The organism is Sporosarcina newyorkensis (assembly GCF_900167515.1).
Taxonomy (GTDB): domain Bacteria; phylum Bacillota; class Bacilli; order Bacillales_A; family Planococcaceae; genus Sporosarcina; species Sporosarcina newyorkensis.
Genome location: NZ_FUYJ01000009.1, coordinates 1 through 162,573, shown reverse-complemented (window position 1 = coordinate 162,573; position 162,573 = coordinate 1). Strand labels below are relative to the sequence as shown.

Genomic DNA, 162,573 nt, shown 5'->3' with positions numbered 1-162,573 from the left:
TGTAGTGACCCCTAAAAGTTAGAGTTTTATATTACGCAGCTAGTTGGCTGGTGTGAAGACGGTATTGTACCGGACTCATGCCAGCCAATTTCTGTTTAATTCGTTTGTTGTTGTAATAATGAATGTACGTCTTGATCGCTTGTTCCAATTCTTCGTACGTACGAAGCGGTTCACCATAATACATTTCTTGCTTCAATAAGCCGAAGAAATTTTCCATGGGCGAATTGTCTAGACAGTTTCCTTTTCGGGACATGCTTTGGAACACGTGGTGTTCTTTAAGTGTAGTGACCCAATGTGAATGTTGATAGTGCCAGCCTTGGTCCGAGTGAATGGTCGTGCGATATTTTGCATCTTTCACGATATCAAGTGCTTCTTCTAACGGCTTCATCACAAAATCAAGGGTAGGATGCATACTGATACCGTGGGAAAGAATCTCTCCGTTGTACATATCCATCATTGGACTAAGATAGAGTTTACGCCCATCTGCACACTTAAACTCCGTGATATCTGTTGTGAGTTTTTGATAAGGGATTGGCGTGTTAAAGCGTCGGTTCACTCGGTTCTTTGACACTGTACCGATGGTACCTTTGTAAGAACTGTAGCGGCGTGATTTTCGAATGAATTTCGCACCTTTCAATCCGAGCTTGCGCATAATTCGCTGCACCTTTTTATGATTCACTCGGATCCCACGATTCTTTAATTCTAAGTGGATTCTGCGATACCCATAATTGCCGTTGTGCTCATCAAAAATAGATTGGATGGTTTCCTCCATCTGCTGATTGGGATTTTCTAACTTGAACCGTTTAACATGGTAGTGATAAGAAGATTCCGGAATTCCTACAATTTGAAGCACGTCAATCAGTCGGAATTCTTCTTTGAGTTCGTATGATAACGTTGCTTGTGCTTTTCGAGATAGCCGTCCGGATCCATCTGAAAAGCTTTTAACTTTTTTAGGTACGCTACCTCTAGACGTAGGAGTTCATTCTCCCTTTCTAATGTCTGTTCACGCGTCATTTCATTCTCTGAAGTAGTCCTAGTGCTTTTAACGTTCTTTGCTTTATCCGTCATGGGTGGCCGTCCTCTCGGTTGGTCCAGGGCTTCTGCACCTCCTTCAAGGAATTTCTTGTTCCATGAAGAGATCATAGGAGGATTCGTTAATCCAAAATGAAGTGCGGTTTCATTTAAAGAAGTACCTGTCCTTTTCATAAAGCTTAGTACATCGAGCTTGAATTGAACAGGGTAAACTTCCTTACTTTTCTTTCGAAACACTCCTTTGACACCATACTTCTCGTATGATTTCACCCAATTCCTAATTTGTGTATCAGCCTTCACACCATATTTTCTGGCTAATGTCTTATATCCAGATTTACCATCGAGATACTCAAGAATAATCATCATCTTAAATTCATTACTATACTTAGCCATAATAAAACACCCCAAAAGTTAGATTTTGAACTCTAACTTTTGGGGTGCACGTCAGGTACGCGCTTTTTATGTCCCCGCTGTTATGTAGTCTACAATCATTCACTCGGCAGCGTCACTGAAGAATCCATAACCCATCGGTGCTCAATTTCTTCAAAGATTGTTTCTATTGAACAGGCAAGGTTTTTTACAGGAATATTCACTTGGGCATCGACTAAGCCTCTGTTAGCCCCATTCAACAATCTTTTTGCCCCGCTCGTTCGATTAATGATCAACTTAGGATCGTATGTAACAATGCCGAGAAATGTTTGTCCGGAAAAAGTGTATAGGTTGAATTCTTTTATGTCCTCCCACTTCACCAATCCGGCAGCTAAGTAACTAGAGCGATCAATAATACCTTCAACCGAAATAATTAACGCTGGTCTTCTGTTTAGGAGTTCTTTTAAATAAAATATGCCACACCAGCCAAAGAACAGCAATGTTATGACACCGACGATTCCTATCCAAATTGGAGCTTCGCCATATATGAAAAGAAGTGTGAAAATAGTGCCGAGTAATACAAATACAATAGATAAGAAACTTAACATTAGCATTCTAGAACGCTTCGGATAGATAATAAATTCCTCCATATGCAACCCTCCTCAGTTAAAGATTATCACTTTGTATTCTAAGTTGCACGGATGATAGTAGGGTACAGCATCCCAGAATATTGGGGAGCCAGGTTCTCAAACCTTTACATATCTTAACATGTTGTTTAAACGACCTTAACAATCTCTCATTATACTTGTCCTTGGAAGTACAAAAATAGGAGGTCGTGTAATCGTGAGAAAAAAGTTTTTGAAGAGAGCTCTACCGATTGCTGTTGTTTCTAGTATCTTGATTGGAGGAATGGTTGGAGAAATTTCTAATCCTAGCGTTCAAGCCGTAGAAATAGCCGAAAAAGATCCGGAAATCAAAAATGTGATCTTCTTGATTGGTGACGGAATGGGTACCTCTTATACGTCTGCATATCGCTACTTTAAGGATGATCCTAGTACGCCGTATGTGGAGCGAACGGAATTTGACAAATACCTAGTAGGTCAGCAAATGACTTATCCAGACGATCCGAAGCAAACTATTACCGATTCTGCCGCTGCTGCGACTGCTATGTCGGCAGGGATTAAAACATATAATAACGCAATTGCTGTCGATAAAGATAAGAAAAGAGTGAAAACAGTTCTTGAAGCAGCAAAAGAAGCTGGAAAGTCTACTGGACTAGTAGCCACTTCTGAACTTGCCCATGCGACACCTGCTGCATTCGGTGCGCATAATGAGAGTCGTAAAAACATGGATGCGATTGCAGATGACTATTATAATGAAATGATCAACGGTGAGCACACAGTAGATGTACTTCTAGGTGGCGGTAAAACAAACTTTGTTCGTTCGGATATTGATTTGACAAAGTCTTTTCAAAAGGACGGCTATAGTTATGTTACGAATACATCAGAATTACGAGCGGATGATAACGAGCAAGTTCTTGGTTTATTTGCGGATGGCGGGCTTGATAAAATGATTGACCGCAGAGAAACTACACCGTCTTTGGAAGAAATGACACAAGCGGCGATTGATCGATTAAGTAAAAACGAGAATGGATTTTTCATGATGGTCGAAGGAAGTCAGATTGACTGGGCGGGTCATGCAAATGATGTCGTAGGAGCAATGAGTGAAATGGAAGACTTCGAAAAGGCATTTAAAGCAGCAATTGATTTTGCTAAAGAGGATAAGCATACTCTGGTCGTTGCCACTGCAGACCATTCAACAGGTGGTTTTTCTATTGGAGCAGACGGAGCATCTAACTGGCTGGTTGACACTGTAGCTTCAGTCAAACGAACGCCTGCCTTCATTGCGGATCAAATCTTGAAAAGTGGAAAAGTAGAGGAAAGTCTCAAGCTGTATATTGATCAAGAATTGTTTCCATTAACAGATGACGAAGTCAAGTCCGTTGAAAACGCAGAAAAGAACAGCGAGGACATCGAGATCGCGATTAAAAAGGTTATCGACAAGCGCTCCTATACTGGCTGGACGACTGGCGGTCATACTGGGGAAGACGTTCCAGTCTATGCATACGGTCCATCAAGCGAAAACTTTGCAGGCCTCTTAGATAATACAGATCATGCCAAACTGATTTTTGATATAATTGAAGGGAAAAACTAGTAGATTGATCACTCTATAAACTAACCAAAAGAAGTGAAAATAACCCATCCAATTTGAGGAGATATCTCAAGGATGGGTTATTTTGTTTGAAAATCTCCTTTAAGGGACACCGACTTGCCAGGAAATTTTGATTATATCTCCATATAGGATAAAATAGGATCTTAATTGAAATTGAATATCTGTATGATGAAAAATGAGGTGGGTTTCGTGTTCACGATTATGCTGATCGAAGATGATCAAACATTATTTCAAGAAGTAAAAGAACGCCTAACACAATGGTCTTATAAGGTGGCAGGAGTAACCAACTTTTCAAATGTTCTCCAGGAATTTACGGAAATTAAACCGGATTTAGTTATCATCGATATCCAGCTGCCAAAGTTTGATGGTTTTCATTGGTGCCGAATGATCCGCTCGCATTCAAATGTGCCTATTATATTTTTATCGTCAAGAGACCACCCGACGGATATGGTGATGTCCATGCAGCTTGGTGCGGATGATTTTGTGCAAAAGCCTTTTCATTTTGATGTCCTGATTGCGAAAATCCAAGCAACTTTGCGCCGTGTCTATAATTACAATACCGAGCAACCACTTGAATTAAAGACTTGGTGCGGAGCGACGATTGATTTTAGTAAAGGGACTGTCTCAAACGGAACCGGATCAATCGAACTCACGAAAAATGAACTCTTTATTTTGAAATTACTTGTTGAACGGAAGAATGACATTGTCACGCGCGACGAATTAATCACGAGCTTATGGGATGATGAACGATTTGTCAGTGACAATACGTTAACAGTCAATATTAATAGATTGCGCAAAAGGCTTGCTGAAATCGGGTTAGGCGGAGCAATCGAAACGAAAGTAGGGCAAGGTTATATGGCGAAGGAAGAATCCTCGATATGATACGATGCTTCCTAAAAGAAAGGTTCAGCTGGATTCTGTTCTTTTTGTTTTTTCAGTTCCTCGTTTTATTGATGGGCTTCTTAGATGTGAGTATCCCTTTTCAATCTGTAGGGTACATCGTATTTTTATCTTGTTTGTTCTTCTTCATTTTTCTCATCGTGCGCTACTATAAGGAAACCCGGTTTTATCAAGAATTAAAACGTCATAACCAATCATTCGATTTAACAACAGTGCCTCACGCCAACAGTCCTTTTGAAGATATCGTCTCTGAAATGATTTCCGAGCAAAATACCACATATAAAAGTCAGCTGAATGAATTGCGGGTCAGTGTGGAACAAGAGAAAGATGAGATACTCAACTGGATCCACGAAGTGAAGACACCGTTAACGACAATGCAGTTAATGATTGATCGTATAACGGATCAACCACTCCGTTCTCAAATCATGTACGAGTGGCTAAGAGTCCACTTATTGCTTGATCAGCAATTGCATCAAAAGCGTATTCCCTTCATTCAAAATGATTTATATATAGAGAAGACGGACTTACAAATATTGATCTTTCAGGAGATAAAGTCATTAAAACTGTGGTGTGTGCAAAAGGGAATCGGTTTTGATGTGACCTTGGAAATAAAGGAGGTTCTTACGGATGCTAAATGGTTTGGTTTTATCGTCCGACAGCTTTTAACAAACGCAGTAAAATACAGCGAGGCTTCTGATATCCGGATTCACAGCTTCGTTGAAGACGGCAACAAGAAAATCTCTATACAAGATTTTGGACGCGGCATCGATGCAAGAGATCTTCCCCGGATATTCGACAAAGGTTTTACCAGTACGCTGAACCATCATGACCACGCAGCGACAGGGATGGGCTTGTATTTAACAAAGCTAGTGGCAGACTCATTGCACCTTGATCTTCAAGTTCAATCCAAAATAGGAGAAGGCACTTTGATTACGTTAACGTTCCCAAAAGAAAATGCATTTGTGCGTTTAAGCATGTGACGAGAATGTCACATGCTTTTTATGATTGTCATGTCAAACACAGGAGAAAGATGGAAGGACTGATTAGAATGGAAAGTACAGAAGGAGTGAGGAATATGGTAATTCTCGAAGCAACAAAAATCCATAAAACATATGGCAATAAATTCAATAAGCAGGAAGTATTGCGGGCGTTGGACTTACGAGTGCATAAAGGTGAATTCGTCAGTATCATGGGGGCATCAGGCTCAGGCAAAACCACGTTGCTCAACGTATTGTCATCTATTGACCGGGTCAGCCAGGGGACAATTACAATTGAAGGCCAAAACTTCAATCAAATGAAAGAGAAGCAACTTGCAGAATTTCGAAAACACCATTTAGGTTTCATTTTTCAAGATTATAACTTACTGGATACACTAACCGTTAAAGAAAATATTCTTCTCCCGTTATCCATTAAAAAGGTCTCGAAAAAATTAGCGAACGATAAATTTCGTGCAGTCGCTCAGGATCTAGGCATTTTAGAAATCGAAAATAAATATCCAAATGAAATTTCGGGAGGTCAGAAACAACGAACTTCTGCAGCCCGGGCATTTATTCATGATCCAAGTATTATCTTTGCGGATGAACCAACGGGCGCGCTGGATTCAAAAGCGGCTTCCGATCTGCTGAACAAGTTGAGTGACTTAAATGCAAAACGAAACGCATCCATCGTTATGGTGACACATGATCCTGTTGCTGCGAGCTTTAGTGAACGAGTGATTTTCATTAAGGATGGGCAGGTCTATACCCAACTAATTAAGGGCGAGCAAAATAGAAGTGATTTTTTTAATGATATTATTAAAACCCAAGGCGTTTTAGGCGGGATTAAACATGAAGCTTAATCAACTCATCTACCGTAATATAAAGAAAAATATCAAGCATTATTACTTGTACATCTTTGCGCTCGTTTTCAGTGTAGGTTTATACTTTGCTTTTGTAACGTTACAATACGATCCGGCGTTAAATGAAACAAAAGGAACGATTAAAGGGGCGGCAGCCATTAAAGCGGGCTCTGTTTTATTGGTTGGTATCGTTTCGGTTTTCCTGTTATATGCAAACAATTTGTTTATCAAAAGACGCAGTAAAGAGATCGGATTGTTCCAATTGGTCGGGATGACGAAAGGCATGATTTTCCGTATCCTTAGTGTGGAAAACTTATTCCTATATGTAGGATCGCTTATACTCGGTGTATTGCTCGGGTTCTCTATGTCTCGTTTATTGATGATCATTCTTTTTAAAGTAACGGGTGTGGAAGATGTTGCGTCATTGCGCTTTTCGCAAGAAGCCTTATTCCAGACATTGGTTGTGTTTTCTGTGATTTATGTGTTGATTTTGATCATGAATTATATTTTTATAAGAAGACAGAGTATATTATCGTTGTTCCGGGCTACATCTGTTACTCAGCAACGCGTACAAAAATTGACGCCATTCCAAGCAATTATCGGGATTTTTGGAATCGCACTCATTTTTTTCGGCTATTATTTATCATCCAAAATGTTCAGCAGTACGTTTTTAGGTAGTCAATTGTATATTGTCATGATTACCATTCCGGCTTCCGTTATTTTAGGAACCTATCTATTTTATAAAGGATCCGTCAGTTTTATTTTTAATTTAATCCGCAAGCAAAAAGGCGGCTATTTGAATGTGAAGGATGTCTTGTCACTTTCCTCCATTATGTTCAGAATGAAATCCAATTCCTTTTTGCTGACTGTCATTACGGCACTATCTGCACTTGCGATTTCATTGCTGTCTCTAAGTTATATTTCGTATTATTCGGCCGAAAAATCGGCAAAAGAAAATATTCCGCATGATTTTTCCATTCCGAATGCCGAGCATGGAGGGCAATTTACGAAAGCACTGGCAGAAGAGGGGATTGACTATACCGGGACCTATATCGAATTAGTAAGGATCAAAACAGATTTATCCGATATTTTATCCATGCCGGAAGATCCAGAGTTTGGCTTCCAAGCCAGCGACACGGATATGATCGTCATAAGCGATCAGGCGGTACCTGAATTACATGTTGGGGAAGCAGAGGTGTTTTTCGTCAATCAACAGGGCTTTACGAAGAAATTGCTGAATTTCCAAGAAAGTGGGCAAGTCGGATTTTCAAATACGGAGACAGTATACGATCTGACATTCAAAGGGTTTAAAGATGTAACGATAGTACCTTCCAGACTTACCTATGCTTTTCCGGTCGCTGTAGTAAACCAAAAAATATTCGAACGAATGAGAGCAGAACAGGATCCGGCATTGAGTTCTGAGTTTGCTGAGTATGTGGGTATAAACATTGTGGACAGAAAAGAAATCGAGAAGGCAGATTCTATTTTTAATGAGTTGGAATTGAATATATGGGCCGGTTATGAATCCAGATATGAGGCAAGCATCAGCCAGAAACAAAATATGGGGTTGATCATGTTCATTGTTGGCTTTCTGGGGCTGGCGTTTCTCGTTACATCTGGTTGCATCCTTTACTTCAAGCAAATGGACGAAAGTGAAGATGAAAAGGCTAATTATACGATTCTTCGGAAGTTGGGCTTTACGCAAGCAGATTTGATCAAAGGCATACAACGAAAACAACTTTTCAATTTCGGCATTCCACTTATTGTCGGCTTGTGTCATAGCTATTTTGCTGTGAAATCTGGTTGGTTCTTCTTTGGGACAGAGCTGGCAACGCCGACAGTTATTGTCATGCTGATCTATACAGGTTTGTATTCGATCTTTGGTATTCTCTCCGTGTTGAATTACAAACGTATTATTAAAGAAGCTTTATAAAAGCGTGTAATTGCAACAAAACAACAAGCTATCGCAGGAAATCCAAGAAAGGATTTTCCGCGATAGCTTGTTTTCAATTTACAGCAATTTCGTCGACTTTCTTTGGTATAAAAGTATCCCGATAAATACAAGGAACTCAGATGCCGGTATTGCTAACCATATACCGTTTAACCCAAAAAACCTTGGTAAGATCAGCAAGAAAACCAACATTACGATAATCTCACGTGAAGCTGTAATCCATGTTGCCATCCGGACATTGCCGACTGATTGGTAATACGTCATCATGACAAAGTTCGTTCCCGTAAATAAATACGCGATAAAGAAAAGATTAATTCCCGTACTTGCCAAATCTCTCACGGCTTTCGGGAAATCACCAAAGATCGAAACGATAGGGCTTGCGGCGAATTGCCCGATGAGGAAAAATGCAGCCCCTGCCAACAGCACAGTCCATGTTGCCTTCTTAATCGTTTCCTTTTGTCGATCAAGATTGCCGGCCCCGTGATAATAACTGATGAGCGGCTGGATGGCACCGCCCATCCCGAGGAAGAGCATGAGCATGACACTGTGGACATAATTCAGAATGGAAAAAGCAGCGACGCCTTCTGTACCAGCTGCCCGTTCAAATGCGATATTATGCGAAATCGTAAAAACAGAGATCCCTAATTCCGATAAGAAGCTGGGAAAACCAATGACTAGTATGGCTGCGAATAATTTTTTATTAAATGAAAAACGAATGAGCTTTAAATTATTTGTTTTCTTAAAAAAATGACTGGCCAGAACGAGCATTCCTAAGAATGAAGCAATAATCGTGGCGAAAGCAGCGCCCGATACACCAAAGTCAAAAATAAAGAGAAAAATGTAATTCAGCACAATATTGACGACAGACGTTACAATCAGACCCGCCATGGATAGATTCGGAGCCCCGTCATTTCGAACGAATATACTAAACGTATTTTCTACCGTAAAAATAAAACCGAATAACAAAATAACGAATAAATAATCCGATACAAAAGGAAATGTAGTAGAATTGGCGCCCAGTGCATAGGCAAGTGGATTGCGGAAAATAAAGGCTGCCAGTCCTATCAACAATGTAAATAGGAAAATGGATAAAATGGCATGCGTAAAGATTGTACGGGCTTCATCAATCTTTTTTGCTCCCATCGCCATGGAGTATTTCGTTGCTGCACCGATACCTATCCAAAGTGAAATCGCAAAGAAGATCGTATAAACGGGAGCCGCAATGCCGACTCCCGCTAATGCTTCTGCTCCCAATCGATTACCGACCATTATTCCATCTGCAACGATATTAATCGCCATCAACAACATTCCGATTGTAGACGGGATTAAATACCGCAAAAAGATACGTCCGACTGACTCGGTATCCAATTGATGCAGTTTAGATGAAGGTGCACTCATTTTAAAGGACTCCTTTTTAAGTCAAGTTCCATTATGAGGCAGGGAAATTCACCAAGGTTGTCTATCTTTCCGTTTAATACAAAACCGAATTTTTCATATAACCGCTGTGCTTTCGTATTGTCCGGATAGATACTCAAATAGATCATTTCACAATCATATTTTTTCTGCATTTCTATCAGCAGATGTTTGAGAAATCGACTGGCATACCCCTTACCTTGATGGTTGTGATCGATCATGAAACGATCCAGCCATACGTCGTTTGTCGCTTTGTCCCGTCCGTGCATCGCATAGCCGATCAGTTCCTCTTCATCATATAGTCCAACAGATTTCCATTCAGGTTCAAATTTGGATTGAGCTAAAGAAAAAGCATTACTTTCAATAAAGTTCTTTTGGTCGTCATTCACTGATAAATAGGCGATATCCTCCCAATTATCAGTAGTTACCTCACGTATGTGGAGGCTCATAATTCCATCTCGCTTTCAAAGTAGTTGTAAAACATTAAAACTATTTTTGTTTTATTAGTTTATTTTGGCATGAAAAATCCATGTGTGTACAATCTCACTTAGGATTTTTCGTGATGAAGCCGAATAGCAGAATATCTACTATCGAGTCCAATGCTTCCGTGACTGTTATGCTGTTTTCATAGAAAAATTGTCGATCCATTGTAGAGTTTGTAGCGTCAATAATCAATTTCATCAGTAATGAAACATTTTGTTCCACAATGAGTCCTTCCCGAATGCCTTGTTCAATCAATTTGCGCAAATCATCCCACTCATTCAGCGCAGAGTTGACGCGCTCCCATTGCGCAGGGTGTGATTTTTTCATCTGATCAAGAATTTGCCAGTTGTAAAAGTCATTGTATTTAGGAATCACAGTGATCACTTTCTTGATCTTTTCTAAAAGAGATAGTTCTGGATCTTGAATGATCATCTCAGTCTTTTCATCAAATTCGTTTAAAGTTGAATCAATGATGGCATCCAAAATATCCGTTTTGGACGAAAAGTGTTCATACAAGGTGCGCTTGCTAATCCCAAGTCGTTTCGCCAGGTCGTCCATCGTGAATTTCATGCTTTTCTCATGAACTTCTTCGAGGAACCCTTTCATTATCCGAGCTTTCATTTATCCTCCTCCTTGTGTCTCTGGTTTGAAACTAAAAAAACAAAATTAGTTTTAACAGTTATTTTTAGTATATAGAATTTGAGTGGAAAGTGCAATGGAGGAGACTGACAGTTGCATATTTGCCTACATTATTTAAAAATATATCGAATAATGTTGATGAATAAAAGATCGATTATCCATCTAGTTGATAAAAACAGTTATTTTAAAGTGTTTTGTAAGATATATGGCAGTGCATTCATGTAAGGGTCGCTTTAAGAAGATATTAGTAAGACTTTTAAAGGTTTTAGTAAACCTTTACATTCCCTTAGCTATATTTACGTATAAATGGTTGATATTTAGGTATTATAAACTAATTATGAGTGTTTTGTTAAAAAACTGTTGTAAACCTTTACATTTAGTTTTACAATAGTTTCAGACTAATCGGAAAAAATGATTTATCCGAAAACTCATAATACTGGGGGGCGTAATAACATGATTAAAGAATTATTGAGTAGAGAAGAAGTAGAAAAAAGAGTGATTCGTAAAGAAGACTTTGTTGCCGATAAAGCGGCGTTTATTGATGCGAAAACACCAGGTTCCGATAAAAAAGAGAATTATTGCATTATTGGACCAGGAGTTTCGGAGAGTGGAACTGCTGTTATAAACCTGAAAGAACCCCATGGTTTCAACGTGGGGGCTGCTGCAATGCCAAACGGTTGCGTAAACTCTCTTCACCTCCATCAAACTGCTGAAGTGTTCATCGTAGCAAAAGGAACTTGGCGATTTATTTGGGGCAATGAAGGCACTGACGGTGAGGCTATTCTGAATGAAGGAGATGTTATCTCATTACCAATCCATATCTACCGTGGTTTCAAGAATATAGGTTCGGATGATGGATTTCTCTTTTCAGTATTAGGCGAGGATGATCCACAAAATGTGACATGGGGACCGCAAGTTTTGCGTGATGCCAAAGGACATGGACTAGTTCTACTTGAAGATGGTCGTTTAATCGATACATCAGCAGGTATGGAAATCCCTGAAGATGCAGAGGTTATCAAACCGACACCACAAGATGAATTAAATAAATTACGTAAGGTAACTCAAGAAGAAATGGAAGCTCGCGTATTCTGGTTCAATGAGCGTGTGCCATATGAAGATGCTTTCCTCGATAGTCGTTCAGCAGGTGGAAAGAAGAAATCTTACGGCATTATTGGTCCGGGTATTGCAAGTGACGTTAATCGTCCTTCCATCGTAAACAATCCACATTCATTTAGTCTGGAACTTATTGAAGCGGAGCCTGGAAACGGACTTAATGCTTACAGCCAATCGACACCGCAGGTCCTGATTGTTTATAAAGGTGAATGGAAAGTGGCAGTTGAATTAGGCGATGGCGAAGAGTTTGAAGTGACTTTAACTGAAAAAGACGTATTTTCAGTGCCTAAAAATCATGTTAGAAGTATTAAAAATGTTGGGGAAAACACTGGGTTCCTTTATGTAATCAGTGGCGGTGATGAGTGGATTCCGCTCGATTGGACAGCTGAAACAGTAGAGGAAGCAAAGAAACAAAATCTGAAGTTGGATACAGAAGGCAAGTTATTGAAGAAATAAGTAAGTGATTAATAGTTTGAAAACCGGTAATTGTCAATGAAGTGCTTCGTTGACAATTATTGATCTTATTTAACATTGATAAGAATGTGACTACTGGGAGGCGGAAGCAATACAGTTGACTTTGGGGGATATTTCAAAAAAACTAGAAGCTCCTTGGAACAAACCAGGCTTGCAAGCAGAAATACTCTGTTTGAATAAAAAACTTACTAGAAAAATTATTGTTTTGGATGACGACCCTACAGGTGCACAAACAGTTCAGGGGTTGTCAGTGCTGACGAAATGGAGTAAGGACGAAATAGAAAAAGCATTCAAAAATGCTGAGCACATTTTTTACATTTTAACAAATACACGAAGTTATGAAAAAACGAAAACAATAGAGCTTATAAAAGAAATCATAGATAATATTATTGCAGTAGCTAATGAAAATGCATACGAATTTACGATCATTAGTCGAGGGGATTCAACTCTTAGAGGACATTATCCTCTTGAATTAAATGTAGTAACAGAAGAGTTGATTGAATCCAAGAATGAACAAATTGATGCACAAATTATTGTACCCGCGTTTTTTGAAGGTGGACGCTATACCTATGGAAATATTCATTACGTTGAAGAAAACAGTCAACTGATTCCGGTAAGTGAGACAGAGTTTGCAAAAGATCAAGCATTCGGATTCAGTAATAGTAATGTATGTGAATGGATAGAAGAGAAAACACATGGTGTTATAAAAAGTTCAGCATGCAAGGCGGTTTCTACAGAAGAACTTAGAAAAGGACCGGAAGGCATAGTAAAAATGTTGCTAGAAGCTGAAAAGAATCAACCCATTATTTTGAACGCAATTTGCTATGAAGATTTAGATGTTTTATCGTATGCCGTTCTACAGGCAGAAGCTCAAGGGAAAAAATTTATTTTCCAAGCATCTGCTTCATTTGTAAAGTCTTATGCAGGTATTGGAACACAACCATACTTAGCGAAAGAGCAGATGATTTTTACAGGTAATGAAGAAAAAGGCGGCTTAGTAGTGGTAGGTTCCCACGTGGAAAAAACGTCGAGGCAACTAAACAAGCTACTACAAGATGCTAAACATGTAACGGGTGTGGAAGTTAATGTGAACCTACTGTTAGAAGCCAATCGGAGAAAAGAGGAAATTAGTAGAGTCAGTAAGAAAATTCATGACCTTATCCAGTCGGGCGTTACTGCTGTTGTATATACAAGTCGTGATTTAGTTGCAGCGAAAAACCAAACGAGCAATTTGAAGATTAGTCAACAAGTCTCTAGTGCGCTTACGGATATTGTCAAATCGTTAGAGATTTCACCAAAGTTTGTAGTTGCTAAAGGTGGTATTACATCAAGTGACATTGCGACGGAAGGTCTCGGAATTCAAGTTGGCAAAGTCATCGGACAAGCTGCTGCTGGGATTCCTGTATGGTTGACAGGGGAAGAGGCAAAGTTTTCCAACATCCCATATATTATATTCCCTGGCAACGTTGGAGAAGAATCCTCATTACTAGATATTGTTTCGAAGCTTTCTTGAACAAATCTTTTCTTTAATTGTGTTGCGCGAGGTTTATAATAGAAATATTGGATAGTGAAACTAGTGATGTACTTATATTATCCTGTCTGAAAAATTATAAACTTATCATGTAATTAAAGAAAGGAATTATCATAGTGGTTAATATTTTTGATGTTGCAAAGTTAGCAAATGTGTCTATTGCTACTGTTTCTAGAGTTACTTCAAACAAAGAAGGAGTTAATGAAAAAACTAGAGTAGCTGTTCTTGAAGCTATGGATAAACTTGGGTATAGGCCAAATAGTGCAGCAAGAACACTGAGAATGTCTAAGAGTAATATTATTATCGTGTTAATGCTGAATATCAAAAATACTTTTTACTCGGAATATATTAGAGGTTTAGAAGAAGTGGCAAGAAATGCGGGATATGATTTATTGATTGGTAGTACAGATGGTGATATTGAAAAAGAGAAGAACTACATGGATCTAATTCGCGATAGTCGTGTGGACGGTGTGATTCTAACGACTGCAGGCGTTTTGAATGACGACTTTGTTAAGAAGATAAATGAAAGTAGTCCAGTCGTACTTACTTTTGACTATGTACCTGGTCAAAACATTCCATCTATATCTATTGACAATGAAAGTGCGAGCAGGAAAATTACAAATCACCTGATAAATATGGGGCATAAAAGGATTGCTCATATAACAGGGTATATGGGGCGTCTTCAAAGCCAAACGCGCTTAAATGGCTATAAACAAGCGCTTGCACAACATAATATTCAGGTTCAAGAAGCGTTGATTCAAGAGGGCGGATATTTATTACAAGATGGTTATATTGCTACTCAAAAGTTGCTTAGTTTCGAAAAAGTTCCCACTGCTATATATGGCGGCAATGATAATATTGCAATTGGTGCATTAAAAGCTATCCTCGACGCAGGGTTGCGTGTACCTGAGGACATTGCGGTGGTAGGTTTTGATGATGTGGAAGTTGCAAGTTATATGACACCCAGTCTAACGACTATACATCAACCAAGGTATGAGATAGGTAAACGGGCAATGGATTTATTGTTAAAGAAGATTAACGAGGAGCAAATTCAGCAACCCCATGTCATTCTGGAAGATGAATTGATGATTCGAGAATCATGCGGACATAACATAGTTAAGAAATAATACATCTGCTTCTTATAGAGAATTTGGATAAGACGCGAAGTTATTCCACTGGTACATGTTGAATGGGAATATTATCTTTTTTAGGAGAGGATATATATGAAGAAAATCCCGCTGTTATTATTGCCTGGAACACTTTGTGATTCACGGCTATGGTCACATCAAGTTAGTCATTTGTCAAATGTCTCTGATATACAAGTGTGCGATATTACGGAGGCAGATACTATTGAAGAGATGGCCGCCTCGGTTTTAGAGAAAGCTCCCCCTCGCTTTGCCTTAGCGGGATTATCATTAGGTGGGATAGTTGCTATTGAAATTACGCGACAAGCTCCGGAACGAGTTATAAAACTTGCGTTGCTAAATACGACTGCTAACCCTCCTTATCTCCCTCAACAGAAGAACTGGGAAAAATTGATCGATGCTGTTCAAAAAGGAAAATTTATTGAAGTGGTGCAACAGAACTTTATCCCAAATTTATTGTATCAACAACATCCCTTAAAAGAATCGCTAAATGAAAGAATTTTTAGCATGGCTACTAGTGTTGGGGAGACAGCTTATTTAAACCAATTGAAAGCGGTTTCTTCCAAGCCGGATGGATTTAAAGTCCTCCCGAATATTGAATGCGATACATTACTAATTGTAGGGAAAGAAGATGCATTATGTACTGTAAAAATGCATGAAGAAATGCAAGTGAATATACCTCATTCCCATCTAGTGGTTATAGAAGAATGTGGTCACTTATCAACGATGGAACAACCACTGTTGGTAACAAGTGCAATGAAGGAATGGCTAGTAAATGGCAATGAGAAAAACACGTGTAGGAGTTGCGAAAAGTGTACATGTACTTCAAAGGAAAAAAGCAATGAAAAAGGTGTGGCGAATTGTTAGTTAACACAAAAGAAATCTTGTTAGACGCACAGAAAAACAAATACGCTGTTCCTGCATTTAGCGTTTACAATTTAGAAATAACGCAAGCAGCTCTACATGTGGCTGAACGAGAACAACACCCACTTATTTTAGCTGTAGGAGAACGCTATTTCTCCACTTTAAACATTGAAGGTTTTTCTAGCTTAATTCGAACGTTTGCGCATAATACCAGTGTACCTGTTGCTCTTCATTTAGATCACGCATACAAAAAAGAATCGATTCTCCGTGCGATTCGTAATGGCTTTAGTTCGGTAATGTTCGATGGTTCATCGCACCCATTTGATGAGAATGTTCGGTTGACAAAAGAAATGACGGAGATTTCTCATTTAGCTGGAATCTCTATTGAAGCTGAAATTGGTTCCTTAGCTCGCGGGGCATTCTCAGATGAAGAAGAAGGTAGTGGCGCTTTGACAGACCCACTATTGGCTGCGGAATTTGTAAAGGAAACAAACGTTGATTTTTTAGCTGCCGCAATAGGGACTGTACACGGTTTATATGTTTCGAAACCTCATATTAATCTGGAATTATTGGAACAAATAAAAAGTAAAGTCGACATTCCGCTGGTCTTGCATGGGGGTTCAGATACGCCTGAAGAAATAATTAGAAAAGTCATTGAACGTGGAATTTGTAAAATTAATATCAATACAGATGTTTCAGTACAAGCTATGACATTCTTAAAAAATGCTATGAAAGCGGGTACTTATTTACATTTATCTAATCTTATGGAAGATATGCAGGAAGTAATGGAAACATGTATGACTGACATGGTGAGGATATGTAAAGGTAACAATTAAACCTAGAAATAAACTTTGAAAAATAAGGCGGTTTTGTAAAATGCTAAAAAATAACGAGGTTTTCCAAAATAAAACAAAAGCAAACCTTAAAGAAGAGAAGAAAACTATTGGTTCATGGCTACAATTAGCTAGTCCTCTATCGGCAGAAATTATTGCAAAAGCCGGATTTGATTGGGCGTTAATTGATATGGAACATGCACCTAGTGATATTATGACTCTAATTAATCAATGCCAGGCACTAAAGGCGTATGACGTGGAACCGTTTGTTAGAGCACCTTGGAACGATAAGGTAATTATCAAACAGATTTTGGACGCAGGTGTTTATGGTGTACTAGTACCATATGTCAATACGGCTGAAGAAGCTAGACAAGTCGTAGCGGCTGCGAAGTATCCTCCTGAGGGCGTTCGGGGAATTGCACCAAGTCCTCGTGCCGGGGGTTTTGGAATGAACGGTCTGAACTATTTAAAACACGCGAATGAACAAGTAATGACTATCGTTGCAATTGAAACACCTGAAGCAGTTGAAAATATTGAAGAGATTTTAGCAGTAGAAGGATTGGATGGTGTGTTTGTGGGACCGATGGATTTAGCGACTTCTATGGGACATTTCTGTAATCCGGCGGCTGAAGAAGTTCAAAATGCCATTGCAAAAGTGGAAGAGGCCACGTCTAAAAGTGATAAATTTATTGGCACAGTAGCTGGGAGTATTGAGCAGGCTATGAGTTTGTATGAAAAAGGATATACATTTGTAGTGGCGATGTCTGATAGTGTCTCGTTAGGAAAACTTGCAATCCAAAATGTAGAAACCTTCAACGCAAAGTTCCCTGATCGTTAAATTATGAATTAGTAGAAGACTGGAGAGGGTGAAGATGATGAAGAATATCAAAAGTATGTTATTATTTGCATTTGTCATTATCGTTGGAGGCATTTTAGTAGGTTGTGGAAATGAAGCATCCGGTAAAGTGGATAAGGACAGCATTGAGATTCGAATTGCGAATGACAGCGGTACAGAACATCCAGTAAATAAAGCATTAGCAGAATTCAAAGAATCGGTAGAAGATAAAAGTGATGGCAGAATTAAAGTTAAAGTATTCCCGGCAGCACAGTTAGGAACTGTGACAGATGCTATGGAGCAAACTCGTCGTGGAGATATTGAAATGAGTTTTGGAGCCTCTACTCTCTTTGCACAATCCATACCGGAATTTGCTGTATGGGAAAGCTTTTATCTATTTGATGATGCGGAGCACGCTCATAGAGTATTCGACGGTGAGGCTGGAAAGAAATTATTAGAGCCTCTAGAAGCGAAAGGACTTACGGGTCTTGGTTTTATGGAGATCGGTTTTAGAAATTTCTCCAATAATAAGAGGCCAATCGAAAAAATGGAAGATCTAAAAGGTTTGAAGATTAGAGGATATAGTCCTATTCAAATCAAAGGATGGGAGTCACTTGGCGTTTCGTTGACGAACTTAGCTTGGCCAGAAGTCTTCACATCACTTCAACAAAATTTGATTGATGGGCAAGAAAGTGCGACAACGAGTTTCTATGAGATGAAGTTCTTCGAAGCACAAAATTATTGGTCTTTAACAAATCATATTTATACAGACTTCCTTTGGTATGCGAACAAAGACTTCATGGAGAGTTTATCTAATGAAGATCGTCAGCTAATTGAAGAAGAAGTGAAAGCGGCAATTGATCATGAAAGAGAGCTAATTGCTGAAGAGGAAGTAAAAACATTAGGTTTGTTAAAAGATGCAGGAATCAATATTAACGAAGTCTCCCTTGAAGAAAGACATAAAATGGGCGAGGTTATGAACGCAGCTGTTAAAAAAGATATTATCGATAAAACTGGACAAGAACTCTATGACTTTGTCCTGGAACAAGTAGAAGCAGAAAGAAAATAATGAATGGGGTGAAATGATGACATGGGAATCTCGTTTTCACATGTCATCATTTTTTATTGACGATTGGAGGAGTTGAATAGAATGAGTACTGCTTATAGATGGCTGGACAGAAACTTCGAGCCTATTGTCATGGCTCTGCTGTTTTATGTAATGACAACCATTGTTACACTACAAGTTATTTTAAGATTTGCATTTAATTCAGGTTTTTCGTGGGCTGAAGAATTGGCGAGGTTTTTGTTTGTCTGGCTGATGTATTTTAGTATTTCATATGCAACTCGTAATAATAGTCATATTAAAATCACTTTCTTAGTAGACAAATTGAGTGAAAAAGTGAGTAAAATAATTGCGATTTTAGTCGATGTTTTATTCATGGTATTTGTTATCGTTATTTTTATTGCTGCATGGAATATTTGCCAATCCATCACAGAATATCAAGATAAAGCAGTTACGATGAACGTTTCAATGAATATTTTATATGGGGCTGGACTTGTAGGATTTGCCTTAATGATTATTCGTTTGATACAGGGACTCATTTGGAAAGTATCCAATTTCTCTAATTCCATGGATCATTTCACGAATGAAGGTGGTCTCTATTCAGGCGCAAATGAAGTTATTTTTTCCCCGAAAGAACAACCAGAGAATAATGGAGGGGAACAACAATGACGATATTCTTATTATTTGGTAGTTTTATTTTATTTCTATGTCTATCTGTTCCCATTGCGATAGCCATTGGACTAGCATCGACAGTTACGATTCTGGCTGTTCAGCCTGTTAGTATGGAAGCATTTACGCAAACAATGATGCAGTCACTTAATTCATTCCCGTTAATGGCAGTACCGTTATTTACATTTGCGGGTGACATCATGGGGAAGGGGGGTATTTCACGAAGACTCCTTAATGTATCCAGTGTATTCTTTGGTCGTTTGACGGGTGGCCTTGGGGTTATTTCTATTGTAACCTGCCTATTCTTTGCAGCTATTTCAGGGACAGGTTCAGCGACGGTTGCGGCAATTGGTTTAATCATGATACCTGCTATGGTGGCGAGAAATTATAATAAGACGTTTGCGGCTTCTTTAGTAGCAACAGCTGGGACGGTCGGTGTATTGATTCCACCAAGTATCCCGATGATTATTTATGCTGTCGCTGCAGGTGTGTCTGTTACAGGTATGTTCAGTGCCGGTGTAGGACCAGGTGTATTAGTCGGTTTAGCGTTAATTATATATGTCCTCTATTATGCCAGAAAAAATGATTATAAAGGAGACGAGCGTAAATATTCTCTAAAAGAAGCTCTTGGAATTTTCATAAATGCAATACCTGCATTATTGATTCCTGTCATTATTTTGGGTGGGATTTATGGCGGTGTATTTACGCCTACTGAAGCAGCTGCTATTGCCTGTTTTTATGGGATAATAGTAAGTGTGTTTTTATATAAAGAAGTAAAAATAAAAGATCTTCCTTATATCGCTTTCCGTGCATGCTTGCTGTGTGCTCCGGTGATTATTATTATTGGAATCTCCTCAGGATTCGGATTGATTCTCACGATTACAGAAGTTCCGACAGTCATTGCAGATTTCATTTTAGGCATATCTGCGAATAAAATCGTTATATTACTTCTAATTAATATTTTATTATTAATTGTAGGTACTTTTATGGAGACGAATGCGGCAATCATTATATTAACGCCTATATTATTGCCGATCGTTACGGCATTAGGTGTGAATCCAATTCATTTTGGCTTAATCATGATTCTCAACTTGGCAATAGGGTTCATCACTCCGCCTCTAGGAGCGAATTTATTTATGGCAGCGCAGATCAGCAATACCAAGTTTGAGTTGTTAATGAAAGCCATTATTCCATGGATTATCGTGATGATTATTGTATTATTACTAGTTACGTATATCCCTGCGATATCTTTATTTTTACCTAAACTTCTCAATATCCCTGTGTAATTACCATTAAAAAGCAAGTGACGGAAATTAACAGATTCCGTCACTTGCTTTATTTTTAGAGCACATCAGATAGAGCGAGTATTTCTTGGTATTCGGCAGAAGATAGACACTTCTAAAAGATGTAGCGTAAATGTAAGAATTTATTATATTTAATGGTATCGATACTTCCGATTGAACAGAGAAAATCAGAGGTAGACAGTCGCGTCTTGCGGTAACAATAGAATGACATGTATCGAAAAAATCATAAATATAAATCACAAATTATCAAGCGTTAAAACTAGCTTGTTTTGAAACGACAAGCTGACCGCCATTCTTCAAATACTTCTCTACGCCTTCAGCTGCTCGATAGCCAAGCGCTCCAATCGTAGCTGTCGGGTGATGTCCTGCGAATTGAGGAAATGCTGAACCACCGACGACAAACAGGTTTTCCATGTCCCACATTTGCAAATAATTATTTACCGCGGAAGTTGCTGGATCGGCTCCCATGATAACACCGCCCGCGTAGTGGCCTCCGTCATAGATATGGTCGAATTCATCAGGTATAGAATCTGGATTGACGATGTCTGCGCCCATTTCCTTTACGATTTCCGTACATTTTTCAACACCAAACTTCGCAATATTACGATCTTGATCTGTGTATCGGTTCGTGACGCGCAATAAAGGATCGCCAAATTCGTCTTTATATGTCGGGTCTAAATCGAGATAATTATGCCACCAAGACATAATTGCTGGTGTGTACCAGACTCTCATGTAGCGATTTGCATAGAAAACGGAATTTTTCTTGAACTCTGGACCCCAGCCCGGTGTATCATCCGGTACATTATTGGTTGCAATGGCTCCGTGTCCATATTGACGGAATTCGATACCGCCGCCGTTGATGAAGTCCAAATCAGTATGGTCAAAATTATCCCCCGCGAAGTCACTCATCGTGCCGCCTAAAGCACCTGCCCCCATGTAGAGGTTGAATTTCTTTTCTTTAAAAAATCCTCTTGCGCCTTGGAATGTTATGTTCATTTGTCCGTTGAAATTTCGTCCGATAGTTCCTTTGCGCGTCTTCGGGTCATATTGTTGACCGATTTTCGATAGCATCAGCAGTCGATTGTTTGTAAAGGAGAATGCACCAAGCACTACGACATCAGCTGGCTGCTCAAATTCTTCCCCAGTGAGTGTATCCGTATACATAACTCCTGTAGCTTTCCCGCCACTATGTAGCACGCGGCGTACAAGTGAATTTGTTCTGAATTCACAATTGTTTTTGATGGCGGTTGGGATGACAGTGGCTAAAGGATCTGACTTGGCTGAGAAGTCACAACCGTATTGTGTACAGAAGGAACAGAACATACAAGCATTCAATGTCTCTCCGTCAGGATTCGTATACGCCTGGGACAAGTTTGCAGATGCGACTTGGTAAGGGTGGTAGCCCATTTTTTTTGTAGTTTCCTTAAACAATCTCACAGCAGGTGATTCCTTCATTGGAGGATTGGGATAGTCGCTTGATCGTTTGTCGCCGAGCGGATCAGGTTCACCGGAAATGCCGGCTGTCTTTTCCCAACGGTCATAATAAGGTTCCATTTCATCATAGGTAATGCCCCAATCCTGAATGGTCATGCCCTCAGGAATTTTATTCTTACCATACCGCTCGATTGTCTTAGAACGAATTTCAAAGTCGTATGCTCTCCAGCGATAGGTGGCACCTGCCCAGTGGACACTTCCGCCCCCAAGGTCTGTACCCGCCATCATTTCTTTTCGTGTGCGGACGGGAAGTGCGGTATCTTCCATTGTAACGCGCGATGTAATGGTTTCAGGGGCTAGATTTTGCATCATTTCATAACGGTTTGTATAGCGAAGCTCATCTTTCACTCCGATATAGTCTGCGCGGTCCACTTTTTTACCGCGTTCTAATGTAACCACTTTATATCCGGCTTTCGCCAGTTCAGCGGACACGATACCGCCAGCCCAACCACTGCCGACGACTACAACATCCACTTTTTCTAATTTCTTCGCCATATGCTTCCCTCCGATTATCAGTGTCCGTGTTCGTCTTCGTTTCCTTGGTAACTGCGTAAGCTTTCAGGTTTCATCACAATGAATTCGTCTTTATCGATGTCGGCAGTATAGCTCATGCGGGGGCCAGGGTACTCCTTCATCCGCCAACCATCCATATTGCGATTTCCGCCATAGACAGGGTCTGCATATGCGCCTTCTATTGTCGTTTGAAGTAAGAGGTTAAAGAATGTATTGGAATTAACGCCATTCATTTTTGCTTTGCCCTCGTCGAAAAGCTGAAGAATTTCATCTTGTTGTTCAGGTTCTAAATCTTTGAATTTCGTTTTGAATTTTTCTTGGGAAGTCTGCTCGATGGCACGAATACCTTCTGTGAAGATTTCTGCCCTTGTCATCTTCGTCTGATATCTTGGTGTGGGGGCCGGGACTTGTGTGTCCGCGTTCGGACCTTGTTTGCTTTGGTCCCGATCCTTTTTTTCGTAATTATCAACAGCTGCCGTCTGAGGGAAAGGACCCTGCATGTATTCTTTGGCATTTGTTCCCCACTCGCTCGTCAGTTGTCGATCAATAAAATAAGGAATGCCAAGTTCAATTGCGCCGGGGCCTAAATCATCTTTAGGGAAGATTCGTTCCGTTGCTGCGGATAAGATATCAAAGTCTTCACCGCGACTAAAAAATGTCCGGGCTTCCGTTACAATGTGGGTCGCGTTCTTGGTTCCGGTTTCCGGTTTTTGTAACTGGTTGGTCAATAACCCTCCAAATAATGAACCGCCGACTAGACCGCCCGCCAAGAATCCCGTATTCTTCATGAAATTTCGGCGACTAATTCCTTTTTGAGTAGTCTCAGGTTGTTGTGGTTCTGTCACATTGCTCTCCTCCTCTTATATGTGGACTTCACAATTTTTCCAACCCACTATTTGTCATCTTGTGGTGATGTGCTAGAAATTATACACATTTGCATAAAGAATGCTTATTAATTTCGAGATAAAACTATTTATTATACTTCGAATTATTTAAAGCTCTTGATGTACTGGTAGTAATGTATGTACAAATTAAAAATTACTGAAATCACTAGGCGGGACCTAGTGATTTCAGGATAATAATTTTTATTGTTGTGAAAAATACGTAGAACGTTTTAATTAATTCGTTGCTTTGTCGTCCCCATCTTCTTCGTCTTTCACATCCACATCCGTATCGATGTCAGCGTCTGGTTCCATATCTACATCAGTGTCAGGGTTATCTTCCGGCACAACGACAGGTTCATCTACGTTTCCGTCGCCGTCTTCTGGCACGACGACAGGCTCATCTACGTTTACATCATTATCGTTAACGTCTGGTTCGTCATCACCGCAGGCACTTAAGATTCCGACAGATAGTAAAGCGGCTGCTCCGACTTTAATAAAGTTTTTATTTAATTTCATAATTAATTTCCTCCTCCAGTTTGGTTGTTTCGCTTACCTATCTAATGGATAACCGATTTTTATTTTTGTAAACATGCAACGTTGAAAATTAGTTCAATCCGATTATGGAATTGGCTTCTTGAAACAAGTCGAGGGAATAATAAAGGAGATGAAGAGTAAGTGATCTTTAGGTATAAAAAAGTTACGTGTGACGCGGCTAAGAGCGAGTTGAAAAGTTCATGGATATCAAAATGTTCCTATATTTGAAGACTGACAAATTAGTACTCAAAAGGGATTTAGTATAGGCTGAAGAATTTATTGAAAACTTATTTTTAATAATTGATATAGACGAATAGGTGGTATAGCATGGTATGTAAAAATACAAAAACGAGGTGTAATATGCCAATTATTCAAGTGCAAGTTTTGGAAGGAAGAAGCGATGAACAAATTAAAGGGTTAATTGAAGATATTACGGGAGCAGCTGTAGACAATCTTGAAGTGAGACCAGAACAAGTACGGGTTATTGTGACAGAGGTGGCGGATACGAAATGGGGGGCAGGTGGTTTGACAATGAAAGAAATTAAACAGAAGCGAGAATTATAAGGAGAAGGTTGACGATCAATCTGAAGCCGTATGATAGAAAAGCGAACTTGCCTAATTGTGGCGGTTCGCTTTTTTACATGATATATAATCCATCCACATACATATCAGTTAAGGTTTTCGCGATTTTTTCAATAGAAGCCGTGTTCTTTTTATGTACTACTTCCCACTGATAGTTTTCATTGGCGAAAAACCAAAAGCGAGCAACCAAGTTAGCTTGCAAATCTGTACGAGCTAAACCTTGTGATTGGGAGTATGTAATATCCCTCGTAATATAATGAATATTCGTTTCGCGTATTTCATTCCACTTCGAGTCCACAGTCGAAGACAGACCGATTGCTTCCGAGAAAACTTTCATAATTTGGTGATTTTCATTTGCCATATTTAAAAATAGAAGGACTTGCTTATGAATCAAAGTTTTCGCTTCCTGTTTGGTGGCAGGAGCGAACGGAGTATTTGCCATGTCAAGGAACTCTTGCATCACGTCTTCAATCAGACTAGTTAAAATTTCATCTTTTCCTTTAAAGTAAACGTAAGCGGTGCCGTATCCTGTGCCGGCCCTCTTGATAATTTGTGTGATAGTCGTTTTTTCAAAGCCATTCTCATAGAAAAGTTCTTTAGATGCTTCAAGCAAACGCTTTTTTGTTGCAATGGACCTCAAATTTCGCCCATCTGTGATTTCTTCTCGTGTCATCAGCCTTTCTCCTTTCGTGTTTAATTGTACTCATTGTAACGTACAGTACGCTTTCCTACAATGAAGTGTGTTTTAATTTCACCTACTGAAATTCACACAAAAAGATATTGACACTGTGTCAACTAAACAATAGTGTTAAGTAAATTCAGATAATTGGAGGCGTATAAGATGAGTAAAACAGAAGTGATTTCGAAAGAAAAAGCTAGAGAATTCGACAAACAAGATGAATTTCAGCAATACCGAGATGAATTCTTTTTACAGCAAGAACAAATTTATATGGATGGTAACTCGCTTGGACTAATGTCAAAACGAGCGGAGACCAAAGTAAATGAACTAATGGAATCATGGAAGGTATTAGCTATCCAAGGCTGGACAAAAGGAAATTACCCTTGGTTCTACTTACCAGAAAAATTGAGTGAAATGTGTGCCCCTCTCATTGGAGCGGAAAGCAAGGAAGTTATGATATGTGGTTCGACAACGAGTAATATACATCAGTTAGTTTCTACTTTCTATAAACCAAACGGCAAAAAAACAAAAATTTTGGCAGATGAACTTACATTCCCATCAGATATTTATGCGCTCCAAAGTCAGATTAAACTACAGGGCTACAATCCCGATGAACACTTGATTCGTGTAAAGAGTCGGGATGGAAGGATGATAGAAGAGGATGACATAATTTCAAAAATGACTGATGAGGTAGCTTTGATTTTCTTGCCGACAGTACTATATCGAAGCGGACAATTATTGGATATTGAACGATTGACGAAGGAAGCCCATAAACGAGGTATTAAGATTGGATTCGATGCATGTCATTCAATTGGCGCAGTACCTCACCAATTCAGTGATTGGGGAGTGGATTTTGCTGTCTGGTGTAATTATAAATATTTGAACGGCGGACCAGGCTCTGTAGCAGGTTTGTATGTAAATAAGAAACATTTTGGTATTGAGCCAGGGTTAACAGGTTGGTATAGCTCAAAAAAAGATAAGCAATTTGACATGAGTCACACATTGGAAGTAGAAGAATCAGCTGGAGCTTTCCAGGTTGGAACATCTCACATCCTCAGTTTAGCTCCAATTATTGCTTCCTTGGAACTCTTTGCCGAAGCAAATATTGAAAAAGTACGTGAGAAGTCTCTTCAGATAACTCGCTTTATGATGGAATTAGTCGAACAAGAGTTGGAAGGACTGGGCTATTATATTGGAAATCCAATGGAGGATGGACGACGTGGCGGGCATGTTTGTCTAGAGCACGATGAGGCTATTCGGATTTGTAAGGCTCTCGTTGAAGAGGGAGTCATCCCTGATAATCGCCCCCCGAATATTATCCGACTAGCACCAATTGCTTTTTACACCTCCTATGAAGAAGTTTTCGACACGGTGCAAACACTCAAAAGGATTGTTCTTGAAAAACGATATGAACAGTATGGTAAAGAACGTAATGTAGTGTCTTAAAAAATAAGGGGGAAAAGCGATGGGGAAGAAGGGAACAGATTTTCAAGATATTATTGAAAGAGAAAAAGGGTTAAATCGCAGTCTGACAACTGGACAGCTTACAATGATCGCAATAGGCGGGGCGATTGGGACAGGTTTGTTTCTCGGTAGCGGGTTGGCTATTGGCTTAGCCGGACCAAGTGTTATTGTGAGTTATGCAATTGGTGCGTTGATTGCTTTACTGCTGATGGGATGTCTTTCGGAAATGACAGTGGCCCATCCTGTGACAGGTTCATTTGGAGCCTATGCGGAAAAGTATATTAATCCTTGGGCGGGGTTCACGGTCCGTTATTCTTATTGGTTTAGCCTGGTGTGTGCGATTGGGACAGAAGTTACCGCTGTAGCTGTGTATATGAAATATTGGTTTCCCACAGTTCCTGCCATCGTCTGGATCGTATTGTTTGCTGCAATATTGATGTATGTAAATGCAACAACCGTAAAGCTGTTTGGAATTGTGGAATATTGGTTTTCCTTAATTAAGGTTGTTGCGATAACTGGATTTATTATATTAGCTGTCTACGTCATAGTTGGAGCGGATCAAACCTCATCTATTGGAATCCATAACTACGTGGCAGAGGGTGGCTTTTTTCCAAATGGTTTTTATGGTATGTGGATTGCTGTTTTCATATCACTATTTAGCTATCTAAGTATTGAAATGATCGCAGTAAGTGCTGGAGAAGCAAAAGACCCTGAAAAAGCAGTTCCAATCGCTTTACGATCGGCTGTTGTTCGTTTGATCGTTTTTTATTTAATTACATTGTCTTTAATGCTAATGATCGTGCCGTGGAATATGGCCGGTGCAGATAAAAGTCCTTTTGTAAAGGTAATGGAGATTGTTAACATACCGGGTGCTGCCGCCATTATGAATTTTGTTGTGTTGATTGCCGCACTTTCTGCTATGAATAGCCAATTATATATATCAACACGAATGATGTTCTCCTTATCACGCGGTGGGTACGCTCCCAAAATACTAGGAAAGCTAAATAAAAAGTCGGTACCATCTATAGCTTTATTTGTTTCTGTTATTGGAATTGTATTTGCTACATTTTTTACCATAGTAAAACCTGACACGGCATTCGTTACAATGATTTCATTATCAAGCTTTGGAGCTATGTTTGCATGGTTTATGATTTTTATTACACACTTATTTTTCCGGAAAAATTGGAATGAAACCAAAGGAAGGAAATTACCAGTTAGAATGATAGGTTATCCATACCTGACTATATTTGGGGCTGGATTATTAGCTAGTGTTGTATTGTCAACGTGGTTCTCGCCTGACTTTAAAGCGACCCTTTTATTAGGTTTTCCATGGTTACTTTTCATTACAATTTGTTATTTTATCTGGAAACGAACAATCGGGAAGCGAGTTATTGTTCAGACTGAATTGGATGAAAAAGCAGATTAATAGAAGGGCTGTTAGACTGGTTGTTTTCTATGTATAGATATATCAATAAGTAAAATAACACTCGATGTTACGAATGAACATCGAGTGTTATTTTGCGGGAGATTAATTATTAAAATTCTTATGTTTAAAAAAGCTTTTTTGTGAACTGATATTCTGGCAATTTGTAAATTTGTTAAATAAGTTTCATATTATGAAATTTATAACTTGTTAACTTGCTTTAAGATTCGTATAATTTAGATTACTACATAAACGAAGTTCACTCCTAAGGATAAGCAAAAAAGTGTATGTTACTTAGCAGACACTCAACGGATATGGGGATAATTACAATTTCTTTTCACTTTGTATGAAAGCGTTTACAACCGTAGATTGTCAAACAGCTATAAATCTAGTAAGAGAGGAGAACATAACGTGATAGAATCTGTCAAAAAGGCTTGTTATATTATCAGTTGTTTTTCTAGTGAGGAACCGGTTTTAGGAAATGCCGAGATAGCCGGTAAACTTGGCATGAGCCCTAGTACGACACATCATTTAATCAGTACACTGTGCAATGAAGGTGTATTGATGAGGGACAAGGATAGACGATATCGTTTGGGGTGGAAATTGCTGGAGTGGAATAACAACGTCATGTTTCAACAAGATATTTATGATAAGGCTATTCCGCTTGTAAAAGACTTGATAAGCAGATTCATAGGCACTGCTCATATCGGAATGTTTGACAAAGGGGAAGTTGTATTTGTCTTGAAAATATCATCTCAAGAAGCTTCGCCTATCCACACATACATTGGGTCTCGAAAGCCTGCTTATGCTACGAGTACAGGAAAAGTGTTGTTGGCCTATAACAATGACTACTTGAAAGAAACCATTGAACGAGGGCTTTCTCAACAAGCTCCAAATACGATTACAAATATCGAAAAGCTGAAAGAGGATTTGAAGAAAGTAAGAGACGTGGGCTATTCAATTAGTAATAATGAAAATTCAACAGGTACGTACGCTATTGCGGCGCCTATTTTATCATATTCAGGTAAAACGATTGCTGCAGTTAATCTAGCTGGGCCGGTATCTTACATGCAAGGAAGCAACCAACACATGATTAGACAGAGTGTAATTAAGACGGCCGATTCTATATCTAAAGAACTAGGTTATATTGAAGTTTAATTATTACCATAGAATCCTTTAAAGGGGTGATGAACACCAGAACAATTTATCTATTCTAGCCACACAGAAAAGGGTATAGTTTTCGAGTAAATTTACCGAATAGTCTGATTAATAATCAGGGAAGAGAAAAGGGGAGTTAATACATGACAAGAAAAAGAGGTATGTATTTTTTTATTATGACAATTGTTGCAGCGTTGTTTCTAAGTGCATGTGGTAAAGACAGTGATGAGGCGAAAGCAGATAACCCAGGTAAGGAAGGAGAAGCTGGGCAGACATACAACTTTAAACTCGCTCATATTGCACCACCCGATCATATTTGGAATGAGACGGCTCAAAAGTTTGCCGAGGAACTAGAAGAACGTTCAGATGGTCGAATGAAAATGGAGTTATATCCAGGTGGACAACTCGGTGGAGAGCCGGATATGGTACAACAGCTTGAAACGGGTTCATTGGATTTCGGATTTATTACGACTGCTTTTTTAACATCTAGATCAGATGCTTTCAGTGGTTGGTTTGCACCTTATTTATTTGATTCCTACGAAGCAGCTTACGAGGCAAAGGATTCTGATATTGCAAAGAAGATTTTAGCAACACTTGATGATCAAGGCTTACGCGCAAAAGATTATTTCTTCTCCGGAAACCGTACGATGATGTTCAGAGAGAAAGTTGAAACACCTGCAGATATTAAAGGCCTTACTTTACGTGTCACACCAAGTCCCGCGTTACAAGATTGGTATCGTCTATTAGACGCTAATCCAGAGTCTATCTCATTGCCAGATGTATACCAAGCTGCACAAACAGGTGTCATTGATGGAATGGAAATGGATTTGGATGCAGCAGTTACATCTAATTTTAATGAAGTAACCGGGTTTGGCGCATTGACGAACCATATGGTATGGCCTTCTGTAATGATTGCGAGCGGAAAGGTATTTGATGCGATGCCGGAAGAAGATCAAAAAATTATTGAAGAAGCAATGGCTGCGGCTTCTGAATTTGGAACGATGAAGCGTTCTTCTTTAGAAGAAGAGTATATGAATACTTTAAAAGACAGAGGAATGGAATTATATGAAATGGACGAGTCTTTGTTCGACCCATTCAAAGAAGAGTATGATGAACAATACAAAGCAAAGGATCCATTGATTAAAGAATTTATCGAAACGTTCCGTAAATAGGAGGAATGCGCAGTATGAACAAGCTGAGCAGCTGGGTAGAAACGCTTGAAAAGTTTATGGCGATGATCTTAATTGCTGCAATGACGATTATTATTGCAGTCGCTGTATTATTTCGCTACTTTCTAAACGCCCCTATATTTTGGGCAAGTGAGGCAAGTATCTTCATCATGGCATGGGTCACATTTCTTGGAGGGAGTTTGGGACTTAAATATAGGTCCCAAGCTTCTGTTACCTTTTTGGTCGATCGGTTTTCGGAGAAGGGAAAAAGATATTTAGAGATGGTTTCTTATATAATTATTCTCGTTTTTATTGGGATTTTACTATATTTAAGTTATCAATGGCTATTCTCCGTTACTCATCAAACCTCATCTTCCATGCGAATTCCTATGTGGATTCCATATGCATCGGTTCCAGTAGGCCTAAGTTTTGCATTCATTCATTTATTAACCCATCTTGTGAATTTGTTTAAGACAAAGGAACAAGGGGGGCAAACGACATGATGATCATTGTTATTGCGCTATTTTTATTATTTCTAGTGATCGGCATTCCGATATCTCTAGTGCTAGCAATTACTTCTATTAGTTATTTACTTCTTTCAAATTTAACTACGCTGATGAGTTCAGCCCCACAGAAAATGTTTTCGGGCATCGATAATTTTGGTCTGTTAGCCATCCCGCTATTTATGTTGGCGGGAGAATTAATGAATGGCGGAGGAATCACGACACGCCTCGTGTCTTTTGCCAGAGTGTTGATCGGTCATTATCGTGGTGGATTGGCGTATGTCACGGTTATTGCGAATATGTTTTTAGCTTCTATACTAGGGTCTGCCAATGCACAGGCTGCGATGATGAGTAAAGTTATGGTGCCTGAAATGGAAAAAGAAGGATATCGACGTGATTTCTCTGCAGCAATCACATTAGCCTCTTCTATAGTGGCGCCGGTTATTCCACCTAGTATGTTGTTTATCATTTATGGAACATTAACAGGTGCGTCTATTGCCGATTTGTTTATGGCTGGAGTGATTCCAGGTATATTGCTCGGGGTTGGTTTCATTATCGTAATTGGGATCATGAATCAAAAACAGCAATTTCCTAAAAGTGAAAAAGCAACTTTTCAAATGATTGTGAAGTCGCTTTTGCGAGTGCTACCCGCAATGTTAATTCCTTTTACAATAATTTTTGGGATACTCGGCGGTGTATTTACGCCTACTGAATCAGCTGCCATCGCATGCGTAATCGCATTTGTTATTGGGCTGGCTTATCGGGAGCTAAAGTTGAAAGATATGCCGGAAATTTTGGTGAATACGGTTGTAAATACAGCAACGATCTCATTCTTAATCGTGACAGCTAATTTATTTGGTTTTATAATTGCATATGAACAAATTCCTCAATTGGTAGCTAATTCAATGCTTGGTTTGTCAGAAAACCCATTAATCTTTTTGCTTTTAGTTAATATCTTTTTGTTATTGATTGGTACTGTATTAGATGGAATTGCGGCGTTGATTATTTTAATACCTGTCATGCTTCCGCTACTTGCTACATACCAGATTGATCCCGTGCATTTCGGAGTCATCGTATGTATTAACTTAACAATCGGTCTTCTTACTCCGCCAGTAGGCACAGGACTTTTCATCGTGTCGTCCATCGCCAAGGTGAAATTTGAAGATCTTATTAAATCGATTATGCCGTTCTTGGCTATGGCGATCCTTGTGTTGCTCATTTTGACTTATTGGGAAGATGCTGCGTTATGGATACCTAGTTTGTATAAAGAATAAAACGTTTAGAGAACTCTCTAAACGTTTTTTTAATTTTTTTTATTAAATATTCTCGCTATTTCATACCGTGAAATATGAATATTGTGACAAGGAGTTGTATTCGGTATATTACAAGTACGTTAAGTGAAGTGAAAGCTTCTGGAGTGAGGAAAGATCCCTTGGGATTCGTAGTAGGCTTCTTTAATAAGTCGGAATGAAAGGGCTTACAATTATTACTCTTGCGGTCTTCATGCATCAATGAATTAGTCATTATCATACTATCACCATATAGGAGGAATACAAAATGGGTATTAGAACAGGCGCAGATTATATGAAAGCGGTAAAGTCACGGCAACCAGAAGTATACTTGGGAGGTCGACGTATTACAAACCTGGCTGATGAACCAGTCTTCAAGCAACCTATCAAAGAAATGGCCAGACTTTATGATATGCAACACGACCCAAAGTACCAAAATGATATTACGCATGTTTGTGAAGAAACGGGTGAGAGAGTAAACAATGCATTTATCATTCCTAGAAATGGAGAAGATTTACAAGCCCGTAGACGAGTTTTTGAAGTATGGGCAGAAGCCACATTTGGTTTGATGGGGCGAACTCCAGACTTCTTGGCAACTGTAGTAACAGGGATGGCAACGAATGATTGGTTCTTTAGACAGTATGGAGATCGTTGGGGTGATAACATTGTGAACTATTATAAATATATCCGTGATAACGATTTGTTCTTGACACATGCAATTATCAATCCGCAGAATGACCGCAGCAAGGCTTCAAATGAACAAGAAGATGAATTTACCCATTTAGGAGTCGTACGTGAAACGGAGGAAGGTTTAATCGTTCGCGGGTCCAAGATGCTGGCTACTCTTGCACCTGTCACTGACGAGGTAATCATTTATTCGTACCCAAGTTTCAAACCTGGGGATGAAAAGTATGCGATTTCGTTTGCACTCCCTATTGATACCCCAGGGCTTCGTATGTATTGCCGGGAAGAAACTCAAAACGGTGAGCGTTCTACATGGGATCATCCACTAGCCAGCCGGTTCGAAGAGATGGATGCAGTGCTAGTGTTCCATGATGTGCTTGTACCATGGGAACGTGTATTCATCAACCAAAACGTAGAAGCTGGTAACTTATTGTATCCTAAAACAGGCATCAACTTGCAGCCTTCTCATCAGTCAGCTGTGCGCGGCTTAACAAAGATTTCATTTGCAACAGAGGTTGCTTGTTCAGTTGCTGATGCAGTAGGAGTCGACGGATTCTTGAATGTACAAAACCAATTATCCGAGCTGATTCAAGGGGCAGAAACAATCCGTGCATTAGTGCGGGTGGCGGAGTATGAGTATGTTATGACCCCGCACGGCGAGGCCGTTCCTGCTATTGTGCCATTAGAAACGATTCGAGGTATTCTACCGACACTCTACCCACGTGCTATGGAAATACTGCAGACTATCGGTGCGGGCGGATTGCTAATGTCTCCAACAGGAGCTGATTTTGCTAATCCGGAAACAGCAGAAGATATGGAGAAATACTACGGTGGACGCTCAGGAGTATCAGCTGAGCAACGTGTACGACTCTTTAAGTTAGCTTGGGATCTATGTGGCGAAGCATTCGGTCAACGTCTCGTTCAATATGAGCGCTACTATTCTGGCGATCCGGTTCGCAAATTGGGTATGTTCTATAATACGCATAAGCGTAATAACCCATCCTATGAAATGGTAGACAAAGCATTGAGAGATTCTTTGGAAATGGCAAAGGATACAGTTGCCAATTAATGAGGATATAAGTGAGAAAAGCATTATCAGGTAAGAGGTTTTACTTTGATAATGCTTTTTCGTTTATTATTATGGTAATATGAATACTTAGAAAAGTGAATCTAGTAGTTAGATACAATGAAGTAGAAGTGTGCTTATGCTATAATTTTTATGGATTGATATAAAAAGAAAAATTTTTAGGGAGAGATCATGATGAATAAAGAAGAAAAACAGCAAGTCTTTAAAGATATTATGGGGAATTACCCAACAGGGGTAACAGTTGTTACCACTACTACAGGAGATGGAGTACCTGTCGGTTTGACAGTTAACTCATTTGCATCTGTTTCCCTTGATCCACTTATGTTACTTTGGTCCATTGATCATAGAGTTTCTTCGTTGAAAGAGTTCACGGAAGGTGGAAAGTTTGCAGTACATGTATTGGCTGGCGAACAATCTGAACTTTGTAAAACATTTGCAAGCAGACACGAAGATCGTTTCAGTACATGTAATTGGCATCAATCAGAAAATGGGCTACCTATTATCGAAGGTGCTTTCGGCGTGTTTGAGTGTAAAACGTTCAAAGCGATTGAGGCTGGCGATCATACCGTCTTGATTGGCGAAGTAGTAGACCTGAAAGTCGATAGCTCAAAAGATCCGATGCTGTATCACCGAAGAGTATTTGGTTCTATACCAGCAGAGTTTTATACAGCGAAATAAAGGATTTATAGACCTTAGTTTTTGATTGAATACCACCGTAAGCAGTATAGACAACGACGTCTGTACTGCTTATTCATATTTTACGACTCGATAGGTATTGTTGAATATTAGTTAATAAAACTTTTGGATTACTTAAAATAACTATTTACAATAACTTTAATATTCGACACACTAAATTCGACAAGAAAGTACTCAGTGTTCCTGTGCATTCATCAATTTAGCATTGGGTGGTCTTTAAAAGAAGACAAACCATAGCTGTCAAGCCATCGCTCTTTTGAGAGGTGGCTTGACAGCTATGGTTTTTTTATGTGCTTTTTTGATTTGGGGTTATGGATGTTTTGGAGCCAATAAGAAGTTTCGCATTTATTATTCCTAGCTTTTCTTTCGTATGGTGACATAATGTGCGTCTGTTATAAAAAGACAAAGCGGTCTATTAAAAACATTCTAACTATTTCACATGATGAAATAACAATGTGGAATTTTGTATGCGTTTTCATTATAGTGGGAGTACAACAAATAGAGTAAGAGAGGGTGTTGTATTTGCCGTGATTCTGCACTAGTGAAGTACAAAACATGTTCATCCGTTTTGCGAAAAATAATAAATTAAAATAATGGAGGGTTTCAAATGACAAATTCTACAATTAAAAAACTTAAGGCATTTAATCTATTACAGTGGATCGAAGATAATAAAAATGAGTTAAAGCCACCTGTCAACAACAAAGTTTTATGGGAAGACTCAGAGTTTATTTGTATGATTTTAGGCGGACCGAACAGAAGACGTGATTTTCATGTGGACCCTTCTGAAGAATTTTTCTACCAAATTAAAGGCAGTTGCTATGTAGAGGTTATTAATTTCGAAGGAAAGCGCGAAGTAGTAGAAGTAAAAGAAGGGGAAGTATTTATGCTTCCAGCTATGATGCCACACTCTCCTCATCGCGTAGCGGATACGTATGGACTAGTGATCGAGCGTAAACGAGACGAGGGAGAACTCGAAGATTTCGTTTGGTTCTGTGAAAACTGTGATCAGCAAATGCATAAAAAGACGGTTCAGCTGACAAATATTGAAACACAGGTTAAAGGTGCAATCGAGGAGTTTAATAGTAGCGAAGAGCTTCGTACATGTGATAATTGCGGTCACGTAATGTCTGAAGAAGTAGGTTTGTGGAAATGAGAGTAGACTTTCATACACATATCATTCCTGAAGATATCCCTGATTTCGTTGAGAAATTCGGCGGAGGTCGTTGGCCTACTTTAGAAAAAACTTGCTCTTGCGGCGCGAATATTATGGTCGAAGGCAAGGTGTTTCGAGAAGTGACGGATCAAGTTTGGAGTCCTGAAAAGCGCATTGAGGATATGGATGCGGAAGGTGTAGATATTCAAGTACTCTCTCCTATTCCTGTAACGTTTTCTTATTGGGCAGATGGGCAACAAGCAGAAGAAATGTCTAAAATACAAAATGATTTTATTGCTGAAACTGTAAAGAAGTATCCAGATCGTTTTATCGGGCTGGGCACGGTTCCTTTACAAGACGTTGAAGTTTCAATCCGTGAAATGGAAAGATGCGTCAAAGACCTTGGTTTAAAAGGCATAGAAATCGGTACGAATATCAATGGGAAGAATTTGGATGATCCAGATTTTACAAAGTTCTTTGAAATGGCAGAGAAGTGGGAAGTTCCGTTGTTTGTTCATCCGTGGGAAACGCTCGGTAAAGAAAGAATGCCACGACATAATTTTATGTACACAGTCGGCATGCCAAGTGAAACAGCCTTAGCTGCTGCCAGCTTGATTAATGGAGGCGTAATGGAAAAGTTCCCTCGATTGAAAGTGTGTTTTGCACACGGAGGAGGCTCTTTCCCATATATCTTGCCACGTCTGGATCAGGGGTGGAAAGTTTGGCCTCATTTGAGACAAACAACTGAACTGCCTAGTTACTATGCAAAGAACTTCTATTTCGATTCTTTGAACTACGATCCTTTAAATCTTAATTATTTAATTGATCGTTTCGGTTATGAAAAAATTGTAATGGGTTCAGATTATCCATTCTTATTACGCGAAATTCCTCCAGGGAAAGTTGTCGACGAAACGGTTAATTTAACTGATGAACAAAGAGAAGCGATTCTAGGGAGAAACGCATTGGAGTTCTTAAACATATCAGTAAAGGAAGAGATGAAAAAATGACACCTGAAGAAAAACTAAAAGAGTTAGGGTTGGAGTTACCTCCATTACGTCCCTCACTTGGAGATTATGTCCGGTGCGTTCGCACGGGAAATCTATTGTTCACTGCTGGGCAAGGAGTAGATCAGTACCACGGTAAACTGGGAAGAGATTTGACTGTCGAAGAAGGTTACCTGGCAGCTCAGCAATCTATGCTGAATTTGATAAGCGTAGTCAAAGAAGAAATTGGAGAACTAAGTAAGGTAAAGCAATTTGTAAAAGTTCTGGGCATGGTCAATAGTACAGAAGATTTTACAGATCAGCCTAAAGTGATGAACGGTGCTTCCGATTTAATTGGAAAAGTATTTGGTGAAAAGGGTAAGCATGGGCGGTCGGCAGTTGGAATGTCACAGCTCCCTAACAATACAGCAATAGAAATTGAGATGATCATCGAGATCGAAGAGTAGGAGGAAGATCATGGCTAACGAATTAGTAGCAGACAATACGACTGTCCAAGATGCAAAGCTATTTATTGATGGACAGTATGTAGACGCAATTTCAGGAGAAACTTTCGATACAATCAACCCTGCAACCAACCAAAAGCTTGCTACGGTGGCGAAAGGCGGAGAGGAAGACGCCAACCGTGCGATTGAAGCTGCGCATAAAGCGTTCGCAAGCGGCGTTTGGAGCAATATGCCGGTTGAAAAACGTTCCGAAATATTGTGCCGGATGGCTGATTTGATTCTGGAAAAAGTCGAACAACTTGCTTATGTAGAGACGTTGGACGTCGGAAAACCAATTCGCGAAAGCCGCGAATTTGATATCCCGCGTGCTGCATCAAACTTCCGCTTCTTTGCTGAGATGGCGAAGTATATGGTACACGAACATTATGACATGGCTAACCACATGTCCTACGTACAATACGCTCCGGCGGGTGTTACTAGCTTGATCATTCCTTGGAATCTTCCGTTCATGCAAATGACATGGAAAGCATCAGCTGCATTGGCGGCAGGAAATACTGTCGTTATTAAACCGGCTTCCGACACACCTTTAAGTGCAGTTTTGCTTGGTGAAATTGCAAATGAAGCGGGCTTGCCTCCAGGCGTTTTGAATATTATAACAGGTCCTGGAAGTACAGTCGGAACGGTGATGGCGAAGCATCCCTATGTCCAGCGTATCTCGTTTGTAGGTGAATCGGAAACCGGAAAGACTGTTATGCGAAATGCAGCAGAAAACCTAACACCGGTTTCATTGGAGTTAGGTGGAAAGTCAGCAAATATCGTATTCGAAGATGCTGATTTAGACGAAGCGGTGGTAGGATCTATTGAAGCGATCTTCCGTAATCAAGGAGAAATTTGTTTGGCAGGTTCCCGAATTCTTGTACAGGAAGGTATTTATGAGAAGTTTCTTGAAAAGTTTGTTGCCGCAGTAAAAAACATTAAGGTTGGCGATCCAACAGATGAATCTACAGACATGGGCGCTCTTGTGTCAAAAAGTCATTTAAAAGAAGTGGCAGACTATGTGCAAATTGGTCTTGATGAAGGAGCTAAACTTGCTTATGGCGGTAAGATGGTAGAGAGCCTGCCAGAAGGAAACTTCTATGAACCGACTGTCCTGTATGATGTGCATAATAAAATGCGTGTGGCACAGGAGGAAATATTCGGACCAGTGCCTGTGATCATTCCTTTCAAAACGGAAGAAGAAGCAATAGAAATCGCAAACGACTCTATCTATGGTCTGGCGGGAGTTGTCTGGACGAACGATCTACGACGCGGTCAGCGCGTGACATCTCAAGTACACTCCGGTCTACTGTGGGTAAACTGCTGGTACGTCCGTGACTTACGCACTCCATTCGGAGGGGCAAAAGCGAGCGGGATAGGAAGAGAAGGCGGCCGTCACAGTTTTGATTTCTATACCGAAGCGAAGACTATTACGATAAAAAAATAAACGAACAGCGAAAGGTGGCACTGCGCCCGCCTTTTGTTGTTTTAACGCAGGAGGATGGAGTACCGTGTCTACTAAAATTGAAAGTTATGCATCAGAACTATTGGAAGCAGAGAAAAAATGTAAAGGGATTGCACCTTTAACGGAAAGAGATAGTTCACTGACAGTAGAAGATGCTTACCATATACAACTCGAAATGGTTAAACAGAAATTGGCCGAGGGAAAGAAGATTATTGGAAAAAAAGTTGGTCTCACAAGTGTAGCAATGCAAAAAATGTTAAATGTTGATGAGCCGGACTATGGCCATTTATATGATGATATGGAATTAAAAAATGAAACTTCTATAAAAGTAAGTACGATGGTGGCACCGAAAGTCGAAGCCGAAATTGGTTTTGTGTTGTCAGAAGATCTGGTAGGTCCCAATGTGACCTATTTAGACGTCATGATGGCAACGAAATATGTGGTCCCTACTATTGAGGTCATCGATAGCCGTGTTGCAGACTGGAATATTAAATTGATTGATACAGTAGCTGACAATGGATCAAGTGCAAAAGTTGTAGTAGGAGACAAACAGACTACGTTGGAAACATTGGATTTGAGAACAAATAGTATGGTGCTTTACAAAAACGATGAGTTAATCGCGACCGGAGCAGGAGCTGCCGCACTTGGTCATCCGGCACACGCTGTTGCTTGGTTGGCGAATAAGCTGCATGATTTTGGCATCACGTTGAAAAAAGACGAATTGATCTTACCGGGGGCGCTATCTGGGGCTGTCGTTGTAGAAGTGGGAGATACGATTAAGGCAGATTTTGGTCCGGTTGGCTCTGTCACCGTGCACTTTGAATAAAGGATAGATGAGAAGAAGGGAGCATGACAATGGAGAAAATTAAAGCAGCCATCATCGGTTCTGGAAATATCGGAACAGATTTAATGTATAAACTAGAACGCAGTGATGTCATTGAGTTAACAGCTGTAATTGGGATCGAACCGGAGTCTGATGGACTAAAACGGGCAAAAGAGAGAGGCTACCAAGCTTTCTCTACTGGTATTCAAGCGATCATCGATCATCCTGAACTTGCGGATATTGTGTTTGATGCTACCTCTGCAAAAGCGCATATTCATCATGCCGAAGTTTTAAAAAAGTTAGGGAAGCTTGCAATTGATTTAACTCCAGCTGCCATAGGACCGTTTTTCTCCCCGGCTGTAAGCTCTGATGAGAAATCACGAGAGTTGGATAATGTCAATATGATTACTTGTGGCGGACAGGCGACGATTCCGATCGTACATGCAATCAATAAAGTGGCGGACGTTACATATGGAGAAATCGTTGCGACTATTTCAAGTTTAAGTGCAGGTCCGGGTACACGAGCAAATATCGATGAATTTACGATTACAACTCGTCGTGGAATTGAAGAAGTAGGCGGTGCGGATCAAGGAAAAGCACTTATCATTTTAAACCCTGCTGATCCTCCAATCTTAATGCGTGATACGATTTATTGTGAAGTGAAGAATATGGATGAAAAGGCTATACAGGAATCCATCGAAAATATGGTAGAGACTGTCAAGGAGTATGTACCTGGGTACCGGTTAAAGCAAGCACCATTGTTTGAAGGGAACGTTGTCACGGTCTTTGTGGAAGTGGAAGGGGCTGGCGACTATTTCCCTGAGTATGCCGGGAATCTTGATATTATGACGGCAGCTGCGACGCGGGTTGCGGAGGATTTTGCACGGTCGATGCTAGAGAAAAAATCTCTCATCTAATGAGTCGGAAGGAGCAACGTACATGACGAAGAAGCCAATTCAAATTACAGAAGTATGTTTACGAGACGGAAGTCATACGGTAGCGCATCAATTTACGGTAGAACAAGTACGAAATGTTACCCGTGCGTTAGATGATGCAGGCATGCATTATATAGAAGTCAGTCACGGAGATGGACTAGGCGGTTCCACTGTCCAATATGGAAAGTCATTGGTCAATGAAATGGAATTGATCGAAGCAGCCGTAGATGAATGTACGAATTCAAAGGTAGCGGTACTCCTGATTCCAGGTATTGGTACTATGAGCGAACTAAAGCAAGCGCATAAACTAGGCGCGAAACTCGTACGAGTGGCAACTCACTCAACAGAGGCAGACGTTTCTGCACAACATATTAGCCAAGCGCGTGAACTTGGAATGGAAGCGTTAGGTTTTCTGATGATGGCGCATTCTGTGCCTGTGGATAAATTGGTCGAACAAGCGAAACTTATGGAGAGTTACGGCGCACAAGCCGTTTATGTAACCGATTCAGCGGGCGCACTTTTACCTCATCAGGTAAGCGAGCGTATCAAGGCACTGCGCGGTTCATTGGATATTGAAGTCGGATTCCATGCGCACAATAATTTATCTTTAGCTGTTGCGAATACGCTTGCTGCAATCGAAGAAGGTGCTACCCGTATAGATGGAGCGGTGCGTTGTTTAGGAGCAGGAGCTGGCAATACACAAACGGAAGTATTGTTGGCAGTAATGGATCGCATGGGTATGGATGTCGGAATTGATCTTTATAAAATGATGGATCTTGCGGAAGATATTGTAGGCCCGTTAATCCCTGGCACGCAAGAAATAAAAAAAGGGAGTCTTGCTCTTGGCTATGCTGGCGTTTACTCGAGCTTCCTATTGCACTCGGAACGGGCGGCTGCAAGATTTGGTTTAGACCCACGCGATATCTTAATGGAACTCGGTAAAATGAAAGTGGTAGGCGGGCAAGAGGATATGATTCTGGACGTGGCCGCTGAATTGGCGAAGAAGGAGAAAGTGAGGGTATAAACATGACAGTACTTACAGATCGTGAAAAAGAAATTGTTGATTATTTATATACAGCAGAACGTGATGCACGAGAGGTTGTCAAAGTAACCGACAAATATTCGGAGCTGACAATTGAAGAAGCATACGAATTGCAAGATCGTTTATTGGAACGTCGATTGCGGGAAAATAAGACGAAAAATGTAGGCGTGAAACTAGGTCTAACTAGTAAAGCCAAGCAAGTCATGATGGGGGTTGACGAAGCAATCTACGGTTACTTACACGCCGATATGCTGTCAACAGAATGGGAGCCTATCAACTATTCAGATTTGATTCATCCAAAAGTGGAACCTGAAATTGCCTTTTTATTGGGAGCGGACTTGGAGGGTGAAGATGTTACGGCGGAAGATGTAATTAAAGCTACAAAATACGTAGCGCCCGCTTTGGAAGTAATCGATAGCCGATATAAAGACTTTAAATTCACCTTGGTCGATGTTATAGCAGATAACTGTTCATCCATAAAGTTTGTTGTAGGCAGTAAGTGGATTTCTCCAGACTCTATCAATTTAGGGACGATCGGAATGGTTATGTCTAAAAATGGAAAAGTAATGCAAACCGGATCGAGTGCTGCGGTGTTAGGACATCCAGCAGAAGCGATTGCTTGGTCGGTAAAAGAGTTAAGCAAACGAGGCAAAGGATTGAAAAAGGGAGATATCATTCTTAGCGGGGCGATGTCAGAAGCGATTGCATTTGAATCGGGTGACTCCGTTGTCGCACAATTCGATGGCTTAGGCAGTGTTTCAATGTATTGTAAGTGATCAATAAAAAGAGAGTGTGCTGATTACCAGCCCTCTCTTTTTCATTATAGATGATAAAAGAGATGATGCGCACAGTGAATGTGAAATCTAAAGAACATACATTGCAAATAGCTTGGAAGATGCTGATTTGGCTATTACTGGCTCAAATCATGGTGTCTTTTGTAGGTAGAAGTTTAGCACCTTTGACAATCTTAATCGGTGAAGATTTATCTTTATCTAATACACAAATTGGTTTGCTTCCAGCTGCTCTTTTTCTCGGTCAATCTTTGGCTGCTATTCCTTCTGGTCTGTTAGTGGATCGTTTAGGATCAAAAAAGCAGTTATTCGGTACAATAGCCTTGCTGGGGGTTAGCTTTATCCTCATATCCTTCACTACACAATTCTACTTGTTGTTGATAGTTGTGGTGATCGGGGGCGGGGCGTATGCCGCGATGCATCCAACGACAAATAGGGGAATCTTATATTGGTTTCCCCAGCGCAGCAGAGGGACGGCAATGGGAATAAAACAAATGGGGATTACAGCGGGCTCCGCGTTAGCTGCAATGTTTTTACTGCCATTGGCCAAAGAGCTTGGCTGGCGTCCTGCCTTGTTTATCAGTTGCCTTGTGCTGTTAGCTGTAGGAGTGTTGGTATCCTACCGATATCAAGATCCAGCTGATTCTATGGCAAAAAAAGATGCGCTTTTAACTAAAGGTAAATTTCAAGAAGACTTGCGAAAAATACTGCAAAATAAACAAGTTCTTTTATTGAGTATTAGTGCGATGGGTTTACAAGGCGCACAGCTATGCCTCACTACGTACATTATTTTGTTTGCTTTTGAAAAGCTTGAGATGACACTTATTCTGGCAGGCCTATTACTCGTATTGGCTGAAATAGGCGGCTCTGTTGGCAGGGTGGCTTGGGGAACAATCAGTGATAAGTACTTTGCGGGGAACCGGATGATCATTATGTTCATTGTAACGGTTCTGACAGGGATGTGTGCACTGGTATGTGCTGTGTTATTACCTGCAACTCCACTTATAGTTGTCTTGTGCACAGTCTTCATCTTCGGTTTTTCCATTTCAGGTTATAACGGAGTCTGGATGACAATTATAGTAGAGTTGGTGCAGAAGGAAAATTCGGGTATTGCTACAGGAGTCACTATCACAATCAGCTCTTGGGGTGTGTTAATCATACCTCCACTTTTTGGCTATATTGTAGATATAAGCGGATCCTTTTCAAAAGGTTGGCTATTCATAGCCTCTTTAATGGCAGTTGTCGTTCTGTTACTCAAACAAACAACCAATCATACAGAAGTGAAAGGAGTGGATGAAGTTGTCGACTGAAGAGGTAGTTCAATTACCGAACTTTGCATTCGTTCATTATTGTCATAAAACATACAGAGTTACCAATGAATTGTACCGCTGCATCGATCAGTTCTTTTCTACATACGGCATCGAGAATAGAACTGAAAGACGAAAACATCTTCTATCATTTTTGGAATATAGCAGCATCAAACAAACGGAAAATAAGGAACTGATAAATTGGGGAGGCAAAAGGTTGAAGAGTGAAATGGAGTCGTATTTAGAAGACTCCTTTGTTGTCTTATATATGAGAGAAAAAGCAGGATCTCCCGATTAAACAAAAGCCGCCCGAAAAGTCAGATGAAATGACTTCTCAGACGGCCTTCACATCAAAACTTCAAATGAAAAAACAAGCGCGAAAGTCCCTTCAGGATAATCGCCAAAGCAAACAATACAACGACGATTACTACGATGACTACCGCGATGGTCAGCAACAAGTTACTTGAAATAGCTGTTAGTAAGCCAGGCACAATTAAAATCAAGCCCAACACAGCATACGCAGCTAAAATCCCGGCTAGGAAAAGCCCCACATTACCTTCGTATTTCGACATACTTCTGCACCTCCTTACTGTAAGGTATGTTCCTTACAATAAGGAGGTGTAATGCAATGTACACGACTGCGCCAAAATCCTATTTCTGTATCATCCTAATTTAAGCGAATGAATAAATTGCCCATCGTAAAGCTTGGAGCGATTAGCCGCAGCTCTCACTCTAAAATTCTGTTTTATAGAGGAGTTGGGGAAGTTAAGCTAGTTTATCATCTGGCGTAATATCATTCGGTTCGTGTTCCAAATAATACTTGCCTTTTGTATAGACCGCTATGATAACAGTCAGCAAGGCAGCCAGCAAGGCAGCGAAGAAAGCAGCTGTAGATTGTAGGAAGATGCCCATGTAGCCAGATGCGGCAATCGTGCCGAATGCGCTGGCGGCTATCAATGAAACTACGCCAACAGGATTCCACTTATACAAAAACTCTTGACGTGCTACGTAGTAGGTCGGACCGATTTTTAATAACTTTTTAACAATGAGCGCGTCTGTTACCAAAATAGCAGCCCAAGAGAACAAGAAAACGCCTTGAAATGTCATTACGGTATCTAAGTGATTCACAATTCCGCCAAGCATTAATAAAATGGCTGAAATTGCAGAGACGACAACCCAAAACCGTCGGCCTGGGGTGAAACGGAAAATGTTCTCAAAGAAGTTGGATAGGGAGAGGGAACTACTGTAAATATTTGTGACGTTGATTCGCAATTGCGTCAGCATCGTGAACAATGCACCGCCGATCCCGAGCAATAGAACAATATAGACACCTGGATCTTTCTCTAAGAAGCGAACACCAAACCAAATACCAAGTCCACCCATCACGCCATAACAGAAAATCTGTGGGATAAAGCCTATCGCGATAGAACCGAACTTTCGATCCTCTGGGCGTAAAAAGCGAGCATAATCGGAAGCAAGCAATGCGGTCAGTCCCATAATTCCATTATGCATTCCGATGCAAAATAAAAGTGCTGTCCCACCGAACTGCACACCTTCAGGCATATAAGAGAAAACTGAACCAGTATACAAGGCGGGTTTCATAAATGAAACGACAATCGCGGTGATCAAGAACACGAGGAAAATAGGCATTGACCATTTTTGAAGTTTATCAAGCTGTTCTATTCCAAACCAATTTAGGGGGATAATAATGGTTCCAAACACGACGATTAAGATCCATTTTGGAAAGTCAGGCATGAAATGATGTACGGCCGAGACGAGGATTAATCCTTCGAATGCACAGTACATAATGAAGTTGGAGGCGTAAATTAAAGAAGTCAGAGACGAACCGATATAGCCAAATCCGCCACCGCGTGATAATAAATTAACATTCATGCCGGACTTGGCCGACAAATAGGAAATGACCGTACCGAGAAGTCCCGCCACGATGATGGCATAGATGGCAGAAACAATGGCATTTGGTGCACCGAATTGCAAAGCCATGACGCTTCCCATTTGAAAATAAAAAATGGCAGTTGCAATTCCGAACGTTATGTTCGTTATGCTCAGCCAACTTTTTGTACGATCTTCCAGAGGTACTCGATCCAATGAATAATCTCGGACCACCTCTTCTTTTACCAAATCATTAGGCAACGTTGTTTTTCCCGTTGTCATACACATCAGCTCCTTCTAGTAGTAGTCAACCCCTTCTGCCAGTATTTCTGGCGAATACTCATTCACATACATATGGAATGGTTAACCCGTTCATTAGATGAATTGACACTTTTTAATATTAACAATTACATAATGAAAAAATCAAGTGTATTATGCGTTTTATAATTAATGTGAGTATAAATGTCTATAAATTAATGTTTTAATACGAAAAAGAAGGTGAGTTTTAGAGAAAGATAGGTAATAAAAAATAAATTTTGTTACTGAATTTATGAAAATAGTGGAAACCCACATAGTTTTCATTCGCAGGGGACTCCATCATTCCCTTTTCATAACCCAACGCAAGAAAAGTAAATGATTAGAACGTAGAGAATGGGGAATGACTAAGTGAAAGGATATAATGAGGAGGAATACTTAATGAAACGTTTACTGATCACAACTGTATCTATTATGGCCATCGGTCTTGCAGCATGCGGAAATGATACAAATGAGCCGGTCGTCGATGAAGGAGCTACAACAACTCCGACTGAACAACCTGCAGACACGAATACTGATGGTACGGGAACAACAGATACGACTACAAACGGAACAAAAGATGAAACAGCGAGCGGAACAACTGACGATATGAAAGCTGATATGGACAAGCTTTCTTTCAGAGAGATAGAAGTAGAAATTTCTTATGGTAACGATATTGAATATGAAGCGGAAATTGAGCAGGATAGAAACGAACCCATCAAAGCGAAAGTAGAAGATGAGGTCAATCAAGTCTATTTAAAGGGGCAAGAAGCGTTTGATGATCTTTATCCTAAAGTCGAGCAACTACAGTTGACAAAAGATAGTACGAATGAAGAAACAATCAATCAAGTATTGAAAGCATTTGGGCTGAAATCGGACTATCAAAAGTTTGATGTAGAAATCAAATTTAATGATGGCAGTAAATTAGACATAGAAGAACGTAAATAATAAAAAAGAAGTGTCTCCATATAGTATGGAGACGCTTTTTTGTCGGTTTATAAATAGTAAAGTACCAAGGCTAGAAGCATTAATACAAAAGAGGGAAGTCCTGCCATGAAAAACCAAGCAGAACGAACTGACATGGCTTCGGATGGAACACGCATCGATTCAAGCGCCTCTCGCTGTCCTTTTCGTGCTAGAACCTTCTGCATGCTTTTCATGAAAAAGTCAAAGGATCCTGTACGGATAATAAAAACTATCCCACCTATTAACAACAATAATCCACTTACAAAAAATGAAACATTAATATAGCCTAGTAAAGACCACTGACCATAAATGAGCCATATAAAAATGAGTATTACAACTTGAGAAATAGAAAAAATAATAATATTTGATTTCATATAAATCCTTCTTTTCATAATAGAATTAATGACTACCATCTATCATACTAGAAGCAGGACTGGAAGTGTACAGACAACATGCAGTACTATTAAAATTAAGAAAATTTAGTTGATAGCGTTTACATCTATAAATTTTTCTTGTATAATGAATAAGCTAGTTCTTCAAACTATTTCAAAGGGGAGGTCAATGATTTGAAGAGTAAAAAGTGGCTTTTACTTATGGCGCTGACGTTAGTGCTCAGTATGTTCCTAGCTGCATGCGGCGGTTCGAAAGAAGAAGACAAGCCTGCGGCAGATAAGGACAAGGAGGATGATCAGGCAACTGAAAATCCAGCAGAAGAAGACGGAGAGCCGGATGCTGAACAAGTATTATACTTGGAGGAACGAAATGCGATTCCTTCTGTTGATTCTGCGATCGTTGAAGACCAAGTAGGCTTCAATGTGTTGAACAACGTCAATGAAGGTCTATACCGTTTGAACCAAGAAAACATTGCGGAACCGGCAATGGCTGCTGAAGAGGCGGAGGTAAGTGAAGATGGATTAACTTACACATTCAAGCTTCGCGATGCGAAATGGTCAGATGACACTCCTGTTACAGCAGAAGACTTCGTATTTGCATGGCAGCGTGCGATCGATCCTGCGACTGGTTCACCTTACGGACCATTCATGATGTCTGGCGTAATCAAAAATGCGACAGAAATCTCTGAAGAAAAGATGGAAGTGTCTGAGCTGGGGGTAAAAGCTATAGACGAAAAGACGTTTGAAGTAACACTTGAACGTCCGGTACCTTATTTCTTATCCCTTATGTCTTTTGGAACTTTTTATCCACAAAAAGAAGAATTCGTAACGTCTAAAGGCGATGCTTATGCAACAAATTCAGACGGTCTCCTATATAACGGTCCATTCATTTTAACTGATTGGGATGGAACGGGCGATAGCTGGACGTACAAGAAAAACGAACACTATTGGGATGCAGAAAACGTAAAGCTTGATGAAATTCATGTAAACGTTGTAAAAGATTCTGCTACTGCAGTTAAGCTTTATCAAGATAACAAGTTGGATTGGGCTAGAGTTACCGGTGATTTGGCTATGCAATACCGTGATGATAAAGAAGCGGTAATCGAACCTGAAACTTCTGTTTTCTACTTCAAGTTTAACCAAGAACGTGGTGGAGAAAAAACGCCACTTGCGAACGAAAATATCCGTAAAGCCATTGCGAAAGCTTTTGAAAAAAATGACATGGCGGATATAGTTATAGCTGATGGTTCAACACCTGCAAACTTCTTAGTACCTACTGATTTTGCATTTGATGAAAATGAGAAAGATTTCCGTGATTTGAGCGGAGACCACTTGGTATATAATGTGGAAGAAGCACAAGAACACTGGAAAAAAGGATTGGAAGAGCTAGGCGTGGATTCTCTTAAATTAGAAATCCTAGGTGGAGACACTGAGCTTTCTAAGAAAATGGATGAGTACTTCAAGTCTCAATTGGAAGGTAACCTAGAAGGTCTTTCGATTTCATTGAAAGAAGTTCCTTTCTCTGTACGTCTAGATTTGGATACGAACCAAGATTACGACATCCAAGTATCTGGATGGGGCCCTGATTTCCAAGACCCGATTTCGTTCCTAGATCTTTTTGTAACTGACGGACCAAACAACTTAATGTCTTATTCGAACTCTGAATACGATAAGTTGATTGAGGATACAAAAGGCGAATTGGCAGTGAAGCCGGCTGAACGTTATGAAGCGTTCGCAAAAGCTGAGAAAATCTTACTTGAAGATGACGCAGCCATTGCTCCAATTTACCAACGGAGTTTGGTTATTTTACAAAAGCCATACTATAAAGGTTTAGTAAGACATCCATTTGGAGCGGATTATAGCTATAAATGGGCTTATGTTTCAGGCAAGAAATAAGCTGTGTTAATTTCATAGGGGAGAGTATATGGGAGAATTTTTATACCATATACTCTCTTTTTAGTAAGGTCAAATAATTTCAAAATTTCTAAGGCACTTTTTATTGCGAATACACCGAATATTTTGTTGCCTATATTGTATCAAACCCTGGAGGTGTAACGTAAAGTGGTTAAATATATTGGAAAGCGCATTGTATATATGTTCATTACCCTGTTTTTGATTGCGACAGTCTCTTTTTTCCTGATGCAATCATTACCAGGTTCCCCGATTGCTTCGTATAGTAAGTTGAACGAAACACAAAGAGCAATAGTTGAAAAAAAATATGGGATCGATAAGCCGAAGCCTGTACAATACGCAATTTATATGAAAAATCTAGCGAAAGGTGATTTGGGAACTTCTTTTGCGTTTAAAGGAAAAAGTGTCAATGATTTATTGGCATCACGAATCAAACCTTCATTAATCTTGGGAGCGCAAGCGATGGTCTTTGGGACTCTCGTCGGAATCCTGTTAGGTATGCTTGCTGCATTGAAGCAAAATACATTTTGGGATTACGGAAGCACCTTTTTTGCGATACTCGGTATCTCCATTCCATCATTTGTTTTCGCGTCTTTGTTGCAGTATTGGATTGCTTCTCAATGGCATCTATTACCGGTCGGTCTGTGGAATGACGGTTGGAAATCAAGTGTCCTGCCATCGCTTGCACTCGCTATGGGGCCTCTTGCCCTATCCGCGCGTTTCATTCGGACTGAGATGATTGAAGTGTTAAGTTCGGACTATATTACATTGGCCAAAGCAAAAGGAGCAAATGGTTTCGAGATTGCATTTAAGCATGCATTCCGTAATGCGCTGATCCCTTTGATTACGGTTCTTGGACCATTGGCTGCAGGATTGGTTACCGGTTCGCTTGTCGTAGAACAAATTTTTGCAATTCCGGGAATCGGAGAACAATTTGTATCCTCCATCATGGTAAATGACCATGCCACAATCATGGGTACGACTTTGCTATTCTCAGCATTCCTCATCTTTATCATTTTTATCGTGGATATTTTATATGGTGTCATTGACCCTCGTATCCGCTTGTCTGGAGGTAAGGGATAATGCGCAATGAATTCGAACACGAACAACTGCCTCAAGAAGAATTTGAACGGATTACAATCGATAGTGATCAAGCAGAACGTATAGAAAAACCGAGTTTAAGCTTTTGGCAAGATGCCTGGCTACGTCTTCGGAAAAATAAAGCGGCGGTCGTCAGTGTAGTAGTGCTTTTACTGTTCCTCATTTTGGCGCTGATTGGCCCGCATTTGAATGGACATGCCGGGGATGCGCAAAACTTGCGGCACGCCAATTTACCTCCTAAGATTCCTGGTATTGAAAAAATGGGTATTTTCGATGGCGTCGGGAATTTAGCTGGAAAAAAGGTTGATTTGTATGAGATGAAGAAAGTCGATGAATATTATTGGTTTGGCACCGATGGACTTGGCCGTGATTTGTTTACACGTCTCTGGTTAGGTACTCAAGTATCCTTGTTCATCGCATTTGTTGCAGCAGCCATTGATATGGTGATTGGTGTAGCATATGGTGGGATCTCCGGATACTACGGCGGTCGGACGGATGATATTATGCAGCGGATTGTCGAGATATTGATTGGTATACCTACTCTAGTCGTTGTCATTTTAATGATTATGATTATGGATCCGGGGATTATGGCGATTATTATCGCGATTTCCATAACCGGATGGATTGGGATGTCACGTATTGTACGAGCTCAAACCTTGAAATATAAATCACAGGAATTCGTACTCGCATCACGAACACTAGGTTCAAAAGACGGTAAGATTATTACGAAGCACCTGTTACCGAATATGCTAGGGATCATCATCATCAATACAATGTTCACGATTCCGAATGCAATTTTCTTTGAAGCTTTCCTAAGTTTCATTGGGATCGGTCTTCAGGCGCCAGATGCTTCATTAGGTACGTTGATCAATGATGGCTATAAAGTGATGGAACACCAACCGTATATGTTATTATTCCCAGCACTTGTCATCAGTATTTTAATGATTGCCTTTAACTTGATTGGTGACGGATTGCGTGATGCACTAGATCCGAAGATGAAAGATTAAGAGGAGGAGAGCAAGTTGACTAAGATTCTACAAGTGAAAGACCTCGAGCTTTCCTTCCATACATTTGCAGGTGAAGTGAAAGCAATCCGGGGCGTGAATTTTGATTTGATTAAAGGGGAGACGCTTGCGATAGTGGGCGAGTCGGGATCGGGAAAATCTGTCACGACAAAGTCTATTATGCGTTTGCTACCTCAGTCGAGTGCTGAATATAAAAATGGGGAAATCTTGTTTGAAGGAAAAGATTTGACCAAGGTTTCAGAAAAAACGATGCAAAAGATTCGCGGGAAAGATATCTCGATGATTTTCCAAGACCCGATGACATCGTTGAATCCAACGATGACGATCGGAAAGCAAATCATGGAGCCTATATTGAAGCACCAGAAATTGAGTAAATCTAAAGCATTGGAGCAAACCATTAATTTATTGAACCTTGTTGGGATTCCGAATGCTGAAAGTCGCTATAAAATGTATCCACACCAATTTTCAGGAGGGCAGCGTCAGCGTATCGTCATTGCGATTGCGCTCGCCTGTAACCCGAAGATATTAATTGCCGATGAACCAACGACAGCTCTGGATGTTACGATTCAAGCGCAAATTCTAGAACTGATGAAAGAAATCCAGAAGAAAATCGATACATCCATCATTTTCATTACCCATGATTTAGGTGTTGTGGCGAACGTGGCAGATCGGGTGGCAGTCATGTACGGAGGAAAGATTGTGGAGATCGGAACCGTAGATGAAATATTCTATAATCCACAGCATCCATACACATGGGGATTGCTCAGTTCAATGCCATCCATGGATTTGGCGGATCAAAAGCTTTATGCCATTCCAGGTACCCCTCCAGATTTATTAAATCCTCCAAAAGGGGATGCTTTCGCGTTGCGTAGCGAGTATGCAATGAAGATTGACATGGAACGCCAGCCGCCATTTTTTAAAGTGAGTGACACGCATTACGCGGCAACATGGCTTTTACATCCGCAAGCACCTGAAGTGGAACCGCCAGCTGTCATTATCGAGCGGATGAAAACTTTCCCGGGTAGCCGATACTATGTCGAACAGACAGGGGGGAACGCATAATGGCGGAGCATTTAATTGAAGTGAAAAATTTAAAGCAATATTTCAATGTGGGCAAGTCATCCGAAGTCCGGGCGATCGATGATATTAGTTTCTCTATCAAACGCGGGGAAACTTTCGGGCTGGTAGGAGAGTCAGGCTGTGGTAAATCGACAACAGGCCGTACGATGATACGGTTGTACGATGCAACTGCAGGTCAAGTGCTTTATGATGGCCTGGATGTTCATGCGCCAAAAAGTCAGTCTGAAAACCAAACATTAAACCGAAAAATGCAGATGATTTTCCAAGATCCGTACGCATCATTGAATCCACGGATGAAAGTATTGGATATCATTGCAGAAGGTTTGGATATACACGGTTTAGTGAAAACAAAAAAAGAACGTAAAGAACGAGTTATCGAACTTCTGGAAACGGTCGGATTGAATAGGGAACACGCCGAACGCTATCCCCATGAATTCTCGGGGGGGCAACGGCAACGGATCGGGATTGCACGTGCACTGGCAGTGGATCCGGAATTCATCATTGCCGATGAGCCCATCTCTGCTCTAGATGTGTCCATTCAAGCGCAAGTAGTCAACTTGCTGAAGGAACTTCAGGAAGAAAAAGGCTTGACGTATTTGTTTATTGCCCATGATTTGTCGATGGTTAAATACATTTCAGATCGGATTGGCGTCATGTATTTCGGTAAGTTAGTGGAAATGGCACCAGCAGATGAATTGTATCGCAATCCGATGCACGCTTATACGAAATCATTACTGTCTGCGATTCCTCTTCCTGACCCAATCTATGAGCGTTCTCGTGTACGCCATCCTTATAATCCGAAAGATCATCAGTATGGCCCGGATGAAAAGGTAGAATTCCGCGAAATTGCTCCTGAACATTTTGTGTTGTGTTCGGAGAAGGAATTTAAGGAAATGCAAGCTGCACGAATGTGAATAATGATTAGCAAGTCCTCTGGCGAAACATCGCTAGAGGACTTTTTTTATTAAGTGAGGTGTAGGATACGCATGAGCGCACCAAAGTCAAGTCGAAGCGAACCAAAGCCGCGTCTGAGCGCACCAAAGTCATGTTAAAGCGAACCAAAGCTGCGTCTGAACGCACCAAAGTCATGTCAAAGCGAACCAAAGCCGCGTCGGCCCGCACCAAACCATCGTTAGACCGAACGAAACCCAATCCCAATCCCCTCCAATGAAAAACGGAGCGGCAGATGGTATTTGATCTGCCGCTCCGTTTTATTTATAACCCTAATTTTTGTTTTACTTCTTTAATTTGATCAATATGACGCAATTCGTGATAGCCGATGAACGGAATCCATTGTTTTAGATTCATCTCACCGAATACAGGGTGAGGGTAGGATTTTTCCTCTAATTGCGCATCAGATGTACTCTCAGCAAATTCCCGTAAGGTCGAGTGAGTTGCGTTGAGTTTGGCTTTTAATTCTTCCAGTGTTGCGGATTCTTCTGTAGGAGTTGCAAATTCTGGAGCTTGTACTTTCGTCGATCGATTGACTGTCAGCTCAATCGGTTTGTCGGCTACGTCCTTTTGCTCGCCTGAGGTAAGCTGTGCTTGTATAGTTTTGATGACGCCGCTTTCCATAAGATAAAGATGTTCAAGCACTTGTTTTATGGACCACTCGTTATCTGAAGGTTTTCGATTAATGTCTTCATCTGTTAAATCGCCGACTTGCGTCCATAATTCCTCGCGTGCTTGGTCATTGATCTTCATATACTTCACTCCTTTTTTTTATGGTACCATTTCATAGAGGGCAATGCTTCTTAGGGCTCTCAAGGAGAGGTGGAATTCAAATGAAACTTAACCAACCGAAAGTGACGGAACAATTAACTCCGGCAACGTTTCAAGATGTATGGCTAGAAGAGGATCCTTACCTTCAAAATTGCGTCGTACTTGATTCGAGGTTTGATGGAGAGATGGTGGAACGAGCTCAATTAACAAATATGCTCGTTAAAAACTCAAGTTTTCAACATGCGTCCCTACCGGATTTATTCATTACCGATGTACGATTTGAGAACTGTGACTTTTCCAATGCGGATTTAAGAGGGGTTAGTATACACCGTGCCAGTTTCCATAATTGCAAGATGCTTGGCGTAAACTTTGCGGATGCTCGCTTTACTGACGTTTTATTCGAGCAATGTATCGGCAATCTCTCGGCGTTCGTCCATGCGAAGTGGGAACGCGTGCTTTTTGAACAGTGCCAGCTTAAAGACGCGGATTTTTTCGACTGCAAACTGAAGCAAACGAAGTTTTCAATGTGTAATCTTGACAGTGCAAGTTTTGATGAAACCTCTTTAAAAGGAGTGGAACTGAGAAGCTCAGAATTCGAAAGTATGACCGTGTCGATGAAAGACTTGGAAGGATGCATCGTTTCTGTCCGGCAAGCCGTACAGTTTGCAGCGATGATGGGGTTGGATATTCGAGATGAATAAAGATAAAGCAGACCTGAGTTGAAAGGTCTGCTTTATTTTTGAATTAGTTAGTTTGTAAAACGTTCAATCAGCTCACGAGTCAAGGTGAACCGGGGTTCTGAGCTGTCACCATCTACATCCTCCACACCTATCACTACGGAAATGACACGCTTTCCATTAAACACACCAGTGCCTGCAAAACAAGAACCAGCAGCGTCGGTATAACCCGTCTTCAAACCATCTATTCCTGCCATTTGAAGTGGCATACCAAACAGCAGTAAGTTCGTGTTCCACATTTTTACATTTTGTTTTGAGGTAAAGCTTTGCATCTTGGTAAACTCTAATATTTCCGGATGTTTCTTAATCAATTTTTGCGCTAGCAATGCCACATCATAAGCAGACGCTAAATTGGTTTCGTCTTCACTGCGGCCTAAATAGCTGCCGTCTAGTCCAGATGAATTATAAAAAGACGTGTTTTTTAGTTTCAAGGCGTTAGCTTGCTTATTCATAATAGATACAAATTGATCTTCTGTTCCGCCCACCAGCTCGGCTAATGCGATGGCGGCATCGTTCGCGGAAATGACACTCATCGCTGTGAATAGCTCACGGACAGTATAGGTCTGATCAGCCGTCATACCGATTTTAGATGCACTCGTTAATGCATTCATATTCAGTACAGATGCGCTCGGTTGATATACAGTATCCCAAGAAAGTGCACCACTTTTTATTGAATTTAAGACAATGTATTGCGTCATAAGCTTCGTCATGCTGGCAATAGGTAAAGGTTCGGAACTATTATTCTTATATAAGACCTTATCTGTCTCTGCGTCCAGCAAAATCATTGCTTTAGCGGACACACTCCAATTTTCCTGCACTAGTTGATGGTCGTCCCATTTCGAAAAGGTGAAATAAATTCCACCTATTAAAATGAAGACCAACAGTAATTTTTTCACATGTACCCCGTCCTATTCAGTAAAGTAACTGACTTCAATTATGCATGATCAACCTGAAGAAAAGGTAAAGGTTTTTATGAAGAATTTATGAAGATGATTATAACGATAGTAAAAGGGCTAGGTTCTTTTCCACCTCATGACGGTCAGGAATAGAAAGGAGAATACGAATGCCGTTCCCAGTAAATAAAGTACACTGAATAAGAGTGAACTAGAACTTCCATTTATTTCGAAAAAAACGCCCATATTCAATTGAAAGTCTTCTATGACTGCGATCGGTGCGTTTGAGAAGGCTTCCTGAATCGGCCGGTCCATTAGCAATTGACGAAATAAGGCCGCTGAATGGGAAGTAGGAAAAAATTTTATGATGGTTTGCAAGTAAGCAGGCAAATTTCCAATAGGTATATAAATTCCAGCCAGAAATCCAAGTAATGTCCCGATTACCGTACTTGCAGCGGCAAACGCATTGGATGTTGTAAAGAAAGAAACTAGAAGTAAAATCATAGAACCGCTCGCCAATACGGATAATAGGCTGACCCCGATGATTTTTAGAAGCTGAGTGAAAGCTAATAATTCTCCACCTGAGAAAAATAGAACAACATTTGCTGTAAAGAGTACGACCAAACACATAAGGAAACCAATGAAGATGGAACTCATGACATAGCCGGCAAATAGAGAGGACCGTTTGATCGGAGAAGCGTAAAAGTCTAAGTAAGTGTGTGTCGAGCGATCCTCCACCATAACACCAAACGCGCCTAGCGTCGTGGTCACTGAAGTTACTGCTAAAATTCCGGCCAGAATCCATGATGTGAGAAGCCAACTTTTAGCCGGGAAATCGGGCAAACCTTCTGCCATTAAATCGCCAAGAAAGAATACATACAGAGCAATCAGGATGAAAACGGCAAGCAGTGAAAAAAACAATGCAGCCTTATCGCGGAAATAAACTAGTAAGTTACGTCTAGCAAATGCCAGCATCAGACGACCCATCCTTTCCGTTATGAATTTGGATGAATACATCGTCTAGACTTGATTTCATTACTTCAAAGGAAGTAATGTCATCTTGGTACTTTGCTAAAAGTGGAATTGCATCGGTCGTTCTTTGCAAGTTCAGAATGTATGAGGCATTTTCTTCACGAAATTCCAGTTGATCTGCCTGTAGTTGATTGCGAAACTGCGAATGGTTTGCTGCTGTGATAACCAGTCTATCAGCAGAATAGTCAGTTTTCAGTTGATTTGGCGTTCCTCTCGCGATAATCCTTCCTTCTTTCATTACAACAACAAAATCAGAATTAGCGGCTTCTTCAATATAATGAGTCGTTAAAAAAACTGTCATTCCTGTATCGCGTTGCAGTTGTAAGATCGTATTCCAAATCTGTTTTCGATTCTGGGGGTCCAGACCGGTAGTAGGTTCATCGAGCAATAAGATCTTTGGCTGATGGAGAAGGGCTCTGGCAATATCCACTCTTCTTTTTTGTCCGCCAGATAATTTACCGTACCGGCGTTCCAAAATAGCAGTTATATCAACAATCTCCGCTACTCTTCCAATAGCTGCTCCTCTTTCGTATTTTGACATTCTGTAAAATCGAGCTCGAAGGTCTAAATTCTCTCGCACTGTCAGAAGTGAATCCAATAAACTGTCTTGAAAAACAACACCAATCTCTTTGCGTATTGATTCATCATCTTTCCCAACTGTTAAGCCATTTACTTTCACATCTCCTGTATCATGTTGCAAGAGTGTTAAAATTATTGAAATGGTAGTGGATTTACCTGCACCGTTTGTTCCTAAAAATGAAAAGAGACTTCCTTTCTCTACATAGAAACTAATATCTTGGACAGCATGGACAGAACCATAAGATTTTTGTAACCCGTTAACTTCTATAATTTTAAGCATTTGCATCACTCCTCGTATTCGAAATCACTTTATTGATCTCTCGCTCGGCTCCCTTATTATTCATATAAATCATGGTGTTGACGAAGGCATATGCTAATAGACCGCATACGGTAACCGGTACAATATAGAACGAGTGAAAAGGGTACACCTTAAATGCAGCACCTGCTATAAGTAGAACGACTATGACGCAGCCTAGTTCAATTAAATGAATAAGCCAGGGCTGCTCTACCGGTAATTGATGGGATATGAAAATTAACAAGGTGATCATGGTGGAGATTATAAATAGATAGGCGGTCATCCTTTCAGTTAATGGCGGGAAAATATTGAACATCCGAAATAGGTAATAAAATATAGAGCTAAAAGTAAATGCAAAGCAGGTAGCACTAATATAGATAATTGTACGATTCAAGTTATTCACCTCACCCTAGAAAATGTTTTCGAAATGATTTTACATAATGACGATTGACAATCACTTTTTCACCGTTCGATAAGGAGGCCTCAAACCGTCCATTTATGAGAGCTTTCACGTTTTCAATCTTGGAAGTATTCACGATAAAGTTTTTGCTGATTCTTAAGAAACGGGTATTTACTAGCTGTTCCTCGAACTCATATAATTTTTTGTCACTTTCAAAGACCTCACGGTCGGTGTATAGGAAAGTCGTATCATTTACTGACTCGATATAAAGCAGTTCATCTGAAATTATTGGGTACGTATTGCCATCCTTTTTGCCATGAATCGAGAACATCATTTGATTAATCTGTTGAATCAAGCGGGAAAGACGCTCATCAACTTCGGGGCAATTAATCATAATTTCAACATCTCTAAATTCGTGTGATTCATTTATTTTTAGCCGTATGGTTACCACCCCTTCGTTATCATCTTGGATGAATCGTACCATTTCATTAGAGACGGAACAATGCAATATAGGTGTCTTGCATGAAACGACAGGTGACTTGCATTTTGGATTGGTGTCCGACTCTTCGAAATAATCCATATTGACTTTCTTTTTATTCAAACGTACCATTAGAACCATACAAGTTACATAGGAGCCTTCACAATCCTGCCGTGAGTTCAATACAGATGAATGGAGAGATATAATATGTTTATGCTTAAAGTGACGGATCAAATTTCATTGAAATTGCTAGGGCAACGAGATGCGAATGAGCTATATGATCTCGTGGACGATTCCAGAGGGAACTTACGTCAATGGCTGCCATGGGTAGATTCCATGATAGAACCTGAACAGTACGGCCCAATTATTTCAGCATGGCTGGAACAATTTGCTGCGGAGGATGGCTTTCAGGCTGGCATTCTCTTTAACGGAAATCTGGCTGGGATGGCAGGGTTTCATTCGGTGAACCAAGCTAATAAACAGACGAGTATCGGCTATTGGCTGGCAGAACCTTATCAAGGGAACGGCATCATGACAGAGGTCGTCAGGTCGTTGCTGGACTATGCATTTGACGAGTACGTATTGCACCGCGTGGAAATCAGATGCGGTACGGGAAATGAAAAGAGTAGGGCAATCCCCGAACGTCTTGGATTTATTGAAGAAGGAGTTCTTCGTGATGCTGAATTTCTCTATGATCATTATCATGATATAATTGTCTATAGTATGCTTAATGAAGATTGGAAGAAGAGTAGAGAGTAAGCGTAATGAAAGGATGAAGAATATGAAATTCGAATTTCAGCAAATTGTCCAATGGATTTTGCTAGTTGCTTTTCTCATCCTGCTCATTTCATTTGCAGTAATATCTTTAGACAGCTATACATTCGACGCTTATTTCATGAGGTCAATGCCCATCGCTGTCCTTACGGGATGTACGGCGATTGGACTGGGTCTTGCAGTGAGCTGGAAGAATCGTTAGAGTTGCCTTGAAAATACGCGGTGTCCTTTGAAATCGGACTCCGCTTTTTTTGTTTCGATAATAATGTGTACTTTTACAATCTCTCGTCAGTCAAGGTGTGCAAACTGAGTTGGGGGATAATTGGGAATGCACTTCTCTTCTTCTTGTAAGTTTCCTCACGGCTTGCTATGATGAAGAAATATCAACTTAGACTGATTGCGGGTGAGAGAACATGAAGAAGGAATCCATTACATTAATACTGTTGTTGTCCAATTTGCTAATTGCTTTTTTAGGGATTGGTCTCGTAATACCTGTTATGCCGACATTGATGAATGAACTGCATATATCGGGTACAGGGGTCGGATACATGGTCGCCATTTTTGCGATGGCACAGTTGCTCGTGTCGCCTTTTTCAGGAAGATGGGTTGATACAGTCGGAAGAAAAAAGATGATTGTCATCGGCTTGGTCATTTTTAGTGCATCTGAATTTTTATTTGGGATCGGACAAACTTTGCCGGTATTATTCATATCACGGATTTTAGGTGGAGTGAGTGCCGCGTTTATTATGCCGGCAGTTACAGCCTTCATCGCGGATATCACGACGATGGAAACACGGTCAAAGGCGTTAGGTTTTATGTCTGCTGCCATCTCTACAGGTTTTATCATCGGACCTGGAATAGGTGGTTTTTTGGCAGGATTCGGTACTCGGGTTCCTTTCTTTTTCGCAGGAGGTCTTGCATTGTTCGCGGCTGTATTTTCATTGATCATGCTGCGTGAGCCTGCTCGTTATCAAGAAGCTGTGGCGGAAGATGAAAGCAAGCCAGGATTGAAGCGGATATTTGCGCGCCAGTACTTTATCGTGTTTGTAATTATCTTTATTTTGTCATTTGGACTGGCTTCATTTGAATCGATTTTCAGTTTGTTTGTCGATCATAAATTTGGTTTTACACCAACAGATATAGCGATTATTATTACGGGCAGTGGTATCGTAGGGGCACTTGCACAAGTATTGCTGTTCGATAAGCTTTCCAGGATGATAGGGGAAAAACGGCTGATTTTCTTCTGTCTTGTTTTTTCGGCATTGCTCGTGTTTTTAGCTACATTCGTTAGGGGTTATTTTATGGTGTTGCTTGTGACGATTATCATTTTTGTAGGATTTGATTTGATTCGTCCGGCTGCAACCTCGTATTTATCAAAAATTGCCGGGAATGAGCAAGGCTTTGTCGGTGGGATGAATTCGATGTTTACCAGCATCGGTAATGTATTTGGACCTATTATTGGTGGTGCATTATTTGATGTTAATGTGGATTATCCTTTTTACTTTGGCGCATTTGTATTGTTCCTCGGTGTTGTACTGAATTATCTATGGATCAAGCGAACGCCTGCTTTTAAGGCGAATGTATGACGATGTGTTGGGGGAGATTGCATTGACGATTATTGGATTTGTACGTCATGGACAGACAGCTTGGAATAAGGAAGGCCGTGTTCAGGGGAGCTCGAATATTCCGTTGAATGATGAAGGTGTCCAGGCCGCTGAAAAATTGGCAACTCGACTTGAAGGAGAACACTGGGATGTTATTGTCACGAGTCCTATGAATCGTGCAAAACATACAGCAGAGATTCTCGCTGCTCGTATGCCGAATGTGAAAGTGGTGGAAGATGACCGTGTGCGAGAAAGAAGCAGTGGTCTAATCGAAGGTACGACAGAACAAGAACGTGTGCGGAAATGGGGTCCCGATTGGCGTGAACTGAATATGCAGTTCGAAACTGCGGATAGTGTAGTTGCTAGAGGTATGGAGTTTGTAGAAGAGCAGATTCATATGAACCCGGATAAACGAATTCTCGTTGTAAGTCACGGAAGTTTTATTAAACGGATGATTGTCACTTTGCTTGAGGATGACCGATATGCGGTAACGATCGACAATACGTCACTGACTATCATTGATGTTGAAGGGAAAAGTTGTTCGCTGTTGAATTGTACAGCACACTTGGCAGGAGGAACAAATGGAGATTCAGTATGAGTTAACAGAAGAAGATGTCGTTGCTTTTAATTTATATCACGTTAAGAATTCTAAAGTGGGAAAAAATTCATTGCAGTGGCAACGCTACATATCGCCTTTGATTTTTCTACTCTTCGCCTATTTTTTATCCGTATTTACAGATATGGCACGGGGACCGCTATTTGCTACATTTACGGTAACGGCTATTGCCTGGGTGATCGTATATCCGAAGTATTTTTACTTTCACATCACAAGGCAAGTTCGGAAAATGTTGAAAGAGGGGAAGAATGAGGGCCTTGTCGGTAAGCATTTTATGAAGATGAATAAATCAGGAATGACGGATACTACATCTACAGGTGAAACGAATGTCCAGTGGGCAGGTGTTAAGAGCATCATAGAAGATGCGAATTACTTTTATATTTACACGAGTACGGTCAGCGCGTACATATTACCCAAACGAGATTTGTATTCAGCGGATGCTGTGAAATCTTACGTAGAGAAACGGCTTGTTATCTAGCAATAGAGCCGAGTTGCGGAAACTAATAGGGGCGTCTTGTTCGTTGCATTCGTATGCGATGAACAGGACGCCTTTATAATTGAAAAGATTATATCCAGCGCATTATTTAGTAGGTTTCATTTCTCTTAAGCCAATTTTCATTGCAGCAATCGCACTTGTTACATTCAAGACGACCGCAATACCTAAAAATAGCCACTTTACCTTTTCAGGAAGATCGAGAATGATCGCTAAAATTAGAAATGTAAAGCCAACTGCGAGCATGATCAAATAGGTCAACATTTTTTTAGACAAGACTAATCCGCCTTTCTTATTTTCTACCTTTATTGTAGCACGAAACTCGCTGTCATTTTATGTGAGATTTTTAGGAGAGCTTGTCGAACAAATCCCCAAAAATCGGAAACAATTATGTCGGGACATAACTGATATAAGGTTTGATTCCGGCCGATAGGGGAATAATAAATTCAAAATAGGAATGGGAGTGCAGATAATGACGAAAAGTTATGCGGATCAACCCGGTAATCAAGATGAAAACAATAAAAAACCATCTGAAGTGGCAAATGATGCAGCAAAAGAAGCTGAAAAACAAGTTGAGGAAATAAAGAAAGAGGCAAGAGAGCAAGTAAAGGCAGACCGAGATAAAGAATAAAGACAACAAGCGATTATTTCCCCGGAAATAATCGCTTGTTTTACATATTTCATACGGTAACTGTCATTTTAGCAAATGATGCAACATACGGTCTTTATCATCAAAGAACTGCTTCATGATTCGATAATGGCTAGTTTCTTCAAGAGTCGTTTCCTGAGCACCTTCATCAGTGAATTCTACAATTTTTGCATCGGGGTAGGATAACAGGATAGGTGAGTGTGTGGCGATGATGAATTGGGAGCCTTCTCCGACCAAGTCATGAATTCGACTTAGCATGGAAAGTTGTCGCAACGGTGAAAGTGCAGCTTCCGGCTCGTCCAATAAGTAAATACCATTTCCTCTGAAGCGATGAATGAACGTAGACCAAAAAGATTCGCCGTGAGATTGTTCATGCAAAGATACGCCTCCGTAGCCATCTATAATCCGAGGGCTGTTTCCTGGTGCGTTATCCAATTCTTCAATCGTTGTTGCGAGGTTATAAAACGTTTCGGCACGCAGAAAAAAACCATCAGTTGGACGGATTACGCCTTTAATCAATGTTATATATTCCTCTAATACAGAATGTGAATCATAGGTGGAAAAGTTGAAGTTTAAAGATCCGCCTTCAGGGTTAAACCCTGCAGCTACAGCCGCTGCTTCTAGTAACGTTGATTTTCCCATGCCATTCTCTCCGACAAAAAATGTCACGTTCCGATGAAAATCCAGTTCATCCAGCGTCCGAATACTTGGTAAATCAAAAGGATATGAGTTAAACGAGGGAACAATGTCCCGTTTTAACCGCATCGCTTTCATAAATTGTGTATTCAGCATAAATTCACTCCCTATTCTAAAATTTATAATCAGTTGGCAAGCAACTTCAAAGCATATCTACCAGCAAATTGTTAGACTAATTGTAGCATGGCGAAGGGAGAGAGTCTAAATGGCAAAAGATATCCATTCATTAGCAGGTAAAACAGCAATCGTTACAGGAGCGAGTGGAGGGATTGGTGCTGCAATCGCCAAAGAGTTGGCAAAAGAAGGAGCGAATGTAGTATTAGCTGCACGTCGCGAGGAGCAATTGAAAGCTGTGGCGAAAGAGATAAATAGTACGAATCAAGGTCAGGCACTGGCCGTTCCGACAGACATCGCGAATGAATCAGAGGTAAAGGAACTGGCAAAGCGTGCGAACGAAGCATTTGGTTCCATAGATATTTATGTCAATAATGCTGGTCAGATGCTATCTGCTACCGTACGTGACAGAGAAGTAGAGCAATGGGAGCGTATGATTGATGTCAATATTAAGGGTGTGCTGTATGGAATTGACTCTGTTTTGCCAGGCATGGTAGAGCGGTCAAGTGGCCATATTATCAATATTGCATCCGTTTCGGGCTTTGAAGCGACGAAGAAAAGTACTGTATATAGTGCTACGAAATTTGCAGTGAGAGCAATTTCAACAGGGCTTGAAAAAGAACTTGCACGGACAGGAGTACGTGTGACGAATATTTCCCCGGGCATGGTCGATACCCGTCTAAGCTCTAGTATGACGGATAGAAAAAAATTAGAAGCAGAAGATATTGCCAAAGCAGTCGTTTATGCAGTGAAACAACCTGAGTACGTCAATGTGAATGAAATTACTGTTCGGCCTGTATAAGAAAGGAGACAAGTGCAAGTGAATAATAAAATTGTGTTTTTTGATTTAGATGGAACTTTGATGAGTCATGATAAAACGATTTTAGACTCAACAAAGGTAGCGTTGAAAGCTTTGCAGAATAAAGGGATACACACGGTCATTTGTACGGGGAGAGCGCCGTTGATGTTCGAATGGCTGCTAGATGAGCTTTCATTTGATTCATATGTATCGATGAATGGGCAGCATGTTGTGTTTGGTGGAAAAGAAATCTTTTCTAACCCGATGAAGCGCGAAGATATGCAGAAGTTGACGGAGCTTGCCAATGAAAAAGGACATGGACTGACATACTCTACATTTGATAATTTTGTCACGAATGCGTCTGAACATCCACTGATCACTGCAGGTACGACTCGATTAAAAATCCCGTACCCTCCAGTAGATAAGGAAATTTGTTCGCATTCCCACATCAACCAAGTTCAGATCTATTGCGAGCCTGAAGAAACTGAGCAGTATATGCAACTATTTAATGATTATTCTTTTGTTCGATGGGATGAATGCTCGGTGGATATGCTCCCAAATGGTGCGTCTAAAGCGATCGGGATTCAAAAAATGCTGGAACATTTGAATATTCCAATCGAGAACAGCTACGCATTTGGCGATGGACTGAATGATATGCAAATGATCGAGACAGTCGGCACAGGCATTGCGATGGAGAATGCGATTCCAGAGCTTAAAGAAGTGGCAGACCACGTGACAGCATCTTGTTCGGAAGACGGAATTTTGAAGGGATTACTTGAAGTCGGTCTGTTAGAAGAAAAAGACGTTCCGTTGTTACAGGGAATTCAGAAATAAGATAAAGCTCCGATACGAACAACTGTAGATGCAAGTAGATTCACAAATCAACCTTGACAATTTTGTGAACATTAGGTATATTTATTTGATACACAAATATAAAAATGTTTATGAATGTATTCTAATTTAGATTTAATAGGTTGGCGTATTTCAAGGGGAGGCTTCATTTGGAATGAAACGTGAAAAGCAGTGCCGGGAATCAAGAGTCGTTCGAACGAGCAGAATCTTTCCCAATGATGTCAACAATCATAATACATTGTTCGGTGGTCGTTTAATGAGTGATATTGATCAAATCGCATCGATTTCAGCAGCTCGGCATAGTAGGGCCGACTGCGTAACGGCTTCCATGGATTCCGTGGATTTTCTGCATCCGATTCGTCCTTCAGATTCCGTTTGTTTTGAATCCTATGTGACGTGGACAGGGAAATCATCGATGGAGATTTTTGTGAAGGTCATCGCAGAAGACTTGGCAAGTGGTGATTGTAAAATAGCTGCTACCTCTCTATTAACCTTCGTTGCATTGGATGAGGATAAAAAACCATTGGCCGTTCCACAAGTCATCCCAGAGACAGAAGAGGAAAAATACTTGCATGAGACAGCGCCGCAAAGAGCTGAAATTCGTAAAATGAGAAAGCAACAAAGTAAAGACTTAGCAACTGTTTTGACGAATAACTACCCTTGGCATGATCCTGTACAAGTAAAAGTATAACGAAGCTCAGTCAACAATAAATGTTGACTGAGCTTTTTAGTGAGGACGTATAAAATGCTGCACAGCTGTCCACACTATTATCAGATAGGATGTTCTCTAATCAATTTCAGTAGAGGATACCTATCTTTTTTTGTTATAAATGACGTTGAACGAAATGCAATTCACTCCACGATGTTAAGTGTAAACTCCAGATCGGCTTTCAAATGCTCTTCCATTAAACTGCTCGCTAATTCAGGTTTGCGCTGCTCAATTGCATCGCAAATTTTCATATGCTCTTCAAGTAATAATGGGCGTTCATGCACTACTACAGTTTTGCTAAATAGGTAAATAATCGATTGCATTTTATCGACCGTTTCAATCATAATCGGATTTCTGCATTCCTGAACAATTAGATCGTGGAATTCTTTATTAGCTTTCACCGTGCCTTCTGTATTGCTCCTTTGTGCCAAATGGATGCTTGACCGCAATTGAACAATGCGTTTTTCAGACATATACGTGGCAGCCATTTTTGCAGCATGACTTTCAATTAATGTACGCATCTGGAACATATGACGCAAGTCTTTTTCGCTTGGCTTGATCACTTTTTTTCGCTTAATTAAACCTTCCTGTTCTAAACGACGGATCGCTTCTCGAATGGGTGTCCGGCTCACTCCGATTTCTTCAGCCAGTTGGACTTCTACTAATTTCATCCCGCCAGGAAAAGCTCCATTTATAATCTTTTCCCGGATTGTTTCATATGCGATTAGTTGCGCGCTACGTGAAGTGATTTCCATTGTACTTCTCCTCCGTTCGTTACTAAACAGTATACAAGAGAATCTATCAAATTAGGTAACTGTATTCATTGAGTTAAATAATGTATACAAGTCAGAAAACTTATTGTATAATGAAATCGCTAATTGTCAAATAAAGAGGAGGCAACATAAGATGAAGATTGGTTTTATTGGGCTTGGTATCATGGGGCGTCCTATGGTCTTTAATATTATAAAAGCAGGATTTGAAGTGAAGGCATTTGATTTGAATGAAGATGCCAGAAAAGTTGTAGCAAATGCGGGGGCCATGGAAGCGGTTTCACCTGAGATGGCAGCTGAAGGAAGCGATATTGTCATCACAATGCTGCCGAATGCTTTTATCGTCCAAAACGTTTTATTCGGTGAAAATGGAATTGTAAATCATCTTAAGCCTGGATCGATCGTAATCGATATGAGTTCTGTATCGCCGGCAGATTCGATCCTTTGTGCAGAGGAATTAAAAAAAGTGAATGTCCGGTTTATGGACGCACCAGTGAGTGGCGGAGAGCCGAAAGCAATTGATGGAACCCTGTCCATCATGATAGGTGGCGAAGAGCAAGCTTTAAATGAAGCCCTTCCCGTACTCCAAGCTATGGCAGCAGATGTTACGCATGTAGGAGGTCACGGCAGTGGATCGACTACCAAACTTGCCAATCAAATTTTGGTTAATGTCACGATTGCTGCGATGTCTGAGGCAGTAGTTCTGGCATCGAAATCCGGAGTGGATATCGAAAAAATGTACCAAGCCATCCGAGGCGGATTGGCAGGAAGTACTGTTTTAGACGCGAAAATCCCTTTAGTCTTGGAGCGGAACTTCGTAGCAGGCGGGCGTATCGACATTAATATGAAAGATCTGACGAATGTTGTTCAGGCAGGACATGATATTGGTGTACCAATGCCACTGTCTACGGATGTCTTAGAAATGTTCCATGCATTGAAAATAGATGGCAAAGCAGCAGACGATCATGTGGGTTTGATTCAATACTATGAGAAATTAGCGAATTTTGAAGTGCCAAAGGGAGGTAAATAAAGTGCAACAGCGTATTAAACACCTTCCTGTGTACGGACTGGATTTGGAAACTCTTTGGAAAACAGAACGTCCAACGTTTCAGCAGAAAATTATTGTGCTAGATGATGATCCGACTGGTGTACAAACGGTTCATGGCATTCCGGTATATACCGACTGGTCTGCCGAAACTATCCGTTCCATGTTTGAGGAATCACGTCAGCTAGTATTCCTTTTGACCAATTCCCGAGCATTCTCTGTGGATGAAACGACGAGAGTTCATACGCAAATTGCGGAAAGAATAGCCATCGCTGCGAAAGAAACAGGACAAGACTTTATAATCATCAGTAGGGGTGATTCCACATTGCGTGGGCACTACCCTCTTGAAACCGAAGTTTTGAGAAATGTGATTGAAAAGCAAGATGCGTATAAAGTCGATGGGGAAATCGTTATACCGTTTTTCAAAGAAGGCGGCAGAGAAACGATAGATGATGTGCATTATGTAAAGCAAAACGGGAACTATATACCGGCAGGAGAAACAGAATTTGCAAAGGACCGGATGTTTGGATTTACAAAGAGCGATCTGAAGGAATATATTGCGGAGAAAACAGAGAATCAATTCCCTGCTGACTCGGTATTGTCGATTTCACTTGACGAGCTGCGCGCACTTGATTTTGGTTCGATTGAGTCTAAATTGCATCGTCTGGAAAGTTTCCAAAAGATGATTGTCAATGCGGTATCGGAAGAGGATTTAAAAGTGTTTACGATAGCGTTGATGCGTGTTATCCAGCAAGGAAAACATTTTCTATTCCGTACGGCAGCTTCCTTTACAAAAGTCATCGGTGATATTTCTTCAAAACCATATTTGACCAAAGTGGACTTGATTCAAAAAAATTCAGCAACGGGCGGTTTGATTGTAGTCGGTTCGCATGTGCGGAAAACGACAGATCAACTAAACGCTTTGAAAGCTTTGGATTCGATTGAGTTTATCGAATTTGATTGTCACCTCGTCGTGGATAAAGAACAATTTGAAAAAGAAATTGTACAGATTCAGGAGAGGATCAATGAGAAAATTGGAGAAGGCACGACGGTTTGTGTGTATACATCTCGTAGTCGAATCGATTTAGGTGAAGGGCGGCAGGAAAAGGAGTTGGCTTTATCTGTGAAGATTTCCTCCGCAGTCACACAGTTTGTTGCACACTGCAATCCACAGCCAGCATTTGTCATTGCAAAGGGCGGCATTACGTCAAGTGATGTGGGAACAAAGGGGCTAGCCGTGAAAAAAGCAGAAGTGGCTGGACAAATCGCGCCCGGTATTCCTGTATGGAAAACAGGGGAAGAGAGTCGTTTTCCAAGCATTCCGTATGTCATCTTCCCTGGCAACGTCGGTGAAGTCGATACACTGCGCACAGTTGTAGAGAAATTAGTGAATAAGGATTGAGGTGATGACATGGTAGAAGGTAATATGCTCATTGTCATTTTTCTGCTGTCATTGGCAGCATTATTCTTTATGATATTAAAAATGAATATTGAGCCGTTCGTAACGTTGATTGTTGTAGCCTTTGTTACAGCACTTGTACTTGGATTTCCGTTGGCAGATATTCCGGGCCTCATTACGACGGGGTTTGGTAACACGCTAACTGGAGTCGGAATTTTAATCGGTCTTGGGGTAATTTTTGGCCAGTTCTTAGGTGTATCAGGTGCAATTGAAAAAATTGCGGAAGCTGTGCTGCGAGTGTTTGGGATCAAGCGGTCAGCAGCCGGGCTTTCTTTAACAGGAATTGCCGTTTCGATTCCTGTCTTCTTCGATGCAGCTTTCGTCATTTTGAGTGGACTGGTGAAAAGTTTATCCAGACGTACAGGAATTTCGATTGTGACATTCGTAACTTCCCTCGGTGTCGGATTGATCGTTTCGCACAGTATGATTGCGCCAACACCTGGACCGCTCGTTGTGGCGGAAAATACGGGCGCAGACTTAGGATTGTTTATTCTTTATGGAATCATTTGCGCAATCCCAGCAGCGATGATCGGCGGCTATTTTTACGGTTCATTTATTGGCAAACGAATTAAGACCATGCCGGAAGAACTTGAGGATGATATTGCCGTTCCTGATAAAGTTGAAGGTCGTAAAGAAATCTCTACAGGTTTATCGTTCTTTATGCTTGGCTTGCCGATTATACTGATACTCCTGAATACAGTCACGGATTTATGGTTGGAAGAAGGGACTGCATCACAAATTCTAGGTCTCATTGGCGACAAAAACGTTGCATTGTTAATCAGTGTGATTGTCGGATTGATCGTGCTGAAACCGTATATACATGTGCCCTATAAAACATTGTATGATGAAGCAATCAATTCTGCAGGAATGATCATCCTTGTCACGGGAGCTGGTGGCGCTTTCGGTGCAGTAATTAATCAAAGCGGCATAGGAGATTATTTGATTGAGACGATGCAAGGTTGGAGTATTCCGGTTCTCATCCTGGCATTCATCTTTTCACAAATTTTACGTGCTTCGCTCGGATCAGCAACTGTCGCGCTCGTCACGACTTCATCCATTCTCGGACCGATGGCCGGAGAACTCGGCGTCTCTCCAATTTTGCTTGGACTTGCAATTTGTGCGGGAGCGATCGGCTTGTCCTTGCCGAATGATTCTGGTTTCTGGGTCGTCAATAAATTTGGTCGTTTGACGATTCCTCAAACAATTCAAGCATGGTCGATTGGTGGATTTATCGCAGGTCTTTCCGCACTTGGCATGGTATATTTATTAAATTTACTAAGCGGGATTTTACCTGGATTATAATGCAAAACCGCAAGTTGCTCATAGATGAGTGGCTTGCGGTTTTCGTCACTCAACGAGGTGGCGCGCTCATACGACTTCGATTTGCGCTTATAACTTCGCCATCGCGGCTCATAAACACATCTTCTTGTGTAGAAAAATATTTCCGCCTTCCAAATTAACAGAGAAAAAAATGCATTACTCATCGCAGTTAATTTTATATAGCTAAAATGTTTAACTATTCTTTTTACTGGGAATAGTTATGTGTGGTTTGTTAAAAGCTTCATTAATAAATCATATAGATCTACGAAAGGGATTGATAGAGTTGAAAAAAACAGGTCGATTTGCAGCAGCGTTACTAATGGCGGGTGTTTTAGCTATTGGTGCTAACCCTTCTATAAATACTGCGGAGGCAGCATCTACCAGTCAGACTATAGGTTCAACTTCCTTAGGAAGTAAGTGGCAAAGCGGGGAAGTTGGATTCGAAGCGGGCTGCGCGTTATCCGAGTGGCTTGGTTGGTTTGAATGTCATCCTTCACAAGTGTCTTGGAAGTAATATCGTTTAAGAGGGTATAAATTATTGAAAGTTACTATACTATGTTTGAATTTACGAGACATTTTTAAGGAACGATTTAAAGATCGACTAATAAAACAAGTGATGAGACCAATTGGTGCTCATCACTTGTTTTTTATTTTTCTGTTAAGAAGATGCAACTAATAGACACACAGTCTATAATTAAATTAGATGTTGTTTTCTGATTTCCGTTAAGGGAGAAGGGGTGTCCGCCATCGAAGTTTTATTTGACTTTAATCTGATTCCTATCATATTCACTCTACTATCTTGGATAGCATTGGGGTATATTGCTTTCAAACTCTATACGAAGCAGAAAGTCAAACTAAAATTATGGAAAGTCCTGGTCACCATAATTGTAGGTCTGTTTTCTTTCTCTATTAATGTATATTGGTTTGATCTGCTGCTAAGATTGGCGATTTTACCGCTTGGAGTATGGTTTCTCTATTTCATTTTGAAAAGTAAGGAAAACCGATGGGAGCGTTATCGATCGTTTGTCTGGCTTGGCTTTTGGTCAAATTATATTTTCCTAGCATTTGCTCTGCTATCCGTTCCTTTCCTACAATGGTTTTATCCGAAAGACCAGTTATCGACCTATCTTTCTCAGGTGGAAAACCCAGAACTTATCTCTATTCATCCTGCCGCAAAAGATCATCAGGTATTTCAGACAGAAAAATATTTTGACCAACTGGACACTATGAAAAAGGATAGGGTTTTTAATGATGAGTGGTATACGGAATACTATTTGGAAACAGAACCTGCTGAACGGAATGAACGTTTCCCTTATCAGCTGACAGGCACTGGATCAAAATGGGGAAGTGGTTTGCATTCTATGATCTATGTCGAAGAGGACGGTAAAGGAATTTTAGTGACGACTTCAGATCGGCAGCTATATTTTCGCACAGATGCATCGCTGATAGATGAGGGAGGGAGCCAATGAAGAAACAATCGTGGATTTTGACCGGTATCGTGCTCCTTGGTGTGGTAATTGGCTTAGCTGGTTGGTTTTATTTATCGGAACCAGTCTCTTTTCCAACTGATGCGCAATTGATGAATGAAATTCATGAGATGTTTCCCGAAGCGGCTGTTGACGTGATTCAAGATATAATTCATGCAGATGAACGTCATACAGTGGTCCCTTTCATTTCTGAACGCCAAGAATACGGTCTGAGCTATTGGATTTGGAAGAACCGTAAATGGCAGGTGGCACATATTGATATGAACGGCGAACCTAGAGTGTGGAAGGTTGACCAGCAAGATCCATCTTCTTATCATTTTGTATGGAATATATCTCCTGCGGATCAACTAAGTACTCTCCAATTATATATGATTCGGGAGAGAGGACAGCGAATCTCAGAAGAAGTAGTAGAAGAAGAAACATATTATCCAAGGGTGCAAATGGAGTGGGTCACCTCTCTCAAGGACAGTTCATATGGCGTGATGCCGTTGCCTGAAGATGGAGTGCAGATTTTGGATTCTTTTTTAAAAACTAAAGCAAAACATCAGCCTGAGTTGTTCTTTGAGAATTTCTCACCAACACAAGAGATACATTTCAGTTGGATTGCAAAGGATCAGTCAGGGAACGAAGCATATCCAGAGAGTTCAGTAAATGGCGATAGCTATAGTGTCAGTAATATCTCGGTAGATTATATGATGATTTTTAGTGAAGAACAGTTAGAGTTGCCGGATAGGAAGTGATGAACCGGATGTCGAAGAAGTTTTTATATGTAGTAGTGACTCTTGCAGCATTGGGATCTTTCATTTATTTTCAAAATAATGCAATCGATATTACTCGCACTACAATTCGTTCGACAAACATCCCAGCTGGCTTTGATCAATTCAAAATTGTGCAGTTGTCTGATTTGCATAATAAGAGTTTTGGGGAAGAACAGCGTGCTTTGGTGCGTAAAGTCAGCGGCTTGGAACCAGACATCATTGTATTTACGGGCGATTTGATCGATTCAAAGAAAAAGGGCGACAAAGCTAGCCTTATTTTGATGGAGGAATTGGTTCAAATTGCGCCTGTTTATTTTGTCTCGGGAAATCATGAATGGTGGTCGGGAACGTTCAGTTCACTGGAGAGTTCTTTACATGATATAGGAGTACAAGTCATGAGAAACACACATGTTACCTTGGTTAAAGGTAATGAAGAGATACATCTTGTTGGGATTGATGATCCGGCGTACGAAAATGAAAGCCGATCAGAAAGAGATACATCAGAGGAGGACATTTTGAGATCGACCGAAGGGCTTGAAAAAGAAAATACTACTATCCTTTTATCGCATAGGCCCGAAATGTTTTCGCTCTACGCAGAGCATGAATTTGATATAGTTTTTGCCGGTCATGCGCATGGGGGACAGTTCAGAATGCCGTTTATTGGCGGTCTAGTAGCACCGAATCAAGGGTTTTTACCGAAGTATACAGCTGGTAAATATACATTGGATCATACGGTCATGGTGGTGAGCAGAGGACTTGGGAATAGTATTATTCCATTAAGGGTTTTCAATCGACCGGAGATTGTTGCAGTCACATTGGAAGCGACAGATTGAGAAATAAATAACTAGAGAAACAGCTGAGGGGCATAACTGAGGAGGAGAGCAAATTGACTATTAAGACGATAACACCGGAAGATTTATTTATGAAAATGAATTCTAACGAAGAGATTGTGCTTGTAGATGTACGAGCTGAAGACAAATACAATGACTTTCATATTGAAGGGTCTAGCGTAGAGGATTTGAATGTGCCAAAAACAGAGATATTCAAGTTGGTAGACGAGAAAGATCGACTCATTCCTATGTTACCGATGAATAAAGAATTGACCATCACGTGCACAACGGGGAATTCCGCTACGAAGTGCGCGAACATACTCTCCGAACGAGCTTATACCGTTGTCGTATTGGAAGGAGGAATCACCGCGTGGAAAGAATATAAGAGCAAGAATTCGACCAATCGTATGTGGGAAGAGTATATAAAGGGTAACCCGCATGCACCTGAAAGTTACGAAGCATGGGCTTTCGGCGATTCAAAAGAAATGGCAGATGAACTTGCCAATCTGGTTATAGAAGGAAAGAAAACAGCGACAGCCTCCAATTACACAATTTATGAATTAGAAAACGAGCCGTTACCGCAAGTGGGCCTACACAATATTATTCTCGATGGTGATGGGGAAGCGGTAGCGATAGTGGAAACGACAGAAGTGGAAGTTGTTCCTTTTGACGAAGTAACGGTAGAACACGCTTATTTGGAAGGCGAAGGTGATCGTTCGTTAAGCTACTGGCGTGACGTTCATGAAACTTTCTTTAGCAAAGAATTTGAAAGTCTTGATAAAGAGTTCACATATAAAATGCCGGTGGTTTGCGAAAAGTTTAGGCTGCTTTATAAGAAATAAATGATTTATCTAAATAGAAATACTTTGCAAAAAAGTCAGCCGTTCGCAACCGGCTGACTTTCACTACATCACAATTTTGATTTTATGGGCTTCATTGGGACCCCGTCTTCGTGATTTACCTCTTTTACACCTCGATAGATCCACTTATGTAACGGCTGTTTAAAACGCGGCATCATAAAACCAAGAATTTTTCCGATATAGTACGCAGCAAGAATTGTTCCGATACCAATTGAGCCGAGTGATTGAATAAAGACTAAACAAACTGCACCTGCGATCCCTACGTTAAGCAAGTCACTCGTAATTTTTGCTTTGCTGAATTTTAAATCGAATCGCTCACTAATTACATATGTCAAAGCATCATAAGGCATCAACGGAAGTTTGGCCGTGAAATAGGCTACTAGACCTGCTGAAATGATGAATAGACTGATCACTAGAAAAGCAAATCTTGTCAGAAGAATTTCAGGGTTAGGAAACAGCTGAACAAGGAGTAGTGTCGCATCCATAAAAAATCCGAATAAAAGTGCGACTAATAGCTGTAAGAACAATTCACGTAATTCAATTCGTTTCTTTAAAATTACCTGGAGTGCGACGAATAAAATGTTCGCGAGGATGGTAGTGATACCAATGGATAGGCCGGCTGTCAGCGACAAAGCATAAGCCAGCGAAGACACAGGGGAAACGCCGAGATTTGCCTGAATGGAGAAACTAACGCCTAACGATAATAAAAATAAGCCGATTATATATAGTATTACACGTTTCATGATGGTTTTCATAAACTTTGAAGGACCTCTGCTTTCTAGAAATGTCTATGTTTAATCATAACATGTTAATTTGGATATGTATTAAACCTGATACGCTAGAAAACCTTCACTTCTATAAGTAGGGGATGGACTGCAATGGCTTACATCATGCAGTCCAAAAAACAACAGTTACTTCACCAACCAATTTTAATCGTCAACACACAGCATGTTCCGTTTTGGTCCCGATATTTCAGTTGAATACCTTCTGGGGTGTAGTGGGTTTCAACGATAGCCGTTTCATCAATGGATGCAATCAGCTGGTTTACTTTATTCTGATTGGATTGTTGTGCGGCCTGCATAAGTTCCCGTGAGAATTGGGGCGATTGTTCGATCTTACCGACTAATAAAGTTGCCTGTTTCATGAGTAGATGGAATTCCTGAGCTGAGGATTGAAATTTTTTCGTATCGACAGGTGGGTAGCCGCTAGTGTCATTGACGGCTTGTGCTTGAGTGGAGAATGGCCAGACAGGATAATAAGGTGAATGGAAGTAAGGGAAACGATGCACTGAAACTCCTCCTTTTTATAAAATTCGGTATGGTATATTATGAAGCTTATCGTAAATACGTGTTAAGTGTCGGTATGGTAGACCCATTTGAAATACGAGAATGCATAATACATAACGAAAAATTAAGGAGCTGCCGTAGAATAGCAAACGTGGACTTAGTGGTGTTTTATTATAGTGCGACCGATACACAAACTACCTTTTCTTCGTGTGTTAAACAGAGCAAAGTTGCAAGGAAGAATGCCTTTCCTTGCAACTTTTGCGTATTACAGTACTAGTAAATAAGGTGTTTCAATATATTTTACTAAAATGGATAAGAACTCGGCAGCTTTAGCTCCATCAATGATTTGATGGTCAAACGTAATGCTAAGTGGAATCTTTTTGATGGCTTTTACTGTTCCGTCTTCACTTAAAATCAACTCTTCTTGCAGAGCCCCAATTCCCAAAATTCCTGTTTCGGTTGGATTCAGTATTGGTGTGAAATATTCGATACCACTTGCACCTAAATTGGTGATAGTGAATGTGGAACCAGAAAGAAGAGCTTGATCCGCTTCACCGATTCGGGCTCTTTCAGTTACATCTTTTAACGCGTTCGCGAGTGATCCAATGGTCTTTTGATGTGCATTTTTAATGACAGGCACTAGTAAACCGTTATCTAGGGAAGTCGCGATGCCTAAGTGTACTTCATCAAATTCTACTAACTGTCCATCAAAATATGTGGAGTTCATGGCCTTTAGCTCTTGTAAAGCCAAGATAGCAGCTCGAGCTAATAAAACAGTCAAACTTAATTTCACTTCGGAATTATTGGCGTTCAGTTCATTGCGCAATGTCTGTTGGAATTCAATTAGCTGATCGATACCTGCTTTGCGATGTAAAGTGAGTTGGGCTGTTTGTGCCAAACTTTCACGCATATTTCTCGCAATCGCTTTTCGCATGGGAGAGAGCCCTTCGCCGACAGAAGCAGTTGGTGCTGAAACGGTTGCTGCGGCTTGTTTGGCAGCGAGCTCATGTGCAGGTTCAGTCTGTCTATCACTACTTGCCAACACTTTATCGATATCGCGCTTTGTTATACGCCCTTTGCCGCCAGAGCCTGTCACAGATTGGATATCGATATCATTGTCGACAGCCATTCGTCTCGCTAACGGGGTAATGAAGATCCGATCTGACTGTTGATGTTTTGTTACTCCTTGCTGTGCAGGTATGTCTGATGGTGAATGCGGTTTTTCGAAATTCATTACATCTACACTGACAGGGTTAGTATCCTTTTTATCAGCTGAGGAAGGCTTTTCTCCTTCTTCGCCAATAATCGCAAGGGCGTCTCCCACTTTCAGTTCATCTTCCACGTCACCGAACTTCTCCAATAGAATACCGGTGTTTGGAGCTTCTACATCTTGATTTAGTTTTTCAGAGCTAATCATTAAAACAGGTTCACCTTTTTCAACTGTGTCACCTATTTCTTTATACCATTCAGTAATGGTGCCTTCTGTCATAGTCATACCTAGTTTCGGCATTACAATTGTTTCGCTCATTTATTTCACCTCCTACATTGTATGAGATTTCTTTAAGTCTTCAATGATTTCATCAGCTACATGCAATACCTTATTGGCATCTGGTATATATGCTTTTTCCAGATTAGCGGCAAATGGAACAGGTGTATTTGGTGCACAAACTGTTTTAATTGGACCGTCTAGATAGTCGAATGCCTTATCTGCTACAACAGATGCGATGTCTGTCGCTGTATTGTTGTGCGGGTTGGATTCGTCTATAACAATTAGGCGGCCTGTTTTTTTCACAGACTCAATAACTGTTTCCTGATCCCATGGTGCAATCGTTCGTAAATCGATTACTTCTACCTCGACACCATCGGGATTCAGTCGCTCTGCTACTTCTTGAGCGACCTGCACCATTTTACCTATCGCCACAATTGTCAGGTCACTTCCTTCACGTACTACATTCGCCTTGCCGATTTCAATTGTATAATAGTCTTCCGGCACATCTCCTTTGATGCCATAAAGCATTTTGTCCTCCGAAAAGACGACCAAGTTATCATCTTCGATTGCTGCTAGCATGAGCCCTTTTGCGTCATAAGGATTGGAAGGAACGACCACTTTTACACCGGGAATTGCACCGAACAATCCATACAATGTTTGGGAGTGTTGAGCAGCAGCTCCTGCGCCTGCCCCATGGACCGTGCGTACGGTAAGTGGGATTTTTGCCTTTCCGCCAAACATATAGCGCATTTTTGCTCCTTGGTTCAAGATAGGATCTAGTGCAAAACCAACAAAGTCATTGAACATCAATTCTGCGATTGGGCGTAAGCCGGTTGCTGCTGCGCCGACAGCTGCGCTGAAGTAGCCATGTTCTGCAATCGGTGTGTCAATGACGCGTCTTCTGCCAAATTCAGTAACAAGCCCTTTGGATAAACCGAACACCCCACCAAATGCATCGTCATATCTTCCGTCATCTTGGACTAAATGATCAACTTCTGCCCCGCCTGCTACATCTGTACCAATTAGAATAACAGATTCGTCTTTACGCATGGATTGCGCCATTGCTTCATTGATTGCTGTCATAAAAGTGACTTTTCTTTCCGTCATCGTCAGTTCCCCCTTTTCTTATGCAAAAATATCCGTGTAAAGTGTGGATTCATCTGGAAGTGGACTAGCTTCTGCAAAAGCTACTGCATCCTCAACTGTCTTCTTCGCGTTTGATTCAATTTCGTCCGTTTGTTCTGAAGTCATCCATTTATTCTTGGTAGCTTTTTCACGAAATTCCGTAATTGGATCACGGTCCCTGTTTGGATCTTGGTCGGTTTTATATTTTTGTTCATCTCCTTCAAAATGTCCGAAATGTCGGTACGTATCACATTCAATTAAAGTAGGGCCTTCTCCGGCCTTAGCTCGTTTAATAGCTTTCTCAGTAGCCTCGTAAACGGCTTCCACGTCCATTCCGTCTACCCGAACGCCAGGCATATTATAGGCAGGTGCGCGTTCCGCTACGGTTTCAGATGCTGAAGCATAACGGAAAGGAGTGCCTTCCCCGAATTGGTTATTTTCACAGACAAAAATTACTGGTAAGTCCAAGATTGACGCTAAATTAAGCCCCTCGTGGAATGTCCCTTCATTGGAAGCCCCATCTCCGAAGAAACAGACTGCTACATGACTTTGCCCAAGCGTTTTAATGGTTAATGCGGCTCCTGCTGCTAACCCGAACCCACCGCCAACTATCCCGTTGGCGCCGAGCATTCCCCGGTCTATATCTGCAACGTGCATGGAACCGCCTTTTCCGCCGCCCAAGCCATCTTTTTTGCCCATTATTTCAGCCATCATACCTTTAATATCGCAGCCTTTTGCAATGGCATGTCCGTGTCCGCGGTGTGTACTCGTAATATAATCTTCGTCATCCAGTAGTGCCATCACGCCAGTAGCGACGGCTTCTTCTCCAGCGTATAAGTGAACAAATCCAGGGATTAGACCTTTTCCGAATATGTGATGCACTTCCTCCTCAAAAAAACGAATTTCATTCATCTTTTGATAAATCCATAATGCTGTTTGCTGATCCATAATAAATTCCTCCTTTATGACATTCTATTTATGAATAGCTAGACCGAAAAATGCGTTAGCACTTTCCCCGATTGCTTCTGAGACAGTAGGGTGCGCCTGAACAAAATTGGCCAGCTCAAACATCGTACCTTCTGCATGTTTAACTGCTGACAATTCCTGAATTAACTCTGTCGCATTCGGAGCAACAATCACTGCTCCAAGAATTTCTCCGTATGTTGTGTCGGCAATAATTTTGACAAAGCCTTCTGTCTCGTCCATGGCAAGTGCTTTTCCATTTCCAGATAGGGGAGTGAGGGTCGTCCGTACTTGATAACCACTCTCTGAAGCTTCGTGTTCACTAAGACCGAATGAAGCAATTTCCGGATGTGTATAGACACATCGTGGAATGGAAGAGGAGTCCAGTGGTAAAACTTCTTCTCCTAGGATTGCTTGAACGGCCGTCAAACCTTCCGCGCTCGCTACATGTGCCAGTTGATAACCCTCTACAATATCGCCAATCGCGTAAATATGTTTTGTACTCGTCTCATAGTGATCGTTGACTGCAATATAGCGATCCGAATCATCAAGCTGTAAATCTAGTTGATTAGCTATTTCTAGGTTAGGAGTTCTACCTGTTGCAACAAGCAGTTGGTCATAAGGATAGATTATATCTTTAACTATTACACTGTCTTTTGTGACGCTCTTGATCTCCGCGCTTGTTACAACAAGTACACCTAATCTATTCAAGCGTTGTAAGATAATTTTTCTTGCATCCTCGTCCTCTGACAATAAAATCTTGTCTGCTACTTCAATAACAGTGACAGATGTACCAAGCGGTGCCATGGCAAAGGCGAGCTCGATGGCAATGACACCACCGCCAATGATTACAAGTGTACTGGGTAACTTCCGAAGTTCGAAAAAAGTGTCTGTTGTTAAATAGTCCACTTGATCAAGTCCGGGAATTGACGGGACAAATGGTTTACTTCCAGTCGCTAAAATTACATCTTGGGCTTTAAAGTGCTTATCCTTCACTGTAACGACTCGATCAGTAGTGACTGTAGCAATCCCTTGAAATAATGAAATTTGATTTTTTTTTACTAAGTACTGAATTCCCTGTGCTAACGTGTCAATCACTTGATTTTTCCGGTCCATTAATTTGGGGAAATCAATCGACATAGATCCTGTCTGGATACCCCAATCATTTGCCTTATGGATGACTTGTATCATTTCACTATGTTGCAAAAGAGTTTTGGAAGGAATACAGCCAACGTGTAGACAAGTGCCGCCAAGTTTACCTTTTTCTATGAGAGCTATTTTTTTTCCCGATTGGGCCGCACGAATTGCTGCGACATAGCCGCCGGGACCTGCCCCAATTACAGCTAAATCAAATGTTTCCATAACTTTCTATCACCTGCTTTCATGAAAATAAAATGAACTTTTAAAGAAATAATAAATTAGCTCTTTTGATGATGCATTATTATATATTGCAAGAAGCATGCCGAAAAAACGAAAATTTTTAAGAGACTATGATACTGTGGGTTTTATTCAATATATCAACTAAATTCGGATTAAATGGAGGGATCCAGAGTGTCTCAGTGAGACAGAAAAGTGCCTCACTGTAGCAAAAAACCTCTATCAGATCAACAGGAGGCTGTTGATCCATTAGAGGATGGGTTATCGTGCGGTAATATTAAATTGCTTCATTCGTCGGTACATAGTTGCGCGTGAGACACCGAGACGTTTGGCAGCATGGGTAACTACTCCATTTTCAGCTTGTAAGGATTCGAGTAACTGCTCTTTGTCAGTTTGCTTTAAGTTTGAAGTTAGTTCTAAAGGTAGATGCGCAGGAGTAAGCATTTCACCTTCCAGATTAAATAACGCTTGCTGAATCACGTTTCTTAATTCGCGGATATTGCCAGGCCAGTGGTAATCAATGAGACATTGTACTGTCTCTGCCGTGATTTGTACATGTTGTTTTCCAAATTGATTGCTTAGTTCATTGATGAAACGATGAGATAATTCAGAGATATCTGATGTTCTCTCCCGAAGTGGAGGTAACGTTAATTGAATAATTTTTAGACGATACAATAGGTCTTCACGAAAAAGGCCATCTGTGACAGATTGTGATAAGTCACGGTGCGTGGCGGCGATGATACGGACATCAATTGGAATGGGCTTCGCACTACCGATCCTTGTCACTTCACGTTCCTCAAGAATGCGTAGCAAATGAACTTGAAGATCAAGGGGCATGTCACCAATTTCGTCCAAGAAAACGGTGCCGCCCTGTGCCATTTCAAATTTCCCTGGGCTTCCCTTTGCTCTGGCACCGGTGAACGCACCAGCTTCGTATCCCGATAATTCACTTTCTAGTAATCCTTTTGGAATGGCTCCACAATTGATTGCGATAAAAGGATGATCTCTTCTTTCGCTTGCTTGATGGATGGATTGTGCGAATACTTCCTTTCCTGTACCAGTCTCTCCTGAAAGGAAAATTGTCGCATCAATAGCAGCCGCCTTTTTTGCTTGTTTTATGACATAAGAAAAACTAGTAGATGAACCAGTTATATTTAGAAATGGGTCAGATTTCTTATTTGTAGTTTTCTTTAAAGCAGGTTTATGCTCATGTTTTGAAAAGGATTTAGTTTTCCTTAAAGTGATAATGGCACCTAAGTATATATCTTGGAATGAAAGCGGCTGGATGGAGCAACGAAAAATTTGTTTTGAATGTTTGATCTTCACTTCTTCATTCAGGATATTCTGTCCGTTCATGGTGTGGATTAAAAGTTCTTCCAATCCAATAAGGGATTGAATTTGTGAAACCTGAGAAATAATTGGATTGGTCATCGCAATTATATTTCTTTCTATAATATTTTTTCCGCTATCCACCACCAAAATAGCCTCGTCAGCCACTTCTATCGTATTTTTCAAAAATAGATTGTCACGTACTGCACTTTCATATACTTGTCCCATAATTGAATTTGATACATTTTGAGTCTCTGCGATAATTAGCTTAAATGTATGGGGATGGAGATTCGGATTAGAACCTGCAATGTTGACGATTCCCAATAGCTCTTTTGTAAAAGGAGCAATAATTGGTGTAGCCGCACAATACCAATCATGATTCTTTTCACAGAAGTGCTCGGAAAATAGTACTTGAGCGGATTGTTTAGTTTTCAAAGTGACTCCAACGGCATTCGTACCGGCTGATTTCTCACTCCATGTACCGCCATCCGAGATGTTAAGCGCCTCAGCTCGCTTTAGTGTTTGTCTGTTTCCGCAGGAATACAAAATAGTTCCTTGGCGGTCGGTAATGGATAACATAGTTTGTGACTCATTTAATAACTCTAAAATATGTGTGGTTTTTGGGGTTGCATACGACAATAATTGTTCATTTTGTTGTAAGCGATTGCCTAAATCGTGGTGGGTCACAACTTCTTGTATTTTTGATTGAAGAGGATTTACACCAAGACTCTTGGAATTCTCCCAGGATTCATAAATTTCGTGACGAATAGAATCATTTGAATGTATTCCATGATCTTGATACTGTTTCCAGGCTGCTTTAGCTGACAGATTAAATTCATAAGGTTTAAGAATTGCTTTTTTAAGTAAAGGATTCATATCCAAGCCTCCAAACCGTTTATATGCTAAATATAAGACTACCGAATATTTAGACTATAGCATACAAGGTAGATTGGATGCGATAGATAAGACAATCTAGGAGAAATTCTCTATCGAAAAGTTTGAGCGACATGTTATGATAGAGTCAGATAAATGAAAGCGCATTCAACTTTGAAGTTATTGTGTGGATAAATCTTAAGGAGGAATGGGTTATGGAAATGGTTTTACAGCAAAAACAGGATTTGCATTTGCGTATGACGACAGAATTGCGACAAGCCATTGAGTTATTACAATTATCCACTTATGATTTAGAACAATATATAAGAGAACAAGAATTAGAAAATCCACTGATTGAGTTAAAAGAATCCGATAGAAATGAATCCTTTCAGGAAAGAATCTCTACTAAGAGTTCTGGAAATGGAGCAGAGCAACAGGATTGGGTAAAGCAGCAAGAAGAGAGTAAACGTGATCAACTGATCAAGCAAGTGAATGTGAGTTTCCCAGATAGTGAGACAAGACAATTGTTAAAGGCTATCATTCACAACTTGGATGATAATGGGTACTTGTCTACAGACATGCAATTTATGGACCCTTCTCGCATAGAATTGGGAATCGAGCTTTTACAACAAATCGGACCTCCGGGTATTGGCGCAAGGAATTTACAGGAATGTCTATTGCTGCAGGTTAGGAGAAGTGATACAAATCCCGAATTAGTCGAGACTTTTATTGGTGATCATCTAACGCTGATTGCGGAACGAAAGTGGGAGAAAATCGCGAAGAGTATGGGGATTTCCTTACTGCAGGTAAATGAATTGCATGACTATGTCCTAACATTGAATCCTCGGCCGTGTCCAGAACTTTCACTAGTGACTACCGAATTTATGATACCGGATATCGTTGTAGAAGAGACAGAAGGAAAGCTGTCATTCCATTTAAATGATCGAGGATTGCCGAAGATTGGTTTGCAACGAGAATACGTATCGTCTTTGCAAGGAAAATCGGAGCTCTCTTCATATTTAAGCGAATACCATAAAAAAGCACAATGGCTATTGTCGAGTATCGAGCAGCGACGTCATACGATTATTCGAATTGTAACGGAAATGCTGAAAAAACAGGAATCTTTTTTTAAGGAAGGTTTTGCGGCGTTGCAGCCGATGACGTTAAAAGACATAGCCGACAGCATCGAGATGCATGAATCTACAGTGAGTCGGGCAGTGTCAAATAAAGTAATGCAAACTCCGGTTGGTTCCTTCGAAATGCGTTCTTTATTCACTTCCAAATTATCCGGTCAAGACGGTGATAGTATCTCCCAATCGGCCGTCAAATCTTTGTTACAAGCTTTAATCGCAAAAGAAGACAAACGAAAACCGTTATCCGATCAAAAAATTGCGGATTACTTTATAAAAGAACGAGGAATTACGGTATCGAGAAGAACGATCAGTAAGTATCGAGAAGAACTGCAGATCCCTTCATCAAGCAAGCGGAAAGGGATTTTATGAAAAAGCCAATCACACCGGCCGTGATTGGCTTTCTTCTGTTGCTCTCAGTTGAGCACGTTTTTCTGTATGTATCACCAAGCGAATGCTTGCTTCATACAGGAGAATCATTGGAATGAGTACAATAAGCTGGCTGATAAAATCAGGCGGGGTGATTAATGCAGAGAGAACGGCCAATACAACATATGACCACTTTCGTACTTTTTTCATCGTATCGCCTGTCAATAAACCGATTGCGGCAAGAAACATAGCGACCATTGGCAACTCGAATAACAACCCGATTGGCATGGTCGTCAGCAGCAAAAAGCGTACATATTCTTGTGCAGAAATTAAAATATCGAAATTCATTGCACCTAACGAGATTAGGAAGTTATAACTCAACGGATTGACAATGAAATAGCCAAAAGCTAAGCCAGCAGCAAATAAAATAAACATCACTGGCGAGTAAAGACTGAGGAATCGACTCTCCTTTTCGTTTAAACCAGGTCTCACAAATTGCCATAAAAAATTGCATAAGAATGGCAGTGCTAAACCGAGAGCCAGCGCTGCAGAGATTGTGGTATAAAAGGTGATGATCTCTAATGGTCCCAAGACGATAAGTTTGTGACCTCTCGTTACATAAGGAAACCACAAATTTATCGTACTGAAAGCTCCGATGAAGAAGACTAAAAAGACAGCAATACTTTTAACCAGCTGTTTTCTCAGATCCGTCAAATGCTCTACAAGTGTCGGCTCCATCGTAGAATCGTTGGTACTTGAATCTTTTGACCCGACAGATGCAACGTGTTCATTCGTTTGTTTTTCTTCTGTGGGTACTGTCATTTACTTCACCTGCTCTTGTACTTCAGTTTTCTGTGCTTCAGTTTTTGGTTGGTCATCATCGTCATCCATTATATCCTTTGCGGATTTTTTAAACTCTGCTAAAGTTTTTCCTACCGCAGAACCGACCTCGGGCAATTTACGTGGTCCAAATAAAATCAAAATGATAACTAAGATGATAATTAACCCCGGTACTCCAATGGCTGCTAAATTCATAGCATTTCCTCCTTTCTCTCCTTAAAAATCAAGTCCTTTTTATATAATAGCCAGTTTCCGACCGCCTAAAACAATTTCCTATGTATTTTTTTATGAAAGAATTGAAAAGGGGATATTTTTGACTAAATTTATGGACTTTCGGGCAAGCTACGGTCTATACGAGATGCATTGAGGAAGTGACAGGAAAATGGATGAAAATACAGAAAATCCGAATACCCCCGAGTACATGAAACGTCTAACCAAAAAACTAGAACCATCTGATGATATTGTACAAAATACCTTGACGATAGAAGGAAAGAAAGTTCATCTTCTGTTTTTGAAAAGTGTAGTCGACCCACTTCAACTGCAATCCGTCATTGTGAAACCATTTTTTGAAATGAAGGAAGAAAGACATTACGCGGAATATATCAATTCGCTGCCGTATAAAACCAAGTTACCGTCCGGTGATCGTGAAGTAATGATCGAACTGACAAAAGGTAATGTATTGGTCATGGTTAACAATCAACTGACCTTGCTGGAATTAAAAATTGTAGCAAATAATATGGTGCAAGAGGCGGATTTGGAACCGACTATGCATGGCCCTCAAATGGGGATGAGTGAAAGTTTGGAAATTAACATCAATATAATTCGGCAACGTTATCACGATCCATCCCTCATTGTAGAGACACTTGAATTGGATGAACAATCAAATCGAGGTATTGCCCTTCTTTACGATAAGGATAGAGTCAGACCGGGCGTGCTGGATAAGATCAAGGAACGACTCCAACCATTGGATGTTGAATTGGTTCAAGCTGCAGATGAGTTGATATATTATTTGAATAACAAAAAACGCAGCCTGTTCCCCACGAGCCTTCTTTCTGGACGCCCTGATCGATTGATTAACAATATAACGGCTGGAAAAGTCATCATTTTGGTTGATGGGAGTCCGCATGCTATTGTGACGCCGATTGTCTTTTTTGACTTTATGGCATCTATGGAAGATAGGTACCATTCTTATTGGATTATGGTGGGAGCTATGGTCTTGCGCTACGGCGGACTTTTCACTTGTCTCATGCTGCCGGGAATTTATGTGGGGGTTACATCCTATAATCCGGACGTATTCAGAACAGAACTTGCTCTTACAGTAGCAGCAAGTCGGATAGGTGTTCCATATCCATCATTTATTGAAGTGTTTTTCATGTTGATTTTTATCGAACTACTCACGGAAGCCAGTTTACGTCTTCCTGTAACGATTAGTGCAACAGCCACAACGGTCGGTGGGTTAATTTTGGGAACCGCTGTTGTCGAGGCTGCTTTAGCATCCAATATTATCGTAATTGTCGTTTCCCTCGTTGCCATATCTACATTCGTAATTCCGGTCAATGAGATGAGTTACGCTATTAGGATCTGCCGATTTTTCCTATTACTTTATGCGACATTGTTCGGGTTGGCGGGACTTGTTTTAGGAATGTTGGGGCTTATTATGTTTTTGTCGAACAAAGACAGTTTAGGACAGCCTTACCTACGCATGTATTGGTGGAATCGTGAAAAGGAATTAAAGGCGGGTAAGAGATGAGTCGATTCGTCTATTTTCTAATTACAACTAATATGATAGCGAATATAGCAGCCTCTTTGCCAAGGGTTCTTCTAAGCGGAAGTAATAATGGGGCAATTACTTCCATGGCGTTGGCTTTGATTTTCGGAGTGTTTGCCACTTGGTCAGTGATTCGATTACTAAGTTCATTTCCTGGAAAAACACTTCCAGAATTAATGGAAACATATTTATCGAAATGGTTATTTGTTCCGTTGCTTCTTTTCTTTGCAATCAATTGGTATGTTAGTGGGTTGGCAACGTTGATTACGTATTCGGATATATTGCTCCGATACCTAACACCTGAAATGTCTATTTATTCAATTGTCGGCACCTTCATTCTGTTTATTACATTTGGTTTAGTGATGAAAGGTCGAAGTGTCTTGTACACAATAGAAATCATTCTTGTATTACTTGTCCCCATAATTTTATATTTCTTATTAAAAGTATATTTAGATCGACAATTGGATTGGGATAATGTTGGAGTAGCGATTATGAATGTAAACAGCTTCCCCAATTATACCCTATTTACAGCCTCTTCCTATATATTCTTGGGTTTTTTTGACATGCTATATTTTAATAAATATATAAAGAAGAAAATGAAATTTGGTATTAAAGAGGGACTGATTGTCGGAGGGATGGGCTTCTTCGTTTTATTTACAACCTATTTTATCCCAATTGGCTTTATTGGTTTTGATGGAATTGAAGATATTCTCTATCCATGGATTGTAACCACGGATTCAATTCGAATGAAATTTGGAGTAGTCGAACGTATTATTTTTATATTCCTTTTGATTTTCCTTGCCATTGCGTTCTTAAACATTATGATTCATTGGCATGTGTCGTTAAAATTTTTTCAAGGCGCTTTAGGAATCGATAAATTAGAAAAAAGAAAAAAAAGGACGATAGCGAACAGTATTCTCATCATCGCTTTTTGGACGGTAAGTATAGTTGTCGCTGTTAAAATAACAGAATATGGTTTGTTTAAGTATATCAACTATTTTTACGGTACATTACCATTCCTTTTTATATTGCTTATGGGGACGTTGATGTTGGTGAAACGGAGGGCAAACTCTTGAAATATAGACGATCTTCTGTTAAAGACATACTTTTGACCTTCCTCCTGATAGGAACAGTTATTCTTCAATCTGGCTGTGCCTTTAAAGATATTGATAAACGGTTATTCGTCTCTGCAATTGGAGTGGATCCTTCGGAAAATATGGAGAACGGCTATAAAGTTACGTTGAAAATTGCGTTGCCCTACGGTGCCATTAAGGAGTCAACACAGCCAAGCTATGCGTATCTCTCTCAAGAGGGGGAAACAATAGGAGAGTCAATTAGGATGTTAGAGACGCATGTTGATAAAGTATTAGAACTTGGACATATGAAGGTAATTGTCATCAACGAAGAACTTCTTTCGGGATCTTTACGACCGTTTATGGACTTCTTTACCAGAAGGGGCGATATTCAGTTGATTGCCTACGTAGCGGCGGCGCGACCATCCGCTGAGAAGGTATTGAAAACAGAGCCAAAAACGGAAGCGCCTGCTTCTGTCTCTTTATTTAACTATTTTGGGGATTCAGGAACGGAAAGTCCTTATATTATCACAACGTATTTATTTCAATTGAGACGAGATTATATCATGGAAGGAATAAGTCCTGTCTTGCCAGTTATTACGACAAATGGCGATCATGAAGAACTTATTGTCAATAAAAGTCTGGTTATTGGAGGCGAAAATGAGTCCGCTTCGCTTGATAACATCGAAACAAAATATTACAATTCTCTCTTCAAAGATGCTAATGGTTTCTCTTATAAGACGGAGCAAGGTAAGATGAGGCTGCTTTTGAATTTTGACAGAATTAAAATGAAGTACAAAATTATCACGAAAAATGGAGTACCGCAGGCGATTGACATGAAGGTGACAATGGCAGGAGAAGTAGGTGAGTCTGAACAAAGGCTGTCCTTATCTAAATTGGATAAGTACGACAAAATGGCAGAAGAGGAAATTAAAAAGAAAATACTTCATCTCTTGAAGGATATGCAGGAAAAGAAATTGGATCCTTTCGGTTTCGGCTTGCGTTACCGGTCCACGAGACTGCAAAAGGATGGCCTTTATGAGACGTGGAAAGAAGCCTATCCTGAATTGGAGTTTAGAGTGAGTGTGGATGTGAAGTTGATGAGTATGGGAACGAATCAATGACCCGAAGAAGGACATTGATTCGAGAGTTTTTTCGAGATGCACTTCAAAAGTTAGAGCAGCAATTTAACTTTTGGAGTGCTTTATTATGACTAAAATAGCAATGAAATTAAGCCGTAAGTGTCTAAAGAAAAGGAACGACTTGGTCATAGCACATTGACTGGAAAAGATGGTGTGGAGGCAGAAGTACAGGAAGGAAATCTGGCGAACGCATGCCCTCTAAATTAGAGAAGAATACTCTTCAGGAGCTAAAAGAACAATACAATAAAGAGGGGGATAACGGAAAGACTCTCTCTCGTGGCATCCCAGTTTGTATTTAATATTCAGCTCGGTAAACACGCTTATGGAGGTGTTCTTAAAGGTAAGTGAAGCGACACTACACGTAAGAATCGCTCAATAAACGCAGAGTATTTAAACGTTCAGATGATTTCTTATGGATAAAGTCTTCGGGCTATCGAGACCAGAGATGTATTATGGGAAATGATTAACAAATTGAAGAAATAGAAACGAGATATTAAGATCACCTTTCGTTGTCTTAACGAAAACAGCAATTGGCTGGCATGAGTTCGGTCCGATACCGTCCTCATACCAGCCAATTGACTGCTGTATTAGTGCTAACAAATATTTTCTGGATATCGACTAATCATTCATTAATTAGCTTCCAGATCGATTAGAGAGGGCCTATTGGAAAGCCTCCTCTAGTTATTTTCGGTTATTGCGTCGTTCTCTGTTTTGCTCATCATCTTGTCGTTGACGTTTTTGGTCGAAGTTAAACTCTTCACCAAACTCCATGTTTTCTGCTTGATCCTGTCTCTCACGCTGGTTCTGCTGATCTTGACGTTGGTCTTGACGCTGACGATCGTTTTTTCGGTTATCCATTAAAAAACACATCCTTTAAAGTTGTTAGATGATGACATCTACACCTATAGATTGAGCAGAATTACGCTTTATATGAGTGGAAAAAAATTCATCTTAATGGGTCGGCCAGAGAATAAAAAAACTCCGTCTTGCACGAATGCAGTACGGAGTTTTAGCTAGCTCATGACATATGAAGAGGTGGCGGGATAATCCAGCCTTTTGATTTGTTTAGGTTCAGTAATTTTGCGCCGAATGCCACTTTTTCCAAATGAAACTTCGCGAATAGCGCGGCGATGTCTTCACGCAAGCATTGACCCATTGCCATACTACATGAAACAAGCCCTTGACCTACGTTAATGGAGACGGCCGCACTGATTTCAGGATCCATGAACCGAGCTCCAGCTGGAATTTCCTCTGGATTTGATTTTGGTCTTTCTGGCAATGCGGGGGGAGGCGTGATACCGTTTGCTTTTAGCACTTTGCCGAATTCTTTATTCTCAGCTTTCATCGTCTTAATCGCTTCCTCCAACAGTGCGATTAAGTCTGCGTCCTCGGCATGATTGACAAATGCTTCATACCCACTAATCAACCCATTATTTGAGCCCATAAACGACCAAACAGCAATTACTTCACCATAATGCATTGGCTCATCTTTCGGATTACCGTCTAAAATACCCAAAAAATCACTCCTTAATATCATGATAATGTTCAGGTATAGTTTTTGCGTAAATCATTTTTTTATGCATACACTTTTTAGAAGTTTTAAAAACAAGACGGAACTCTCAGTTTAAGATGAATGAAAGCGGGAAGATTACTTAGGAATTAACAAATTGGAGGCGATTGGATGAATTCTCAATATGAAGACGTATTGCGTGTACTGGAAGACTGTGTGAAGGCTTGTAATCAATGCTTTGATGCGTGTTTAAAAGAAGAAGACGTTAAAATGATGGCGAATTGCATTCGATTGGATCGGGAATGTGCGGATAGTTGTTCGTATGCAATACAAGCGATTACTCGCGAAAGCCCATTTACTGCGCAAATTCTCAAGTTGTGTGCAGACATTTGTGAAAAATGTGCGGAAGAATGCGCAAAACACGACCATGATCATTGTCAGAAGTGTGCAGAAGCTTGCCGTAAATGTGCACAGGCATGTCGAAGTGCCGCGTAATTAGGTTAAGTTAAAGTGTTTTTTGAATCAAGTATACAAAAAACACCTTTCACATCATGTGAAAGGTGTTTTCGTTCGTTATAAAAGCCGTCTTTGCCGTAATTTAGTCATAGAAAGTTTTAAACCACCACTTCTCGAATCTGGTCTTTCTCGTTTCACCAATTAGTGAGAAGTGATATGAATGCTGTTATAAAGCAGTTCGTTTCGGTTCGTTTGTTATCATTTATCGTGAGCTACTATGCTTTAGGGAGAATTTTAACCCCAATTTAACCCCAGTTACTTTTTCAAAAAGATGCTTTCCATTTTTTCGGCAGCTGCTCGATCCGCTGACTTAAATGCATGACCGTATGTGTTCATTGTAACAGATATATCGGAGTGCCCCAACCGTTCTGATATAATTTTCGCGTGGATGCCTTGAGCGATCAGGAGGCTGGCAGATGTATGACGCAGATCATGCAAACGGATGTAGCGGAAATTGTGTTTCTGTAGCATCTTAGCCCATCGATTAGAAGGGCTGGAAGGATACATATGTTCACCATTAAATTGGCAAAACACCCAATCATATTCTGTCTCTATCCACCGTTCTCCAGAATCTTCCCGAGTATTTTTATGGTGTTTTTGATAAGTTCTTAGTTCTTCCATCATGCTGAGTGGCAATGTAACTGTACGCTTTGATGACCTAGTTTTTGTCCTCTTAATGTGAGGACCACCTTTGGTAAGCACAATTGTCGTGTGTATAGTGATTTGATTATTGTCAAAGTCAATATCATTCCACTGCAAGCCTAATAGTTCACCTCTACGCATACCCGCGGCCAGAGCCAGTGTAAACATTGCTCGCCAATGGGGCAATTCGTTTTGTATGATTTCCATAAGCTGTGCAATTTCATCTTCGTCATACACTTGCAGATCCTGATATTCTTCTTCTGTATCTTTAGCTTTCGGCTTCTCAACACCATCCATCGGATTCTGACTCAAAACTTTCCACTTAACAGCATATTTAAAAATGCTTTTTAGCGTTCGATATACATCTCGTTTGGAATGAAAGGACAACTCACCATCTTGTCCATCCTTGCGTTGTAATCCATCTAACAGTTTCATTAGGATAAACTCGTTGATCTGTGACATCTCCATATGACCTATTTCAGGTAATATATGAAGATCCAGTTTCCTGACATGATTGCCGTGCGTCGTCTTAGCGAGTTTGGAAGCGTACTTCTTATCCCATTCTTTTATAAAGGTTGAAAAGGTCATGGCTTCAGGACGTACATAGTTACCAGAAAGTACTTCCGCTTTAAATTTCAAATACTCGTGATCCAAATGCTCTTGTAACTGTTTGGGTGTATATTTGCCTTCGACAGTATAAGTCATTCTTTCTTTAGGATATCGCCCTTTTGCATCTTTAGGCAGATACACAGTAAAGCGGTACGAATTCTCACCACGTTGTTCAATATTAGCCAAGCTTCTCACCCTCCTTCATAGTGTGGTCTAGCAAAAATATGTTTTTTTGATAGTATCTTTTCAATCGCTCTTCCGCGAATGAAAATTCTACGTTGAATGTTTCAGCAATTAATGCAGCTGCAAATCGTTGATCGGATGGTAGCTGTATGCTTCTGAGCATGAATGTGGGTACACAAAAATGGTACATAAAATTATTTGCTTGCCATTCTTGTAATTTTCTAAAAGATAAAGGCATAGATTTTTGATTCCCAGCATGACGCAATCCGTGACAGAGTTCATGACCAAAATCTTGCCATCGCTGTTGTCTACTTAGGTTAGGATTCAGGAAGATGTAATAAATATCACCGTCCCATAAACCCCTACTCCGTACCTCCAATAAGTGCAAGTACACACCTAACTTATCAGCTATATAAAATTTGTTTAGATGTATAGGTTTGAAAACCCCGATTTCTTTTAATAAACTTTCTATAAAATCTTCCAGATGCGATTGTGTCATGAAATAACCCCTTTAGAATGTATGTTCTCGTTGAGCGTAAAAGAAAAGCCCGCAATAGGGCATCTTTATGCAGCATTACTACAAACTCATTTATCTTCGTTGCGTTTTCTCTGTTTTATAATCTCCCATATTTGCTGTAGTTCTTCTTGTTCTTGTTCATCACTAGCTTCAATGTCCTTAAAAAAATGTTCAAGTTTAGGATTATTGGAAAACGATTGGAATTCTTCATCAGCTGTCATGTGTGAGTTATCTGATCTTCCTAGTAAATAGTCTGTTGTCACCTCAAAATAATCAGCTAATCGTTGCAATGTATCAGTGTCAGGAAAACGATTACCACTTTCATATCCAGAAACTGAAACGTTTGTTACATTAATTTTTTCCGCAAGTTGTTTTTGCGTTAATTTTTTTGTAGTCCTGAGTTTTTTTAATCGTGGACCTAACATCTAATCACTCCTTAGTTAAATTATAATTTAACAAAACGTTAAATTGAACTGAAAAAGGTGATAATCAACACAAATTAACTAAATAGAAAATAATTCAATTAAAACTGTTGACTTTAACAGTGAGTTAAATTAATATGTATTTAACACCAAGTTAAAAGAGGTGAGTGAAATGAAACTTGAAAACCTGCAGATTGTTAGGAAGAAAAACGGCCTTTCATATCAAGATATGGCTTCTAAGCTTGGAGTTAGTTTTCAATCTTATTGGATGATTGAGAATGGCAAAAGAGGCCTTTCATATGAAACGGCAATAAAAATTGCAGAAATTCTTGGAACAACTCCTGATAAAATTTTTTTAAGTGAGGATTTAACTGTTTGTTAATAAAAAGGAATTGGATAGGAGGTGAGAGGAATGGAGAAAATCACACTTACAGTTAAAGAAGTAGCAGCATTGATAGGTGTAGGAAAGACAACCGTCTATACGATGGTTCGCCAGGGAGAAATTCCACACAAGAAAGCACGGGGATGTATTCTATTTCATCGTGGCACGATCGAAAGGTGGCTTTCTGGTGGGGAAGAAAGTGAATCAAAAATTGGATAGGAGATGCATTGTATGATTCGTCAACAAGTTTGTCCAGAAAAAAAGCGGCTTATAAGGCTGATGAACAAAGAAATGAAGATAATTGCCAACAGTCCGTCTAGTGAAGTGATGCAGTTCCGTCTCGGGCTGCTGGCGAAGTTCGCTGGGGAATTAAAAGTGGTGAATGACAGAATACATTGGCAATCTTGCCAGGCAAGGAGAGGAGCGTAGCGAGGAAATACAGAATTATCTTTTACTTACCTTCATTAATTATATTACTAGATTCATATGAAGAATGTTGGTCCGTTTCGGAACATGTTCGAAATCGGAACATTTCAGGGGAGTGAGTTGCTATGGACATTGGGTATTTGCGCGAAACTAGAAAGAAAGCGGATTTAACACAGGAAGAAATGGCCCCGCTTATGCAAGCTTCAAGGCCGACCATTTCTAAGCTTGAAAACGGAGAAAGAGCGCTGAAAGCAGATGACCTTATAAGGTGGCTACAAGTAACTAGTGCTCAAATGTCGAAAAATACAACTGCTCTGGAAGCAGGCATTGCATTTGTTAACGGCGTAGACATTGTGGTGTTAGCGGATATGCTGACAAAGTTTGTAGGAGGATTTATTAAATTTCTATAGGAGGCAGTCATGAAGAAAGAAAAACAGTCGGAGAAATTAAGAAAAGAATTAGCGAAATTCGTGGAAAAGATGCAGCTAGAAGGCATCGATATTATGACAATAAAAAAGCCGATCGACGTTGGCGCGTCAATCAGCTGTGCTAAAGAAATATGATATTTGATTAAATACATTATAACACAAAGACGGAGCTTTGGCTCCTGTCGAGTAGTCCAGGATCTGCCGAAATTTTCCCCCAAGATTAATGGTAAATACCACTCTAGTTTCTGGCCTACTCGATGGGATTCAACCATCTACTAAAAATAAGGAGAGATGCAAAATGGAAAAGATCAATGAATTGATCGCATTGGCTCAACAAATTGACTCAGTTATGGATGATTCCGGGGGAACAGTGTATTCGTTGGACATTAGCCAAACGAATGGAAGATGTAGGTTTCTTATTGAGCCTGACGAGTTTCTTGCACAGTTTGAACACGCAGATATGGTAAAGCGGCATGATGCCGAAATCCCTGTTGTATTGGAAACAGAAATCGAAGGTGTCGTATTCAGGGCATATGTACACAGTAATGAAATCGAGCTACTGCGTGGACAAGTGTCTGATCAATGGTTGGATGACACAAAGAAAACCATTAATGCTTCTGAAGGAATTTATCGGATTGAACCAGCGAATAAAAAAAGCCCACTCGCATTGGCCTGCGAATGAGCGGTTGAATAAATATAAAACAAATGTTCTCCTGTAATTATCGTTGATTACAGGAGATATGTCAAGGGGAAGGAGACAATCCCATGCAACAATTACAGGAAATAAACTATCAAGACGCACGAGTGCTTACGACTAAGCAACTATCCGCAGCGTTTGACACTACTGACAAGACAGTCACGCGTAACTTCCAGCGCAATAATGAGCGCTATGAAATTGGTAAGCATTATTTCGCACTAACAGGGGAAGATTTGAAGCAATTTAAAGCTACCCGACAAGATGACGCGACCCTTAAGTTTGTTTCCACATTGTACCTCTGGACCGAACACGGCGCATGGTTACACGCTAAGTCGCTGAACAATGATCGCGCTTGGGAAGCGTACCGAATGTTGATTGATAACTATTACAGCATCGCCAAGAGACATTCAGTTTTGAGGGGTCCCGACAATATGGGGCATGCCTTGTCTGAACAAGTAATCTATCAAATAGAAAGTAGGTTGGATGCTTTGGAGGAACAGATAAAGCAAGTAACCCTACCAGCAAGGGAACAGAAACGTCTGCGCAATGCCGTAGGAGAAAGAGTGTATCAACTAACACGCAAAGAGCCTGGCGCACGTCCGGCATTATTTCGGGCGTTGCACCGATCCATCCGTGAGCGCTATGACGTGGAGTCTTATCGTGATGTTAAACGGCATCAGTTATTAGACGCCTTGAATTTTGTGGCTAATTGGGGAGGTGAAGCGATTGAAACGAGGTCGAAAGCCAACAGTGGCTGAATGCAACCATATTAAATCTTTTAATCTCATTCCTGCAAATTGGTTTATTAGCAAGAAGATGAAAGATCGATGGATGATTGTTCATAGGGAGTTCGGAAAACCAAAAGTACTACCAGCGCCATAGGAGGGCTAGCCATGAATCCGAATTTACTAATCAGCGAACCCCCTCTGCAAGTACTGCCTTCATTGGCGATGCAAGTGGGGCTGAATGAAGCTATTTTATTGCAACAATTACACTTCCGATCACTGATTTCCAACAAGGAGAAAGATGGTCATAAGTGGGTCGTCAGGACCTACCCGGACTGGAAGGAAAAAGAGTTCCCCTTTTGGTCAGTTGACACTATCAAAAGAGCCATGAGGAAGCTAGAAAAAGAGGGTTACGTGATATCGACTTCCACCCATAACAAAATGAAAATGGACAAGAGTAAATGGTATAGGGTTAATTATTCCAAATGCTATTCACCGACAGGGCAAAATGCCCCATCGAATGGGGCAGAATGCACCGATGGAGAAGGGCAAGATGCATCGTGTGATCAGGGCAAAATGCACCTAGCAATAACTAAAGAGATTAAGAGTACTAAGAAATATAAAGTCGAGAATGATCTCGACGCTGTCTCTGAAATTATCAATTACTTGAATGGACAAGCAGGAAAGTCGTTCAAAGAAACGTCAAAGACTTCGAGAAGATTTATCAATGCTCGACTTTCTGAGGGATATTCGGTAGATCAATTCAAAGCGGTGATCGATGTGAAAGTTAAGCAATGGTCGAATGACGCTTACTGGAACGCCTATCTGCGTCCGTCCACCTTGTTCAGTCCTAAGAACTTTGAAAATTACTTAAACGAAAATCAACAATCAAATAAACAGACAGTTAGAGCGGATCAGCCTAGAGCGCCACAGCTAGACTTTGGAAAGGGAGAAGAGCAATGGGAATCGAATTAGCAGAAAAAAGTATTTTGGGAACGATGTTGAAAGAAAATTATTTAATTTTGGATAGCGGGATACAAGAGGACTTCTTCTCAAAACAAATACACAAAAGCATTTTCAACTGCATGCGTCGTTTAGCTACACAAAACCGTCCGGTCGATTATATAACGATTCTGACGATGGCCGAACCATCCGAATTGGGAGGCGCTAACTATCTTTCAGAGTTAAACAACTTCGCGAATTCCACACGATTCGATGAGTACAGGGAAATTTTGATCACCGGATGGAAAGAAAGCGAGAAAAACCGATTACTGCAACAGGCTCAAACAGAAAAATGGGACATCGCAGAAATCCAGAAATCTTTTGACGATCTGCAAGCTGAGAACACACCACAGGAAGACGCTTCAATCCAATCCGATTTAGTGGAGCTGTTCGAATTGCCGTTTCACCCACTCGAAGTGGACCCTGGAACAACGACAGGACTGGATGATTTGGACAAGCTGTTGAACGGTTTCCAAGACGGAGAGATGACCATTATCGGTGCCCGGCCTTCGATGGGTAAAACGGACACGCTGAATCATTTGGCGTTACACGCCGGATGGGCTGGACATCTGCCGATTATATTTTCTCTAGAAATGAATCGTAAATCCATGATCACTCGATTAATCGCAGTCTCCGGGGGATATAACCGTTTAAGAATGCGTAATCCTTATGAGTATTTTGACACGAAACAAAAAGATAGTTGGAGCAGATCCCTTGGTTATTTAGGGAATGCAGACGTTCAAATCGACGACCGGAGCGGATTGTCGGTAGCTCAGATTAAAGCAAGGGCACGGCAGATTATTAAATCTAACCCGAATAAAAAACCGATTATCTATATCGATTATTTGCAGCTGATCAGACCGGATAATCCGCGAGAAGATCAAACGCAAAAAATTGGCCAAATCAGTTATGACCTAAAAGGAATGGCGAAAGAATTTGATTGTCCGGTTGTGGTTTTATCGCAGTTATCCAGAGGGGTAGAAAAGCGGGATGATAAGCGCCCGATTATGAGCGACTTAAGAGACTCAGGCAACATTGAGCAAGATGCGGATGTTATCGCCTTTCTTTACCGCGAAGATTACTACGACAAGGAAACTGAAAATCAAAACCTACTTGAAATCATTGTCGCAAAGCATCGAAATGGACCTACTGGGACTGCAACTGTTTCTTACGTCAAAGACACAGGTAAGCTTTACAACATTGATTGGTCGCGGGGCAGTGGATCGGCATGATTACAGTCAAAGATATCTTTGATTATGCCGTGGGGCTTGATTTGTCCAGACTAGCACACAGCGTATACTGGGCGATTAGTAATAAATTGGTACAACCTAATGATGATAGTGAAAAGTTGAAGATGCTGCAGTATGAGGACGAAGTCATAAATCAACTGATTGAAAGCAACATGCTTGGCATTGGCAGAATTAAATTGTTTGTAATTGAGACACAACAGAAAGATTGGTTCGCCTTTCATTTGGCAGAAAATGCACTAGACGCAAATCGGTTACATTCCAATCTTTTTCGAGATCAAGGGGGAAGAATCACAAGGGCGGATCGCTTAATGATTCCAATCATGGCTTTTGCCGAAACTGGAAAAGAAAAAAACTTATACGAACTGAAGAAAAGCATTGTCCAATATCCGGCATATGTAGGACATGCCAAAGCAAACGAACACGTGCTGTACAGAATGGGGGTGTGATTATGCCGGAGGAAGAACGCGGTGCTTTGATTACAGCTATCCACTTGAAAAAGAATTATGGTTTGTCTTATTTAGAGGATTTGTGCGACAAAGAACTTGTGAATTTGTACGATCAATTATTTGCAGTGTAAAAAAATAAAGAGGTGAAAATTATGGAAAACAATATTGAATTAAATAAATTTATCGGGGGAGCTGTTCAAGAGAAGTTTAATGTCGAACTGCAGCGCGTGCTAGATAATATCGCTGACCCAAATACGGATTTTAAAAAAGCTCGGAAGGTTACATTGACTGTCTCGCTAAAACCAAATGAAAAAAGAAATCTGGCAGACATCAAGGTTGAAACTAAATCAACAATCGCGCCACCGGAGCCAATTGGAACAGAGATACTTATCGGCATGAGCAATGATGGAAAAGTAATAGGTAAAGAGCTTATGAGTGGAATGGAAGGCCAGTCGTATTTTGATGACAAAGGCGATGTCAGAGACGATGTTGGCGAAAAAATAGAGGAAGAACAAAAAATGAAAGCTTCCGACAAAAAAGTCGTTAACTTTAAATAAAAAAACAGAAAGAGGTAATGGAAATGTTAAAAGAATTTGCACAGTATTTGCTAGAACTGAAACGACCAGAAACAGTAGAAGCGGAGGGACGCACGTACTCGACTAAGCAACTACACAGATTAGATGTGGAAAGGGATGTGAGGACGATCACTATCCAGAGCCTTTCTGGAATAGTCGACTATATCAAATCCAATTTTGATCACGAACGCCCCATCATGATTCAAGTTGCCTCCCCGACAGAAGTTAATGTGTACGATGCACTTAACGATGAAAATGATCGCCGAAATTATATTCAGGCAAAGGCATTGCTGCCGGATATCACGTTTGAAAAATTCATGAGTCGTGAAGCATTTAATATTATGGTTCAGGCATGTTTTGTGGGTAGTGATACGAAAACGACTGTGTTAAAAGTAATTAGTTCAATCGTTGAAGAAAACTCACTTGCTCAAAGCGACGATGGCGTTACGCAGCATGTAACAGTGAATCAAGGTGTTGCGACAAGGGGATTGGACACTATTCCAAATCCAGTATCACTGAAGCCGTACCGTTCCTTTGTCGAAATCAATCAGCCAGAATCGGATTTCATTCTGAGACTTCGGGAAGGCGGTAACGTTGCGCTTTTCGAAGCAGATGGTGGAGCGTGGGAATTAAATGCTATGCATAATATTAAAGCTTATTTTGAGCTAGAACTTGCTGAATTGGTTAAAGAAAAGAAAGTGGTTATTATAGCGTAATAAGAAACGATAGACCTTGAGTTAAAGTACACAAAGCGGCATATTGCTATGCCGCTTTACTTTCAGCAGATGATAAAAACTGTTTGAAAAGAAAGGGGAATTTCAGGGAATAATTTCACAAACTGATTCTATTGGATTGTATGTAGCGCACTATTATTAGTAGCTTCAGCGATGGGCTACAACATCAGAAAATTACAGAAAAGGAGGACTGTTGCTTGTGAATCAGTTATCATTTGATGATCTTCTTGATGCGGAGTGCGAGTTAATTTATTGTCAATTGAGCTCAGGGTTCCATTGGTTGCGTATCACTAGCGGTCACACTCCTTCTGCCGTTGCTGATCGAGTCCACTTTACGTTGCATGGATATGATTATCTTTATGAGACGACAGAGGGGAAGGAAGAAACAATTGGTTTGTTTGATGGACCAGTAAAAATAGTCAACTGGAATGAAGGTTTGGCTTATGGGTGATGAAGAGTACTTTATATGGAGTGGTGAATGAATGTTGAAAATGCTAAAACAGAAGTTTTGTAAGCATAAGCTTTCTCTTCAATTGCAGATAAAAGGCGAAAAAATGAAGAAAGAAATTTATACATGCAGCAAATGCGGGAAAATAAAACGCTATATTTTAATTTATAGTTGACGGATGATGCGTAATAATCGAATGCTTATGTATAGAGCTATTTTAAGTAGGTCCGCGCGAGGTGAACTACAAGAAAGTCATAAAAAATGTCGATCGGCAGTTTATCTAACTTTCTTTTTAAGGTGTAAGGAGGCAGAGAGTTTAGCTCTCTGACCCTACACCGAGACCTGTCAGTTTTTAAAGAATTTACAAATGACGTGGTACAAATAATTTGATATTACGCCAGTAACAACACCTATAAACAAAGCAAGAAGGATTTGTGAAAATAGATTTTCCAATTCCTTCACCCCCGATCTTATCAAGATCAGGTCCGGTAATAAAAGTATACAAAAATAACTCTAGAATTGCGAATCCAATTCTAGGAGGAGGGTGAAAAGGTTGGAATGCAAGTATTGTGATATGGGATTCCCAGCAAATTATAACGGAGATATTGTCTGTGGTGGTTGCGGTGCTGAGTGGACTGATTGTGCCATCACTGCCGAAGGAGATTGATGCACACTTCGAAGATGAAGCACATTAAAAAAACAGACCGCAAAGCGCGGTCTACACTCACCATTTGGTGTGACTACAGTTTTAGCGAGTGGGGCTGTAAATAAACATAGTAAATTTTGGATGAAAAATGCGAAATATAAAAACCGGCATGATAGTTGGAACCTACAGAGTTTTCGATAATTCTTGCGGTACTAATTTCTATGTCAATGCTTTAAAGTTTTAAAAGCTTCCGCAAATTTTCTCGCAAAAGAAAGTGGCGGCTCAACAGATTGAGCATGAACATATAGAATAGTTGGATTGGTAAAAATCCAATGATTATGAATTGCGCTCACGATTAATCCGTTTTTTGCGAGCGTATCAACAAACAGAGGCAATTCTTCTTGAAGGACTACTACTTCTGCAAGGTTTAGTGCATTTCCTTGAGCATCAAGTGACTCAAATGTTATTCCTGCTGGAAGCGCACTTTTACTTACGCGACCTTGGATAGTTAAGTGAAAGTTACGTCCTATATCTACAGAGCAGACTCCTTGCTCAAATTTAGGGTTGCCATTCACGATCCCAGCAAATTGATGACAAAGGCTCATATATCCCAATAAGAAAACCTCTATTCTTTTTAGTATTTAAAACGTTGCATACACAGAATGGAGATACTTCGCTCATTTGTGAAGCTTATATTTAAAGAAACTAGTAAAGAATCTGCTTTTTCAGAGTTGAAAAAGTTAACATTTATTAATTTTAGTAATTTGATAATTTAACTGATCTATTTGTTTTTTCAATATAACAATTTCTTTTTTTAGCTGTTTTTTTGCATGTGCATATTCTGGATGATCCAATACAGTATTTGGTGTTGGAGTCAAAATACTTTCGGCTAACTTAGAAAGGGAAGAACAAAATACTGTAAGTTTTCCTAAAAGTACGTCTGGGGTATCAACTATCATATCAATTTGCGGATTATTGTCATTAACCATTTTCTAAAACCTCCATCATTTAGCATTAATTATGATTTAAAAAGTATAAAAACCAAACCGCATGATTTTGTTCATCGGCTGACGCTTGTGTTAAAGCATTTTTAACGGCCTGGTTATCTGTTTTTCTAGCTACGTCATGGTAAAAGTCTACCGTTTCCTGTTCATCTATGAAGGCAGCGGCTACCCCATCTTTAAAATCTGAAGGACATTGTTTGATTATCTGGGGAATAGGCTCCTGTCCTGTTAACGAAATATAAAGATACCAAAAAGTTTCATAGTGCCTGATTTCATCATTTCTAATTTCAAGAATACGATCTTTTATTTCAGAATCCGGCGCCTGATTTGCCAAGAGTTCATAACATGAGATTGTAGTGTACTCAGAATTGATTGCTTTCAAAATATCATTTAAAATGTCTGACTCCACAGAAGTTATAGTATTTTGATTCAATTTCGTGTCACTCCTTTTTTATTACTGTATGACTAAACCTAAATAAAGGAACCTTGTCTTATCGAAAGTGAAGACCAATGAACATCCCCAAGAAATTACGTATTCATACAACCTGTACAGTATAGGGTTCGAGATTAGTAGAGTCATTTATGAATAAAAACCTTGGTACCAAGCGGAACCCTTGATGACAAATCTAGAACATCATGATTAAACATTCTAATACATCCATGTGATACGTTCTTACCGATAGAAGCTGGATTATTAGTTCCATGTATACCGTAATGAGGTTTCGATAAACCCATCCAAAATATTCCGAATGGACCACCGGGATTATATTGCTTATTGATAATCGTATATATCCCAGATGGGGTTGGTGACAGTATTTTTCCTACAGCAATTGGATAAGTTTTTATCAGCCTGTCTCCATCAAAGAGTTTTAAACGATGGTGTGATGTTGACACGTCAATCCGTCTCGCCATGAAGGGCCAACTCCTTTCTTAGTTAATGTATGGAGTAACTAGGGCGTTTGCTAAAAAAGAGGAATTGTTTGAAAGATAAAGAGATAATAAGGCCGCTTAAAGCAGCTCACACTCACCATTTAGTGTAGATGAAGTGTTTGCGATTGCGGCTATAAATAAACTTTGTAAATTATGGACAACAGGAGAAGGACGTGAGCAAAAATCCAATTTATTAAATTAGCTACATGCGGGAGCTGCTGCTAGGAGTATTGCAAGGTATACATGCACAAATTAGCGAGTGAAAAACCCAAAAAGATACAGGCATTTATTTGATGAACCGATTAATACTAACAACAAATAACTATTGGTTAGAGGTGAGATTTTGAAAAAAGCGACTTTTCCTTTATTAATCATTATGCTGCTATTTTGGGGAATTAAAAGTACGTATGCCGACAAGGGAAGACAGTATTATGAGGAAGCAGGACAAATCCTTTGGGAAATCAATACGGAAGAGAAGGTGATTGCTTTAACTTTTGATGATGGTCCTCATCGGAAGTATACGGCAGAAATATTAGATGTTTTGAAAAATCATAATGCAAATGCGACCTTCTTTGTGGTTGGGGCAAATGCTGAAAAGAACCCAGATCTATTGATTCGTATGTATAACGAGGGGCATGAAATAGCTAATCATACATTCACACACAATCGAAATATGAGATCATCTGAGTTGATAATGGAGATAAGGAAAACTCACGAGACAATTCAAGCGATCACTGGACATCAAACTACATTATTTCGACCTGTCGAAGGATTATACACCGATGAGCTAGTGGAAGCAGTGACTAAAGAGGGCTATAAATTAGTCATGTGGTCTTGGCACCTAGATACTTTAGATTGGAAAAATCCAGGCGTTAAGAAAATCGTGAATTTTGTATTGGATGGTGCGAAAGAGGGGAATGTCGTACTTTTTCATGATGGGGGAGGTAATCGTCAACAAACAGTGGAAGCGTTAAAAACAATTCTACCGGAACTTAAAAAGGAAGGTTATAAGTTTGTGTCCATTTCCGAGCTCATGAAAATACAAGGCGCTGAACATCAAGAAAAACAAATTAGTAATGATAAGTAAAAATGAGAAAAGACAGAGATCTCTCCCCGTCCTTGGCAGGATTATTATAACACATCTAGGAGGGGTCCTGGTGGAGAAAACAGCAATAGTTGATTTGCGCAAGAATGGCACATACATCGTAAAAGATGGCAGGCTCATTGAGATCCCAATACCACAAGCAGGGTACGGGAAACAGGTCATAAACTGGCAGGGCGGCAAACCGTGTACTGGAACATCTGAGCAGATACTTAAATTTTAATAGGCTTATCGGAACAACCGAGGGCATTGAACGAGCATAACGCTTGTTTGATGTCCTCTTTTTTATTTGGAAGGGGCGAAGGGATGAAAACATTGCAAGAACAACTAACTGAAAAAGGGCTTGCACAGCCTATCAAACAAGCGGAAGTAAAAAACGATACTAGCTTTAGGAAGAAAAGAGAAGAGAAATTAACGGATAGAGAATGGCGCGAATTGATGGGCATGAATCGAGATAGGTATAAGCGTGTAGGTGGAGCTTTCAGAAGAAGATAACGGAGGGGATATTGATGCAATTACAGTTCAACTTACCAGAAATTGATCGAGACAGAACAAAGGAAGCAGTCGAGCAGGCATTGGAAACATACCGTTTATATTCCTTGCAAGTGAGTTTGGACCGCTTACCATCTATTACAGCCTGTTATTCATTTACGCCACCGTCTCCAAGACTTCCGTCATCATCGACAGAACAAGCTGCTATAGCCAATATCGATTACGAGCAAGCTAGACTCAAATATATAAATTGGATAGCGAATGCTGTAAACCGTCTGAGCAAAACAGAACGCATAATTATTTATAAGAGATATTTACAAGACACAGAAATGTTTGATTATCAGATTTATGCAGAATTGAATATGTCTGAAAGAAATTATTATAGGCTGAAAGCTCGTTTGTTTTATAAATTAGCATTTGCACTCAAGATAGAAGTCTTAAAGGAGGCGGTTGGCCGATGAACTTTGTAAACCCTATACGGGATCATGACCGTATCGAAGCCATGAAGAAATTCCTCAAAGACAAGTCAGAGAGAAATTATATTTTATTTATGGTAGGGATTAATAGTGGATTGAGAATTTCCGACATATTGCCTTTACGTGTGAGAGACGTGAATAAGCGTCAATACTTCGTAATCACTGAACAGAAGACAGGTAAGCGAAAACACGTCCAGATGACACCTATGCTTAGACGTGAGCTGAAGAAGTATGTAGATGGCAAAGAAGAAGATGAGTATCTGTTCGCCAGTCGGGAAGGTGTCAATAAACCAATTGGACGTAGCATGGCCTACAAGATGTTAAGAGAGGCTGCAGAATATGTTGGACTTGACGGTATTGGCACACATACATTACGAAAGACATTCGGCTATCATTTTTACCAGAAGTATAAAGACGTTGTGATGCTCATGGAGATCTTCAACCACACAGAAGAAAAGACGACACTTCGATATATAGGCGTCACACAAGATGCATTAGACCAAGCGATGGAAAGGTTTGAAGGATTATGAATGATAAAACGTTTAGAAAGAGGCGTCCGATTGGATGCCTTTTTTATTTGCCTAAAAATAGATGAATTAAGTTGAATGATTATTAGAAGAAGACTTTGCCTATCAATTACCTTTAAATAGTGATTGTATAACTCGAATTAGAGAATATGGATTAGAGCAATAGGGGCAAGGCATATAGCGTTTGCTTGAATTACACACACTCCTGTATGAAGGTAACTGAAAGAGAGAAAATAATTATGGCAGACAACTGGCAGACTTACGGCAGAACATTAGGAAATCAAGGTGTTATTCTTTTAGTGTGAAGTAGTTTGGTTAGCCGCTTCCGACTTGAACCATCCATATTAACCAAAACGCTACGGAAATAGCGGATAACATGTTGTGTTCTTTCTATGCATTTAATGTTGATATAGAGGATTTAAAGAAAGCTAAAATAGCATGGAATCATTGCAAAAATAGGAGAACGCTCAATGTATAAAAAGATTGAGCGCAGTATTTTGATCTTAAAAAGGAATTATTTAACCTGTATTCACTTAAGACAATAATAGAATTTCTATTACTCTTCTTTTTTTAGATTCAAGAAATTACTAATTACCTTTACATATTCATTTTTTGGATATTTCTTATATAAATCGCTGGATAATCGAATCGGGTCGCCAAAAAAGTATCGCTCATACTGGGTTTGTCTTGTTCCAAATGAACTCATCGTTAGATCCCAAGCTAAACGAAATATTTTTACTCGTTCCTCTGCGGTCTTAGTAGCTCCTTGAAGATAAAAATCTAAGTCATTTCTAATAATAGAATGAAATGCTTTCTCGGTTGGTAATGTAATCATTCCACTAGCTCCGATTAGCTGGATAATTTCAGTGAAACGAGGATAGATTTTAGGAAAGATGTTACCAGCAACTTGAAGTGGGAAAATTTCTGGACGCATATATCCCCATTCATCTAACTTTGCGTTATTTTCCGATTTTTCTAATAAGGCTTTCATCGTTTCTAGACCAATGATGATTTCTGACATCTTTTCTTGGATATGGTGATACTTGCTTATATTAATCGTTTCGATAAGTAGCTCAGCAACACCTAAGACGAACTCTGTTTTTACAATTTGTCTTGTCAATACTTGGTGCTTAGTAAAGGGATGGAAAGAGCTTTGAATTGGGAATTCTTCGGCTACTTCTGCATTGTTGTAATAAAATACCCTATTCCAAGGGACTAATACATTGTCAAAGACAACGATAGAATCCATTTCTTCGAACCGCGAGCTTAATGGATAATTAAAAGAAGATTGTCCGCCGCTGAATGTTTCCCTACAAATAAACTTTAATCCTTTTGTGTTAGAAGGGATTGAAAAGGCAAAAGCTTCATCTTCATTAAATAGAAATCTACCTACGCTAAATACTAATACTTCATCTGTTAAACCACCTTGCGTAGCAAGAAGACGTGCACCTTTAATGATGATTCCTTTTTCATTTTTATCAATAACTTTTGCGGCGATTGGCTCATCCGTTTTTTCAATGTAGATATAAGAACGATTCACTTGAGGAGAAATAAAGGTATGTGTAAACGACAGGTCCTTTTCCCTAGCAAATTCATAAAATGCTTGCAAATTTTTCGGAAAACATTTGTCCTTATTATTTAAAAAGGATACTGAAGAGGCAAAGCTCATTAAAACTGTGTTCAAATAATCTGGGCTTCTTCCCATGATACCCCCTGAATACCTAGCCCAATGTTCAATCATCTTTCTTCTTCTTATTAAGTCCTCTTTCGTTTTTGGTTGCAAATAGGAAAGACCAATATGCTCTCCTGATGCTGGAGAAATAAAAGTCATCTCATCTTTTATTTTTGGATCATGTTGCAAATCATAAAGTTCGGCTTTGGTCTGGATAAGACCTTTGAAGACAGGGTGCTCAGATAACAACCCCTCAATTTTTTCACCGTCGTACCAAATTTCATTATTTAGATGATTTAATCGGTTAATGTAATCTTTTCCGTTAATAACCCCCATGTTCCACTCCCCCAATTTTAATTGATATTTAAATACAATTATTCGTTTATAGCTGTTTTAACAAGTTACATAGAATAATTTTATTACTAAAATTATTCTATGTAACTTGAGCATGCTAATATTCTTTCTTTAACTAGCGCAGCATGATAGTTGAACAATAAGGAAATATCGAAAGAATTGGAGTAACTAATTTGATATTACCTCTGAATGTGGTATCAGGATTTTTGAAAGGGAGGGTGCCCTATAGTAATCTTCTTATTTACGTAGAAGAAATTATTAAACAAAATACTTAAAAGATTCTTATTCCATTAAAGGGCGTTATTGTTGAGCAACACAGTTAGAAAATGATCAAACTTTTTTATAAAAACCAAACTTAAAGATGCAAAGAAGAATCCATTTTGACACCAAAAGAAGTTGAGAAGAAGATTGCCCAGATAGACACTAGGAACAAATATGAAAAGAGTATCGAACACATGAATGAGATGCTGCCCTATGTTATTCAAGAGTGGGATGTAAAGGCTAAGTTCTTAAAGAAGAAGCACGATCGATTGATTGCAGAAGGATTCACAGAAGAACAGGCATTGGAGATTGTGAAGACTAGGCCAATATTTGAATAGGGGGTGGGGTCATGGCACGCAAACCTAAGCGTCCGTGCAATCAACCAGGGTGCCGGACACTGACCAGTGAGGGTAGGTGTGAGGAGCATAGGCACTACTACAACCGATACCGGGGGACTACTACCCAACAAGGCTATGGGTACCGATGGCAGCAGGCAAGGAAGGGCTACCTGCAGGACAACCCATTGTGTGTGATATGTAGAGAGCAAGGCATACGTACTGCTGCTAATGTTGTGGACCATATCATTCCACATAGAGGAGACACGGAACTCTTTTGGAACCGTAGGAACTGGCAGCCCTTGTGTTCATCTTGTCACTCACGTAAGACAGCAATGGAAGACGCTGGCTTTGGGAACAGAAGAAAGAATCATTGAACGTTCTTCATCGATCAAGTTGAATGATGAAAGAGCAGATAATATTAATTTTGTTCGTCAAAAGGGTAGGGGGACTTCAATCTCTACAGCTTTTTCATAAGATAAGCGCGCTCCAGCTTCGCGTGCATTTTTTTCGTTTTCTAAATTATTTTCAAAGGTGGTGTAATAATGACCAAAAACAGGAAACCGATTGGATTACATCTCTTGGAAGGTAATAAAAACCGATTAACCAAGGAAGAAATTCAACAGCGTCAAAATCACGAAGAATCCATGAAGGCAGATACGGATAAAGTGATTCCCCCATCCAGATTGACGAAGGTGCAAAAAGAAAAGTTTGTGGAACTGTCCGGCCAACTTATGGAGTTGGGCATCTTTGATAATCTCGATGTGGACACGCTTGCTATGTATATCGAAACGTATGATAACTATATTCGCGTGAATCGTTCAGCAAAAAGTATGACTGCCAAACAGTTAAAAGAGGATTTTAAAGACTACGCCCAACGAATGCGAACAGCTTCACAATTGGCTGCTGTTTGTCGGCAGTTGGCTGGGGACCTCGGTCTGACCATTACATCACGTTTGAAGTTAGTTATTCCAGAGAATGAAAAAAAAGGCGATTCGCCTATGGCTAAATTTTTGAAGAGTCGTGGTAACGATGGCTAGGATTGATAAACAGAAAGCGATGGACGTAGTTGAGTTTATACCAATGCTTAAATTGGTAGATGATTTCTATGGACAACCTTTTATCTTGCAAGATTGGCAATATGAAGTTTTATGGGATGTATACGGAACGGTTAATGAACAGGGATATAGGCAATATCGTTATGCTTATCTTGAAATTCCAAAGAAAAATGGGAAAACAACCCTCATCGGCGCCTTAGGTGTTTACCATTTGGTATGTGATCCACCACAAGGGCAAATTTATTGTTGTGCGGCTGATAAAAAACAAGCCGGCTTAGTATATAAGGCAGCAGTTGCAATGATTGACCAAGACGAAGAACTTGGTAAGATTCTTAAAGTTAAAGAAAGTACTAAAGAAATTTTTAACCTCGAGACTGGAACTATTTTTACAGTTCTATCAGCAGAAGCTTATACCAAGCACGGTATTAACCCAACTGTAGTCATCTTTGATGAATTGCATGCTCAGCCGAACCGTGAATTATGGGATGTTATGACATTTGGTGCAGGAGTGACAAGGAAAGAACCATTATGGTGGGTGATTACTACTGCAGGTGATGATCCTGACCGTAATTCGATTGGTTGGGAAATTCACGATCAGGCTATTAAGCTTCGTGATGGCGAGTTAATCGATCCTACTTGGTACGTAAAGGTATATGGAATTGAGGAAGACGATGATATTTTTGATGAAGAAGTATGGTACCGTGTTAATCCTTCATTAGGTCATGCGATTCCGATTGAGGCATTAAGAAGTGAGGCATTAGCCGCCCGAAATAGTGAAGCGTCCGAAAAGCTATTCCGATGGTTGCGTTTGAATCAGTGGGTATCACTCAAACAACACAGTTGGCAGCCTCTCTCTCTGTGGGATTCCACGAATGGAGATTGGGATTTGTCAGAACTGATTGGTAAACGTTGTTATCCAGGGTTGGATTTGGGGAGCACTACTGATTTAACGGCTGCATGTTATCTATTTCCTCCACAAGACGGAATTGACGACTGGCGTTTTATTTTCGACGCATGGATACCGGATGAAAATATGAAAGAACGAGTGCGGCGTGATAAGGTCCCTTATGACCGTTGGGTAAATCAGAAATTTCTTCACGCTACGCCCGGTGATGTCATGGATTATGAATTTGTGGAAGCGCGGTTATTGTTGGTTAATAAGCAATATGACATTCAAGCGCTTGGTACGGATCCATGGGAGAGTCGAATGCTTACACAAAGGCTGATGAATGAAGGCATTGAAGTAGTGGAGATTGGTCAAAACATGAAGCATATGAGTCCATCCATGAAAATGATTGAGCGACTTATGAAATCCGGCAAGATGACGCATGAAAAGAATCCTCTTGCTCGATGGTGTTGGGGAAATACAGTGATTGCGATTGATGGTAATGAAAACATTAAACCGATGAAAAATAAATCGCATGAACGAATTGATTTAACAGTTGCACTTGTTAATGCAATGGCGACTGCAATGCTGTTTGAAGAAGACATTGAGTCCGTTTATGACAGACGTGGCTTGCTATCAATTTGAGGGAGGTGTAAGTGATGCCAAGTTCTATGAAAGTAAATATTCAGGTTAATGGTTTGGATAAATTGAAAGCTCTAATTGAAGACGCAAGTTCTCAAATTGATGAATTACAAGGGACTCTGGATGCAATAAATTCACTTGAAGTTGAAGTGAAAGCTGAAGTCGCTTCATCGCAAAATCAGTAATGCATTTGGACTTCAGAGGGAGGTGAGAGATTGAAACGTAGAGGAATTATTCAGCGAGCGCGTGATTGGATGACTACCCCGATTGATGAAGCGGTTGAGCAATGGTTTGTAGACCTAATGGGAGGCGGTACATCTTCATCAGGTGCCATTGTCAACGAACGGAACGCAATAACATATTCTTCATTTTGGGCTGCAGTACGTGCCATTACAAAACCGATTGCTTCACTTCCACTACATCTTTACGAGCGGAATGGAGACGGTCGGGAACGTGCTTATAACCATCCGCTTTATTCTTTGCTGCATGAAAAGCCGAATCCACTTATGACAAGCCTGTCATTTCGTGATGCATTGAATACTCATCTTCTCGTGTGGGGAAATGGGTATGCGGAAATAGAATATGGAGCGGACGGAATGCCGAAAGCATTATGGCCATTAACGCCAGATAGAGTGACACCACGGTTTTCAAAGACAGGAGACGTTGAATATTTAGTGACGTTGCCTAAAGGTGGAACAACCATTCTTCCGAAGTGGCGCATGTTTCATTTGGTCGGTCCTGGCTTTGATGGATTGAAAGGTTATTCTGTCGTTCGCATGTTTCGGGAATCAATCGGTATGGGTATGTCCGTTACAGAATATGGTGCAAGGTTTTTTGGAAATGGAGCGAAGCCAGGTGGAGTATTAGAACACCCAGGATCACTAAAAGATAAGAAGCAAATTGATGCATTGCGTGAACAGTGGGATGACATCCACAAGGGACTAAACAATGCTCACCGCATAGCAATTCTTGAAGAAGGAATGCAGTACAAACAAATTGGTATTCCTCCTGAAGATGCACAGTTCTTAGAAACACGCGCTTTCCAACGTCAGGAAATGGCAGCCATTTTCGGTGTGCCTCCTCATAAAATTGGTTCTATGGAAAATGCCACATTTAGTAACATTGAGCATCAGGCACAGGAATTCTACACTGATACGCTGTTATATTGGTTCTCTTTATGGGAACAAACAATTAAATTGCAGATTATCCCTGAATTTATGCATAAGAAATATTACGCCAGTTTCCTTGTGGATGGACTGTTACGTGGAGATATTCAAAGCCGATACAATGCCTATGCAACTGCTAGACAATGGGGTTGGATGAGCATTAATGATATTCGTAATAAGGAGAATATGAATCCTATTGGACCTAAAGGTGATGTGTACCTAACTCCACTGAATATGATTAATGCTGACGATTTAGATTCTGTGGATCCAGTCGAAAAAGTACCCATTTTGTTAGACGATGAAGATGAACGGAGTCTTGAATTTCGTACATTTGAAAAAACAACAAAAGAGCAGCGACAAATACGAGCCGCACAAAACCGTTCAAGACTTGCTAAGCGTTATGAGCAGGTCTTTTCTAATGCAGTAAAACGATATTTAATACAAGAGGCCGCTGATATTCGGGAAGCTGTCACAAAACATTTAGGTACTCGTGATTCAGCAACTTTTGAAGTCTGGTTGGATGAATACTATGACGACAATGAAGCGTTGAAAAAACGTATGAAGCCCGCATTTCTGTCACTAGCTGGAATCGTATACGAAGAAGCCAGTAAGGAAGTGGGTGATAAAAAGGCATTCACCGATGAAGCACGTGCGTTCATGGATAAATACTTAGAGGCTTTTGCTGAACGGTATTCTGGAAGCTCAAAAGGACAACTAGCCAAAATTGTACGTGATTCATTCGATGAGGGATTAGATCCTGTAGTTGAAATCGATGTTCGCTTAACTGAATGGGAAGAACGCCGTCCTGAAAAAGTGGCCATGAATGAAACTGTTCAAATTTGTGGTGCCATTGCTAAAGTTGCTTTTGCTGCATTAGGAATTAGTAAATTGCGATGGATGGCACTTGGTAGTGACAATTGTCCATATTGTCAGGAGCTGAATGGTACGGTTGTGAGTATCGAACAGAATTTCGTGAGCAAAGATCAAAGCCTTGAAAGTGAAGATGGAACAATGAATGTCCGCAAACCTGCTTCACATCCACCGTTACATGGCGGTTGTGTCTGTCAGATTGTGGCTGAATAGAAAGGATGAATAAAATGAAAGTAGGAGACTATATGGATCCGCAAATCGAAAATAATTTTAAATATCATGCCCCAAAAGAAGGGCAACCAGAAAAGTACACTGCAATTCGTGAAAAGGCTAAGGAACTTGCATATTTGATTGATGGAACTTGTCCGAATAGCCGCGAAAAGTCTTTGGCCATTACAAAGATAGAAGAGGCATCAATGTGGGCAAATGCTTCAATTGCACGTAATGAGTAAAAAACGGTAATCGAAAGGTGGTGAGGATTTGAAAATTGAACGTAGAAATTACCCGATCACTGACATGGAAGTCAGAAGCGAGGAAGGCAAACCCACCACTTTACGAGGGTATGCTGCAGTATTTGATCAACTATCTGTACCATTGTACGGATTTAGGGAAAAGATTCAAAAAGGCGCGTTTGCCGAATCTCTATCAAAAAATAATATCAAAGCGTTGTGGAATCATAATTCTGACTTTCCGCTAGGCTCAACGAATGGTAGCACTCTACGTCTTGAAGAAGATGAAAGAGGGCTGCTTTTTGAATTGGATTTGCCGGATAACTCATGGGGACGTGATGCTGGCGTTGCCATTCAGCGAAAAGACGTGGACGGTGTTTCGTTTGGCTTCTCTGTGAAAAAAGACAGCTGGGATAATACCAACCCTGAACAATCGATTCGGACGCTTGTGGACGTGGAGTTGATTGAAATCAGCCCTACACCGTTTCCTGCATATCCATCGACGAATGTCAGCGCACGTTCTGTTACGGAAGCTATTCAAGATGTAGATTTTAAAGAAATCTTGCGTTCTGCAATTAAGGATGTAATGCAAGAAGAACGGCAGGCACCACCGAATGAGCCTACTCCATCATATTCAATTGATATATTGATGAGACGCTTGGAATTGGAAGAAAACTATTAAAATTAATTGGAGGTCATCTATATGACTATTGCAAAAGTACAAGAATTACGTAACAAGCGTGCTGGATTGGTAAAAGAAGCACGTGGGATTTTAGAACGTGAAACAACAGAAAAGCGGTCACTGGCTGCTGACGAACTAGAGCATTACGATAAAATCATGAAAGAAGTGGACAGCTTACGTTCCCAAATTGAACGTGAGGAGCGACTAGCTGGTATCGAGGGAGAATTTAATAAGCGTTCTACAGAACCAATTATTGATGATGAACCTGAAGATCGGTCTGGTCCGCGTGCTACTAAAGAATATCGAAACTCTTTCTGGAATGTATTGAAGGAAGGGCGCAATGCAGATCCACGTGAATTGCGTGACTTGTTCAAAGCTGAAGATACGAAAGGTGGATATCTGGCACCTGAAGAATTCGAGACTACTTTGTTACGTGAGTTAACCAAAGTGTCTGTCATGAGACAGTTGGCAACAGTTGTCCAATCTTCCACAGATCGCCGTATTCCAATGGTGGTGGATCGTCCTGAATTTGGCTATATCGCGGAAAAGGGAACATATGGGAAAACAAGCATGTCCTTTGATGTGCAACATTTAGGAGCTTACAAAGCTGGTGGAATTTTACTTGTTTCCGAAGAGCTTTTACAAGATGCTTATTTTAATCTTGAAGGTGAAATTCGTACTCAGTTTGTAGAAGCTCAATCCGAATTAGAAGAGCAGAGTTTCCTAACTGGTGACGGTGTAGAAAAGCCGCGGGGTCTGTTGCTTGATGCTCAGGTAGGCACAGAAGCTACCACAGATGGCGTAACGGCGGACAACCTTATTGACCTATTCTACTCAGTGAAGCGCCCTTACCGTCAACGCGGAACGTTCCTGATGGGCGATTCTTCAATCAAAGCAATTCGAAAAATGAAACGAACAGGTGATAACGACTACCTATGGCAGCCGGGGTTACAAGCAGGAGAACCGGATCGTATTCTCGGACGCCCAGTGACTACTTCTGATTTCATGCCAGAGATTGGAGCGGGTACAAAATCGGTTGCATTCGGAGACATCGGTCGTTACCGCATCATGGATCGTCTTGGAATCGCAATCCAACGTCTAGATGAGTTGTATGCAGAGACTGGCCAAGTTGGATTCCGTGCAACGTTCCGTCATGATGGTAAATTGCTTGTACCAGAAGCAGTTAAAACAATTACACATGCAGGCGAGTGAGAGGGTGTCGATGACTACTCTATTTATTAGGAGGTGTGAACGTGAAGGTGAGACTTTTACAATCGATTTCATCCCCCACCTATAGTTATGCCGTAGGACAAGTTGTGGAGACTAGCAAAGATCGAGGTAATCAATTCGTGAAACACGGAATTGCAGAGGTGGTCGAAACAGCAAAAGCTAAACCTGTCAAAGAAACAGCTACTAAAAAATCTGCATCCAAAAAGGCAAAAAAGGGTGATGACGATGCTGACAACGATTGATGAATTGAAAAGACAGCTGTTCATTCCTGTGGAAGACAATGATGAAGACCACCAATTGGAACGCATCATTCGTTCCGTGTCTGAAGCAATTGAAACATATTGTCGCAGGGCTTTCTCCAGTGAATATACTTTGCCTGGTGAAGAACCTTCTGAAGTCATTCCGCGGCTACCCTATGATGTGGAAGATGCGTGTATATTATGGTGTACGTATCGTATCAATACAGGTGGGAATATGGGCGTTTCTAGTGAGCGAATTGACGGTCTTGGTCAGAAAAATTATGCACTCCAACACATAGATGGAAAGGTGATCCCCGCCCCTCCATCTGTTTTAGCTTTAATCGATCCATATCGAAACATGGTGTATGGATAATGGCAAGAGTGAGAGACAATAATCGAATTCCAGATTTAGCTCGCCAATTGCAACAAATAAATCGAAACAAAATTCAGTTAGGTATTGATGCACCTAGCGGGGATAAACTTTTTACAGTAGCTTGGGTGCATGAATATGGTTTCGATATCAAAGTAACACCTAAGATGCGCGGTTGGTTTTTAGGGCAAGGAATGCCGCTAAAAAAGTCCACCACTCATATTCATATTCCTGAACGAGCCTATTTTCGTTCCGGTTTTGACGCCAATCAAGGTAGTATTAATAAAAAGGCGGAGGAGTTACTGGATCAATTGTTGCAAGGGAATGCTACTGCCTATGAAATTAACGAGGATATAGGGGAATTTGCATCGAAGAAAATAAGTGATAATGTGACAAACGTAGGTCTGGTGAAAACAGGAGATCTGAGAGACTCAGTTGGCTTCAAGGTGGTGCGTAAATAATGGATTTCCGTTCATTTTTGCGTCCCTATATGATTACCGTTTATCTAAATGAACGTGCAGATGGTAGCGATGGAGAGTATGTGGATGGTGTCTGGGTGCCAGGTACTGATACAAAAACGCCATTCCGTGCAGTTATCACAAATTTTACGGATGACATTTTACAGTTCGGAGAAGGTGGTACGTATTCCACTGATGATGAAAAGCTCTATACTTATAAAAAATTAGAACGTGGTCAATCCGTTACAGTTCGTAAGTTAGATTACACTGTGATGGAAGAACGAGATTACTCATTTTATGGCAAGGGTTTACGAATGTATGTGATTAGGAGGGATGGCATTGCGAGTAACTGATATTATTAGAAGTTTGGATAGCCATCTAACACGTCCAGTGATTTTAGCGGAGCAGTCAAGTCCAAAACCATCTTATCCATACATCGCTATTAAAGAAATCGTGTCGTTCATTCCGACTGGTGGGCGACCATCGAATTATGATGAAGATCTGGCTGAGGATATTAACAGAGTATCGACATCCCAGCCTACTATGTCCTTAAGTTTGACGGCTTATGGAAAAGATTTTGATAATACTTCGGGTCTAATCCAGCAGGCACACGATTGGTTTACCTTCACTGGGTACAGGCAGTTGAAGGAGGCTGGTTACGTAGTTGCAGAAATCCAATCTGTTATGAATCGTGACAGTTTGATTGTGGATGACTATGAACGCAAGCGAGGATTTGATGTGATTTTACGATTCGTCCACACGCAAAGTAGGGTTGTGGAAGAAATAAAAGTGGTAAAAGGAACGATTAATAATAACCCTTTCAAAAAGGAAGTGACTATCATTGACTAATATTAAAGACGTCGAAGTCATTATAACAAGGGAGACTGCAGCCTTAACACAACAAGGCTTTGGTCTTCCTTTTATTTTGGCGACTAATGGAGAAAAAGAATACAGCGAATACACAGGCATTGAGCAAGTGGCCAAAGATTATCCAGTAGATACGGCTGCCTATAAAATCGCGGCAAGGATTTTTGGCCAAACACCGCGTCCACCAATGATCGCTATGGCTGGCACAGCTTATGCGGAATCAAACCCTGAAACCTTAGTGACATTTTTAAATGAATTAATTGAAACTAAGAATGATTGGTATTACTTGGAGTGTGACCAGAACGGTGACAATGAAATTACTGCTCTTTCCAAATGGATTGATACGCAGAAGAAACTATACGGTGTCACCACACAAAATATAGACTTGCTTAAAGAGATTGAATCTGACCGTACATTCTTGTTTTATCACGACGATCCGGAATCTTATGTAGCAGAAGGATTAATTGCACGCTGTGCCCCCGAAGAACCAGGTAGTATCACATGGAAATTCAAAACGGTAAATGGTGTGAAAGCAGCTAATATCGGTATCAGTGATATTACACAACTGCACACAGACAATGGAAATACGTATCTTCGTAAATTTGGCATTCTTCAGACGAGTGAAGGTAAAGTAACAAGTGGTGAGTATATCGACGTTATGCAATCACAAGATTTCTTAGATGCACGTTTGACGGAAGAAGTTTCGCGAGTGTTTTTCACACAGAAAAAAGTTGCTTATGAGAATAGCGGGATCGCATTAATAGTATCTGCTGCTACTGCTGTTTTGAAAAGAGCAACTGAGCAAGGCATTGTTTTAAAAGATGATGCGGGGAATGGCTTGTGGGAAATTCAAGCACGCAGTCGTGAAAATAGTCTACCTAATGATGTGGCCAACCGTGTATATGATGGTTTAGTAATCCTTGTGCCGTTAGCAGGAGCGATTCATGGAACTACTTTACGCTTAACTATGACGTATGACGAAGGAGGGGCAGCGGCATGAGTGTAAATACGTACGATCCGTTAGACACCAATGTCGTAGTAAATAATACGATTCTGACAGGTTTTGCTGATGGAACATTTATAAACGTAGAACGTGACGAAGAGAGTTACACTGCACACGTAGGCGCGAAAGGTGAAGTAGCCCGCGCACGCAATGCAAACAAAATGGGGAAAATTACCGTGACGCTATCACAAGACAGCCCCTCAAATTCTATTTTGTCAAAAATGGCTAGGGGTAAAGATACATTTTCAGTATCAGTTGTAGATCAAAATTTCGGCTCTACATCCGGCGGGAATGATTGCTGGATTGAAAAGCCGCCTAACTTAGAGTTCGGGAAAGAAATTAGTGAGCGTGAATGGATTATTGTAGTGCCTGTACTAGAAATAGATGAGTGATTAAGGGAGAGATAATAAATGGAACAAAAAACAATTACGATTAATGAAAAAGAATTTACGTTGCAAAAGGTTTTCCCGGTTGAATGGCTAAAGATTCGTGACCGCTGTAAAAATAAATTTGGTGTACCTAGTGAGGAAAAAACGTATAAGGAAGTTCTCGCTCACATTGTTGTTTCACCAAAAATGAAAATAGAGGATTTTGATGATTGGGGTGAACTTGACGAATTAGTCAAGGAAGCAGTCAACTTTCAACAAGGTGGAGACGAAGAGTAAAGGTCACTATCGGAAAAGTGCAACAGAACATTGGTGGTTTTGGCGCCTTGTTATGGAGGAGAAGTTTTCTTATCCCGAATTGCAGAAAATGACAATGGATGAAATCATGGAAGCTAACGCGGCCCTTGATATTTATATCGAAAAGATTGAAGCAAAAAAATAAACAAAAGTAAGACACTCGTTGATCGGGTGTCTTTTTTTATATGTCTCAACGCGAATCGGGTGAAATTAGTTGAGTTTAAGACAATTAGCAATAGACATTATGTTTAACTCTGACGTCAATAAACTATTGGCAGTGAACACCGCTGTGGATGATATCCGTGATAGTGCTATTGATTCGGGAGGCAGCATTGCGGAAATGGGTAGCGTCACTGAATCTGCTACCAGCAGCATGTTTTCCAAATTAGACGGTATTGGCACCAAAATGAGCGGTATCGGTAAGAACATGACAAAATGGATAACTGCCCCGGCGGTTGGGGCTGCTACTGCTTTAGGTGGTATAGCTTTGGTCAAAGGGTTCGACAGGCTTGTGGGTATTGACACAGCCCGTGCCAAACTGAAAGGTCTTGGTCATGACGCAGAAGGTGTTGACGTGATCATGACATCTGCCTTAGATTCTGTAAAGGGCACATCGTTTGGCATGGGCGAAGCAGCAACCACCGCAGCTAATGCCGCGGCAGCAGGAGTTAAGCCAGGGAAAGAGTTGACCAAATATCTCACTTTAACCGGAGATGCGGCTGCAATTGCTGGAATGGGAATGGGCGAGATGGGTTCGATTTTAAATAAAGTCCAGACATCCAGTAAAGCTTATAACGGTGAGTTGCAACAACTATCCGACAGAGGGCTGCCCATCTATCAATGGCTGGCAGACGAGGCCGGAGTGACCGGAGACGCGGTGTTTAAAATGGCGTCCGATGGTAAAATATCTTCTAAAATGCTGATGAACGCGATTGAAAATAACATCGGCGGCGCGGCTAAAACGATGGGTGAAGAATCGTTTACCGCTGGGATGGCTAACATGTGGTCAGCAGTCGGTCGACTTGGAGCATCCTTCCTTGATGCAGGTGGTAAAGGCGGCGGTTTCTTTTCCAAATTAAAACCGTTGATTTCTGATATCACAGCACGTGTAGATGATATGGGAGGAATTGCAGAAAAAGCGGGAGAAAAATTTGGAGATTTCTTTTCAAGTGCAGTGGATAAAGTCAAGGCGGCTAAATCAGCGTTTGATGAGCTTTCACCGATTATGCAAGGAATCGTCAAATATGGCGCTTTAATCGGATCTGCTTTCATTATTGGTATTGGACCTGTCCTCATGGTGCTCGGTAGTATATTGACGAAGTTACCCCCTCTCTATAGTTTATTTACAAAGGTATCGGGTGCGGTGAAAACAGCAGGAGGAGTATTCGCCGTATTAACTAATCCTATAGTTCTAACAGTTGCTGCCATTGGTTTAATTATTGGTGCACTTGTACTGGCATACAACAAAATCGAATGGTTTAGGGATGGCGTTCATGCTGCTTGGGATTGGATCAAAGAAGCTACATCCGTTGCATTTGGATGGATTAGCGAGATTGTAATGAATGTTTTCGGAGTGGCAATGGAGTTTGCAATGAGCATAGTCGGCCGCTTTAAAGACTTCTGGGATACCAATAGTGCGTTCATTATGTTTATTGTCCAAGAACGATTCAATAGCATTTTGGGAACTATCCAGATGGTTATGGGTATTATACAAGGGATTTTCCAAATCGTATGGCCATTAATTACAGGTATAGTGACAATTGCGTGGGAATTGATCAAGACAGTGATTTCAACTGGTATTGACATTGTGCTTGGCCTTATCAGTGCCGGAATGGCGATACTACAAGGTGACTGGAGCGGAGCCTGGGAAATCATAAGGGGTATCGGTGAAAGTATCTGGCATAATATTGAAAGTTTCTTCGCAAATATCAATTTGTTTGATATTGGTGCTAATATTCTCCAAGGATTAATTAGCGGAATTGACAGCATGGCTGATGCTGTATGGAAAAAAGTTGGTGATATCGCTAGTGGTATTGCAAGTAAGTTTAAAGGTGCCCTGCAAATCTTTTCACCGTCACGTCTTTTCAAAGAGTATGGTGTCAATACCATGATGGGTTATCAAATTGGATTTGAAGATCAGGCTGAACATGCAAGCGATGCGGCAGAAAATGTTGGGTATGATATCGCTGGATCCTTCAACCCTGAAACCTCACCACCTTCGAATCAGTCATCGACTCAGGGTATCTCGTTTAATCCAACAATTGAAATTATTATTCAGGGTAATGCAGATGGTCAAGATGTTAAACATGAATTGGAACGCTATTTCCCTGAGATGATGGAACAGTTTTTTGCAATGTTAGCGGCTAAAAGAGGGGGTGAACCTGCATAATGTTGTCAAAATTAATTGGTCTAAGTGGTGAAGTCGAATTCAATGCAGTAATAGATGAATCAGTGAACGAACCAAGTGAAGTCACCGATCATCCTGTGGAAGAAGGATCTGACGTTGCTGATCATGTGCAGGTTAAACCAGAAACCATTCCTCTTAATGGCGTGATCACTGGGGAGCGGGCTAATGAAAAACTAGCCCGACTCCAACGGTTTCGGCAAGAACGAGAACTGCTTACTTTTATCGGTGTTGAAACATTCGAGCAAGTAGTCATAGCGAGTTTTTCAAGAAAACGATCGGCTAAAATTAGCGATGGCTTTGAATTCTCTTTGACGTTACGAAAGGTACGAATTGCAAAATTAAAAGAAGTGAAACTCGTTGTCCCTGCAAAGTCAGTCAGCAAAACGCAAACGAAGAAGACTACCAGTAAAGGCAAGCAACAGCCGAAAAAGAAAACACCAAAGCAGAAAGCGGACACTCAAAGTCGAAAGGGGCGTAAGAAATGAATTACATTGAAATCGATAAAGAAGCAATTCCTTATTCATTCGAGATGCAACTCGACAACGTTACCTGGGGGTTTGAGGTCCGTTACAATGCTGAACATGATTTCTTTACTGTCGATTTATTACGTCTTGATGACTTGATTGTTGCTGGCGAAAAGTTAGTATATGGTAAGCCTTTATTTGAAAATGTACAAACCAAGCCATTAACCCCAATCATTCCTTTCGATGAATCAGGAAACGTAAAGCGTGTTGGATGGGAAGAGTTAGAAGAAAGTGTTTTTCTGTATATGATGGACGGTGAACTCGATGAATGATTTGTGGATTCGGAAGGCATCATTCCATGTGGCTGGTAAGACAATCAACTACCCTGATTTACATTTTGATTTCAAAGTGGATTTCGATGATGATCCAGAACCAAGCACAGCGGAGGTCAAAATATACAACCTTTCCAAAGACACAATTTCTAAACTAAAAAAGGGTACGCCTTGTATTTTAAATGCTGGTTATCAATCCAATAGCGGTTCCATCTTTACAGGTGGAATCATTACTTCTAAAACCACATGGAGTGGTGTAGATAAGATAACAACCGTTACAATGGGCGATGGTGCGGCAGAGTGGATGAAAACGAAGGTGTCCAAGACATTTAAGCAAAATACTAGAGCTTCCCAAGTTATTCGGGGCGTCATCGGTTTGTTTGGTTTGGAAGTTGGCGAAATCCAACTCGAAAAGGATGTCATTTATAAAAAGGGTAAAGTTGTTCATGGCCCATTACAAAGAGAGTTGCGTCATATTGTGGTGAATGATTGTAAAAGTAAATTACTCATTACGAATAGCGTCATCTCCATTCGGCCTAAAAGTAAAGGCGTGATTACAGGATTCGTGTTAAATTCGGATACTGGTCTAGTTGGAACGCCTGAACAAATGGATAGTGAGGATGCTGACTACTCTGTTACGTGCTTGCTGAATCATCGCATTCGCGAAGACAGCTTGGTTCGTATCGAGAGCAGAACGGTGACTGGTAATTTTCGTGTCGTTAAAGGTAACCATGATGGTTCCTCATGGCATACGAAAATGGAGGTGAAGGCAGTATGAGTGAGGCGGTTAAATTCTTTGATGGTTTTACTGATGGCATGATGGATGGGCTACGTGTTGCAATGCATGCTGAAATTTTAAAGTTTGATAACGTTACGATGAAAGCTGATATCCAACCCTTACAAGGTGGCTTACCCCCAATATTAGACGTTCCTGTTTCTTTTCAAAAAGCAGGAGCGTTTTTTATTCGCATGCCGTTTAAAAAAGGAGATAAGGTGATTGTCGTTTTCAACGATTACCCTTTGGATGATGCAGGGGAACGCCGACACCATTTGGATGATGCCATGATTGTTTCAGGTCTGTCGGAAATGCCAATGCCAGCTGAACATGAAAATGATTTACTCATTGCTCATGAGAATATGAAGACGAAAATTGTCATTGATGAAGTTGGCAGTGTATCTATTTTGACCAAGCAACAGGATATTAGTTTGACAAGCGAACAGGGAAATATCAATCTTACTGCACCAAACGGCTTGGTGAATATTTCTGATAGACGCAACGGAAGTTAGGTGATAAATAATGAAGGCTTTAAAAATAGAGGACGGCGATATTGTTATTGATCAACTTGGGAACTTTGTAGTGATCGAAGAAGAAGAGGAAGAAGGACAATCTCTTGAAAGGGCGTTGACCACAAATAAGGAAGAGTGGTTCTTGAATATTCTTCACGGGCTAGCCTATTCGGTTATTTTCGCTAAGCCGTTCGATGAACAACGGTCAAGACTTGCCATTATTGAAACGATCCATCAAGACGAGCGGGTTGATCAAGTTGAAAAGGTTGAGTTTTTTCAAGAGCGTCCCAAAAGGAAAGCAGAAGTATTGGTCCGTGTCCGTATGAACAGTGGAAATGTGATCGAGGAGGTGTTCCCGATTGGATGACTACGGATTGACGAAGAAGGGTTTCAAGCGTAAGCAATACGCAGATTTGATTGAAGATATGGAAATGAAATCCCGTGAATTGTTTGGGGAGAATATCAATCTCTCTGAACGAACTTTTTTAGGATTGTTCATCCGTTTATGTGCGTGGTTTTTGGCTATCGTTTGGATGCTGGCAGAAAAGGTTTATAACAGTATGTCGCCAGATACAGCGGAGGGTATCAATTTAGATAAAACATCAAAGTTTATCGGTACGACCCGACAAAAAGCTGTAGCTGCCAGGTATGCAGTTAAGTTCGAAGCGGATCCTGGCATTCCTATTCAAGAAGGATTCACCGTACAAACGGAGGGTGACATTTTATATCGTACACTCACTTATGCGGTCGCTGATGACGATGGATGGGCTTACACGGAAATCGAAGCACTAGAAGCAGGAGTGTCTGGAAATGTTAGTTTAACAGCTATCCATCAGATTACGAATCCAGTAGCAGGCGTTTTCAGTATGGAAGTGTTGAAGCAAATTGTGGTTGGTCGTGACGCTGAAGACGATGAGTCTTTTCGGCAGCGTAACGGACTATCAGCTACCAGAGGTGGCGCTTCTAACGTCGATGCAGTACGCTCCAACTTATTAGATGCAGCTGGTGTAGTAGATGCTTTCGTTTTCGAGAATGATGAAATAATCGAAGTGGATGGATTACCACCAAAATGTATTGCTCCATTCGTTCATGGTGGAAAGGATGACGTAATTGCACGTACTATTTTTATTGCTAAGACAGGTGGTATCCAATCATATGGAACGACTGTAGTAGATGTTGTAGATAGCAATGGGAACACTCATCCAATTGGCTACACGCGACCTTCCACAGTTGATATTTATGTAGATGTGAAGCTGACTACAAATGATAGATTCCCACTTAATGGGTTCGATTTAGTCCGTGAAAGTATTGTGAAATATATTGGAGACGGTAACAAGCATCCAGGACTCGGTATTGGTAAAAGTGTAGGCTATACCAAATTGATCGCTGCCATCCACGAGACGAATGGTATTGATGACATCAATTTGAAATTAGGATTGTCAGCGGATGAGCAATTTATTGTGGGCAATGTATCGATTGATTTTGATAAGATCGCTTCCACTTCTGCCGATAAGGTTGTGGTCACATGAACCTAATTGAAGCAGCTTTAGATAAACTGACGGATAACTATCGAAAAGCAAGAGACAGCAACATCGGCAAAGTGTTTCAACTTGTTTTTTCTGAATTGGAAGCTGTAAAAAATGTCTTTCACAAAATTGAAGACTGGCAGGATATTGATAAGGCACAGGGTGTACCCCTTGATGACTTGGCCAAGCGTGTGAGAGAAGAACGTGGACAGAAGGAAGATGAGTTATTCCGTGACTATATCAAGATGCGAATCCGTCTAAATCGAAGTGCAGGTGAAATCGAAACGATAAATGAAGTTGGTCATGTCTTTTTAGGGGATGCCTATGTAGGCGTGGAAGAAGTGTGGTACAAGTCAGAACTAAACCATGAGCCTGCCGCGTTACTCATTTCCTTTCAACAGACCGACAAACCAGTCAATATGATTGCCATTGAACGTATCAAAGGCGGGGGCGTGAAAGTCTATTGGCAGTTTGTTCTATCACCTGTCGAAATCAAAATAGCAACGTACAGTGATGTTATCACATATCCTTACTGGCTTTGCGGCACTTTTGCATGCGGCGTAAAACCATATCGAGCGTTTGATGGAATTAGCTTGAATACTGACGTTGCGCTTGTGACAGACAGCATTGTAAATGGTGGCTATTACCCTGTGACTGGCAGATATTTAGCGGGCGGGAATTCATTTGTTGGGGAGGTGTAAATATTGAGTGCATTGTCAAAGACGATTATTACTCCATTAGGTTTCGAAGTCTTTCTGAACGCTATCGCTAAAGAAATTACAGGTTCAAGAGTTTTGGTCAATGGCGTTGCTACAGAATTCGAGTTATATAAAAAAACTGTAGAAGGCAATCGTCTACGTGTTTTCCTTCTATTGAATAAGATTACCGAAGGGGAAATTAAAGATTTTCGTTTGATTGATCGTCACGGACGAGAATTAGCGGAAAACATTGAGGTCGTGCAAAAGACTAGTTTGCGGGGCCTTTTAGTTCGTTTCGAAATGGCATTTGTTGAAACGCCGATGAAGGAGGGTGTTGGGAAATGAGGAAATTAGATTATTTACGAATTAACTTTGACGATCATATTGTTGAATTTCCTAATCGTTTCCGCTTTGTTCAGAACAATGATGGAACAGTTTCCTTGGAGCCTGATGAGGGAGAAATTTTTCAACCAGGCACACCTTTGAATGGGGAAACCTTTAATCCTATGGATATTATGATAGCAAAATTAGCAGAGCATTGGAATCTACATGAAAGTGATATTGTGCAAATCAAAATCCAACAGGCACTAGAGGGTGATACGAAAGGTAATAGCGGTATCTTTGCTGATACATTCAGCGGAGATCCAATTCGGATTAACCGTGAGACGACAGCTGCAGTCCTAACCGCCCCAAGATCAGCGGGAACTACCGTCCTTAATGTAGATAATACAGACGGTTTCAAGCCGTTTACTGAGGTGACGATCTATGACGCTACCAATCATGAGGACGTGCTGATTACTGATGTAACGGAGTCTACGGTCACCGTCCAGCCGTTGCAGCATGATTACGTCAAAGGCGCGGTCATTGCTCGGAGTAACGTGACGATTGCGGATGGTCGGATGGATAATGGTGCTTGGGGTACCTATTCAGTAATGGAGGTGGTGTGAGATGGCATGGGAATTAGTTGAAACTCAAACTAAAAGAGGGGATCAGCTTAGTGATTCTTATACTTACGGCTATCAATACACAGCAGCCCTGACTGCAAACTACGGGGGATATCCATCGGAACTTTATTATTATGTGACAATTAATTTTCTGAAGGCTAGTAGTAGTTATGTATCAGCGACAGTATTTGGTAAGTTGGTTCGACAATTTAATTTTAATTACTACCGCTATAAATTCGAATTGTCTGTTAATGGAAGCCGTTTATTAGATCAAATAGTAGAGGCAGGAAGAACAACAGGAGGAACCATAAAAGAAGTGCCGTTCGTTTTAGACCGCTACTTAAGTACGGATATCTATACGGTTAATTTATACCAAGAAGTGAAAAACACCGCCCCAACAACACCAGGAGCATTCACTCAACCGACTGGAACGTTAGAAATCGGAGATACGAAAGCCATATCGTGGGGATTGTCAACGGACGCGGATGGTAACCTGCATGGATATGAATTTGAAGTTTCTGTCGATGGGGGTTCTTGGGTTAATCGAGGTCTTGTGACAACGCCTAGTATTAGTTACACTATCCCGACGGCAAAGACTATAAAGTTCAGAGTGCGGGCTAGGGACAACGCGGGGCTATACTCAGCACATCGAGAAAGTCCTGTATACACAGTTTCGAAACCGACTTATTATTGGAGCAAGTATAATTCCGAGCTGAAACGTATTTATAAAGATGACGCCCCCTGGGAAAGTGCAGGAACTGTAGTACGTAGCCTCTATGGTTTATATCCTTCATATTCCTTTAATCCGGAAACTAATAAATACTCATTACAAGGAACCATGGTGACAGGGAGTAGTCGCATACCTTCCGGAACCACCCTCTATCAATTAACTTCCAATGTGTTGAATAGGTATACAACAACAGGTTCCGAAGTAGGGGGCAACGATCAAACAACCGCTTTACGATACAATAGAGAACCCGCTCTTAATACGTCATATACACTGTATGTTCGGGGGTCTTTATTACAGACTAACATTCAATCCGTAGAGGGAACTTTTCCGATAGATGACAGACATTCAGACGGTTATTGGTACATCCGGGGTTCCCGCGTCAACCAATCTATTGCGCCTCCTGGTCCGTTTACTCAACCCGCCGCTAATACAGTATTAGAACCTAAAGAAACTATAAATTTGTATTTCAGCGTCTCGCCGGCCGAGTCTATTAGCGTTTATGAAGTGCAGTACCGATATAACGGAGGTTCTTGGTCTCTTATCGGGATACCAGAAAAGTCTATTACTAAATTCTTTACAGTGACGGATGATAAGACCTTGACGTCAGTAGAATTTCGGGTAAGAGCTAAAAATACAAGTGGCGTCTATTCGGACTATGTGTATTCTGAAGCTTTTCAAATCCAGCATAATAAAGTGCCAACGATCACACTAGAAACCGAAAACAACAAAACGCTCTACGAAAAAGACACGTTTACCATTAAGGGGTCAGCGGTTGAACCAGACATTGGTGACGTCCTGATCGTCTACTACCGCTTAAACGGCGGCACTGCTAGAGGGATTGAAACTAAGCTATCTGACGGATCAGCCATCCCATTTAACGAGCAGCTACTATTCAAATCGGGCAAGCTTTACAAAGGCGATACAGAGATCACCGGCATGTTAACAGAAGGCACGGCTCATACGCTTGAAGTCTGGGCAGAGGATAACCAGGGCGGGAAATCGGAAGTTGAAAGACGTATATTCTATGTTGTTCCCAATCGTCCTCCATCCTTAACTATCGATCCGATCGAGTACCAATCCGATTTAATCAATGTTGACAAAGTAACGATTACTGGGGAGTCATATGATCCAGACGGTAATGACGTATTGGTTCGCTATCGTATTAACAATGGCATAAACGTCGAGATTCATAATGGATCAGCTGGACCATTTACATTTGATATTTCGTTGTCCAAGCTAAAAGACGATGAAAATAGCATCGTCGTTGAAGTAGCTGATACGTATGATTTCAAGGCATCTGAAACAATCGTGCTAATTAAAGACAAAAAACTTACACCGTTGACCGCATCTACAATGAGATACACTATCAAGCCACCAGCAGGGTCTGCTAAGAGTATTGCACTCTGGATATTACGTGATCCAAATAATTCGGTTAAGGCTGAGATCAGCATGACGAACGGAACGGAACCGGAAGATTTCAAGCCAATGGAATTAGATTCGAGCGGTCCAGCCGATAATTATATCAACGATCTATTCAAGTATGAGGCAGATAGTCCAGCCGAACACATTGCAATCAAATTATCATGGACAGGCGATAAACCAATCATTCAAGTATCGGGGGCGTTATTCTCATGAGTATACCTTTAGTGAGACGCACATTGCCGAATGGAGAAAAGGGGCCTTATGAGCCTCTTTTTCCATCTGACGCGGTAGAGAAATTAGATGAAACCCAATTAATCATGCTAGGAGCGATGGCAGGCATGCAGGAGCAGATTGAAGTGCTCACTGCTAAAGTTGCCAAATATGAAGGAGGTGAGGAATGATGGTCTTTGATTATATGATTCCTGTTTACGGTCTATTGGTGAAAGCTAGTGCAAGGAAGATTGGTAGTTTACCTGAACAGTATCAGGTTCCTGTTGCGGAGTATTTGGCTGCTGAGGTCGAGAAAGAAGGTAAATAGTATTGGGTAAATAGGAGGGTAATACTTCCTCTCTGTCGAAACATGGAGATAGAGAGGAGGTGCATATAATATGGAATTAACTTTAAAAAAAGAAGCAGTCTTGGACGAAATCAAAATTTGTCAAAACTTGATCGATGAGTATAAGGGTAAACTTGACAAGGCGAAAGAGAATTTTGGTTACATGACTGATCGGCTTGCGGTGTTACAAGCGCTTGATGAAAAGTTGAATGGTATGTCGAAAATGATAAATGCAGAAGATATTAATCAATTGACAACGCAGCGATTTGATCTCGCTCCAGAAATCAAGAAGTATCAAAGTAATATTTCTAACTTGCAAGTGCAATTAAATGCCTTAAATGAATTGTTAGATTAATTTGTGTAGAACGTTCCAAATGCGGAGCGTTCTTTTTTATATTCAAAAATTAAAAAAAGAAGGGTGAGATATATGCAAATGATTGATTGGTTGCAGCGGTTTTTAGAGACAGATAATACAAAATTAATTTATTTACTAGCACTGATCGGTACGGCAAATATTATTGATTTTTCAATGGGATGGATAAATGCAAAGTTTAATAAAAATGTAGATTTTTCATCAAGCAAGGCTATTTTCGGGATAGCACGTAAAATGCTGTTGCTAATTTTATGCGTGTACTTTATTCCAGTCGCGTTATTAGTACCGGAACCGATCGGGATAAGTGCATTATATGTGCTGTATATTGGCTATTTGTTAAGTGAGATTAATTCGATTTTGAATCATCTAAAACTAGCAGATGATGATAAATCTACTGATATGTTCGCTGATTTCATTTCAAATATTTTTAAAAAGGGGATGAAATAATATGGCTGAAACAGAATGTGCGGTTTGTACAAAAGAAATAGATGTGCTCGATAAATTCAACGGCGAGATGTTATGTGAGGATTGCTATGAAAATTACAGAAATGAAGAAAGTGAGGTGACGGATGATGAGTAAAGTTTGGCTTGATTTTGGACACGGTGGTAATGATCCGGGCGCTATCGGCAAACGTTCAAAGGAAAAAGATAACGTGCTAAAAGTTGGAATGCGTGTAAAGGCTCTACTCGAAGCTGCCGGTCATACCGTCAAGTTGTCGCGTTCAACAGATGTTTTCGTGTCTCTTGGCGAACGTGCGAGGATGGCTAATGCCTGGGACGCTGACTATTTTATCTCCCTGCATAATAACGCGGCGACAGCAACAGCTACAGGCTTCGAAACGTTTATTTATAATGGGTCAGTCAGTTCCGCAACAAGTAAATTACAAAGCTCTATCCATAATACAATCGCTGGTAGTATTGGGGTTGTGGATCGTGGTAGGAAACGTGCAAATTATTCTGTGTTACGCGAAACCAATATGCCCGCCGTGCTGATTGAGTATGCGTTTATCTCCAATACGAATGATGAAAACATCTTGATCAACGAAGTCGAAAAGTTGGCACAGCTGACAGCACAAGGAATTATAAATTATGCCGGTGGCAAGAAAGTAGCTGCAGTCGATAAGAAAGAGGAGGTAAACAAAGTGTGGGTAGAGTTTAGCAGTCCGACATTAAAGCGAGAATTCGAAACATTTTTAGGAAGCAAAGCGCAACAGGAAATAGCGGTGCAAGCGGGGGTAGATCAAGGTTACATGGAATCGTGGTTAACCAATAAAGGCGCCAAGCCTGGCGATAAAGCGATGCTTGGGTTAGGTGCTACAATTAAACAAAATAAATAAGAAGCATATGGCCATAAATCAAACGTTGATACAACAAGGTTTGCAAAGTGGCCAATGCAAAGTTAAAGCGACTCTATCCATTATCGGACGGAGTCGCTTTTTTTATTCTAAATTATCAATAGCGTATTGTGCTTCTTCAGCAGTAAATTTTTCTCCATGTTCTGAAATCAGTTGATCGTAAACAGCCGCATCTGACATACTCATTGTGTCAGCATAGGTCTTTGCTTTTTTCAACGCATTTTCTTTCCAATCATACTCAATATTATCAATAGCATATTGAGCTGCTTCAGGAGGAAAATTCTCTCCATATTCAGAAGTCAATTGATCGTAAATACCAGCCTTAGACATTTGCATAGTTTTCGCATATGTTTCAGCCTTCTTTAATGCAGATTTATGCTCTCTGGGGATGCTTTCTTCTTTTGCTTTAGCTTCTTCCTCTTCTTTAGCTTTCTGTCCAGCTGCAGCTTTCTTTTCCTCTTCTTTTTTAGCAATTTGAGTTTTTTCTTCTTCTGTTAAACCTGGTTCTTTTCCAATGTCTGGTTTTGCATCAGCTGAAGTCTCCACTTTTTTCGGTTCTTCCTCCGCCTCTTCTTCCATAGTTGATCCAATAGCACCTAAAATAAAAATAACTACAATAGTGATAAACCACCATCTTTTATAAAATGGCTTTTTAACTTTAACTTTCTTCTTGTCTCCCAATGGTACCCCTCCCATAATTATGTATATTTACAGGATACATGATATAGGTAAGAAAGGCTATTCGGTTTTTCAAATATTTTTTAGAAAATGAAGGTGATCCAGTTTAATTGGTTATCAGTATTTAATACAAATTGTTTTGAGTTTTAACCCCAGTTTAACCCCAACCAGAAAAACGCACAAAAAAAGCACCACTCAATTGGAGTGATGCCTTCTCGCAAACCTTGAAACTATGCGGTTTGTTAAGCCGTCTTTGCCGTAATTTAGTCATAGAAAGTTTTAAACCACCACTTCTCGAAGTGGGTGTTTGCAGAAACGTTCCTGTACGTCCGAGTTGCTAAAAGGAACCCGGCATGCCATTTCCGTTCCGTAATAAACTCCCTGTTACAGCTTAAAGGTTAAAACTTAATGTCATACGAACAATACAGCTTGTAAATTTATAATACACCCGAACAGCTGAAAATGCAAATGGAAAGTTTTTCAATGAAACGAAACTTAAGCGGTTATAAAAACGTATAAAGAAGAAAACTTGGAGGAGCGATTAGATCTATGGATACGAATGAAACATCTCCGCAAAAAAATGAACTAATTTCTAAGCAATCGCAGGAAATCAGTACGCTGAATACAGAAGTAGAAGAGCTTCGTAAAGAAGTGAAGCAATTGCGTGAAGACTTGGAATTGATTAATGTCTTTCAGAAGAAGCCGGTTGTGTCGACGGAACTGGTCCAAACCGTTGGGGGTCTTATTATCGCCGCTCTTGTCATCATTGGTATATTTTTTTAAACGAGTTTTTTTCTAATGTAATTAGAAAAGTACCAGGAATATGCACAGAGATTCAAGTTGATATAAGCAGGCAAATTTTCTGGAAAGATGAAACGAATACGACCGTAAATTTAGATACTGAGGATAAGAGACAGCTTAGCCGTGCGATGTTTAGATCTTTTAATTCGTGGAATAGTAGGTCTAGAACATCACATAAGGAGTGGTAAGCAATGGCAAAGATCGCAACAGTACTAGGAGACATGTTTGAGGACTCAGAATATACGAAGCCGGCCAAAGCCTATAAAGATGCTGGACATGAAGTCGAAGTGATTGGGACGGAAGCTGGATCGGCAGTTACCGGTATGAAAGAAAACACGAAAGTAAAAGTCGATAAAGGAATTGACAATGCGAAGTCATCAGATTATGATGCTTTATTTATCCCAGGTGGATTCTCCCCAGATATTTTGCGCGCAGATGATCGTTTTGTAAAATTTGTCAAAGAATTCATGGATGCCGACAAACCAGTTTTTGCTATCTGTCATGGACCACAGCTATTGATCACGGCGAAAACATTAGAAGGTCGTGACGCAACAGGATACAAATCGATTCGTGTCGATATGGAATATGCGGGTGCAAAGTACGCAGACAAAGAAGTCGTTGTCTGTCAGAATCAGCTAGTCACAAGCCGTCAGCCTGATGATATCCCGGCATTTAACAGAGAATCCTTAAAACTGTTGGAAAAATAATAGTTGAAAAGAGACTGTCCTGAAAGTCAGAAATGGCTTTTAGGGCAGTTTTTTCTTTGGGGAGAACAAAGAACACGCTAAAGTACAGCGGCCCCGAAGCAATGCAGCTTTTTTGTTGGACTAATATGCATATTTCAAGTTAATCGTGAAGTAGAATAAACCGATAGCATTCGAATTGAAAAAGGTTCTCACTTACACTTGAAAATTGTTCTCAACTAGAGTATGCTAAATACAACGAATTATTCAGAACCTTTGGGGAATCTTTAACTTGAAAGGTCGGGGATCTTGTTATGTATAAGTTGATTACATTGGCAATTATAGCGGGTATTGGCATAGGCACGACTGCCGGGTTTTCCTTAGGGAGTAAAGAGTGGGCGGGCATGCTGGCAGGTGTGGCGGCATTGGCATTTATTGTAGTGCCGGCAACAGTTGTTTACTCAGCGGAAAAGAAGAAATGGCAGCAAACTCAATGAGCATTTAAAAGACATCCTTCTCTCTAGGATGTCTTTTTTATTGCTAGGAAAGAAAAAATCCTCTTGCACTTGAACGCAAGAGGAGATGGGATTAATGAATATTTACGGCTTCTACTGCTTCTTTCGCAGCGTACAGTGCTTGTTTGACATCGGCAATTAAATCATCCGCATCCTCCACCCCGACTGAGAAGCGCAAGAGTCGATCATCGACACCGCGTCGATTCCGTTCTTCAATCGGAATGTCCATATGCGTCTGTGTTGTTGGATACGTGATGAAACTTTCGACGCCTCCAAGACTCTCTGCAAAGGAAATGAGTTTCATATTCTCTAAGAACGGTCCTACCCACTCGCTGTTTTGTACGCGGAACGAGAGCATACCGCCGATGCCGGCGTACAAGACATCTGCGATTAAAGGTTCTTGCTTCAAATAGGCTACCATTTCTTTTGCATTCGCGTCATGCTGCTTCATTCTCAAATGGAGTGTTTTGAGACCGCGGACTACGAGCCATGAATCAAACGGAGATAGTGTAGCGCCACTCGCATTATGGTTCGTGAACAAGCGGTCGCAAAGTTCTTCGCCTTTTGCTATGACAAGACCAGCAAGCACGTCATTATGACCACCGATATATTTCGTAGCGCTATGGATAACGATATCCGCACCTTCCTCAATCGGTCGTTGGAAATACGGTGTAAGGAACGTATTATCAACAATTAGCAACAGGCCATGCTTTTTAGCAAGTTCTGCATAAGTTGCGACGTTAATCTGCAGCATAAGCGGGTTGGTAGGTGTCTCCAAAAATATCGCTTTTGTACGATCTGTAATTGCTTGTTCAACTTCTGAAACATCATCAAATGTTAGGTAGTGTGTAGAAATCTGATAGGTTTTCTCATACTGTTGGAATAAACGATAGGTGCCGCCATACAGGTCCTCAGGGGCAAGGATTTCGTCACCTGTTTTAAACAGTGACAAGATTAGTTGAATAGCTGCCATTCCGGAGCTGCAGGCATAGCCTTGATCACCGGATTCTAAATCGGCAATGCCGTCTTCCAAAATAGAACGAGTCGGATTTTTTGTCCGCGTATAATCGTAGCCGGTAGACTGACCTAACCCTTCGTGATGATAAGCTGTTGATAAATAAATCGGTGTATTGACTGCGCCCGTTTTCTTATCGCTGTTATTCCCCAGCTGGACTAATCTTGTTTCTAATTCATTGTTTGTCATAGTATCCATCCCCTTCAGAAAAATAAAAAAGAGCCTCTTCATTTCGAATAGGCCCTCGAACATACAACATTTTCTTCAGTATTCTCATCTTCAAGGCGGTGTTCACCCTTGGAATTAGCACCATGCCAAGCTGGCTGGTTGCTGAGACTTCTTTGGGCCTATCCCTCCGTCTCTCTCGATAAGAATATTCTTAATATAGGAAAAATTATTAGTGGATTCATTCTATCATGCGAACATAGCAGATGCAAGCTTACTTCTACTAGGAATGCTTTTTTCGTTTAACTGAAAGGTTTGTTATACTAATAGACACTATAGAGCGAATGAAAGGAGACGTTAACTTTGGCTTGGAGTTATGTCGCTTTAGCTGCGGTCGTAGAAATATTTTGGGTGGTGGGACTGCGCTATTCGGAGACATTTCTGCATTGGATCGGAACTGGAGGCGCGATTATATTTAGTTTTTATTTCATTATTAAGGCATGTGAGAAATTGCCTTCAGGGACAGTTTATGCTGTCTTCACCGGTTCAGGCGCTGCAGCCATTCTATTAGTTGATATTTTCGTTTTCCACGCGGACTTCACCTGGATTACGCTGTCATTTATCTGTTTGATTGTCATCGGGGTTGTTGGTATCAAACTGACTACAGATGAGCAGTCGGATGAAGCGAATCAAGAAGGGGGCAGTTGACGTTGGCTTGGGTTTATTTAGCGATTGCCAGTCTTGGAGAAATCTTTGGGGTTATAAGCATCAATTATTACTTGCAGAAACGTACGATCAAGCGTCTCCTACTCATAGTTGGAGTATTCAGTTTCGGCTTTGTTTTTTTATCGTTAGCGATGCGCGATATTCAAATGAGTACGGCTTATGCAGTCTGGACAGGATTGGGAGCGGCAGGGGCAGTCCTGGCTGGTATTCTAATCTTTAAAGAGTCTGCAAGTGTGAAAAGGATTTTCTTTTTGTCATTGATTATAGTAGGGGCCGTTGGATTGAAGCTGTTTGGCTAATAGAAAGGTAGTGGGGAAACTGGTTTATTGGACAAGTTTTGATGTGGAAGGTTGGAACGTAACAATGGCAGCGACTGAAAGGGGCCTTCTCTATGTAGGCTTAGCTGAAGATGCTGAGGAAAAAATGAAGAGTTGGCTCACCAAACAATATGGCGCTGGCGAAGTGAAGGAAAATGCAGACAGATTAGCTGAATACGCAAATGAAGTGAGAAGTTACTTGTCTGGAGAAGTGCAAGATTTCACATGCTCCGTGGATTGGTCAGGCACACCATTTCAAAACAAGGTGTGGAAAGCGCTTCAAGATATTCCGTATGGACAATTGGTGACATATTCAGACATTGCCGAGATAATCGGTCATCCTTCTGCAATTCGAGCAGCTGCTTCCGCGATTGGAAAGAATCCGTTGTTGCTTGTCATCCCATGTCATCGGGTCATCGCAAAAAATGGAAGTCTATCGGGCTACCGGGATGGTCAGCAACTGAAAGGTCGGTTGATTCGAATGGAAGGTAATTCTTTTACTTCCTCTAGTTGACAAAGTATTACTCTATGATAAACTATAGTTGTTCGACAATTCAATAATCATAACTAGGGGTGTCCAGCGCGACTGGACTGAGATGGGATGAGTAAAATGCATTCCGAACTCTTTGGACCTGATCTGGCTCGTACCAGCGTGGGGAAGTTTTCAATCTATCAATCAGCGTACTTTTGTGCGTTTTTGAAAGACCAGGTCCTTTTTTTATGGAGCTGGTCTTTTTTTGTGCTGCTGATTCCCTTTACTCGGATGGAGTCATGGTCTGCCCTCACAAAGGAGACGATGACAAATGAAACAAACGACAGAAAAAGAGATCCACATTCACGATTGTTTTCCGGCAAGCAGAAAAGTATATGTACAAGGAAGTCGATCCGATTTGCTTGTACCTATGCGCGAAATTGAACTATCACCAACCGTGACAGAGCAAGATGAGTTTCCGAATGAACCGTTCCGCGTTTATGATACGAGCGGAAAATACACGGAAGCAGGCTATGAAGTCGATATTAAAAAAGGACTTCCAGCCATTAAGGAAAATTGGATATGGGAACGTAATGACGTGGAAGAATATGAAGGAAGACAAGTAAAACCACAGGATAATGGCTATCGTTCAATAGAGCAAATGAATAACGATGCGCAATTTCCTTTATTGAAGCGCAAACCGCTGCGAGCTAAAAAGGGAAAGAATGTTACGCAGATGCATTATGCACGAAAAGGGATGATCACACCTGAAATGGAGTTCATTGCGATTCGTGAAGGCGTTGAATCGGAGTTGGTACGCGATGAGGTTGCGAGAGGACGGGCAATCATTCCGTCCAATATTAACCACCCCGAAGCAGAGCCTATGATTATCGGCAGTAAATTTCATGTCAAAATTAATGCGAATATCGGAAATTCCGCAGTCTCTTCATCGATTGCAGAAGAAGTGGAGAAGATGACGTGGGCAACACGCTGGGGTGCGGACAATATTATGGATTTATCGACAGGTAAGAATATCCATACGACACGTGAGTGGATCATCCGAAATTCCCCTGTACCGGTGGGGACAGTTCCGCTCTATCAGGCGCTCGAAAAAGTGAATGGAAAAGTGGAAGATTTATCATGGGAAGTCTTCCGCGACACATTGATTGAACAGGCCGAGCAAGGCGTCAGCTATTTCACGATTCATGCGGGGGTACTGCTACGCTATATACCGCTGACGGTTAACCGAGTGACAGGCATTGTCTCACGTGGCGGTTCGATTATGGCGCAATGGTGCATGCTTCATCATGAAGAAAGTTTTCTCTACACGCATTTCGAGGAAATTTGTGAAATCATGAAGCAGTATGATATCGCATTTTCATTGGGAGATGGCTTGCGTCCGGGATCGATTGCAGATGCTAATGATGAAGCGCAATTTGCTGAGCTGGATACGCTTGGTGAACTGACGAAAATTGCTTGGAAGCACGATGTGCAAGTGATGGTCGAAGGACCTGGGCATGTACCGATGCATTTAATTAAGGAAAATGTTGATAAACAAATGGAAATTTGTCAGGAGGCACCATTCTATACATTAGGTCCGTTGACGACAGATATCGCGCCTGCGTATGACCACATCACATCTGCAATTGGTGCTGCGATGATCGGGTGGTTCGGGACTGCGATGCTGTGCTATGTAACGCCAAAAGAGCATCTCGGATTACCAAATAAAGAGGATGTTCGTGAAGGTGTCATCACATATAAAATAGCTGCCCATGCAGCAGACTTAGCGAAAGGCCATCCAAATGCACAAAAGCGCGATGATGCATTATCCAAAGCTCGCTTCGAATTTCGTTGGAGAGATCAATTCAATCTGAGTCTAGATCCAGAACGAGCGATGGAATATCACGATGAAACGTTACCGGCAGAAGGGGCGAAAGTATCTCATTTCTGTTCAATGTGCGGGCCGAAATTCTGCAGTATGCGTATTTCTCACGACATTCGAAAGTACGTGGATAAAAATAGTCCAGAAGAGAATCTGGCAATCGAAAAAGGAATGCAGGAAAAAGCGGAAGAATTCAAAAGATCTGGTGCTAAAATCTATCTTTGATTAGGAGTGGGTTAGATGACTTCAGCAAAACAGTTAGTTCGTCATATTGTTGTGCAGCGCCAAGGTCTACGTGAATTAGAGGAAAAGTTATATAAGTTGCAAGCCGAATGTGTTCATGAATATATAGAAACCTCGACACATAGAGAATGCGAAAAGTGCCAGAAGGTGGAGAGTATTCATTATTAAAAAAGAAGGTTGCGGGAAATATGTAACGTAACCGAGTCGGTCTGAACCGAGTAAATAAAATTTATCCACAACAAAAAAGAGCCAATCAATGGCTCTTTTTGCATTCTATAATTATGATGGTTGACGCAATGATTCTACTGACAACATCCGTTTATCTGTCGCCATTTTTATGGTATATGCCGCCATAATTCCGATAGCGAGGATCAACCAGATATTTAGGAATCCGTGGATAAATGCCATGCCGAAGAATCCAGCCGCCAATAAATAGTAACTGAGCGGGAACAGTACACGGCGGATCAACAGACCTTCTTTACCGATCAACCCAACTGTCGCCGAAGCTGCCACAACATTGTGCACACAGATCATGTTACCGGCAGCGCCTCCTACGGCCTGCATTGCAACGACAATTCCGGCTTGTGTCGTATCCAAACCGATATTGCCTGCGGCGCCGAATTGGAATAGAGAAAACATCATATTACTGAACGTATTGCTTCCTGCTATGAAAGCGCCGAGCGCACCAACAATTGGAGCAACGAGCGGCCAGAAATCTCCAGCGACGACAGAGACACTTTCAGCTAAAACTAACGGCATATTTTCGCCTATTAATGATGTACTATCAGCCGCTGCTTTACCTGCTGCAAGCGAAGTATTCAAGAATATTTTGATCATCGGTACAGCAAAGATCAGTGCCACCCCCGCGGTTACCGCCGTGATAAATGAGCTTTTCCATGCTGATAAATACTCCCTAGGTTTCATTCGATGAAAGAAGTAACCAAACAGTGAAGCTACAATAAAGAAAAAGCCAGGCAAGAATAAAGGTGTCGAGACCGTGGTGATACCTGAACCGAACATGTCTTCAAACTTCAACGTAATAGCTGAGTGTTTCAATAAACTTTCGAAAGGCTCTGCCGTTCTCGATAGGACGAGTAATACTGCAAGTACGACATATGGCATCCATGCATTTAACATAGAAATCTTACGGCTTTCATCCAAAGGCTTGGCAGCTTCATGGTTCAGCTTGCCGAACCAATCCTCCTCCCACTGGGCACGAGGTGGAAATTCAAACGAATCTTCTGTTTTAGGCATGAACAATCCCTTACGAGCAGCAGGAACGACGATGATCAATGACACGAGTGCGCCAAGTAAAGAAGGAAATTCAGGACCTAATGTAAGGCCGATCAGGAAATACGGAATAGTGAAGGCCAACCCTGCGAATAGAGCGAATTTCCAGACTTTTAAACCTTCACGGAATGACTTGCTGGGACTAAAGAAGCGAGTCAGTAAAGCTGCCAAAAATAATGGGATCAATGAGCCGACTACGCCATGGATCAAAACCGTGTTGGTAGTGATTTGGAGTAAGTACTCCGGGAAGCTCATACCCATTTTATCCAATGCCGTCATAACGGCTGGTTGATCCGCAAGACCAGTATTTACGCCGATTTGTATTGGAGTACCAATGGCTCCAAAAGAAACGGCAGTACTTTGAATAACGAGTGATACCATGACAGCAGCTAGTGCAGGGAAACCTACGGCAACTAACAGTGGGGCAGCAACAGCAGCGGGCGTGCCAAAACCTGATGCACCTTCGATAAAGGAACCAAATAAGAACGCAATGATAATCGCTTGAATTCGCCGGTCAGGTGAAATCGAAGTGAAACCGTTCCGAATTGTATGTATGGCACCGCTTTCTTTAATGGTATTTAACAGTAATACTGCACCGAAGACGATAAATATAACTTCCAAGGCAGTAATTAAACCGTTAAATGCAGCTCCTGCAACGATATTACCTTTTGTTCCCCAGATGAATATAGCGATGAGAGCAGTGACAACGAGAGCAATAGGCATAGCCCGGCTAGCAGGCCAGTTCAATAAGACAAGAAAAACTAAAATCGTGACAATAGGCAATAAAGCAATCAGCGATAAAATCAATAAGTTCAAATAAATAGCCTCCTTTTTGATAGGTTAGATTGGAAAGCGTTTTCAAATAGTGTTAGATCATTAGGTCATCTGATGACCTAATGACTGATAACTCTTTTCACGATTATATAGACTACCATATTAAAAGACAAGCAATTTTTTATATTTTTAGATTACATGCTTTGTTTACACGTTTTAAGTCATAATAATGCATTATGGATTATAATGAGAGTAGAAGACAGGAGTGAAGATTCTTGAAATATAAGCAAATCAAGCCGAAGAAAATATATGAAGAAGTAGCTGAAGCGTTATTGAATTCGATCCGCTCGGGGGAGTTGAAGCCAGGAGATAAACTAGAATCTGTTCAGCAATTGGCGGAAAGCTTTAATGTGGGACGTTCAGCTATTCGCGAAGCATTGACTTCTTTACGTGCAATGGGATTGATTGAAATGCGTCAAGGTGAAGGGACATATGTTATGGAATTTTCATCAGATGATTTGGTGTTCCCTCTGCATAGTGCGATGTTAATGGGCGAGGAAGATGTCTTTCATTTACTGGAGGTCAGAAAGATATTAGAAGACGGTGCTGCATATGCTGCTGCTGAAAAACGTACGGAAGCAGATTTAATTAAGATGGAAAAAGCCTTGAACGAAATGAAGGAACACGCAGGAGATATTCTTCTCGGAGAAAAAGCAGATTTAGACTTTCATTTTGCTATTGCCAGGGCCAGCGGAAATCCTATTTTGGTCAGTTTAATGAATCAAGTATCTGACCTGATGGGGGAATCGATGAGGGAAACCCGCCGAATTTGTCTGTACACTGAAACGACGACTGTAGACCGTTTGCATGAAGAGCATGAAGCAATTTTCTTGGCAATTAAAAATGAATCACCCGATCTAGCCGCTACAAGTATGAAAGAACATTTGTTTAACGTAGAATCGGTTTTATCTAATTATATGCGCTCGCTAAGCGAGTAACCAATTTCACCCGATTTGCAATCGGGTGAAATTTTTTAACAGAAAATATAGAGAACATCTATTAAACCTGAAAGTTTTGTAGTATGCTATGAAATAACTATAAGTCATCTGATGACCTGTTGACTCTGAAAAGTCTATCCCAGAGAGGTGAATGAAAATGAAAGTCAGCTTATTTATTACATGTCTCGTAGACATGTTTTATGCAGATGCAGGAAAAGACATGGTAGAAGTATTGGAAAGGCAAGGCTGTGAATTATCCTTCCCCAAAGGCCAGGTATGTTGCGGGCAGCCTGCCTACAATAGTGGCTACGTGGAAAATTCTAAATCGGCGATGAAAAATATGATCAAAACGTTTGATGGCGCGGAATTTGTTGTTACGCCATCTGGATCATGCGCAACGATGTTCAAGATGTATCCTGAAGTTTTCAAAGATGATCCACAATGGAGAACGAAAGCTCAAGAGCTTGCAGATAAAACGTATGAATTCACAGAGTTTCTTGTAGATGTACTCAAAGTAGAGAATGTCGGAGCAAAACTATCTGGGAAAGCAACTTATCATCCATCCTGCCATATGACTAGATTGCTAGGCGTCAAGGAAGCACCAAAAAAATTACTTGAGCAAGTCGAAGGTCTTGAAATGGTTCCGTTACCAAACGCTCATAATTGCTGTGGTTTTGGCGGCACGTTTTCGGTCAAGATGGGTGACATTTCTGAACAGATGGTAGATGAAAAAGTAAACAGTGCGATTGAAACAGAGGCTGATTATTTAATCGGGGCGGATTGCGGCTGCTTGATGAATATTGGAGGACGTGCGGAACGGACAGGAAAGCCAATCCGTGTTATGCATATAGCGCAAGTATTGAATAGTCACGAGTAATTCAGAAATGAGGTGAAGCTTTATGGCAATGAAATTCAGTACGAAAAACTTTACGGATCGAACGAAAGATAATATTTCAGATGATTTTATGCGCAAGGCAGTGGCAGGGGCACAAGAAAGGTTGCACGGTCGTCGATTGGATGCTGCTGAAGAGCTCGGAAACTGGGAGGAATGGCGTTCTCATGGAGAAGAAATCCGTCAGCATGTCCTAGAAAATCTTGACTTCTATTTGCATCAGCTCAGTGAAAATGTAGCCGAACGTGGCGGCCGTGTATTCTTTGCCAAAACGGCGGAAGAAGCAAGCGTATATATCCGGGACGTTGTAGAGAAAAAAGAAGGTAAGAAAGTCGTTAAATCTAAATCTATGGTGACGGAAGAGATTAATTTGAATTCAGTTCTCGAAGAAGCTGGATGTGAAGTCATCGAGACGGATTTAGGTGAATACATTTTGCAGGTGGATGATCACGATCCGCCATCTCATATCGTAGCGCCGGCGCTACATAAAAATAGAGATCAAATCCGTGATGTTTTTGCGGAGAAATTGGATTATAATAAAACATCCAAGCCGGAGGAACTGGCATTACATGCACGTGAAAAGCTTCGCAAAGAGTTTTTGGCAGCGGATATCGGCATTACTGGCTGTAATTTCGCAATTGCAGAAACGGGATCGATCAGTCTCGTGACCAATGAAGGGAATGCACGGCTTGTTTCCGCATTGCCGAAAACACAGATTACAGTGATGGGTATGGAGCGTGTCGTTCCTTCCTTTGAAGAATTCGAAGTACTGGTCAGCCTTTTGACACGCAGTGCGGTTGGTCAAAAATTGACAAGCTATGTGACCGCGTTGACAGGCCCAAGAGGCGAAGGGGATGTGGATGGTCCTGAGGAATTTCATTTAGTGATCGTAGACAATGGACGTTCGGAAATTCTAGGTACTGAATTCCAATCAGTTTTGCAATGCATCCGTTGTGCTGCTTGCGTCAACGTCTGTCCTGTCTATCGTCATATTGGCGGGCATTCTTACGGCTCGATTTACTCGGGGCCGATTGGTGCAGTATTGTCACCTTTGCTTGGCGGTTATGATGATTTCAAGGAACTGCCGTATGCCTCTACGTTATGCGGAGCATGTACGGATGCGTGTCCGGTAAAGATTCCGCTTCATGAGTTGCTTCATCAGCATCGTCAAGTCATCGTGGAAGAAGAAGGCAGAGCACCGATTTCCGAAAGACTTGCAATGAAAGCGTTTGGAATTGGAGCCTCATCCAATCCGTTGTATTCCATGGGAGCGAAAGTTGCTTCCACTGCGATGAGACCATTGACGAAAAACGATCGCATCTCAAAAGGACCGGGTCCGCTTAAAGAGTGGACGGACTTGCGTGAGTTTCCTGCTGTAGGCAATCAACGTTTCCGCGATTGGTTCTATGATCAGAAAGGAGGCAAATAATCATGACAGGAACGATTCGAAACCGAGACACCTTCCTTACTGAAATTGCCACCCGTTTAGGTCGGGAACCTAAATTGAACGTGCAGAAACCCGTGTGGAAACATCAGCCGCAACGCGCGGTATTAAAGGACGCTTCAGCAGATGAACTGTTAGAAGTGCTGCGCAATCAATGTCTGCAAATTCATACGGATTTAATTGAGACAAAGTTGGCAGATCTTCCAAAAACCTTGGCTGAAGCCGTCAAATTATACGGCGGTGGACCGTTGTCGTTATGGAAAGATGAGCGTTTTGACAAATACGGGTTGACCAATTTAATTGAAAATGAATGGCCGGCGGAAAATATAGAAGTGAATAGCTGGGACACTACACTCGGTGAGAAGAATATCGAATTGGCGGAACAAGCGAATATTGGAATTACATTCAGTGATATGACTCTTGCGGAATCGGGTACTGTCGTGCTGTTAAGCAGTTCTGATAAAGGACGTTCCGTTAGCTTGTTGCCTACGAATTATATCGCGATTATTCCGAAAAGTACGCTCGTTCCAAGAATCACCCAGGCGGCAGACTTGATACGAGAGAAAATAGATAACGGCGAACAAGTGCCTTCCTGCATCAACTTCATTACGGGTCCCAGTAACTCTGCAGACATTGAAATGAATTTGGTAATCGGAGTACATGGTCCTGTGAAAGCTGCTTATATAATAGTAAATGACTGTTGATCGTCATTGAAAAACCTTCCAACTTAGGAAGGTTTTTTCTCATATATCTTCTTTTAATCGATCTACATATTCTTTTGCTTCCAATAAAGAGAAACCATACATTTCTCTTGATAGTTTCACTGCTTTTATACTCTCACCGGCATGGATCAATGAAAGGATTTCATCATTTGCAGGCGGCTCGGGGAAATTTTGTGTCAATTGATTCAGCATTGACTGCTGCCGAGCCAGGCGTCTTTCAATGGCATCTAACTTAGTTAAAATTAAAAAGCCGAAAACAACGATAACGGACACAAGCAAGATTATATTCAATATTATCACTCCTTATACTTCTGTACGAAGTGAAAGTCAAAAAGTTTCAAGAATGAATTATGACGAAGATGGTTACTTTACGAAGAAAAAGGGGAAATAGTGTATAATGGTACCATCATTGCAGCGGAAGAAGGAGACGACTATGACCTCATCATATTCAGACGATAGCCTAGCGTTACACACAGATCTTTATCAATTAAACATGGCAGAATCCTACTGGGCGGATGGCATACACGAACGGAAAGCTATTTTTGAATTGTATTTCAGAAAGATCCCGTTTGGAAATGGCTATGCTATTTTTGCAGGACTTGAACATGTATTGAAATATTTGCAGGAGTTTTCATTTACTGAAAGCGACTTAGCATATTTGCGTGAAGAACTTGGATTTGCTGATGACTTTTTGGAGTATCTGAAAGATGTTCGCTTTACTGGGGATGTTTATTCCATGAAAGAAGGCGAGCTGGTCTTCGCGAATGAACCAATGATTCGTATTGAAGCACCATTGCTTGAAGCACAACTGATTGAAACGGCATTGCTCAATATCATCAATTATCAGACGTTGATCAGCACGAAAGCTAGTCGGATTAAGCAGGTTGTAAAGGATGATATCGTTATGGAATTCGGCAGTCGACGTGCGCACGAAATGGATGCGGCGATCTGGGGAGCACGGGCTGCTGTAATCGGCGGTGTCGAATCAACGAGTAATGTGCGGGCTGGAAAACGCTTTGGCCTGACAGTTTCCGGTACCCATGCGCATTCATTCGTTCAAGCGTATAAAGACGAATACACTGCTTTTAAAGTCTACGCACAACGTCATAAGGACTGCGTATTTTTAGTGGACACTTACAATACTTTGAAAATCGGTGTACCTACTGCGATTAGAGTTGCCAAAGAACTTGGCGACAGCATCAATTTTATCGGTGTTCGGCTCGACAGCGGAGATATTGCGTTCTTGTCAAAAGAAACTCGCCGTATGCTTGATGAAGCGGGCTTCCCGGACGCGAAAGTTGTCGTCTCCAATGATTTGGATGAATACACGATTTTGAACTTAAAAGCACAAGGCGCGCAAGTTGATATTTGGGGGATCGGCACCAAATTGATTACTGCTTATGATCAGCCTGCGCTTGGAGCGGTCTATAAAATTGTCTCTATTGAAAACAGTGATGGTGAGATGGAAGATACAATTAAAATCTCGGCCAATGTGGAAAAAGTGACAACACCAGGACGCAAAAAACTGTACCGGATTATCGATCTGGAAAACGGCAAAGCGGAGGGTGATTACATTACGATGCATGACGAGGATCCGACACAAGAGGAACGGATTAAAATGTTCCATCCGGTACACACATTCATCTCGAAATTTGTTACGAATTTCAAGGCGGTCAATTTACATGAACAAGTGATCCGTAAAGGTGAAGTGATTTATGAGAATCCGGCCGTTTATGACATCCGTGCATACGCACAACAGAACCTCGAACTGTTATGGGAAGAATATAAACGTTCATTAAATCCAGAGGAGTATCCTGTCGATCTCAGTCAGAAATGTTGGGACAATAAAAGACGTAACATTGAAGAAGTTCATGAGATGGTAAATAACTTTAAATGAAGCAAAGGAGTGGGAGCGTTGACATTGCAGCAAGAAATTATCCAAGCACTAAAAGTGAAGCCGGAAATCGATCCGCAGCAAGAGATCCGGACTTCCATTGAATTTTTAAAAGCTTATTTGAAGAAGAATACATTTTTGCAAGGCTTTACTTTAGGGATTTCGGGCGGTCAAGATTCAACGTTAGTCGGCATGCTTGCACAAATGGCAATAAACGAGTTGAATGAAGAAGCGGGTAAAGAAGACTATCGCTTCTATGCGGTTCGCTTGCCATATGGTGTCCAGTTTGACGAAGATGACTGTCAGGATGCGTTAAATTTCATCCAGCCATCGATCGTCTATTCCGTGAATATAAAAGAAGCGGTAGATGCCAGTGAGCGCGCCCTTGCCAATGCGGGCCTGCATCTTACGGACTTCGATAAAGGGAATGAAAAGGCCCGTGAACGAATGAAAGTCCAATTTTCAGTGGCAGCAGTTCATCATGCCGTTGTTCTTGGAACGGATCACGCCGCAGAAGCAATTACAGGTTTTTACACGAAGTTCGGGGATGGTGCGGCGGATCTTATGCCGATCTATCGCCTGAATAAACGTCAGGGAAGACAGCTGTTGCAGGCGCTGGATTGTCCGCCGCACTTGTACAATAAAATCCCGACTGCTGACCTCGAGGGGAATAAACCGGCTATACCCGATGAAATTGCACTGGGTGTGACGTATGATGAAATTGACGACTATTTGGAAGGTAAAGAAGTCTCTGATGAGGCACGCGAGCGAATAGAAGGGCATTATTTGCGGTCTGCTCACAAACGACACTTACCGATTACAGTATTCGATGACTTTTGGAAATAAGAACTGCCTGCCTTTTGTTTAACAGAAGGCGGCAGTTTTTCTGTTTGTCGGACCTAATAGTTTCAGGTATGATAGTTTAATACAGATCAATTACGCCTCGGCGTAATTGCGTCCAGATTTTGAATCGAGCATGTCCGATTCACTCCTTTCAGAATCTGTGACATCCGCCGAAGGTATTATCCTCATTCAGCGGGTGTTTGAACACCTGCTGAATAAAGATAAATGGGATGAGTTAGTGAATTGAGGGGGAAACGATATGCATTCACAGTGGATCGAACAAGTACTGGGGAATATAGAGAAAGTCATTGTCGGCAAACGAGAAGTTGCGGAGTTAAGTATTACGGCATTGCTGGCGGGTGGCCATGTGCTGCTTGAGGATGTGCCGGGCGTTGGAAAAACCATGTTAGTGAGAGCGCTTGCAACATCGATTGGTGCACAATTTAAACGAATACAATTTACGCCCGATTTATTGCCGTCCGATGTTTCGGGGGTTTCGATTTATAATCCGCAAACGATGCAGTTCGAATTTCGACCTGGCCCACTGATTGGCAATATTGTGTTGGCGGATGAGATTAATCGGACATCACCGAAAACACAAGCAGCTTTATTGGAAGGCATGGAAGAGGCATCGATTACTGTAGATGGCACGACGATTCAACTTCCTAAACCATTTTTCGTAATGGCTACGCAAAATCCAATTGAATATGAAGGGACGTATCCGTTACCGGAAGCTCAACTGGACCGTTTTATTTTCAAATTGAAAATGGGCTATCCATCAAAGCAACAAGAAATGGATATTTTAAAGCGGGCAGAGCAGCAAACACCGATTGAGCAGATAGGACCTATTGTGACGATAGAAGAGTTATTGGAATTGCAGCAGAAAGTCCAAGAAGTCGTTGTAGACAATACGGTTGTTTCCTACATAGTAGATTGTGCTGAAGCGACGCGTCATCATGAATCTGTGTCGTTAGGCGTAAGTCCACGGGGGTCTCTCGCACTCATGAAAGCCTGTCAAGCATATGCATTTATTAAAGGTCGTTCATTTGTCTTACCGGATGATGTGCAGTTTCTAGCTCCCTACGCATTTTCACACCGCTTGATTTTAAAGCCAGAAGCTAAATATAAAGGAATGGACCCAAGTGAGCTCATCCGACAGGTTTTATCTCGTTTGGAAGTGCCAGTTCAGCGGCCAACTTCTGTATGAAGCAACTGATTAAGCGCTTAAAATCGATTGGTAGTATTGTCGGAGTTGTTGGGATTGGTGTAGCGTCCTATATTTTTGCGAAATTTCAAGGTGGATTCGTCAGTTGGTTTATCTTCTATATGCTGTTGCCATTTGTATTGTATTCTATCCTGCTTTATTTTTATCCGTTACGAGATTTCACTGTGAAACGGAAGATTTCAGCTGAACAATTGACACGCGGGGGACGGGTAATCGTTCGTTTGATTATTGAACGAAAGTTGCCGATGCCTTTGTTGTATACAGTAATTATAGATAAAAGAGAGCATGCCAACAAGGAACGGACAGTACAGCAAATCGTGTTGTGGGGCTTTCGAAGACGGTACGAATATTCATATACTCTGACGAATATTCAGCGTGGCGAATATCGGTTGAAAGCTGTGGAAATTGAAGTGGTGGACTTTTTTAATTGGATTCGAAAGCGACGCGTCTATGCGCTCCAAGATTCATTTCTGGTGTACCCGAAAATGACCGATGTGCTGTATGAATCAGCGAATTCACGAACAAGTGAAGGACAGAAGATGTCTGCCTACATGCTGGCAAAAGATGCGACTATACCGTCAAGCGTCCGAGAATATGCTGCAGGTGATCGGATGTCTTGGATTCATTGGAAATCATTTGCGCGTACGAATAAACTTATGACGAAAGAATTCGACGAACAGCACTCTGAACAGTATACAGTGTTACTGGACAGTTCTTCTTCGGAAACGTTTGAGGACACAGTGGAACTCGCAGCTTCCATCCTAACCGCAGCCAGAAATCATCAAGCTATGCTTACTTTGATGATTAGCGGGGATCGGCCTGCGGTATTTCCGGCGATTCAATCGGGCGATCAAATGCAGCAAGCACTCGTTCATTTGGCGAAGATCCAATCAGATGGGACGGGGAGCGTTTCAATGCCATTACAGAAAATGGATGCGAGTAGTAAGTTGCTGGTCATTACAGGGAATTTGCGAATGGAGTTTATCCATAGTGTTCTTCAGTTCTGCCCGAATCCTGCTTCCGTTGTGTGCTTTGTAACCCAGAACGATGAATCGGAAAATCTTCAAGTGATAATTGAGCAGGTCAGACGACTGGGAATTACGGTTCAGATTATCAGTAAAACGAATGTTTCATCTGCGCTGAAAGAGGCGGTGACATCTTGAAAAAAAACAATTTGAACTGGAAGGTACTCGTATTTTTATACGCGTTGAGCATTGTAATGCTTTGGGAATGGTTTATACCGATCATGGAGTTGACCGACTTCGGTTATCCTTCTCTTTTCCTTATTTATTTACTATTATTCTTTGTCTTAGCTTTATTCGACGTGCCTTGGTGGCTAAATGCTCCATTACAACTCCTTTATATACTGTGGACACTCCACTACATATATTTTGATCAACTGTTTTACTCTATGGAGTCGATCGGCCTTATTTTCATAGATCTTAAACAGAATTTGATGTTTTTATTCCAAGGCGATATAGGCGAGCTGTCGAATCTATTTCGCACTGTTTTACTATATACATTAATTTGGATGATTTCGTATTTAATACGACATTGGATAGAAGTGCGCAATAGCATGATGATGTTTTTTGCGATCACGGTTGTGTTTATCGCGCTGCTCGATACGTTCAGTTCATATGATGCATCCGCTTCCATCGTTCGGATTATGATGGTGGGACTGTTGATTGTTGGCTATTTAACACTCATTAAATTGACAGGAAAAGAACGAATTCCGATTCGTCCGAAACGATTGTTGCTGTTGTCATTACCGTTGTTACTACTCGTTGCTTCTGTTGGTTTGCTATCGAAGAATGCCCCTGTTCACCCGCCCGCTTGGCCTGATCCCGTGCCCTTTTTATTATCGATGAGTGATATGTCAGGGAATAAGGATGGCGAAGGTGTTTCAAAGGCCGGCTATGACCCGGACGATTCACAATTGGGCGGAGCTTTCGTCCAAGACCATCAGTTGGTATTTGAGGCGGATGTGCAAAAACGACAGTATTGGCGAATTGAGACCAAGGATACGTACACGTCTAAAGGTTGGGTACAAAATCAAGAGTCCGATTCTGAAATCTTGCATACAAATGAAGATTTATGGGAATCAGAAGATGCAGAGCCGTCCTACGCGAAATTACAATTCTCAGAGCATTTGCCGTTCTTGGTTTCGCCTTACGGTACGCAAAAGTTTTTCTATCCAGAGTCGCTTTCCATCATGCACGAAATAGATGCAAACCGTTTGTATATGCTGATGGGTGTCCAAGAAGAATTGGATAATTATGAAGTGGAGTACGTAACACCTAAGTATTCCATGTCTACTTTAAAGAAAACTGAAATGATCGCGTATGAAGCTGCGCCGGAAAATTTGAATAGCTATATGCAACTTCCTGACGAATTGCCAAAACGTGTAAAAGATTTGGCTTTGTCTATTACGGAGAAGGAAACGAGTGTGTATGATAAAGCCAAAGCGGTGGAACAGTATTTTAAAAGGAATGGCTTTACTTATGAGACACAGAATGTAGCATATCCAAGTCCCAATCAGGATTATGTAGACCAATTTTTATTCGATACGAAAAAAGGGTACTGTGATAATTTTTCAACATCTATGGCTGTAATGTTGCGTTCAGCAGGGATTCCGACACGTTGGGTGAAAGGCTTTGCACCAGGTGAGCTTTCGTATAAAGCGTCGGGAAAAACTGTCTATCGCGTGACGAATGATGAGGCTCATTCGTGGGTAGAGGCGTATATTCCAGATGTCGGATGGATGCCCTTTGAGCCGACAATAGGATTTACCCATCCGACTGAAATAAAATTTGACGTCGTAACTAAAGATGAAGAAGAGCAAATTAAGAAGAAACCAGAAAAAGAACAAGTAGAAAAAGAACAGCAACAGAAAAAGAAGAACACAACACCATCGATGTTCAGCAAGTTGAAAGGACAATTCATATGGTTCTTCACTCAATGGTGGTTGTATGCAGTACTTGTACTTTTATTAGTTGGCGGTATAGTATTTGCTTATCAAAAGCGAAGAAGCTGGCTGCCGAAATGGCGAGTGAAGCAACTTCGAAAGCGACCGGATGGCTGGCAGAAATTCGAACAGCAGTACATCCAACTAGTAAAACAATTATCACGCGCTGGCTTGCCGAAAGAGCCAGGAATGACACTCTCTCAATACGCCATACTAGTTGATGAACAATACGGTGGCGAACGTATGCATATGCTGACAGATGCGTATGAAAAGGCAATTTACGGAAATGATCGGACGTCGCAGGATTGGATTAAATTAAATGAAGTGTGGGAAGATTTAATCATTAGTTCAACTTGTTGATTTTTTTAAAAAACATGCGTAAAATATGTAGCGAATGAATGCTTGATATGACCTCATATATCTTGCTATAACGAACGTTGACTGCCATTGTATTACGTTATATGTATTCTTTGGCGGAAAAGGCGCGTGGAAAGTTACTTTCTTACGCGTCTTTTGTGATTGAGGCATGAATCGGCACTATTAAATTGGAAGAGGTGGATCAGTTGTCAAACGCTCCTTTGTTAGTCGAACAAGAAAAAATTGTGGTACTCGATTACGGCAGTCAGTATAATCAGCTTCTCACGCGTACGATCCGTGAATTCGGTGTGTATAGTGAGCTTCATGCACATACAACGACTGTTGATGAATTGAAGAAAATGAATCCGGTTGGTATTGTCCTTTCTGGTGGAACATCTTCCGTTGGGGATTCTGCTGCTTATGATATCAATCCAGAAATCTTCACATTAGGTATTCCTGTCTTAGGCGTCAATTATGGGACTCAGCTAATCGTGAATCATTTTGGCGGTACATTGGAAAAGCTGGCAGATCGCACTTACCGACAAGAGTCCATTACGGCAGATACCACATCTACATTGTTTGCTGGGCAAACAGAGAAGCAAAGCGTCTGGATGGGGCAAAGCGCTCATGTTGCGCAATTACCCGAAGGATTCACTGCGTCCGCAAAAGATTCTGCTGGTAATATTGCAGCGATTTCAAACGACGAGCAACAGGTCTATGGAGTTCAATTCCATCCTGAGGTTCACCACTCAGAACAAGGCAAAGAAGTGTTGCGTCATTTTGTATTTGATATTTGTAAAGCAAAAGGCGATTGGACAATGGAACGGTTCATTGAAATTGAAGTGGAAAAAATCCGCTCGACTGTTGGAGATCGTAAAGTGCTTTGCGCATTAAGCGGCGGAGTTGATTCATCAGTAGTAGCGGCTTTGATCGACCGTGCAATTGGGGATCAGCTAACTTGTATTTTCGTCGACCATGGACTACTCCGTAAAGGCGAAGTTGAAAGTGTTGTAAAGACATTTAGTGAACAATTCAGCATGCATTTCATTAAAGTGGATGCACGCAAACGATTCTTGGACAAACTTGAGGGCATTACGGACCCTGAGCAAAAGCGTAAAATTATCGGCAATGAATTCATTTATGTCTTCGATGAAGAATCCGCAAAATTGGACGGCATTAAGTTCCTGGCACAAGGAACAATTTATGCAGATATCATCGAAAGCGGTACAGCAACTTCCGCTACAATCAAATCACATCATAATGTCGGTGGATTACCGGAAGATATGGATTTTGAATTAATCGAACCTCTCCGTGCGCTATTTAAAGATGAAGTTCGCGCGGTTGGTGCAGAGCTTGGTTTGCCGGATGAAATCGTTCATCGCCAACCATTCCCGGGCCCTGGACTAGGAGTTCGTGTACTTGGAGAAATTACAGAGGACAAGCTTGAGATTGTTCGCGATGCAGACTGGATTTTGCGTGATGAAATTGCAAAAGCAGGACTCGACCGTTCAATCTGGCAATACTTCGCAGTCCTTCCGAATATTCGAAGTGTCGGCGTTCGTAACGAAAAGCGTTCTTACGACTATGCAGTTGGTATTCGCGCAGTTCATTCGGTTGATGGTATGACGGCCGACTGGGCACGTATACCTTGGGATGTATTGGAAAAAATCAGTACGCGTATTACAACAGAAGTTGACCAAGTGAATCGTGTTGTATATGATATTACGGCAAAACCACCTGGCACGATTGAGTGGGAGTAATTTTGTCTTGTAAACGTCTGTGAGAGTAGTCGTATCAAGGGCTTACAGTACTTGTGATAGGGTTTAAATTCATTTACCTGCAACGATTGCGTTGTAAAATAGGACTTTCCTTTATTCATGTTAATCATGATGAAAGGGAGGTCTTTTTTGTGACTAGAATTATGGAGCTAATTGATGATTTTAAGTTGAATCAAGAAATCATTGGTCGTAAACCGAAGTATGTTGAGATGTGTGTGTGGCGGTTGAAACGATGGAAAAATTTTATGAAGGAGAAGTTTGAAATACAGGATGTTGAGCAGGTTCAGCCAAAGCATATTAAAAAGTACATTCAGCACCGCCAAAAGTTAGGCAATGAGAAGCCCATCACGCTCAACAACAACCTAGCGACTTTGAAAGTGTTCTTCAATTACTTGATTGATGAAGAATATCTTGAGGAGAAGGACAATCCTTTGAGACGAATCAAGAGCATGAAGGAAGAAAAGCGTGTCATTATGACATTCAATGATGAAGAGGTGAAACGCATTATTGGTGATGTTAAAGAGGAAACGTACTCTAATATACGTGACAAGCTTATTCTAATTATGCTCTTTGACACAGGAGTACGAGTCAGCGAACTATGTGGCATTAAGAAAGCCGACATTTCAATGCGCCACATACTGATTCATGGAAAGGGTTCTAAACAACGCCTAGTGTACATTAGCAAGACGATGAGGAAATACATGCGGAAGTATGAGGAAGCGAAGCAGGAGCGTTTTAAGCACAGGCAGGTTGATGATGTGGAGGACTTTTATTTCTTAAACCAATCCGCCACACAGTTGTACCGTTCACGTATCAATAAGATTTTAAAAGAGCATTGCGCCAATGTTGGAATACGTGAGGAAGTCCGATGTTCACCGCATGATTGCAGGCACTATTTTGCACAAAAGCAACTAAGGAATGGCATTGACGTGTATAGTTTGAGTCGTTTATTAGGGCATTTTGATACTCAAGAAACAGCGAAATACCTGAGAGGGTTAGAGCAGGAAAGCATACTCGAAATTGGTCGATTGCATAGTCCGTTGAATGATATTGGTATTTAAGAAAGCGTATAATAACCGATGAACTTTTGGTCTTGTGATATTCGTTAAACACACTATTTATAATTGCTTAGTATGTTTTTGTTTGTTAAGAAGTTTTACTTGAGTAATATAGACGAAGCTAGTCGATTATAATCAATATTTATTGATAAGTGTTGTCTACACTAGTTCCAAAGTAATATAAAATTGTTGTTTTTATGGTGACTTCAATGTATAATATTGATTACGAAGATTACATTACGAAACGTCTAGAGTACGAGCATAGCGTGAAAGAAAGAAAAAGCTGAATGTGAAGCAGTAGCAGAAGAAGTAACTTAGATTTCGTCTAAAATACGTACAACATATTTAGGGGGATAATTTGCTTTTGCTAAAGTGCCTTTCTTTTTGAAAGGTACTTCCCAACTCTAGTTATTTTGTGTGGCAATAGTTTAGGCACTTACAGCTTGTAATTTAAAGGTTTGAATATTTCCAATGAATCTTTTGTGCCTAGTTAAATAGCGAGATAATCAATTACTAATATTAAATAATCTATTTAGTAGTTGAATGTCTCGCAGAATGACTATTAGAAAAAAGGAGCAGATAATATTGGAATTAACAACATTAGAAGCTATTCAATACTGTATTGATGAAGGTATTGAGGGAGCAGAGAAAAGGTTACAAAGCTATGAACGTAGACAGAGAATTGATAATTCAAGCGTTCTGGAAGCCTTGATAAAAGACATTCTGACAATTCATGTAACGTGTGAGTTTAAAAAGGATAAAGAAGGTGAGATTTTAAAGGGTAAAAAGCGTAGGTTCGTTTTGGGAGAGAAACGGAGTGAACGAGCAAAGCGCTTGGATGGTCGAAGAAGCAATGGAGCTGTCAGGGAAGATGATAGGAAGGTTCTTGATGAGCATATCTTTAGAACCATTATCAAGTTAGAACCAAAATATTGGAATTATGAAAAAGACACTGTTGAAATTACAACAACAGAGCTTATTCAACACTATGCTTTGATAAATCCAAATGGAATTGAACACAAAGAAATATTGAAAATCATCAATGAGCATATTTTTGGAGAATCAAAGCTAGTCTATGCACATTCAATTACTGAATATATTCGTGCTTATATTAGAGATACGAACCGGAATATTTTGACAAGTTCTTTAAATGCGCTTGAGAAAAGTGACAGAATAGTTTTATCACATCGTTACTTTGTTTCAGATAAAACAGGGAACAATGAAGTTGATGAATTTGGTTATACTGCTATGAAGGCACAGATAGAGTTTGAAATTGATGAGTTTAACTATTGGAATAAGACTAGATACACATTGAACGCATTTCAGAAGATGAGAGCCAAGGAAAAGCGTTTTCGCAAGGAAAAAGAAAGAGACTTTTTGGAGCATATGGAAAAGAAGTGTGACATTCTCGTCTATAAGAAAAATGTTATTCGTATTCTCGACAAAGAGAGTATTCAAGTCCCCCTCCAAATGTCTAAACAGATATATTCAGATATTCTCTTGAAGCGTGTAAAGAAGGATTACATTGAAGCTTCGGCAACATTGGGCGGTAGCTTCTTTGAACGGTATAGAAGTTTTATTCTTGCCAAAGTGATTGAAACCTTTGGGGTAGAGCTTCCAACTTGGTGTATTGAATATTTTGATAGATATTCAGATGGGTTTGGGCAAGTTACTTTTCATGAAGATTTGCTTACAGAGGAAGAAAAGAAGGTTGTTGGTTTAATCTCAATTTCTCCTTATAGTGAGGAGGAGATTGAAGAACAGATGCCATTTTAAAGCAAATTAGCATGCCGTGATTACGTGGTGTGCTTTTTCTTTTGTTCAATCTTTATTACCAATCCAAAGCCACGGGGCAGACGCATGAATCGTACCGTGGTGATGGATAGAGTAGATGGGGCTATTAATGCCATATGATGTTAAATTGGAATATGTCGGTAGTGGTGCATTGGGGGAATTAGAAGTAGTTATATCGTAGTGCGTTTAATGATATATCCTTCAAATTCAACCTCCAATAACTGAACAAATTCAGATGGCTTCATATTCATTGCGTCTGATAATAAAAAAATAGTTGTGATTGTCGGTTGTTTTACGTTTCTTTCCAACATGCTTATATAGGTTCTATCGAGACCGCTTTTAAAAGCCAATTCTTCCTGTGAATACTTCAATGATTTACGCATTCTTTTTAACACCGAGCCAATTGTAATATTTTCGATTTCAGTCAAGAGAAAAAATCTCCTTTTTAACTCAATTACAATGGTGTTTAGCGTTTCAATCCACGTACCATAGTCTACAAAAGTTAATGAACTTCAATTTTATATACTAATATAGTTATAAATGTAGTAAGATGGTATTGTAGACTATAGTACTTACTTAATTACAATGGAGGGTAAGGAGGTTAAGTTTTTGAGTGAAAATCAAAGTCAAGAGGAACAACGTGAAAGAAACGAACGAATAGGTTGCGGTGCCTTACTGTTCGTTATTATTATTGGTTTTATTATATATTCTTTGGCAACTAGTGAAAGTGATAGCTATGACCCGAATGATTGGAATTTTGATGGGAAAGTGGATTATGATGATGCTGAAATGAAATTGGATTGGATTATAGAAAATGAATAGATTACAATATTCGAAAAAGGAACATTCTTGTTAGAGGGATTTTTTTAATACTTGAAAATATGTGAAACCATTGATATCAAGATTTATAGAGGGAGATGTAGTGAAAATGAAAGCTAAAAGGTTTATTGTTGTTTTATTTTTTTTAGTTCTTTTTGTTGGAGAGGTTTCTCAAGTAGAGGCTTCTAGTGTTGGACAAAATAAGTATGTAACTTCTAAGGGTGACTTGATATTGAGAGTAGAACCAAACTCAAAAGGCGCTAAAGTAACCATGTTGAAGAAAGGCTCAAAAGTTTTTGTCTATTCAACAGATAAAAATGGTTGGTCACATATTAAACAAGGAAACTATAGGGGTTATACAAAGGATTCTTATTTAGTGGCTAAATCAAGTTCTACTGCAAAAAAAATACCCAAAAGCACATTGGCAGAAAAAGAACTTAAAAATGCTTTAATAGAGATTCGAGCTAAGCAGAAAAAATATCCTACTTATTCTCAAGAATATCGTGATGCTCTCAATGAGGAAAATAAAATAATTCAAAAATTGATTGATTTAAACAACCAAAAAATCAAAGAGTTAGAAAAATCAATCGGAAGATGAAAGATTCAAAGAACAAGTTCTTTATCTCATATTTTAACTAACTGAACCCAAGGTAGAGTGTACAACAGCTCTACCTTTTTCTATGCGTATTAGTAACAAAAATGCTTGTCTGTTATAGCAGGCGATACGATAGCGTCTAGTGGCGGTCGCTTGTAATTATCGCTAACTCATCATGAATTACAATTAAAACCTATATAGATTCCGCTACCAGATCGAATGGACATAAAGTGGCGGTAAATAGGTCAAAATGTATCATCACTTAACTCTAGTGATTATGGGCGAATTTTTTCACAAAGAAACATAGTTTACAACGATAACCTCATCTCATAGGAATGGTGTTGTAATTTTTGAGTATTGACACCGAAAGTGCGATGCAGTAGTATCAAGGTATCGATTGGTGTCATCACTTGGTGTCATAAGTGAACACGGAAAGAGGAATTAAAATGACAGTATATGGATATGCGAGGGTATCAACGATTGGTCAAGACCTTGAAGCACAGATTCAAGCATTGGAAAAAGAAGGCGCAACAGAAATCTTTCAAGAGAAGTTCACAGGGACACAAACTGATAGACCACAATTAAACAAGCTTTTGGAGCTACTTGAGGAAGATGACACGCTTATGGTTACTAAATTAGACCGTATAGCACGTTCCGCTACTCAAGGAAGTGATTTGGTAAAAACGTTAATTGAAAAAGGCGTGAGAGTGAATATCTTGAACATGGGGATTATGGATAACAAACCGACTTCAAAACTTATTCGTACTATTTTCTTTGCTTTTGCTGAATTTGAGCGTGACATGATTGTTGAGCGCACACAGGAAGGCAAGGCAATTGCAAGACAGAACCCTAACTATCGTGAAGGTAGACCGAAAAAATACAACCAATACCAACTCGATGAAGCTATGAAGCTACTTGAAACAATGTCATTTGCACAAACAGAAAAAGAAATGAATCGTAGAGGTACAGAAATCAGCATGAGTACCTTGAAACGTGAAGCAAAGAAACGCAAAGCGCAGGACAACAAATAAGTATATGTAAGAATCAGCAGAAGCCATTATGATTTGGCATTATTTTAATAAGGTTACGCTTAGGTAAATGGATAAGAAAATCAGTATTCTATAAGGCTTTTTCCCTTATCCAATTATTCCAGATATGCCTGTAAAATCAGTGTTTTAATCAGTAGCCGGCAACAGAGGAAGAGTCATTTACAGAGCCGTAGGAACGTTGTGGTGTGTCTTTGAAATACAAATCAATGATTAGGGGGGCGGAGGTCTAGAGCGTGTTACAGAGCCTTGTAAGGGGATAGCCCCTCCGTTCCCGATATTCGACCAATGGGTGTCTGTGCTGAAGTCCGTCCTCTCACACGCATGGGAATTGACCTCTAAAACGAGACGTTATGACGGAACTTGTTCGTTATTCAAAATAATAATATTGTAAAGTAGGGGTTCACCTGCTACAATTGAGGGCGAGAATAGCACGAATAAAGCAGAAAATCCTGTTTAAGTATTTGATGAAAAATCCTAGCTAAAAGCCCGTATTACAACAGAAGTTGACCAAGTGAATCGTGTTGTATATGATATTACGGCAAAACCACCTGGCACGATTGAGTGGGAGTAATCTTTGTCTTCACATGCAAATTTTTATAGGTAAGTTGAACTCCCTTCTATTTGATAATATCAAGTAGTGGGAGTTTTTATATAGATCGGCGCAGGGGCATTATAGGTGAGAGGTAATCATTAATTGAGGAGAAATTAAAAGTGTGAACAGTAAAACGAATATACAAAAACAGTTTTATAAAATTTATAAAGGACTCATCAGTATTTCAGAGTTTGAAGAATGGCTCTATAGAGCACAAGATATTGAAATTGTTTACGGCGAAGATTTTTACTTCGACTTACTAGATCTGGATTATAGAAAGAAACATATAAAAAATGATTTAGACAGGCTGCTTGAGCCGAAAATTCCTTTTGATGAATTTGAACAGAAGAAGATTATTGCGCTTTTGGAAAACATCATATATGAAAAAGAAGATATCGTAGAAAACTTAGAACAGTTATATGATGATTATTGCAGTGGATACTCATTTTTGCGGTATTTAGGGCTTAGTTATATCACGGGAATTGATGGAATTCCTAAGCTGAAGCATGAAGGTGAATGGGATGAAAACGAATTTAAGAGTAAAAGAGAAATATTGAGTAATGTGAAATCAAAGATCATAAAAGAAGCGGTGAGGTTATTGCATTTTTTCCAAAACGGTTTGATACAAATAGTTGAAGAAAATGAGTATCGCGATTATCGAAAAGAAGAAGAGAAAATAGAGCTCACCAGGATTGAAAAGATGTTTAATGAATAAACCGTTGTTTTGATGAAACGGGCAATCCGCCGCTTGATGGTTTTATAAAAATGGCGGCGATTGAGGAATAACAGGGAAGGCTGAAAATATCTCCTGACGTGTAAATAATTGGAGTATTTAATGAACAAAAATTGTTTTGTATATTTAACAATATCGTGCTATTATTTATTATATTGTAATTAAAAAAATGCAGTCGCCGACTGTCTATAACTAAATGTGCAGCTGAAATAAAAACCGGCATTGCATTACAATTGAATACGATCGTATAACGCTAGGAATATGGCCTGGAAGTCTCTACCGAAACACCGTAAATGTTTCGACTACGATCCTGAATAGAAGAGTTTTTTCTATTGGATTGACTGGAGGTATACGAACTGATTTCGTATGCCTCTTTTTTTACATAATGAGCATAAGGAAGGTCACAATGAAAAAATATTTTGAGTTTGATAAGCTAGGTACCAATTATCGTCGGGAGATTATTGGGGGAGTCACTACATTTTTAGCAATGGCTTATATTTTGGCGGTCAACCCGATTATGTTGTCGCTGGATGTAATACCCGATCTACCTGATTCCATGCGAATGGATAAAGGGGCAGTGTTCGTAGCAACAGCACTTTCAGCTGCAGTCGGAACATTATTCATGGGGTTAATTGCCAAGTATCCAATTGGCTTAGCACCTGGTATGGGGTTAAATGCGTTTTTTGCTTTCACGGTTGTTTTAACTTATGGAATTCCATGGCAAACAGGTTTAACGGGTGTTCTGTTTTCTGGTTTGATTTTCATCGTTCTTTCATTAACAGGTCTGCGTGAATTGATTATCAACGCAATTCCTGCCCAACTGAAATTTGCAGTGGGTGCTGGGATTGGATTATTCATTACGTTCCTGGGATTGCAGAACGCCCAAATCATTGTAGCTGATGAGAATACTCTGGTTGGATTGGGTGATTTATCAGCTGGTCCCACATTGCTAACGATTTTTGGATTGGTAGTAACTATCATTATGATGGTACGTAAAATCAAAGGTGCTATCTTCTATGGAATGATTATGACCACGGTCTTAGGTATGTTTGTCAGCTTGATAGAAGTACCTCACAAAGTGGTGGATAAAATACCTTCGGTGGCACCGACATTTGGTGCAGCGTTTGATGCCATCATCAATGAACCTTCTTCATTGATGACGACTCAGTTCCTGGTCATTGTCATTACGTTCTTGTTTGTTGATTTCTTCGACACAGCGGGAACATTAGTCGCGGTCGCTACGCAGGCGGGTTTAATGAAAAATGATCGTTTGCCGCGTGCGGGCAAAGCGTTGATCTCGGATTCATTAGCGACGGTAACAGGAGCTGTAATGGGAACATCTACTACGACGTCTTTTATTGAGTCTACAGCAGGTGTCGCAGCAGGTGCAAAAACGGGCTTTGCTTCTATTGTTACCGCGGTGTTATTTCTATTGGCTTTATTCTTCTCACCATTGCTACTAGTTATTACGCCAGCAGTCACTGCACCAGCTTTAATCATTGTAGGCGTATTGATGGTATCCACGTTAGGGAACATCGAATGGTCTCGTTTTGAAATTGCCGTTCCTGCATTCTTTACGATCATCGCTATGCCTTTGACGTATAGTATCGCAACGGGTATCGCAATCGGTTTCGTGTTTTATCCGATCACTATGCTGGTTAGCGGCAGGAGAAAAGAGATACATCCAATAATGTATGGGTTATTCGTGATATTTATTTTGTATTTCATATACATTAAATAGAGAATACAAATGAAGAAACCGTTCCTTCAATTAACAGATAACAGAGGAACGGTTTTTTTGATGTTTTATAAGATTGTTTGTAGAGATTTGCTTTATTTTAGTATGAGGTTTTCAGTGAGACTTAAAAATAAACATGTTTTTAAAAGAAAGTTGTCCAAAAGTGTTGACGTGTTTAAAAATCTTTGTTATAGTAGTGGAACAGTCAAGAAAGCGACTGCGATGAACCTTGAAAACTGAACAGCAAAACGTTAACGAATTATACGTTT

General features: G+C 40.6%; 185 protein-coding genes, 2 pseudogenes and 3 riboswitches. Of the genes and pseudogenes, 142 read left to right on the top strand and 45 right to left on the bottom strand.

The genetic code is table 11. The features are described from left to right. Nucleotides 1-31: 31 nt before the first annotated feature. The 3 genes and pseudogenes from B5D59_RS15790 to B5D59_RS15780 form a co-directional block, all read right to left on the bottom strand. Nucleotides 32-865, bottom strand: a pseudogene (locus B5D59_RS15790) (IS3 family transposase); the annotation flags it as partial. Then, entirely contained in the window at nt 859-1,425 is a 567-nt protein-coding gene (locus B5D59_RS15785) for a helix-turn-helix domain-containing protein (protein ID WP_009497739.1), read from the bottom strand. The pseudogene B5D59_RS15790 and the gene B5D59_RS15785, both read right to left, overlap by 7 nt. Nucleotides 1,426-1,520: 95 nt before the next feature. Further along, complete coding sequence (locus tag B5D59_RS15780) at nt 1,521-2,051, bottom strand: STM3941 family protein (RefSeq protein WP_009498766.1); 531 nt, start codon at nt 2,049-2,051, stop codon at nt 1,521-1,523. 193 nt (nt 2,052-2,244) lie between these two features. Between B5D59_RS15780 and B5D59_RS15775 the strand changes: the two genes are divergently transcribed. The 5 genes from B5D59_RS15775 to B5D59_RS15755 all read left to right on the top strand — a co-directional run bounded on the left by B5D59_RS15775 (nt 2,245) and on the right by B5D59_RS15755 (nt 8,303). Beyond that, nucleotides 2,245-3,615, top strand: coding sequence for an alkaline phosphatase (locus B5D59_RS15775; RefSeq protein ID WP_009498764.1), 1,371 nt, complete (start codon nt 2,245-2,247; stop codon nt 3,613-3,615). Nucleotides 3,616-3,822: 207 nt separating this feature from the next. Then, nucleotides 3,823-4,515 carry a response regulator transcription factor gene (locus B5D59_RS15770; protein WP_078818617.1) on the top strand — a complete coding sequence of 231 codons (693 nt, stop codon included), beginning with the start codon at nt 3,823-3,825 and terminating at the stop codon, nt 4,513-4,515. Further along, the gene (locus tag B5D59_RS15765) at nt 4,512-5,513 is read left to right on the top strand and encodes a sensor histidine kinase (protein WP_078818616.1); all 1,002 of its coding nucleotides are present in this window, start codon (nt 4,512-4,514) and stop codon (nt 5,511-5,513) included. Before B5D59_RS15770 ends, B5D59_RS15765 begins: the two co-directional genes overlap by 4 nt. Before the next feature lie 95 nt (nt 5,514-5,608). Further along, nucleotides 5,609-6,370, top strand: coding sequence for an ABC transporter ATP-binding protein (locus B5D59_RS15760; RefSeq protein ID WP_078818630.1), 762 nt, complete (start codon nt 5,609-5,611; stop codon nt 6,368-6,370). Continuing rightward, nucleotides 6,360-8,303 carry an FtsX-like permease family protein gene (locus B5D59_RS15755; RefSeq protein ID WP_078818615.1) on the top strand — a complete coding sequence of 648 codons (1,944 nt, stop codon included), beginning with the start codon at nt 6,360-6,362 and terminating at the stop codon, nt 8,301-8,303. The genes B5D59_RS15760 and B5D59_RS15755 overlap by 11 nt, the downstream gene beginning before the upstream one ends. Nucleotides 8,304-8,381: 78 nt before the next feature. Here the strand turns inward: B5D59_RS15755 and B5D59_RS15750 are convergent, their stop codons facing one another. The 3 genes from B5D59_RS15750 to B5D59_RS15740 form a co-directional block, all read right to left on the bottom strand. Beyond that, on the bottom strand, nt 8,382-9,719 hold the full coding sequence (locus B5D59_RS15750; protein ID WP_078818614.1) for an MATE family efflux transporter: 1,338 nt from the start codon (nt 9,717-9,719) through the stop codon (nt 8,382-8,384). Further along, nucleotides 9,716-10,183 (bottom strand): GNAT family N-acetyltransferase, encoded by a 468-nt coding sequence (locus B5D59_RS15745; protein ID WP_078818613.1) that lies wholly within the window; start codon nt 10,181-10,183, stop codon nt 9,716-9,718. Before B5D59_RS15745 ends, B5D59_RS15750 begins: the two co-directional genes overlap by 4 nt. Before the next feature lie 94 nt (nt 10,184-10,277). Next, the gene (locus B5D59_RS15740) at nt 10,278-10,838 is read right to left on the bottom strand and encodes a TetR/AcrR family transcriptional regulator (protein WP_078818612.1); all 561 of its coding nucleotides are present in this window, start codon (nt 10,836-10,838) and stop codon (nt 10,278-10,280) included. 471 nt (nt 10,839-11,309) lie between these two features. On the opposite strand from B5D59_RS15740, the gene B5D59_RS15735 reads away from it, so the two are divergent. From B5D59_RS15735 to B5D59_RS15695, 9 genes are all read left to right on the top strand, one after another. Further along, the gene (locus tag B5D59_RS15735) at nt 11,310-12,425 is read left to right on the top strand and encodes a cupin domain-containing protein (protein WP_176132610.1); all 1,116 of its coding nucleotides are present in this window, start codon (nt 11,310-11,312) and stop codon (nt 12,423-12,425) included. 190 nt (nt 12,426-12,615) lie between these two features. Continuing rightward, on the top strand, nt 12,616-13,956 hold the full coding sequence (locus B5D59_RS15730) for a four-carbon acid sugar kinase family protein (RefSeq protein WP_139366034.1): 1,341 nt from the start codon (nt 12,616-12,618) through the stop codon (nt 13,954-13,956). 134 nt (nt 13,957-14,090) lie between these two features. Further along, complete coding sequence (locus B5D59_RS15725; protein ID WP_078818609.1) at nt 14,091-15,101, top strand: LacI family DNA-binding transcriptional regulator; 1,011 nt, start codon at nt 14,091-14,093, stop codon at nt 15,099-15,101. Nucleotides 15,102-15,197: 96 nt separating this feature from the next. Continuing rightward, nucleotides 15,198-15,986 carry an alpha/beta fold hydrolase gene (locus tag B5D59_RS15720; protein WP_078818608.1) on the top strand — a complete coding sequence of 263 codons (789 nt, stop codon included), beginning with the start codon at nt 15,198-15,200 and terminating at the stop codon, nt 15,984-15,986. Then, nucleotides 15,980-16,819 (top strand): class II fructose-bisphosphate aldolase, encoded by an 840-nt coding sequence (locus B5D59_RS15715; RefSeq protein WP_078818607.1) that lies wholly within the window; start codon nt 15,980-15,982, stop codon nt 16,817-16,819. Before B5D59_RS15720 ends, B5D59_RS15715 begins: the two co-directional genes overlap by 7 nt. Nucleotides 16,820-16,859: 40 nt before the next feature. Further along, entirely contained in the window at nt 16,860-17,654 is a 795-nt protein-coding gene (locus B5D59_RS15710) for an HpcH/HpaI aldolase family protein (protein WP_078818606.1), read from the top strand. Between the two features lie 34 nt (nt 17,655-17,688). Then, a complete protein-coding gene (locus tag B5D59_RS15705) occupies nt 17,689-18,720 on the top strand; it encodes a TRAP transporter substrate-binding protein (protein ID WP_078818605.1) in 1,032 nt (343 codons plus the stop codon). 81 nt (nt 18,721-18,801) lie between these two features. Beyond that, on the top strand, nt 18,802-19,383 hold the full coding sequence (locus B5D59_RS15700) for a TRAP transporter small permease (protein ID WP_078818604.1): 582 nt from the start codon (nt 18,802-18,804) through the stop codon (nt 19,381-19,383). After that, the gene (locus B5D59_RS15695; RefSeq protein ID WP_078818603.1) at nt 19,380-20,669 is read left to right on the top strand and encodes a TRAP transporter large permease; all 1,290 of its coding nucleotides are present in this window, start codon (nt 19,380-19,382) and stop codon (nt 20,667-20,669) included. Before B5D59_RS15700 ends, B5D59_RS15695 begins: the two co-directional genes overlap by 4 nt. Nucleotides 20,670-20,933: 264 nt before the next feature. On the opposite strand, the gene B5D59_RS15690 is transcribed toward B5D59_RS15695, so the two are convergent. From B5D59_RS15690 to B5D59_RS15680, 3 genes are all read right to left on the bottom strand, one after another. Next, the gene (locus B5D59_RS15690) at nt 20,934-22,676 is read right to left on the bottom strand and encodes a GMC family oxidoreductase (protein WP_078818602.1); all 1,743 of its coding nucleotides are present in this window, start codon (nt 22,674-22,676) and stop codon (nt 20,934-20,936) included. A 17-nt stretch (nt 22,677-22,693) separates the two neighbouring features. Then, a complete protein-coding gene (locus B5D59_RS15685) occupies nt 22,694-23,539 on the bottom strand; it encodes a gluconate 2-dehydrogenase subunit 3 family protein (RefSeq protein ID WP_078818601.1) in 846 nt (281 codons plus the stop codon). Nucleotides 23,540-23,812: 273 nt separating this feature from the next. Beyond that, on the bottom strand, nt 23,813-24,094 hold the full coding sequence (locus B5D59_RS15680) for a hypothetical protein (RefSeq protein WP_078818600.1): 282 nt from the start codon (nt 24,092-24,094) through the stop codon (nt 23,813-23,815). Nucleotides 24,095-24,439: 345 nt separating this feature from the next. On the opposite strand from B5D59_RS15680, the gene B5D59_RS15675 reads away from it, so the two are divergent. Further along, nucleotides 24,440-24,676: a 2-hydroxymuconate tautomerase family protein gene (locus B5D59_RS15675; protein WP_425441360.1), complete on the top strand. Its 237-nt coding sequence runs from the start codon at nt 24,440-24,442 to the stop codon at nt 24,674-24,676. 73 nt (nt 24,677-24,749) lie between these two features. Here B5D59_RS15675 and B5D59_RS15670 read toward each other — a convergent pair whose 3' ends face one another. Then, nucleotides 24,750-25,367: a TetR/AcrR family transcriptional regulator gene (locus B5D59_RS15670; protein WP_078818599.1), complete on the bottom strand. Its 618-nt coding sequence runs from the start codon at nt 25,365-25,367 to the stop codon at nt 24,750-24,752. A gap of 168 nt (nt 25,368-25,535) precedes the next feature. On the opposite strand from B5D59_RS15670, the gene kynU reads away from it, so the two are divergent. The 18 genes from kynU (at nt 25,536) to B5D59_RS15580 (ending at nt 44,143) form a co-directional block, all read left to right on the top strand. Then, on the top strand, nt 25,536-26,819 hold the full coding sequence (gene kynU, locus B5D59_RS15665; protein WP_009498748.1) for a kynureninase: 1,284 nt from the start codon (nt 25,536-25,538) through the stop codon (nt 26,817-26,819). Nucleotides 26,820-26,838: 19 nt separating this feature from the next. Further along, complete coding sequence (locus B5D59_RS15660) at nt 26,839-28,263, top strand: amino acid permease (RefSeq protein ID WP_078818598.1); 1,425 nt, start codon at nt 26,839-26,841, stop codon at nt 28,261-28,263. A gap of 408 nt (nt 28,264-28,671) precedes the next feature. Next, entirely contained in the window at nt 28,672-29,418 is a 747-nt protein-coding gene (locus B5D59_RS15655; RefSeq protein WP_009498744.1) for an IclR family transcriptional regulator, read from the top strand. A gap of 143 nt (nt 29,419-29,561) precedes the next feature. Beyond that, nucleotides 29,562-30,590 carry a TRAP transporter substrate-binding protein gene (locus B5D59_RS15650; RefSeq protein ID WP_078818597.1) on the top strand — a complete coding sequence of 343 codons (1,029 nt, stop codon included), beginning with the start codon at nt 29,562-29,564 and terminating at the stop codon, nt 30,588-30,590. Between the two features lie 14 nt (nt 30,591-30,604). After that, nucleotides 30,605-31,090 (top strand): TRAP transporter small permease, encoded by a 486-nt coding sequence (locus B5D59_RS15645; RefSeq protein WP_078818596.1) that lies wholly within the window; start codon nt 30,605-30,607, stop codon nt 31,088-31,090. Further along, complete coding sequence (locus B5D59_RS15640) at nt 31,087-32,364, top strand: TRAP transporter large permease (RefSeq protein WP_078818595.1); 1,278 nt, start codon at nt 31,087-31,089, stop codon at nt 32,362-32,364. The genes B5D59_RS15645 and B5D59_RS15640 overlap by 4 nt, the downstream gene beginning before the upstream one ends. Nucleotides 32,365-32,647: 283 nt before the next feature. After that, nucleotides 32,648-34,132, top strand: a complete 1,485-nt coding sequence (locus B5D59_RS15635; RefSeq protein WP_078818594.1) for a 4-hydroxyphenylacetate 3-hydroxylase family protein — start codon at nt 32,648-32,650, stop codon at nt 34,130-34,132. Between the two features lie 189 nt (nt 34,133-34,321). Then, nucleotides 34,322-34,828, top strand: a complete 507-nt coding sequence (locus B5D59_RS15630) for a flavin reductase family protein (protein ID WP_009498738.1) — start codon at nt 34,322-34,324, stop codon at nt 34,826-34,828. Nucleotides 34,829-35,453: 625 nt separating this feature from the next. Then, nucleotides 35,454-35,999: a 3-hydroxyanthranilate 3,4-dioxygenase gene (locus B5D59_RS15625; protein WP_009498737.1), complete on the top strand. Its 546-nt coding sequence runs from the start codon at nt 35,454-35,456 to the stop codon at nt 35,997-35,999. Continuing rightward, on the top strand, nt 35,996-37,006 hold the full coding sequence (locus B5D59_RS15620; RefSeq protein ID WP_078818629.1) for an amidohydrolase family protein: 1,011 nt from the start codon (nt 35,996-35,998) through the stop codon (nt 37,004-37,006). The genes B5D59_RS15625 and B5D59_RS15620 overlap by 4 nt, the downstream gene beginning before the upstream one ends. Next, nucleotides 37,003-37,449 (top strand): RidA family protein, encoded by a 447-nt coding sequence (locus B5D59_RS15615; protein ID WP_009498735.1) that lies wholly within the window; start codon nt 37,003-37,005, stop codon nt 37,447-37,449. Before B5D59_RS15620 ends, B5D59_RS15615 begins: the two co-directional genes overlap by 4 nt. Nucleotides 37,450-37,459: 10 nt before the next feature. After that, a complete protein-coding gene (locus B5D59_RS15610; protein ID WP_009498734.1) occupies nt 37,460-38,929 on the top strand; it encodes an aldehyde dehydrogenase in 1,470 nt (489 codons plus the stop codon). 64 nt (nt 38,930-38,993) lie between these two features. Further along, nucleotides 38,994-39,773 (top strand): 2-keto-4-pentenoate hydratase, encoded by a 780-nt coding sequence (locus B5D59_RS15605; RefSeq protein ID WP_078818593.1) that lies wholly within the window; start codon nt 38,994-38,996, stop codon nt 39,771-39,773. 29 nt (nt 39,774-39,802) lie between these two features. Next, complete coding sequence (locus B5D59_RS15600; protein ID WP_078818592.1) at nt 39,803-40,687, top strand: acetaldehyde dehydrogenase (acetylating); 885 nt, start codon at nt 39,803-39,805, stop codon at nt 40,685-40,687. A 22-nt stretch (nt 40,688-40,709) separates the two neighbouring features. Next, nucleotides 40,710-41,729, top strand: coding sequence for a 4-hydroxy-2-oxovalerate aldolase (dmpG, locus tag B5D59_RS15595; protein ID WP_009498731.1), 1,020 nt, complete (start codon nt 40,710-40,712; stop codon nt 41,727-41,729). 2 nt (nt 41,730-41,731) lie between these two features. Then, a complete protein-coding gene (locus B5D59_RS15590) occupies nt 41,732-42,523 on the top strand; it encodes a 2-keto-4-pentenoate hydratase (RefSeq protein WP_009498730.1) in 792 nt (263 codons plus the stop codon). Between the two features lie 65 nt (nt 42,524-42,588). Continuing rightward, the gene (locus tag B5D59_RS15585) at nt 42,589-43,848 is read left to right on the top strand and encodes an MFS transporter (RefSeq protein WP_245799548.1); all 1,260 of its coding nucleotides are present in this window, start codon (nt 42,589-42,591) and stop codon (nt 43,846-43,848) included. Further along, nucleotides 43,838-44,143, top strand: coding sequence for a hypothetical protein (locus tag B5D59_RS15580; protein ID WP_040759862.1), 306 nt, complete (start codon nt 43,838-43,840; stop codon nt 44,141-44,143). The genes B5D59_RS15585 and B5D59_RS15580 overlap by 11 nt, the downstream gene beginning before the upstream one ends. A 52-nt stretch (nt 44,144-44,195) precedes the next feature. On the opposite strand, the gene B5D59_RS15575 is transcribed toward B5D59_RS15580, so the two are convergent. Together B5D59_RS15575 and B5D59_RS15570 are read right to left on the bottom strand one after the other, a co-directional pair. Next, nucleotides 44,196-44,417: a hypothetical protein gene (locus B5D59_RS15575; protein WP_009498727.1), complete on the bottom strand. Its 222-nt coding sequence runs from the start codon at nt 44,415-44,417 to the stop codon at nt 44,196-44,198. 193 nt (nt 44,418-44,610) lie between these two features. Then, a complete protein-coding gene (locus B5D59_RS15570) occupies nt 44,611-46,017 on the bottom strand; it encodes a purine-cytosine permease family protein (protein WP_078818590.1) in 1,407 nt (468 codons plus the stop codon). A 414-nt stretch (nt 46,018-46,431) separates the two neighbouring features. Here B5D59_RS15570 and B5D59_RS15565 point away from each other — a divergent pair, with 414 nt between their 5' ends. Next, nucleotides 46,432-46,977: a YusW family protein gene (locus B5D59_RS15565; RefSeq protein WP_078818589.1), complete on the top strand. Its 546-nt coding sequence runs from the start codon at nt 46,432-46,434 to the stop codon at nt 46,975-46,977. A gap of 47 nt (nt 46,978-47,024) precedes the next feature. Here the strand turns inward: B5D59_RS15565 and B5D59_RS15560 are convergent, their stop codons facing one another. Then, nucleotides 47,025-47,369 (bottom strand): DUF3899 domain-containing protein, encoded by a 345-nt coding sequence (locus tag B5D59_RS15560; RefSeq protein WP_176132609.1) that lies wholly within the window; start codon nt 47,367-47,369, stop codon nt 47,025-47,027. Nucleotides 47,370-47,561: 192 nt separating this feature from the next. Between B5D59_RS15560 and B5D59_RS15555 the strand changes: the two genes are divergently transcribed. The 5 genes from B5D59_RS15555 to B5D59_RS15535 all read left to right on the top strand — a co-directional run bounded on the left by B5D59_RS15555 (nt 47,562) and on the right by B5D59_RS15535 (nt 53,418). After that, on the top strand, nt 47,562-49,283 hold the full coding sequence (locus B5D59_RS15555; protein WP_078818587.1) for a peptide ABC transporter substrate-binding protein: 1,722 nt from the start codon (nt 47,562-47,564) through the stop codon (nt 49,281-49,283). Nucleotides 49,284-49,448: 165 nt separating this feature from the next. Continuing rightward, complete coding sequence (opp3b, locus tag B5D59_RS15550) at nt 49,449-50,381, top strand: oligopeptide ABC transporter permease (protein WP_009498722.1); 933 nt, start codon at nt 49,449-49,451, stop codon at nt 50,379-50,381. Then, nucleotides 50,381-51,406 carry an oligopeptide ABC transporter permease gene (gene opp3C / locus B5D59_RS15545; RefSeq protein ID WP_009498721.1) on the top strand — a complete coding sequence of 342 codons (1,026 nt, stop codon included), beginning with the start codon at nt 50,381-50,383 and terminating at the stop codon, nt 51,404-51,406. The genes opp3b and opp3C overlap by 1 nt, the downstream gene beginning before the upstream one ends. 15 nt (nt 51,407-51,421) lie before the next feature. Next, the gene (locus B5D59_RS15540) at nt 51,422-52,486 is read left to right on the top strand and encodes an ABC transporter ATP-binding protein (RefSeq protein ID WP_009498720.1); all 1,065 of its coding nucleotides are present in this window, start codon (nt 51,422-51,424) and stop codon (nt 52,484-52,486) included. After that, nucleotides 52,486-53,418, top strand: coding sequence for an ABC transporter ATP-binding protein (locus B5D59_RS15535; RefSeq protein WP_009498719.1), 933 nt, complete (start codon nt 52,486-52,488; stop codon nt 53,416-53,418). The genes B5D59_RS15540 and B5D59_RS15535 overlap by 1 nt, the downstream gene beginning before the upstream one ends. 301 nt (nt 53,419-53,719) lie before the next feature. On the opposite strand, the gene B5D59_RS15530 is transcribed toward B5D59_RS15535, so the two are convergent. After that, entirely contained in the window at nt 53,720-54,208 is a 489-nt protein-coding gene (locus B5D59_RS15530) for a DinB family protein (RefSeq protein WP_078818586.1), read from the bottom strand. Between the two features lie 80 nt (nt 54,209-54,288). On the opposite strand from B5D59_RS15530, the gene B5D59_RS15525 reads away from it, so the two are divergent. Continuing rightward, nucleotides 54,289-54,927 carry a pentapeptide repeat-containing protein gene (locus B5D59_RS15525; RefSeq protein ID WP_040759859.1) on the top strand — a complete coding sequence of 213 codons (639 nt, stop codon included), beginning with the start codon at nt 54,289-54,291 and terminating at the stop codon, nt 54,925-54,927. 47 nt (nt 54,928-54,974) lie between these two features. On the opposite strand, the gene B5D59_RS15520 is transcribed toward B5D59_RS15525, so the two are convergent. From B5D59_RS15520 to B5D59_RS15500, 4 genes are all read right to left on the bottom strand, one after another. Then, on the bottom strand, nt 54,975-55,859 hold the full coding sequence (locus B5D59_RS15520) for a D-alanyl-D-alanine carboxypeptidase family protein (RefSeq protein ID WP_009498716.1): 885 nt from the start codon (nt 55,857-55,859) through the stop codon (nt 54,975-54,977). A 117-nt stretch (nt 55,860-55,976) separates the two neighbouring features. After that, complete coding sequence (locus B5D59_RS15515; RefSeq protein ID WP_078818584.1) at nt 55,977-56,831, bottom strand: ABC transporter permease; 855 nt, start codon at nt 56,829-56,831, stop codon at nt 55,977-55,979. Then, nucleotides 56,815-57,753, bottom strand: a complete 939-nt coding sequence (locus tag B5D59_RS15510) for an ABC transporter ATP-binding protein (protein WP_217698597.1) — start codon at nt 57,751-57,753, stop codon at nt 56,815-56,817. Before B5D59_RS15510 ends, B5D59_RS15515 begins: the two co-directional genes overlap by 17 nt. A gap of 413 nt (nt 57,754-58,166) precedes the next feature. Beyond that, nucleotides 58,167-58,742 (bottom strand): LytTR family DNA-binding domain-containing protein, encoded by a 576-nt coding sequence (locus B5D59_RS15500; RefSeq protein WP_176132608.1) that lies wholly within the window; start codon nt 58,740-58,742, stop codon nt 58,167-58,169. 105 nt (nt 58,743-58,847) lie between these two features. Between B5D59_RS15500 and B5D59_RS15495 the strand changes: the two genes are divergently transcribed. From B5D59_RS15495 to B5D59_RS15475, 5 genes are all read left to right on the top strand, one after another. Further along, nucleotides 58,848-59,399 carry a GNAT family N-acetyltransferase gene (locus tag B5D59_RS15495; RefSeq protein WP_078818580.1) on the top strand — a complete coding sequence of 184 codons (552 nt, stop codon included), beginning with the start codon at nt 58,848-58,850 and terminating at the stop codon, nt 59,397-59,399. Nucleotides 59,400-59,421: 22 nt separating this feature from the next. Then, nucleotides 59,422-59,616, top strand: coding sequence for a hypothetical protein (locus B5D59_RS15490; RefSeq protein ID WP_040759855.1), 195 nt, complete (start codon nt 59,422-59,424; stop codon nt 59,614-59,616). Nucleotides 59,617-59,827: 211 nt separating this feature from the next. Beyond that, nucleotides 59,828-61,000: an MFS transporter gene (locus B5D59_RS15485; RefSeq protein WP_078818579.1), complete on the top strand. Its 1,173-nt coding sequence runs from the start codon at nt 59,828-59,830 to the stop codon at nt 60,998-61,000. Nucleotides 61,001-61,022: 22 nt separating this feature from the next. Beyond that, nucleotides 61,023-61,616: a histidine phosphatase family protein gene (locus tag B5D59_RS15480; RefSeq protein WP_078818628.1), complete on the top strand. Its 594-nt coding sequence runs from the start codon at nt 61,023-61,025 to the stop codon at nt 61,614-61,616. Further along, nucleotides 61,600-62,112 carry a YcxB family protein gene (locus B5D59_RS15475; protein ID WP_009498707.1) on the top strand — a complete coding sequence of 171 codons (513 nt, stop codon included), beginning with the start codon at nt 61,600-61,602 and terminating at the stop codon, nt 62,110-62,112. Before B5D59_RS15480 ends, B5D59_RS15475 begins: the two co-directional genes overlap by 17 nt. Before the next feature lie 102 nt (nt 62,113-62,214). Here the strand turns inward: B5D59_RS15475 and B5D59_RS15470 are convergent, their stop codons facing one another. Beyond that, the gene (locus B5D59_RS15470; RefSeq protein WP_078818578.1) at nt 62,215-62,403 is read right to left on the bottom strand and encodes a hypothetical protein; all 189 of its coding nucleotides are present in this window, start codon (nt 62,401-62,403) and stop codon (nt 62,215-62,217) included. Nucleotides 62,404-62,599: 196 nt separating this feature from the next. Here B5D59_RS15470 and B5D59_RS18330 point away from each other — a divergent pair, with 196 nt between their 5' ends. Beyond that, nucleotides 62,600-62,758 carry a hypothetical protein gene (locus B5D59_RS18330; protein ID WP_171805946.1) on the top strand — a complete coding sequence of 53 codons (159 nt, stop codon included), beginning with the start codon at nt 62,600-62,602 and terminating at the stop codon, nt 62,756-62,758. Between the two features lie 63 nt (nt 62,759-62,821). Here B5D59_RS18330 and B5D59_RS15465 read toward each other — a convergent pair whose 3' ends face one another. Continuing rightward, nucleotides 62,822-63,568 carry an AAA family ATPase gene (locus B5D59_RS15465; RefSeq protein WP_009498704.1) on the bottom strand — a complete coding sequence of 249 codons (747 nt, stop codon included), beginning with the start codon at nt 63,566-63,568 and terminating at the stop codon, nt 62,822-62,824. Nucleotides 63,569-63,689: 121 nt separating this feature from the next. Between B5D59_RS15465 and B5D59_RS15460 the strand changes: the two genes are divergently transcribed. From B5D59_RS15460 to B5D59_RS15450, 3 genes are all read left to right on the top strand, one after another. Next, entirely contained in the window at nt 63,690-64,388 is a 699-nt protein-coding gene (locus tag B5D59_RS15460) for an SDR family oxidoreductase (protein WP_139366035.1), read from the top strand. Nucleotides 64,389-64,406: 18 nt separating this feature from the next. Continuing rightward, the gene (locus B5D59_RS15455; RefSeq protein ID WP_078818577.1) at nt 64,407-65,219 is read left to right on the top strand and encodes a Cof-type HAD-IIB family hydrolase; all 813 of its coding nucleotides are present in this window, start codon (nt 64,407-64,409) and stop codon (nt 65,217-65,219) included. Nucleotides 65,220-65,391: 172 nt separating this feature from the next. After that, entirely contained in the window at nt 65,392-65,928 is a 537-nt protein-coding gene (locus tag B5D59_RS15450) for an acyl-CoA thioesterase (RefSeq protein ID WP_009498701.1), read from the top strand. Between the two features lie 161 nt (nt 65,929-66,089). On the opposite strand, the gene B5D59_RS15445 is transcribed toward B5D59_RS15450, so the two are convergent. Next, a complete protein-coding gene (locus tag B5D59_RS15445; protein ID WP_078818576.1) occupies nt 66,090-66,701 on the bottom strand; it encodes a GntR family transcriptional regulator in 612 nt (203 codons plus the stop codon). Nucleotides 66,702-66,852: 151 nt separating this feature from the next. Here B5D59_RS15445 and garR point away from each other — a divergent pair, with 151 nt between their 5' ends. From garR to B5D59_RS18660, 8 genes are all read left to right on the top strand, one after another. After that, nucleotides 66,853-67,746 (top strand): 2-hydroxy-3-oxopropionate reductase, encoded by an 894-nt coding sequence (garR, locus tag B5D59_RS15440; protein ID WP_078818575.1) that lies wholly within the window; start codon nt 66,853-66,855, stop codon nt 67,744-67,746. A gap of 1 nt (nt 67,747) precedes the next feature. After that, entirely contained in the window at nt 67,748-69,163 is a 1,416-nt protein-coding gene (locus tag B5D59_RS15435; RefSeq protein ID WP_245799544.1) for a four-carbon acid sugar kinase family protein, read from the top strand. Between the two features lie 9 nt (nt 69,164-69,172). Beyond that, nucleotides 69,173-70,522 carry a GntP family permease gene (locus B5D59_RS15430; protein ID WP_078818573.1) on the top strand — a complete coding sequence of 450 codons (1,350 nt, stop codon included), beginning with the start codon at nt 69,173-69,175 and terminating at the stop codon, nt 70,520-70,522. A gap of 301 nt (nt 70,523-70,823) precedes the next feature. Next, entirely contained in the window at nt 70,824-71,054 is a 231-nt protein-coding gene (locus B5D59_RS15425; protein ID WP_139366033.1) for a hypothetical protein, read from the top strand. 223 nt (nt 71,055-71,277) lie between these two features. After that, nucleotides 71,278-72,009, top strand: a complete 732-nt coding sequence (locus B5D59_RS15420) for a hypothetical protein (protein WP_078818572.1) — start codon at nt 71,278-71,280, stop codon at nt 72,007-72,009. Then, nucleotides 72,006-72,767, top strand: coding sequence for a hypothetical protein (locus B5D59_RS15415; protein ID WP_078818571.1), 762 nt, complete (start codon nt 72,006-72,008; stop codon nt 72,765-72,767). The genes B5D59_RS15420 and B5D59_RS15415 overlap by 4 nt, the downstream gene beginning before the upstream one ends. Next, nucleotides 72,767-73,618 (top strand): metallophosphoesterase, encoded by an 852-nt coding sequence (locus tag B5D59_RS15410; RefSeq protein WP_078818570.1) that lies wholly within the window; start codon nt 72,767-72,769, stop codon nt 73,616-73,618. The genes B5D59_RS15415 and B5D59_RS15410 overlap by 1 nt, the downstream gene beginning before the upstream one ends. A gap of 53 nt (nt 73,619-73,671) precedes the next feature. Then, entirely contained in the window at nt 73,672-74,457 is a 786-nt protein-coding gene (locus B5D59_RS18660; RefSeq protein WP_078818569.1) for an ASCH domain-containing protein, read from the top strand. A gap of 68 nt (nt 74,458-74,525) precedes the next feature. Here B5D59_RS18660 and B5D59_RS15400 read toward each other — a convergent pair whose 3' ends face one another. The 7 genes from B5D59_RS15400 to B5D59_RS15370 form a co-directional block, all read right to left on the bottom strand. Continuing rightward, the gene (locus B5D59_RS15400) at nt 74,526-75,218 is read right to left on the bottom strand and encodes a YczE/YyaS/YitT family protein (RefSeq protein ID WP_078818627.1); all 693 of its coding nucleotides are present in this window, start codon (nt 75,216-75,218) and stop codon (nt 74,526-74,528) included. Nucleotides 75,219-75,391: 173 nt separating this feature from the next. Beyond that, nucleotides 75,392-75,763, bottom strand: coding sequence for a YuzC family spore coat inner layer protein (locus tag B5D59_RS15395; RefSeq protein WP_009498689.1), 372 nt, complete (start codon nt 75,761-75,763; stop codon nt 75,392-75,394). Between the two features lie 263 nt (nt 75,764-76,026). Continuing rightward, the gene (locus B5D59_RS15390; protein ID WP_078818568.1) at nt 76,027-77,289 is read right to left on the bottom strand and encodes a dihydrolipoamide acetyltransferase family protein; all 1,263 of its coding nucleotides are present in this window, start codon (nt 77,287-77,289) and stop codon (nt 76,027-76,029) included. A gap of 12 nt (nt 77,290-77,301) precedes the next feature. Next, nucleotides 77,302-78,357: an alpha-ketoacid dehydrogenase subunit beta gene (locus B5D59_RS15385; protein WP_078818567.1), complete on the bottom strand. Its 1,056-nt coding sequence runs from the start codon at nt 78,355-78,357 to the stop codon at nt 77,302-77,304. Nucleotides 78,358-78,375: 18 nt separating this feature from the next. Next, on the bottom strand, nt 78,376-79,323 hold the full coding sequence (locus B5D59_RS15380) for a thiamine pyrophosphate-dependent dehydrogenase E1 component subunit alpha (protein WP_078818566.1): 948 nt from the start codon (nt 79,321-79,323) through the stop codon (nt 78,376-78,378). 24 nt (nt 79,324-79,347) lie between these two features. Beyond that, the gene (gene lpdA, locus B5D59_RS15375) at nt 79,348-80,700 is read right to left on the bottom strand and encodes a dihydrolipoyl dehydrogenase (RefSeq protein ID WP_078818565.1); all 1,353 of its coding nucleotides are present in this window, start codon (nt 80,698-80,700) and stop codon (nt 79,348-79,350) included. A gap of 276 nt (nt 80,701-80,976) precedes the next feature. Further along, nucleotides 80,977-82,920, bottom strand: coding sequence for a sigma-54-dependent Fis family transcriptional regulator (locus B5D59_RS15370; RefSeq protein WP_009498683.1), 1,944 nt, complete (start codon nt 82,918-82,920; stop codon nt 80,977-80,979). Nucleotides 82,921-83,132: 212 nt separating this feature from the next. On the opposite strand from B5D59_RS15370, the gene rpoN reads away from it, so the two are divergent. Beyond that, nucleotides 83,133-84,419, top strand: a complete 1,287-nt coding sequence (gene rpoN, locus B5D59_RS15365) for an RNA polymerase factor sigma-54 (protein WP_245799543.1) — start codon at nt 83,133-83,135, stop codon at nt 84,417-84,419. Between the two features lie 9 nt (nt 84,420-84,428). Here the strand turns inward: rpoN and tatC are convergent, their stop codons facing one another. Together tatC and tatA are read right to left on the bottom strand one after the other, a co-directional pair. Further along, a complete protein-coding gene (gene tatC, locus B5D59_RS15360) occupies nt 84,429-85,238 on the bottom strand; it encodes a twin-arginine translocase subunit TatC (RefSeq protein WP_078818563.1) in 810 nt (269 codons plus the stop codon). Next, complete coding sequence (tatA, locus tag B5D59_RS15355; protein ID WP_078818562.1) at nt 85,239-85,451, bottom strand: twin-arginine translocase TatA/TatE family subunit; 213 nt, start codon at nt 85,449-85,451, stop codon at nt 85,239-85,241. Between the two features lie 187 nt (nt 85,452-85,638). Between tatA and B5D59_RS15350 the strand changes: the two genes are divergently transcribed. The 3 genes from B5D59_RS15350 to B5D59_RS15340 are packed head-to-tail and all read left to right on the top strand — an operon-like array spanning nt 85,639 to nt 89,221. Next, entirely contained in the window at nt 85,639-87,006 is a 1,368-nt protein-coding gene (locus B5D59_RS15350; RefSeq protein ID WP_009498679.1) for a spore germination protein, read from the top strand. Continuing rightward, nucleotides 87,003-88,100 (top strand): GerAB/ArcD/ProY family transporter, encoded by a 1,098-nt coding sequence (locus tag B5D59_RS15345; RefSeq protein ID WP_078818561.1) that lies wholly within the window; start codon nt 87,003-87,005, stop codon nt 88,098-88,100. Before B5D59_RS15350 ends, B5D59_RS15345 begins: the two co-directional genes overlap by 4 nt. Then, entirely contained in the window at nt 88,097-89,221 is a 1,125-nt protein-coding gene (locus tag B5D59_RS15340) for a Ger(x)C family spore germination protein (protein ID WP_176132607.1), read from the top strand. Before B5D59_RS15345 ends, B5D59_RS15340 begins: the two co-directional genes overlap by 4 nt. 699 nt (nt 89,222-89,920) lie before the next feature. On the opposite strand, the gene B5D59_RS18315 is transcribed toward B5D59_RS15340, so the two are convergent. Both B5D59_RS18315 and B5D59_RS15335 read right to left on the bottom strand, forming a co-directional pair. After that, nucleotides 89,921-90,097, bottom strand: coding sequence for a hypothetical protein (locus tag B5D59_RS18315; protein ID WP_009498674.1), 177 nt, complete (start codon nt 90,095-90,097; stop codon nt 89,921-89,923). A 160-nt stretch (nt 90,098-90,257) separates the two neighbouring features. Then, nucleotides 90,258-90,755, bottom strand: a complete 498-nt coding sequence (locus B5D59_RS15335; RefSeq protein WP_078818559.1) for a DUF3231 family protein — start codon at nt 90,753-90,755, stop codon at nt 90,258-90,260. A gap of 165 nt (nt 90,756-90,920) precedes the next feature. Between B5D59_RS15335 and B5D59_RS15330 the strand changes: the two genes are divergently transcribed. Then, nucleotides 90,921-91,244, top strand: a complete 324-nt coding sequence (locus B5D59_RS15330; protein WP_009498670.1) for a four-helix bundle copper-binding protein — start codon at nt 90,921-90,923, stop codon at nt 91,242-91,244. 276 nt (nt 91,245-91,520) lie between these two features. Here B5D59_RS15330 and B5D59_RS15325 read toward each other — a convergent pair whose 3' ends face one another. From B5D59_RS15325 to B5D59_RS15315, 3 genes are all read right to left on the bottom strand, one after another. Beyond that, on the bottom strand, nt 91,521-92,702 hold the full coding sequence (locus B5D59_RS15325; RefSeq protein ID WP_078818558.1) for a tyrosine-type recombinase/integrase: 1,182 nt from the start codon (nt 92,700-92,702) through the stop codon (nt 91,521-91,523). Next, nucleotides 92,695-93,198, bottom strand: coding sequence for an ImmA/IrrE family metallo-endopeptidase (locus tag B5D59_RS15320; protein ID WP_078818557.1), 504 nt, complete (start codon nt 93,196-93,198; stop codon nt 92,695-92,697). Before B5D59_RS15320 ends, B5D59_RS15325 begins: the two co-directional genes overlap by 8 nt. Before the next feature lie 86 nt (nt 93,199-93,284). After that, on the bottom strand, nt 93,285-93,641 hold the full coding sequence (locus B5D59_RS15315; protein WP_078818556.1) for a helix-turn-helix domain-containing protein: 357 nt from the start codon (nt 93,639-93,641) through the stop codon (nt 93,285-93,287). Nucleotides 93,642-93,810: 169 nt separating this feature from the next. Between B5D59_RS15315 and B5D59_RS15310 the strand changes: the two genes are divergently transcribed. From B5D59_RS15310 to B5D59_RS15255, 15 genes are all read left to right on the top strand, one after another. Further along, nucleotides 93,811-94,020, top strand: a complete 210-nt coding sequence (locus B5D59_RS15310; protein WP_078818555.1) for a helix-turn-helix transcriptional regulator — start codon at nt 93,811-93,813, stop codon at nt 94,018-94,020. Nucleotides 94,021-94,050: 30 nt separating this feature from the next. Next, the gene (locus B5D59_RS15305) at nt 94,051-94,239 is read left to right on the top strand and encodes a helix-turn-helix domain-containing protein (RefSeq protein ID WP_078818554.1); all 189 of its coding nucleotides are present in this window, start codon (nt 94,051-94,053) and stop codon (nt 94,237-94,239) included. A gap of 12 nt (nt 94,240-94,251) precedes the next feature. Continuing rightward, entirely contained in the window at nt 94,252-94,449 is a 198-nt protein-coding gene (locus B5D59_RS15300) for a hypothetical protein (protein WP_078818553.1), read from the top strand. Between the two features lie 122 nt (nt 94,450-94,571). Further along, nucleotides 94,572-94,856, top strand: coding sequence for a helix-turn-helix domain-containing protein (locus B5D59_RS15295; RefSeq protein WP_078818552.1), 285 nt, complete (start codon nt 94,572-94,574; stop codon nt 94,854-94,856). A gap of 9 nt (nt 94,857-94,865) precedes the next feature. After that, the gene (locus B5D59_RS18310) at nt 94,866-95,009 is read left to right on the top strand and encodes a hypothetical protein (protein ID WP_176132606.1); all 144 of its coding nucleotides are present in this window, start codon (nt 94,866-94,868) and stop codon (nt 95,007-95,009) included. 163 nt (nt 95,010-95,172) lie between these two features. Then, nucleotides 95,173-95,556 carry a hypothetical protein gene (locus tag B5D59_RS15290; RefSeq protein ID WP_078818551.1) on the top strand — a complete coding sequence of 128 codons (384 nt, stop codon included), beginning with the start codon at nt 95,173-95,175 and terminating at the stop codon, nt 95,554-95,556. Nucleotides 95,557-95,639: 83 nt separating this feature from the next. After that, nucleotides 95,640-96,329, top strand: a complete 690-nt coding sequence (locus B5D59_RS15285; RefSeq protein WP_078818550.1) for an ORF6N domain-containing protein — start codon at nt 95,640-95,642, stop codon at nt 96,327-96,329. Next, nucleotides 96,289-96,453 (top strand): DUF6906 family protein, encoded by a 165-nt coding sequence (locus tag B5D59_RS18730; RefSeq protein WP_425441359.1) that lies wholly within the window; start codon nt 96,289-96,291, stop codon nt 96,451-96,453. Before B5D59_RS15285 ends, B5D59_RS18730 begins: the two co-directional genes overlap by 41 nt. A gap of 11 nt (nt 96,454-96,464) precedes the next feature. Continuing rightward, nucleotides 96,465-97,271: a conserved phage C-terminal domain-containing protein gene (locus tag B5D59_RS15280; RefSeq protein ID WP_078818549.1), complete on the top strand. Its 807-nt coding sequence runs from the start codon at nt 96,465-96,467 to the stop codon at nt 97,269-97,271. Beyond that, a complete protein-coding gene (locus B5D59_RS15275; RefSeq protein WP_078818548.1) occupies nt 97,256-98,530 on the top strand; it encodes a replicative DNA helicase in 1,275 nt (424 codons plus the stop codon). Before B5D59_RS15280 ends, B5D59_RS15275 begins: the two co-directional genes overlap by 16 nt. Further along, nucleotides 98,527-98,994: a hypothetical protein gene (locus B5D59_RS15270; protein WP_078818547.1), complete on the top strand. Its 468-nt coding sequence runs from the start codon at nt 98,527-98,529 to the stop codon at nt 98,992-98,994. Before B5D59_RS15275 ends, B5D59_RS15270 begins: the two co-directional genes overlap by 4 nt. Before the next feature lie 2 nt (nt 98,995-98,996). Then, nucleotides 98,997-99,125, top strand: a complete 129-nt coding sequence (locus tag B5D59_RS18630) for a hypothetical protein (RefSeq protein WP_281250681.1) — start codon at nt 98,997-98,999, stop codon at nt 99,123-99,125. A gap of 21 nt (nt 99,126-99,146) precedes the next feature. Then, the gene (locus B5D59_RS15265) at nt 99,147-99,551 is read left to right on the top strand and encodes a hypothetical protein (RefSeq protein ID WP_078818546.1); all 405 of its coding nucleotides are present in this window, start codon (nt 99,147-99,149) and stop codon (nt 99,549-99,551) included. Between the two features lie 23 nt (nt 99,552-99,574). Next, complete coding sequence (locus tag B5D59_RS15260) at nt 99,575-100,285, top strand: hypothetical protein (RefSeq protein ID WP_078818545.1); 711 nt, start codon at nt 99,575-99,577, stop codon at nt 100,283-100,285. A gap of 217 nt (nt 100,286-100,502) precedes the next feature. Then, nucleotides 100,503-100,754 (top strand): hypothetical protein, encoded by a 252-nt coding sequence (locus B5D59_RS15255; protein ID WP_078818544.1) that lies wholly within the window; start codon nt 100,503-100,505, stop codon nt 100,752-100,754. Nucleotides 100,755-101,621: 867 nt separating this feature from the next. On the opposite strand, the gene B5D59_RS15250 is transcribed toward B5D59_RS15255, so the two are convergent. From B5D59_RS15250 to B5D59_RS15235, 4 genes are all read right to left on the bottom strand, one after another. Further along, entirely contained in the window at nt 101,622-102,002 is a 381-nt protein-coding gene (locus B5D59_RS15250; RefSeq protein ID WP_078818626.1) for a DUF1259 domain-containing protein, read from the bottom strand. A 135-nt stretch (nt 102,003-102,137) separates the two neighbouring features. Continuing rightward, nucleotides 102,138-102,386, bottom strand: a complete 249-nt coding sequence (locus B5D59_RS15245; protein WP_078818543.1) for a hypothetical protein — start codon at nt 102,384-102,386, stop codon at nt 102,138-102,140. 25 nt (nt 102,387-102,411) lie between these two features. Next, on the bottom strand, nt 102,412-102,834 hold the full coding sequence (locus B5D59_RS15240) for a ferritin-like domain-containing protein (protein WP_078818542.1): 423 nt from the start codon (nt 102,832-102,834) through the stop codon (nt 102,412-102,414). A 143-nt stretch (nt 102,835-102,977) separates the two neighbouring features. Next, nucleotides 102,978-103,313, bottom strand: coding sequence for a L,D-transpeptidase (locus B5D59_RS15235; protein ID WP_078818541.1), 336 nt, complete (start codon nt 103,311-103,313; stop codon nt 102,978-102,980). 361 nt (nt 103,314-103,674) lie between these two features. On the opposite strand from B5D59_RS15235, the gene B5D59_RS15230 reads away from it, so the two are divergent. The 5 genes from B5D59_RS15230 to B5D59_RS15210 all read left to right on the top strand — a co-directional run bounded on the left by B5D59_RS15230 (nt 103,675) and on the right by B5D59_RS15210 (nt 105,931). Then, on the top strand, nt 103,675-104,418 hold the full coding sequence (locus tag B5D59_RS15230; RefSeq protein WP_342746533.1) for a polysaccharide deacetylase family protein: 744 nt from the start codon (nt 103,675-103,677) through the stop codon (nt 104,416-104,418). Nucleotides 104,419-104,488: 70 nt separating this feature from the next. Then, entirely contained in the window at nt 104,489-104,656 is a 168-nt protein-coding gene (locus B5D59_RS15225; RefSeq protein WP_340760435.1) for a DUF3954 domain-containing protein, read from the top strand. Nucleotides 104,657-104,739: 83 nt separating this feature from the next. After that, nucleotides 104,740-104,928, top strand: a complete 189-nt coding sequence (locus tag B5D59_RS15220; RefSeq protein ID WP_078818539.1) for a hypothetical protein — start codon at nt 104,740-104,742, stop codon at nt 104,926-104,928. Between the two features lie 14 nt (nt 104,929-104,942). Further along, nucleotides 104,943-105,386 carry an ArpU family phage packaging/lysis transcriptional regulator gene (locus B5D59_RS15215; RefSeq protein WP_078818538.1) on the top strand — a complete coding sequence of 148 codons (444 nt, stop codon included), beginning with the start codon at nt 104,943-104,945 and terminating at the stop codon, nt 105,384-105,386. Continuing rightward, a complete protein-coding gene (locus B5D59_RS15210; protein ID WP_078818537.1) occupies nt 105,383-105,931 on the top strand; it encodes a site-specific integrase in 549 nt (182 codons plus the stop codon). Before B5D59_RS15215 ends, B5D59_RS15210 begins: the two co-directional genes overlap by 4 nt. Before the next feature lie 553 nt (nt 105,932-106,484). Here B5D59_RS15210 and hpaB read toward each other — a convergent pair. Then, entirely contained in the window at nt 106,485-107,936 is a 1,452-nt protein-coding gene (gene hpaB / locus B5D59_RS15205; protein WP_078818536.1) for a 4-hydroxyphenylacetate 3-monooxygenase, oxygenase component, read from the bottom strand. A gap of 398 nt (nt 107,937-108,334) precedes the next feature. Here hpaB and B5D59_RS15200 point away from each other — a divergent pair, with 398 nt between their 5' ends. The 34 genes from B5D59_RS15200 to B5D59_RS15045 all read left to right on the top strand — a co-directional run bounded on the left by B5D59_RS15200 (nt 108,335) and on the right by B5D59_RS15045 (nt 131,229). Continuing rightward, entirely contained in the window at nt 108,335-108,553 is a 219-nt protein-coding gene (locus tag B5D59_RS15200) for a hypothetical protein (protein ID WP_078818535.1), read from the top strand. An 11-nt stretch (nt 108,554-108,564) separates the two neighbouring features. After that, the gene (locus B5D59_RS15195; protein WP_078818534.1) at nt 108,565-108,927 is read left to right on the top strand and encodes an HNH endonuclease; all 363 of its coding nucleotides are present in this window, start codon (nt 108,565-108,567) and stop codon (nt 108,925-108,927) included. Between the two features lie 168 nt (nt 108,928-109,095). After that, nucleotides 109,096-109,590 (top strand): phage terminase small subunit P27 family, encoded by a 495-nt coding sequence (locus tag B5D59_RS15190; RefSeq protein WP_078818533.1) that lies wholly within the window; start codon nt 109,096-109,098, stop codon nt 109,588-109,590. Further along, entirely contained in the window at nt 109,583-111,139 is a 1,557-nt protein-coding gene (locus B5D59_RS15185) for a terminase large subunit (RefSeq protein ID WP_078818532.1), read from the top strand. Before B5D59_RS15190 ends, B5D59_RS15185 begins: the two co-directional genes overlap by 8 nt. A gap of 14 nt (nt 111,140-111,153) precedes the next feature. After that, on the top strand, nt 111,154-111,321 hold the full coding sequence (locus B5D59_RS18305) for a hypothetical protein (RefSeq protein WP_176132605.1): 168 nt from the start codon (nt 111,154-111,156) through the stop codon (nt 111,319-111,321). A 30-nt stretch (nt 111,322-111,351) separates the two neighbouring features. Beyond that, complete coding sequence (locus B5D59_RS15180) at nt 111,352-113,385, top strand: phage portal protein (protein WP_078818531.1); 2,034 nt, start codon at nt 111,352-111,354, stop codon at nt 113,383-113,385. Between the two features lie 32 nt (nt 113,386-113,417). Continuing rightward, entirely contained in the window at nt 113,418-113,624 is a 207-nt protein-coding gene (locus tag B5D59_RS15175) for an Acb2/Tad1 domain-containing protein (protein WP_078818624.1), read from the top strand. Between the two features lie 28 nt (nt 113,625-113,652). Then, complete coding sequence (locus B5D59_RS15170) at nt 113,653-114,303, top strand: HK97 family phage prohead protease (protein WP_139366032.1); 651 nt, start codon at nt 113,653-113,655, stop codon at nt 114,301-114,303. 21 nt (nt 114,304-114,324) lie between these two features. After that, a complete protein-coding gene (locus B5D59_RS15165) occupies nt 114,325-115,515 on the top strand; it encodes a phage major capsid protein (protein ID WP_217698596.1) in 1,191 nt (396 codons plus the stop codon). A gap of 41 nt (nt 115,516-115,556) precedes the next feature. Continuing rightward, on the top strand, nt 115,557-115,775 hold the full coding sequence (locus B5D59_RS15160) for a hypothetical protein (protein ID WP_078818530.1): 219 nt from the start codon (nt 115,557-115,559) through the stop codon (nt 115,773-115,775). After that, nucleotides 115,759-116,145 (top strand): head-tail connector protein, encoded by a 387-nt coding sequence (locus B5D59_RS15155; protein WP_176132604.1) that lies wholly within the window; start codon nt 115,759-115,761, stop codon nt 116,143-116,145. The genes B5D59_RS15160 and B5D59_RS15155 overlap by 17 nt, the downstream gene beginning before the upstream one ends. Then, on the top strand, nt 116,145-116,603 hold the full coding sequence (locus tag B5D59_RS15150) for a hypothetical protein (protein WP_078818528.1): 459 nt from the start codon (nt 116,145-116,147) through the stop codon (nt 116,601-116,603). The genes B5D59_RS15155 and B5D59_RS15150 overlap by 1 nt, the downstream gene beginning before the upstream one ends. Further along, entirely contained in the window at nt 116,603-116,953 is a 351-nt protein-coding gene (locus B5D59_RS15145) for a hypothetical protein (RefSeq protein ID WP_078818527.1), read from the top strand. The genes B5D59_RS15150 and B5D59_RS15145 overlap by 1 nt, the downstream gene beginning before the upstream one ends. Further along, nucleotides 116,940-117,449, top strand: a complete 510-nt coding sequence (locus tag B5D59_RS15140) for a phage neck terminator protein (RefSeq protein WP_078818526.1) — start codon at nt 116,940-116,942, stop codon at nt 117,447-117,449. Before B5D59_RS15145 ends, B5D59_RS15140 begins: the two co-directional genes overlap by 14 nt. Continuing rightward, nucleotides 117,442-118,467, top strand: coding sequence for a DUF3383 family protein (locus B5D59_RS15135; protein WP_078818525.1), 1,026 nt, complete (start codon nt 117,442-117,444; stop codon nt 118,465-118,467). Before B5D59_RS15140 ends, B5D59_RS15135 begins: the two co-directional genes overlap by 8 nt. Then, nucleotides 118,464-118,862: a phage structural protein gene (locus tag B5D59_RS15130; RefSeq protein ID WP_078818524.1), complete on the top strand. Its 399-nt coding sequence runs from the start codon at nt 118,464-118,466 to the stop codon at nt 118,860-118,862. Before B5D59_RS15135 ends, B5D59_RS15130 begins: the two co-directional genes overlap by 4 nt. Nucleotides 118,863-118,880: 18 nt before the next feature. After that, nucleotides 118,881-119,135, top strand: a complete 255-nt coding sequence (locus B5D59_RS15125) for a hypothetical protein (protein WP_078818523.1) — start codon at nt 118,881-118,883, stop codon at nt 119,133-119,135. A gap of 232 nt (nt 119,136-119,367) precedes the next feature. Further along, nucleotides 119,368-121,542 carry a phage tail protein gene (locus B5D59_RS15115; RefSeq protein ID WP_078818521.1) on the top strand — a complete coding sequence of 725 codons (2,175 nt, stop codon included), beginning with the start codon at nt 119,368-119,370 and terminating at the stop codon, nt 121,540-121,542. Continuing rightward, nucleotides 121,542-122,045 carry a phage baseplate protein gene (locus B5D59_RS15110; protein ID WP_078818520.1) on the top strand — a complete coding sequence of 168 codons (504 nt, stop codon included), beginning with the start codon at nt 121,542-121,544 and terminating at the stop codon, nt 122,043-122,045. The genes B5D59_RS15115 and B5D59_RS15110 overlap by 1 nt, the downstream gene beginning before the upstream one ends. After that, nucleotides 122,042-122,356 (top strand): phage baseplate plug family protein, encoded by a 315-nt coding sequence (locus B5D59_RS15105; RefSeq protein WP_078818519.1) that lies wholly within the window; start codon nt 122,042-122,044, stop codon nt 122,354-122,356. The genes B5D59_RS15110 and B5D59_RS15105 overlap by 4 nt, the downstream gene beginning before the upstream one ends. Further along, nucleotides 122,349-123,134, top strand: a complete 786-nt coding sequence (locus tag B5D59_RS15100; RefSeq protein WP_078818518.1) for a phage protein — start codon at nt 122,349-122,351, stop codon at nt 123,132-123,134. Before B5D59_RS15105 ends, B5D59_RS15100 begins: the two co-directional genes overlap by 8 nt. Further along, complete coding sequence (locus tag B5D59_RS15095; RefSeq protein WP_078818517.1) at nt 123,131-123,643, top strand: Gp138 family membrane-puncturing spike protein; 513 nt, start codon at nt 123,131-123,133, stop codon at nt 123,641-123,643. Before B5D59_RS15100 ends, B5D59_RS15095 begins: the two co-directional genes overlap by 4 nt. Before the next feature lie 10 nt (nt 123,644-123,653). Continuing rightward, the gene (locus B5D59_RS15090; protein ID WP_078818516.1) at nt 123,654-124,010 is read left to right on the top strand and encodes a contractile injection system sheath initiator; all 357 of its coding nucleotides are present in this window, start codon (nt 123,654-123,656) and stop codon (nt 124,008-124,010) included. Further along, nucleotides 124,003-125,172, top strand: coding sequence for a baseplate J/gp47 family protein (locus B5D59_RS15085; RefSeq protein ID WP_078818515.1), 1,170 nt, complete (start codon nt 124,003-124,005; stop codon nt 125,170-125,172). Before B5D59_RS15090 ends, B5D59_RS15085 begins: the two co-directional genes overlap by 8 nt. Continuing rightward, nucleotides 125,169-125,870: a hypothetical protein gene (locus tag B5D59_RS15080; protein WP_078818514.1), complete on the top strand. Its 702-nt coding sequence runs from the start codon at nt 125,169-125,171 to the stop codon at nt 125,868-125,870. Before B5D59_RS15085 ends, B5D59_RS15080 begins: the two co-directional genes overlap by 4 nt. A 3-nt stretch (nt 125,871-125,873) precedes the next feature. After that, nucleotides 125,874-126,212, top strand: coding sequence for a hypothetical protein (locus B5D59_RS15075; protein ID WP_078818513.1), 339 nt, complete (start codon nt 125,874-125,876; stop codon nt 126,210-126,212). Beyond that, a complete protein-coding gene (locus B5D59_RS15070) occupies nt 126,209-126,814 on the top strand; it encodes a hypothetical protein (RefSeq protein ID WP_078818512.1) in 606 nt (201 codons plus the stop codon). Before B5D59_RS15075 ends, B5D59_RS15070 begins: the two co-directional genes overlap by 4 nt. A gap of 133 nt (nt 126,815-126,947) precedes the next feature. After that, nucleotides 126,948-129,176, top strand: coding sequence for a hypothetical protein (locus tag B5D59_RS15065; RefSeq protein WP_139366031.1), 2,229 nt, complete (start codon nt 126,948-126,950; stop codon nt 129,174-129,176). Next, nucleotides 129,173-129,364, top strand: a complete 192-nt coding sequence (locus B5D59_RS15060) for a hypothetical protein (protein ID WP_078818510.1) — start codon at nt 129,173-129,175, stop codon at nt 129,362-129,364. The genes B5D59_RS15065 and B5D59_RS15060 overlap by 4 nt, the downstream gene beginning before the upstream one ends. Beyond that, nucleotides 129,361-129,501, top strand: coding sequence for a CD1375 family protein (locus tag B5D59_RS18300; protein ID WP_176132601.1), 141 nt, complete (start codon nt 129,361-129,363; stop codon nt 129,499-129,501). The genes B5D59_RS15060 and B5D59_RS18300 overlap by 4 nt, the downstream gene beginning before the upstream one ends. 70 nt (nt 129,502-129,571) lie before the next feature. Further along, nucleotides 129,572-129,874 carry a hypothetical protein gene (locus B5D59_RS15055; protein WP_078818509.1) on the top strand — a complete coding sequence of 101 codons (303 nt, stop codon included), beginning with the start codon at nt 129,572-129,574 and terminating at the stop codon, nt 129,872-129,874. A gap of 78 nt (nt 129,875-129,952) precedes the next feature. After that, the gene (locus tag B5D59_RS15050) at nt 129,953-130,339 is read left to right on the top strand and encodes a phage holin family protein (protein WP_078818621.1); all 387 of its coding nucleotides are present in this window, start codon (nt 129,953-129,955) and stop codon (nt 130,337-130,339) included. Between the two features lies 1 nt (nt 130,340). Then, the gene (locus B5D59_RS18625; RefSeq protein ID WP_281250680.1) at nt 130,341-130,472 is read left to right on the top strand and encodes a hypothetical protein; all 132 of its coding nucleotides are present in this window, start codon (nt 130,341-130,343) and stop codon (nt 130,470-130,472) included. Further along, entirely contained in the window at nt 130,465-131,229 is a 765-nt protein-coding gene (locus B5D59_RS15045) for an N-acetylmuramoyl-L-alanine amidase family protein (protein ID WP_176132603.1), read from the top strand. Before B5D59_RS18625 ends, B5D59_RS15045 begins: the two co-directional genes overlap by 8 nt. 102 nt (nt 131,230-131,331) lie before the next feature. On the opposite strand, the gene B5D59_RS15040 is transcribed toward B5D59_RS15045, so the two are convergent. Then, a complete protein-coding gene (locus tag B5D59_RS15040; RefSeq protein WP_245799541.1) occupies nt 131,332-131,928 on the bottom strand; it encodes an Ltp family lipoprotein in 597 nt (198 codons plus the stop codon). A gap of 546 nt (nt 131,929-132,474) precedes the next feature. Here B5D59_RS15040 and B5D59_RS15030 point away from each other — a divergent pair. The 3 genes from B5D59_RS15030 (at nt 132,475) to B5D59_RS15020 (ending at nt 133,906) form a co-directional block, all read left to right on the top strand. Then, nucleotides 132,475-132,708, top strand: a complete 234-nt coding sequence (locus tag B5D59_RS15030) for a spectrin repeat,Rudiment single hybrid domain protein (RefSeq protein ID WP_009498669.1) — start codon at nt 132,475-132,477, stop codon at nt 132,706-132,708. A gap of 209 nt (nt 132,709-132,917) precedes the next feature. Continuing rightward, nucleotides 132,918-133,433 carry a type 1 glutamine amidotransferase domain-containing protein gene (locus B5D59_RS15025; RefSeq protein WP_078818507.1) on the top strand — a complete coding sequence of 172 codons (516 nt, stop codon included), beginning with the start codon at nt 132,918-132,920 and terminating at the stop codon, nt 133,431-133,433. A 290-nt stretch (nt 133,434-133,723) separates the two neighbouring features. Further along, nucleotides 133,724-133,906: a hypothetical protein gene (locus B5D59_RS15020; protein WP_009498667.1), complete on the top strand. Its 183-nt coding sequence runs from the start codon at nt 133,724-133,726 to the stop codon at nt 133,904-133,906. 91 nt (nt 133,907-133,997) lie between these two features. Here B5D59_RS15020 and B5D59_RS15015 read toward each other — a convergent pair whose 3' ends face one another. Further along, on the bottom strand, nt 133,998-135,128 hold the full coding sequence (locus tag B5D59_RS15015; RefSeq protein WP_078818506.1) for a methionine biosynthesis PLP-dependent protein: 1,131 nt from the start codon (nt 135,126-135,128) through the stop codon (nt 133,998-134,000). 81 nt (nt 135,129-135,209) lie between these two features. Continuing rightward, a riboswitch (SAM riboswitch) is annotated at nt 135,210-135,313 on the bottom strand. A 154-nt stretch (nt 135,314-135,467) separates the two neighbouring features. On the opposite strand from B5D59_RS15015, the gene B5D59_RS15010 reads away from it, so the two are divergent. The 5 genes from B5D59_RS15010 (at nt 135,468) to B5D59_RS18295 (ending at nt 138,912) form a co-directional block, all read left to right on the top strand. Continuing rightward, the gene (locus tag B5D59_RS15010) at nt 135,468-135,812 is read left to right on the top strand and encodes a DMT family transporter (protein WP_009498664.1); all 345 of its coding nucleotides are present in this window, start codon (nt 135,468-135,470) and stop codon (nt 135,810-135,812) included. Continuing rightward, entirely contained in the window at nt 135,809-136,129 is a 321-nt protein-coding gene (locus tag B5D59_RS15005; RefSeq protein WP_009498662.1) for a DMT family transporter, read from the top strand. Before B5D59_RS15010 ends, B5D59_RS15005 begins: the two co-directional genes overlap by 4 nt. After that, complete coding sequence (locus B5D59_RS15000) at nt 136,122-136,661, top strand: methylated-DNA--[protein]-cysteine S-methyltransferase (protein WP_078818505.1); 540 nt, start codon at nt 136,122-136,124, stop codon at nt 136,659-136,661. The genes B5D59_RS15005 and B5D59_RS15000 overlap by 8 nt, the downstream gene beginning before the upstream one ends. Nucleotides 136,662-136,706: 45 nt before the next feature. After that, nucleotides 136,707-136,823, top strand: a riboswitch (TPP riboswitch). Nucleotides 136,824-136,950: 127 nt separating this feature from the next. Then, on the top strand, nt 136,951-138,726 hold the full coding sequence (thiC, locus tag B5D59_RS14995; RefSeq protein ID WP_009498660.1) for a phosphomethylpyrimidine synthase ThiC: 1,776 nt from the start codon (nt 136,951-136,953) through the stop codon (nt 138,724-138,726). A 15-nt stretch (nt 138,727-138,741) separates the two neighbouring features. Then, nucleotides 138,742-138,912: a hypothetical protein gene (locus tag B5D59_RS18295; protein WP_176132602.1), complete on the top strand. Its 171-nt coding sequence runs from the start codon at nt 138,742-138,744 to the stop codon at nt 138,910-138,912. Nucleotides 138,913-139,023: 111 nt separating this feature from the next. Here B5D59_RS18295 and B5D59_RS14990 read toward each other — a convergent pair whose 3' ends face one another. Further along, the gene (locus B5D59_RS14990) at nt 139,024-140,850 is read right to left on the bottom strand and encodes an L-lactate permease (protein WP_078818504.1); all 1,827 of its coding nucleotides are present in this window, start codon (nt 140,848-140,850) and stop codon (nt 139,024-139,026) included. Between the two features lie 233 nt (nt 140,851-141,083). On the opposite strand from B5D59_RS14990, the gene B5D59_RS14985 reads away from it, so the two are divergent. From B5D59_RS14985 to B5D59_RS14970, 4 genes are all read left to right on the top strand, one after another. Next, a complete protein-coding gene (locus B5D59_RS14985) occupies nt 141,084-141,806 on the top strand; it encodes a FadR/GntR family transcriptional regulator (RefSeq protein ID WP_078818503.1) in 723 nt (240 codons plus the stop codon). A 157-nt stretch (nt 141,807-141,963) separates the two neighbouring features. Then, entirely contained in the window at nt 141,964-142,683 is a 720-nt protein-coding gene (locus B5D59_RS14980) for a (Fe-S)-binding protein (protein ID WP_078818502.1), read from the top strand. Nucleotides 142,684-142,705: 22 nt separating this feature from the next. Continuing rightward, nucleotides 142,706-144,127 (top strand): LutB/LldF family L-lactate oxidation iron-sulfur protein, encoded by a 1,422-nt coding sequence (locus B5D59_RS14975; RefSeq protein WP_078818501.1) that lies wholly within the window; start codon nt 142,706-142,708, stop codon nt 144,125-144,127. Between the two features lie 2 nt (nt 144,128-144,129). Next, complete coding sequence (locus tag B5D59_RS14970) at nt 144,130-144,846, top strand: LutC/YkgG family protein (protein ID WP_009498651.1); 717 nt, start codon at nt 144,130-144,132, stop codon at nt 144,844-144,846. A gap of 39 nt (nt 144,847-144,885) precedes the next feature. On the opposite strand, the gene B5D59_RS14965 is transcribed toward B5D59_RS14970, so the two are convergent. Then, the gene (locus B5D59_RS14965) at nt 144,886-145,155 is read right to left on the bottom strand and encodes a hypothetical protein (protein WP_040759845.1); all 270 of its coding nucleotides are present in this window, start codon (nt 145,153-145,155) and stop codon (nt 144,886-144,888) included. Nucleotides 145,156-145,297: 142 nt separating this feature from the next. On the opposite strand from B5D59_RS14965, the gene B5D59_RS14960 reads away from it, so the two are divergent. The 8 genes from B5D59_RS14960 (at nt 145,298) to B5D59_RS14925 (ending at nt 156,760) form a co-directional block, all read left to right on the top strand. After that, on the top strand, nt 145,298-146,761 hold the full coding sequence (locus B5D59_RS14960; protein ID WP_078818619.1) for a nicotinate phosphoribosyltransferase: 1,464 nt from the start codon (nt 145,298-145,300) through the stop codon (nt 146,759-146,761). Between the two features lie 18 nt (nt 146,762-146,779). After that, a complete protein-coding gene (gene nadE / locus B5D59_RS14955; protein ID WP_078818500.1) occupies nt 146,780-147,604 on the top strand; it encodes an ammonia-dependent NAD(+) synthetase in 825 nt (274 codons plus the stop codon). A gap of 256 nt (nt 147,605-147,860) precedes the next feature. Continuing rightward, nucleotides 147,861-148,808: an AAA family ATPase gene (locus B5D59_RS14950; protein WP_009498647.1), complete on the top strand. Its 948-nt coding sequence runs from the start codon at nt 147,861-147,863 to the stop codon at nt 148,806-148,808. Beyond that, entirely contained in the window at nt 148,805-149,989 is a 1,185-nt protein-coding gene (locus tag B5D59_RS14945) for a DUF58 domain-containing protein (RefSeq protein WP_078818499.1), read from the top strand. Before B5D59_RS14950 ends, B5D59_RS14945 begins: the two co-directional genes overlap by 4 nt. Continuing rightward, complete coding sequence (locus B5D59_RS14940; protein ID WP_078818498.1) at nt 149,986-152,151, top strand: DUF4129 domain-containing transglutaminase family protein; 2,166 nt, start codon at nt 149,986-149,988, stop codon at nt 152,149-152,151. Before B5D59_RS14945 ends, B5D59_RS14940 begins: the two co-directional genes overlap by 4 nt. Nucleotides 152,152-152,354: 203 nt before the next feature. Continuing rightward, nucleotides 152,355-153,908, top strand: coding sequence for a glutamine-hydrolyzing GMP synthase (gene guaA / locus B5D59_RS14935; RefSeq protein WP_040759842.1), 1,554 nt, complete (start codon nt 152,355-152,357; stop codon nt 153,906-153,908). A gap of 149 nt (nt 153,909-154,057) precedes the next feature. Continuing rightward, nucleotides 154,058-154,987 (top strand): tyrosine-type recombinase/integrase, encoded by a 930-nt coding sequence (locus B5D59_RS14930; protein WP_078818497.1) that lies wholly within the window; start codon nt 154,058-154,060, stop codon nt 154,985-154,987. 582 nt (nt 154,988-155,569) lie between these two features. Next, nucleotides 155,570-156,760, top strand: coding sequence for a hypothetical protein (locus B5D59_RS14925; protein ID WP_078818496.1), 1,191 nt, complete (start codon nt 155,570-155,572; stop codon nt 156,758-156,760). Between the two features lie 188 nt (nt 156,761-156,948). On the opposite strand, the gene B5D59_RS14920 is transcribed toward B5D59_RS14925, so the two are convergent. Continuing rightward, nucleotides 156,949-157,206, bottom strand: a complete 258-nt coding sequence (locus B5D59_RS14920) for a helix-turn-helix domain-containing protein (RefSeq protein WP_245799540.1) — start codon at nt 157,204-157,206, stop codon at nt 156,949-156,951. A gap of 181 nt (nt 157,207-157,387) precedes the next feature. Here B5D59_RS14920 and B5D59_RS14915 point away from each other — a divergent pair, with 181 nt between their 5' ends. From B5D59_RS14915 to B5D59_RS14890, 6 genes and pseudogenes are all read left to right on the top strand, one after another. Further along, nucleotides 157,388-157,600: a hypothetical protein gene (locus B5D59_RS14915; protein WP_078818495.1), complete on the top strand. Its 213-nt coding sequence runs from the start codon at nt 157,388-157,390 to the stop codon at nt 157,598-157,600. Nucleotides 157,601-157,706: 106 nt separating this feature from the next. Beyond that, the gene (locus B5D59_RS14910) at nt 157,707-158,195 is read left to right on the top strand and encodes an SH3 domain-containing protein (RefSeq protein WP_078818494.1); all 489 of its coding nucleotides are present in this window, start codon (nt 157,707-157,709) and stop codon (nt 158,193-158,195) included. A 443-nt stretch (nt 158,196-158,638) separates the two neighbouring features. Further along, complete coding sequence (locus tag B5D59_RS14905) at nt 158,639-159,223, top strand: recombinase family protein (protein ID WP_078818493.1); 585 nt, start codon at nt 158,639-158,641, stop codon at nt 159,221-159,223. A gap of 505 nt (nt 159,224-159,728) precedes the next feature. Next, nucleotides 159,729-159,812, top strand: a pseudogene (locus B5D59_RS14900) (GMP synthase (glutamine-hydrolyzing)); the annotation flags it as partial. Nucleotides 159,813-159,954: 142 nt separating this feature from the next. Next, complete coding sequence (locus B5D59_RS14895; RefSeq protein WP_078818492.1) at nt 159,955-160,548, top strand: hypothetical protein; 594 nt, start codon at nt 159,955-159,957, stop codon at nt 160,546-160,548. Nucleotides 160,549-160,789: 241 nt separating this feature from the next. Then, nucleotides 160,790-160,891: riboswitch (purine riboswitch) on the top strand. Between the two features lie 81 nt (nt 160,892-160,972). Continuing rightward, the gene (locus tag B5D59_RS14890; RefSeq protein WP_040759841.1) at nt 160,973-162,307 is read left to right on the top strand and encodes an NCS2 family permease; all 1,335 of its coding nucleotides are present in this window, start codon (nt 160,973-160,975) and stop codon (nt 162,305-162,307) included. Nucleotides 162,308-162,573 lie beyond the last annotated feature (266 nt).

Excerpts from the sequence above, each read along its gene's own strand:
- B5D59_RS15500 (WP_176132608.1), bottom strand. The coding sequence starts at position 58,742 with ATGGATTATTTCGAAGAGTCGGACACCAATCCAAAATGCAAGTCACCT.
- B5D59_RS15155 (WP_176132604.1), top strand. The coding sequence starts at position 115,759 with ATGCTGACAACGATTGATGAATTGAAAAGACAGCTGTTCATTCCTGTG.
- B5D59_RS14890 (WP_040759841.1), top strand. The coding sequence starts at position 160,973 with ATGAAAAAATATTTTGAGTTTGATAAGCTAGGTACCAATTATCGTCGG.
- B5D59_RS15700 (WP_078818604.1), top strand. The coding sequence starts at position 18,802 with ATGAGTACTGCTTATAGATGGCTGGACAGAAACTTCGAGCCTATTGTC.
- B5D59_RS15670 (WP_078818599.1), bottom strand. The coding sequence starts at position 25,367 with ATGACACGAGAAGAAATCACAGATGGGCGAAATTTGAGGTCCATTGCA.
- B5D59_RS15320 (WP_078818557.1), bottom strand. The coding sequence starts at position 93,198 with ATGACACAATCGCATCTGGAAGATTTTATAGAAAGTTTATTAAAAGAA.
- B5D59_RS15475 (WP_009498707.1), top strand. The coding sequence starts at position 61,600 with ATGGAGATTCAGTATGAGTTAACAGAAGAAGATGTCGTTGCTTTTAAT.
- dmpG (WP_009498731.1), top strand. The coding sequence starts at position 40,710 with ATGACGAAGAAGCCAATTCAAATTACAGAAGTATGTTTACGAGACGGA.
- B5D59_RS14960 (WP_078818619.1), top strand. The coding sequence starts at position 145,298 with ATGACCTCATCATATTCAGACGATAGCCTAGCGTTACACACAGATCTT.
- B5D59_RS15150 (WP_078818528.1), top strand. The coding sequence starts at position 116,145 with ATGGCAAGAGTGAGAGACAATAATCGAATTCCAGATTTAGCTCGCCAA.
- B5D59_RS15450 (WP_009498701.1), top strand. The coding sequence starts at position 65,392 with ATGAAACGTGAAAAGCAGTGCCGGGAATCAAGAGTCGTTCGAACGAGC.
- kynU (WP_009498748.1), top strand. The coding sequence starts at position 25,536 with ATGAGTAAAACAGAAGTGATTTCGAAAGAAAAAGCTAGAGAATTCGAC.
- B5D59_RS15060 (WP_078818510.1), top strand. The coding sequence starts at position 129,173 with ATGAGTATACCTTTAGTGAGACGCACATTGCCGAATGGAGAAAAGGGG.
- B5D59_RS15130 (WP_078818524.1), top strand. The coding sequence starts at position 118,464 with ATGAGTGTAAATACGTACGATCCGTTAGACACCAATGTCGTAGTAAAT.
- B5D59_RS15390 (WP_078818568.1), bottom strand. The coding sequence starts at position 77,289 with ATGAGCGAAACAATTGTAATGCCGAAACTAGGTATGACTATGACAGAA.
- B5D59_RS18630 (WP_281250681.1), top strand. The coding sequence starts at position 98,997 with ATGCCGGAGGAAGAACGCGGTGCTTTGATTACAGCTATCCACTTGAAA.
- B5D59_RS15260 (WP_078818545.1), top strand. The coding sequence starts at position 99,575 with ATGTTAAAAGAATTTGCACAGTATTTGCTAGAACTGAAACGACCAGAA.
- B5D59_RS15330 (WP_009498670.1), top strand. The coding sequence starts at position 90,921 with ATGAATTCTCAATATGAAGACGTATTGCGTGTACTGGAAGACTGTGTG.
- B5D59_RS15190 (WP_078818533.1), top strand. The coding sequence starts at position 109,096 with ATGACCAAAAACAGGAAACCGATTGGATTACATCTCTTGGAAGGTAAT.
- B5D59_RS15600 (WP_078818592.1), top strand. The coding sequence starts at position 39,803 with ATGGAGAAAATTAAAGCAGCCATCATCGGTTCTGGAAATATCGGAACA.
- B5D59_RS15630 (WP_009498738.1), top strand. The coding sequence starts at position 34,322 with ATGATGAATAAAGAAGAAAAACAGCAAGTCTTTAAAGATATTATGGGG.
- B5D59_RS15745 (WP_078818613.1), bottom strand. The coding sequence starts at position 10,183 with ATGAGCCTCCACATACGTGAGGTAACTACTGATAATTGGGAGGATATC.
- hpaB (WP_078818536.1), bottom strand. The coding sequence starts at position 107,936 with ATGGGGGTTATTAACGGAAAAGATTACATTAACCGATTAAATCATCTA.
- B5D59_RS15485 (WP_078818579.1), top strand. The coding sequence starts at position 59,828 with ATGAAGAAGGAATCCATTACATTAATACTGTTGTTGTCCAATTTGCTA.
- B5D59_RS15750 (WP_078818614.1), bottom strand. The coding sequence starts at position 9,719 with ATGAGTGCACCTTCATCTAAACTGCATCAATTGGATACCGAGTCAGTC.
- B5D59_RS15445 (WP_078818576.1), bottom strand. The coding sequence starts at position 66,701 with ATGGAAATCACTTCACGTAGCGCGCAACTAATCGCATATGAAACAATC.
- B5D59_RS15760 (WP_078818630.1), top strand. The coding sequence starts at position 5,609 with ATGGTAATTCTCGAAGCAACAAAAATCCATAAAACATATGGCAATAAA.
- B5D59_RS18315 (WP_009498674.1), bottom strand. The coding sequence starts at position 90,097 with ATGGATAACCGAAAAAACGATCGTCAGCGTCAAGACCAACGTCAAGAT.
- B5D59_RS15430 (WP_078818573.1), top strand. The coding sequence starts at position 69,173 with ATGGTAGAAGGTAATATGCTCATTGTCATTTTTCTGCTGTCATTGGCA.
- B5D59_RS15345 (WP_078818561.1), top strand. The coding sequence starts at position 87,003 with ATGAGTCGATTCGTCTATTTTCTAATTACAACTAATATGATAGCGAAT.
- B5D59_RS15585 (WP_245799548.1), top strand. The coding sequence starts at position 42,589 with ATGCGCACAGTGAATGTGAAATCTAAAGAACATACATTGCAAATAGCT.
- tatC (WP_078818563.1), bottom strand. The coding sequence starts at position 85,238 with ATGACAGTACCCACAGAAGAAAAACAAACGAATGAACACGTTGCATCT.
- B5D59_RS15215 (WP_078818538.1), top strand. The coding sequence starts at position 104,943 with ATGCAATTACAGTTCAACTTACCAGAAATTGATCGAGACAGAACAAAG.
- B5D59_RS15645 (WP_078818596.1), top strand. The coding sequence starts at position 30,605 with ATGAACAAGCTGAGCAGCTGGGTAGAAACGCTTGAAAAGTTTATGGCG.
- B5D59_RS15400 (WP_078818627.1), bottom strand. The coding sequence starts at position 75,218 with ATGAAACGTGTAATACTATATATAATCGGCTTATTTTTATTATCGTTA.
- B5D59_RS15490 (WP_040759855.1), top strand. The coding sequence starts at position 59,422 with ATGAAATTCGAATTTCAGCAAATTGTCCAATGGATTTTGCTAGTTGCT.
- B5D59_RS15350 (WP_009498679.1), top strand. The coding sequence starts at position 85,639 with ATGGATGAAAATACAGAAAATCCGAATACCCCCGAGTACATGAAACGT.
- B5D59_RS15560 (WP_176132609.1), bottom strand. The coding sequence starts at position 47,369 with ATGAAATCAAATATTATTATTTTTTCTATTTCTCAAGTTGTAATACTC.
- B5D59_RS15105 (WP_078818519.1), top strand. The coding sequence starts at position 122,042 with ATGAATTACATTGAAATCGATAAAGAAGCAATTCCTTATTCATTCGAG.
- B5D59_RS15465 (WP_009498704.1), bottom strand. The coding sequence starts at position 63,568 with ATGCTGAATACACAATTTATGAAAGCGATGCGGTTAAAACGGGACATT.
- B5D59_RS15185 (WP_078818532.1), top strand. The coding sequence starts at position 109,583 with ATGGCTAGGATTGATAAACAGAAAGCGATGGACGTAGTTGAGTTTATA.
- B5D59_RS15610 (WP_009498734.1), top strand. The coding sequence starts at position 37,460 with ATGGCTAACGAATTAGTAGCAGACAATACGACTGTCCAAGATGCAAAG.
- B5D59_RS15235 (WP_078818541.1), bottom strand. The coding sequence starts at position 103,313 with ATGGCGAGACGGATTGACGTGTCAACATCACACCATCGTTTAAAACTC.
- B5D59_RS15315 (WP_078818556.1), bottom strand. The coding sequence starts at position 93,641 with ATGTTAGGTCCACGATTAAAAAAACTCAGGACTACAAAAAAATTAACG.
- B5D59_RS15415 (WP_078818571.1), top strand. The coding sequence starts at position 72,006 with ATGAAGAAACAATCGTGGATTTTGACCGGTATCGTGCTCCTTGGTGTG.
- B5D59_RS15495 (WP_078818580.1), top strand. The coding sequence starts at position 58,848 with ATGTTTATGCTTAAAGTGACGGATCAAATTTCATTGAAATTGCTAGGG.
- B5D59_RS15660 (WP_078818598.1), top strand. The coding sequence starts at position 26,839 with ATGGGGAAGAAGGGAACAGATTTTCAAGATATTATTGAAAGAGAAAAA.
- B5D59_RS15295 (WP_078818552.1), top strand. The coding sequence starts at position 94,572 with ATGGACATTGGGTATTTGCGCGAAACTAGAAAGAAAGCGGATTTAACA.
- B5D59_RS14970 (WP_009498651.1), top strand. The coding sequence starts at position 144,130 with ATGACAGGAACGATTCGAAACCGAGACACCTTCCTTACTGAAATTGCC.
- B5D59_RS15080 (WP_078818514.1), top strand. The coding sequence starts at position 125,169 with ATGAACCTAATTGAAGCAGCTTTAGATAAACTGACGGATAACTATCGA.
- B5D59_RS15285 (WP_078818550.1), top strand. The coding sequence starts at position 95,640 with ATGCAACAATTACAGGAAATAAACTATCAAGACGCACGAGTGCTTACG.
- B5D59_RS15785 (WP_009497739.1), bottom strand. The coding sequence starts at position 1,425 with ATGGCTAAGTATAGTAATGAATTTAAGATGATGATTATTCTTGAGTAT.
- B5D59_RS15710 (WP_078818606.1), top strand. The coding sequence starts at position 16,860 with ATGCTAAAAAATAACGAGGTTTTCCAAAATAAAACAAAAGCAAACCTT.
- B5D59_RS15575 (WP_009498727.1), bottom strand. The coding sequence starts at position 44,417 with ATGTCGAAATACGAAGGTAATGTGGGGCTTTTCCTAGCCGGGATTTTA.
- B5D59_RS15270 (WP_078818547.1), top strand. The coding sequence starts at position 98,527 with ATGATTACAGTCAAAGATATCTTTGATTATGCCGTGGGGCTTGATTTG.
- B5D59_RS14945 (WP_078818499.1), top strand. The coding sequence starts at position 148,805 with ATGAAGCAACTGATTAAGCGCTTAAAATCGATTGGTAGTATTGTCGGA.
- B5D59_RS15025 (WP_078818507.1), top strand. The coding sequence starts at position 132,918 with ATGGCAAAGATCGCAACAGTACTAGGAGACATGTTTGAGGACTCAGAA.
- B5D59_RS15635 (WP_078818594.1), top strand. The coding sequence starts at position 32,648 with ATGGGTATTAGAACAGGCGCAGATTATATGAAAGCGGTAAAGTCACGG.
- B5D59_RS18310 (WP_176132606.1), top strand. The coding sequence starts at position 94,866 with ATGAAGAAAGAAAAACAGTCGGAGAAATTAAGAAAAGAATTAGCGAAA.
- B5D59_RS15735 (WP_176132610.1), top strand. The coding sequence starts at position 11,310 with ATGATTAAAGAATTATTGAGTAGAGAAGAAGTAGAAAAAAGAGTGATT.
- B5D59_RS15570 (WP_078818590.1), bottom strand. The coding sequence starts at position 46,017 with ATGACAACGGGAAAAACAACGTTGCCTAATGATTTGGTAAAAGAAGAG.
- B5D59_RS15380 (WP_078818566.1), bottom strand. The coding sequence starts at position 79,323 with ATGGATCAGCAAACAGCATTATGGATTTATCAAAAGATGAATGAAATT.
- B5D59_RS15175 (WP_078818624.1), top strand. The coding sequence starts at position 113,418 with ATGGATCCGCAAATCGAAAATAATTTTAAATATCATGCCCCAAAAGAA.
- B5D59_RS15310 (WP_078818555.1), top strand. The coding sequence starts at position 93,811 with ATGAAACTTGAAAACCTGCAGATTGTTAGGAAGAAAAACGGCCTTTCA.
- B5D59_RS15765 (WP_078818616.1), top strand. The coding sequence starts at position 4,512 with ATGATACGATGCTTCCTAAAAGAAAGGTTCAGCTGGATTCTGTTCTTT.
- B5D59_RS15675 (WP_425441360.1), top strand. The coding sequence starts at position 24,440 with ATGGTATGTAAAAATACAAAAACGAGGTGTAATATGCCAATTATTCAA.
- B5D59_RS18330 (WP_171805946.1), top strand. The coding sequence starts at position 62,600 with ATGACGAAAAGTTATGCGGATCAACCCGGTAATCAAGATGAAAACAAT.
- B5D59_RS15615 (WP_009498735.1), top strand. The coding sequence starts at position 37,003 with ATGACACCTGAAGAAAAACTAAAAGAGTTAGGGTTGGAGTTACCTCCA.
- B5D59_RS15290 (WP_078818551.1), top strand. The coding sequence starts at position 95,173 with ATGGAAAAGATCAATGAATTGATCGCATTGGCTCAACAAATTGACTCA.
- opp3C (WP_009498721.1), top strand. The coding sequence starts at position 50,381 with ATGCGCAATGAATTCGAACACGAACAACTGCCTCAAGAAGAATTTGAA.
- B5D59_RS18625 (WP_281250680.1), top strand. The coding sequence starts at position 130,341 with ATGGCTGAAACAGAATGTGCGGTTTGTACAAAAGAAATAGATGTGCTC.
- thiC (WP_009498660.1), top strand. The coding sequence starts at position 136,951 with ATGAAACAAACGACAGAAAAAGAGATCCACATTCACGATTGTTTTCCG.
- B5D59_RS14980 (WP_078818502.1), top strand. The coding sequence starts at position 141,964 with ATGAAAGTCAGCTTATTTATTACATGTCTCGTAGACATGTTTTATGCA.
- B5D59_RS18305 (WP_176132605.1), top strand. The coding sequence starts at position 111,154 with ATGCCAAGTTCTATGAAAGTAAATATTCAGGTTAATGGTTTGGATAAA.
- B5D59_RS15250 (WP_078818626.1), bottom strand. The coding sequence starts at position 102,002 with ATGAGCCTTTGTCATCAATTTGCTGGGATCGTGAATGGCAACCCTAAA.
- B5D59_RS15125 (WP_078818523.1), top strand. The coding sequence starts at position 118,881 with ATGGAACAAAAAACAATTACGATTAATGAAAAAGAATTTACGTTGCAA.
- B5D59_RS15385 (WP_078818567.1), bottom strand. The coding sequence starts at position 78,357 with ATGACGGAAAGAAAAGTCACTTTTATGACAGCAATCAATGAAGCAATG.
- B5D59_RS15210 (WP_078818537.1), top strand. The coding sequence starts at position 105,383 with ATGAACTTTGTAAACCCTATACGGGATCATGACCGTATCGAAGCCATG.
- B5D59_RS15095 (WP_078818517.1), top strand. The coding sequence starts at position 123,131 with ATGAGTGAGGCGGTTAAATTCTTTGATGGTTTTACTGATGGCATGATG.
- lpdA (WP_078818565.1), bottom strand. The coding sequence starts at position 80,700 with ATGGAAACATTTGATTTAGCTGTAATTGGGGCAGGTCCCGGCGGCTAT.
- B5D59_RS15110 (WP_078818520.1), top strand. The coding sequence starts at position 121,542 with ATGTTGTCAAAATTAATTGGTCTAAGTGGTGAAGTCGAATTCAATGCA.
- tatA (WP_078818562.1), bottom strand. The coding sequence starts at position 85,451 with ATGAATTTAGCAGCCATTGGAGTACCGGGGTTAATTATCATCTTAGTT.
- B5D59_RS15620 (WP_078818629.1), top strand. The coding sequence starts at position 35,996 with ATGAGAGTAGACTTTCATACACATATCATTCCTGAAGATATCCCTGAT.
- B5D59_RS15530 (WP_078818586.1), bottom strand. The coding sequence starts at position 54,208 with ATGAAGATCAATGACCAAGCACGCGAGGAATTATGGACGCAAGTCGGC.
- B5D59_RS15370 (WP_009498683.1), bottom strand. The coding sequence starts at position 82,920 with ATGAATCCTTTACTTAAAAAAGCAATTCTTAAACCTTATGAATTTAAT.
- B5D59_RS15680 (WP_078818600.1), bottom strand. The coding sequence starts at position 24,094 with ATGAAATTAAATAAAAACTTTATTAAAGTCGGAGCAGCCGCTTTACTA.
- B5D59_RS15015 (WP_078818506.1), bottom strand. The coding sequence starts at position 135,128 with ATGACAAACAATGAATTAGAAACAAGATTAGTCCAGCTGGGGAATAAC.
- B5D59_RS15145 (WP_078818527.1), top strand. The coding sequence starts at position 116,603 with ATGGATTTCCGTTCATTTTTGCGTCCCTATATGATTACCGTTTATCTA.
- B5D59_RS15245 (WP_078818543.1), bottom strand. The coding sequence starts at position 102,386 with ATGGTTAATGACAATAATCCGCAAATTGATATGATAGTTGATACCCCA.
- garR (WP_078818575.1), top strand. The coding sequence starts at position 66,853 with ATGAAGATTGGTTTTATTGGGCTTGGTATCATGGGGCGTCCTATGGTC.
- B5D59_RS15780 (WP_009498766.1), bottom strand. The coding sequence starts at position 2,051 with ATGGAGGAATTTATTATCTATCCGAAGCGTTCTAGAATGCTAATGTTA.
- B5D59_RS15220 (WP_078818539.1), top strand. The coding sequence starts at position 104,740 with ATGAAAACATTGCAAGAACAACTAACTGAAAAAGGGCTTGCACAGCCT.
- B5D59_RS18295 (WP_176132602.1), top strand. The coding sequence starts at position 138,742 with ATGACTTCAGCAAAACAGTTAGTTCGTCATATTGTTGTGCAGCGCCAA.
- B5D59_RS15280 (WP_078818549.1), top strand. The coding sequence starts at position 96,465 with ATGAATCCGAATTTACTAATCAGCGAACCCCCTCTGCAAGTACTGCCT.
- B5D59_RS15055 (WP_078818509.1), top strand. The coding sequence starts at position 129,572 with ATGGAATTAACTTTAAAAAAAGAAGCAGTCTTGGACGAAATCAAAATT.
- B5D59_RS15045 (WP_176132603.1), top strand. The coding sequence starts at position 130,465 with ATGAGTAAAGTTTGGCTTGATTTTGGACACGGTGGTAATGATCCGGGC.
- B5D59_RS14905 (WP_078818493.1), top strand. The coding sequence starts at position 158,639 with ATGACAGTATATGGATATGCGAGGGTATCAACGATTGGTCAAGACCTT.
- B5D59_RS15535 (WP_009498719.1), top strand. The coding sequence starts at position 52,486 with ATGGCGGAGCATTTAATTGAAGTGAAAAATTTAAAGCAATATTTCAAT.
- B5D59_RS14910 (WP_078818494.1), top strand. The coding sequence starts at position 157,707 with ATGAAAGCTAAAAGGTTTATTGTTGTTTTATTTTTTTTAGTTCTTTTT.
- B5D59_RS15590 (WP_009498730.1), top strand. The coding sequence starts at position 41,732 with ATGACAGTACTTACAGATCGTGAAAAAGAAATTGTTGATTATTTATAT.
- B5D59_RS15305 (WP_078818554.1), top strand. The coding sequence starts at position 94,051 with ATGGAGAAAATCACACTTACAGTTAAAGAAGTAGCAGCATTGATAGGT.
- rpoN (WP_245799543.1), top strand. The coding sequence starts at position 83,133 with ATGGAAATGGTTTTACAGCAAAAACAGGATTTGCATTTGCGTATGACG.
- B5D59_RS15410 (WP_078818570.1), top strand. The coding sequence starts at position 72,767 with ATGAACCGGATGTCGAAGAAGTTTTTATATGTAGTAGTGACTCTTGCA.
- B5D59_RS14975 (WP_078818501.1), top strand. The coding sequence starts at position 142,706 with ATGGCAATGAAATTCAGTACGAAAAACTTTACGGATCGAACGAAAGAT.
- B5D59_RS15625 (WP_009498737.1), top strand. The coding sequence starts at position 35,454 with ATGACAAATTCTACAATTAAAAAACTTAAGGCATTTAATCTATTACAG.
- B5D59_RS15195 (WP_078818534.1), top strand. The coding sequence starts at position 108,565 with ATGGCACGCAAACCTAAGCGTCCGTGCAATCAACCAGGGTGCCGGACA.
- B5D59_RS15165 (WP_217698596.1), top strand. The coding sequence starts at position 114,325 with ATGACTATTGCAAAAGTACAAGAATTACGTAACAAGCGTGCTGGATTG.
- B5D59_RS15275 (WP_078818548.1), top strand. The coding sequence starts at position 97,256 with ATGGGAATCGAATTAGCAGAAAAAAGTATTTTGGGAACGATGTTGAAA.
- B5D59_RS15695 (WP_078818603.1), top strand. The coding sequence starts at position 19,380 with ATGACGATATTCTTATTATTTGGTAGTTTTATTTTATTTCTATGTCTA.
- B5D59_RS15070 (WP_078818512.1), top strand. The coding sequence starts at position 126,209 with ATGAGGAAATTAGATTATTTACGAATTAACTTTGACGATCATATTGTT.
- B5D59_RS15050 (WP_078818621.1), top strand. The coding sequence starts at position 129,953 with ATGATTGATTGGTTGCAGCGGTTTTTAGAGACAGATAATACAAAATTA.
- B5D59_RS18300 (WP_176132601.1), top strand. The coding sequence starts at position 129,361 with ATGATGGTCTTTGATTATATGATTCCTGTTTACGGTCTATTGGTGAAA.
- B5D59_RS15510 (WP_217698597.1), bottom strand. The coding sequence starts at position 57,753 with ATGCAAATGCTTAAAATTATAGAAGTTAACGGGTTACAAAAATCTTAT.
- B5D59_RS15640 (WP_078818595.1), top strand. The coding sequence starts at position 31,087 with ATGATGATCATTGTTATTGCGCTATTTTTATTATTTCTAGTGATCGGC.
- B5D59_RS15755 (WP_078818615.1), top strand. The coding sequence starts at position 6,360 with ATGAAGCTTAATCAACTCATCTACCGTAATATAAAGAAAAATATCAAG.
- B5D59_RS15515 (WP_078818584.1), bottom strand. The coding sequence starts at position 56,831 with ATGCTGGCATTTGCTAGACGTAACTTACTAGTTTATTTCCGCGATAAG.
- B5D59_RS15720 (WP_078818608.1), top strand. The coding sequence starts at position 15,198 with ATGAAGAAAATCCCGCTGTTATTATTGCCTGGAACACTTTGTGATTCA.
- B5D59_RS15020 (WP_009498667.1), top strand. The coding sequence starts at position 133,724 with ATGTATAAGTTGATTACATTGGCAATTATAGCGGGTATTGGCATAGGC.
- B5D59_RS15565 (WP_078818589.1), top strand. The coding sequence starts at position 46,432 with ATGAAACGTTTACTGATCACAACTGTATCTATTATGGCCATCGGTCTT.
- B5D59_RS15525 (WP_040759859.1), top strand. The coding sequence starts at position 54,289 with ATGAAACTTAACCAACCGAAAGTGACGGAACAATTAACTCCGGCAACG.
- B5D59_RS15740 (WP_078818612.1), bottom strand. The coding sequence starts at position 10,838 with ATGAAAGCTCGGATAATGAAAGGGTTCCTCGAAGAAGTTCATGAGAAA.
- B5D59_RS15100 (WP_078818518.1), top strand. The coding sequence starts at position 122,349 with ATGAATGATTTGTGGATTCGGAAGGCATCATTCCATGTGGCTGGTAAG.
- B5D59_RS15265 (WP_078818546.1), top strand. The coding sequence starts at position 99,147 with ATGGAAAACAATATTGAATTAAATAAATTTATCGGGGGAGCTGTTCAA.
- B5D59_RS14950 (WP_009498647.1), top strand. The coding sequence starts at position 147,861 with ATGCATTCACAGTGGATCGAACAAGTACTGGGGAATATAGAGAAAGTC.
- B5D59_RS15705 (WP_078818605.1), top strand. The coding sequence starts at position 17,689 with ATGATGAAGAATATCAAAAGTATGTTATTATTTGCATTTGTCATTATC.
- B5D59_RS15300 (WP_078818553.1), top strand. The coding sequence starts at position 94,252 with ATGATTCGTCAACAAGTTTGTCCAGAAAAAAAGCGGCTTATAAGGCTG.
- B5D59_RS15650 (WP_078818597.1), top strand. The coding sequence starts at position 29,562 with ATGACAAGAAAAAGAGGTATGTATTTTTTTATTATGACAATTGTTGCA.
- B5D59_RS15030 (WP_009498669.1), top strand. The coding sequence starts at position 132,475 with ATGGATACGAATGAAACATCTCCGCAAAAAAATGAACTAATTTCTAAG.
- B5D59_RS15090 (WP_078818516.1), top strand. The coding sequence starts at position 123,654 with ATGAAGGCTTTAAAAATAGAGGACGGCGATATTGTTATTGATCAACTT.
- B5D59_RS15690 (WP_078818602.1), bottom strand. The coding sequence starts at position 22,676 with ATGGCGAAGAAATTAGAAAAAGTGGATGTTGTAGTCGTCGGCAGTGGT.